Genomic DNA, 230,686 nt, shown 5'->3' with positions numbered 1-230,686 from the left:
CCTTGCATTTCTGTTTAAACATTGGTATCTGGTTATTATCGCAATAACGTTCCTCTATCAAGTCGGCAGCAAGCGCAGTCGTGGAGCGTCAGGATCGCCTAAGCGAGGGATGCCTTCGTTTGGAGAGACGACTACACGCGTCCCAAGGCCGTCTGAAGCGGCGGACGCAGCAACGCGAAGCTTTGGCGGCACGGAGCCTCCAAACCGCACAGCGGACGATTTTGGGCGGTCCCATGCTGGCAAACCTGAGGCGGCAATGCCCAAATCCAAAGGTTCGCCTTTTGGATCCACTGTGCAGAGGAGTACAGAAAATTCCCCCATTTATGCCAATGCGATTGCTTCATCCAGTGCATTTCCCGATGAGGTAAAGCAAGATCAACTGATGCAAGGCGTGATCTGGGCTGAAATTCTGGGTCCACCCCGATCGAAGAAACCATACCGCAGGTAAAAGTCCTTACAGAACGCCTTCTCGAGACATCGAGGGGGCGTTCTTTGCTTTGCAGGTTTTTCACATAAAATCAGCCATGCCCGCATAATTTGGTAGAAAGTCTATGCACTTCATCTGTCGTCATGATCATCTAGTTAGAGGGGGTACTGCCCAGCTATGCGTCGCTTGACCCGCAAATGGAACCAGTTCACGGCCAAAATCCTCGATCTTCCCCAGGATGTGGTACAGGACTTGCCGCGAATTACGATGATCGGCAACGTACAGCTTTATGTTGAGAATCACAGGGGCGTGCTTCATTTTTCAAGTGAGAATCTGAAGCTTGAACTAACGAAGGGGACGTTAGAAGTGTTTGGGAAAGACTTGGTTATTCGAGCTATTCTCTCTGAGGAAGTTTTTATTGAAGGCTGGATCGACAATGTGAAGTATGTGCCATAGATGAACAATAAGAGACAAGAACACAGGAGGCTGAGTTATGAAACAATCCATGTTCATAACCCGTTTGCGAGGGTATGTGCGCATTCAAATACGAGGCAGCGAGTGTGAGAGGCTCATTAATCCCATGATGGAGAAGGGCTTCTCCATATGGGATATTCAAGCGACACCGGAAGGAAAGCTGGAGTGCAATATACTTATAAAAGATTTCTTTCGGCTTAAGCCGCTGCTGAAACGGACAGGCTGCAGGATGCATGTACTGGAACGGTACGGGCTTCCTTTTTTTATGGAGAGATTGGGGCGGAGAAAGTTTTTTTTCGGAGGCATGGCTGCTTTTATCATTGGCATCTATGTGTTGACATCCTTTGTATGGCAAATTAGCGTGGAAGGGAATGACCGCATTACGGATGCGCAAATTCTTGAAGCTGCCTCCAAGCAAGGTATTCATCTGTTCCAGTGGAAGCTAAAATTGAAAAAAACAGAGGAGCTATCGCGCGATATTCAAAGTTTGCTGCCGAGCACAGCTTGGGTGGGCGTGGAAATTCGCGGTACTCATGTTACAATAAAAGTAGTGGAGGCGACGATTCCCGATCCCCGCAAATTGATGAACCCAAGAAACTTGGTCGCATCCAAAAATGCATTGGTAACGGAGATTATTTCGGATAAAGGAAAACCGCTGGTAAAGCCGAATACGTATGTTAGAAAAGGGGACGTGCTGATCTCGGGCACGATTGGCGACGAGCAGAACAATCAAGTTGTTGTCGCGGAGGGAAAAGTAAAAGGAGTGGTCTGGTATACCTCCCGAATTGAAGCGCCTCTTACGAAAACATATAAAGTCTACACAGGAGAGACTGCGAACCGCAATTATCTCGTATGGGGTACGCGAGCCCTGCAGCTAAGCGGTTACGGGAAGATGAGGTTTGAGCACTTCGAAACGATTCCGGAAAGGAAGACGATCGCTTGGCGATCTTGGGCCTTGCCGGTAGGCTGGTTGCATGAGAAGGTTATGGAAATGAATCTCGTAGAAGAACCGATTGAGGCAGCCAATGCCAGAAAGTCAGGCTTGGAGCAGGCTAGAGCCAAATTACTCGCAGCTTCAGGAGCGGATGCTAGACTCGTAGGTGAAAAAATTTTGCATGAAAAAACAGAGAATGGTAAAATTTATATAGACGTTCATTTTGAAGTCGAAGAAAATATCGCCGAAGAACAACCAATTGTGATACGAGGAGAATGAGGCCTGTTGGTAGAAAATGCGCAGTCAGTCAAACTTACATTGAAAAATCCGGCTGAGGGACTAGCCCTGTTCGGTCCTCAGGACAAGTTCCTGCATGTCATCGAAGCGGAAATTCCTGCACAGATCTTTACGCGTGAAGCTGAAATAACGATACAAGGTGCAGCTGCGGAAGTAAACTCACTTCAGCAGCTTTTTGAAGTTCTGCTCCAGCTCATAAGGAATAATTACACCTTGACAGAGCGGGATGTCCTCTATGCTGTCGAGCTCGCCAAACAGATGAAAGCCGATCAATTGCTGGATTTATTCAAAGGCGAAATTACATCGACACATAAAGGGAAACCAATTCGTGTCAAAACGATTGGACAGCGCAAATATGTAGAAACGATCAAGAAGAAGGATATCGTCTTCGGTATCGGCCCAGCGGGGACAGGGAAAACCTATCTGGCTGTTGTCCTGGCTGTTACGCGATTGAAAGAAGGCGCCGTCAAGAGAATCGTGTTAACGAGGCCAGCCGTCGAAGCGGGAGAGAGCCTTGGCTTCCTGCCGGGAGATCTCCAGGAAAAAGTTGACCCCTATTTACGCCCATTGTATGATGCTCTTAATGATGTGCTAGGTCCTGAACAAGTAGCTAAATCCCTAGAGCGAGGCCTGATAGAGATTGCTCCGCTCGCTTATATGCGAGGCAGAACGTTGGACGATTCCTTTATTATTTTGGATGAAGCCCAGAACACAACACCTGAACAGATGAAAATGTTTCTGACACGACTTGGCTTCGGATCCAAAATGGTGATTACCGGAGACGTCACGCAAATTGATTTGCCGCGCGGGAAATCGTCGGGTCTGGTTGAGGCCAACCGGATTCTAAGCGGGATTGAGGAGTTAGGCTTTATTTATTTCGATGAGCAGGACGTTGTTCGGCATTCGCTCGTTCAGAAAATCATTGTTGCCTATAATGCCGAGAACGAAAAGTGATTGTTGGCGGGTTGTTAGGTAGAGAGGAATGACCTCCGTGATGAAAAATGAAGTGCAAATGAAAGGCAAATTTCATTACCAGTTAAGCGGATGGAAATACAGTACTGGTATTCGGGTACTGTTGTTTCTTTTGCTGGCTTTCGGCTTCTATGTGTCTCTATATGCCAAGCTTGTACCGCAGGTATATGATATTGTACTCGGAACAACCAGTGAAAAGACGATCTATGCGCCCAGACAAATTGAGAACGCAATTGCGACAGAGCAGGCTAAAGAAGACGCGGCCAAGCGTGTACAGCCTGTGTATCGAATTGTCAATCTCAAGAATGATACGCTGATTGATGCCATTTATGATAAATTATTGCAAATCAATGCGGATGAAGAAGTCAAATTCGATGACAAGGTCAGCATTTATCGTCGTGTGATCCCTCAGCTTATCAGTGACTTGGAGAATGATTCGATCAAATCGCTGCGCGCTAGCGGTCAATACAATGTCCCGTTGCTTGAGCAAATTCAAACAGCTCTTGCCGAGCAGCAATATCAGCTCCCTGAAGAGTCCTATTTTAAGCTGCCGCGGATGACCAAAGAAGATTTGGCCGCTATGCGTCCGGTGACGAAGGATATTGTCGCGAAATTGATGAATGACCAAATTTTGGACGCGCAAACGGTGAGAGCCAAAGTAGCCGAGCTCGTCAACACATCCAACCTGACCAAAAATACTTCGCGTGAAATGGTGACGGAAATCGCGAGAGTCGTTATCACGCCGAATAAATTTTTTGATCAAAAAGGGACGGATGATGCGAAAGGTCAAGCGCGCGAGAACGTCAAGCCGGTCTACATCAACAAAAATGATGTGCTGGTCAAAGTCGGAGATATGATCACAGAAGAGATTTACGCCAGACTGGACAAGTTGGAATTATTGAAGGATAAAGCCAATTATTTGCCTCAGTTCGGGTTGAGTATACTTGCGGCCTTGTTGTCTTTGGTAGTGTTTATGTTTGTCAAACAGAGCTCACTGCCGATTAAATACAACAACTCTCAACTGGTTATGCTGATTCTTATTTTTCTCATCAATGTTATCAGTATGAAGATTATTTCTCTTGTTCAAAATCTGGATTATCCGTATATTGGTTACTTGGCTCCTACAGCTTTGGGCACCATCTTAATTGCGATCCTGCTTGATGCGCCGCTTGCTTTTGTTTCTTCGGTGCTATTCTCTTTGATGGCAAGCATCATTTTCAATACGGAGCATACATTGCTCTTTGATTTCCGTTACGGACTAGTCAGCTTAGTCATATGCTTTAGCGCTGTATTCACGATTCAAAGGGCCAGTCAACGTGCTACGATATTGAAGGCTGGTCTTATGATAGCTTTCTTCTCGATGCTCACGATTACTTCCATGCTGCTGATGGAAGATCACTTTCAACAGAAGGAAGCCTTGATATCGCTGTCATTCGCAGCTGCAGGAGGATTGCTTACCGTCGTGTTTGTTATCGGTTTGCTGCCCTTTTTTGAGGTTGCTTTCGGCATTCTGTCACCGCTTAAACTGGTGGAGCTTTCCAATCCGAATCATCCGCTGCTGCGCAAGCTTTTGACAGAGACGCCTGGCACGTATCATCACAGTGTTATGGTGGGGAATTTATCGGAAGCTGCTGCCGAGTCTATTGGAGCGGATGGGCTGCTGTGCCGTGTAGGATCGTACTATCACGATATCGGCAAGACGAAGCGACCAAGCTATTTCATCGAAAATCAAACGAATATAGAGAATCCGCATGACCGTATCGATCCGAATTTGAGCAAATCCATCATCATTGCCCATCCGCGGGATGGGGTAGAAATGCTGAAGGATTACAAAATGCCGAAACCGATTCGGGATATCGCCGAGCAGCACCATGGGACAACCTTGCTCCATTATTTTTATCATAAAGCGATGAAGCAAGCGGAGGAAGAAGGCAGCGACAAGGAGATCCGCGAAGAGGATTTCCGCTATCCGGGGCCCAAGGCCCAATCCAAGGAAGCCGCTATCGTTGGCATTGCGGATAGTGTTGAGGCAGCTGTTCGTTCGCTCCGCAACCCAACGCTTGAACAAATTGACTCCATGGTGCACAAGATTATCAAATCCCGTTTGGATGACGGTCAGTTCAATGAATGTGATATTACACTCAAAGAACTCGATAAGATCGCGAAGACATTAAATGAAACCTTGTTAGGCATTTTTCATTCTCGGATCGAATATCCAAGTGAACTGGCGCCCAAGAAATCAGGAACATAAAGATAAGAAGCTCACAAAGGGGGACAACAGGAATGGCAAGCTTAGATTTGACGCTAGAGTGGAGCAGTGAGCAGGAAGTGAAAGAAATCACGCCTGCTTTTATCGAGAAAGTGGAAGAACTGCTGCGTTTGGCAGGTGAGCTTGAAGGCATCGCGGCTGGAGAAGTAGCATTAACTTTTGTTGATGATCAAGCGATACAAGAGCTGAACAAGCAATACCGCGACTTAGACAAGCCTACGGATGTGCTTTCCTTCGCGATGAGTGAGTTCGGTGAGGATGAAATTCAGATTAACTATGAGGATGAGGGTGCGGATACCGAAGGGTTGGAGGACGATGAGATGGTGTCGGAATCCTTCATTGAGCCGCTTGGCGATATTATTATTTCGGTTCCACGCGCGATCGCGCAAGCGGAAGAGTATGGTCATTCTGTGGAGCGAGAGCTTGGATTTCTGTTCGTTCACGGCTTCCTGCATTTGATCGGCTACGACCATCAAAGTGAGGAAGAAGAGAAAGTCATGTTTGCTAAGCAGGAGGATATTTTGCTGAAGGCAGGTTTGACACGCTAATGAACGACGGCTTCCGTAAATGGCGCAGAAGCTTCAGGTACGCCTACGAAGGAATCAAATATGCTCTGGATACGCAACGCAATATGAAGTTCCATTTTTGCGTTGCTTTTCTTGTTTTACTGGCAGCCCTTTTTTTTCAATTGCCCAAAACGGATATTCTGTTCATATTATTAGCGGTTACATTAATGATCGTGACGGAACTAATTAATACGGCTGTGGAAAAAACGGTGGATTTGGCGATGCCAGACCGCCATCCGTTAGCCAAAATAGCGAAGGACGTCGCCGCGGCGTCTGTCTTGGTGTCCGCAGGATTTGCCGTCATTGTTGGCATGATTGTGTTCTATGAACCAATCGATCTCCTGCTGCGTAGATCCAGGTTAAACGAAACCCAAATTTCTGCAGGTACGATTTGGGTGCTGCTTGCTCTCGTTATTTTGACCGTCATCGTCATTGAAACCCGGTTCTCAGACAAGGGGAAGCTGGTTCGACCAAGCCTGTTGACGGCTATTGCTTTTGCCATTGCGACGGTAATGGCTATTTTCGTCTCACAAACCATCGTAGCTTTGCTTGCGTATACGATGGCTGTCATTATTTTTATCATGCTATATGATAAGAAGACGCGACCTTTTCCTGCCCTCTTTCTGGGGGCATTAATTGGTGTCGCTGTAACAATCCTCGCTTTTTCCTGCCTAAACATGCTATAACCTTATTATATGTGGAGAGAAGGCTGTCTTCGATGGACCCTAAAGAACTTATTCAACATGCTAAAGAAGCAATGAAACGCGCATATACCCCTTATTCGAATTTTCAGGTAGGTGCCGCGCTGCTAGATGCAGACGGTCATGTACATTATGGTTGCAATGTGGAGAATGCGGCATATGGACCAACGAATTGCGCAGAGCGCACGGCGATGTTTCGGGCTATTGCCGATGGACACAAAGCGGGTTCATTCCAAGCCATCGCCGTGATGGGAGACACAGATGGGCCGATTTCTCCTTGCGGCGTATGCCGTCAGGTGCTTGTTGAGCTCTGTTCGCCGGATATGCCGGTATATTTGGGCAGTCTCCAAGGGGATTTCGCAGAAACAACCGTGTCCGCTTTATTGCCGGGCGCTTTTACAACGAAAGATTTGCACGCAAATGGAGGATAACTAGAAGTGGCTAAAAAAGAATTTAAATCAGGATTCGTCTCTATCATCGGACGTCCGAACGTAGGGAAATCAACGCTTATGAATCAAATTATCGGGCAGAAGATTGCCATTATGTCCGACAAACCGCAAACCACCAGAAATAAAATCCATGGTGTCTATACGTCAGGTAGCGGCCAGATCGTGTTCCTGGACACGCCTGGTATTCATAAACCGACTTCCAAATTAGGCGATTATATGAGTAAAGTTGCTCATGGTACGCTTGGAGAAGTGGATGCCGTTCTGTTCTTGGTTGATGTCGTCGATGGCATTGGCGGTGGCGACCGTTATATTATCGAACAGTTAAAGCTGATTGAAACGCCTGTCATTCTGGTTTTGAACAAAATAGACATGGTGCAACCTGAAGCTTTGTTAGCTGTGATTACGAATTACAAGGATCTGTATGATTTTGCTGAAATCGTGCCGGTCTCTGCGCTCAAAGGGAATAACGTGACAACTTTGTTGGAACAAATTATTCGCTATTTGCCGGAAGGGCCCCAATACTACCCAGCAGATCAGATTACGGATCATCCGGAGCAGTTCGTCTGCGCGGAGCTTGTGCGCGAGAAAATTTTGCATATGACACGGGAAGAAATTCCGCACTCCATAGCTGTTCAGATCGAAGATATGCGTGTCGAGCCTAATGGCGTAGTTCATATCTCGGCTGTAATCTTTGTTGAGCGTGATTCCCAAAAAGGAATCGTGATCGGGAAGCAAGGCGCCTTGCTCAAAGAGATCGGCAGACAAGCGCGTAGAGACATTGAGACGCTGCTTGGTTCCAAAACCTTCTTAGAACTTTGGGTCAAAGTGAAGAAAGACTGGAGAAACCAAGATAGAGTACTGCGTGATCTTGGGTTCCGTCACGATTAATTGTAATTACCTAAAGAGTTCCAATTATTGTATCGCATAGAGATGCATTCTCTGCACATCCTATGAACATCACGTTCGATGGGGAGGATGCTGAACATGAAAGACTTTTCGTGGACGTATTTTTCAAAGACCGGTGATGTAGACGCCTACTTACTGTACAAGCAAGTAACCGGTGAGCCGGGAATGGATACCGAAGTGCAGGAAGAGGATCAAAGTAACGAAGAGCCGCTCGAGGGTCTGAATATGTAAATAAATGTTCGTAAGTCCAGAGCGGCATTTCATGGGGGAAATCATTTGCTGCGTAGTGTACAGGGGATCGTGCTCCGTAGTATGGACTATGGAGAGGGGAACAAGATCATTAGTCTGTTCACCCCCGAGCTGGGTAAGGTTGGCGTTATGGCTCGGGGTGCGAAGAAAGTGAAAAGTAGACATGCCGCCGTCACGCAGCTTTTTACGTACGGCGATTTTGTTTTTTTTAAACAAAAAGGTCAGATGGGTTCGCTTAATAGCGCTGAGATTATTGAAGCCCATCATGCCTTGAGGGAAGACCTTCATATGTCTGCCCATGCATCCTATTTGGTTGAAATGACGGATCGGATGCTCGGTGACGAAGAAGGAAGCGCCTATATATTTGAACAGCTCAAAGCAGGATTAATGGCTATTCAAGAAGGCAAGGACATGCAAATTGTCGTTCACCTGTATGAAATGAAAATGTTTGAGTTGGCTGGCTATTTGCCTGTGACAGATGCCTGTGTATCCTGCGGAGAAACAACCGGTATGGCTAGTTTTAGCCCTGCCATGGGCGGGACGCTCTGCACACGCTGCCGCTATAAAGATGCGGTTGCGCTTCCTATAGGGGAAGGGACGTACAAACTACTAAAGTTATTTCCTAGGATGGATATGCGCAGATTAGGTGCGGTTCAGGTGAAGGATGAAACGAAAAACCAGTTGAAAGCTTGTATGCGTGCTTATATGGATGTACATATTGGCGTGCAATGGAAATCAAGAGGATTTATTGAACAAATGGAGAAATATAATATATAGCATTTACGGCCAACGTGTTGATTTGACATGTGATTTTGCGTCTGCTATGATGTGGTGGAAAACACCTCGCCCTTGTGCTGCCCGCATATCGGTGAGTTTTTTTATGCTTTCGTTCTGTTCTCATAACCGTTACATACTAATGACAATGCAGGGCCTCGTCCCTGCTGAAAGGGGCTAAGGAAAGATGGACCATCCATTACCTACTCGGGTCTATGTCGTATCTGATTCTGTTGGCGAGACGGGAGAGTCGGTCGTACGCGCGGCTGCCATGCAGTTTCACCCTGCACCGGTGGAGATTGTAAGAGCGCCATTTATCCATGATTTTGAGGGTATTGATAAAGTAGTGAATGCGATTCGCATTCATGGCGGTATTGTTGTCTTTACCTTAGTCATACCAGAGCTGCGAGACGACCTGATAACGAAGGCTCAACAATACGATATTCCGCATATCGATCTCTTGGGACCTGTCGTTGCGACGCTTGGGCAAGCACTGCGACAAGAACCGCGCAGACAACCAGGCATGATTCATCCGTTGGATGAGGATTATTTCAAAAAGGTAGAAGCCGTTGAATTTGCAGTCAAATATGACGACGGGCGAGACTTTAGCGGGATTCAAAAGGCCGATATCATCCTATTAGGCGTATCTCGAACTTCGAAAACGCCGCTATCTATGTATCTTGCGCACAAAAGGTTCAAAGTGGCCAACGTGCCGTTAGTCCCTGAAATGCAGCCGCCCGCTGCCATCTATACCGTGCCCAAAGACAAGATCATTGGATTGCGCATTGATCCTGATAAATTGAATGTGATCCGCCAGGAACGTCTGCGCACACTTGGACTTGCAGAAAATGCAACCTATGCGAATGTAGAACGTATTAAATTAGAACTGGCTTTTGCTGATAAAATTATGAGCAAAATCGGTTGTGTAATTTTTGATGTCTCAAATCGTGCGGTCGAAGAAACAGCAAGCTTGGTTATGGATCATATTGAACGAATCCAGTAGGATTTTATGTTTATCCTAGCAGGATTTTTTGCAAGTCCATCGTATATAATAGTACGGTGAGATTTCATTTAAGGGCAGGGGCTGAACCACATGCGAACGAGATGCATCATCGTTGACGCCGATGCTTGTCCCGTGAAATCTGAAATTGAGCACGCAGGTAGGCAGTTTGGTGTACAAGTTGTTCTAGTTGCCTCTTTTGATCATCGGATGAAGGAAAACCCTGGCGTGAAGGTCGTTCAAGTGGACCGATCGGACCAATCTGTTGATCTGTACATCGCCAATCAGATTAAGCCAGGAGATATTTTGGTCACCCAGGACTTCGGTCTCGCCGCCTTGGGATTGGCAAAGGGTTCTATATGCTTGACGAATCGAGGGCAGGAATATACCAATAGCTCGATTGATTTCCTATTGGAACGTCGCCACGTATCGGCAAAAATGCGCAGAAGCGGCAAGCATACCAAGGGTCCAAAACCGTTCACAGAGGAAGATCGTAAAAATTTTCTACATGGTTTGACAAAACTTTTAAAATATTTGCAGGAAATCGAAAATGAGTAGCGAATAGTAATTAGTCGGAAAAGCGACCTGAATTGTAGGTGGAATAAAAAATGCGGTACGGACGCATACCTGAAGAGGTCATTGAGGCTGTACTCAAGCGCCATGACATCGTTGATGTAATTGGCAGGCACGTGCATTTGAGCAAACAAGGGCATTATATGAAGGGACTATGTCCTTTCCATTCCGAGAAAAGTCCTTCTTTTACAGTTACACCAGAGAAACAAATTTATCGTTGCTTTGGCTGTAATGTAGGCGGCAATTTAATTCGTTTCATTATGGAGATTGAAGGACTAAGCTTCGCTGAAGCCATCACCAAGCTTGCCGAGGAAGCAGATATTCCCATCACATGGGAAGAAGCGACCGAGGAACAGAACGAGCAGCAGCAAGAGAAAGCTACTTTACTGAAGGCATATGATTTTACGGCGAAACTGTATCATTACATTCTTGGCAATACGGATCAAGGCAAAGTAGCCAAAGGATATTTGGCATCACGAGGCATTTCGGATAAGCTGATCGATACGTTTCAGATTGGTTATGCTCCGGCGATGTGGGATACACTCGTTCAACAGCTCGAGAAACGTGAGTTTGATCTGGCACTCATGGAGAAGGGCGGATTGCTCTCAGCCAAACATGAAGGGAACGGCTATGTCGATAAATTTCGCGAACGCATTATTTTTCCTATTTGTGACGCTACTGGCAAAGTGATTGCCTTCGGCGGCAGATCAATGGGAGATGGGCAGCCTAAGTATCTGAATAGTCCAGAGTCCATTTTGTTCAACAAGAGCAGAACGATGTACAACCTTCACCAGGCTAGGCCCAATATGCGAAAGCTTCAACAAGCTGTGCTCTTCGAGGGTTATGTGGATGTAATCAAAGCTTGGGAAGCTGGTATCAGCAATGGTGTCGCTACAATGGGGACCGCTTTGACTAAGGAGCATGCAGCTTTACTGAACCGCAATGCGGACCAAATCGTCATTTGTTATGACGGGGATAATGCCGGTCAATCTGCAGCTTTCAAAAGCATTCCGATCTTGGAAGAAACGGGAAGCCGAGTGACAGTGGCAATGCTGCCGGATGGCAAAGACCCTGATGATTATGTCAGAAATTATGGTTTTGACCGATTTGTGCGGGAGATCATTGAACCTGCCGTACCGTCGATGAAATATAAGCTTTTGTATATCCGCAGAAATTTTAAGTTGCATGAGGACGGTGACCGACTGCGTTATCTGCAATCCGCTGTAAAATTAATCAGTGATCTCCATTCTCCAATGGAGCGCGAACATTATTTGAAACAATTGGCGTCAGAATTCCCAGATTCCTCGTATGAAGCCATGAAGCTTGACCTTCATGAAATCTTGCTGCAATCGGAAAAAAACCGACCAGATGGGGATAATAAACCAATTCTGTGGAATAATGTTATGAATAATGGGAGAACAGCGGAACGAACACGTAAGAAAACGCCTTCTCTTTTGCCCGCTTATCACAATGCAGAACGATTAATTCTTGCTGTAATGATGCATGATCGAGATGTTTGTACCCACGTGGAAGCACAATTGGGTGATCAGTTCAATGTTGAAGCTCACGCAGTCTTAGCTGCTTATTTATATGCTTACTACGCTCAGAATGCTGAGCCGGATGCAAGCCGATACATTGCCATGCTGCAAGACGAACAGCTGGAGAGCTTGGCTAGTTCCATTGTTATGATGGGAGCTGGTCATGGAATGAACGAACAAGTGATTGACGACTATATTCGCCAAATTCGCAAAGTTCCTATGCAAGATGAAGTTGAACGCAAGAAAGAAGAACGAGTTCGCGCCGAGCGCGCGGGCGACCATCTAAGAGCAGCACAAATAGCAATTGAAATTATCGCCCTAGAAAAACGATTGAAGTCAACTTAGAATTGCTGAATGACTAGGGAGGAGGGAGTCCGTACTATGGCGAATGATCAGCGTACAGAACTAGAGACAGAGTTGACCCTGGACCAGGTGAAAGACCAGCTTATTGAGCAGGGGAAAAAGCGGTCCTCACTTACTTACAAGGATATTATGGAGAAATTAGCTCCCTTCGATCAGGATCCAGAACAAATCGATGAGTTTTTTGAACAGCTTTCAGAGCAAGGTATCGATGTTGGGAATGAATCTGATGAGGATTCGATGAATCCGGAAGAGAACGAACGCGATGAATTCAACTTCGATGATGATCTGGCTTTGCCGCCTGGAATTAAGATTAATGATCCAGTTCGGATGTATTTGAAGGAAATTGGTCGTGTGCCGCTTCTTTCTGCGGAAGATGAAGTTGGTTTAGCCAAACGGATCGAAAATGGGGACGAAGAAGCGAAGAGACGCTTGGCAGAAGCGAACTTGCGACTCGTTGTCAGTATCGCCAAAAGATATGTAGGCCGCGGCATGCTTTTCCTTGATTTAATCCAAGAAGGAAACATGGGTCTCATTAAAGCCGTTGAAAAGTTCGATCATACCAAAGGCTACAAATTCAGTACCTATGCGACGTGGTGGATTCGTCAAGCGATAACTCGCGCTATTGCTGACCAAGCGAGAACGATTCGGATTCCTGTACATATGGTCGAAACCATTAATAAATTAATCCGTGTTTCTCGCCAATTGCTGCAAGAACTGGGGCGCGAACCAACGCCGGAAGAGATTGCCAAAGAGATGGATTTGAGCACCGACAAAGTTCGTGAAATCATGAAGATCGCACAAGAACCGGTATCGCTGGAAACACCAATTGGTGAAGAAGACGATTCGCATTTGGGAGATTTCATTGAGGATCAAGAAGCATTGGCTCCGGCAGATGCTGCTGCGTATGAACTTCTGAAGGAACAGCTTGAGGATGTCCTGGATACGTTGACGGAAAGAGAAGAGAATGTGCTTCGCTTGCGTTTCGGTCTTGATGATGGACGTACCCGTACATTGGAAGAAGTAGGTAAGGTGTTTGGCGTAACACGTGAGCGGATTCGTCAGATTGAAGCGAAAGCGTTGCGTAAGTTGAGACATCCTAGCCGTAGCAAACGTTTGAAAGATTTCTTAGAATAAAGACGCTGTGAGAGGGCCCTGCCATATTCGGCGGGGTCTTTTTTTATGAAAATTATGTCTAAAAATTAAGGGCAAAATCACCGATAAAGTAGCTAGGAAGGTGAGCGACGAAATGGATGCTGAGAAACGAAAAGTGATTGTAAGGGAAATCGATCATTGGCGCAGAAGCAAGCTGCTTCCCGAGCACTATTGTGATTTTCTATTGAATTTGTATGTGGATGAGGCGACGCCTAAACCGGCTTCATTAATGGGGGTATCCGCAACCTCGGTAGCAAACAGTAATTGGAAAATATGGTTAGTCGTTATGGCGGTGATTGCCGCTCTGGCCTTATCTGCTCTTAATTTTAACTCTTTTGGAATGCCAATGCAAATTGGAATTTCCACGCTTTTTGTCATCATTTGTTATGGGTTTGCTTACCGGCAGTTCACGAAAGCTCCTGTAGTTTCCTATCTGCTTTGTGGGGTTGCTTCGGTTGCATTGCTGCTTCTTGGTCTATACTTGATGGACATACATGAAGTTCAGTCATCCTATGCCTATGTAGGATATTTAGCTTTCTGCAGTGTTGTATGGTTATTTAATGGCCTTGTAGGACGCATGGCGATTTATCAGCTTTGCGGTTGGTTGGGCTTAGTAGGCACTTATGGCTGGCTGCTTCTGCATAAGTTGGAGAGTCCAGGCTGGTTCTCACTCGAAATTAGTTGGATACCGGTGAGTATTGTACTCATATGGATTGCTTGGCTTGCGCATCATACGAATAAGCAGGCGGCTGGTGTATTGCTTCTGGTTGGCGGCATCGCTTGGTTTGCGCCAGAGGCTATGACATTCTTAGTTGATGTCGATATGACAGCACGCGTCATCCAATTGTCTTTTACAGCTAAATTAGTTTCTGCGGGCATCGCGTTATTTTTGTTTCGTAAAAAATGGGTAGAGTGGGTAATGTAACGTATGGTGAAATTATCGAAAAGATTGCAAATGATTGCAGATCGTGTTCCTGCAGGTTCCAAAGTCGCGGATATTGGATCGGATCATGCCCTGTTGCCAACTTATTTGGCTCAGCGGGGTATTATTTTGTTTGCTGTGGCGGGTGAGGTAAATCCAGGTCCATATGAAGCTGCGACAAGGCAGGTGCTTGAGAGCGGCTTGTCTAAAGTAATAAGTGTAAGATCCGGCGACGGATTAGCGGTGATTGAAGCAGGCGAAGTGAATGTGATCACAATTGCCGGTATGGGCGGCAGTCTGATGGCAAGCATTCTGGAGGCGGGGAAACATAAGCTTACTGGAGTGACCCATCTCATTTTGCAGCCGAACGTTGGAGAAGACCATGTTCGACGCTGGCTGTTAGAACAAGGGTGGAAGCTGGAGTCGGAAACCATACTGGAGGAAGACGGCAAAATCTATGAAATTCTAACGGCTGTTGCTGTACCCGCGGAAGAGAGAGCAAAGCTGGCAGACCTGTACACGGAACGCTTGCTTGCAGGAGGCTTAAAGGTTTCACAGGAGCGCCTGTTTCAAATGGGGCCTTATTTGATCCATCAAGCACCGGATGTATGGTTTGCAAAGTGGGAAAGTGAATTAAGGAAGCTGGCGATGATTGAGGATCAACTGGGTCGATCAACTGCAGAAGCTTCCATCGAGAAAGCGGCCCAAGTGAGACAAGAAATGAATGAGATCAAGGAGGTACTCGCATGTTTGCAAAAGGTCAAACCGTAGTTCAGCTGTTCGAACAGCTGGCGCCCAAGCATTATGCGATGCCGGATGACAAAATTGGCTTGCAGTTAGGTTCGCTGCAAAAAGAAATTCAAAAAGTGCTGGTCGCCCTGGATGTTACCGATGAGGTCGTTCAAGAAGCGATTGAGCTTGGAGCCAATTTAATAATCGCCCATCATGCGATTATTTTCCGGCCGCTTGCGCATCTTCAAACGGATACACCGGCAGGCCGTTTATATGAGAAATTAATCAAGAATGACATCGCGGTCTATATTGCCCATACGAATTTGGATGTGGCCGAAGGCGGCGTCAACGATATGATGGCGGACAAGCTTGGCTTATCGGAGCTTACGCATCTGGAAGATGTGCATACCGAGAAGCTGCAGAAGCTTGTGGTCTTCGTCCCTGAGACGCATCATCAGGCGGTGCTGGATGCCCTATTCACCGCGGGCGCGGGGTGGATTGGGCAGTACAGCCACTGCAGCTTCAACATCCCCGGCACGGGCACGTTCCTGCCGCAGGAAGGGACGCACCCGTATATCGGGGAAGCGGGCAAGCTTGAGCGCGTACAGGAAGTACGCGTAGAGACAATTGTAACCGCGAGCGTCCAGCGCAAGGCGGTTCAAGCCATGCTCAAGGCCCACCCCTATGAGGAGGTGGCCTATGACCTCTACCCGATGGACCTCAAGGGTAGAGTGTTCGGGCTGGGGCGCGTAGGCAAGCTGCCCGCGGCCATGACGCTCCGCGAGCTGACCGAGCTCGCGAAGCAGGTCTTCGACGTGCCGGCGGTGCGCGTCGTCGGGGATCTAACGCGGCCCATCCGCAAGGTGGCCGTGCTGGGCGGCTCCGGGGGCCGCTACATGCGGCACGCCATGTTTGCCGGCGCCGATGTGCTGGTCACCGGCGACATCGACTACCACACCGCGCATGATGCGTTGGCTGCGGGGTTGACCTTGATCGACGTTGGGCACAACGTCGAGAAGATCATGAAGCGCGGCGTGGCCGATTATCTCGCCGCGCAACTGACCAAAACGGATACGCAGGTGCTGGCATCCGCGGTCGATACAGAACCGTTTCAGTTTTTATAGAACAAACAGAGTTGTAATTCAAAGGCATTCCTAGTATACTAGCAAATGCGTCGGAAAGTTTGACAGACAATCGCTGGCTGTGGGTAAGCCACAGCGAGAGGAAAGTCCGGGCTCCATATGGCAGGGTGCTGGATAACGTCCAGTCAACGCGAGTTGAAGGATAGGGCCACAGAAATGGACCGCCGATGGCTTGTCTTCGGACAAGATCAGGCAAGGGTGGAACCGTGGTGTAAGAGACCACGAGGTTCTATGGTGACATAGATCCTGGTAAACCCCACTTGGAGCAAGACCTAGAGGAACGCTAGCCGCTTTCGAGGCGGCAGTCTTCGCCTGAGACGCGTTCGGGTTGGTCGCTTGAGCTGTGCAGCAATGTATGGCCTAGATAGATGATTGTCGCTTCAATGGTGGCAGGGGACAGACGCCCGCTATGACCACCGGAAGTACAGAACCCGGCTTACGGCAAACTTTCCATACTGTCGGTTACCCGCAAGGCTTAGGCCTTGCGGGTATTTATTTTTATATAGGGTCACGCAAAAAGCTGCCCCAAGGTCCGTAAACCTCCCAGGGCAGCCTGATAAATCAGAAATTAGTTTTCGATTCGCTGGTTTTCGCTAAGCCATTGTCATTGAGTCTCCATGCATATTTCTGGGAGATGAACCGCTGGGTAAACCAGTTTTTGGACCAATTAAAGCTAGTGCTTGTTCGTTTTTCGGCCAATTGGATGGCTTTGGAGACATCGATCAGCCCGTAGCCAAAATATTTGTCAAAACCAGTTGTACCCAAGTCTTGAGCTGAGTCTCTCATGATTTGGTACACGTCGGTATTTTTCAAATTGGGATTCGTGGATCGGATCAACGCTGCCAATGCCGTCACGTGAGGGCTTGCCATCGAAGTCCCGGATAAGGCCGCATATTGATTGTCAGGATACGTACTCGCAATGCTTACACCAGGCGCAGTCACATCAATGTAATCACCATAGTTGGAAAAAGGAGCTTTTTTATTTTCTGAATCACTGGCAGCTACGGCGAATACTTCCGGATAAGCAGCAGGATAGCCTGGTCTTTCTGTATTATCGTTGCCGCTCGCCGCGATGAGCGCTACGTCTTTGTCATAGGCGTATTTAATGGCATCGTGCAGAAATCCGGAGTCGGCGTAATTCCCGAGGCTTAAATTCATCACCTTGGCGCCATGATCGGCTGCCCAGATAATCCCTTGAGCAACGGAGTAGGTGCTGCCTGCACCTGTCTGATCCAACACTTTGACCGGCATTACTTTGTTGTACCAGGTCATCCCCGCAACACCCAGGTTGTTGTTGACGATCGCAGCAATGACGCCTGTAACATGTGTGCCATGTCCCACATCATCTTGCGGTTGATCGTTGCCGGTAATCACATTGTAGCCTGGCAGCAGTTGCCCCTTTAAGTCAGGATGCTGCAGATCAGCTCCCGTGTCTACAACAGCGACAATAACATCTTTGGCGCCGCGATTGAATTGCCACCCTTCGACGGTTTCAATCAGAGGGAGATTCCATTGATATTTGCTGAATAAATTGTCATTCGGCTTGAAGTTTGGCGCTATGCTAGACGTTTGTGAATTCTGTGAATCTGTATAATTGGACTTAGTCGTATCGGTCGTATCTTCTTCCTGATCATCATAATAATCATTCGTTAGATAAAGAAAATGAGGCTCAACATAGGCAACATCCCATTTGCCGAAATAAGCCATAAGGGCTTTGGCTTCCATGCCTTCCGTGCGGAAGACAAAGGTATAACCGATTTTTTGAACAGATGTCGCTTTAATCTCACTTTTGATCTGTGCCAGTTGAGCTTCGGTAGGGTCTTGCTTGAATTTGACGACAACTTCATTTTGGTGATAATGGCTGGTACCTTGATTATCTTCCGGATGATCAACCACTTTATCTTTCAGCGTGTCGGTATCGACCGATTCCACTTTCCATCTATTTTCATTGGGATAAGGTTCAAGGCGCAAATTTTTCATCTGATGATCCGTAACTTGATGCAAAATATCTTGATGGATGACGCCAATCAGCGAGTTCTCACCATTCGATGCGGGAAGTCCTTGGACAAAATAAACTTGCTGCCCAGCGCCGAATTTCGGGGATTGGTAGTGTCTTCCCGATTCTGCCGCAGCTTTGGCTTCCGCCAAATAAGCAGCAGCTTGATCTTTATAAGAAACAGGTATTTCTCCGGCTTTTACCCCTTGCTCAATGGTTTGACTGCGTTTCGTCCAAATAAGCACATCCATTTTTTCGTGCGCAGACTTCATGCTGGTTAAGACCTTGTCTGGTTGTTCTCCGGCTTCGATCTGGGAAATCATTTTCACATAGTCGGTTGAGCATTGGGTTCTGCACAAATCGTCTGTCAGCTTCACATCCTGTTCGAGGAGAGCTAACTTCGAATTCGTCTCATACTTTGCACTATACACTTCCGGGCCTGGTTTGGTTTCGTTATTAGAGTGATGAGGAAAGAGGATGATTCCTAAACCAAGAGCTAGAGTAATAGTAGATAAATATCGCCGCATGAACAAACCTCCTTCTAGGCTGGCTTCGCATTCAATGAAAGAAATGAACGAAACAAATAACCTTTCCTTAGAGTTAGGAGCAGCGGATTGTTTTATGCATGGAAACTGGCGGATTACATATACCTTTTCAGGTCAATTTATGGTAGGATAGGAATAGCGCAATTAGAGGAGGTCTTCATAAATGGCTGTTTTTAATGTGAAAAATATTTGTGATTCAACGCGTACGAAGTTAAAAGAAACGACTGCCAAAATGGAGCTGTTTCTGAATCAACATTCGCTCTCACTGTTAAATGTGGAGAATGATCCCGCTATGGATGAATTTTACCGAGGTTATCTTCAAGATACTCGTCATCTTTTAGTATTTTGTGAAGTGGCGTATGAGAAATTGGGCGTTAGCTTGAGACGTCCTACTTTTAATGTGGATTTTTCGGAAAAAGTGTTGTATGAGGTATATCATACTTGCGTGAATACATTTTTCTATCCCAAAAATGAATGCTATTCCGAAGATGGCCGTTATGCTTATACGGGACAAGATGCCATCCGCTTCCGCAAAAAACCTTCACGTGAAGTGCGTGATTTGACGATTGAATTGTCCAAAGTATTCGAAGAGCTTCGTGAGGATCTTTCCTATTACGAAACAGATTACATCACGCAGCGTCGTATGCAAGGCGAAAAAGTATAAAAACAATCTACGTACAAAAGATAAAAGGGATGCCGAATATTCGCGCATCTTTTTTCTTTTAGAGGAGGCTTGGACGCATGGAACGCGACGAGTTAATCACAAGCAGTATCTCCATTATCAAATTGAATCAGCACCCCCGTGGCGGATATATTGCTTCTCCGCTTTTTGCGCCTTACGCTTATAGTTGGCTCAGAGATGGGACGTTCATCGCCAATGCGATGGACCGTGTGGATGAAAATGAGAGCGCAGGTTTGTTCTATAAATGGGTCGGCCGTGTTCTCCAGGATAAGCGCTCGCAGGTTGATGCTTTAGTTCAGAAGCATGAGCGCCATGAGTGGATTGATCGGTCCGAATTTTTGGGTACGCGCTATCATTTGGATGGCCGCGACGATGTTTCTGAATGGGGACACTTTCAGCTCGACGGTTACGGAGCTTGGCTGTGGGGTCTTACGGAGCATGTGAAAAAAACGGGGCACCGTCATATGTTGGATGAACTGCGTGAAAGCATTGAGATTACCGTTGATTATTTGATGACGTTCTGGCATTATCCGAATTTCGATTGCTGGGAAGAGAATCCGGATTATGTTCATCCTGCGACCTTAGCTTGTGTATACGGAGGATTGAAGGCGCTAGGGGAGCTTGAAGGGCGTTCAGAGCTGCTTGAAAAAGCGGCAATGATCAAAGGGTTCATCCTTGAGCATTGCGTTCATGAGGGCCGTTTCGTGAAGTCGATTCACTGCATTGATGAAATATGGCAGCCAGCCTTGTCTGGCGTCGATGCGAGCCTGCTTTGGCTTGCTGTTCCATTCGGTGTTTGTGAAGTCACAGATCCGGTTATGCGCAGCACAGTGCAAGCCATTGAGGCGGATTTGAAGCATGGTGGCATTCAGCGTTATGCCGAGGATCGCTATTTCGGCGGCGGCGAGTGGCTGCTGTTAACAGCTTGGTATGGTTGGTATCAGAAGGAACTTGGCCATCTGGAGGAAGCGCGGCGCTCTTTGGCGTGGATAGGCAGTAAAGCAGATTCACTAGGGCGCTTGCCTGAGCAAGTCGCAGACGCCTTGAGATCCCCGGATGCTTACGCGGAGTGGCTGCAGAAATGCGGCGAACCCCCGCTGCCCCTGCTGTGGTCCCATGCGATGTTCTTGGTGCTATCTGACAGCTTGCAGTGAGCATAGACCACCTCTTTGACGGGCAAATTGTTAATGGAGGTGTTGACGATGCCAGATGTAAAATGTTCAGTTGCCAATTGCGAATATTGGAAGCAAGGCAACAACTGTCATGCAGGAACCATCATGATTGAAGTTGATCAACATGCAACCGCCAATTATAACGAAGAGTTTGCTGGGGAATCATTTGATACGGATCATCAAGATGCTGCAAGCAATGTTGCCAATACGTGCTGTCACACATTCAAAGCCAAGAAGAAATTGTAAGTTCAGCGTGGAGGCCCCATGACTAACAACGACGATTTCATGGACAAAGCGACGAAGGAGCGGTTCCAACGCGACCAGTTCCGCACAGAAGGCGGGCTGAACCATAAGGAAGAATACGCAGCCGAGATCACAGCTCCTACCCGGAGATTCTACGATGCAGAGCCGTACAGAAACAAGTCATCTGATCATGCAGATGCCTACTCGGATGTTCCTGATGAAGAGATTGAAGAGTTGGTTGAGGCTGTTACACGCAATAAGGCTGTTGGGTATATAGCTTTGTTCGTGGCGTTGGCCTCCCTGTTTGTCTGGCCTGTTCTGCTTGGGGTTTCCGGTATTGTGCTTGGCATTATCGCGCTTCTTATGGGGAACAAGGGGCTTGGCGCTTGGTCCATTGCGCTTGGATTTATTGCGGTTGCCGCCTATTTTTTATTAGTCCCTTATTATGGTTAAGTGTAGAGAAGCAAGCCGAGAGATCGGCTTGTTTTTCTTTTTTTTGAAAAAAAACAGGTGAATTCACGTTTAAGTCCGATAATTAAGGGGTAGATACTCGTTAGGGCCTCATTTTAGTGCATATACTCCCATTTGCTCGTACTATTTGGCTTCAGGAGTCATATTCGCACCTTTGAATGCTTACAGTATTATTATATAATGAAAAGTGATATTTTAATTCAAATCGAAATTAAGGGAGGTGTACCTATTCTCCTTGGTGCGGCTTCGCGCTTGATAGGGGATAGGTAAGGTATTGGAAGATCCTTTGCCCGAAACGTTAATCAGTTTTCTGTTAATGTTTGGACTGGTGTTGTTGAATGGTTTTTTTGTTGCTGCTGAATTTGCTATGGTGAAAGTAAGAGGAAGTCGGATTGATTCGCTTGTTGGTGAAGGTCGCCGCAATGCTAAGTTTGCACAAGGTATCATGAATAATCTCGATGCTTATCTAGGTGCATGTCAGCTAGGGATTACACTGACTTCATTGGGACTTGGTTATGTCGGGGAGCCGACGTTCGCCAAAATTCTGGAACCGCTGTTTGCTCCGCTGCATCTGCCGGATTCGGTGTTCCACACGATTACTTTTATTATCGCTTTTTCCCTTATGACCACACTGCATATTACATTAGGTGAACAGTTCCCTAAGACATATGCCATTCGTAAGGCAGAGCAAATTACGCTGCTTTCAGCAGGGCCTATGGTATTGTTTTATAAAGTGATGTACCCGTTTATTTGGATTCTGAACGGTATTTCCAATTGGATGTTAAGACGTGCAGGGATCGAGCCTACGACTGAACATGAGTCGGCACACACCGAAGATGAAATTCGGGTTCTCATGAAAGAAAGTCACAAAAACGGACTAATAGATAATACAGAGCTCACGCTTGTTGACAATATATTCGGATTTGCAGAGACTACAGCCCGGGAAATTATGATTCCGCGAACCGAGATGGAATGCTTGTATGCGGGGCTTTCCTATGCGGAGAATTTAGCCATAGCGATCAAAGAAATGCGCACTCGCTATCCGGTCTGTGACCCTGACAAGGATAACATTATTGGATTTGTTCATATCAAGGATTTACTTAAACCGGATGCGAACCTCAAAGGGATTAAGAAAATTATACGCCCGATCACGACGGTTCCGGATTCTATTCATATCAGTGATTTGCTGAAAATGATGCAGAAACGCAAAAGCCAGATGGCTTTGCTGATCGATGAGTATGGTGGAACATCAGGACTTGTTACCCTTGAAGACATTATGGAAGAAATTGTCGGTGAAATTCAGGATGAGTTTGACGAAGAACGTCCAACCATTGAGATGAAGGATGAAAATACGTTCTCCATCGATGGCTTGCTGCTGATTGATGAAGTGAATGAGTATTTCGGTCTTGAGATTGAATCCGATGATTACGATACAATCGGCGGCTGGATTTATTCGCAAACGGAGATTCCGCCAAGCAAGAACCAACAAGTCAGTTACAATGACGAGTTTATGTTTATCGTGGAAGAAACCGATCATTTGCGTATTTCTCGTGTCATTGTCAGAAAGTTTACCGAAGAGAATGAAATGTTACAGCAAAATATTTCTTGAAATGGAAGAGAGACAGTCTAATGACTGTCTTTTTTTTGAAAGCATAAGTTTTGGGGTGGATTTAATTCGGGATTGTGGGACCCGAAAAAAGGGATTAAAGGGATTAAGCTGCTCGCATGTGAAGGGTGCCACGATCTTAAGGTGGTACCCTACAGGTGCCAGGGACGTTTCTGCACGACGTGTTCATGCGGAGGAACGGAAGAGTGGAGCCGGGTCTTGCCTGGGGACGTATGTCAAGTCAACTATCGACAGGTCATCTTGACCATCGACGAAGGTCTAAGAGGCATGTTTTTGGGTTGGGGTGAGTGAAGCTTGCCCAGAATTTAAATGTTGGAGATTGACCCCAGTCTCCAGGCTTGGGTTGTAGACGGCCCATCACGATGGAGTGGTTCGATGCGATCAGATGATGATGATGAGAAGAGAAGAGAAGAGAAGAGAAGAGAAGAGAAGAGAAGAGAAGAGAAGAGAAGAGAAGAGCTGTAATGAGATGCGATGAGATGAGAACAAGGTAGCTGTGAACGTACTTATGTGTTCAAATTACTGCTGGTTTGGAGGTATAAACAAGCTTTGGCAGAATGAGATCCTCTAGCTTAGCTATCGCGCGGAGATAAGGGAACAGTCAAGCCTCGATTGTGGCAAAAATGTGCCATGATCGCGAGTTTGAGGGAACTACAGTACGCTATAATTCTGAAAACCGCTATATTCCGCTGCAAAGGGAACTACAATCCGCTATTGCACCATTTCCCGGTTGGAATCAGCAGGTTTCGCTTAAATAGCGGATCTCAGTTCCCTTTCATACTACGTTTACCCCAGTTCCCGCCATATAGAGGATCATAGTTCCTTCTCACACGACGCTCTCTGTCATTGCAAAGCCCAAAGGGAACTAGGATCCGCTAGTTTGTTGGAAAGCGTTATGCAGACGCTCATCTCTTAGGGCGGCAAAGCGGCTTTTTTTTATTCATAGCGCTCGTAAGTCAGACTAGTCGCCGGGGCTCAAAACGTGTACAATGAACATAACGATGAAATGATAGAAAAGAGGTCTGACGGATGAACAGCACGAACAGCATAGACCCTAGAGTAATGAAAGAATTGCTCCAGCTTCAGATGCTAAGTAAAATGAGTTTGCTATCCGGTGATGACACCAAGTCTTCAAGTACAGACGAAGCTAACGATTTTAGTGAGCTGCTGCAGACTGTGATGGGGCAAGCTTCCGGTTCGGCTGCGGGAACTGCGCTTACCAGTCAAGATGCCATGAGCTCTTTATTAGGCGGTGCGTCGATGACTAGCGTTCCCAGTTCTTTGGCCGCTTTAGGCAAGGCGTATACACCCTTACAAACACCAGGAAAGTCGTTCTCTACGACTTCACAATACGAAAATATCATTCAACAGGCAAGTGCCAAATACGGTCTCGATTCATCCTTGGTCAAGGCGGTCATCCAGCAAGAATCCAGTTTTAATCATCAGGCGGTATCGTCGGCAGGAGCCAAAGGGCTTATGCAGCTTATGGATGGGACAGGCAGCGGCTTCGGAGTAACGAACCCGTTCGATCCTCAGCAAAATGTGGATGCAGGCACGCACTTTTTAAGTAATTTAGTGAAGAAATACAATGGCAATGAAGGCGTTGCGCTTGCTGCTTACAATGCAGGGCCTGGACGAATTGATCGCTTAGGGATCCGGACGGACCAGGATTTGGCAGATAAGCTCCATTTGCTTCCGCAAGAAACGCAGGCCTATGTATCCAAGGTTTTTACCCATAAACGTAATTTTTCGCTATAATGCACGAAAGATGGAAGCTGATTTCCGCGAGTATCATGCGGGAGTCAGCTTTTTGTGTCTAGGCGCAAGCTTGAGTTATCAACGATTATACGTTTTAATAGGAAAAAAGGGGAATCAGTGAGTGATGCTTTATTTGGACTATGCGGCAACCTCGCCGCTTTATGAAGAAGTGATAGACACCATAACCGAAGTAATGAAGCAGCACTATGGCAATCCGTCTTCGATTCATGGATTGGGCGTCCAAGCGGAGAAATTGCTTAACAGCGCCAAGGAAGTCATGGCGGGCATCCTGGGCGTGCTAGCGGCTCAGATCATCTGTACATCCGGCGGCACGGAAAGCAATAATCTAGCGATCAAAGGCGCGGCCTACAGCTATCACAATCGCGGCAAGCATTTGATAACGACACAAATCGAACATCCTTCGGTCAAAGAAGTGTTCATACAGCTGGAACAAGAGGGATTTCGAGTCACTTATTTATCTGTTAATCATGCGGGAAGTATTGATATAGCAGCCCTGAAAGCGGCTATTTGCGAAGATACCATTCTGGTTAGTATCATGTATGTCAATAATGAAGTAGGTACGATTCAGCCGATCCAAGACATTGGCGAACTGCTTGCGGATTATCCCAAAATCCTATTCCATGTGGATGCCGTGCAAGGAATCGCCAAGCTTCCCTTGCGACTTAAGGAGTGGGGCATTGATCTATGCAGCGCATCGGCGCATAAGTTCCGAGGCCCTAAGGGTGCCGGCCTTCTCTATCGCAGAGAGGGCGTTCAGCTCAAGCCGCTGCTTGTGGGAGGCGGCCAGGAATCCGGGCTTCGTTCAGGCACGGAAAACGTACCGCTAATTGTAGGAATGGCCAAGGCGCTCCGGATTTCTACGGAGCAGCTTGCAGCCAAAACTGCGCATAAATATCATATTCGGCGCTTATTTGTTGAAGGAATCCGCGAGATTCCGCAGCTGCGCTTAACCGGATCTGAGATTGAAGAAGAGATGGCTCCGCATATTGTTCACTTTTCTTATGCAGGCATGAAGGCAGAAGTGGTTGTGCATGCCTTGGAGCAGCGAGAAATCTACCTTTCTACGAAGTCGGCCTGCGCATCAGACGAGTCTGATCCCAGCTATGTCATGCTGGCCATGGGATGCAGTCCGGAGCAGGCCGTTAGCGGGCTGAGAATCAGCTTCTCGGATGAACATAACGAACAAGATGTGGAGCAGTTCCTTGCGGCACTGCGAGGAGTAGTAAGGGAGCTTGCACCGATGGTACAGAAACCAGCGGAAAGAAGGGGGAAACGAAGATGAAACCGGATTGTTTAATTTTGCGTTTTGGCGAGTTGACACTAAAAGGGAAAAATCGCAAACGATTTGAGCGCAGCGTAATGACACAAATTCGTAAAGTTTTGGGGTCATTTCCTGATTTGAGGTATATTCCGGAATATGGACGCGTATATGTGGAGCTAGGGGGAGCGGCGTATGAAGAAGCTTCGTCGGCTCTGCAGCGGGTATTTGGATTAGCGTCATTCAGCCCGGCGTATCATGCACCCATGGAGGTCGAAGCGATTCAAGCAATGGCTCTTGAGGTTATGCAGGCACTGCCCAAGCAGCCCAAAACGTTTAAAGTGACCGTACGCAGGGTGAATAAATCATTTCCGCTGGATTCGCAGCGCATGAATTATTTGGTTGGCGGTTATGTGCTGCAAGCAAGTCCCGGATTGCAGGTGGATGTTCATCAACCGGAAGTGGAGCTAAGGGTAGAGATTCGCGAGGAACAGGTTCTGTTGTATGCGGAGGTTATTGAAGGTGCAGGCGGATTCCCCGCAGGAACGAGTGGAAATGCCTTATTGATGCTTTCCGGAGGGATTGATAGCCCCGTTGCCGGTTGGCTGGCGATGCGCAAAGGGCTTTCGATTGAAGCGATCCACTTCCATAGCTTTCCTTACACAAGCGAGCGCGCGAAGGAGAAGGTCATTGATTTGGCCCACCAATTGTCTTCCTACACAGACTCTGTCAAGCTGCACCTTGTGCCATTCACAGAAGTGCAAACATCGATCCATCAAGCGTATCAGGACAATTTATTAGTAACGCTTATAAGAAGAGCGATGTATCGCATTGCTGAACAGATTGCCGATCAACGTGGATTAAGCGGCTTAGTCACTGGTGAGAGCTTGGGCCAAGTAGCGAGTCAAACACTGCCCAGCCTAAACGTCATTGGGCGTGTCGTCACGCTGCCTCTTTTGCAACCGCTGATGATGATGGACAAGCAAGAGATTATTCGCATTGCGGAGAAGATTGGCACATTCCCAATCTCTATTCTACCTTATGAAGATTGCTGCTCCCTGTTTCTTCCGCCATCTCCGAGCACCAATCCTAATCTCAGAATGGTCGAGAAAATCGAGCACAGCATGGACTTCTTGCCAGCGCTCATCGAGAGAGCAGTCACACAAACGGAAACTATTGAAATCGTTCATGGACAAAGGAAGAAGGTGTCAGACGCGCATTTATTTTAATGCGATACGACCCTTCGGTAGGTGACTTCGTCGCCTGTTCGCCATGTATTCCGGGAGGTTGTAAGGCATGATTGATGCGCTCATACTGTTTTTGCAAATTATGTTGATCAATATCGTCCTAAGCGGCGACAATGCGGTAGTTATAGCGTTAGCTAGCAAAAATCTGCCGGTGGAACAGCGAAAACTCGCTGTTTGGTGGGGGGCTTTCGGGGCCATTGCACTGCGATTGGTACTGACATTAGTCGCCGTAAGCTTGCTGGACATTCCTTACATACAAGCAGGAGGATCGATTCTGCTTTTCTGGATTGCGATCAAGCTGCTTACCGATGATGACAGTCACGCGAATGTGAAAGAAGCCTCGACGCTCGGCAAAGCCATATGGACGATTATTGTTGCTGATTTTGTAATGAGTCTGGATAATGTGCTTGCAATTGCTGCCAAGGGGAATGGGAACAACACCGTTATTATTTTGGGAATAGGGCTTAGTATTCCCATCATTATTTGGGGCAGCACGCTTGTCATGAACCTGCTGCAGAAATACCCGATACTGGTGCTCATAGGGGCTGGAATTCTGGGGTATACAGCGGGAGAAATGTTTGTTAAGGACGAAAAAATGATCGATTGGGTGCTGATGGATTTTGAGTTTCTGCATGTATGGATACCGATCGCTGCCGCGGCGCTTGTGATTATGATTGGCTTAACCGTCAAAGGGCTGCGAATGCATCAGCTGAAAACCAGAAATGAATAGATGAGGGAACAACCGCCAAGCTGAGTTTCGACAGCGAAGCGGTTTTTTTACGTCAGGAATTGAAACTTTTTTCCATTTTTGTCGTCTACTTATGAGACAGGTTGGATGAGAAGGGAGTCAATAGCGTGAATGTAAGCCCGAATAGAAAAGGATATCTGCAATTTAAATGGTTAATTGGCTGTATGCTCCTTGTGTTATGGCTGCAAGGAAATCTATTTTTCGGAGGCACGGCAAGAGCGGAAGACACTCCTAAGATTGAAATTCAATCGGAGATTGGTTTTGGAGCGGCGAATGTGAAGCAAAGCACCTGGACCCCGGTGAAAATAACCTTGCACAATAAGGGGAACGCTGATTTATCGGGTGATCTGGTTATTCAAGTTGCCCATCCGAATGGGAATAAGGATTTCAGTTACGCCAAGTTGGTGGAACTGCCCAAAGATAGCACGAAAGTCATATCCATGTTAATCCCTGGATTCCCCTACAGCAATGTTAATAATACGATCTCATTTTATGAAAAATCTGTAAAGAGCGGGAAGAAAGTCGCGTTGGATGGCAAAACCAATTTGGAAGCCTTTCCAATACCGAAAGAAACGTTGCAAGTGGGCGTTTTGGCACGTGATGTCGATACGATGAATTTCCTAAGCCTGTTGAATCAATCCGGTAAAAAGCTCAATCTGATTCATTTGAAACAAACGGAAATGCCACTGGAAGCCTTGGGTTTAGACAGTTTTGATGTGCTTGTTTTGAATGATTTTGCGTCCGATACGTTGACGAAGGATCAAGTTCAAGCGATTCAGCAATGGACGCAGCGCGGAGGTGCGCTGATTATTGGCGGAGGTGCTGGTTATTCCAAGACGGCTGCGCCTTTTTCAAGCGCTTCCCCTGTAACGTATCAAGGCACGCAGACGGTGACAGATCTGTCGGAGTTAGCCAAAATGGGCGAGAAGGAGCTGGCATTCGGCTCGCCATTCACGATTTCCAAAGCTGCCTTAGTAAACGGAGCGGAAGCTATCGTTTCGGACCAAACAATCCCCATCTATGCTCGTTCTTCCTATGGAAATGGTCATGTCGACTATGTTGCTTATGATTTATCGCTAAATCCATTGGCTTCGTGGAATGGGAATACGCGTTTATGGGAGCAGTTGCTAGCGGGGCCAATAGAGCGGGCGAATGCCTATAATTTGAATCAAGCGCGTTATGGCGGGGACTCTTTTTGGGAAATGAATGAAGCTTTAGATTATTATCCTTCGCTCCAGCCGCCTAAGTTGGCTCAACTTGCGCTTGTTTTGCTTGTTTATGCAGTTATCGTCGGACCGATCCTCTACTTCATTTTGCGTCGATTAGATCGTAGAGAGTGGGCATGGTACATCATCCCATTGGTGGCGATCGTCACCAGCTTTGGCATCTTTCAATTCGGAGCAACCAATCGGGCAAGCTCCATGGCACAGTCCTTTTCGACGCTTACACTCAATGGTTCAGGGTCAGGGATTAAGCAGTCGATGATATCTGTGTTTTTGCCAAAAGGAGGAGATTTGGAGCTCAAGTTGCCTGATAAAGGAGCCGCCTCTCCCTTCTTGCAAAGCGAAGTTTATCCGAATCTGCAGCTCAGCGGTCGCAGTGAGTTCGTATTTCGACAAGATCAGGATTCGTCATCTCTGGTCGGGCTGCAGGATATTGCTTATTCCTCAATAGCCAAGATTGCCAAGAACGATGAACAACCTGTGGCGTTTGGCAAATTGGACTATACGATTACGGATTTATCGGTGAATGGTGTAAAAGGTGAAGTGACGAATCATACAACGAAGGATTTAACCAACGTCGCTATTTTAGTGAATCAAAGTTATTTGAATGTGGGTGACTTGAAGGCAGGCGCTGCAGTTAGCTTCAATACGGCTGGAAGCGTTACGGTGTCCAATGGAAAGAATTATGGTCAACTGGCCTTTCCTTATCCGATAACCAGTAAGATGCTGGATAATGGTCGTCATCAACGCGCTTTGTTAAATACATTTATGCAACGAAATTTCAAGGTTGCAGGCGGTTTCACACCCATGATTATTGGTTGGTTTAGGGATCAGACTTCCCTTCCCATCACGTCTAGCGGGTCTGTGCCAACAGAGCAGCTCACCCTGGTTTCTCAGGAGATGAAGCTTAATTACGTGACTTCTGATGGCAGAATTGTCATCCCGAGTAAAGCAATCGTTCCTACTTTAGCGGATAATCATTTGAAAATGAGTGCTTTACAGTTCCGTGATGGTCCATTCATGCAGATGGGCGGCGGCGATGTTACCCTTGTGTATACTTTACCTCCATTAAGCGGTGCGAATTATCAGAAAATGGAGATGACTGGCGACCCGAATCCCGAAGTAACGTTGGAATTGTGGAATGCCCAAACAAATGCGTGGGAACCGCTTGCCATGAAAGCTTCTCAATCCTGGGAAGGGGACAAGCTGCAGCCTTATATTACGGAGGGGAAATCCATTCGCATGAAAGCGACAACCATTCTAAATAATACGATGTTCCGCATGCCGTCTGTTTCTCTGGAAGGATCGGTGAAACGATGATTACAACCAAAGAACTTACCAAAAGATACGGCAATTTCACGGCGTTGGATTCTTTGACAATGCAGATTGACAAAGGGACTGTCTTTGGTTTTGTAGGTCCTAACGGAGCGGGTAAATCGACGACAATGTCCATTCTTGCAACACTGCTGAATCCGACCTCAGGTACAGCGGAAGTTGGCGGGTATGATGTCACGGATAAGCCCAAAGAAGTACGCAGGCTCATCGGCTATATGCCGGATTTCTTCGGTGTTTATGATAATTTCAAAGCAACGGAATATTTGGATTTCTACGGAGCCAGTTATGGCATCTCAAGAGCAGATCGGTTGAAATTGATTCCGCAATTATTGGACCTTGTGAATTTAACCGAGAAAGCTGATTTTTATGTGGATTCTTTGTCCCGTGGGATGAAACAGCGGCTTTGTCTAGCCCGGTGCCTCGTGCATGAACCAGAGGTTTTAATTTTGGATGAGCCGGCTTCTGGTCTGGACCCTAGAGCGCGTATTGAAATGAGAGAGATTCTGAAAGAACTTAAAGCCATGGGCAAAACGATCATTATTTCTTCGCATATTTTGCCGGAACTGGCTGAAATGGTTGATGAGATCGGTGTCATCGAATATGGGAAGCTGATCGCAAAAGGCAAGGTGTCGGACATTCAAAATCGGATGAAAGCGAATCGTGTGCTGCAAATCAGAGTAGTGAATCGCTCGGAAGAAGCTTTAGCCTACCTGAAGCAGCAGCCGCATGTCACAATGGCACTTCAAGATGAGAAAGGCCTTCATGTTCATTTTGGCGGTACAGATGAGGATCAATCTTTACTCCTGGCGCGTTTGATTGAGACCGGGTTCCCGCTTCTTTCATTCAGCGAAGCCTTAACGAATCTGGAAGATGTCTTTCTGGAAATCACCAAAGGAGGCGGCGCCCATGATGAACAGCAAGTTAAATTGGATTAATCCCGTGCTGGAGAAAGAATTCCGATTGCGTATGCGGACCTTCCGTTCCCCGCTGTCAATTCTGGTGTATTTGCTTGCGATCGGTTTGATCGCACTGGGATTTGCTTACATTAATATGAGCAACTTGCAAGCGGGCGTGCTCAGTACAACTAAAAGCAGTGAGTTGTTTTATTTTCTAAGCGGTACGCAGCTGGTTCTTATTGCCTTCATGACACCTGGCTTAACGGCGGGGGTGATCAGCGGAGAACGAGAAAAGCAAACCTTAAATATGCTTCTAACGACGCAACAGAGCTCGGGAACGATTATACTCAGCAAATTATTTGCTTCCCTCAGTTTCATGCTGTTAACGGTCGTAGCGACGATGCCCCTTTACAGTATTGTGTTTCTCTATGGGGGGGTGTCGCCGAAACAAGTGCTGTCTGTCTTTGTTTTTTATGTGTTCGTTATGCTGCTATTCGGCGCTGTAGGGATATTCTTTTCAACAGTTTTGAAGAAAACGGTCATTTCGATTATTGCGACGTATGGTTTTGTGCTATTTGTTTTTGGATTCACCGCTTTGGCGGGATTATTCTTTGCCAATTTGGGACGCAATGGCATCGATGAAGACGTGCTCGGGTATTTCCTAAGCTTTAATCCAATGGCTGTTCTAGCAAGTTTGATGGTCCCTGATTTTGCGAAGCAATTGTTCAAAGGGCACGAACCGCTGCAAATGTGGCACATTTTCGTGGCTTCATATACAGTGCTGCTGCTTCTTTTTATCTGGTTAAGCGTCAGGTATTTGTGACCGATTATGAAACGAAGAAAATGATCAAACAAACGAATTCCCAAGAGAATCAACTAGTGGTCAGGGAGGAGCGGTTGTGAATGAGATATGAGAAGCTGGAAGATCTGCTGGATGTAGTAAATGCACGTTTGTTGAAAGTAAAAGGATGTCACTATCTCATTCGCAGCTTGACGATTGGCATTGTGCTGGCTTGTATCTGGATGATTGGCGGACGCTTCTTCCTGATTAACTTTTATAGAAATGGCGCATGGGGCAGTGTGGTCTTAGCAGTAATCACCGCGAGTGTTTGGTTGTATCTACATCGGCCTCGGCATCAAGATGCTGCCCAAATCATGGATAAGCATGGTTTGGAAGATCGCATCTCGACAGCGCTGAAATACGCGGAGCAAACTTCCGTGCTGGCTGATCTTCAACGGCAGGATGCTCTTCACAAAGCGAATCTCTTCGTGGATGAGCAGCTCACTAAGGTGGTCGTTTACCGGATTACCCGCAAACAGTGGATGCCAGGAGCAATTGCGCTATTCGTGTTTGGCTTGCTGCTGATCCTGCCTAATTCCAACGATTCGATGCTAAAGCAAGACGGCAAAGAACGTCAGTGGGTGGCAGATCAGCAGAAACAAGTTGCTGAATTTGTGAAAGAATTGGAAACGAAGCCATCGCCTTTGCCTGCTATGAAGCAGGTGGCAGAGGATCTAAATGAATTAGAGCGTAGATTAGCTCAAACGCCGACGACGGCGAAAGCGCTCGAAGAACTGGAAAAATCGTTGAAGAAAATGGAAACGACAATTGGTGATATGGAGAAACAACAAAAACGCTCCGAGCAGTGGGCGGATTCAATGCAGCGAACAGAAGCGCTTCGCGAATTAGGGAAAACGCTGGAACAGAAGCAGACAGAGAGTATGCAGAGCGAGCTTGCAAAGCTCGGTGAGCAAGTTCAGAAGATGACGCCGGAGCAGAAGCAGCAGCTTGCAAGTGAATTAGAGCGGCTGGCGGCATCAGCGGCAGCCGCTTCACCGGAAGCGGAGCAGCAGCTTCGTGAGCAGCTCCAGCAGGCCGCGAGCGCGCTGCGCAGCGGCGAGGACCCTGCTGCGCAGCTTGGCCAGCTGCAGGCCGGCCTTGCGGCGGCCAGCGCCGCACAGCAAGCTCTGGCGCAGCAGCAGGCGCAAGCTGCGCAGGCAGCCGCGAGCCTCGCTGCGGGAGCGCTGCCGCAAGCGCGCCAGCTCGCCGCGAGCGGAGCGCAGCCCGGGCAAGCCTGGGCGCCTGGCGGCCGCGCCGAGCGGCTTGCTGCGGCCGGCAGCGCTCCGGCGCCTAATGCCGGCGCGGCGGCGGCTGGGGCGCCAGGGGCAGCTCCGCCCGGCAGCGGCGCGGGTGGACCTGCGGGCGCAGGAGCCGGGGGCACGCCAGGCAGCGGGCCCGGCCAGAGCGGCGGGCCTGGCGGGGGTGTCGGCGGCACGCAGGGCGGCACTGGAGCGGGCTCACGCGGGCTTGTGACAACGCCGCGCGAGCGCTCCGGCACCGGTGGGACGTTCGCCGATGGCGGGCCAACCAGCGGCAGCGGCGGCGAAGTCAGCCAAGGCGGGAAGGCTCCGGCAATCGACGGAGCCTCTCGCCCGTATGAAGATGTGTATGCCGAATACGCGGCAGAAGCGTCGAGCGCACTCAATCGCTCTGAGCTGCCGCAGCATATGCAAAATAGGGTGAGAGATTATTTTCTGGAAATTCAACCGCAGCGATAGGAAGTATGGCAATAGGAGGGGACGTTCGCCACATGGTCGAGTCAAAGAAACAGTTGGATGAATGGGGATCAGCAATTCGTCACATGCAAGAACAAATTGGTCGTGTCATTGTAGGCCAGCAAGACGTGGTTGAACAACTGCTCTGGTGCATTTTGGCTGGAGGACATGCGCTGCTTGAAGGGATTCCGGGTCTGGGGAAAACCATGCTGGTCAAAACGATAGCAGATACCGTTGATCTTCAATTTTCACGCATTCAATTTACACCGGATCTGATGCCGGCAGATATAACGGGGACGAATGTAATTCAATTTGGCACACAAGGGGAGACCTCCTACAAGTTTCAAAAGGGTCCTTTATTCGGTCACGTCGTGCTCGCAGATGAAATTAATCGGGCTACACCCAAGACTCAGAGCGCGCTTCTGGAGGCTATGCAGGAGAAGACGGTAACGGTTGGTTCGGAAACCTATCGACTGCCTGCTCCTTTTTTTGTGTTGGCAACTCAAAATCCCTTGGAGCAAGAGGGGACCTATCCGCTGCCTGAAGCACAGTTGGATCGTTTTCTGCTGAAAATACATGTCACGTATCCTACGAAGAGTGAATTGAAAGAAATTGTTTTGCGGACAACCTCAGCCCAACAGCTTCAGGCTGAGAAAGTAGCGGATGGCGCACTGCTGCGGGACATTCAAACTGGTTTGAAAGACATTCTGGTTGCCGAGGATGTTCTCGATTATGCGGTGCAGCTGCTGATGAATACACACCCTGAAGAAGCGACAGCTCCTGAATCCGTTAAACAATATGTCCGCTTCGGCTCAGGCCCTCGTGGTGTTCAGGCGATGATTGCCGTTTCCAAAGTCAAGGCATTTCTGGCAGGCAGATTTCATGTCTCCAAGCAGGATTTGAATGTGGTGGCAGTCCCGGCCCTGCGGCATCGGTTGTTTCTGAATTTCGAAGGCCAAGCCATGGGTATTTCGCCGGACAGCATCATTGCATCCATTATCCAAACGATGGAGAGCGGCCGATGAGTACAGGTTTGAATTTGCTGGACCCGGCTCTAATGCGCCGTCTGGATCAAATGAGCATAGCGGCAAAAAGCCGGATTCGAGGAACGATGCAGGGGAGAAGACGCTCCAAAGATCAGGGTTCATCGCTGGAATTCGCTGATTATCGACTGTATACGCCTGGCGATGATACGCGTCAATTAGATTGGCATGCCTATGGACGCACGGGTAAGCCCTTCATCAAACTTTTCATGGATGAGCAGGAACTGCAAGTTCATTTGTGGCTGGATGCTTCGAAATCGATGGATTTTGGTCAGAAGGACGGCAGTGGCTCCAGCAAATGGGCGTACGCCAGGCAGTTGGCTGCTGGCATTGGTTATTTGGCTCTAAATCGATTCGATCGTGTCAGCGCCGCGATGTTTACAACGCAAATAACACGGCAGATGCGACTTGTCCGAGGGAAAGGAAGCGCACCGCGGCTTTTCGAGTTTCTGACAGGTGGTCAGCCATTGGGGGAAGGCGATATTGGGGCTGTCTTTCGAAATCCTGCCTGCTTGCCTCGCCAAGCGGGGATGACTTGGCTGTTCTCTGATTTTCTATATGAACAAGGGATTGAAGAGTCGCTCAAGTATTTGCTTGCCGCGAAGCAGGAAGTCATCGTCGTGCAAGTGCTGGCTCCTGAAGAGATCAACCCTTCGTTTAGCGGAGAGCTGCGATTAATTGACAGTGAGTCAGGAGCTGCTAGAGAAGTAGCGATGAGCAGCAAGGTGCTGGAGTCCTACAGAGCGGCCGTACAGCAATACACACAGTCGCTAAAAGCATTTTGTTATGAGCGAGGAATCACCTATTTGCTGGCGGTGACGGATATCCCGCCAGGTGATTTTCTGTTAGGCACATTAAGAAACAACGGACTTGTGAGGTGAAGGGAGCTTTCACTTGTGAGCGAATTGCAAGGTGCCGCGCCGGGTTTGCCAGAAACACCATCCGTAAATCAGGATGAAGATGATGATTAGAACGGTGGAACAGCGATACATAAAGGCATAGCTCCCGCTGCTGGTCGCAATTGCCCCCAGAGCCATAGCTCCTAGGCCGATGCCCAGGTCATTGGCGGAGAAGAAGGTGCCATTGGCTGCGCCTCGGCGGCTGGGTTCGGCACGTGCGATCGTCCACGCTTGCAAGGCTGGTTGCAAGGATCCGAAGCCGACGCCATAGCAAAGCGCAGAGATAGCGAGACTTAATTCGGAATGCGCGTAAGAGAGCAGGAGCAGTCCGACAATCGTGAAGAGTGCGCCGGGAAAAAGCACCCAAGCTGGTCCTTTTCGATCAAAAAGGATGCCGGTAATGGGCCGAATAAGCAGCACCATTGACGCGTTGCACAAGAAAAACCAACCTACATTCGAAATGCCGGCTTCATGGCCAAACAGGGTGATGAAGGTCACAATGCCTCCGTAACAAATGGCTGTACAGAGCAAGAGAGCGGAAGGAAGCAGAGACGATCGTTCCCATAACCGATCTATGAGTTTTGGCGGTTGAGCCGACTTTTCGAGAGGCTGAGGTTTGTTATACGTAATAAATAAAGAACTAAACAAAGATAGCAAGGCAAGAATCGTGGAGATAAGCAGTACGCGAGGGAAACCGTACGTGCTCATAATCCATAGACCTGTCAGCGGCGCGAGAGCCATGGCGAACGTATTCGAAAGACCATAATAGCCCATGCCTTCACCTCTCCGCTCAGGCGGAATAATATCGGCGATGACCGTGCCGAGAGAGGTTGTGGACATGCCCCAACCGATGCCATGCACGAAGCGGGCCGCAAGAATGAGGGCAATGGCGGCCATATAAGAGTATCCGGCAATCGTTAAAGCACAGATCGCAAGGCCGACAAGCAGGACATGTTTTCTCCCCAGCAAATCGAGTGCTCGACCTGCGAAAGGCCGGGTCAACAACGAGGAAATCGTAAAAACGCCAATAACCAAACCAACCTGAACGTCGCTTCCTCCTAACTCAGATACATGGGTCGGGATGGTTGGAATGAGCATCTGAAAACTAAAGAAGAGCAATAGATTGGATAAGGATGTAATTAGAAAAGCTTTGGTCCATAAGGGCTTTTGTTTCTTATCTTGTTTAGATATTGGCGCCATGATACCTCCGATGTTGTTCATAAGCAAAGTTGTTAGACAAGGGAAAAACAAGTCTACGCGAAGTAGTATGCCCAAGATGAGGACAATGAACGCAAGACGTAAGGAAACGTCCATCACGGCCAGAAAGGAGAGTACTCATGCAATTCGCAACTTTAAGCGGGCTATGGTTCTCGCTTTCAATTCCGGTTATCCTGCTGCTGTATATGCTGAAACGTCAATATCAGGATACCGAGGTATCCAGCCATATGCTGTGGCAGCGAATTCTCCGAGAACAGGAAGCCAACAAGCCATGGCAGCGGCTGCGCAGACATCTTCTGCTATTCCTTCAACTTATAGCGGCAATCCTGCTGATCCTTGCTATCATGCAGCCATTTGTGCAAGGTCAGCAAAAGGCAAAGGCGCATATCTTTTTCGTCGTGGATGCCTCAGCCAGCATGCAAGCGCGCTTGGAACAGGGAACAAGACTGGAAGCCGCCAAACAAGCTATTCTTGATTATGCGCGAAAAGAAGCAAAGGGCAGCAGTTATTCTTTGCTGGTTATGAAAGATCAGCCTGAATTGCTTGTGCAGCGAACGGCAGATATTGCTGCACTCGAGGCGGCCTTGCATCGGGTTTCGCCATTTTATGGACATACGCATGCACAAGAAGCGATTTCGTTAGCCTCTGCCTTAACCCGTGAAGAGAAGGATGGTGAAGTGCGTATCTATACGGATCGTCAATGGACGGACAACCTGGAAGGCATATCATTTGCCATTCCTGTTCGTATCCAGGAACCAGGCGTTTCCATAACCAATGGAGCGCGTGTGGATTCTGACATGGGGAATGTGGCCATTACCCAATTTGGCGTGAAAGGCAGCCAGAATGGCGAACAATTCCGTGCTGTAGCAGTTTTGAAGAATTGGGGGATAACGCCTGTCACGGTAAAGACAAAACTATCGACGGATATATCTGAGGTTCGCACGGAATCTTTGGCGCTCAAGGCAGGAGAACAAAAATCACTGTATCTTGAGAATTTGCCGGCTGCACGGGTTTACCAGATCCAATTGGCTGCACCCGATGCCCTCGAAGCGGATAATGTGGCTTACGCTTTCCCGGAAGGAACAGGCAGAATCCAGATCGCTTATGTTGGCGAAGGCAATTTATTTCTGCACAAAGCGCTCGCTTTAGCCAAGGCAGATGTGCTGCAAATTCAGAAGGACAAAGACGGGTTATATCCGGCGCCGGCTAATGTTACGCCAGATTTGATTGTTCTGGACGGGATCGAGGAGGCAGATCTTAAGACAGCTAAATGGCAGCAATTGCTGATGTCCAAACCAATTTGGCAGTTTGCATCACATGCCGAATCTTCGGATGCAACTCCAAATGTCGCTGATTTTACCGTTATGGAGCATCCGGTAACGCGCTATTTGCATTTGCAGGATGTCCATATTATGCAGGCGCAGAAAAGACAGCCAAGGCCATGGGAAAAAGCGATCATTTCGGCCAAAGACTTCCCGCTGGTGCTGGCAGGCTCGGAAAACGGGCGAACCAAGCTGAGGTTTGCCTTTTCACTGGAACAATCGGACTTCCCGCTGCGTTCTGAATTTCCGGTGATGGTGCAAAATGCCGTGTCCTGGTTGACTGAACAACAAGGTGGCAATCTGGGACGTGTCACAGCCGATGAACGAATTGAAATGACCTTTCACCCTGAAACGTTGAAAGCGGTGTGGAAGACGGATAGGAACAATGGTGAGGAACAGGCAGCAGAGCGTTCGAAGGAAGCATTATCCCCTGTTCAAAAGGTGCCAAGCCTGCCTGGTTTGTATGAATTCGCTGAGTATGGAGCGGCAGGTGAAGAATTGCAGGTTCGCAAGTTAGCTGTCGTCATGGACGCTAGTGAATCCAACAATAAGGCCAGTGAAGAAAATCAATTGAATAGGATTGCCACACAGGCAAGCAAAGCTGAGAATGCTACAAATAGTGAAACGGTACTTGACCTAATTGACCTTATTCCTTGGCTTATTATAGCCTTGCTGATGGTGATGGTCTTCGAATGGGAGGTGTATCGACGTGGGAATTCTGGTTGATCATTGGTCCATTTTGGGGCTTCTGCTGCTTCTGCCTATCTACATAGGCTGGTTGTGGATAAGTTTGCACAGGCTTCAGGGTGCTCGTAAAAAGCTGGCTATCGGTCTCCGAACCTTCTTGCTGTTGCTTCTCGTATTCGCGCTCGCTGGACCGCAGTTGACGACAGGACTGCATCACAAAAGCATCGTGTTCGCTGTTGACCGCTCGGATAGTGTGAAGCAAGATGGGAATGAAGCGGCTTGGATTCAAGCGGCAGCGAAAGCGCGCGGTTCCGAGAAAGACGAAGCGGGAGTCGTCTCTATGGCTTTGCAGGCTTCCATTGAGAAGCCGGTAGACAGCAGACCGCTGGATGGTTTTCAAATGACAGCAAAATCGAATCCGCAGTTTTCTAATGTAGCCTCGGGCTTGCAATTGGCAGCCGGGCTTCTGCCTGGCGATAATACGGGGCGAATCATCCTCCTGTCAGATGGCGAAGAAAATGTAGGAGAGCTGCTAAGTCAAGGCAAGCTATTGCGCGATCGTGGAATCCGTGTAGATGTGGTTCCCTTGGCCGGCAAAGAGCGGCGAGATGCTGCTATTGAGGCGGTTCGGCTGCCTGAGAAACTGTATCAAGCAGAAGCCTATACGGTTGAAGTTGTTATAAGATCGACGGCTTCGGCTCCTGCGCAATTGCGGGTATTCGAAGACAATCGGGAGATGACGGCTCAGTCCGTTCAACTGAATAAGGGCGAGAACCGATTTGCCTTCCAATCGTTAGCCAAAGAACCGGGCTTTCATCGATATCGGGCCGAGGTTTACCTGGAAGGTGATGAACAGTCTGCCAATAATACGCATTATGGCTTCAGCAGCGTCCAAGGACCGCCGAAAGTCCTTATTGTAGAAGGGACTGCTGGCATTTCCAAAAATGTGGAAGGAGCTTTGCAGTCGGCGCTTATTCCTTATGAAACGATCGTACCCGAGCTTCTTTCCAATGATTTTGTCACATATACGGGTTACCAGAGCATTCTCCTGAATAATGTAGCGGCTACCCAAATTCCGCAGATCAAAATGGAGATGATCGAGCAAGCCGTTCGCGATTACAGTGTTGGACTCGTGATGCTGGGGGGAGATAACAGCTACGGCTTGGGGGGATATTTCAAAACGCCGATTGAACGAGCCCTGCCTGTGTACATGGACCTTCGCGGGAAAAGGGAGATTCCGTCATTGGGCATTGTACTCGTGATGGACAAATCGGGCAGTATGTCCGGCGACAAAATAAAACTGGCCCAAGAAGCCGCGTCACGCACCGTTGATTTGCTGAGAGAGAAGGATACACTGGGCGTACTTGGTTTTGATGGATCGCCGCAGTGGTTCGTAGATCCTCAGAAATTGACAGACAAAGCCAGTGTCATTCAAAAGATTAATGCGATCCCCGCTGATGGCGGTACGGAAATTTACACGGCTGTAGAGGAAGCCTATGCCAAGCTTTCGAAGATTGATGCGCAGCGCAAGCATATAATTCTGCTTACGGACGGACAATCGTCTACGACTCAAAGCTATGAAGCGCTGACCGAGCAAATGCAGAAGGGGCAGATCACCATGTCCACCGTGGCCATTGGGACAGATGCCGATCAAGCGCTGCTAAGCCATCTGGCTGAACTGGCCAAGGGAAGATACTACGCGGCGGTTGACCAAACGACAATACCGGCTATTTTCAGTCGGGAAGCGGTCTTGATCTCGCGGACCTATGTGGTGAATCAGCCTTTTGTGCCGGCTGTGACGGGCGGATCCGATTGGAGCAGCTTTCTGGGGCAGGGGCTTCCTGTGCTGAATGGTTATATTGCGACAACATCCAAAGAAGCGGCTGAAGTAGTCCTCGCCAGTTCCGAGCCTGACCCCATCCTGGCCAGGTGGCAGTACGGCTCAGGCCGCACTGTCGCCTGGACCAGTGATGCAACAGGCGCCTGGTCAGCGAACTGGGTGACTTGGCCGGGATTTACGCACATGCTGACCTCCATGATCAAATGGACATTTCCGCAATTTGAAGCATCGCCGATTGAGCTTCGCACGCAGTTGAAAGGCAATGAATTGGTCCTGCAGGCGACAAGCGGGAATCAAGAGTGGAGCGGCTCCGCGATTCAAGAGGAGTTAAGGGTGAATGTTACGGATGAATCTTTAAATAAACAGGAAGTCGCTTTCACTTCCACAGCGCCAGGAAGTTATTCCGCTCAACTGCCTGTGGATAAGTCTGGCGTATATTTGAGCAAAATCGAGCTGCTTGCTTCAAGCGGCGAAGCCGATGCGGAGAAGCGGGTCGTCGGCAGCTCGACGACAGGGTTCGTGATCCCTTATTCCCCGGAATATCGGATCACGGACGGACAAGGGCTCGTTAAGCTGCAGCAGCTTGCTGAGCTTACCGGCGGACGGATGCTCTCTCTGGAGCATCCGGAGATGGCCTTTGCTTACGCTGCTGCACCGCAGAAGCGGTTGACCCCCATCCGCGCGTACCTGCTGATGGCGGCGCTCGCGCTGCTGCTGCTCGACATCGCAGCGCGTCGATTGTCGCTGCCGCCCGGCCTGTGGGCCCGGGCGTTCAGCAGGCGGGCAGCCGCTCCGGCGAGCCCGCTGCCCCTAGCGCAGACGCCGATGGCGCGTCTGCGGGAGCGCAAGCAGCTTGCGGAGCACAAGCTGCAGCGGACCGAGGCCGCGGCGGCGAAGCCGCGGCTCATTCCCGAGGAGCCGCCGACGCAGGCTGCGGCTCCCACGGCGGCGGCGGAGCCTGCGCCGCCGGACGGCATGAGCCGTTTGCTGGAAGCCAAACGGCGGGGCCGGAAATAGCGGCTTACGCTAGCAATTTCTGATCAGGTGCGATACACTATTTGTAGAAGGGTGTCGAATGTGGATGCCCTATTGACAAGTGAATTAGGGGGGGGATTTGTTTGGCTAGAAATAGCTACTCCATCGGTATCCTGTTAATTGGCCTGGCCGTCGTTCTGCTGCTCGGGAAACTCGGTTTTTTCCATTTTGTGCTTTCCTTTTTTTGGCCTCTCGTATTGCTCATTCCGGGGCTGCTGTTTCATTTCCTGTTCTTTAACCGGACGTTGCCTGTAGGCGTACTCGTGCCAGGCGGCATATTAACGACTTATGCACTCATGTTCTTTTATTGCAATGTGTTCGGATGGGGCTCCATGAGTTATCTATGGCCTGGATTCATTTTGGGCGTGGCTGTCGGTTTATACGAACTTCACTTATTTGATCGCGGAAGCGACCGGGGAGTTTTGATTGGCGCCATGGTACTGGGAATCATTTCAGCAGTTTGTTTTGGGCTCACTTTGCTGCTTCATTTAGGGATCTATGTAATCGCTTTGATCCTTGTTCTGGCAGGCGTTGCTATGATAATCCGACGGCGAAATGTGTGGTAGCAAGTGTCAACGTAATGTAAAAGTTTTAATTTGGCTGGCTTTTATCTTGCATAATGTCGATAAACTGCGTATAATAAGTGTAAATGTCAAGCGTCGGCGCTTATGTCCGACGCTTGTTTTATGAACAGAGACGAAAATTATAGGGTAGAGAGGGTTTGACATTCATGCACGCAAGAGACAAGATACGCAATATTGCGATTATCGCACACGTTGACCACGGCAAAACAACACTCGTAGATAAATTGCTTCAACAATCCGGAACTTTCCGCGATAATGAGGCTATTCAAGAAAGAGCAATGGATTCCAACGATCTAGAGAGAGAACGCGGTATTACCATTCTTGCGAAAAATACGGCGATTAACTATAAAGATTACTTGATTAACATTGTAGATACACCTGGACACGCCGACTTTGGCGGAGAAGTTGAACGTATCATGAAAATGGTAGACGGCGTATTGCTGGTTGTTGATGCTTTCGAAGGCACCATGCCGCAAACGAAGTTCGTTCTGCGTAAAGCTCTGGAGAGCAACCTTTCTCCAGTTGTCGTTGTTAACAAAATTGACCGTCCAAACGCACGCCCTCAAGAAGTTGTGGATGAAGTTCTTGACTTGTTCATCGAGCTTGGCGCAACTGACGAGCAGCTTGATTTCCACGTGGTTTATGCTTCCGCTCTTCAAGGGACTTCAAGTCTTGATGCAGAGAAGCAAGATTCCAACATGGAAGCCATTTACGAAACGATTGTCAGCCACATCCCAGCTCCTACAGAGGATGTTGAACAACCGCTGCAATTCCTTGTTACATTGATGGATTACAATGAATACTTGGGTCGTATCGGTGTAGGCCGTGTGAACCGCGGTAAAATTCGTCAAGGCCAAACGGTTGCAGTTATGACGCGTGAAGGCGGACAGAAGCAAGCTAGAATCGAGAAACTTTTCGGTTTCACAGGCTTGAAACGTATTGAGATCGAAGAAGCGGCAGCAGGCGACATCATCGCGATTTCTGGTATCAAAGATATCAACATCGGTGAAACGGTAGCAGATCCTGCGAATCCAGAAGCATTGCCAGTACTGAAAATTGATGAGCCAACGCTGCAAATGACGTTTGTCGTGAACAACTCTCCTTTTGCAGGCCGCGAAGGCAAATGGGTAACTTCCCGTAAAATTCGTGAGCGTTTGTACAAAGAGTTGGAAACAGATGTAAGCTTGCGCGTTGAAGATACAGATAGCCCGGATGCGTTCGTCGTGTCAGGCCGCGGTGAGCTTCACTTAGGTATTTTGATTGAAAACATGCGTCGTGAAGGTTTCGAATTGCAAGTTTCCAAACCGGAAGTTATCATTCGCCAAATCGATGGTCAAAAAATGGAGCCAATCGAGCGCCTAATTATCGACGTACCGGAAGACAGCATGGGTTCCGTTATGGAGAGCTTAGGTTCACGCAAAGCTGAAATGGTGAACATGATCAACAATGGCAGCGGCAACGTTCGTTTGGAATTCTTGATTCCAGCGCGTGGTTTGATCGGTTACAGAACGAACTTCTTGACGCTTACACGCGGTTACGGAATTATGAACCATGCTTTTGACAGCTACGGTCCATACCAAGGAGCAGGTGTTGGTGGACGTCACGAGGGTGTACTTGTATCCAGTGAATCCGGTGTTTCTACACTTTACGGAATTCTTTCCGTCGAAGATCGCGGTATTCTGTTCGTTCATCCGCAAACAGAAGTTTACGAAGGAATGGTTGTTGGCGAGCACACGCGTGACAATGATATCATCGTAAATATTTGTAAAGAAAAAGCGGTTAACAACATTCGTTCTGCAAACAAAGAAGAAACGGTCAAAATGAAAACTCCTCGTATGTACTCATTGGAGCAAGCGCTTGAGTATTTGAATGATGATGAGTATTGTGAAATCACACCAAAATCGGTTCGTATCCGTAAAAAGATTTTGAACAAAAGCGAGCGCGAGCGTGCGGAAAAACACCGCAAAACAGCGGAAGCAAACGTATAATTCACAAAGTTTTCTTAAAAGGGGAAATGTCAGCCATTGTGCTGCATTTCCCTTTATTTTTTTGGGCGAATAAGCGATAATAAAGGTTAAATCTATCTAAAACCTATCTAAATCAAGAAACGGAGTGTATGTTCGGTGAGCGTAATAAACGAATGGTTTGGCAATCACATTTACATCACGTATTTGTTAATCTTTATATTCATGTCCTATGTGTATAACAAAGTTTTCCGCACACGCAAATTGCCAATACTCAAAACTGCGTTAATTTATGTATTGATGGCTATCGGTTCTATTATGCTGCTTGGTTTTCAATTAGTTGGTTTACCGATCGTTCTATGCTTAACAGTAGCCATTTCATTGATGTTTCTAGTGCGGATTCGATACTTTTTTGAGAAAAGAAGCGGGAATCGGCCGACGTAATCGATTCTAGTCCTGGAGGCATATATGACGCGATTTTGGTTAACGCCGATTAAGAGCTATTCTCCTTTGGTCTTAGGTGCTGATCGCATGGAGTGCAAGCCGCTTGCTGACTTGGAGGTTCTCCGAGCCCAAGCACAGGAGAAGCATCCGAGGCTGCTGCCTATGTATAAAGCTAGTCTCCTACTGAGTGATGATGAGGACGTATGTGGATCAGACCTCATAGAGCTCGATTTGTCGGACTCTGAAGATGTTGTCTTCAATGGTGATCCTTATCACTTGTCTCACTGTGCTGAGGCCTTTCTGGACCGTCTCCTTGGGCGTCAGGAAGTTTGGGATTTGGTGAATGCCATAGAGGAAGAGGACAGTTCGGACAAGCTGGCTCCCCAAGCGCAATGGAGGCAGCTGTGGCTGCAATGGCTGGAATCTGGTTGCGACGTTATTTTACTCAGAGAGGATGGAGTTTGAATTGAATCTCCAAGATACATTCTTTAATTGGCTGCAAATGCATATCGTTCATGAAGCAAGACCTGATGATGAAGCAGCCAAAGAAACCCTGGATTTTTTTGCGCTTATTTTGCGCGAAGATCATGGGGTTCGTCAAATTCAATTTATAAATGAAGAAGATCGCAGAAAAATTCACATTGCCTTTGAACGGGAAGGCGCCAGCCATACACAGAGCTTCGAACGAGAAGCGGCAGAAAAGCTGTTGGATGATATTAATTCAAATCCCATATACAATAATCAATAAGTGGACAATGACTCATAACTTTTTGAATCAGACGTACAATAAGGTATATCTGGTAATTAAAGGAGTGTTTCGATGCATTGAAAATAGATACATAAAGGTGGAACGCTTGCCACCGGCTATGCTATACTGTAAGTGTAAGCAGCGTTTTCAACCACCTAGTAGGAGGCGCAATCGATATGGCTGAACACATCCCAGCTCTACCGGAGCAAATGATTGTACGCGCCCGCTTCATGATCATGACAGCTGAATATGAGAAAACTTGCGTAAGCCGAGTCAACGTGTCTACACCCGGCCAAGTTTTTGGTGCGATAAAAAAAGCCTAGATCTGCATGTTTGCAGTCAGGCTTTTTGTTATCTTTCCGCGAATTAAGGGGTAGGATTACCTGTTGTATTCGCGTCATTAGGTCCTTGATTACGGGTTGGATTGCGAATATCGCGCGGCAGCTGTGGCATCACACGGCCTACGATATCAGCCATTTGCTCAGCGAATCCGGTAATTGGTCTTCCTGCTTGGATGTTATCCCGAATGTTGCGCAGACGTTGGTCTAAGTCCAAATCGGCTGTAACGATCGCATTGACACCATAAGGGTCTTTCTTGAGGGCCTCAGCAACGGAGTATTTGACCGTTCCCACTTTGGCACGATCCAAGTCCTTCTTGATATTAATGCCCACGACTGCCGTATTGCCGAAGACAACACAATGCGCGCTCTCAACCATAGGGATACTGGTGGCTAGCTGCTCCAAACGCTGCGCAACAGCTTTCGAATCTTTGATCTCGAGCTTTTGTGGAGCGATCTGTTGTACTTTCACTTGTCTTTGATTCGGATCTTGAGAGGGGGCACCACTTTTCGGCGCTTGACTACAGCCAACCGCGAGGGTCAGTACCAACACAAATACGCACAATAGTCTCACTAGAATCGATCCTTTCCTCAATCTCGCGTTTAGTTTGTCCTGCGCAGCTAGGTTGTATGTATCATCAAATATAACCAATGATCTAACGCCAAATCTGGGAGGGGACACACCAATGAAAAAAATTTACGTGTTAGATACCAATGTGCTGCTTCAGGACCCTAATGCTTTATTCGCATTTGAAGACAACGAAGTAGTCATACCCGCCGTGGTGTTGGAGGAAATCGATTCGAAGAAACGAAATGCGGAGGAAATTGGCCGTAATGCCAGACATGTGTCGAGATTGCTTGACGGTCTCAGAACCAAGGGGAGTTTATCCGATGGGATCACGCTCGAACATGGCGGCAGCATCAAAGTGGAGCTCAATCATCGCAGCTTTGCGAAGCTGCAAGATACATTTGCGGAATTAACGAATGATAATCGAATCCTGGCGGTCGCGCTCAACTATCATTTGGAAGAGCAGGAGAATGAAGTTCCTAGACCGGTTGTGATCGTAAGTAAAGATACATTAGTACGCATTAAAGCGGATGTTCTCGGTATTCCTGCACAGGACTACTTAACAGATCGCATTGTGGCGCAAACGGATATGTACACCGGTTACATCACCCTTTTCGTACATCCTTCTGTCATTGATGAATTCTATTCCTACCGTTTCTTGACGGTTACCTCGCTTAATCTGGGATACATGCTGCATCCTAATGAATTTGTTATTCTGCGGGATGAGCTTGGATCTTCCAAGTCAGCTTTGCTGAAAGTGACTACGGATGCCAAAAAACTGGAACCGCTCTTTATGAGCAATGATCCCATTTGGGGAATTGCCGCGCGCAATGCGCAGCAACGTATGGCTCTTGAGCTCCTGCTCAATGACGATATCCCGCTCGTCACCCTGACTGGGAAAGCGGGTACAGGTAAGACGCTGCTGACATTAGCCGCGGGCCTTATGAAGATTGAGGATGATCGCAAGTACAAGAAGTTGTTGATTGCTCGGCCTGTTGTACCGATGGGGAAAGATATTGGTTACCTGCCTGGTGAAAAAGATGAAAAGCTGCGGCCATGGATGCAGCCGATCTACGATAATTTGGAGTACTTGTTCGACACCAAAAAACCGGGAGACATTGAGAAAATACTTGCCGGACTCGGTAGTATCCAAGTTGAGGCCTTGACGTACATTCGCGGACGTTCCATCCCTGGGCAATTCATTATCATTGATGAAGCCCAGAACTTATCCAAACACGAAGTGAAAACAATTGTTTCACGTGTGGGGGAAGGCAGTAAAATCGTTCTCCTAGGCGACCCTGACCAAATTGACCATCCATATTTGGATGCTTCCAGCAATGGTCTGACTTATGTTGTGGAACGATTTAAGCAAGAAGGCATCAGCGGACATATCACGCTCGAACGTGGTGAACGTTCACATCTGGCGCAGTTAGCAGCCGATTTGCTTTGAAATAAGAAATCCCTCATCCCGGAAGCGGGGTGAGGGATTTTTTTGGAATAAAGAGTTTATATGTTTTGGAGTGAACAGAGGGAACTACAGTCCGCTATTCTAGCCAAAAGTATCCATATCGCGGGGGTGAGGGAACTTCAGTCCGCTATTTTGCTGTTTCAAGGCAAATTCAGCGTTTTTCGTGGAAATAAGACCCTGTAGTTCCGCTAATACCATAGCGTGCCAGCTATTTGCCTATATAGCGTCCTCTAGTTCCCTTAACAGGTTTTGTCGCTACTAGTAGGCTGATCTCTCGGGGCGGCGAAGCCGTTTTTTCTTTGTCAGGAAAGCATTTCGATGCGGCAGCGGTAAGCCTTGGCGATACCGTGCATCAATTCTCCGAGTTGCCGATCCGCGATAAAGACTTCGCGGTTTTCATCATCTTGGTACTGAGCGAGCAGGTGCTCTTCCATCTGAAGAGCTGCTTGATCAACTTCGGCCTGGGGGCTGCCTGGAGCAAAACGGAAGGAAACGACTAATTTATCGTAGAGGTAGTCGTTCTCGGCGTGGCTTGTAAATCCGTAATCGCTGAAGAGATCTGTTAGCTCAGCATCAGGTGGCAGCAGACGAAGATCCATAAGATCCGCTTCGATGCCCAACTCCTTGATAACAGCCAATACGGCTATTCGTTGTTCCTTATTACTGACGATCAACATCTCGTTGTCGTGATCGAATAATGCCATGCTGCCAGCGAGCGCTTTGGTAATCTGTGCATACAAACCGGGCAGCTTGCTTTCCGGCAAATCGATTAACAAGCCAATTTTTGATTCCATGGGAAGTCCTCACTTTACATTAGCATCCACTGCTAGTCTACAGGGATAGTTTAAGTTTCACTACGGCGACGCCATTTTTGGTTTCGACGCTAACAACATCGAGATAATTGACTATTTTCTTGGGAATAAAACCTAGCTGAAATTCTTTGGTGAAATCTTCGATTGTGGTATCCGGCAGAGTAAATCCATTGAATTCAAGCTTCTCCACAACGAAGCGGACTTCATTCATATCGGGATTTTCTTTCAACACAAACTTGCCTTCCAAAGTAACTTCGATATTCTCTTTTTTGCCTTTGGCAACGATGTTTCCATCAGCAAATTTGAAATTGAGATTTTTCAGAAGGTCATTTTTGGTGTGAATATACGTATTGAAATCCGTATCACTGATGGTGATAACCGGGTTCTTGATGGATGATAGGTCCATAAATTTACTTTCGTTGGTTACGTATTGCGGCAATTCACGGAAAGCTGTAGATAAGCTGTTCAAGTACTCGCGGAATAAAGGGACGCCTTCTTGCTTCCATTGCTCATTTAAGCTTTTGATTTGGCTCTGGATGACTTGTGCTTGGGCGCTGACAGCCAATTGTTTGTCCAATTCCTCTTGGAGCTTTACGAGGCGTTCGCGCTGTAAGAGGAACTTATCTTTCGTCTGCTGAAGCTCAGCTCGCGAGGTTTCCAGTTCTGTCTTGAGGCTCTTTAATTTATTGAATGAGTCCGTAAAAGTGGATAAAGCGCGATGATCGTTCGTGATAATCATTTGCAGATATTCAAACATCCGCAGCGCATCCGCAAAGGAGCTGACGCTGAAGAGCAGCATCCAGATAGAATCGCGGTCTCCAGTATAATAAGCTCTCATGACTTTGCCGGCATGTTTGCGAGTGCTCTCAACATTGCTGTGCTGCTTGGCGATATCTTGTTCATTTTGCCCAATTTGAACAACCATTTTGGCGTCTTGTTCATTTAAACGGCTGACTTCTTTGTCGATCTCGAAAATGGTAAGTCCTTTCTGCACGAGTTCCTTGGCTTCATCCGTTGCAGGGCTCGTTTCAACGGCGAGTGCAGGATGCAAAGGAATGGTGAGTTGTGTAAGTAAAAGAGCAGCCATTAGGATAAGTATGATTTTATATTTCATTGAACGAATTCTCCCCCTATGAACAGATTATCATATTTCTATTAAATGAAGCACAAAAAAATACTTACCTCTGGGGAAGAGGTAAGTATTTGCCTTACATCTATTTCTTGGCCGGTGTGATTAATTTGAGAATATCATTGAAACTCTTTACGTTTTTGGGCACTTCTTTGGTGAGCGGTGATGCTTGATTAATAGCCTCGTAGCTCTGGTGAAGCAGGATGTGATTATCTTGTGCTTTGCCATCCGCTGTAACCGTAAAGTTGATATCGATTGTTTGATCGCGGATAAAACCTTTGTCATCGATAGCGACCACTAGCTTGCTGGGCGCTTTAAGCTGTAGACCATTGAGCTGAGTTTTCTTGAACTGGTCGGCTTGTTCGGTTGAGAGGAAGCCGTTCGTTTGCAGCGTGCCAATAAATTCGGGCAGCTTGGCTTGCAGCGCGGTATTGACTTCTTTTTCATTTTTGCTTGTGAGTTCTACGCTGATGGATTTGGCTGAAGAGCCATCCTTCAGTTTGGCTGGTTCTTTGGCTTCTTTGAACCATTTGGCATCCACGCCGCTGAATACAAGATTGCTAAGCGATGTTGACAATTGCGATGTGTTTTTCAAAGTGTCCAGGGATAAAGGGCTTTTGCCAGTTTGGCTTAATTGCTGCATATCAATGGCATAGAACTCATCTGCTGTCTTATTTAATGCTGGCATATTAAAATACAATTTGCTATCTTTAATGAGAATTGGTATCTCAAAAGGCGATGTAGAGCCCTTAGGCGTTATTTTCAAGTCAGTTTGAAATTGGAGGGGCTCCACGTTGCTGATCCCTTTCCAATCGATCGTGCTTTCTTTGACAAGCGATAATAGGCCATTAGTTAAAGGGTTGGATGATTTCAACAAACCATCGCTTATTGATAACGTAGTACCCCCATCGAATGTGTACGATGTCATTTCTTTTTGCTTGCTAATTGCTTGATCCAAAGCCTCTTTTACTTTGGTGTTGTCTGTACAGGCTGTCAACGAAACAAGGCTGATCGCCGTTACGGCTGTTAAAGTTACCCACTTTTTTGACATGCTTTTCTGTCTCTCCTTCCATAATCCTACTTTATTATAATGGTTTCCTATAGGTTTGTCTTTAAGTAAACAATTGGAGGTTGATCTTTGAACATGAAACAACAGTTGGGCCACCCAGAAGTGGTGAATGCTCTCATAGATGCGATGGATTTAAATGATGATAAAGCCATACCTTTTCGCGAATATATGGCAATTTGCCTATACAGTGAACCCTACGGATATTATCGCAATGAGAATCCTAAGATAGGTAAACAAGGCGATTTCTATACGAGCTCCTTCATTGGATCTGTAATGGGTGAAATGATAGCTGCTTTTATAACCAAACAGGCAGCTTCGGCTTCAAGTGAACAGGGAGTCCTTCACCTTGTTGAATGGGGAGGAGGGTCTGGCCGGATGGCCCTTCATATTATGGAGGAAATAAAAAACACTAGCCCTGCCTTGTATGACCGGGTCCGCTATACATTGATTGAATCGAGCGCCTATCACCGGGAACTGCAACGGACAGCGCTGCAGGATCATGCTGCCAATATTACGTTTGCGCAAGCGGAGGAGTGGCTTGCCCAAGAACCTCGGGAGCAGCTCTACGTGCTTGCTAACGAGCTTCTTGATGCCTTTCCTGTTCATCGCATTCGCTATAAAAACTCGGATTTTCAAGAATCTTATGTCCATTGGCGCCACGAAGAGCAGGAATTTCAAGAATTCTGGCGTCCCATTCGCTCGGAACGTCTATTAGACTTCCTTGCCCAAAGTAAAGTTCAATGGCTGGACGGGCAAATCGGCGAGATTAATCTTGAGGCGGAGACATGGATAGCGGGAATTGCTAGTCGAATGGAAAGCGGAAGTGTGCTTGTCATTGATTATGGAGATGTTGAAGCTGAACTATATGCTCCTCATCGCTATCAAGGTACTTTCATGTGTTATCGGCAGCATCAAGCTCATGATAATCCATGGATTCATCAAGGAGAACAAGACATGACTGCTCATATAGACTTTAGTTTTATCGAAAAGGTGGCACTCCAGAGCGGCTTTGCGGATGTCACGCTCCAGACGCAGCGGGAGTTCCTGGTAGAACAGGGGATATTGCAGAAACTGCAGGATCACTTCGATCCGAATCCATTCAGCGAGGTTTCCAAAAGAAATCGTGCGATTCGGCAATTATTGCTCAGTGATCATATGAGTGAACTATTCAAAGTCTTTATTGCAACGAAAAAAAGGTGAGCCGCTGACTAAGCGGTCCACCTTTTTGCTTTGTTGTTAAGGTTGTGGGAATTAGATGGACATTTTGAAAAATGACCAGTACGTAAAGCCGCTGAAGGAAATAATCATATATCCCCAGAACAACAATATGTAAGTGCGTTCTGACAAGCGCATATAGCCTAGAATGACGAATACGGCTGTTTGAAAAAAGAAAATCAGAGACATAGGTATCATATCGCCTGCTAAGCTCATAAGCGCGATAACAAGTGTCCAAAAACCTAGAACCCGAAACATGCGATCCATTCTCGTTACATCCCCCTCTCGTACCACGTTGCACTTTAACTACAACACATTATACCTTTTGAACTGAGCGGTGTAAACCGTCAAACGGTGACGAAATTCAAAACATTTCATCAGATAGTAGTAGTATGTCTTTTTATCCGAATCCCATGTATGAGTGTCAAAAAATTTGGCAATACCATTTAGTATCAAATAGATTCTATGAACTCTAGTACGGGCATAGAAATAGTACTAATGGCACGAATCAATTTATACCTGTTATCTACGAATTGATTCTTCTTTTAACTGCATCTGTACATTATGATTGGGAGGTTTGACCATATGTCGGCAATTAGACAAGATGCTTGGAGCGATGAAGACGACTTGATCTTAGCGGAAGTGACACTGCGTCACATACGAGAAGGCAGCACACAATTATCTGCGTTTGAGGAAGTTGGAGAACGCATTGGACGTACAGCGGCGGCTTGTGGATTTCGCTGGAATAGCTTTGTAAGAAAGAAATATGAAGCAGCCATACAAATTGCCAAAGCGCAACGTCAAAAGAGAACGCAGCTCAAGAAGCATGCGGCAGTGTCCATCTCTGGCTCGGCTTCCATTGGGCTATTGGATAATCCGGAGTTATCGCAGGGGAAATCAGAATCATTTACAGAAGAAACGCTGTCGATTGACGCAGTGATTCGGTTCTTGCGACAGTGGAGAAGCACGTATCAAGATATGAATCGACATATTAAAAGCTTGGAGAAAGAGCTGCAGGACAAAGAGGATGAGTTAGATAGACTAGGCAGGGAAAACAACAAGCTGAACAAGCAAGTAAATGAAGTTGAAACGGATTATCGCGTCGTGAATGACGATTATAAAGCGTTGATTCAAATTATGGATCGAGCGCGCAAGATGGCCTTTTTAGTGGAAGAAGCGGAAGAAGAGAAACCGCGGTTTAAGATGGATGCAAACGGAAATTTAGAAAGAGTAGACTAGTTAGGAAACTTCAACTTTACGATATGCCTAATTATAGAAGCTTCGGAACAGGGTGAACCCTTGGACTGAAGCTTTTTTACTGTATAATAAGGTCTGTGAGGGGATGATTAAATGCGTATAATGATTGTCGGAGCGGGTTCTTTGGGACTGTTGTTTGCCGCGAAGCTGGCGGCCTATTGTGAACGACTAACGGTAATTACGAGGACAAGAGAACAAGCTGGGGAGTTGGCTGGGCAGGGGCTTGAATTCAATGACGCAGATGGATGTCAAAAACTAAAACAAAATGAGAGCCTTGAATTTGGCTATTTTATAGAAGAAGAACAAAAAGCGGCAGTTGCCACAAACTCAAAACCTTATGATTATATCTTTCTTATGGTGAAACAGCCTGCGATTACGAAAGAGCTTGTGGATTACCTGGATAATCACATGGATGAGCGGACTTATCTACTCTGTTTTCAAAATGGGATGGGTCATGAAGAGAAGCTGGGTGAAGTGATTGATTCGCATCGCTTGCTGCTCGCTGTGACTACGGAAGGGGCAAGACGAGATGGGTTCACACGGGTTTCGCATACGGGTCATGGCGTAACCTACATAGGGTCCATGCAGCATTCTGAAGAAATAGATCCTTCTGCACATTTTTTGTTAGTAGAACTGCTTGGGAAGGCAGGATTTCAATCGGAGATGTCGAAGAACATGGATGTAAGAATATGGAGCAAGCTGATTATCAATGCTGTTATCAATCCGCTTACGGCTATTATGCGCGTGACGAATGGTGAATTGCTGAACACGACTTCGTCGATGTCTTTGATGGAAGCATTGTATCAAGAAGCATATGCTGTGGCCCTAGCACAAGGCGTAGCGCTTCCAGATCGCTTGTGGGAAAGTTTGCTGGGAGTCTGCACAGCTACAAGTCAAAATCATTCATCGATGCTGCAAGATATTGAGAATTCCCGACCTACGGAAATAGATCGTATTAACGGAAGCTTATTGGCAATAGCGAATAAGCTGAATATGAAGCTTCCAACGCACGAGACCGTGTATCTTCTCGTTAAAGCTCTAGAATAAGAAGGTGATTACTATGTGGAACCTAATAGCCAGTTGGTTTTTGAACTTATATGCTGTATTGACAGTGGCGCCTTTTATTACGTTTGCGCTACTGTGGTTTTTGGTTTATGTTTTTCTGCGTGACAAAAAAATGACAACGAGACTCACGATGGATGTTACAACCCTATTTTTACTTGGCTCTGTCTCAGTCATGTGGAATAAGCTGTTTCATACCCATTTTGGCTTTTGGTTGATTACCCTAGTGCTGCTAATTGCTTTCGGCGTTATTGGAGGTTATCAAACCCATATGAAAGGACAAACCGATTTATTGAGGGTGAGCAGGGTCGTTTGGAGATTAGGTTTTCTGGGATTATCGGCCTTGTATATCCTGTTGTTTTTTTTGCACGTCGGAAAAAATTACATTTTTTCGACGTAGCAAGTTGTTTGATATGCCGGAATCGCAAGAAAAATTCTTTTTTTTATTAATATTTTGTAATATTTATTTCAGTTTTGTAGAAAATAACAATGAAATTCGTCTAGATTTTATTGACCGATGGTTGTATAATTAGAAACCGTGAGACACTTTTTCTCATTCTTTTATTATAACATTATTCTTCCAAAGGTAAATTAATTGTGGACAAAGTTTGGTTATATGTTATAATTCCTTGCGTAGACTCTAGTAAATTTTTTTACCATAGATTTGAGTGACATATTATAACATTGATGAAGCGGTTACATGGTGGAGTTGGTAAATGGTGTGATGTTTATGTGAGTAAACCTATCGAAACACCTAACCATAGATGTCTAGACATACATAATTTTAGAGGAGGAATTTTATGAAAGCGACAAAGTGGGTTTCAACAGCAGTAGCATTAACCCTGATGGGTAGCGTAGCAATTGGTTGTGCGAAAAGTGAGGAAAGTCCTTCAACATCTCCTACTGGGGATACAAAAGGTACAGCAGCTCCAGCATCCAACAAACCACAAGAGCTGAAAATTAACTTTACAGCTGAGCCGCCTGTAATGGATAGCTCCAAAACAACGGCGAATGCAGCGTTCACATTCCTTGGCGCATTTAACGAAGGACTTTATCGTACAGATAAAGATGGTAAAGCGAGTCCAGCACTTGCCAAAGATTTCCCTAAAATTTCAGCTGATGGTTTGACATACACTTTCGATATTCGTGACAATGCGAACTGGTCCGATGGACAACCTGTTAAAGCACAGGATTTCGTTTATTCTTTCAAACGTACTCTTGATCCTAATACTAAAGCTCAATACAGCTTCATCGTTGCATGGATTAAAGGTGGAGAAGCTGTTACGAAAGCAAAAACACCGGATGAAATCAAAGCAGCGCAAGATGCTCTTGGTGTAAAAGCAATCAATGATAAACAACTTGAAATTAAACTTGAAAAACCGGTAGCGTTCTTTACACAATTGCTTGCTTTCGCAACATTCTTCCCGCAAAGAGAAGATTTCGTTACGAAAACCGGTGATAAATACGGCGCTGAGGTTGATAAAGTAATTGGTGCGGGTCCGTTCGTTCTGAGCAAATGGGATCACGGTCAAACGCTTGAACTTGTTAAAAACGATAAATATTGGGATGCGGCTAACGTGAAGCTTACCAAAGTTACAGCTAACATCGTTAAAGATTCCAATACAGGTCTTAACTTATATGAAACAGATGCAGCTGATTTGACAGAAATCAACCGCGATCAACTGAAGCTTTACAAAGGTAAACCTGACAACCTGCCTAAACCAGAGTTGACGAACTCCTACTTGATGTACCAAACGAAAAAAGTTCCAGCTCTAGGCAACAAGAAGATTCGTCAAGCATTAGGTCTGGCGATTGACCGTCAAGCTTATGTAGATACAGTTCTTGCTAACGGCTCCGTTGCTTCCACAGGTCTAGTACCTGGTGGTACTTCTGACGGCGCTGGCGGAGATTTCCGTAAATCTGCTGGTGAAACACAACCTAAGTTCGACGCGGCGAAAGCCAAACAATTGCTTGCTGAAGGTTTGAAAGAACTAGGCTTAACTGAGCTTCCAAAAATGAAAGTGAATGCAGATGATACAGAAACTGCGAAAAAATCACTCGAGTTCATTTTGGCGCAATGGAAACAAAACCTTGGTTATGATGCTGTAGCGAACCCAGTTCCACATGCTCTGCGCATCGAGCTTTCCTCCAAAAAAGATTTCGATATCGTATTGTCCCTATGGGGTGCTGATTACAACGATCCAATGACGTTCTTGGATATGTGGGTATCTGGCGGAGAATTTGACGAAGGTGACTACAGCAATCCAGAATACGATAAATTGATTAAATCCGCTCAAACAGAAGTTGATGCTTCCAAGCGTTCCAAAGCATTGATCGATGCTGAGAAAATTTTGATGGATGATCAAGGTGTAGCGCCGCTGTACTTCCGTACTCGTGCTTACTTGAAGAAAGAAAATGTTACTGGTCTGATCCTGCCTGCCTTCGGACAAGAGTGGGAATTGAAATGGGCTACTATCAAGTAAGTTAAGTTTTGAATAGCAAGTCTTGTCAAGAAGAGGCCGTTCGCACCTCGTGGGAGCGGCCTCTTCTAAATTTCTCGACTGTTAATTTTAATAAAGGAGGAGCAATATGGTTAAGTTCATTCTTCGCCGTTTCTTATATGCGCTTATCACGTTATGGCTAATTGCATCATTTACATTCGTATTGATGAAAAACTTACCAGGTAATCCACTTGGAGAAGGCGCTGAACGGATTCCGAAAGCTACGAAAGAGATGTTGCTGAAGCAGTACGGTTTGGATAAGCCATTATGGGAACAGTACTTGACTTTCATGAATAATATCATCCATGGCGATCTAGGAGCTTCCTTTCAATTTCCTGCTCACAAAGTTACGGATATCATCAAGCAAGCATTCCCGTCTTCCCTTAAACTTGGCTTGATTGCCATTGTTATTGCCATCGTGGTTGGTTTGACGCTTGGTATTATTGCAGCCTTGAAACATAATAAGGCAGGCGATTATACAGCCATGTTCATTGCTATTTTGGGTGTATCCATTCCATCCTTCGTATTAGGACCGCTTTTATCCTATTATGTTGGGGTCAAATGGGGCATACTTCCCGCTGGTTTATGGAAAGGTCCCAAATATGTGATCTTACCGTCACTCGCGTTATCCTTCGGTACGATTGCGATTCTGGCCCGTTTAATGCGTACCTCCATGCTGGATGTACTGAATCAAGACTACATCAAAACAGCGAAATCGAAAGGGTTAACCAACTTTTCAGTCGTTGTAAAGCATACGATTCGCAATGCGATCTTACCGGTTATCACGATTATCGGCCCAATATTTGTAAACGTCATCACAGGCACGCTCGTGGTAGAACAAATTTTCTCGGTGCCAGGTTTGGGTAAACACTTTGTTTCATCGGTTTATTCCAATGATTACACCATGATTTCTGGATTAACTATTTTCTATTCGGCCATCCTTATTTTGGTAATCTTCATCACAGACATTGTGTATGGCTTTGTAGACCCTAGAATTCGTCTTGGGAAAGGCGGGAAATAACGCATGCAAACTCCAAATGACACATCAGAGGCTAACTTCAAGTTTGCTCCCGTATCAAATAAATCTATAGCTGGCGATAGAATTGTAAGACCTTCGCTCAATTATTGGCAGGACGCATGGAGACGACTTAAGAAAAATAGACTGGCTATGGCTGGCTTAATTATATTGGTAGCATTAATCCTGTTATCGGTTATTGCACCTCTGGTCTCAAGCTATGATTATCAGACGCAGAATTTGAAGTTGAAAAATGCTTGGCCAAGTGCTGATCATTGGTTTGGAACAGATGATTTCGGTCGCGATTTATGGACGCGTGTCTGGATCGGTACGCGAATCTCCCTTTTCATTGGTATTACGGCTGCTTTGATTGATTTAGTGGTCGGCGTTATCTATGGCGGGATTTCTGCCTACTATGGCGGTAAAGTTGATGAGTTCATGCAGCGTGCCATCGAGATTGTCTATGCGATTCCATTTTTGCTGATCGCCATTCTTTTGATCATGGTAATTGGTTCAGGAATTTCCTCGATTATCTTGGCTTATAGTATTACAGGGTGGGTGCCGATGGCGCGCTTAGTGCGCGGTCAGATGCTTACACTGAAAGAGCAGGAATTCGTACTTGCTTCCCGTACATTAGGTGCTTCTCCGATGAGAATCATCATGCGCAGTCTGATCCCGAATGCACTGGGAATCATTATCGTACAGATTACGTTCGTTGTACCTTCGGCGATCTTTACGGAAGCTTTCCTAAGCTTTATTGGACTTGGTGTCAGACCGCCGCTGGCCTCACTCGGCAATTTGTTATCTGATGGAGCAAACGTGATCCGTTTATACGCATATCGCTTGCTTATTCCAACGGCGATTTTCAGTTTGATCCTAATCAGCTTCAATACGCTGGGCGACGGGCTTCGCGACGCGCTTGATCCAAAAATGCGCAAGTAAGAAGGGGTGAATAATGATGAGCATCAAAGACAATTTGCTTGAAGTTAAAGATTTGCGAGTTTCTTTCCAAACGTATGCGGGGGAAGTTCAAGCTGTTCGCGGCGTATCTTTTTCTTTGAAAAAAGGTGAAGTGTTGGCGATTGTAGGTGAGTCCGGCTGCGGGAAATCCGTTACGGCACAAACGCTCATGCGTTTAATTCCTACTCCGCCTAGCTATATAAAAAGCGGTTCTATCCTGTTTGATGGGAAAATGGACATTACCAAACTTTCCAATAAACAAATGGAGAAGATTCGCGGTTCCGAAATCGGAATGATTTTCCAAGATCCGATGACGTCTCTGAACCCGACGATGAAAGTCGGCGATCAAATTACAGAAGGCTTGATCAAACACGAAGGTTTGAGAAAGAAAGCGGCAATGGAGAAAGCGATCGAGATCCTCAAACTGGTGGGCATCAACTCGCCAGAGGGGCGTATTCATCAATATCCGCATGAGCTTTCCGGCGGAATGCGTCAACGTGTGATGATTGCCATCGCGCTGGCTTGTTCACCTAAGCTGCTTATCGCAGATGAGCCAACAACAGCTTTGGATGTTACGATTCAAGCTCAGATCATTGATTTGATGAAGACGATTTCCGAGAAAACGGATTCTTCCATTATATTAATTACTCATGATCTCGGTGTTGTAGCTGATATGGCTAGAAGAGTTGTCGTGATGTATGCAGGTAAAATTGTCGAGCAAGGGACTGTAGATGAAATTTTCTACGATCCACAACATCCGTATACGTGGGGCTTGCTTCGCTCGGTGCCTCGTTTGGATACGAATAGCAATGATGAGCTTGTTCCGATTCCAGGCACGCCGCCAGATCTATTCGCACCTCCAAAAGGGTGTGCTTTTGCAGCCAGATGTCCATATGCCATGAATCATTGCTTGGAAGAGGATCCGGAACATACGACGCTTTCGGAGACACATAGTTCGGCATGTTGGCTGCTGCACCCGGATGCACCGAAAGTTGAACGTCCTGTAGGAGTGGGAGGTCATCAACATGTCTAATCTAAACAAACCAATTCTCCAAATTAAAAATATGAAGAAGCATTTTAATCTTGGCAACGGCAAGATTCTTAAAGCAGTTGACAATTTCTCCATTGAAATCAACCGCGGTGAAACGTTTGGTCTTGTAGGGGAGTCCGGCTGCGGGAAATCTACCGCTGGTCGGACGATTATCAATCTCTATGACGCTACCGAAGGGGAAGTCATCTTCGACGGCGAGAACGTTCATAAGATGAAAGGCAAGAAGCTAAAGGATTTTAACCGCAATATGCAAATGGTATTCCAGGATCCTTACGCTTCCTTGAACCCGCGTATGACGGTAGGCAACATCATTGCCGAGGGGATCGACATCCATGGTCTTTACAAAGGGGCCAAACGGAAAGAACGCGTGATGGAACTGCTTCGCGCGGTAGGTCTGAATGATGAGCACGCGAACCGCTTTCCGCATGAGTTCTCCGGCGGCCAACGCCAACGTATCGGGATTGCCCGCGCGCTTGCGATTGAACCTAAGTTTATTATTGCGGATGAGCCGATCTCGGCATTGGACGTTTCAGTTCAAGCGCAAGTGGTCAATTTGTTCAAACGTCTGCAAAAAGAAATGGGCTTGACGTATTTATTCATCGCGCATGACTTGGCGATGGTGAAGCACATTTCCGACCGCATTGGTGTAATGTATTTGGGCAATTTGGTTGAAGTAACAACTTCGGATGATCTTTATGCCAAACCGCTGCATCCTTATACGCAGTCGTTGCTGTCTGCGATTCCGATTCCAGATCCGGAAATTGAGCGTACGCGTGAGCGCATCATCCTTCAAGGTGATGTTCCGAGTCCGTTGAATCCGCCTAGCGGCTGCCCATTCCGTACGCGCTGTCCGCAAGCGATGGCGAAGTGCGCAGATTCGATGCCGCCTACCAAAGAAGTGGAACCGAACCATTTTGTAGCTTGCCATCTGTATTAAATGTTTGCTGGCCGTCCCATTAGGGGCGGCTTTTTAGCGTATCGCTGATTCAATTGTAATTATTTAAAATACAGTTTTGACGATTGCTGGCCTTACGTGTACAATCAGAACATAGTTGTTTTATTTGTTGTGAAGAGGAGACACAAGTCGCATATGCAAATGGAAACTTTTCATTGGAAGAAAAATCAGATTCTGGCCGAAGACTACATCGTTCAAGCGGATCAAGCTCAAACGTTATTTCCCTATCATTTCGGGAACTCGGATGACTGGCAATCCCGTGTGCAGTGGCTGGAGAGAAGCAATCATCCATTAATCGCCGATCGTGGCCTATTGGTTGAAGTTTTGCGAGCCTACAATGAACGTATTGGCAATTCGCAGGCTGCATTGGATCAAGTTGCCGCTCTTGCGGATAAGAAGGCGTTAGCCGTCGTTGGCGGACAGCAAGCGGGATTGTTTGGCGGTTCGCTATTGGTATTGTATAAAGCGATAACCCTGATTCAATCGGCTCGTCAGTGGAGTGCCAAATTGGCAAGGCCGGTAGTTCCTGTTTTCTGGATTGCTGGCGAGGATCATGATTTTGATGAGGTAAACCATATATATACACTGACACAAGCGCAGCAGATTGACAAAATCAAGATCGATCATCCCACAGGGATTCGCACGTCGGTCAGTAAGCTGCCTATCGCCCCTGAAACGTGGAGAGAAGCGCTGGAAGCCTTGGATCAATCCCTCATGGATACAGAGTTCAAAGCGTCCTTGCTTGCCAAGCTGGAACAGGCTGTGGTAGGCGGAGCCTCTTTGTCCGATGCCTTTGCGCGCTGGATGGCAGTTATTTTTGGCGAATACGGACTTGTCCTTATCGATTCGGATGAGCCGGCGCTGCGCGCGCTGGAATCGTCTATGTTCGAACAAATTGTTCTTCAGAATGAAGCATTAACAGCTTCGCTGCTGAAAAGTCAAGATGAGGTAAAGCAGGCTGGCTATCAAGTTCAGGCAGATGTTGCGGAGGACGGAGCCAATATTTTCGTGTTTGCCGGAGGACAGCGTCTTCTCTTGCGACGTGAGGGAGAACTTTTTACCGATAAGAAAAATGACTTTCTGTATACCAAAGAACAGCTGCATGATATCGCAGTGACTACGCCGGAACAGCTGAGCAACAACGTTATGACGCGCCCTTTGATGCAAGAATTTCTGTTCCCTGTTCTCGCGACGGTGTTGGGGCCAGGTGAAATTGCTTACTGGGCTTTGACGAAACAGGCGTTTGAGCAATTTGGGATGAAAATGCCGATCATCGTGCCGCGTTTAGAATTCACCCTCATCGAAGGCACGGTTCAGAAGCAAATGAATAAGTATGATATTGCTTTAGAGGACGTGCTTGAGCGTTTTGAAGAAAAGAAACAGGCGTGGTTGGATGCACAGGATACTTTGCAATTGAACGAGCGTTTCGATGCTGCGAAAAAGGATTTCCGTGAAAGTTATGCGCCATTAGTCGAGTCGTTAGCTGCGATCAATCCCGGTGTCAAAAAGCTGGGGGATACGAATCTGCTAAAAATACTTGAGCAAATCGACTATTTGCAAAATAAAGCTGGCGATGCTTACAAAACACAATTCGACGCCGCGCTGAGACAGTTGGAACGAATTCGACTTACGATCTTACCGTTAGCAAAGCCGCAAGAAAGAGTGTATAATGGGTGTGCTTATATGAATCGATATGGGAATGATTGGCTTCGTAATTTAGTGGAGACTTCAATACCTGTAGATGGCTTACATCGCGTTTATTATTTATAGGAGGAAACATACATGACAACTGTAGAAAAAAGTATTGTAACTGATATGGCGTTAGCGCCAGAAGGTCATTTGAAAATTGATTGGGTGCAGGCGCATATGCCTGTTTTGAATCGTATTCGCGAGCAATTCGAGAAAGAGCAACCATTTAAAGGCCTGAAAGTAGCTATTTCTTTGCATTTAGAAGCAAAAACGGCTTATTTGGCCAAAGTTGTGAAAGCGGGCGGCGCGGAAGTTACGATTACAGGCAGTAACCCACTTTCTACGCAAGATGATGTCTGTGCGGCATTGGTAGAAGACGGCATTACCGTATTCGCCAAGTACAACCCGAGTCCGGAAGAGTACAAGGAGCTGTTGATCAAAGCGCTTGAAACAAAGCCAGATCTTATCATTGATGATGGCGGGGATCTGGTTTCCATTCTGCATTCCGAGCGTAAAGATTTGGCTGTTCAAGTTCGCGGCGGAGCGGAAGAAACGACGACGGGTATTCTTCGCTTGAAAGCAATGGAGAAAGAAGGCAAGCTCGAGTTCCCGATGGTAGCTGTGAATGATGCTTTCTGTAAATACTTGTTCGATAACCGTTATGGAACGGGTCAATCCGTGTGGGACGGGATTAATCGTACAACGAACTTGGTTGTTGCGGGTAAAACGGTTGTTGTTGTCGGCTACGGCTGGTGCGGCAAAGGTGTTGCTATGCGGGCCAAAGGTCTTGGCGCGAATGTTATCGTTACCGAAATTGACGCAATTAAAGGCGTTGAAGCCTACATGGACGGCTTTGCCGTTATGCCGATGTTGGAAGCAGCTAAATTAGGCGATTTCTTCGTAACGGTAACAGGCAACCGTGATGTCATTCGCGGGGAGCACTACAAAGTAATGAAAGATGGCGCGATTCTTTCGAATGCCGGCCACTTTGACGTTGAAGTAAACAAACCAGAACTAGAGGCAATGTCCTCTTCCAAACGCACAGTTAGACGCAACATTGAAGAATATCAATTAACGGATGGCCGCAAAGTTTACATTCTGGCGGAAGGTCGTCTTGTCAACCTTGCAGCTGGCGATGGCCACCCGGCGGAAATTATGGATATGACATTTGCGCTTCAAGCGATGTCTTTGAAATATGTGAACGATGAATATGAGAAACTGGGTAAAACCGTTGTGAATGTTCCTTATGTCCTGGATGAGCAAGTAGCGAGATTTAAGCTGGAGTCGCTTGGAACGAGCATCGATTTCTTGACGGAAGAACAAAAAATGTATTTAGACAGCTGGGCCGAGCATTAAGATTGAATGGAAGCCTTTCAGACCACTTTGGTGGACTGGAGGGCTTTTTTTCTAGGGTTGGCGAAGCTCACTCTTTATTTATTGACGTCCACCGCAGGCTTCTTTGCTTTGGCGGTTTCGGTATCCTCAAGGGCATATAATGAACTGTATGATTCTTATAGACCGGAAAATGGCTGCTTTGGAGATTTAATGAACGGAGTTGGCGCTACCCGGCACTTTATTGGCGAAATGGTGATCATTTGTTTGAAATAGAGCATCTGGAGTTCACTAGATTTTCAGAAGGAGTGTTTTTGAGCGGATAGAGGGAATGGAGTTCGTAAGGTTTTCAAGTCCATCATTTCGAGTGGTGTTTGTCATAAAAGATCGTAAGGAGTACCGTGGGTTGAACTTCCTGATCCGGAGGTTTTTTTCTTGACGGGATGTGTGCAACCTTTTGCAGGGTATCTCCGTTTAAAGGGGGTATAACCTATATTTGGAAGCAAAAGGGGTGCTTGTATGGGGGTCTTTAAACGTAAAGCAAGCAAGGATTTGAAGCGGTCCGTGACGCGTGGACGAGTAGGCAAGGGATTGACAGTGCTGATAGCGACAGCTGTGCTGGCTGCGCTGCTGGCAGGCTGCAGCGCAGCTAAAGATTCATCGAAATCTTCTTCAGCATCTGAAATGAAGAACGATGCGATGGCTGACAGTATGCAGCTTAGTGTAACGACGCAATCGGATGCGAAGGCGGCGGGAGCTCCCGCGGCGCAAGCTGCTGCGAGCGGGCAAAAAGTGGTAGAGAAGTCATCGGCGGATACAGCGCCTGGAGGTAGTAAATCCTCGGCAATCACGGTGATGCCAGCCACGGGCAGCGATGAAGCGGCAGGTTTTAATCGCAAATTGATTTATCGGGCTAATTTGGTTATGCCAGTAGAGGATTACAGCAAGTCTCAGACAGCTCTTCGCGACTTAGTCGCACTTAGCGGCGCTTATATCCTTCAATTCTCGGAGAATGCCAATACAGGGGAACGTGGAGGCACGTATACGATCAAAGTAGCAGCGAATGGCTTTGTCTCTTTGCTGGACGGCTTGGAGAAAATGAGTCCTTCCCTCCAGAGAAGTGTGCAAGGCCAGGATGTGACGGAACAATACGTCGATTTAAGCTCCCGGCTGAAGGCGAAGCAGCTAGTTGAAACCCGCTTGCTTAGTTTTATGGAGAAAGCTGTGAAAACAGATGATTTGTTGGCATTTTCCAATGAACTGTCCAAGGTGCAAGAGACGATTGAACAGATCAAAGGGCAAATGAGATATTTGGATCAAAATGTTGCTTTTTCCACCATTGAACTTCGCATGTATCAACAAACGGGCAACAAGCCGCTGCTCTCTGATCCCAATAAGTCAACGTTAGAAGAGCGGATTCAAAAAGCGTGGAACTCCAGTCTGAATGTACTGGTTACTGTGATGCAAGGGATCCTCGTTTTCCTGGCGGCAGCTTTTCCAGTTATCGTCATTGGTCTCCTCATAGGAGGGCCTATTTGGGCCTACAGACGCAAACGGAATAAACAATTGGTCGCGATGCGAAATGAGCTTAAAGCGCAAAATGCATCTTTGAACGCATTGGATGAGGAGCAGCAAGCAACAAAAGACATAGAATAGACCCATAATTGAAAATAATTTTGAAAATCCTGCGCTTCTAGCAGGATTTCTTTCATTTTTAGCGAATTATGATTAAAAAGTGGTGGAAAGTGGTACAAAGTGGAGGGAAAGGGGGCGCGGATGCTATGTTCATGGGTGAATATCAACATAGCATCGACGAAAAGGGGCGTATGATCATTCCGGCCAAATTTCGTGAAGCCCTTGGAGAGTCCTTTGTTATCACCCGCGGTTTGGATCAATGCTTATTCGTGTACCCGCAGTCAGAATGGGCGATACTCGAACAGAAGCTCAAAGCGCTGCCCCTTATGAAATCTGATGCGCGTGCTTTTACCCGCTTCTTCTTCTCCGGTGCTACCGAGTGCGACCTAGATAAACAGGGAAGAGCCAACATCCCAGGGAATCTCGTTGATCACGCCAAGCTTGAGAAAGATTGCGTCGTTATCGGCGTTTCGAACCGAGTTGAGATTTGGAGTAAGCAAATTTGGGAAAGCTATGCCAATGAATCGGAACAATCCTTTAATGAAATAGCAGAGAAACTCGTCGATTTCAATTTTGATTTATAGATACTTACGAAGTGAGCTTTGCTCAAAGCAAAGCTCTTAGGAGGACACCAAGTGTTTCATCATGTGACGGTACTTAAAGAAGAATCTGTTGAAGGTTTACATATAAAGCCGGATGGCGTTTACGTGGATTGTACGATGGGGGGAGCGGGTCATAGCTCCTTGATTGCATCCAAGTTAAGTCCCGAAGGCTTGCTGATTGCGTTAGATCAAGATGATATTGCATTAGCCAACGCACAATCGGTGCTGGCTCCTTATCTGGATCGCGTGAAAATAGTGAAAAGCAATTTTAGAGAGTTGGAAAAGGTGCTCCAGAATGAGCCCAGAGCTTTGCGAGACGGTGTACCGCAAGTAGACGGTATCCTCTTTGATCTTGGCGTTTCGTCCCCACAGCTAGATGATGGCGAGCGGGGCTTTAGTTATAATCATGATGCTGAACTCGATATGAGAATGGATCGTTCCACCGTGTTAACAGCCAAAACGATTGTCAATGAGTGGCCGCAAGAGCAAATTGCACGCATCTTGTTTGAATACGGCGAAGAGAAGTTTTCTAGACGTATCGCAGGTGTCATTGCCGAAGCGAGAACGAAAAAGACGATTGAAACAACTGGTGAATTGGTAGAGTTGATCAAAGAAGGGATACCCGCAGCTGCAAGAAGAACAGGAGGTCATCCGGCTAAACGGAGTTTCCAGGCATTACGTATCGCGGTAAATGATGAGTTAGGAGCTTTTGAAGAAGCGTTAGTGCAATCGGTTCGTTGTCTTGCACCGCAGGGGCGCGTTGCAGTGATTACTTTCCACTCGTTGGAGGATCGCATTTGCAAGCAATTTTTTGTGAAAAATGTAGAGAAGTGTACATGTCCACCTGATCTTCCATTTTGTGTTTGTGTGAAAACAGGAACGGTTAAATTGGTGACTCGCAAACCGATTATACCAAGTGAGCATGAACTCGATGTTAATCAGAGAGCCAGATCCGCCAAACTGCGGATCGCTGAGAAGCTTTGATACAAGGGGAGGAAAGAATGAATGCCATCTTACATCCAAGGCAATTTAGCTCTTGATCAAAAACGTACCGTTGCGAAACCAAAGGTTAAAATAAAGGAGATAACGAAGGTTGTTTATCGAAATAAATCCTTGCCGACACAAGAAAAAATGCTCTATCTTTTTACAGTCGTGCTTTGTGTCATTGTTGCTGGTGTGATTATTTGGCGCTATGCGGCCATTTATCAGATGAATACAAGTATTTTGAAAATGCAAAGTGAGATTAAAGAAATTCAAGCGCAAAACAGCGCTTTGAAACAAGAAGTAGAAAAGCTGCAAAGTCCTGATCGTTTAAAAGGGGAAGCTACGCGTCTCGGGTTTAATTTGCAAGATGAGAAGCAAGTAAGCTTGGTGACGCCTCCCAAAGCAAAGACGAACTCAAGCAGCAGCAAAAATACGAAAATTGCTTCTAAACCGTAACGGGCAGGTATCGATATGACAAAAAAAATTAAGCTGCGTTCACTACTCATCGGAGGGTTCTTTACCCTTCTTTTTGTTGTCCTTATTGCTAAAGTTTATTGGATCCAAGTAGTCGAAGCTGCCTGGTTGCTGGAAGGCGCAGAGAAGAGATGGGAGACTGATAGAGTCATAGCGCCGGTCAGAGGAACGATTATGGATCGGAACGACAAAGCGCTGGCTGTGGAAGCGACCGCCTACACCATTGCGCTTAATCCCAAAATCATAGATGGCTTTCATATTGCAGAAGAAATTGTGCAAGGACTAGCTGGCATTTTGAAAGAATCGGATGAAACCAAACCTGCGCTTGTGAACAAAATCCGTGACCGGGCAACGAAAATGAAGCCGGATGGGACTGATTTTGCCGTAAGTGTAGAAATTCGGAATGAAGGCTGGAAGATTGATAAGGAGAAAGCTGATAAAGTCCGCGCTTTTATCACAACCTTGCAAACGAAGCTCAATAAATCGACGAAAACGAATGTTGGGATCAGTATCTTGGAAGAGAAGAAACGCTATTATCCTGGGGAATCGCTAGCTTCTCATATTCTTGGTTATACGAATAAAGAAGGCGAGGCTGCACTAGGTCTGGAGTTGAAGCTCAACGATACGCTCAAAGGTGTGCCTGGCATGCTAAGCTATGAGAAAGATGGCAAAGGCGTAGAATTGCCTGATGCCAAGGTCGATTTCAAGCCAGCGGTAGATGGCAATAATGTTAGACTAACGATTGATAAGAATATTCAATTCTATTTGGAAAGCGCGTTAGCCAAAGTGAATGACAAGTGGCATCCTAAGAGTTTGACGGCGATTGCCGTTGATCCGCAGACGATGGAAATATTAGGAATGGCGAATACGCCGACTTTTAATCCCAATACCTATTGGAATATTAAGGATCAGGCTGATTTCAAAAATGGCGCTGTGGCTTCACGCTATGAGCCAGGGTCGACATTCAAACTTGTAACGCTGGCAGGCGCTGTCGAAGAAGGGGTTTTCAATCCTGCGGAAATGTATCAATCCGGTCAAATTCAGGTAGCGGATCGAGTGCTTCATGACCATAACTATGTGGGTTGGGGGAAGATCTCTTTTCTGGACGGCTTGAAACGCTCAAGCAACGTGGCCTTCGTCAAGCTCGGTTTAGAAAAATTGACTGAAGCCAAATTTAGAAATTATATTACCAAATTTGGTTTTGAGGAAAAAACGAATATTGATATGCCGAACGAAGTTTCGGGATTAGTCGATATGAAATATAAGCCTGAAATAGCAACTGCGACCTATGGTCAGGGGAAAGTAGTCGTTACGGCTATTCAACAAACAGCTGCCTATGCAGCGATTGCTAACGGTGGGAAATTGATGTGGCCGCATATTGTCAAAGACATTATCGATCCGAAAACAGGGAAAACAATTCAATCTTTTCCGCCCAAAGTGGTAAGACAAGTCGTTAGCGAGAAAACAGCGAATCAGGTAAGCGGATATCTAGAGCAAGTTGTCTCTGACCAAGAGATCGGTACAGGCAAACTTGCCTATATGGAAGGTTATCGTGTAGCAGGAAAGACCGGAACAGCGAATCTCGTTCGACCTGGTGAAAAAACGTATTCGCCGAATACATGGGTTATTTCCTTTATCGGGTATGCCCCTGTAGAGAATCCCAAAATCTTAGTTACCTTAATCGCAGATCAACCTGATTTGGGAGGGAACTATCATTTAGGGGGCCAAGTCTTAGCGCCGGCTTTCAAAGAAATCGTAGGAGAGTCCCTGCAATATATGGGTGTGGCTTCCAGTAAGCAAACTCAGATGGTCGCCAAAGAAGCGAATAAGCTGACGGTTCCCAATTTGGCCGAAGCAACAGCGGAAAGCGCCAAAGCAACAGCCAAAGAAAGCGGCTTGTCACTGGAAGTATTCGGTAAAGGCACGAAGGTTGTTGATCAATTTCCGAAAGCAGGAACTGAAATCTTGTCCACGCAACGAATTTATGTGGCTATGCAAGCTGTGGATGAAATGCCGCTGCCCAACTTGGTAGGACGATCCCTGCGGGATGCGGTCGAAGCTTGCTCATTCTTCAAAGTGGATTGCAAAACGTCCGGTGAGGGGTACGTTTCGGAGCAAACAGCGGCTGGCGATGGAGAAGGGCGCAGCGTAACCTTGCAGCTCAAACCGCTTAGTGAGAAGTCGGCGGGAACGGATGCGCAGAATGCGTCTTCTACACCGGTGCCTGCGCCAAAAGGAAAACTAGAAGATCAGCGTACGGCCGGGAAAAAAACACCTTAACGGAGAGCTTGTTCTAACCCCTGTTTGTCCCGAATAGTCATGTTAGGAATGACTTGATTTATTTGGGAAGGGAGATTGAACGTTCATGCGTGTTTCTAACGTTACCGTTCGTCGCAGACTGTTCACTGCGCTCATCATTGGCACTGTCATCTTCACCGCTCTTATCTTCCGTCTGGCCTATGTCCAACTCTGGATTGGACAAGACTTGGCGAACAAAGCAGAAGACAGCTGGCGAAGGGAAATTCCGTTCGCGCCCAAACGTGGCGAAATTCAAGATCGCAATGGCATTGCATTGACTTATAGTATGAGCACACCAACGATTCTAGCCATTCCCGTACAACTTCAAGATCCTCGCAGCGTTGCGGCCAAACTGGCTGAAGTGCTGCAGGGCAATGAAGAAGACATTTACAAACAGATTACGAAAAAAGCATCCAAAAACTATATAAAACCATCTGGACGCAAAATAACGGTTGAGAAAGCGCAGGAAGTTCGCGATCTTCATATTCCGGGAATTGTCGTGGCAGAGGATAACAAAAGGTACTACCCGTTCGGCACTTTGGCAGCGCACATTCTTGGTTTTGCCGGCATTGATAAAGGGTTGACAGGTATTGAGGCGAAGTACGACAGTCAATTAACGGGAATTCCAGGCAGTATTTCTTATATGGCGGATGCAGCTGGCAGAGTTCTTCAAGGGACGACAGATACCTACAGAAGTCCGAAGGATGGGCTCAATGTGAAATTGACGATCGACAGCCATCTGCAATCCGTCATGGAAAGAGAACTGGATCAAGCGATGGTTCAGTATCAGGCGCAGAATGTCGTTGCGATTATGATGGACCCTAACAATGGAGAGATTCTGGCCATGGGCAGCAGACCGACCTATGAGCCAGGCAATTATAAGGAGTATGCAGCCGAAACCTACAACAGAAACTTGCCGATTTGGAAAACGTACGAGCCAGGTTCCACGTTCAAAATTATTACGCTGGCAGCCGCTTTAGAGGAAAAAAAGGTAGATCTCAAAAATGAACAATTTTATGATCCAGGTTTTATAGAAGTTGGCGGAGCGAGGCTGCGCTGCTGGAAGCGTGGGGGTCATGGCAGCGAAACGATGCTGCAAGTGGTGCAAAATTCCTGCAACCCAGGTTTCGTTGTGATGGGTCAACGGTTAGGCAAGGAAAAGCTGTTTGATTACATTTCCAAATTCGGCTTTGGCAAAAAGACGGGCATTGATCTTGCCGGGGAAGAGAACGGGATTATGTTCAAACCGTCTCAGGTTGGTCCCGTAGAATTAGCTACTACGGCATTCGGTCAAGGGGTTTCTGTGACGCCGATTCAACAAATCACTGCGGTATCTGCGGCGATTAACGGAGGGAAGCTGTTTAAACCTTATGTTGCTAAGTCGTTTACGAATCCAGATACAGGTGAGGTTGTCGATGTTGTGGAGCCTCAACTTGTGAGAAATGTGATTTCGGAGGGAACTTCGAAGCAGGTAAGAGAAGCGCTGGAGAGTGTAGTAGCGCTCGGTACGGGACGCAATGCATTCATCGACGGCTATCGTGTCGGGGGCAAGACAGGGACTGCGCAGAAGGTTGTGAATGGACGCTATTCACCGGATGAGCATATCGTTTCGTTCATTGGCTTTGCGCCTGCGGATAACCCCAAAGTTGTCATTTATGCGGCTGTGGATGATCCGAAAGGCATTCAATTCGGCGGTCTGATCGCAGCGCCTCTAGTTAAGAATATGATGGCTGACGCCCTGCGTTATATGAAGGTTGAACCGGACAAAGCGCAGCTCAACAAAGAGTACCGGTACGGTGAAATTCCGATTGTGGAAGTGCCGGACTTGGTTGGAGCGTCAGTTGATGATATATTAGAAGATCTGAACATGAATTTTAAGCTGGCGAAGTCAGGAAACGGGAAATATGTCATCAGTCAGGCGCCGAAAGCAGGGTCAAGGGTCGATCAAGGCTCAACGATTCGGATTTTCCTCTCGGATAACGCGCCTCCGCAGTGAGGCAGTGGAGAGACGGTGGAAAAAGATTTTCAAATAAGACATGTTTCGCTTTTCCATCTGCATAAAATTGTCCATAATAGATACAAAACTCGTAAGGAGAGGGTTGCTCATGAAACTCCAGGAGCTTGCTTCCGCATTGCTCATTACCCATATACATGGAAATGCTGAAACAGACATTACGGGGATTGAAGCAGACTCTCGTAAAATAAAGCCGGGCTACTTGTTCCTATGTATCCCCGGCCTAACCGCAGACGGCCATGATTATGCCCCAAAAGCGATTGCGCTTGGGGCTTCTGCGCTTGTCACAGAAAGAGTGCTCGATCTCCCGATCCCGCAACTGGTCGTCAAAGATGCCAGATATGCCATGGCGGTGTTATCCGCTCATTTCTATGGTTATCCTAGTAAAGAAATGAAAATAATTGGTTTTACGGGAACTAATGGTAAAACGACATCGACGTATTTGCTGGAGCGAATCTTGCGTGATCAAGGCTTTGTGACAGGTCTCATGGGGACCATTGAGATGAAGATCGGCGATACCTACTATGAGATGGAGCGGACTACCCAGGAAGCTGTTGATCTGCAAAGCAGTTTTCGCAAAATGTGCGATCAGAAGACGGACTATTGCCTTATGGAAGTTTCCAGCCATGCATTAGAATTAGGTCGCGTGAAGGGGATTCATTTCCGTTCAGGGATTTTTACGAATTTATCGCAGGATCACTTGGATTACCACGGAACAATGGAAGCTTATGCTGCGGCCAAAGGGCTCTTGTTCTCCAGACTTGGGAACGGCTTCTCACTGAATCCCGAGGAAAGGCAATATGCCATTCTGAACGCGGATGATGCAGCTTCCCTAACGTTAAGCAGGCTGACAGCAGCACAGATTATTACATATGGCATCGAAAATCATTGCGATGTGCGCGCGACAGATATCCAAATCACGTCCAAAGGCACGTCATTCAAGCTTGTGTCGTTCGCGGGCGAAGCCTATTTCCAAATGAAATTAGTGGGGAAATTCAATGTGTATAATGCCCTCGGGGCGATTGCCTCAGCTTTGGCAGAGAACGTTCCGCTTGAAGCTATTCGGAATAGCTTAGAGAGTATTGCTGTTGTAGATGGCCGTATGGAAGTGGTCAATGAAGGTCAGGAATTCCTCGTCTTGGTCGATTATGCGCATACACCTGACGGATTAGAGAATGCCTTGTCTACGATCGCAGAATTCGCAGAAGGCAAGGTCATTACCGTTTTTGGCTGCGGCGGTGACCGCGATAAGACCAAACGACCTATCATGGGAAAGGTGACGGCTGCGTACAGCGACCTGCTGTATGTAACTTCAGATAACCCGCGAACGGAAGATCCAGCGGCCATTCTCGAAGATATTCGTCCAGGACTGGAAGAAGTTAACTATCCCGCAGAAAAAGTTGAATTCATCGTGGATCGCAAAAAAGCGATACAAAAGGCTATTGATGGGGCAGGCCCCAAAGATGTAATATTGATAGCGGGAAAAGGCCACGAAACGTATCAGGATATCATGGGTGTCAAGCATGATTTCGACGATCGGTTAGTGGCTAAGGCTGCGATAAGGGGGAGAGGACGATGATCCAACGTACATTAGAGCAAGTGGCAGTGATGTTGGGGAGTGAAGTATCTGAAGACAATGGCGCAATTGCCATTAACGGCGTTTCAACAGATACACGCTCTATCCCGGCAGGCAGCTTATTCATTCCGTTAATCGGAGAAAATTTTGACGGACATGTATATGCCGAAGAAGCCCATCTCAAAGGAGCAGCGGCTATTTTATGGCAGGATGACCATAGCGCGTGTCCGGCAGGCATTCCGCATATCCGGGTGGCTGATACCTTGGCAGCGCTGCAGCGATTGGCCAAAGCTTATCGCAAACAATTGCCAGTGCGAATCATTGGTATTACGGGAAGCAACGGCAAAACGACGACCAAGGATTTGGTAGCGGCCGTTCTGGGCAGCACGTATGAGGTGCATAAAACCAAAGGGAATTTAAATAATCATATTGGCTTGCCGCTAACTTTGCTGCAGCTTAAGGAGACTACGCAATTCGCAGTGGTTGAGATGGGCATGAGCGGCAGGGGCGAGATCGAGCTGTTATCCGATCTGGCTGAACCGGAAGCAGCGATCATCACGATGATCGGGGAATCGCATTTACTCCAGCTAGGCTCGCGGGAAGAAATCGCTCGCGCCAAAGTGGAGATCGTCAGCGGCATGCCCAAGGATGGATGGCTCGTCTACAATGGCGATGAACCCCTGATTGCCCAAGCGCTCGAGGAGCGAAGCCTTGAGGGGCTTCGCCGCATTCACTTCGGCAGCGGCGATGGCAATGATTTGTTCCCAACCGACATCCGTATGGATGCGGATGGGGCGTACTTCCAGATCAATTCGCCGGGCTATCCAGAATTGTTCATTCCCTTGCTAGGCACGCATAATGTCATTAATGCGCTAGCGGCTATTGCCATCGGCGAGACCTTCGGTGTCTCGCCCCTCGCGATTGCAGCGGGGCTGCGCTCGCTGCAGATGACGAGCATGCGCATCGAGAAATTGACGGCAGTCTCTGGGCTGACCGTATTGAACGATGCGTACAACGCCAGCCCGGCCTCGATGCGGGCGGCCATTACGCTGACCGAGCAGCTGGGCGGCTTCGGTCGCAAGTTCCTCGTGCTCGGCGACATGCTGGAGCTTGGCGAGCACGAAGAGCAGTTCCATCGCGGCATTGGCGCGATGCTGTCTGCGGAACGTGTAGACTACGTCTTCACGTTCGGGCGGTTGGGCCGCTTCATCGCGGAGGAAGCGGAGGCTCGCTTCCCGCAGGGGCGCGTACGCGCCTACGAGGAGAAGGAGCAGCTTGCTGCCGAACTAATCGCGCTAGCCGATAAGGATGATCTCGTGCTCGTGAAAGGCTCGCGCGGCATGCGGCTTGAGCAAGTTGTCAATGCTTTGCTCGCCTGAGTAGTTGGAGAGTTATCTATATTATGAAACAGTAGATCGTTTTCGGAAGGCGGAAACGAGCAGGGGGAACCGACGTGGAAAACGCAATTTTATTAACAATGGGCGTAGCCTTTGTGCTGGCGCTAATTATGGGGCCGCTTTTTATCCCGATGCTGAGAAGGATGAAATTCGGTCAACAAATTCGTGAGGATGGCCCTCAGGGGCATTTGAAAAAGCAAGGGACCCCAACGATGGGCGGCGTCATTATTTTACTGGCTCTTGCTCTGGCTACGCTTCGTTTTGCCGATAAGAATACGGATTTGTTGATCCTGCTGATTGCTTCACTCGGCTACGGTCTCGTCGGATTTCTCGACGATTATATCAAAATTATTTTCAAACGCTCACTCGGACTGACAGCGAAGCAAAAGTTATTCGGACAATTGCTGATTTCAGCCATTGTTTGTTACCTGCTCGTAATGGAAGGTCATAGCACGGACTTATACATTCCTTTTGTCGAGTTTCACTTCAACCCAGGCTGGCTGTATTTCCCGTTGATGGCGATTCTCATGTTAGGCGCTTCCAACGCGGTTAACTTCACGGATGGACTGGATGGTTTGCTTGCTGGAACAAGCGCGATCGCTTTTGGGGCTTATACGGTCATTGCGATGAATAATACGCAGCCGGAAGCAGCCATCTTCTCGGCAGCAATGGTTGGGGCTGTGTTAGGATTTCTGGTCTTTAATGCGCATCCGGCCAAAGTATTCATGGGGGACACAGGATCGCTTGGCATCGGCGGCGGACTTGTCGCTGTGGCAATTCTGACCAAAGCAGAACTTCTGTTAGCGATCGTTGGCGGCGTATTTCTGATCGAAATTTTGTCTGTTGTCATTCAGGTCGTATCGTTTAAAACAAGAGGGAAGCGCGTTTTCAAAATGAGCCCGATTCATCATCATTTCGAATTGGTCGGTTGGTCGGAATGGCGTGTCGTTATTACTTTCTGGGTTGTCGGCCTGATTCTTGCCGTGCTTGGATTATATATGAATGAGGTGTTGTAGAGTATGAAACATCCGCGGGAATATCGTGGACTTGAAGTGATTGTATTAGGCTTGGCTCGGAGCGGTGTCGCTGCGGCTAAGCTTTTTCACCAAAAAGGAGCCATCGTTACAGTCAATGATAAAAAAGAGCGGAGCGCATGCCCTGAAGCCGACGAACTGGAGGCTCTGGGTATTTCTGTTGTCTGCGGCTTTCATCCGGACTCCTTGGTGCATGCCGGTGTAGCGCTTGTCGTGAAGAATCCAGGGATTCCCTATTCGGTAGAGCCGATTCGCCAAGCGCTTGAGCTGGGGATTGAGGTCGTCACGGAGGTAGAGGTTGCCTACCAATTCTGTGAAGCGCCGATTATCGGCATTACAGGCTCGAACGGCAAAACCACAACGACAACATTAATTGGATTAATGTTGGATCAGGCAGGACTATCGCCAGTTGTTGCAGGCAATATTGGTCGTGCGCTTACGGAAGCAGCGCCAGAGGTGACTGCTGACAACTGGATGGTCGTGGAACTCAGCAGCTTTCAGTTGAAAGGAACCACATCGTTTCGACCGAAAATTGCCTTGCTGCTGAATTTATATGAGACTCATTTGGATTATCATGGCACTATGGATGATTATATAGCGTCCAAAGCCAAAATATTTGCGAATCAATCGGAAGCGGATACCGCGATTTTGAATTGGGATGATGCGGTATGCCGTGCCCTGATTCCTACGCTTCGCGCGCAGGTTGTACCTTTTTCCATGATCCAAACGCTGGACCACGGCGTCTATTTTGAGAATGAATCTGAGATGCTTGTTTATGCGAACGGTCAAGGTCAGATTAGTCCGATCATGCGAGCCAGTGAAATGGGAATGCCGGGCAGCTTCAATGTAGAAAATGCATTGGCAGCCGCAGCGGCAGCCCTTACAGCCGGTGTTCAGACTTCGGTGATAGCAGACGTACTAAGAAGCTTCCGAGGCGTGGAACATCGTCTAGAACTCGTGAGAGAGCTTGAAGGGGTTACCTTCTACAATAACTCGAAGGCAACCAATTCCGCGGCTGCGATTAAATCGATCGAAGCCTTCGATCAACAAGTAGTGCTCATTGCTGGAGGCTTGGACCGTGGCTCGGATTATATGGAGCTGCTGCCTACTTTTCGTGACCGCATCAAAGGCGTTGTCACCATGGGGCAAACGCGGGAGAAAATTACGCATATTGCTGAGCTGGCAGGGATTAGCCGCTTGGAAACCGTCGATACTGCTAAGGATGCAGCGGACGCGGTGATTCAAGCCGTACAGCTTGCTTGGCAAATGTGTGAACCTGGCGATATCGTCCTGCTTTCACCTGCGTGCGCAAGTTGGGATATGTTCCCCTCTTATGAGGACAGGGGACGCATGTTTAAGGAGTCCGTGCATAACCTTTAAGTAGGGCTTATCCACCTGTCTGGCGAGTGTGCAACATGACCTCCTCGTTAGTGTAGATTTGGATGATGTCCACATTACACAAAGAGGTGTCTGTTATGGGTAAATCGCGGTCCGCTCCTGACATTTGGATTATTATTCCAACCTTGTTGCTTTTGACAATTGGTATTATTATGGTTTACAGTGCGAGTTCTGTGTTAGCTTTTCGCGAGTTCGGCGATTCGCTGTACTACCTCAAGCGGCAATTTATTTTTGCTGTTTTAGGGGTTGTCGCGATGTTCTTTACGATGAATGTGGATTACTTGATTTGGAAAAAGATTTCCAAGATCACATTGTTCATTTGTTTCGGGATGTTGATTATCGTACTGATTCCCGGTCTTGGAGTCGTTCGTGGCGGTGCAAGAAGCTGGCTCGGTATTGGCGCTTTCGGGATTCAACCTTCCGAATTCATGAAAATCGGGATGATTCTCTATTTATCCAAAATGCTGTCCGAGCAGCAGTCCAAGATTACGCTCTTCACGAAAGGGCTGCTCCCGCCACTTGGCATTATGGGGCTAGCTTTCGGACTGATCATGCTTCAGCCAGATCTCGGTACAGGGGCTGTGCTCGTGGGAGCCTCACTTTTGATCATTTTTACTTCAGGCGCAAGATTGCTTCATCTCTCGTATCTAGGTATGATAGGAATTGCTGGTTTTATTGGACTTATCGTAGCAGCTCCCTATCGATTAAAGCGAATCACTGCTTTTCTGGATCCTTGGCAGGATCCGCTAGGGGCGGGCTATCAATCCATTCAATCCCTGTACGCAATCGGGCCAGGTGGCTTGGTTGGGCTTGGTTTAGGGATGAGCCGGCAGAAATACAGCTATTTGCCAGAGCCGCAGACAGACTTTATTTTTTCCATTATTGCCGAAGAACTTGGTTTTATTGGCGGGACACTGGTCCTGCTGCTCTTTACAATTCTGGTTTGGCGAGGCATGCGGGCAGCGATTACTGCGCCGGATACGTTTGCCAGTTTGATCGCAGTCGGGATTATCGGCATGATTGCCGTTCAGGTCATTATTAATATCGGCGTCGTGATCGGCATGTTCCCGGTGACCGGCATCACATTGCCTTTCATAAGTGCAGGGGGGTCTTCCTTGACGCTCATGCTGACTTCCGTCGGCATCCTGCTTAATATATCCCGCTATTCGAGGTGACAGAAATGAAAACAATTGTCTTCACCGGAGGAGGCTCCGCTGGACATGTGACACCTAACATTGCGCTCATGCATCGGCTTGAGCAGCTAGGTTGGGAAATTAAATATATCGGGTCAGCGACAGGCATCGAGAAAGATATCATCGAACGAGAAGGGGTTTCCTTTTATCCCATCTCATCAGGGAAGCTGCGTCGATACTTCGATCTCAAAAATTTCAAAGACCCTTTCAAAGTTATGAAAGGCGTATATGAGTCTTATAGATTGCTTCGTCGTTTGAAACCCGCCATCGTTTTTTCGAAGGGCGGGTTCGTTTCCGTCCCGGTCGTTCTGGGAAGCCGGATGAATAAGGTGCCCGTCATCATTCATGAATCCGATATGACCCCAGGATTGGCGAATAAGCTGTCCATTCCTTTCGCAACCAAGGTTTGCGTAACCTTTCCGGAGTCGCTGCAGCACGTTCAGAAAGAGAAGGCCGTCTTAACCGGCTTGCCGATTCGTGAGCATATAATGAGCGGGAAAGCGTCTCGTGGATACCAGCTTTGCGACTTTCATTCGCAGAAACCGGTGATTTTAGTTATGGGCGGAAGTCTGGGCTCCCAAATCATTAATCAAGCGGTTCGCGATAACCTGGATAGACTGCTTGGGCAGTTTCAAATTGTGCATCTCTGCGGCAAAGGGAATATTTCATCTGATCATGCCAAAACACGCGGATACAAGCAATTTGAATATCTGAATGAAGAGCTTCCGGATATACTGGCAATGACAGATCTTGTTATTTCTCGCGCAGGAGCTACGTCTATTTATGAGTTTTTGGTTTTGGAAAAGCCGATGCTGCTCATTCCATTATCCCTCCAAGCTAGCCGAGGCGACCAAATTCTGAATGCCAAATCATTTCAGAAAGCTGGCTATGCGGATGTGCTGCAAGAAGAAGAGCTGACAGCTGCAACGCTTGCTGCCCGTGTAGAAGCTCTCCATGAGAACCGTGAGTCCTACAAGAGAGCAATGCAGTCACGTAAAGTGAATGATGCCGTTGCCTCTATTATTGAATTGATTGAAACGCATAGCTTAACGTCTTGATTTTGTTAAAGCGTATAGGCGATTGTCACACTCTACCCGATTTTACATAAACTACACTATAACCGTGACAGACACCTACGGGCTTGATACAGCGCCTGACAAGGAAGACCGGCCATCTTCCTTAAGGTTTGTATCATTGAAATTGTGATGCTTGAAGCTGGAATTCAAGATCAATTCGCCCTACGTTCTGTGAAGGAGGTTTTCCCATGCAACAGTTAATATCCGACTTACAGGCAGCAAATATTGGCGAGATTCGAACGAATGAACGACTGGCCCCCTTTACAACTTGGAAAATCGGTGGTCCGGCCGATTGTCTGATTCTCCCCAAATCCAAAGAGCAGGCAGCTGCGGCTATCCGTTTCTTGTATGAACGCGGCGTTCCATGGACGGTTATCGGTCGTGGATCTAACCTGCTGATCAGTGACAAAGGGATTAGAGGTGTCGTCATTAAACTTGGCTCTGCGCTCGAAACACTGCGCTTCGAAGGAGCGACGGTCTACGCAGGAGGTTCCTATTCGTTCATTAAATTGTCCGTGCTAGCAGCCAAAGAAGGTTTAACCGGACTGGAGTTTGCTTCAGGCATTCCCGGTTCTGTGGGAGGCGCCGTCTATATGAATGCAGGGGCTCACGGGTCCGATGTGTCACGCATACTCAAGCAGGCTGAAGTCATCCTGGACACAGGGGAATTGGTCATGATGCAAGCGGAGGATTTGCAGTATGCTTATCGACATTCCATTCTGCACACGCTGCCCGGCATTGTTACGGAAGCTGTCTTTGAATTACAGGCTGGAGATCGCAAAGAAATCGCCGGAGCCATGGCGGCTTACCGCGATCGGCGTCGACGCACGCAACCTGGACACTTAGCTTGCGCAGGAAGCGTATTCCGCAACCCCGCAGGGGGATTCGCAGCTAAACTTATCGAAGAGGCAGGCTTGAAAGGCAAACGTGTCGGTGGAGCGGAAGTCTCTACCTTGCACGCCAATTTCATTGTTAACACCGGTGATGCTACAGCCGAGGACGTTCTTACCCTCATAAACGAAGTGCAGCAGATCGTACAGCAACAGTACGGGATCTCGCTTGTACCTGAAGTTTTGGTGATGGGTGAGAGGTAAATCGGAGGTGGAACTTTGGAGAAGCTCGTTATCGAAGGTGGAAGACCTCTTACGGGAGCCATCCAGATACACGGCGCGAAAAACGCCGCATTACCAATCTTAGCAGCCTGCATCCTGGCTAGCGGCACTCACACTCTGCATAATGTTCCTAATTTGCTCGATATCGACACCATGCTGCGCATTCTTCGCGCATTGGGTTGTCGGGCCGAACAGCAGGGACACAGTGTATCCATTACAACATCCACAGCTCATTCCTCACATATCCCCGAAGAATTGATGGGACAAATGCGTTCATCTATTTTTCTTATGGGTCCGCTACTCGCTAGATTCGGCAGCGTCACTGTGTATCAACCAGGTGGCTGCGCGATCGGCGAACGTAAAATCGATTTGCACATAAAAGGTCTGCAGGCTCTTGGAGCCAACATTGAAGAATTCGCTAACAAAATTGTTTGTACAGCTGATTCGCTGCAAGGCAGCGAGATCGTGCTGGACTTTCCAAGTGTCGGAGCTACGGAAAATATTATGATGGCCGCTGTTCGGGCGGAAGGTATTACGACGATTTATAATGCAGCACGCGAGCCCGAAATTCAGGATTTGCAAAATTTCCTGAATGCCATGGGTGCTGACATCATCGGAGCGGGTACAGATACCATTACGATTCGCGGCGTTGAATCTTTGTCTCCTTGCACGTATGAAATCATACCTGACCGCATTGTTGCGGGCACCTTTCTAGTTGCAGCTGCTGCAACGAAAGGGAATATTACCTTGGAGAAGGTAAACCCGGCGCATTTGACATCCGTTATTCATGTCCTCAAGCGTGCAGGTGTTCAAATCATTACCGACGGTGATATAATACATGTAAGCTGCCCGACAAGACCTAAGGCAGTGGAACGCATCGTGACCTCACCGCATCCGTCTTTCCCTACCGATCTTCAATCGCAAGTCATGGTGCTGCTATCTCTTGCAGATGGGCTTAGTGTGATGAAAGAAACGATCTTCGAAGGCAGGTTCAAACACGTAGATGAACTGTCCCGCATGGGAGCAGATATCCGTGTGGATTTGAGTTCAGCCTTTATACGAGGCGTTCCGAGACTGTATGGAGCTACCGTTGAAGCGACTGATTTGCGAGCTGGCGCCGCACTTGTTATCGCCGGTCTGGCTGCGCATGGCACGACGATTGTTGAGCAAATTCATCATATTGATAGAGGTTATGATAGAATTGAACATATGCTTTCAAGGTTAGGAGCTTCCGTACATCGCCAAGCTCCCGTACCGAGTGAGTAGAACATGGCATGAATTCCGCGGATCCCTTCCTGATTACAGGTGGGGATACACGGCTTTCTTCATCTTGGCATCTAGATAATTTCTCTATCAAACTTTCATATGAACCTATTAGGTGGTGCCCATTTTGTCAGAAGACCGCAAAGTACCCGCGCTGCCAGCTGTCCCAAAGCCGCGTGCGCGTACCAATCGGAAGCTGCTCATTTTTTTGTTTCTCTTTTTTATAACCATTCTGGTTATTCTCTTTTTTCAGTCTTCACTTAGCCGCATAAGCACGATTGACATACAGGGAAATGAACTCATGGCATCCGATGCGATTGGACAAGCTAGTCAAGTTGCTGTAGGAGATCGCTTCTTTGCCGTAAGTTCAACGACGATCCAACAGCGTATAGCGAAATTGCCTATGATCAAAACAGCTGAAGTAAAGAAACATTTTCCTGGCGTCATCCGAATTACCGTGCAGGAGTTTCCCAAAGTTGCTTTTCAAATAGGAACTGAAGGAAGGAAGCAGGCTGTTCTGGCTGACGGTGCCGTTGTGGAGCTCGCTGCCGGAAGCAGCGTCCCTTTGGATATGCCTATTCTAACGGGGTGGACCGACGGAGATCCCAACAAAGCTGCCTTGTGCAAAGTGTTGGGAGAAATTCCGGAAAGTGCCTTGTCCGATATTTCGGAGATCAAGCCCGATCCTTCAGAATCGTATCCCGACAAGATCAAGCTTTATACGAGATCTCAATTTGAAGTGTATACAACAATTGCTTATTTGCCTGAGAAAATTGACAATCTCCCTGCTTATATAGCAAGCTTACAAGAGGATCATATTACAAGTGGTGTGATCAAAATGCTAGAGGTCGAGTATCACGTGCCTTTTGAGCCGAATGAAGAGTCCAAAAGTGAGAAAGAGGCTGGAGCAAATTCGAAGGCTGCTGCCAATTCGCCTAGTTCTTCAGCGGATACAGGCAAGGATGCAGGCAAAACAGGTGCGAAGGCCACACCGAAACCGACCCCCAAACCAACGCCAAAGGAAACCGTACGTCCTTCTTGACAAAAAAACGTTTTGTTGGACTACTCAATCCGTTAAATTAATGTTAAAATTAGATTTATGGTTAAAAAGGTATCTATTAGAACTTATTGGTGTACAAGCAACTACTAGACGAGAATTAACTCATCATTATTGACAATGATTAATTATGTTAACAACTTTTTTTCCGGCAAAAAAATGTAGAAAAAAGAGGGAATATGGCGGTTGTGTGGAATACGTATAGAAGAAATTGTGAAGAATTCACGTTAATACCCAAGTTACAGGAGGTGCCAGGGCTTGAGCAACAATGACATCATTGTTAGTTTAGACATCGGTACATCCAAGGTTCGTGCTATTATTGGGGAAGTTGTCAACGGAACCATTAATATAATAGGAGTGGGATCTGCCGAGTCAGAGGGTATTCGTAAGGGGGCAATCGTTGACATTGATCAAACAGTGAATTCGATTCGCAGCGCTGTTGATCATGCGGAACGCATGGTCGGAGTTCAAATATCCGAAGTTTATGTGGGAATTTCAGGGAATCATATCGCTCTTCAATCCAGTCATGGCGTAGTAGCTGTCTCCAATGAAGACCGAGAAATCGGTGAAGAGGATATCGATCGTGTGATTCAGGCGGCCAGAGTCATTGCATTACCTCCGGAGCGTGAAATTATTGGAGTCGTACCGAAACAATATCTCGTTGATGGACAAGAAGGAATTAATGATCCTCGCGGCATGATCGGCGTTCGCTTAGAAGTGGAAGCGACCATCATCACTGGCGCTAAGACGGGGATACATAATTTACTCCGCGTTGTGGAAAAATCTGAATTGAAGGTTGCCGGACTTATCCTGATGTCGCTTGCTTCCGGGCAGCTTGCCTTATCCAAAGATGAGAAAGCTGTTGGAACCGTTTTGGTCGATGTTGGAGCAGGAGCAGCTACCATTGCTGTTTTTGAACAAGGGAATTTACTGGCAACTTCGACAATTCAAATTGGTGGCGAATACATCAGTAATGATATATCGATTGGGCTTCGGACACAGCTTGAAATCGCAGAGAAAATAAAGCTGAAATACGGATGTGCATCGGTTGATGATTCAGCCGCCGATCAAGTGTTTAAAGTTACTAGAATGGGCAGCAATGTGGAAAAAGAGTTTTCGCAAGTCGATCTTGCGAATATCATTGAACCCCGCGTTGAAGAAATCTTTCAGATGATCCGTGCTGAAGTGCATCGTTTGGGTTATGGCGATTTAGCCGGCGGGTACGTCCTAACGGGTGGAACCGTATGTATGCCTGGCATTCTTGCCATCGCTCAAGCTGAATTGGCAACATCCGTGCGGATTGCTGTTCCGGATTTCATCGGGGTGCGCGACCCTTCTTATACAAGTGGAGTAGGCATCATTCAATTCGTCTCCAAATATATGAAAAATCGTAATTCAGGCTTCTCAAAGAAAGTAGCTACAAAATCTACAACCAAAAAATCCTCCGATAGCAATAAACCAGGTCTTCTAGAACGGGTAAAAAATTTTTTTAGTGAATTTATATAGTGAACGCAAAGTTAGGGGGATATGACTCATATGTTTGAATTTGATATGGATGTAGATCAGTTGGCTCAAATCAAAGTCATCGGTGTAGGTGGCGGCGGAAGCAATGCAGTCAACCGGATGATCGAGAACGGTGTAAAAGGCGTTGAGTTTATTACGGTTAATACCGACGCTCAAGCCTTGCACTTGGCGAAATCCGTGCATAAATTGCAAATTGGGGATAAACTTACGCGTGGTCTTGGCGCAGGTGCTAATCCTGAAGTGGGTAAAAAAGCGGCAGAAGAGTCAAGGGAGACAATTCTGAATACGCTTCGTGGAGCCGATATGGTATTCGTCACAGCTGGTATGGGTGGCGGTACAGGAACTGGCGCTGCACCGGTGATTGCAGAAATCGCCAAGGAAGTAGGCGCTTTAACAGTTGGTGTTGTAACACGTCCCTTCACTTTCGAAGGACGCAAACGTTCTTTACAAGCTGAGCAAGGCATCGCAGCTCTTAAAGAAAAAGTAGATACTTTGATTATCATTCCGAACGATCGTCTTTTGGAAATCGTAGATAAGAAGACACCTATGCTGGAAGCCTTCCGTGAAGCGGATAATGTCCTTCGTCAAGGTGTACAAGGGATTTCAGACTTGATCGCGGTACCAGGTCTTATTAACTTGGACTTTGCTGATGTCAAAACGATTATGACCGAACGCGGTTCAGCCCTTATGGGGATTGGCGTAGCTACTGGTGAGAATCGTGCGGCGGAAGCAGCCAAGAAAGCGATCTCCAGTCCGTTGCTGGAAACTTCTATCGAAGGTGCTCGCGGGGTACTTATGAACATTACGGGCGGCGTAAACCTCAGCTTGTACGAAGTCAATGAAGCAGCTGACATCGTGGCTTCTGCTTCCGATATTGAAGTTAACATGATCTTCGGAGCGGTTATCGACGATAAGCTGAAGGATGAAATTCTTGTAACTGTTATTGCCACAGGCTTCGAGCATAAAGCTCCGCCTATACATGCATCCGTGAAGCGTCCTGTATCTGGACAAGCGCCGGAAGCGCCTGCGGCCGATAATCGTTTGAATAACTTGAAGCCATTTGGCGCTCAACCTTCGAATGACCAATTAGATATTCCGACGTTTCTTCGCAATCGCGGGCGGAATACTGACAAATAGTTACACTATAGTTGTAAAGAGACCGAAGCCCTACTTCATGTAGAGGCTTCGGTTTTTTTATGTTTCAAGGCTTTTCTAGCGAATTGGACACCGCGTCAACTGACAAAAAAAGTAATAGCCTACTAGCAAGTTTAGACAGACTTTGAAATTGGATTCCCCTATACTGATTTAGAACCTTAAAGTTTTGTCAGGAAAGTGCTTAAATAAGCATCATTCATGGAGGTGAGGAAATTGTGGTCGTCTATGCGGATCTCATTTTCCTACTGAACTTTCTGATGGATGCGGCCATGCTGATCGTAACGGCTAAAACGCGGAAAATACCGTTCAAGTGGTGGAGAATCGTAGGTTCGTCGTTTTTGGGAGCCGCCTATGTCGTGATCATGTTCCTTCCTGTGCCCCTATTTCTATTTACATTTTCTGTGAAATGTATGTTCTGTATCGGTATGATTATGACAGCTTTTGGCTTTGGGTCCTTACAAAATTTACTCAGAAACCTTGGAACGTTCCTTTTAGTAAATTTTGCGGTGGCTGGCGGTATGTTCGGCATCCATTATGTACTGGCATCCTCCTCTGACGTTATGAAAGGGATTGTATTCACACAATCCGGTGTGGCTTTGTTCCAATTGAACATAGGCAGCATGCTGTTTGTCCTTGCGCTCCTAATTCCTTTGTTATGGTGGTTTAGAACCGTATTTCAAAGTACCAAGCAGCGTGAAGTCATGACAAGCTTTCTGGCAGAGATAACAATTCATGTAGGCGATTATACGGCCTCGTGCAAAGGTTTAATTGATACAGGGAATCAACTCTATGATCCTTTGACGCGCACGCCTGTAATGGTGATGGAAGTCTCGGAATGGGGCGATATCTTTCCCGAAGAGTGGCTGAAGCGAATCCGTTCAGCAGATGTTGATCAGATCATCAGCGGCTTAGGGGAGGAAGCGTTTGAATGGCAGGATCGGTTGCGACTCGTGCCGTACCGTGGGGTGAATCGGAATACCCAATTCATGCTGGCTATTAAACCCGATAAGGTGGTGATCACCCATAATGAAGTTCAAACCGAAGCGTTCAAAGTGCTTATCGGGCTCGACGGAGGTAAGCTTTGCCATGACGGCTCCTATCAAGCTATTATTCATCCTGCTTTAATTTCAGCTGTTTAGCGCATACATACGATGCAAGTTTTGCATAGCAAAACTCAGCAAATGCTTACGACGCAAGTTTTCCTACGGAAAACTCAGTAAATGCTTACGAAGTCAGTTTTGCATAGCAAAACTCTTAGGAGGAAACTAACATGTTCTTGAAGTGGAAAATGCTTTTTCAACTAGTGTATTATCGCATTCTGATGTTTTTGGGTCTTAAAGGAGAAGAAATCTATTACATTGGTGGCAGTGAAGCTTTGCCGCCGCCACTTACGAGAGAAGAAGAAGAATACTTATTGGAAAAGTTACCGTCCGGGGATGCAGCAATTCGCGCCATGCTGATCGAGCGCAACCTGAGATTGGTTGTCTATATAGCCAGGAAATTTGAGAATACTGGAATCAATATCGAGGACTTGGTCTCTATCGGCGCGATCGGCTTAATTAAAGCTGTGAACACGTTTGATCCTGAGAAGAAGATTAAGCTGGCTACTTATGCTTCCCGATGTATTGAGAATGAGATTTTGATGTATTTGCGTCGAAACAGCAAAATTCGTACAGAGGTTTCCTTTGATGAGCCCCTCAACATTGATTGGGATGGCAATGAACTTCTGCTTTCCGATGTCCTTGGAACCGAGAATGATACGATTTATCGTAACATCGAAGAGCAGGTAGATCGCAAGTTGCTGCATAAAGCGCTTGACAAGCTTAGTGAGCGTGAACGAATCATCATGGAGCTTCGGTTCGGTTTGCAAGACGGGGAGGAGAAGACGCAGAAGGACGTCGCTGACTTGCTGGGTATTTCTCAATCGTACATATCTAGGTTGGAAAAGCGAATTATTAAGCGCTTGCGCAAGGAATTTAACAAGATGGTGTAAAGATTGACGGAAGCCTGTGATGGTGTTGCCATCTGGCTTCTTTTTTTTAGATTGAAAAAATTTTTTTGACGGCTGATGTCGAAATTGTTCAGCAGTCACGGGAGGGAGCGAGTCGCAGACCTTTTGTCAAGTGCTTGGACAGGCGATCGGGCAGGAATAATTCGGTCACTCACGGGGATAATTAACAGTAATGTTTCTCCTTGGGAGGTAATCACGGTGACCCGAAATAAAGTTGAGATATGTGGTGTTGATACATCCAAACTGCCAGTTCTGACCAACGCTGAAATGCGCGAGCTGTTCACTGATTTGCAGACCAAACAGGAACGGGCAGCCAGAGAGAAATTGGTCAATGGAAACCTTAGGTTGGTTCTAAGTGTGATCCAGCGGTTCAACAATCGCGGAGAGTATGTGGACGATCTCTTCCAAGTTGGTTGTATTGGCTTGATGAAGGCCATTGATAATTTTGATTTAAGCCAAAACGTCAAATTCTCGACCTATGCTGTACCGATGATTATAGGTGAGATACGCCGCTACTTACGTGACAATAACCCGATTCGCGTTTCTCGTTCCTTGAGAGATATTGCTTACAAGGCTTTGCAAGTCAGAGACAGCTTGACGAACCAGAACTCTCGCGAACCAACGATTTATGAAATTTCTGAAGCGCTTAATGTCCCCAAAGAAGACGTCGTCTTCGCACTGGATGCTATCCAAGATCCGGTATCTTTGTTCGAACCTATTTATCACGATGGGGGAGATCCCATCTATGTGATGGATCAGATCAGCGATGAGCGGAATAAAGATATGTCCTGGATTGAAGGAATTGCGCTTCGGGAAGCGATGAGGAAACTGAATGCTCGTGAGAAAATGATCCTTTCTATGCGGTTCTTCGAAGGGAAGACGCAAATGGAGGTTGCCGATGAGATCGGCATTTCCCAAGCGCAAGTATCGCGACTTGAGAAATCAGCCATTTGTCAGATGCAGAAACATGTGAAATCGTAAAGTACTTACATAAAGACCGGATCGGCTGTGACAAGCCGTGAAGGTCTTTTTTTGAGTTTCAGGACATTTTGCCCACTCCGCACATATACTAGTACAAAATCAGTTAAAATCTATTGAGATTCGTGGTGAATGGCCTCATGAAAATATCTGATTTTCAGACGAAGGATGTCATTAATATTGTAGATGGCAAGAAGCTCGGACAAATCAGTGATTTGGAGCTTGATTTGCGTCAAGGCCGGATTGAATCGATTGTTGTGCCGAATCAGAGCCGATTTTTTGGCCTATTTGGCTCAGGGACAGATGTCATTATTCCGTGGAAACATATCGTAAAAATAGGCGCCGATGTTGTTCTTGTGAAGCTCGAAGATGCCCGTCCTTACCGTCAAACGGATGACAACGAGGGTGTCTATGAACTTAATCGGCAATCTCGCAATTGATGAATAACACACGAGCGAAGGCTGTTGCGAAGCGCAATGGCTAAGCAGATATCGTGTGTTTTTTTGTTTTGTGCTAAAGTAAAAGCAAACGGATACGTAAGGAGAGAGTGCTGTGGAACCATTCGTGAAACAGGAGAAATCGAATAGGCCCGTCCTATTTATCATAGAAAGCTGGATGGAGCAGTTCAATGAGTTGACAGTTGGTTTTACTTCCCGTCATGGCGGCGTGAGTTTGGAGCCATTCACAACGCTGAATTGTGGACTGCACGTTAACGATGTGCCGGAACATGTGGTGAGGAACCGAGAGTTAGTTGCAGAGGCGCTGGAGCAGCCCTTTGAAGCCTTTACTTATGCGGAGCAGGTACATGGCAATGAGGTGGTGATTGTAAGCCTAGAAGAGCGAGGGAGTGGCAGAGCATCCAGAGAAGCGGCCCTTCAAGCCAAGGATGGTTTCATTACGAAGGAGACGGGAATTGTGCTCTGTGCCCAATTCGCTGATTGTGTCCCTTTATTTTTCTATGATCCCATTAAGCGTGTGGTCGGCCTGGCTCATGCAGGTTGGAAAGGCACAGTGCTAAACATTTCCAAGGCTACAATAGACTTAATGACACATACTTTTGGTAGCAGTGCTTCAGACATTCGCACGGCCATTGGCCCTTCCATTGGGGCATGCTGTTATGAGGTTGACCAGTCAGTAGCTAATCGAGCAAAGGCAGTTCTTGAAGAGGTTCAAGCTGCGCCGGTAGAGCATTCAACTGTCATGGTGGCGAAAGAAAATGGGAAGTACATGCTGAATTTGCAAGAATTGAACCGAATATTGTTACAGCAAGCAGGAATTTTGTCGTCCTATATCGAAGTATCACAGTTATGTACCAGTTGTAACACAGATAAGTTCTTTTCTCATCGAAAAGAGGGCGGGGCAACAGGTAGAATGATTGCTTGGATCGGGCTCACCTAGATGTGCTGTTCAAGGAATGTGTTGAAGTGAGGTGTCTGTATTTATGAGTGTACGAAATCGAAAAGAAGCGGTTGAAGCGCGAATTGCCGCAGCATGCAAGCGGTCCGACCGACAGTTGAAAAATGTGAATGTCATAGCGGTAACGAAATATGTTTCTCTGGAAACAACTCGGAGTGTACTTGACGAAGGGTTATCCCATATTGGTGAAAATCGTTGGCAGGATGTCAAACCGAAGTGGGAAGCGCTGCATGAGCGCGGAACCTGGCATTTCATTGGGCATCTGCAGACGAACAAGGTGAAAGACGTTATCGGCAAATTTGCCTATATTCATTCCTTAGACCGGATGTCGCTTGCCAAAGAGTTGGACAAGCAGGCTGCTGTCCTTGGCTTGAAAGTAAAGTGTCTCTTGCAAGTGAATGTCTCTGGTGAAGAGTCCAAGTATGGCGTTGCGCCTGAGCAATTTTTTGAGCTAGCTGAAGAAGTTAGTAAACTGTCCCATATACATATCACCGGTTTGATGACAATGGCCCCATATGAGATGGAAGCCGATGCAACTCGTCCTGTATTTCGCGGGCTAAGAGAATTACGCGACCAATTGAATGAACGAAAACTTTTTCCTTATGAGATTAAGGACTTATCGATGGGGATGTCCGGAGATTTTGAAGTAGCGATTGAAGAAGGAGCTACTTGGGTAAGATTGGGTACTGTTCTGGTTGGAAAAGAGGAATAAGACCGTAAGTGAAAGTAAGAATAAGACAGGAGGGATTTATCGTGGGTGTTTATAACCGATTTATGAATTTTCTTGGACTGCAAGAAGAGGAAGAGATTGTAGAACGCGAACGGATTGTGGAAGCTGCCGAAGAACCTGAAACCAATCCGTATGAATTGCGTAATAAAAATAAGGCAAATGTCGTCAGCATACATTCACAGAAGAATGCGCGTGTCGTGCTTAGCGAGCCTCGAACATACGAAGAAACGCAGGACATTGCCGACCATCTTCGTTCCAGAAGAGCGGTAGTTGTCAATCTGCAGCGTGTTCGCGGCGATCAAGCAGTACGAATTGTAGATTTCTTGAGCGGAACGGTATATGCTTTGAATGGGTCTATCTCCAAACTTGGACCGAATATCTTTCTTTGTACACCAGACTCAGTCGATATTCATGGTCACATCTCCGAGATGATGGGTGAGGAATAGGCGCATATCCTAACACAGAGGTGGATGCGTACGTGGCTTACGTTCACTATTACTTAAGTATTTTGATGGAAATTTATTATTTCATGATTATTGGCTACTTGATCCTCTCTTGGTTCCCGAATGCCAGAGAAAGCTTTATCGGCGGTTTGCTTAGCAAATTGGTCGAACCGTATTTAAGTCCATTTCGCAAAATTATTCCGAGCATCGGATTTATTGATCTTTCCCCGATCGTAGCCTTGATCGCTTTGCGATTCGTTGTTATGGGGATTGCGGCAGTGCTAGATTTTATTGTAGGGATGTTTTAATCTTGCCGAAAGAACTATATGGTCATTTTCACCCTGACGAGCATCATTTTGTCGATAAAGCCTGGGATTGGATCGAGCGGGCGGCAGAGCAGCATGCTGTGAAGCTGACCGATTTTCTTGATCCCAGACAGGCTTTAATTCTAACCTCACTTGTTAACCGACATCCTGATGTCCACTGCCGTTTGGATGGCGGATACAGCGCTGCTGAACGGAAGAGAGCTTTAATAGCTCCCGATTACCGGATATTGGATGGGGAAGATATGGCGATGACGGTGTTGTCCGTTTCTTCGGGAGACGGCAAATTTCTAACTTTGGAACATGGAGATTACATGGGCGCCATTCTTGGACTCGGCATGAAGCGAGACAAGGTTGGCGATATTCACGTTATAGAGGGTGGCTGCCACTGCTTGGTTACCCAAGATGCTGCGGATTACTTGCACATGAACCTCTCCCAAGTACATAAGGTCCACGTGCAGACCGAATTGCTCCCGTTAGATAAGCTGGCACTGGCTAATGTGAATCTGGACGAACTTTCTTTATCTGTCGCTTCCATGCGGATGGACGGGATTGTCAGTGATGTCTTCCGGCTTAGCCGCGCCAAAGTATTAACCCCTATTCAAGCGGGCAGGTGCCGTGTGAACTGGAAGCTGGAAGAAGATCCAAGCAAGCCGCTCAAGGAAGGCGATATGGTGTCCCTGCAAGGATTCGGCCGTTTTAAGGTGCTGGAAGTCGAAGGCATTACGAAAAAAGGCAGAATTCGTGTGAAAATCGGCAAGTTTGCTTAGAGTGGAACATTTATCCACGAACTTTGCAGGAATTGCTTATCTTCTGTCGAACTGAACAGTATAGAGATGGGTGTAAGCGGGCTTTTTACGATGGGGCTCCGTTTATGCTTGCGAAGTCCGTTTTGCAAAGCAAAACGCTAAGGAGGGGCACTGATGGCATTAACACCGTTAGACATACATAATAAAGAATTTTCCCGCTCGTTTCGCGGTTATGATGAAGATCAGGTCAATGAATTCCTCGATCAAGTCATTAAAGATTACGAAGCGTTGATTCGCGAGAATAAGGACTTACAGAATCAAACGGTGACGCTTCAAGAGCGGTTGGATCATTTTACGAATATTGAGGATTCGCTTAGCAAAACGATCATCGTAGCGCAAGAAGCGGCGGATGAAGTAAGAAGCAATGCAAAAAAAGAAGCTCAGCTGATCTTGAAGGAAGCGGAGAAGAACGCGGACCGGATTATCAATGAATCTTTGACACGTTCCCGCAAAGTAGCCTTAGAGATTGAAGAACTGAAGAAACAGGCGTCAATCTACCGTACACGATTCCGGACGCTGCTTGAAGCCCAACTGGAGCTGCTTAATACAGAAGGCTGGCAAAGCATGCAGTTTGAGACCAAAGACGAGTAGAAATGCCCCGTAATGGAGGCCGTCTTATTGACTATGCCCAATGAATTGGGTATACTCCTGTTAAATGTATCTCAGTAAAGCTATGACTGGAACGAGTAGGTCGAGCATGCAGGGTCAGCGAATTAGGGTTATGGTGTGAGCCTAATCTCTGCAGTGTACCGAATATCCCCCAGGAGCGTCTCTTGAATGAAGTAGAGAGAAACGGGTCATGCCGTTACACATGATCGAGTGATGAAGTTGTGTTCTGCGCCTGCAAGGCGAGAGCATTAGCTTTATAACGAGGGTGGTACCGCGAGCTGAGTTTCTCGTCCCTTTTTGGGGGATGGGAGGCTTTTTTTGCGTTTTAGGCATAACAAGATCAGGGTACGATTGGAGAGGTCAACATGGATTATGGCAAAACGTTAAATCTATTACAAACCGAGTTTCCCATGCGGGGCAACCTGCCTCAGGCGGAACCGAAAATGCAGGAGCAGTGGGAAGCTGAAGATATTTATGCCAAAGTGCAGGAAAGCCGCAAGGGCAGAACTAAATTTATTTTGCATGATGGGCCTCCGTACGCCAATGGTGACATTCATATCGGACATGCGCTTAACAAAGTTCTGAAGGATGTTATCGTGCGGTTTAAAACGCTGCAAGGCTTCGACGCGCCTTATGTGCCAGGTTGGGACACACATGGGCTGCCAATTGAGCAAGTAATCACGAACAGCGGAAAAGTCGACCGTAAGAAAATGACGATTCCTGAATTCCGTGAATATTGCAAAGAATACGCGCTGCAGTCTGTTGAAAAGCAAAAAAGCCAGTTCAAACGATTAGGGATTCGCGGAGATTGGAACAGTCCCTACATCACGCTGCAACCGGATTATGAAGCGAATCAAATTCGCGTTTTTGGCAATATGGTACAGAAGGGTTACATTTATAAAGGGTTAAAACCTGTTTATTGGTCTCCATCTTCTGAAAGTGCGCTCGCTGAAGCGGAGATTGAATACAAGGAGAAAACTTCCACCTCTATTTATGTGGCTTTCCCAGTCAAAGACGGCAAAGGCAAGCTGCCGCAAGATGCAGCAATTGTCATCTGGACGACAACAGCATGGACACTTCCTGCCAATTTGGGAGTTTCGCTGCATCCGGAGTTTGAGTATGCGGTTATCCAAACTGGTGGCAAGAAATATGTACTTGCCCAAGGATTGCTGGCCTCAGCTGCCAAAGAAATAGGCTGGAGCGAATATGAAATCTTATCCACGGTGAAGGGCAGCGAACTGGAATATGTAACTTGCCAGCATCCGTTCTACGATCGAGAATCGTTAGTTATGGTTGGCGAGCACGTCACACTTGAAGCCGGTACAGGCTGTGTTCATACAGCTCCTGGACACGGGGAAGATGACTTCGCGATTGGCCAGCGTTACAATATCGGCGTTCTGTGCCCCGTTGATGACCAAGGACACTTCACAGCGGAAGCGCCAGGCTATGAAGGTGTTTTCTATGAAAAAGGCGGCAAGCAAATTATTGAGAAGCTGCAAGAGTCTGGGCTTTTACTGAAAGCGACGGATATTCAGCATCAGTATGCCCATGATTGGCGCACCAAGAAGCCGGTCATCTATCGTGCAACGGAACAATGGTTTGCATCCATTGATAAATTCAGACAAGAGATGCTGGATGAAATCAAGCAAGTGAAGTGGACGCCAGAGTGGGGCGAAGTTCGCCTGCACAATATGATCGCAGACCGCGGAGACTGGTGTATTTCGAGGCAGCGCGCGTGGGGAGTGCCAATCCCGATCTTCTATTGCCGCAGCTGCAACGAACCTCTGGTGAATGAGCAAACGATTGAACATGTTGCTCAGCTTTTCGAGAAAGAGGGCTCGAATGCCTGGTTTATCAAGGAGGAGAAGGACCTGCTTCCCGCGGGTACCCACTGTGCCAAATGTGGACATGGCGAGTTCCGCAAGGAAACGGACATCATGGATGTGTGGTTCGATTCCGGTTCCAGTCATATGGCAGTTCTGGAAGCGCGTCCTGAATTGCAATGGCCTGCAGATTTGTACTTGGAAGGCTCTGACCAATATCGTGGCTGGTTCAACTCATCTCTCATCACAGGCGTTGCGACCAAAGAGAAATCGCCTTACAAAGAGATTCTCAGCCACGGTTTCACCCTTGATGGCGAGGGACGCAAGATGTCCAAGTCCATCGGGAATACGATTGATCCGAATGCCGTCTGCGGGAAGCTGGGCGCTGATATCCTGCGTCTGTGGGTATCTTCCGTTGACTATCAATCTGATCACCGGATTTCGGATAACATTTTGAATCAAACGACGGAAGTATACCGCAAAATCCGTAATACGCTGCGTTTCTTGTTGGGGAACTTGAGTCAGTTCGATCCGGCAGCAGATCGTGTGGCGCCAGAGAATTTATCTGAGCTGGATCGGTATGCATTGATTCGTTTGAACCGCATGATTGAGAAAGTCGTAAAGGCTTATGAAGCGTATGAATTCCATGTCGTTTATCAAACGATTCATCACTTCTGTGCGGTTGAGATGAGCTCGTTCTACTTAGATATCATCAAAGATCGCTTGTATGCGAATGAAGCGCATGATCCTGCGCGTAAAGCATCCCAATCCGTGTTGTACGCCGCTTTGATCGGGATCACCAAGCTGATTTCACCGATTCTTCCGCATACGGCAGATGAAGTATGGAAGTATATCCCGGGTGTTGAGCTAAGCAGCGTGCAGCTTGCGGAGCTGCCTGAAGTGGATACTAGTTTATTCAATGAGCACTTGGAGACTAAATGGAACAGTTTCTTAAGTATCCGCGATGAAGTGTTGAAAGCTTTAGAAGAAGCGCGCAAAGAGAAAGTGATCGGAAATTCGCTTGGAGCGGCTGTACACTTATATCCGAACGAAGCAACTTCCAGCTTGCTGGCTGAGCTTAGCCAGTTGGATCAGTTGTTCATCGTATCGGCAGTTGTCGTTCATCCAGCCGGCACAGATGTGCCTGAGGGGGCTTACCAAGCGAAGGATGTTGCAATCGCGATTGCTGTTGCAGAAGGCGAGAAGTGCGAACGCTGCTGGATAGTGACCCCGGAGGTTGGGCAAAGTAAAGAATATCCGTCCTTATGTAAAAGATGTAATGACGTCGTGAGCGAACATTACCACGCCTAACAGCAAAGGAACAAACGAGCTTTCGCAGTTGGCGAAGCTCGTTTGTCCTGTTTGTTCTATCGCTGTTCGTCATCCGCGTCGGTGAGTTGTTCTGGCTCTAGAAAAGGATCGCCTTCACCGTTATGAATATAATCGCGGTATGCTTTGCTTCGCACGATTGTTACATGTTCACCGTATAAATCTGTGGCTACGAAACTTTCGAACGATTCAACATATCCTTCGTGTTCGTCAGCTTCGATGTACATTTCATTGTAGTCTTCCACGTTGGGATTTTCAGCGAAGGCAGGGGTATTGGAAGTCCCCCAGCTTTCAACAATTTGCCAAGCGTCTTCGCCATCAAATTCAGTTTCATCGTTGCGTTCATCGAAGCTAGTTCGGCCGAAAGGCGGGAAGAGCACTTGTTCCTCAACGGGTCTTCTGAAAGATTGATCAGGATCAGGCACATGTTCCAAGCTGTAAAGTGTCGTCGGAATGGCTTCAAGACGTTCGAAGGGGATCTGTTGTTTGCTAAATACACAAATCCCGTATTCACCGCTTTCCATGCGAGCCAAAGCTTCATTCACTTGTTCCAAATGCATTTCGGCATGTTCATTCAGCGAGATATCTTTCTCGCGTTCGTAGATTTCGGAAGCAATATCACCCGGATGATTGTCATACATGGAAAGCTCGCCTGTACTGTCTGAGAACGAATGGGCTAAGCCATAATGATCATTTGTGGCGAAATGTTTCTCGAGACCAAGCTTTTCCTCCAATAATTGCAAATATAATTGTTTAAGTTGCTCTTCGGTTAAATGGCTCATAGGTCGTACAGCTCCCTTCTAACAGCTGATCCATACCGTTATAATGCCGATTGAGCGCTATTTTTAGTGAGGTAATTCCTTGTAAATAAGGAACTGTTCTGGTTTGATGAATATTAGGAGGAAAAGAATGTGAAATATTATTTTTATGCGCTAATTGTATTTATCTTGGATCAAGTGTCCAAATGGTTTATTACCAAACGAATTCCGCTGGGCGAGGAACGTTCCGTCATAGGTGACTTCTTCATCATTACATCGCATCGCAACCGCGGAGCGGCATTCGGCATTTTGCAAGATCAAAGATGGTTTTTCATTGTCATTACGACGATTGTCGTCATCGGCATCATCTGGTACATTCGCAAAACGATTCGTGAAGGCAAGGTTCTGTTATCAACTGCGCTTGGTCTATTGCTGGGTGGAGCGCTTGGCAATTTCATCGACCGCGCTTTGTTCGGTGAGGTTGTGGACTTCCTTCAGTTTACATTTGATTTTAGCTTGTTTGGCAAAGCCATCTATTATATTTATCCGATTTTCAATTTAGCTGATTCAGCCATCGTGATTGGGGTTATCCTCATTTTCTTAGAATCAATCCTAGCTTGGAGAAAAGAAAAAAAAGGAGCAACACATGAACACAAATCAGACCTCGTCTGAGGCTGCAATGAATGAGATCGTTGAATGGACAGTTGAAAAAGAGTATGCCAAAGAACGTATTGATAAATTTATTACAGAAGCTTGGGAAGAAGAAGTGTCCCGCACTTTGATCCAGCAATGGGTTAAAGACGGGCACGTTAAAGTCAACGGCAAAGCGATTAAACCCAATTATAAGCTTTCTGAGCAGGATGTTATTTCGCTTCAAGTTCCGGAACCTCAAGGTGTTGAGCTGGCGGCAGAAGACATTCCGCTGAATGTTGTCTATGAAGATGCTGATCTTATTGTGATCAATAAGCAGCGTGGACTGGTTGTGCATCCGGCACCTGGGCACTACTCAGGTACGCTTGTTAATGCTCTGATGTATCATTGCAAGGATTTATCCGGTATTAACGGAGAACTGCGTCCTGGTATCGTCCATCGGATCGATAAAGATACATCCGGTCTCATCATGTCCGCCAAAAATGACAAAGCGCACGCCAGTCTGGCTGAGCAGTTAAAGGCGCATACCGTGAATCGCAAATATATCGCTTTGGTGCACGGGCATTTGCAGCATGATCAAGGAACGATCGACGCTCCGATCGGCCGTGATTCGCATGATCGTAAAATGTTTACCGTGACTGAGAAAAACAGCAAGACAGCTGTCACGCATTTCGTTGTTATTGAGCGTTTCGGTGATTTCACTTTAGTGGAATTGAAGTTGGAGACAGGAAGAACACATCAAATTCGTGTTCATATGAAATTTATCGGACATCCGCTGGTTGGCGATCCTATGTACGGGAAGAGCAAGGGGATGCTAATGAATGGACAAGCGCTCCATGCCGCTGTGCTGGGCTTTAAACACCCGCGTTCTGGGGAGTGGCTGCAATTCGAAGCGCCAATACCGGCTGACATGGATGAGCTGCTGCAAACGATACGAACAACCTAGCGGTTAGTTGAGCGGGAGAGGCGTGAAATCATATGGAGCATTTAATCAATCCTTTGGTAAGAGAGATTCAAATTTCGGGTATTCGCAAAATTTCTAATCTGGTCAGCACGATACCGGGTGCCTTGACCTTAACGATCGGACAGCCGGATTTTCCGACGCCGCGGCACATCATTGAAGCGGGTCAACGGGCTTTGGATCAAAATAAAACGGTTTACACACAGAATCCCGGCCTTCTGGAATTGCGAGAGGCTGTGGCCAATTTCGTTCATGTGAAATATGGACAAACGTATCGTCCTGCTGATGAAATTATTGTCACTGCTGGTGCAAGTCAAGCGGTGGACATTACGCTTAGGACTATTCTGACGCCGGGTGCAGAAGTCATTATTCCTGCTCCGATCTATCCAGGCTATGAACCATTAATTCGCTTGGCTGGCGGAGTTCCGGTCTATGTGGATACCCGCGAGAACGGTTTGAAATTAACAGCCGATTTGTTGGAACCCTATTTAACGGACAAAACGCGTTGTGTCATTCTTTGTTACCCGTCCAATCCGACGGGGCAAGTGCTATCAGAGAAAGAGTTGGCAGATCTGGCGCAGCTTTTGGCAGACCGTGAGCTATTCATTTTATCGGATGAAATTTATAGTGAGCTTGTTTATGGGCAGCAGCACTATTCCATTGCAACACTTGGCAAGCTGCGCGAGAAAACAATTGTGATCAATGGATTGTCCAAATCACATGCGATGACAGGCTGGCGCATTGGCTTCACCTTAGCGCCTGCCTACCTCACAGAGCATATGACGAAGGTTCACCAGTATAATGTGACCTGCGCTAGCTCCGTGAGCCAGTATGCGGCACTGGAAGCCTTGACCGTTGGCGTGGACGATGCACTCCCGATGCGCAGCGCTTATGAAGCACGTAGAGATTATGTCTATGATCGACTGGTAGCCATGGGCATTGAATTAGAAAAGCCGGATGGAGCTTTTTACTTATTCCCTTCCATCGCAAAGTTTGGACTCAGTTCCATGGATTTTACGATGAAGCTGCTGCAGGAAGAGCATGTGGCTGTCGTGCCGGGAGACGCGTTTACCTCCTTCGGAGAAGGCTTTATTCGGATATCTTACGCTTATTCCCAAGAAGTGCTTGAAGAATCGCTGAATCGGTTGGAACGATTTATCGGCAAGTTAAGATAATACAGATAAAACCTCCAATTCCACATTACGAAGTGCACCCCTTAGAATAGACATTGGAAAAACCCCAGGGTTAAACCGTTGGAAATTCTTGTAGGTATACTTTATTACGTGGGTTGGAGGTTTTTTTGGAGTGAATCATTGTGCCTCGAGCGTTCGCTTAGGACATGCAGATGGAATGCTTATTCCTCCCTAGCACGACAAGAAAGAACCTAGCCCAGAGGCTAGGTTCTTTTTAGCTGGATTTATAGGTCAGATAAGCGGTTATAGTCGTTATCGCCACATCAATCGCGCGTTCATCCGGCTCAAGCTTGGCGTGATGCAGCCCATGTGGGGTATCAACACCTAACCAGAACATGAAGCCGGGAATTTGCTCGAGGAAATAGCCGAAATCTTCGCCGGTCATCGCTTCCGTGCATTCCACGAGCGTCACATTGTCACGTTCGCGCAGCCAATCCATGAATTCCACTGTCAGTGGCGGATCATTGAACACTTGGCGATAGTTGGAACCGTAATCGATCGAAACACGGCACTCGAATGAACTCTCAACACCTGCAGCTACGGCTTCGATCCGTTTTTTGATCTTGTTCATCGAATCCGCGGATAGGGTACGAATCGTACCTTCGAGACGAGCTTTTTCGGCGATGATATTCTGCTTCGTTCCCGCTTCCATTTTGCCAATCGTAATGACGGCTGAATCGAGCGGATTCACATTGCGGGAAACGATCGTGTGCAGTTGTCCGACCATTTGGGTGGCAGCCACAATCATATCATTGGCTTGGTGCGGATAGGCAGCATGTCCGCCTTTGCCTAACAAATCAATGAACAGCTCCGACGTATTCGCGAACAAAATTTCCGGCCGTGTCGCAATGGTGCCCACGGGGTATTCTGGCGCGATATGAAGGGCTATCATCTGATCAGGCTTCCAAACCTGCAGTTCCTCCGCTGCGAGCATAGGCAGAGCGCCTCCAGGACCTTCTTCCGCAGGTTGAAACAGCACAACTAGATCATCTCGCATAGGCTGCTGCACGAAATGGGTGACAACCCCCATGCCAATCGACATGTGAAAATCATGACCGCATGCGTGCATAAAGCCAGGATGCTGAGAAGGAAAAGGAAGAGAAGTCTCTTCCTTAATGGGCAGTCCATCCATATCCGCGCGATAGCCAAAGCGCTTCGTAGGCTTCGTTCCCTTGATATACACTAGAATGCCTGTCCGCCAAGTCCGAATGGTCAAGCGCTCTTGAGGCAGCTTGGCAAGCTCGTCCAGCAGCAATTGCTGCGTCTTGAACTCCTGGAAGCCAGGCTCCGGAATTTGGTGAAGCTGGCGGCGCAGTTCGATGAAAGGGCTAAGCATGGCGAATCCCTCCAGAATCACTTACAGGGTGCGCAGATCTTGTAAAATCTCGGTTTTGGATTTCGTTTTGTCATCTACTTTCTTGATGACGCGTGCTGGTGCTCCGGCAACAACGGTGTACTCTTCTACGTCTTGCGTAACGACAGCGCCCGCAGCAACAACAGAGCCTTTACCAATGCGTACACCTTCCAAAATAACGGCATTTGCACCAACAAGCACATCATCTTCAATCACACAAGGTTGTGCGGATGGAGGTTCAATAACACCTGCAACGACTGCGCCTGCGCCAATGTGACACATTTTGCCGACTTGCGCTCTGCCGCCAAGAACAGCGTTCATGTCGATCATCGTGCCGTCGCCTACGGATGCACCGATATTAATAAGCGCGCCCATCATGATGATCGCGTTGTCTCCGATATGTACTTTATCGCGAATAACCGCACCTGGCTCAATACGTGCATTGATGTGCTTGAGATCCAACATTGGGATAGCGGAGTTGCGACGATCTGATTCTACAACGAAATCCTCGATTTGCGCTTTGTTAGCTTCCAGGATCGGCTGAATTTCGCTCCATTCACCGAAAACCACACCACTGTTGCCGGAAAGGAAGGATTGGCTGCTTTCTCCGAAGCTAATGCCTTCAAGGTTTCCTTTTACATATACTTTCACCGGAGTTTTTTTCTTGCTTTCTTTAATAAATTGGATAATTTCTAGCGTATTCATTTCGCTCATGGTGACATCTCCTTAAAATTTAGATTGACTCTCCTATATTATCAGATAGGGCGCGTTTGAGCCAATGCGTTTCATAGAAAAGCTGAAAAAGATTGCGCGAAGCGTCGAATTAGCGCATTGAGCGAGTGCGCTCGAGAGTGGTGAATGCTCGGTAAGAGTGCGCATGTGCTGGGCAAGTGCGCTGCGAGAGTACGACGAGAGCATGATAAGAGCATGACAAGAGCGTGCCAATAGAAAGACAAGAGTGTGCCAAGAGCGTTGCGAGAGCATGATAAGAGCAAGACAGGAGTAAGACAAGAGCATGACGAGAGCAAGACAAGAGCATGACAAGAGCAAGAAAAGAGTAAGACAGGAGCATGACGAGAGCAATACAAGAGTAAGACAAGAGCAAGACAAGAGCAAGACAGGAGTAAGACAAGAGCATGACAAGAGCATGATAAGAGCAAGACAAGAGTAAGACAGGAGCAAGCCTCAAGGAGCATGATAAGAACGACGGTAAGAGCGCATTGATAACGCTGAAAAACAGCGTTACAGCAGCGGAGTGGCGCCAAAGCTTAGCGTTAAGACTGAAAAACAGTCTTAACATCAGGAAATTGCTCCAGAGAGAGGCGAACCTGCATTGATAACGCTGAAAAACAGCGTTACAGCAGCGTAGGGACGCCAAAGCCTAGTGTTAAGACTGAAAAACAGTCTTAACAGCAGGGAATTGCTCCAGAGAGAGTCAAACCCACGTTGATAACGCTGAAAAACAGCGTTACAGCAGCGGAGTGGCGCCAAAGCTTAGCGTTAAGACTGAAAAACAGTCTTAACAGCAGGAAATTGCTCCAGAGAGAGGCAAACCTGCATTGATAACGCTGAAAAACAGCGTTACAGCAGCGGAGTGGCGCCAAAGCCTAGCGTTAAGACTGAAAAACAGTCTTAACAGCAGGGAATTGTGCCAGAGAGAGGCAAACCACAGAGATAACGCTGAAAAACAGCGTTACAGCAGCGTAGGGACGCCAAAGCCTAGTGTTAAGACTGAAAAACAGTCTTAACAGCAGGGAATTGCTCCAGAGAGAGGCAAACCCACGTTGATAACGCTGAAAAACAGCGTTACAGCAGCGGAGTGGCGCCAAAGCTTAGCGTTAAGACTGAAAAACAGTCTTAACATCAGGAAATTGCTCCAGAGAGAGGCAAACCTGCATTGATAACGCTGAAAAACAGCGTTACAGCAGCGGAGTGGCGCCAAAGCCTAGCGTTAAGACTGAAAAACAGTCTTAATAGCAGGAGATCGCGCCAGAGAGAGAGGCAACCTCGCGTTGATAACGCTGAAAAACAGCGTTACAGCGACGTAAGGCGCTAAAGCCTAGCCGTTGGCTAGGTACTGCATCTATCCTAAGATAAGGAACAAACAGGCAACCCTTCAGCTACCCTATTCTCAGCGTATCGCGAACCACACTATCACAGTTGGGAACCTACCGAGCAAATTTGGAGAGGGAGCCACTCAACAACACTGCACCACATTCTCAGCAAACTACGCCCACCCCCAAAACATATAAATTCTAGTGTGCAAGTCCATCACTAATCTAATAAAAAAGGACCGTCAGGATAACCCTGACAGCCCTTTTCTTAAGAAATAGCTTTTTGTGCGAATTGGCTTTTATAGAGGTCGGCATAGAAGCCTTGTTGCTCCAACAACTCTTCGTGTGTTCCTTGTTCGATGACGGTCCCTTGATTCATTACAAGGATGATATCGGCATCGCGGATGGTGGAGAGGCGGTGAGCAATTACGAAACTGGTGCGATTGGCCATAAGATTGTTCATCGCTCTTTGGATGGACACTTCCGTTCTGGTATCCACGCTGCTGGTCGCTTCGTCGAGAATCAGAATGGTTGGATCGGCGAGAATCGCGCGGGCGATGGTGAGCAATTGTTTTTGACCATGCGATAGATTGGACGCTTCCTCATTAAGGATCGTGCTGTAGCCGTCCGGCAAGGTACGGATGAAATGATCAGCATAAGCGGCGCGAGCTGCTTGAACAATGTCCTCTTCGGTCGCGCCATCGCGCCCGTATGCAATATTTTCACGTATCGTACCGTTGAATAACCAGGTGTCCTGGAGTACCATGCCGAAAAGTCCGCGTAAATGGCTGCGAGACATCTCACGTGAATTGATCCCGTCAATGGAAATAGTGCCACTATTCAATTCATAGAAGCGCATAAGCAGATTGACGATGGTCGTCTTGCCTGCTCCGGTTGGTCCGACAATCGCGACAGTTTGACCAGGCTCAACGTTGATATTCATATTTTCGATGAGCGGTGTATCCGCTTTGTAAGAAAAGGCAACCTGGTCGAACTGGACATGTCCGCGAACATTTGAAACCGTTTGGACATGATTGTTTTCTGCAACTTCCTCAGGCTCATCCAATAATTCGAAAATACGTTCTGCCGCGGCAATCGTAGATTGAATCACATTGGCAATATTGGCGACTTGGGTAATCGGCATCCCGAATTGGCCGGAATACTGGATGAAAGCTAAGATATCACCGATTTTAATGGCGCCATTGGTCACCATGATGCCACCGATTACACTGACCAGCACATAGCCGATATTTCCGATAAATGACATCAAGGGAAAAATCATCCCGGAGATGAACTGCGCTTTCCAGCCCGAATGATACAGGCGGTCGTTGATTTCATTGAATTGTTCCACCGATTTCTTCTCACGGCCAAAAGCTTTGACAATGGTATGTCCGGTGTACATTTCTTCTACATGACCGTTGAGTTGGCCTAGCGTTTGTTGCTGCCCTTTGAAATACTTTTGTGAGCGAGAGGCGATCATCTTCGTTCCCATAATGCTCAAAGGCAACGTAATAATTGTAGCTAACGTCAGCAGGGGGCTTATGGTTAACATCATAATGATGATCCCAAGCAAAGTTACGATTGACGTAATCAATTGCGTTAAGCTTTGCTGCATCGTTGAACTGATGGTATCCACATCATTGGTGGCACGACTCATCGTGTCCCCGTGGCTGTGTGCGTCAAAGAAGGAGAGCGGTACCCGAGACAGCTTGTCGCTGATCGCTTCACGCAGATTAAAGACAATTTTCTGGGTCACGCCGACCATAATCCACTGCTGAATATAGGTGAGAACTGCGCTTAACACATAGAGCGCTGCGAGAATGAGCACGATGCGAAGGATCGCATCGAAGTCGATATGAGCTCCGGCGACCCCTTTTAACTTGGCCATGGAGCCTTCATAGAGCGTAGTTGTTGCGTTGCCCATCAGTTTAGGACTAATAATGCTGAACATCGTGCTGAGCACGGAAGCGATAACTACTAGGCCAATCGGCAGCCGAAAGGGCTTCATAAAGCTGGCAAGCCGCCGTAGTGTTCCTTTGAAATCTTTGGCCTTCTGCACAGGCCGGCCCATCGCACCCATCCCGCCACGACCGAAATGAGCAGGATTGGCTGCCGGAGGGGAAGAGGGTTGATCTTTTGGTTTATCACTCATGCGATTTCCTCCTCTGACAGCTGTGAAGCGACAATTTCTTGATAAATTGCACAGGTTTTCATCAATTCAGCATGCGTTCCGATGCCGGCAATTCTGCCTTCATCCAGGACGATGATGCGGTTCGCATCCATGATCGTACTCACCCGTTGAGCGACGATAATCTTCGTCGCTTCCGCAGTTTCGGTTTTGAGCGCAGCACGGAGCTTGGCGTCCGTTTTGAAATCAAGCGCAGAGAAGCTGTCATCGAACACATAGATGTGCGGCTTGCGGGCCAGCGCGCGGGCAATCGCGAGACGCTGCTTCTGACCGCCTGACAAGTTCGTTCCGCCTTGGGCAAGCACCGCTTGGAAACCATCTTTCATTTCCGCGATAAAATCTGCCGCTTGCGCGGTAGTTGCGGCCTGATGAATTTCTTCGTCTGTTGCGTTTTCACGCCCGAAACGAATGTTATCGGCAATCGTGCCTGAGAAAAGCGCCGCTTTTTGCGGAACATAGCCGATCTGCTGTCTTAAATTTTCGATTTTTAGTTTAGGCAAAGAACTGCCAGCCACAGCGATATTGCCGGAATCTACATCATAGAAGCGCAGCAGCAGGTTGATGAGCGTCGTTTTGCCGGATCCTGTGCCTCCAATGATCGCAGTGACTTCACCGGACTCTGCGCGAAAAGAAATGTCGTGGATGGCGGCCTGCTCAGCACCAGGGTAACTGAAGGTTACGTGCTGAAATTCAATGGCAGCTTGGTTCGTGTTTAATTCTTTCGCTTCATGACTATTATGTATGTTCGATTCGAGAGCTAGAACTTCATTGATTCGCACTGCTGAGGCCGAAGCACGGGGGATCATCATGAAAATCATCGTCATCATAAACATGGAGAACATGATTTGCATGGCATATTGAATGAAAGCCATAAGATCGCCAATTTGCATTTGATTGCCGTCAATTCGAATACCGCCATACCAAAGGATGACTACGATGCCAAGATTGAATACCAGCATCATAATGGGCATCATGGTTGCCATCAAGGTGTTGACTTTCACGGCTGTAACCGTGTAGTCATGATTCGCTTTCTCGAATTTGCGTTTCTCATGCTCTCCACGATTAAAGGCGCGTATGACGCGGATTCCAGTTAAGTTTTCCCGCAGCACGAGATTAATGCCGTCAATTTTGACCTGCAGCAGTTTAAACAAAGGAAGTCCTTTGCGCATGATCACGATAATAGCCAATACAAGAATCGGAATGACTGAGATTAAGACAATAGCCAGATGTGAATCTTTGTAGGTTGCCATAATCACCCCGCCAATCAGCATGGTAGGCGCTCCGATAAACATGCGCATCATGACGATGACTTGCTGCACCTGCGCGATATCATTCGTGGTTCGTGTAATGAGGGAGGAGGTTCCGAGTTTGTCGAATTCATGCAAGGAGAAACTCTCCACATGGGTGAAAAGCGTGCGGCGCAAATCTCTGCCGAACCCAGTCGCTGTCTTAGCGAGCAAGTAACTGGCGATAATGACACACACCATAGCTCCCATGGCAACGAGCAGCATATATGCCCCGTAGCGGATAATATAGCCAATGTCTCCTTTGACTACCCCGATATCGACGATGTCGGATAGAAGCGTAGGCAGATACAGCTGTGCCAGAGACTGCAAAAGCATTAAGATAATAACAGCTGCAACTAAAAATTTGTACGGTTTCAAAAGTCGAAACAATTTGAACATAGTTTCCTCCTTGGCCGGATTGAACTCCAATTAATATGTAAATTATAACACATGCGCAAGCGCCTGCTCAAAGAGAGTTTGATAAAGGATCTTGACTTATCATGTCGAAAATGGCATAATTCTATTAATTACATAGGTACCTTTAAAAACAGTCCAGAGAGGCTGGCAAGGTAAAACGATAAGAAAAGACGGGAATGCAGCGTCGCGTACGCTGTGTTAACAAGCATTGGATGTGCGCATCCTCATGCCCCGCTCTGTATCTTTATGCACTCGTAACTCCTTGCCATGAATTGGGCAAGGAGTTTTTTGGTTTTCCGGTGGAAAACGGTGCAGATCTTGCGAAACAAGCTTTCCGATGGAGAACAAAGCCTAATCTTGCGTTATCCGTTTTGCTGAAGCAAAACGATCAGGAGGCGAAGAGATGAACGAAGCAGCCGAACATACCCTTATTGATGAAATGGGAATTCGAAGAGCGCTGACGCGGATTGCACACGAGATACTTGAAAAGAATAAAGGGGTAGAAGATTGTACCTTGATTGGGATTCGGACCCGCGGCATTTATTTGGCCAAGCGAGTGGCAGAGCGGATTATGGAAATTGAAGGTGTTCCGATTCCGGTGGGCGAGATCGATGTCACTTCTTACCGCGATGATCGTGTGAAGGTGAAATCGGTGGAGGACGCGCGGGAAGGCGGCAAGCTCCAAATCCAGGACCGTAAAATCATCCTCTTCGATGATGTCCTCTTCACTGGGAGGACCGTAAGAGCAGCGATGGATGCCTTGATAGATTTGGGCAGACCGCAAATGATTCAACTGGCAGTCTTGGTAGACAGAGGACATCGCGAACTGCCTATTCGCCCAGATTATGTTGGCAAGAACGTACCTACCTCCAAAAGTGAAAGCATCGAAGTGCTGTTAACGGAAATCGATGATAAAGATGGTGTCATCATACATGGGCAGAGGGGGAAACAGGAGTGAGTATAATGACTACACAAACGAAGCATTTTTTAGGATTGAAAGGTGTCACGGCGGGGGAAATAACAAGTATTTTGGATCGGGCAGCTTACTGGGAACAATCTTCCCCGAAGGTATCGAATCAGTTCCAAGGCAAATTCGTTTCCAACTTATTTTTTGAAAATAGCACAAGAACGCGCTTCTCTTTCGAACTGGCCCAAAAGCGATTAGGAGCTGATGTGCTGAACTTCTCATCAGCGGAATCAAGCGTGCAAAAAGGTGAATCCATCTACGACACGGTTCGCACGCTGGAGTCCATGGGGATCGATGCCGGCGTCATTCGCTTGAAGCCAAACGGCGTGCTGCAGGAATTGGCCGAGAAAATTAAAATTCCGCTGATCAATGCGGGCGACGGCAATAATGAGCATCCAACACAAGCGCTTCTGGACTTCTACACGATGCGCAAGCAATTCGGCAGCTTCAAGGGTCTGACGGTCTCTATCGTCGGTGACATTTTGCATAGCCGAGTGGCACGCTCCAACCTGTGGGGACTTATCGCGCTGGGCGCCAAAGTTCAGTTCTGCGCGCCTGACAGCATGCAAGCTCCGGAACTCGCTAAGTTCGCTCCATATATCACTTTTGAAGAAGCGCTCAAGGCTGATGTTGTCATGATGCTGCGTGTGCAGCTGGAACGCCACGACAAAGGGATAATTCGCTCGGCCGAAGAATACCGCGAGCAGTATGGCTTGACGGCAGAACGTGCCAGCCGAATGGCGCCGCATGCGATCATCATGCATCCCGCTCCGGTGAATCGCAACGTCGAGTTGGATGACGAACTGGTTGAACACGAGAAATCCAAAATTTTCACACAAATTGCTCATGGTGTGCCGATTCGTATGGCGGTCATTGAACGAGCTTTATCATAAAACAGGGGGACTTCAGCACAATGGGTATTTGGATCTTAAACGGACTTACGGTTGATGCGAATAACGCACAAGCAAAGAAACACATTTTTATCGAAAATGACAAGATCGCACAAGTTCTGGACGCTTCGGAAAGCTCAGCTCCGCAAACAGATGGTCATGAAGTTATCGATGCAGCAGGCAAGCTCGTAACACCTGGCTTCATTGATATGCATGTTCACTTGCGGGAACCGGGATTTGAACATAAAGAAAATATTGCTACAGGTACGCGCTCCGCGGCTCGCGGCGGTTTCACGACGATTGCATGCATGCCAAACACAAGACCCGTTATCGATACGGTCGATACGGTGAATTACATATTGGACAAAGCTGCAACAGAAGGCGTAATTCGGGTACTTCCCTACGGAACAATTACCAAAAATCAATTAGGTCGCGAGTTAACGGATTTCGCTGCGCTGAAAGAAGCCGGAGTTATCGGTTACACCGATGATGGCGTAGGCGTACAAAGCGCGCAAATGATGAAGGACGCTATGGCGCTTGCCGCATCCATGGAGATGCCGATCATCGCTCACTGTGAAGATGATACGCTGGTTGTAGGAGCGCCGGTAAGTGAAGGCTCGTTCGCGAAGAAGCACGGCCTGAAAGGGATCCCGAACGAATCAGAGGCGATTCATGTTGGCCGCGATATCCTGCTGTCCGAAGCGACTGGCGTTCACTACCACGTGTGCCACGTCAGCACGGAGCAATCCGTTCGCTTGATCCGTCATGCGAAGCAGTTCGGCATCAAAGTGACCGCAGAGGTATGTCCGCATCACCTCGTGCTGTCTGATGAAGACATTCCAGGGCTGGACGCCAACTGGAAGATGAACCCGCCGCTGCGCACGCCGCGCGATGTGCAGGCTGTCATTGAAGGTTTGGAAGACGGGACGATCGATATCATCGTGACGGACCACGCGCCGCACACGGAAGAAGAGAAAGCGAAAGGCATGATGCTGGCACCATTCGGTATCCTAGGCTTCGAAACAGCTTTCTCGCTGCTGTATACCAAATTCGTTCTCACTGAACAATGGACGCTTGGCTTCCTTGTGGATCGAATGACGCAAAAGCCGGCTGATGTATTCGGACTTCCATACGGAACGCTGAATGTGGGCAGTATAGCGGATATCACGATCGTAGACTTGGAAACAGAGCGCGAAGTTCTAAAGGAAGAAATTGTTTCACGCAGCAAAAATACACCATTCATCGGTTGGAAGCTGCAAGGCTGGCCGGTTGTCACGATCGCTTCAGGGAAAATTGTGTGGTCCTAGAATCCGCATAACACGCTGTACGCGACACGTAAAATCGTGTATATTTATACAGAATGATCATTTTTTATGCAAGTCTATGCATTTCTTAGGAAGTTGTAGGCATGACATCTGCGGTTCGTGAGAATCGTTTGACAATAGCGAAGGAGTTGAAAGAACATGCAGGCAAGATTGTTGCTGGAAGACGGCACTCTTTTTACAGGAAAATCGTTCGGTAGTGAAGGTGAATCCGTCGGCGAGGTTGTATTCAATACAGGGATTACAGGTTATCAGGAGGTGCTTTCCGATCCTTCCTACTGCGGTCAAATCGTGACGATGACGTATCCATTGGTGGGGAACTACGGTGTGATTCGGGATGATTTTGAATCCGTGCGTCCTTTCATTCATGGTTTCGTCGTGCGTGAGCACGAAGAGATTCCAAGCAATTGGAGAGCGCAGTACACACTGGGCAGCCTGCTCAAAGAATACGGCATCGTAGGTATCAGCGGCATCGATACCCGTATGTTGACTCGTAAAATTCGTCATCACGGCGTTATGAAAAGCTTATTGACAACATCCAATAAATCCGTTGCGGAATTGACTGAGATCTTGCGCGGCACTTCCCTGATGACAGACCAAGTTTCTCGTGTATCCACCAAAAGTGTATACGGTGCACCTGGACACAAAGAGCGCATCGTGCTCGTTGATTACGGTGCCAAAAGCGGGATCATCCGAGATCTGAGCAAACGCGACTGCGACGTTGTCGTTGTGCCACAAGATGCAACGGCAGAACAAATTCGCCGCCTTGCGCCAGACGGTGTCTTGCTGTCCAACGGCCCTGGGGACCCGAAAGATGTTCCGCACGCGGTTGAAATGATCAAAGGCTTGCTCGGCGATATTCCTTTGTTCGGAATTTGCCTTGGTCACCAACTGTTTGCACTTGCTTGCGGCGCGGACACAGATAAATTGAAATTCGGTCACCGCGGCGGCAACCATCCAGTAAAAGATTTGGCTTCCGGTCGCTGCTACATTACATCGCAAAATCATGGCTATACGGTCAAGGAAGATTCCGTAAACGGAACGGACCTTGAAGTAACGCACATTAACAATAATGACCGTACGATCGAAGGCCTGAAACACAAGAAATATCCTGCGTTCTCGGTTCAATATCACCCAGAGGCAGCGCCGGGGCCATTCGACTCCAGTTATTTGTTTGATGATTTCATCTCGCTGATCCGTCAGCATAAGCTTGATAACCCACAGCAGCCGCGCCAAGCGCAAATGCTTGCTCAGTGGAAAGCTTCCACGGCATCGACATCTGTGAAGGAGGAACTGCACTATGCCAAAAAATAATACACTCAAAAAGATTCTCGTTATCGGTTCCGGTCCAATCGTTATCGGTCAAGCAGCGGAGTTCGACTACGCGGGAACACAAGCTTGCCAGGCGCTAAAAGAAGAAGGCATGGAAGTTATCCTGATCAACAGCAACCCGGCTACGATCATGACAGATACGAACATGGCGGATAAAGTATATATCGAGCCAATTACATTAGAATTCGTTACTCAAATTATTCGTCAAGAGCGTCCAGACGGTTTGCTTCCAACACTCGGAGGTCAAACAGGCTTGAACATGGCGGTTGAACTTGCCCGTGCAGGTGTGCTCGAAAGCGAGAACGTTAAGCTTCTGGGAACTCAGCTGACAGCGATTGAGAAAGCAGAGGATCGCGATCTTTTCAGAGATTTAATGAGAGAATTGGAACAGCCGGTACCGGATAGTGTTATCGTAACGACAGTTGCTCAAGCGGTTGATTTTGCTAACGAAATCGGCTTCCCGATCATCATTCGTCCAGCGTACACATTAGGCGGAACTGGCGGCGGTATTTGCAATACGATGGAAGAGCTGACGGAAATCGTAGCTTCCGGAATTCGTTACAGCCCGATCGGTCAATGTCTGGTTGAGCGCAGTATTGCAGGTATGAAAGAAGTCGAGTACGAGGTGATGCGTGATGCGAACGATAACTGTATCGTTGTGTGTAACATGGAGAATTTCGATCCAGTAGGTGTACATACCGGAGATAGTATCGTAGTAGCGCCAAGCCAAACGTTGTCGGATCGTGAATATCAGATGCTGCGTTCCGCATCGCTCAAAATCATTCGCGCCTTGAACATTGAAGGCGGATGTAACGTACAGTACGCCCTAGATCCACATAGCTTCCAATATTATGTCATCGAAGTTAACCCGCGTGTAAGCCGCTCATCAGCGCTTGCTTCCAAAGCGACTGGTTACCCGATCGCCAAAATGGCAGCGAAAATTGCGATTGGCTACACGCTCGATGAGCTTGTCAATCCAGTTACAGGTCAAACCTATGCTTGTTTCGAGCCAGCTCTGGATTATATCGTTTCCAAAATCCCTCGTTGGCCGTTTGATAAATTCACCGCGGCAAACCGTAAATTGGGTACACAAATGAAGGCGACTGGCGAGGTTATGGCGATCGGCCGTACATTCGAAGAGTCCATTCATAAAGCGGTCCGTTCCCTGGAAATTGGGGTTCATCGCTTGTTCCTGAAAGAAACGGATTTACTAGATACAGAAACATTGGAATTCCGCTTGCAAAAACCGGACGATGAGCGCTTGTTCTTATTGGCAGAAGCTTACCGTAGAGGCTACACCGTGGATCAATTGCAGAATTTGACGAACATTGACTGGTGGTTCTTGAACAAGCTCGCTGGTCTGATCAAATACGAGAAAGAAATCGCGGCAAGTGAACTGACGAATGAGCTGCTTTTCGAAACGAAGCGCAAAGGCTTCACAGATCGTGCTATTGCCGAGATTCGCACCTTAGCTGGATGCTCGACATTCACCAAAGAAGCTGAAATCAGAACACACCGTCTGAAACAAAACATCAAGCCTGTGTACAAAATGGTTGATACTTGCGCAGCGGAATTCGAAGCTTCTACGCCTTACTACTATTCTACGTATGAGCAAGAAGACGAAGTTACCGAAACGACCAAAGAGAAAGTCGTGGTCCTTGGTTCAGGTCCAATTCGTATCGGTCAAGGGATCGAGTTCGATTACTCCACCGTTCATGCGGTATGGGCGATTCAAGCAGCAGGTTATGAAGCGGTTATCATCAATAACAATCCAGAAACGGTGTCGACGGATTTCAATACATCAGACCGCTTGTACTTCGAGCCGCTATTCTTCGAGGATGTTATGAACGTCATCGAGCGTGAGAATCCAATCGGAGTTATCGTTCAGTTCGGCGGACAAACAGCGATCAATTTGGCAGCGCCTTTGCACAATGCAGGCGTGCGCATTCTTGGCTCGGACCTGGAAAGTATCGATACGGCCGAAGACCGCAAGAAGTTCGAAGCTTTGCTTAGCAAGCTTTCGATCGCGCAACCTCCAGGCGGCACGGTGACATCCGTTGACCAAGCGGTTGGCACTGCTGCGAAATTCGGATATCCGGTTATCGTTCGTCCTTCCTATGTCTTGGGTGGTCGCGCGATGGAAATCGTCTACTCCGATGATGAATTGCTTAGCTACATGGAATATGCGGTTAAAATCAACCCTGAGCATCCGGTTCTGATTGACCGTTATATGCTTGGCAAAGAAGTTGAAGTTGACGCGATCTGTGATAGAGAAACGGTTCTGATCCCAGGTATTATGGAACATGTTGAGCGCGCAGGGGTTCACTCCGGTGACTCGATCGCCGTATATCCACCACAATCGCTCTCCGACGAGATCAAGCAACAAATCATTGACATTACGACGAAAATCGGTCTGGAATTGAACGTGGTTGGTCTAGTAAACATCCAGTTCGTTATTCACAACGATCAAGTATATGTTATCGAGGTTAACCCGCGTTCTTCCAGAACGGTACCGTTTTTAAGTAAAGTAACGAACATTCCAATGGCGAATGTGGCGACACGCGTAATTATGGGGCAAAAACTGACGGATATGGGATACCAAAGTGGACTATGGCCAGAAGATAAATACGTTTCTGTCAAAGTGCCGGTATTCTCCTTTGCGAAGCTGCGCCGTGTAGACACAACTCTCGGACCTGAGATGAAATCAACGGGCGAGGTTATGGGACGCGATATTAACTTTGCAAAAGCTCTGTACAAAGGTCTAATCGGTGCAGGCATGAAAATTCCTGCTGCTGGCTCCGTCGTTGTAACGGTTGCTGACAAAGATAAGGATGAAGCGATCGAAATTTTGAAAGGCTTCTACCGTCTTGGCTATAAAATCATTGCAACTGGCGGTACGGCTACTGCGATTCAGGAGGCTGGACTTCCTGTAACGACCGTTCATAAGCTGAGCGAAGGTTCACCGAACATTCTGGATCTGATCCGCGGCGGCGAAGCACAGTTTGTTGTAAACACGCTGACCAAAGGGAAAGAGCCTGAGCGTGATGGTTTCCGCATCCGTCGTGAAGCCGTTGAGAATGGTGTCGTGTGCATGACTTCACTGGATACAGTCAGAGCGCTTGTGAATATGCTTGAAGCGATTAACTTCTCCTCACGTGCAATGCCCATTCATGCTTAAGGGAGAGTGAAGAATGTGTCCGTATTAACACGCACTGAGATTGCTGGACGTATTATGGTTGCTTTGGATTATGCGAACGCGGAGAGTGCTGAAGGGCTGCTTAAGCAGCTCGAAGGCATCCCCTGCTTCGTGAAGGTAGGCATGCAGCTGTTCTATGCGGCAGGCCCCAGCTTCGTAGCGAGTCTCAAAACGCGCGGTTACAAGGTTTTCCTTGACGTGAAGATGCATGATATTCCGAACACGGTCAAAGGTGGCGCGGAGAGTGTGACGCGCCTCGGGGTTGATGTGTTCAATGTGCATGCAGCCGGAGGCAAGCAGATGATGGAAGCCGCCTTGGAAGGTGTCGACAAGGGGCTTGCAAGCGGCAGTACACGCCCAATCGTGATCGGCGTGTCGCAGTTGACCAGCACGAGCCAGTCGGTGCTGAATGACGAGATTGGCCTAGCCGGTACGACCGAGCAGGCCGTCATTCGCTATGCCCGCTTGGCGCATGCTGCAGGGCTGCAAGGCGTTGTCGCGTCACCGCTTGAGGTGACGGCGATTAAGTCGGCGTGCGGCGACGGGTTCGTCACGGTGACGCCGGGCATTCGCCCTGCGGGAGCTGACGTGGGCGACCAGTCACGCATTATGACGCCGGCTGAAGCGTTGGCGCAGAAGACGGACTACGTCGTGATCGGCAGGCCGATCACTGGCGCAGCCGATCCGCGAGCTGCGATCGAAGCCATTATTGATTCAATCGTATAAGACGAGTAGACAGGCGGGTTTGAGCCTTACAATGGAAGGGAACGGTGGAAGTATCATGAGTCAACTCGAAACCATTGCGCAGCATATCGCTGCGTCATTACTAGAGATCGAGGCGGTTGCGCTTCGACCACAGCAGCCATTTACATGGACATCGGGTCTGAAATCGCCGATTTATTGTGACAATCGTCTGACGATGTCACATCCAGCGATTCGCGAAGCGATCGCTGACGGCTTTGTCAGCCTGATTCAAGAGAAGTTCCCTGATGCTGAAGTTGTGGCAGGTACAGCTACCGCTGGTATCCCTCATGCTGCATGGGTTGCGCAAAAGCTAGGTCTGCCAATGATCTACATTCGCGACAAAGCCAAAGGGCACGGCAAAGAGAACCTGATTGAAGGTTCCGTCAAGCCAGGTCAGAAAGTGATCGTCATTGAAGACTTGATCTCGACGGGAGGCAGCTCTTTGAAAGCTGCGATCGCCGTGAAAGAGGCTGGAGCTGCAGCACTTGGCGTACTGGCGATTTTCTCCTATCAGCTGGATAAAGCAACAGAAGCTTTTGAAGCTGCAGGGATGCCGCTGCACACCCTTTCCAACTATTCTGCGCTGCTAGAAGTCGCGTTAGAGAAGGGCAAGATTCAAGCTTCCGATATGGATTTGCTTCGTTCATGGAGAGCTAATCCTGCTGCCTTTGGCGTGTAACGATAATAATGAAAGAAGCTCCACCTTTGCGAAAAGGGGAGCTTCTTTTTTTTGATGAGAATCGGTACTGGGATACCTTTAAAAGCAAGCATGGCAAAAAGATACGTCCCATAGTGCTGAAAGAAATCCGGAAATTTCGAGATTGTGGAGATCCGAAAAAAGGGTTTAAGCTGCTCGCATGTGAAGGGTGCCACGATCTTAAGGTGGCGCCCTATCGGTGCAAGGGACGTTTCTGCACGGCGTGTTGATGCGGAGAAACGGAAGAGTGGAGCCCGTGTCTTGTCTGAGGACCTATGTCTAGTCAACCATCGACATGTCATATTGACAATTGACGAAGGTCTAAGAGACATGTTGTTAGGTTGGGGTGAGTGAAGCTTGCCCAGAATATAAATGTTGGAGATGGACTCCAGTCTCCAGGCTTGGGTTGTAGGTCACCCCATCACGATGGAGGGGTTCGATGCGGTGCGGAGCGATGTGAAGAGAAGAGAAGAGAAGAGAAGAGAAGAGAAGAGAAGAGAAGAGAAGAGAAGAGAAGAGAAGAGAAGAGAAGAGAAGAGAAGAGAAGAGCTGTAATGCGTTGATGCGATGATGCGATGCGATGCTATGAGATGAGAATAGCTGTAATGAGTTGCGATGCTATGAGATGAGAACAAGGCAGCTGTGAACGCACTTAATTGTTCGAATTGCTGCTGGTTTGGAGGTACAAACAAGCTAATTGGCAGAATGAAATCCACTAGCTTAGCTATCGCGCGGAGATAAGGGAACAGTCAAGCCTCGATTGTAGGAAAATGTGTCATGATAGGGATCCAGAGGGAACTACAGTGCGCTATAATTCCGAAAACCGCCATTTTCCGCGCCAGAGGGAACTACGATCCGCTATTTCACCAGTTCCCAGTTGGAATCGGCAGGTTCCGCTTAAATAGCGGCTCTCAGTTCCCTTTCTGGCTACGTTTACCCTAGTTCCCGCCATATAGAGGATCATAGTTCCTTTTCACACGACGCACTCTGTCATTGTAAAGCTCAGAGGGAACTACGATCCGCAATATTGTTGAAAACCGTTATGAAGACGCTCATCTCTTAGGGCGGCAAAGCCGCTTTTCCTATGATTTAGATTTGATCTGTCAACAAATGGATGAACGATTGGAGCGGCTGCGACATCCACTTTTTGGGGTGAAGCAGCAGTTGGAGATCCATATGAAGATCAGCATGCGAGAAAGGCAGCTGGGCTAGTTTGCCAACTTCTACTTCACTTTGAACCGTGATTTGCGGCAGCAAGGCAATACCTAATCCATTCATAACGCAATGTTTGATTGTTTCCAGATTGCCAAGCTCGAATCCGATATGCAGCGGGATGTCGTGATCTTTTAACAGTTTCTCAAACATGCCGCGATAGATGCAGCCATCCTCCGTCACGATAAATTCGGCTTGGTGAAGGTCTGCGAGTTCAACCTTAGTTTGTTGAGTAAGTGAATGGTTAGGCGGAGCCACCAAGACTAAGGGTTCTTCGCGAACGGGAGTGCAGTTAAGGAAACTGTCAGCGGGAAATCGGTCAAGCATAAGACCAATATCATAGTCGCCATCTTTCACTTTGGTTATCAAAGAGGACTCGCTATCCGGAAAAAGGTGGATATTCAGGGCAGGGTAGAGCTGCTTCATTCGATGCAAATAGGGCGGTAAGTAGTAGGCAGCAAGGGAATTAATCGTGCCGATGGTGAGTGTTCCACTTACTTGACTGGCTATCATTTCTTTGGATTGATCGTAGAGGTCAAGCATCTGAACGACCAATTTCAGCAAGCTTTCGCCAGGTGCTGTCAAACGCAATTGACGTCCATATCGTTCAAAGAGGGGGACACCATATTCTCTTTCCAACTTCTGAATTTGCATCGTAATACTCGATTGTGCATAACCTAATTCTTCCGCGGCTTTGGTGAAGCTTTTTCTCCGGGCAACCTCCCGAAATGTGCGAAAATACGTTAAATCCATGAGAGGCCCTCGATTCTTTATCAAAAATTTTGATGAGTCCTATCATTTATTATAGCTAACTGTGATAGTAAGTTCCATGCTAAAGTGAATGTACATCAAATAGAGACAGGGAGATGCGTCGAATGTTAAAAGCTCAGGAATTGCAAGGTGTTTATGTGCCAATCGTTACACCCTTTGATGAAGACTTTGAAGTGGATGCGGCTTCTTTTTATAATCAGGCTTATCAGTTGTTTCAAGATGACATTCATGGGCTTGTTGTTAATGGGACTACGGGAGAATCGCCTACGATTACGCAGGAAGAACTGGGAATTTTATTTGCGACAGCGCAAGCTGCGAAAGAAGCGGCGAACTCACAAGCTTCCCTTGTGATTGGATCAGGAACGAATGATACGCGATCGACGGTTAAGAAAACTGAGGCAGCCGGAAACTTAGGCGCAGATGCAGCTTTGGTGGTTGTTCCTTATTATAATAAACCGAGCCAACAAGGCATTATTGCTCATTTTCGCCAAGCAGCCAGCGTTGGGGTACCGATTATTTTATATGAAGTTCCACATCGCACGGGTGTGACCCTTGAACTCGACACGGTGCGTGCGATCTTGGATATCGACGGTGTTATTGGTATGAAAGACAGTACGCCGAATACGCAGCTGGTCTCCGAGTTGACACGTCTGGGGTCCAAGCCTGTTCTCTGCGGGGAAGATACCTTGTTGTTTGACGCACTCCGAGCAGGAGCCAAAGGCGTGATGAGCGCATCTGCCAATGTAGAAACAGAACGCTTTGTGGCCTTTTACCGGCATTTCCTGGCTGGGAATATGGAGGAGAGCAAGTCGCTGTATGAAGGGCTCCTTCCGCTGATAAGGCTGCTGTTCACAGAGCCGAATCCTGCGCCACTCAAATGGCTGCTGGAACAGCAAGGGGTTATTGCTTCAGGGGCACTGCGTTTGCCGCTTTTGTCGGTTACAGAAGGTTTGCAAGAACGATTAACAGCGTATATATAGCAAAAGGAGTGCATACATCATGAGTCGAACCCGCGTATTCACAGGATCACCTTGGGAGCCGCTCGTTGGTTATTGTCGAGCAATTCGGGTAGGAGACCGGATTGAAGTTGCTGGTACTACCGCCATGCAAAATGGGGAGGTAGTGGGTGTAGGAAATGCTTACGAGCAGGCGAGATTCGTGCTTACGACCATTGAGCAAGCTTTGCAGGAGCTGGGCGCCAGCCTGTCGGATGTTATTCGAACGCGCATGTATGTGACAGATATCTCTCAGTGGGAAGCGTTCGGACGCGCACATGGCGAGTTTTTTGGAACTGTGCAGCCAGTAGCAACAATGGTTGAAGTGAAGGCTTTAATCGACCCGCTTTTGATGATTGAGATAGAGGTTGAAGCGGTTGTTGTTCGCGTAAATGAATAAAGAAAAAGCGCATTTCGCTCTTGGACTAGCGTACTAGTCGTAAGGAAGCGGAGTGCGCTTTTTTTTAGAAAAAAGCATAAGTTTTTGGGTTGGGGGAGTGAAGCTAAACCAATTTAAATGTTGAAGATTGACCCCAGTTGTCAGGCTTGGGTTGTAAGCCACCCCATCTCGATGGAGTGGTTCGATGCGGTGCGATGAGAAGAGAAGAGAAGAGAAGAGAAGAGAAGAGAAGAGAAGAGAAGAGAAGAGAAGAGAAGAGAAGAGAAGAGAAGAGAAGAGAAGAGAAGAGAAGAGAAGTAATGAGATGTAACGAGATGAGATGAGAACAAGGTAGCTGTGAACGCGCTTATGTATTCGAATTGCTGCTGGTTTGGAGGTATAATCAAGCGATTTGGCAGAATGAGATCCACTAGCTTTGCTATCGCGCAGTGATAAGGAAACGTCACTCCGCGTTTATAGCAAAGTGTGCCAGGATAGCGAGCTTGAGGGAACTACAGTACACTATAATTCAGAATAACCGCCATATTCCACGCCAGAGAGAACTACGGTCCGCTATTCCTCCATTTCTTGCTCAGAATCAGCAGGTTCCGCTTAAATAGCGGATCTCAGTTCCCTTTCATGCTAGGTTTACCCCAGTTCCCGCCATATAGAGGATCATAGTTCCTTTTCTCACGACGCTCTCTGTCATTGCACAGTCCAAAGGGAACTAGGATCCGCTATGTTGTTGAAAACCGCTATGAAGATGCTCATCTCTCAGGGAGGCAAGGCCGCCTTTCTTTAATGGCCTATGCAAGTTGGCTTTAGTCGATCCGTTTGCCGAGAATAAGCAGATCGCGTTCGATGCCATCCAATTCGGCAATACCGGGTAAATGTGCCCACTTCTCGAAGCCGAATTTGCGGAAGAGATTCAAGCTAGGATCGTTATGTCCGAAGATGAAACCGAGCAAGGTTTTTAGGCCCAATGAAGGTCCATCTTCGATGGCTTTCTCCATTAGATATCGTCCAATGCCGCAGCCGCGATAGGATTCATCTACATAGATGCTGATTTCAGCGGTTCCGTTGTAGGCTGGACGGCCATAGAAGGATTGAAAGCTGAGCCAGCCGCAGATGGCTTGATCTTTTTCCACGACCCACAAAGGACGGAAGTCGTCTGAGTGCTCATGAAACCAAGCTTCACGGCTTGCAGTTGTAACAGGTTCGGTATCCGCTGTAACCATACGTCCAGCAACTGTCGTATTATAGATGCGCACGATTTCTGGCAGATCTTCCAGATGAGCGTCGCGGATTTGCAAATGTTCTGTGTTCATGTTGTTGATTCATTCCTTTCAAGCTTTCTCGCTTCGTGCTGCTAGTTTTAACCAGAAACGACTTATCGTCTCCGTGCCTTTGCCCCAATTGATCAAATGGAAATGCTCATTCGGTGCATGGAGATTTTCGCCGGGCAAGCCAAACCCGAGAAGAACGACCGGAGCCTTCAGCACTCGTCCAAGCACCTCCACGATAGGGATGGAGCCGCCGCTGCGCGTGTAGACAGGCCATACGCCGTAAGTATCTTCATAAGCTTCTGCTGCCGCCACCATAGCAGGTTCATCTATGAGGGTAATAAACGGATTGCCGCGCAGCTGACGGTCCATGGTTACTGTGACACCTGGCAGCTTCTGCGCCTGAATATGGGATTCAATCGCATCCATGATCTCTTCCGGCACTTGCGCCGCGACGAGGCGGCAGGCGATTTTGGCTGAAGCTCGGTTCGGGATAATCGGTTTAATCCCCTCCCCTTGAAAACCGCCGCTTACCGATGTGATTTCCAAGGTAGGTCTGGAAGTTGTTTGCTCATAAAAAGAGAACCCATGCTCACCGTAAAGCGCATCCACTTGCAAATCGGTACGGATCTTGTTCTCGTCAGGCTGAACTTGTTTGAAAGCTTCACGTTCTTTGTCAGAGAGTTGGATCACGCGATCATAGAAGCCCTGGACCGCTACTTGGCCTTGCTCATCATGAAAGGAACTGAGAAGCTTGGATAGAGCATGAATCGGATTCTGGACGGCGCCGCCAAATAAACCGGAGTGCAGATCGCTGTTCGCGCCATCCACCGTAATTTCAAAGCCTGCTAGGCCGCGCAAACCATACATAAGCGCAGGTTTGCCAGGTCCATGCATCTGTGTATCCGATAGGGTTATAGCGTCTGCTTGCAATTTCTCTTTGTATGTCTCAACAAATGCAGGCAAATGTTTGCTGGCAATTTCTTCTTCGCCTTCGATGCAGAATTTCACATTCACGGGAAGACTGCCCTGTGTCCTAAGAAAGGCTTCCACGGTTTTCACATAAAGCAGCAACTGTCCTTTGTCGTCGGTGCTGCCTCGGCCGAATAGTTTGCCATCCCGGATGACAGGTTCAAAGGGCGGTGTCTGCCAAAGTTCCAAAGGTTCAGCGGGCTGCACATCATAATGCCCATAAATGAGGACAGTAGGCTTGCCAGGTGCATGCAGCCAGTCCGCATAGACTACCGGATGTCCGCCGGTTGGCATGATTTCAATATTTTCCAAACCTGCCTGCTTCAACGATTGAGCCGTCCATTCCGCGCAGCGAATCATGTCGGGTTGATGTTCGGCAACAGCACTGATACTTGGAATCCGCAGAAATTGCATTAATTCCTCTATGTGTTGATCTCTTTGCTCATCCAAATAAGTTTTAATGGTTTCAATCATGTGTGATTTCTCCTTCTTTGAAAGCACTAGTTAATGGTTCATTCTTTTAACTTCCCCAAATAGCGGTAAATTCCTGCAAATAGATGTGTCTGTTTGGCAATTTTGCAGGCGGATCGATTTTTAAGTCTGAAAATAGGTCATTTGGTGCATGGATGAAACTTCCATTTAATAGTATCTTTTAATAGATTACATGAATGGGTTTATATGTAAAAATAATTTCAGGAAATTTTCAGTTTCATGAAACTTTTTGAAAAGCTGCACCGTCTATTTTAGCATACAGACAGTTTATCAAGGAAAGGGAGTCCCCTGAAATGGCGAGATGGTTTCGCAAAAAAAACGCATCAGAGGTCATGGTGCTAGAGGAAGAGATGCCGTTTGACAATAACGCTACCCCCTTGAGGCAGTTGAAATCTCCCCTCTTGACAGTACGTGGTGTACAGCGCTCTTTTCAAGTTGGCGGGCAGAAATTAGAAGTGCTGAAGGGGATTGAGATGGAACTGATTCCGCTGCAGTTGGTTATGCTCAAAGGTCGATCCGGCTCGGGTAAAACGACGCTGCTTAATTTAATTGGCGGGCTTGATCAACCGAACGAAGGGGAGATTTGGTTTCAGGAGCATGCTTTCCATCTCGGTTCAGATGATGAGCGGACGTTGGTTCGACGCAAAGAGATCGGATTTATTTTTCAATCCTTTGCCCTTATGCCGTTGTTGTCTGCTTGGGAGAATGTGGAGCTGGCTCTGCGGATGGCTGGCATTCCGCGTTCGGAGTGGAAAGAGCGCGTGGCGCATTGTTTGGAACTGGTTGGATTGGGCAAACGCATGCACCATCGGCCTTTTGAACTTTCGGGCGGCGAACAGCAGCGTGTAGCCATCGCTAAAGCCATTGCCCACCGGCCATCGCTTATTTTGGCGGATGAGCCTACTGCAGAACTGGATTCCCAGATGGGGGCGCAGATAATGTCCGTATTTCGCAGCATCATTGCGACGGAACAGATTACGATTTGTATGACCACTCATGACCCTACAATTTTGGAGGTTGCCGATCATGTTTACGAAATGGTGGACGGGAAATTCATCTCCTAACTGGACGATGAAGCCCATTGCAGCAATTTTACTAAGTTCAACCCTTATCTTGGCTTCGGGCTGTTCGCTTTTGCCCAAAGAGCAAGAGGAGGAAGCCATCCCATCGATTAATCCACCAAAGCTGTCGAAGAAGCCGGAGTATGCGGTGAAAACAGAAACCCTAGAGACGAAAGTTAGAGGAAGCGGGCGTTTAATGGCTTTGCAGGAGGAGAAACTGTTTTTCTCTGAAGATATGACCAGCAAGCGAATTAGCGCCATTCTTGTGAAGAATGGGGATGCCGTGGAACAAGGTCAGCCTATTGCCGAGCTTGATGTTTCTGACATGCAAAGCGATTTGAAGCGCAAAAAGCTGCAAACGCGCAAAGATGAGCTGACTATGATAGAAACGCTGCGCAAGGCTGATGAGATGACTCCGGAGCAAGTTGAACAGGCCAAGATTGATTTTGAATTGAAGCGTGAGGAATTGACGAAGCTTGAAACCCAAGTGAGCAAAGCGAAGCTGGTTGCGCCTTTCAGTGGAACGATCGTGACGGTTGTTTCCAAAAAAGGAGACACGGTAAAGTCTGGAGAGTCGGTTGCTACTTTGGCTGATTTGAATGAGCTTACCGTTGCGGCAAGCATCAGCGCGGACGATGCAAAGAAAGTTGCTATTGGCATGGAAGTGCAGGTAGATATTAATTCCGCTGGTACGCACAAAGGCAAAGTTAAGCAGCTTCCGCTTCCGCAAGCAGGCAATAACAATGGTGGCGGCTTTCCCGGCGATGGACAAGGCGGCGGGCAAGATTCGATTGACAAGTATTTAGTTGTGCAGCTGGATGAGTTCCCCAAAGGTTTAAATCGTGGAACGCCGCTTAGCGTGAGCATCATTACGCAGCGCAAGGAAAACGCCACAACAATTCCGCTCGCAGCGCTTCGTTCCTATTCCGGCAGAAATTATGTGCAGGTGATTGACAATCAAGGGAACAAGAAGGAAGTCGATGTAGAAATCGGACAACAGACGTCAACGGATGTGGAGATTGTGAAAGGTCTTACCGCCGGACAGAAAGTAGTGGGTCGCTAATGTCCATCCCGATGCTGCGTTTTTTATTTCGGAAAATGTGGAATACCCGCTGGCTGACGTTAAGCACACTGCTTGGCCTGGTCATGGCTGTGGCTTTCACCACGAGTATTCCGATGTATGCAGACGGATCGCTGAAGCGAGTCGTTGCCAAGTCGTTGGAAGAGAAGAGCAGTGGTCTCCCGGCAGGTTCATTACTTATGCGATATCAGGCTGTTGGAACTGAACGTGCAGGACTAGACGAGCTCAAAGACGTCAATCTATACATACAGGATCAAATTCCCAAAGATCTAGCTTTTCCTGTTTCTTCATTTGCGCGTACTTATACGATTAAAGGCGCGCCTATAGCGCCAGTTGATCCAACGAAGATTGACCCCAGCAAACGTCGCCAAATGACATTAACATCGCTAAGCAGCTTGAACGATCAGGTGGATTGGTCCTTAGGACAAATGGCCTCTAATCAATTGCAAAGCGGAGTTATCGAAGCCGTGGTACTGGAGGAAGCTTTATTTCGAAATGATCTTCATATCGGAGATGTATTCAATTATTCCGTCTCCGGGGCGGGCGGCAGTCAACTGTTGAAAGTAAAGATTGTTGGTGCTTTTAAACCCAAGAATGAGGCTGATTCCTACTGGTTTCAAGGGTTGGAAGGTTTAGTAAATTCCCTTATTATTCCTGAAGATTTGTTCGTACAAACGCTGCTGACGGATAAAAAAATTCCACTGCAGCTAGCAAACTGGTACTATGCGTTCGATTTGCGAAATATCCAGACAAGTCAACTATCTCCACTGGATAATCGCTTGGAGCGGCTGGATATCAACTTGTTTCAGAAACTCAAGAATACCAAAGTAGATGTCTCCTTCAAGCCGATTTTAGCTGAATTCAAAGCGCAAAGTCTGCAGATGCAAATTTTATTATTTACGTTGGCGGCACCGATGATTGCGATGGTTTTCTATTACATCGTCATGAATGCCAGGCAATCGCTGGATCGCCAGCGAGGGGTTATTGCCATCCTGCGAAGCCGTGGAGGCAGCACCAACCAAATTGTCGGCATTTATTTCTTGGAGGGACTGCTGCTCGGTATTATTGCCCTGCTGATAGGGCCGTTCATAGGTTGGTTCATGGCTAAAAGCATTGGTTCTTCCAGCGGCTTTCTAACATTCGTAGATCGTCAATCGATTCCGGTCAGCTTTACGCCTGAAGCGATGTTATACGGAGGAATAGCGGTCCTCATCGCGATACTTGCCAGCGTTATTCCTGCGGTTATGTTCGCTAGATCTTCCATAGTGAACTATAAACAGCAGATGGCTCGTTCAGATCGTTCGCCACTGTGGCAGCGATGGTTTCTCGACATTGTGCTGCTTGGTTTAGTCGGTTACGGATTCTATCTATTTGACCAACGTCAAATCTTATCCGTCCAAACGGGACTGACCACGGATCAGCTGCAGGTGCATCCACTGTTGTTCTTTGTACCTGCGTTATCGATATTTGCGCTGGGATTGTTCTTTCTGCGCATCTTCCCGTGGCTGTTGCGGTTCTTCGGTTGGCTAGGACGCAGATTCCTGCCCGTGCCGCTTTATTTAACGCTTGTGCAGCTGTCCCGATCTGCCAAAGCATATTATCCGCTTATGCTGCTGCTGATTCTGACGCTTGGACTTGGCGTATACAATTCGTCAGCGGCACGAACAATTGATTTGAACTCGACGGAAAGAACCTTGTACCAATACGGAACTGATGTGGTCATGCAAACCGTTTGGGAAGGCTTTTCTGATGATCTCCCTAAGGATCCCAAAGCTAGCAATAAGGGTGGATCGCAAGGTGGCGGATCATCGGGCGGTGGGAATAACGGTGGCAGTGGTTCTAACGGAAACGGCGGTTCTGGCGGTGGGCAAGGCGGCCAGGGCGGCCAGAAGCCAGGTGAGGAAGTGCCCACCAAGATTCGCTATGTCGAGCCGCCTTTTCAAGTATTCCGTGATCTGGAAGGTGTCAAAGCCGCTGCGAGAGTGCTTCAATCCAAAGGGAATGTCGTGATTTCCGGTAAATCTACCGGCCAAGGAATGATCATGGGTATCGACAACGTCGATTTCGCCAAAGTGGCATGGTTCCGACCCGATCTATTCCCTGCTCCACCGCATGAATATTTGAATTTACTAGGCACATATGAGCAAGCCGTCATTATTCCTTCGAATTATGCCAGTAAATATGCGCTGAAAGCGGGGGACTTGCTCTCCATTACGATTGGACAGCAGCCTGTGGAATTCGTCATTGTTGGCATTCTGCCTTATTGGCCAAGTCAATATCCGGATCAGACGCCATTTTTCATTGCGAATCTGGATTACATTTATGATCAAGCTCCTTTGATTCCTTATGAAGTGTGGCTCAAAATGAATCCGGATGCCAAAGTTGCGCCTCTCGTAACAGCGCTCCAAGCCAAAGGCATTGAGATTGCCTCGGTGAAAGATGTGCGCAACGAACTGATTATCCAGAAGAAACTTCCTGCCAGAGGCGGCGTTTTCGGTATTCTCAGCCTAGGTTTTCTAGTTTCTGTTACGGTATCTTTGATCGGCTACATGTTGTACTGGTTCTTCAATCTATCCAGTCGTGTTGTGCAGTTCGGTGTTCTTCGCGCGATGGGTCTTTCACGCAAGCAATTAACGGGCATGCTCCTGCTTGAACAAGGATTTACAGCTGGATTATCGATTGCTTTGGGAATAGGCATAGGCAAGCTAACGAGTTATTTCTTCCTGCCATTCCTGCAAACCTCGCAAAATGTGAAGACGCAAGTCCCGCCTTTCCGTGTTGTTTTTGATTCGAAGGACACGTACCAGCTGTATTTCGTTGTTGCCTTCATGATGGTAACAGGAGCGCTGCTGCTGTTCTTGCACATTCGAAGGCTGCGTGTTCATCAAGCAGTGAAGCTCGGGGAGGAGAAATAGGATGATCACTTGCGAAGGCTTAGTCAAAATTTATAAAACAGATGAGATCGAAGTTGTAGCTTTGCAAGGGCTGAACATTCAAATCGACGCCGGAGAGCTGATGGCGATCATCGGAAACAGCGGAAGCGGCAAGTCCACCTTGCTGAACATTCTGGGAGGACTTGATCGCCCTTCTGCTGGACAGGTGAAGGTCGGAGATTGGGATTTATTAAAGATTACGGACAAACAGTTAGTTGATTACAAACGGCATACGGTAGGCTTTATCTGGCAAAATAATGCGCGCAATCTAGTTTCTTATTTAACGGCTCTAGAAAATGTGGAAATGCCAATGATGCTAAGCGGCAACTATGATCCAGCCTATGCGAAGCAGTTGCTGGAATGGGTCGGTTTAAGCCACCGCATGAACAACAAGCTGCAAGAATTGTCTGGCGGTGAGCAGCAGCGTGTAGCCATTGCGATATCGCTTGCGAATCGCCCGCGCTTGCTTCTCGCTGATGAGCCAACGGGTTCCGTAGATACGAAGACGGCGGATATGATTTTAGCTATCTTTCAGCGCCTGAATAAGGAACTTGGCGTGACGATTGTAATTGTCACCCATGATTTATCTATGGCAGGCAAGGTTGGCAGAGTGGTTGCCATTCGTGATGGGATGACAAGCTCGGAATTTATTGCGAGGAACTCTGCGATGACGGCCGATGATGGTTCAGGAACAGGGCTTGCCGGTGATGATCATGAAGAGTATGTGGTCCTCGACCGGGCAGGAAGGCTTCAAGTTCCCAAGGCTTACTTAACAGCTCTGCAAATCGATGGCAAAGCCTCGATGGAGTTTGATGGCGAGAAAATAATGATTAAAGCACCCAAAGTGATAACTGCGAGTGAGGGGACAGCACCCAATTCACATACTGTTGGAGGGAAAACGAAATGAAACAGATCAATCGTAAAATGCTAGCAACAACCTTGACACTGGCTCTGGTAGTTCCATTAGCTGTAGCGTGTACAAAAGGAGATAAATCAGACGATAAGAAGGAACGTGTACTTCGTATCGCGAATTCCATGGGTTATGGCGGCGATGATGAATATTTCAGACAGCAGTTCACAGAAATCTTTGAATTTGCTAATCCGAATATCAAAATTGAATTGGTCCCAACCATGGATGAAAAGTACCGGTATGGCAACATTCAGCCTGGCGAGAAAATGCCTGATCCCATGGAGAAGCTGAAAGAAGTCATGCAGAGTGATAATCCGCCGGATGTAGTGATGGTTGGTTATGAACAATTGCCTGATATGATCGAAAGTAATTTGTTGACACAGCTCGATCCACAAATAACGAAGGATAAATTCGATACGTCGGGTATCGTGCCTGCTGTCATTGATGGCATCAAAAATGCGGGCGGCGGGAAGCTATATGCGCTGGCGCCGACATTTACCTCATCCGCACTCATTTACAATAAGAAGATGTTTACGGATGCAGGAGCGGATTTTCCTAAGGATGGAATGACCTGGGATGAGATCTTTGACCTTTCCAAACGTTTAGTGAAAGGCGAAGGCGAGAACCGTATTAATGGTTTCTCATTCTCTACGCAATCACAGGGCGATAATTTGTTCTATGGCATGCAAATGTACACGGCTCCGCTGCAACTCAAAATGTTCGACGATGCCGGGGAGAAAATGACAGTGGACACGGACCAGTGGGAAAAGGTTTGGGCGAAAATGGCTCAATTGCAAAAAGACAATGTCTTCCCTGAACTCATGGATCCTAACAAACCGATGAACCGTAAATTCGATCAAGACAATCCATTTTCTTATGACGATTTCATGTCCAACCGATTGGCTATGGGGATCATTAATTACGGGCAGCTGCAGCAAATTACGAATGCCAATAAGAGTGCGGCTAACTATAAAGGCTACACGCCAATCGATTGGGATGTCGTAACGATTCCTTCCCATCCAGAAGCCAAGGGAGTCGGTGGCTCTATTTATATGAACGGAATTATGGGAATTAACGCCAAAGCACAGAATCCAGAAGATGCATGGAAGTTCATTAAATTCATTAACGGCGAAGACTGGGCTAAGTTGAAATCACACAGTTCCTATAATCTGGTGGCTCGCTCCAAGTATCTGAAACCTAAGGACGGTTTAGAGTTTCACATGGAAGCCTTCTATAACGTCGTTCCAGCACCAATGGAAAATAACATGAAAATCTATCGTGAGAATCCAAACATTTATCAAGTCCAAGAAATTGGTCGCCAACAGTTCTCGAGTGTTCTGCAAGGGAAAATAACTGCAAGAGAAGGGCTTAAGCAATGGCAAACACAAGGCGATGCGATGCTCAAGCAGATGAAGGAAAATCCGGGGCAACCCATTCAACCCACGATGATGCAAGCCGTACCTGCCGGTTAAAGCAGGTCATCTTGGCTGAGGATTAGTCAGATCGACTTTGAAGGAGGACATTTAACATCATGAAGATCAAGTTTCATCATATCCGCTTGGCGACGATTGCACTGTCAGCCACTTTATTATTAAGTGCTGTAACACCTGTTTGGGCGGATAGTGCCCCAACTGCTATCTCCGCTTCGATAGGCAAAGTGACGATTACTGGGAGCAGCTACTTCGAGTTGAAGCAGATTCATCTTTTGCCGGATCAGAATGGGAAACTGGCGACATTTACGATCAGTATTCACAATGAAGGCAACAGTGAGCTGCAGTTTATTGATTACTGGGCACGACTGAAAAGCAAATCCGGCAATCAATTTTCTGCGCGGCTATTGCCCGCTGATAAAGATAAGAACCGGGTTGCACCTGGCGCAACAACGGATTTAACGTTCTATGCAACTGTGAATGCAGCTACGAATTTGCAGGATCTCGTTGTGCAATTTATTAAATGGGATTTCAGTCAAACTAATTTTGAGCGTGTGCTTGGAGAAGTTGCTGTGCCTAACGATTTTACGGATGTGACGCCAACAAATTCTGCGGCTTCCATCATGGTCGGAGGAACTCAAGTCCAGGCATCGATCAAAAAATTCGTCAGCAATAAAAATGAAAAGTATCACGTTCCAACGGTGTACCTCAAGTTAGAAAATGCAGGTAGTCACACGGTGACGGTTCCTTCTTACCTCTTTTCCATACGCACAGCGGAAGGACTTTTGTATCCTTTGGAAGCCAAAGGGATAAAAGATCTGAAGATCAATCCTAAGGAAAGCAAAGAAATTCAATTATCCGGCTCTATTCCAGTCGGAGTTGCTGCAGATGCGTGGCAATTGACCGTGGCAGAGGCGATTGCGGATCTGAAACTCAATGTGGGCGTAGCTAACTTCCAATTGCCCCCGGTTTCCACGCAACAAGGAGGCTCGATCGGTAAAGAATACTCTTTCACGAGTAAATCCGGTGTCTACACCACGCAGCTCAATGGTTTGCATCGCTTGCCCTGGGAAGATCAAGATTTGCTCACAGCAGATTTAACGCTAATCAACAAGGGGCAGGAATCCCTTCCGCTCCCCAAGTTATCGGGATACTTTCTGCTCGATGGAGCAGTCAAAATTGATGCCAAACTGATTCAAACAGCGAAAGTAATCGGGCTCGGCGCAGGCGCTAATGTGAATTTGCAAATTGCCGGCAAAGTACCTTATACGTATGAGTTTTCAGAGGTCAAATTAGTTTTGCAGGAAAATGAGTCAGGGGAACCTCCTGCGGGAACTGACAAAGGCACTACAACAGCGACCGATGTTCTGGAGTTTTCTACCCAATCTGAGCTTCAAGCGATTCCTTTCATAAATGCTGGACAATCCTACACATCGAATGATGCGGGGCGTAAGTCCAAATATGCAATTCGGAATGTATCGACTTATGAGGACAAGACGAATATTATGTTCTCGGCGATGGTTGAAGTTACGAATCTGGAGAAGCGGTTTACCAACGTATCCAAACTAGTTGCTAATTTCCGCGCACCAGACGGCACGGTGTTCGCCGCATCCGTTGCGGAAGTAAAGAACAAGATTAGTCCTTCTGGCAAAGGCCTATTGAATGTTTGGGCATCTGTGCCCAAAGGGTATGGGACTGCAAACATGAACCTGCTTTTAGGGGAAGCTGTCACAGATGGCAAACTGTCTGAGGGTGAGAAGGCAGTCGCGGACTCCTATGTTAATCCAGTAGCTTACTGGCTGCCTGATGAAAGAAAAGAGGTAGCCAAAACACTTAAAAATGTTGATTTGTTCCCTTACACAATCACAATCGACAAGATTGGCACAACGATAGAAGACGGCAATTTTAAATTAAAATTTAATTATGAATTAACGAAGGAAAAGCTAACCGAAATTAATACCGAAGGCCATAATTTATTGCTTGTTTTTGAGGATGGCGGCGGCGTGAAACGATTTGAGAAGAAGTTTGATTTCAAGGACTTTGATGTATTCAACGGCGAGTCTACAGCAGATCAAGATGCTAAGATTCGACTGGGCAAAAGAGAAAACTTCTTGATTTCCATTGCAGATCCAGGACTTATTTTTAACACCAAATTCCTTCAGAAGTATAAGCTAAGCGTGTATGATGAATTCCAAGGGCAAAGAAAGCTGCTGGCCTCACAACAAGCGGACTGGTTTATCACAACGGACTAATATATTGTATGGAAGCGAAGGCGCTCAGCCTTCGCTTTTTTCTTATTCAGTCATATCGAGTCATACGGGAGAGAAGATTCATATGACCATTTTATGACTGGGATATGACTTCCCTCACCTGTAATTATGGAAATGAAGAGATATAATGAATCCAGATCGTGAAAAAAACATAAAGTTTTCAACATTAGTTTATCTTTTGTTAAGAATTTCCAAGTATGATGAGAAAGTGGGCAGTAAAGGAGTACCGTATTAAAGCTGGTGATAGGGGAGAAGTGAGAATGTCCAAGTTAACTAATTTTTCGATGAAAAACATAGCAGCGGTTTTTATTATTATGCTGCTATTGGTTGTAGGAGGAACGTTTTCTACAACCACACTCAAGGTAGAAAGTATGCCGGATATTACGTTTCCGGTCGTTATCGTAAGTACTACATACACGGCACCTCCTAAGGATGTACTTGACGAAGTTACCAAACCGATTGAGAAAGCAGTAGCCGGTCTGGATGGATTGAAAAATTTAAGGTCCAGTTCACAGGATAATTACTCTCAGGTCGTACTGGAATTGGAGCAGAGCAAGAAGCCCGAAGACGTCAAGAAAGACGTTGAAAGCTTGATTTCAAACGTGAAGCTTCCGCAAGGCGCTGATAAGCCAAAAGTGTTAACGGCCGGGTTTGCGTCTGAACCAGTCTATTATTTGGCTGTTTACGGCGAAAAGGGCATTAATCAAACCGAGTTGGATAAGAATTACAAAGATACGATTCTTCCTGGCTTCACTGGATTGAAAGGCATCGACCACGTTGACTCTGTCGGCAATCAGGATGCTATATTGACCATTAAATTAGAGGCGCCAGCCATTAACAACTACGGCTTAACGCCTTCAGATGTTGCGGATTTAATTAAAGCATCGCTTGTTTCCAGTCCAGCGGGTACAGTTGATTTTAACGGCAACTCCCAGATGGTTCGGGTTAAAGGTGAGTTCGATACGATCTACAATTTGGATAATTTAAAAATTACGACGAAAAACGGCGACACGCTCTTGCTCAAGCAGCTTGCCAAAATTGAAGCCATCAGCGAATCCAAGTTTATCGCAAGATTAGATGATAAACCGGCTATCGGTGTACTGCTCTATAAAACGAAAGCTGCCAATGCCGTTGAGTTTGCGGATAGTGCTGATAAGCTCATTAAGGGATGGGAGCAAACGCTGCCTGGTGTGAAGTTTCATTCTATTTACAATTCAGCCAACGACATCAAACAGTCTATTCACGGAATGGTGCAAGAAGGTGGATTGGGTGCGATACTCGCCTCTTTAATGATCTTGCTCTTCCTGCGTAATATTCGTATGACATTCATTGTACTCGTCTCTATTCCACTATCCATCCTTGTTACCTTGTTAGTCATGGGTCCTTTGGGAATCTCCTTGAACATTATGACTCTTGGAGGCATGGCGATCGCAGTCGGTCGGGTTGTGGATGATAGTATTGTCGTTATCGAGAATATTTACAGTCAACTGGAAAAAGCACAGGAACGAAACGAATCTGTGATTAAGTTGGCGACCAAACAGGTGTCGAGTGCGATTACCTCTTCAACCATTACAACGGTTGGCGTGTTCGGGCCGATTGGGTTCGTCAGCGGAGTTGTCGGTGAAGTTTTCCGTCCATTTGCCATTACGCTTGTTGTCGCTTTAATGTCTTCGTTAATCGTTGCATTAACGGTCATCCCGATGCTTGCAAAGCTCATGGTAATTAAAAGCAAGAAGGTTTCGACTCATGACGAAACTCATCTTGGTCCAATGGGGCAGAAATATAAAAATGCCATCATATGGTCGCTGAATAACCGCATCAAAACATTGTTGATTGCAGGTGTCGTGCTCGTCATATCAATCGTCGGTACCGTACCTAATTTAGCGGTCTCTTTCATGCCTGCTAGCGAAACGGTTAAGCAAGGGGCTATCAATATCAAAATGCCGAGGGAGACATCCATCGACATGATGAGTGAGAAATCGAAAGAATTAGAAGCGCATCTGAAATCATTCAAGGATAAGACCGGTGAGACTTCGTTCAAGTACATTGAATCGCTTATCGGCTATAACGGAAGCAGCGACAGATATGCGTATAGAACAACAATGTTCTTTGAGTACAGTAAAGGGACAGATTCCGATGCAGCTACTAAAACATATAAAGAAGAAATGTTGAACCTTTTGCCAAAAGGATCAGAAGTCAATATTGAACTGTTTACAGGGGGTCCGCCAACATCGGCTGGAGGAGATCTTTCCTATTTACTTAAAGGTGATGATCAGCTGTATCTCAAAGTTGCGGCAGAGATGATCAAAGAAAAAATGAAGGAGTTCCCTGAACTTAACGATATTAAAGACAGCTTGAGTGATTCCAAAACTGAGGTCGAAATTACGGTCGATCAAAACAAAGCTAGAACTTATGGGCTCTCTGCAGCGCAAATTTTGCAAACTGTTAACAGATGGATTGCAGAAGAGAAACTAGGCGACCTGAAATTCAACAACGTTACGTATGAGACAAAAGTAATGCTGAATCCGATTTACAAAAATTCAGTGGATAAATTAGAGGCATTCCTGATTAAGACACCTACTGGGCAAACCGTTCAGTTGAACGAGGTAGCCAAAGTCAAACAAATTGACTCGCCAAATAGCATCAGCCGTGCAAATCAAGAGCAAATCATAAGCGTTAATGCCAAAATCTTAAGTGAGGATAAAGGAGGCATCAGCAAAAAAATTGTCGATGAACTTGCGAAGCTGGAGCTGCCTTCCGGTGTTACCCGGGAAGTGCAAGGGGTATCTGACGATATCAACAAAAGCTTTAGGGAAATGTTCATGGCTATCATAGCTTCCATATTCATCGTCTATATGGTAATGGTTATCGCCTTCGGCAACGCCAGAGCACCGCTCGCCATTCTGTTTTCTCTGCCGCTTGCGGCAATTGGAGGACTCGTCGGACTTCTGGTCACTGGCGAATCGGTGAACGTAACTTCGTTGATCGGGTTCTTGATGTTAATCGGAATCGTTGTAACAAACGCAATCGTACTTGTGGATCGCGTACAGCAGCTTAGAGAACAAAATTATGAAATCCGTGATGCACTTATTGAAGCTGGAATAACGCGTCTTAGACCTATCATCATGACTGCAGGGGCTACGATCATGGCACTGATGCCGCTCGCGCTTGGATTATCCGAGGGAACGATCATCTCCAAAGGGTTGGCCGTCGTTGTTATCGGCGGGTTGACGACGTCAACGTTATTGACACTTGTCATTGTCCCTATCATTTATGAGATGCTGTTTAAGAAAAGAGATCGTCGTTGGTTCAATCGCAAAGGAAAAAAATCAGCTCTACCATCCGAGCAGGCAACATCTGCTCTCCAATAATGCGAATAGGTGAAAAGGAGAAAACGAATATGAAACGTCAGTTGTTTACGATCAAACAGAGTGCCAAATTATTCGGAATCGTCGTGCTAAGCGCGGCGATTGCCGCAGGCTGTTCCGCTTCACCGGCAGCTAGCCCTGCCGCGACGACGGCAGCCGCTGAACAAGGGGTGAAAGTTGTTAAAACCGCCAAAATCGCCAAGCAAAAAATTGGGGAGCCCATTGAGCAGGTCGGAGATGTTCTGTCTTCCGTTCAATTGGATGTTGTTCCTAAATCCGGCGGCGAGGTTATTGAAATTGTGAAGAAACGCGGGGATAAGGTGGAGAAGGGGGAAGTGATTTTCCGCTTGGATCCAACCGATGCACTCATACAGAAGGAATTGAATGACGTTAGCATTAAAGGCGCGCAAGCAGGACTTTCAGAAGGGAAACAGAAAACGTCCAATGGCGTTGCAGATGCCAAAGACGGCGTATCCAAGCTGGAGACAGCGGTGAACGATCTGGAGAAAGCCTACAATAAAGCGCACAATGATTATGATCTGGGTACAGCCACGAAAACTCAGCTGGAGCAAGCGGAAACAGCCTTAACGAACATGAAGAAGGATTTGGAAAGCGCGCGTCGTTCCTTGAAAACTTTGCAGCAGACGAACTCGCTTGCCCAAGCTGAGCAAAGTCTGGAAGCCGCTCAGGTATCTGCGCGCAGCATCGAGAGGTCATTGAACAATTTGGAAGTGAAAGCACCAGCATCCGGCATACTTACTGATCTTAACATCACTGTTGGGCAAACCTTAACACCCGGAGGTCGCGTTGGTGAAGTGCAGCAAACGAATCCAATCAAAATTAAATCTCAGTTAACGGAAGTATCAGCGAAACTAGTACGTGGTAAAAGTGAGCTGACCTTCTATATTCCGGATGTGACAGCCAAAGCAAGCGCGAAAGTGATTTATTTATCCGATATCATTAATGGTCAAACGAAATCATATGATCTTGAACTTGAAGTTCCCAATCCAGATGGTAAGTTGAAACCTGGCTCCAAAGCACAAATTGAGCTTACCAAAGATGATGAACAGGTAGTGCCTGTTGTGCCGAGCTTGAGCATCGTTCGTGAAGGCGGAGACAACTTCGTCTACATCCTCAATGGTGAAACGGTGCAGAAACGCAAAGTGGAACTGGGTCGTTTGAATGAAACGAATCAAGAAATTATATCCGGTGTTAAAGAAGGTGAAGTGCTCGTTACTTCCGGCCAACATCAATTGAAAGATCAGGATAAAGTAAAAGTAAGCAATTAACCCACATTTTGAGGAGGAGAAGTAAGTGAAGAAGACGATGAAGAGATCGCTAGCTACCATTATTCTATCAACTGCACTTTTAACGACAGCTTCTTTGCCGGCATGGGCAGCTGAAGGGTCTATTACGACAGTAGTTGCAGCAACGAATGCCATCACGAGTTATACCCTAACAGATAAAATTGAAGTAGAAATTAAAAGTATCCTGAATGAACATCAATCGGACTCCACGAAACTCGGTGCTGTCATCCGGATTAAAAATACGAGCGGTAAAGTAACGCGGGTTCCCGACTTTGAACTGCGCGTGCATACGGCACAAGGGATCGATTACACACTTCAGCCAAGTGCCAAAAACGCCAAATCAGTTCAACCTAAGAGTCAACAGGAACTCAGCTATATGACCGTGGTGGACGGCGGAGAAGACGTAGCCCTAACCTTACTTAACTTTATCGATGTCGATTTGGAAGTATATCCGAAGAAAGAAACGACACTGCTTGCCGTATCTGTGGATGAAAACAATGTATGGAATGGCAGCGATAGCAACATAACCAAAACGTCAGCGATACTCAAATGGGGAGAAGCATTCACACTGCCTTCTCTGCGCTCGCCACTTGGTTTCGTTCCTGTGGATATTCATAAGGAAATCACGGCCAAAGGGGTATCTACGGTGGTTCAGATTCAAGTTATGAATCCAACCAAGGAACGTCAAACCGTGCCTAACTTTGGTATCGACGGCAAGACAGAAGGAAGTGTATATTCCGGCAGCCGTGCGGAAGCCTCTGTGTCACTCGATCCAGGTGAGAAAAAATACATTCATGTGGTTATTCCGAGCGATTTGGATACGGAATTCAAAAGCTTGAATGTCGTCACGCCGGAAGTGTTTTCTGTGGCGCTAGGTGAGGGGAAGTTCCTTGATGATTCCTACCGAGTAGGACGCATTAACATCCTGCTGCCAACCGGAGCTGTTACGCAAGGTGTGATTCCTGCTCCTGATTATACTTTAGGGACTCCGGTTAGACTGGATACTACGAATAAATTCGTTCCTGCTAATGTGGATGTATCGTTAGTAGAATTGCATGTGACCAGCAACGAAGACGATGGCTTCAACACCGCTGTTGCCAAATTTAAATTGACCAACAACAGCGATCGTCCAATTCCCATTCCAGCGATTCAAACAGAATTAGTCAGCAAAGACGGCTACGCCTATGGGGGGAGAAGACAGGCGCAAACAGCGCTTAGTGTCGTTCCAAAGGCTTCCTATGTCGTAAGCTACTCTTATGCGCTTCCTGCTTCTGAGACGGGCGAAGGTTTGAAAATGAATCTGTACAGCCAGCAATCAAACGGAGAAACCTCCTACAAATCACTTCTGGCAACAGCCAAAGTTCCTGTTCAGAAGAATGATTTTAAAGGAAAAGCCCTGAACGTTTATCCTTACGAAATTACGATTAAAGATTGGTCGATTACAGCTATTTTCCAAGGTACGATGATGTATGATTACAAATTGAAGCTGGATTTGGATATTAAACCAGACAAACAGGTGACGGTTGATAAATATAACAGCAGCCTTTCCTTCGAACTATTTGATAATGTTGGGAACCCGGTAGGAAAAGCGGTTCAAGCTTTGTCAGGCGAAGGTCGTTTGTACAGTGGCACGAATACAATTGATATGAATGCAAGGTCCAACCAACTCGACTTTCCGATTCAAGTTAAGGTGTATGAAACCTTCGTGAATGAATACGGAGAAATCGTGAAACGTTTATTGACGACATTCAAACAGTAAGTTGATAATAGGAAAGCTGCTTGGGCTTTGTTTGCAAAAAGCTCCCAGGTGGCTTTCTTTTTTGATATGTCATGTCGGATGGATCATGTGGATGCTCATAAGTCAATCTAATATTGGATAAGATAGGAGTATTGATTTGAACATAACGGAGTGATGGCGATGAATTGGATCTATTGGGCTAAATTATATGATTCCAAGTTTCAAGCAGGCTGCTTGGCGAAGAGAATGGAAGAAGATTGGTGGATTTATGGGTACGAATGCCCGCAGGAAGTTGAAGTGTACAAGTCCAAAAAGGGAAGATTTGGCGTTCGGTACAACACCTGATACGGAAGAATGCTCCTAAAAATTAACGCTTGACTTAGCACTCGCGCTTAGTGTATATTTAATTTTGTCGCTGTTGAGCGACTGCTAATGACGCGGGGTGGAGCAGCCCGGTAGCTCGTCGGGCTCATAACCCGAAGGCCGCAGGTTCAAATCCTGCCCCCGCAACCAATTTATTCATAAGGGCCTATAGCTCAGTTGGTTAGAGCGGTCGGCTCATAACCGATTGGTCGGGGGTTCGAGTCCCTCTGGGCCCATAGTAAGTAAACCCTTGGTACATAAGGGTTTTTTTATTACCAAAAATTAAAACAAGCCTCTCGATCCCATCGTAGTTTGATGGAATTGGGAGGCTTTTGCATATAGTGTGAGTTGCCTGGCTTCTGTGGGGAATGATTTTATTAATTAGCAATAATATATCTATTTATATCATTAAATGTTGAAATATGTTTATATATTTTATATTCCGATAAGGTGAACTTGAATGAGGATTAATTTGCCAAAAAGTTTCGATACTTCTACTATCGCTTCCTTTTATAAAGAAGTGATGGATCATATGAAACTACTTAATCCACAACATATTATTTTTGATTTCACAAAGTTAAACTTCGTTAGACCTTCAGGTATAGTAGCCTTATCCAATATGATTAATCTAATTGAGCTATTTTACCCAAGAACACTTATTGGATATAATACACCTGATGATTACGCGGATAGGCCAAGAAGTTATCCTGCTGTTGACTTTTTAGATGATAGTTTGTTTTTCATTAAAGTTATGGGGTATAAGTTACATCCAGGTTCTCATGAAAGAAGTACTACAAATGGGCTGGTTGATTTAAAACAAGGCACATTTAATAAAGGTTATATTGACAATACAATTGAGTTCTTGAAAGGAATTGTTGGACTAAGGGATAAGTCATTTTCTTTTTTAGATACCGCATTAACAGAAGTTTTTAACAATATTATTGATCATTCCGAGTCACCAATTGGAGGAAGTGTCTTCGCACAACATTATCCAAAAGAGAAGCAAATCATACTTAGTATAGCTGATTGTGGCGTAGGCATTCCAACAAAAATGTCTCGCAAATTTCATGTAGACGATAAAGGTCAGCCGCTCGATACGGATGCGAAATTAATTAATTTTGCAACTTATCCAAGAGTCTCGACAAAATCTAACCCTCGAAATAGAGGAGTGGGACTAGAAGTCCTAAACAGCATTATTAGAAATAATCAAGGTAGATTAATAATACTGTCAAATGAGGGGCAATTTAGCTATAATAGCAGTACTGGAATACTTTTGTCGAATGCATCTAGTCACTATAGTGGAACAGTTTTGAACTTGTATTTTAATACTTTGGAAAAGGAAGAGGAGGAGGATTTGTCGTGGGATTCTTTGTGAAGGAATATGTGGAAGGCTGCCATACAAATCAAGATGGTGAGAATATCTTCTCTGTCATTGCGCCTTTATTAAAGAACGGGCAAACAGTAACTCTTTCCTTTAAAGACATCTATTCGGTTTCTTATTCATTTTTGAACAGTGCATTAGTACCGCTTCTAGATGACATAAGCTTTGATAATTTAAAGAAGCTTTTGAAAATAGTGGATTCTAATAAATTTATTAATCAATTAATTATTAGTCGTCTAAACCAAGAAGCAGCAGAAATAAATTAAACTTGACCATTTTGAAAGGAATATCTTATGTGCCGAAACATTAAGCCGTTGTTTAATTTTGAACCCGTGGTGACAGACGATGAAATACGCGCAGCATCGTTGCAATTTGTGCGTAAAATTTCAGGGTTTACCGAGCCTTCAAAAGCAAATGAAGAGGCTTTCCAACGTGCCGTAGAGGAAGTCACGCTTGTAGCGCGGAATCTGATGGATTCACTGGTGACGAATGCGGAACCGCGGAATCGTGAAGTCGAGTTAGAACGTGCCCGGATCAAAAACGCCAAAAGGTTCGGTACAAAAGAATCATAATGAAGGGGTTCTTTCCATATGGAGAGAGCCTTTTTTGTTGTAAGTAGGGGCTGTGTTGCTGCAATAAGTAGCGAGTACAGTTCTAGGAGCATACAATGTATGAAACTAGTAGAAATTAGGTGATTGAAAGTGACCAAAGGTTTTGATTGTTCAACACCTTTAACGGTATCAACTGCCGCTGCTTTCGTCAAGGATGGCTACTTGTTCGTAGCCAGATATCTGGTCCCTAGTGGTTTTAAAGCGTTGACGAAAAGTGAAGCCGATGTCATCAGCAAAGCTGGGTTACAGATTGTTTCGGTCTTCGAAACAACTGCAAATCGCGCTCTAGGCGGCCGTAGTGCTGGAATGGCAGACGGGGCTACGGCTGTACAAGTTGCCAAACAAGTTGGTCAACCTGAAGGTACCTGTATTTACTTTGCCGTCGATTTTGATGTGAGCAGTGCGCAAATGGCAACGGTTATTGCTTATATCCAGGCAGCAAGCGAGGCAACGCCAGCATTTACAACAGGTGTATATGGTTCGTATTCAGTTATGAAGGCTGTGCAACAAGCCGCAGCGTGTTCTCATTATTGGCAAACCTACGCTTGGAGCGGGGGCAAGAAATCTTCGTTTATTCAAATCTATCAATACTTGAATGATGTAATTGAGCACGGTATTGGTATTGATCATGATGAATCTTACGGAAATGAAGGCTGGTGGAACACGATATCGCCTCCTGATCCTGAACCTAGCTATCCCCTGACTCCAGAGGATGCAAATGCCATAATTCCTTTTCTTTCTGCTGGTTATGAGGCTACCTCTTTGCAAGCGGCGAGAGATGAATTTCATCGTTTAGCCAATGAATTACGCAAAGCTTCAGGTCAGCCTGAACAATAATTGTAGAAAAAGTAAACCGAATCCTCCTTTGTTCCGTTTACTCTAAAGAGTAGATTGACAACTATAAGGAGGATTTTATTATGAAAAAAAGTTTGATTGCCGCAGTACTAGGTATTGGGTTGCTAGTAACGGGAATATTGCCAGCTTCTGCGCAGGAGCATGGTATGAGTATGTCAGCGGATATGAACATGCAGATTGCTGCTCCTCAGCTGGTGAAATCGGATATGAAGCTGATGCTGAATGGGAAACCCCTGCAGGTTGATGAAGCTTATTTGGTCGATAATGCGTTGTTCGTTCCATATCGCGCATTTGCAGAAGGGATTGGCTTAACAGTAGGCTATGAGGCTGCTAGCCAAACCGTAACAGTAAGTAAAGAAGGCAAGGAAGTTAAATTGACGATCGGTTCCAGTAAAGCCGATGTCGATGGGACCCCGCATACGATGGTTGGGCCGGCGCAGCTTATCAACAGCACGACATTCGTGCATTCACGCTTCCTAGCCGAAGTGTTCGGAGTAAAAGTCTCCTACGATGAGGCAACTCGGACCGTTAATCTTGTTTCAGGCGAAGCCACAGCCAAAACGTATTACGTGAATATCGAAGGTTTTGCATTCAAAGAAGGGGATCTGACGGTCGAAGCGGGATCAACCATTGTTTTCACCAATAAGGATAAAGTGAAGCATAACGCTGTTGCCGACAATGGCAGCTTCAAAACCAATCTTCTCGGCGCAGGGGAATCCGAAAGTATCACGTTGACAACCCCAGGGGAGTATACGTATTTCTGTGAACCGCATAAGAATTTTATGAAGGGTAAAATTACCGTCAAATAAACCAAAGCCCGGCCCCTCGTCTAGCACAGAGGGGCCGGGCTTTTGGTTATTGCATGACGGCGCTGCGGATATACCAGCGTGCATCCAGAGAGGCTCTTTCGAGGCGAAAGAGCACGCGTCTGTTTACGACCGCGGAGGCGCGTTCCGGCGTAGCCGTCACGCTGACCGCGGTCTCGAGCTGCAGGAGCTGGTTCACGTCCAGCTCCGGGAACTTGGACAGGCGGCGCATGCTGCGCACGTGCACCGCCTGTTCTTGCCCTGTGGTGACCTGCAGCAGCTGCAGGTCACCTTGGTTCGCTGCGCTGATCCATACGTCGATCAGCGCCCAAGGCGAGAGCTTGCTGACGTATGGGATCAGCAAGCCGGCTGCCCGGTGCACCATGACTTGGTGCGCCGGGTCCACAGAGCGGGAACCGTGCGTCACGCTCCCGAGGAAGTGAATGCAGAAATGACCGTTGAAGTCATTTCCGGGAATACCATCTCCGCCATGCGGCATGCCATGCATGGAGCCAGCCAGCGTGCGGCCGTTCAGCTTCACGAGGACCGCTCGGCGGTCCCAGCTCCAGGCGCCGCCGTAGATGGATTTGAGCGTCGCGGAGTCTTCTTTGGTCAGCGGCTGAACATCCGCGTGATGGGAACCAGCACGACGCTGTCCTTCAAAGCTAAGACCGCTTTCCACATCGACAATTGTGAATTTACTATATTTCGGGAGAATTAAACTGGCTTCCTCCCAAGGCAGCAATTCGCCGTAGTGTTTGGCTCTAAGATCTTGAACTTGTGCACGCAGAACTTCTTGTACATGGGCTGAAAGTTCCATCATGGATCTAGCTGTGAGATCCACTACTTCTCCATTCAGAGTGACGCCAAAACTTTGTGACAGACCTTTATCGGCATAGGTAAGCGTCGTATCCAGCAGTAAGGAGTCCGAGAATGCTGCCCCTAATCTGCGATCGTCAAGCTCTTTTTTTAATTTTTTATCCGTAAACATGACTTCGGTTTGATAAGCTGCACTTGCTGAAGATTTCACAATCAACCGAAAGCTGTTGGTGTCGGCTGTACTTTGATCTGTTGGCTCCATGCCCTTCACATAGGGTCTGCCAATCATAGAATTGGAAATGAACAAAATGAACAACAGCATGCAGATTACTTTGGAAAGCAAGCTGTTTGCTCGGTTGTAATACATAGGTTTACGTCCTCCTGCGTGGATTTATTTGAGCGCTGTAGTCAGTTTTTACTAAATCCTTAGAAATTATAATCATTAATCTGGTTTAGGCTGCTTTAGAATAATTGTGTTAAACTAGCAATAGCAAAAGTTGTTTTGAACAAATATGGAAAGTGAGGAAGACAGATGGGTATCAGAGCAGGTCAATCATTCGAAATCCAACTTGAGCAGGATCGCATGGTGCGTGGTGATTGGTATACAGCGGAATCACAACCCTCGAAAGGTATCCTGATCATTTGTCATGGCTATAAAGGCTTTAAAGATTGGGGCATGTTCCCGCATTCTGCGCAATCCTTGGCAAAGGATGTCGATGTTGTTGCTATCAATTTTTCGCACAACGGCGTCGGAGCAGATTTGCTTACATTCTCGGAACTTGAGAAGTTTGCGAAAGCTACTTATTCGCGCGATTTAGAAGATTTGGAAGCCGTAGTAAAATATATTTACCAAAGAGATAAAATCAAGCCAATTCTTCTGTTGGGACACAGCAGAGGGGCTGCGGTTTGTCTGATTTATGCCTTAGATCATCCTGCTCAAATTGCGGGTGTAATTAGTTGGAATGGCATTGCTAATGTCGATCTGTTCACCGAGGAAAATAAAGAGGAAATGCGCGAAACGGGTCGCGCATATACGCTGAATGGACGAACTAAGCAAAATATGCCGCTAGATTTGGAAATACTAGCGGATATGGAACGAAATCAAGAGCGATTTGATATCATTAGCAGAATTAGCGGTATTGCTTGCCCTGTCTCACTGATCCAAGGCACAGAGGATGGGGAGCGAGGCATTAAGGGATCCGCTCAGTTAATGCAGCAAAATCCTTCGATTAAGTGGCTTCGCATTCCTGCCGGAAATCATACCTTCGGATCCGCTCATCCGTTCCAAGGTGAGACGGCGCCATTGAAAGAAGCTATTCGCGTTACGCTTGAGACCATTCGTGAAATGCTTGGATAGTCGTTTTTGTTGAATGAACGAATTAAATCGAGGAGGCGGATGTCCATGTCCCAAACCTTTTTCATATCCGACCACCATTTTGGTCATAAATTGATTATTGATTTTGAAAATCGCCCTTTCGTCGATACCGAGGAAATGAATGCAAGCATGATTGCCAAATGGAATCAAGTTGTGAACAAAGAGGACACGGTATTCCATCTGGGGGATTTCTCCTTTCTTAACAAAGAGAAGACCCAAGCAATCGTTTCGCAACTCAACGGCTACAAGATCCTCATCCTAGGCAACCATGACCGGGGAAGGTCAAGGACATGGTGGCTCGATGCCGGCTTTGATGAAGTGAGCGCTTATCCGATCATTTATAAAAACTTTTTTTTCTTGTCTCACGAACCCATGTACATGAACAAACAAATGCCATACGTCAATGTCCATGGTCATATTCACGGTCAGAAATACGAGGGACTTCATTATTATAATGTGAGTGTGGAACAATTGGATTACTCGCCGGTTTCTTTTGAGCAGATTCGTGATGCGGTTGTGGTGAATGAGGAGCAATAAAGTAATAACAAACTGTAGCTGAATTGGCTGCGGTTTGTTTGTTTAAAGAACATAAGAAAAACGGCTTCGCCGCCCTGATAGATCAGTCTCTTCTTAGCGGCACAACCTTGTAAGGGAACTAGAGGACGCTAATTAAGCAAAAAGTAGGGATTTGTGGGTAATAGCGGAACTACGGGGTCTTATTTCCATGAAAACGTTCAAAATTCCCATGAAACGGAAAAATAGCGTACTGTAGTTCCCTCACCCTCCCGAAATGACACTTTTAGCTAGAATAGCGCATTGTAGTTCCTTTACTTCCGCGAGAGGCAGTTGGAATAACTCCGCGTTCACTCCAAAACATATAAACTCTTTTATTTCAAAAAAAACCTTGTTTCACAAGGGTTTTCCAAAGCAGTTTGGGGATTGTGGTATAGCCTAAGCTGCAGCGACTCTTTAACAGCAAGCTTACGATTTTTAGTATTGAGTAACTACTACTTTAGAACTAGACATAATTAACCAATTCATGTAGAGTGAAATTTAATGTTAAGCAGTTAGTGCTCGACAAGGCAAACCTATTGAAAGGTAGGGACGCAAAACTAAAGGGGCTTAGTGTAAAAGCACTGTGCCAGCCAGTTATCGAAAGCGGAGGCGACAATTTTGGCAACTAGAATCAAATATATTGCTGTTGTAGAATACAATGATCGTTTAACGAAAACTTATAAAGAATTACCTTTTTTTTGTGATGTAGACAAAAATCCAAGCATCGGTGATTTCGTTAAATTATTTCGGGATCAGGGACTCGAAATGGAAATTGTGGACTTTGCTGATATGATTTTTCAACCAATTGATAAAACTTCAACTAAAATTGCATTCGCAAAAATCAATAGGACATTTAAGGACTATACTCACAATGGATTACATTCGAGAGATTTTTGATAATTGGTATTATAAACCTTTTTGCACTACAAACCAAAAAAAATGGCTTAAATACATATTCTAAAACGGCTTTATTTAATGAATATTTGAAATGGGATGATTGTTTAGAGAGTTAGCCTATATAGCAAAGAAACAGTTATAAACAGCGCTTAGAACGTTTGTATTTAAGAATTTATCTATTAACTGTTACAATATGAAAAACCTTGAAGAAAGACTTCAAGGTTTTCTTTATTACGAGCTTTTATAAAGTGATGTAGACCTTACATGCCGATAGTGACCTTATTGTGTGTACTTCAATAGGTACCACCTGTTATTCAAAGGAATATCCATATAATGTTCCTTATAAGCCTTAATAAGTTTTTGATGACCAGTATGTAACCAAATGGAATAAATCCTGTTTAGGAGGTAATTATTATTTCGGTAAAAAGAAAAAACCCTTGATTCACAAGGGTTTTCCAATCAGTATGACCTGTAGTGGGCTCGAACCACTGACCCCTACCCTGTCAAGATAGTGCTCTCCCAGCTGAGCTAACAAGTCGTTTTTTCAAGACAATTAGTAATATACCAAGGAATTGGCTAATTGTCAATACAAGGGTCACATTTACATTTGCCAAAAATGGAATAATTTTTGCAGCAAATGTTGTGATTTGCGTTTCTTTTTTGACCTAGGCAAGTAAGGGGAATTTGTTTGTGTGTATAGTATACCTACATCGTTTTTGGAAAGCAGGAGGGACATCTCTTCTTCTGATATGCCTTGTGCAGTCATGTCGATGACAACCTTTCTTTAACGAGCTTGACATTAATGTATCATAATTAGGTACTACTTTAATAGTGGGGCTTTCATCTTGGCGTGATTTATGGTAACTTGATGTCAATAGAGCTTGGGAGGATCAGGGAAATGACGAAACAACAACATCGATGGAATTTACGTTTGAAAAGCAGTAATGTATATTTGGGCACGGTATATCTGGGTGATCCATTGCCAGAAGTGGAAGATGTTATTATGATCGGTGAAAAGAAGTATACGATTCTTGAGCTTGGCAGCAACCGTGATGCTAGTGACGTGTTCGTCGAAGAAGTCAAAAAGAAATAATCAAAAATAGCGAAGCGCGTCATGATAAATAGTTTATCATGACGCGCTTTTTTGCCGTTAAGTATAAGGCTTATTTGATCTGATAAAGCGAAGCCAGACAATCAACGAACATCTTGTTGTATTCCTCACGGGAATAATCTTGATTACAGGCAATATCTCTACCGAGAAATTGGAACCAAGTTATTTCTGTTGGCACTTTTTTATAGACAAACTTTTCATGCTGGATCAGAAACGTCTCATTCTCAAAGTAGGGAACATGATCAAATCGAAGCTCGTTTTCCCCTTTCTGTTCACTCACAAGGGTAGCTAAAAGAATGAGCATGCGAAAAGGGTCTCGAAAAATTTCATACTGTTCGGTCATGATTAACACTCCTTTAGGGGATAGCGGATAAGGCCATCATACTAGAGGTGTGGCGTGAATAGAATACGTTTGGGTAAAGTGGTGAGTAATTTGAAGGAAGATAGGATGATTTCGAAGGAAATAAGAAAAAGACTGAAGTCACTCTAAGGAGGATCGAGTGAGTCAGTCTTTTTGAGCTTGCTCCTACATCAAAGAATTAGCGTTTGAAGCTGGAAAGTTGTTGCTCAGCTATTTGCACTAACCGTTTCGTGATGTTGCCGCCAATTGCACCAGCATCACGTGTTGCCAAATTGCCGTTGTAGCCATTAGGGGAGAGAGGGACACCAATTTCCTGAGCGACTTCGTACTTCAGTTGATCCAATGCTGCCTTTGCTTGTTGTACGACTAAAGTGTTGTTTCTAGCCATTCATATCATCTCCTTTTTTTTGGTACACCAGTATTATTTGAATGTTCAGATTATTTATGCATATATGTTAAAAGTTTTTTATAAACGCAATAAACCCCCAACCCGGAGGGCTGAGGGGGATTTTATTTTAAAATAAAAGGATTATTCCTCTTGGGATTCTTCATTTTCTTCAGCAGCTGCAACTTCTTCAAGGGCTTCTGCTACTTCTTCCGTCGCGTCTTCGCTCACCACTTCCTCGGTGGACTCTTCGGCAATTTCTTCTTCATTTTGGGATACAACTTCTTCCTCTTGGCTCATGTATTGTCACCTCCTCTGATATGTATAGTATCATTCTAACACTTCTAAGAGACGTTACAAGTAGGTTGGAGGCAGATTTGATAGATTTAATATAATCTTAATCTGATTGTCATTCTATGAAAGAAAGCGTTATCAATTAAAGTCGTTTTATGTTAGAAAATAGCTTGTTTTCGCCTGAATTTGGCGGGATGCATGTTTTATTTTTCTATGAATATACATGAGGCGAAACAGTAATAATCGTTCAGTTGCAAAGCGGATGGAGGAATCCAAATGAATCGGTCAGATGTGATTTTAGAATTACAACTTGTTCCTGAATTACTAAGACAGGCAGAAGCCATATATGTGGATGCAGTATCTGAATTGTCATGGGCGAAGCACCAGCTTTTGGCGAAAGAATGTGAGGTCATTGGCGAAGGATTGGTTACAGGCAAGAATGAACTTCAGCGACAAGCGGAAATATGGCCGCATACCAAAGATTTACAGCAGCAAGTGCTGCGAATGGAAGACGCGGTCGAGCATACGAAGGTGGAGTTTCACTTTTATAAGCGGAAATTAGAGAATTTGCAAACGATCGCGAAGCTGATGACTATTTTGTAAATAGGTGCGAAGGTCTGAAAGCCTGTAATCCATGGATTACAGGCTTTTGTGCTATACACGATTTAATAATGAAAATTTTTGTACATAGATATGGTTACTGAATTAGCCAGTTGTGCATCCTAAGGGTAGATTATGTAAAAAGAAAAGTTCTCGGGAGGATCTACTAAAATGAAATCAGGCAAGATTTTAATGACGGCTAGTCTAGGATTGTTTGTAATTTCCGGTTGCCAGAGTGTTCAGCGTGTTTCATCAAATGAAGCGGCTTCGCCACCATCGAGCTTGGAATTTTCTATGGTTGGAGCAAATGGCCAATCTGTGGGGACTGCTAAGTTAAGTGCTGTTCAGGAAGGCGTATATATTGACCTCCAAGTGAGCGGATTGACGCCAGGTGAACATGGATTTCATATCCATGAAAAGGCAAGTTGCGAAGCTCCGACTTTCGATTCGGCAGGCGCCCATTTTAATCCGCAGCATAAGGAACATGGGATTTTGAATCCAAAAGGGGCTCATGCTGGAGATCTGCCTAATTTGATTGTGGATGAAAAGGGGAACGGAAAGTTGTCTGTAATTGCCAAAACGGTTGTGCTCCAGGCAGACAAGCCTAATTCACTCTTTAAGCCAGGAGGTACGAGCCTAGTCATTCATGAGAATCCAGATGATCTGAAGACAGATCCTTCGGGGAATTCAGGTAAGCGAATTGCTTGCGGCGCTGTGAAATAAAGAAAGGGCGGTATTGACAACATGATCAAAACACAGGATCTCAAGCTGCAAATGGACGAACTAACGAAACAGAATGATATGGTGCTTATTGAGCTCGAGCAAGTGAAGAAGATGTTGATCAATGGCTCCCAAAACTCGCAAGGCACTCAGTCACAGCAGCCATCTGCGTCAGATGGTCAGCAAGATCAGGATCAGACACAAGGCCAAAGACAGGGTCAAGGTCAGGGGCAGGGTCAAGATCAGCAATCTGCAAGTCAAGGCCAAGAGCAGAATTCAAATCAAGATTCAAATCAATCGCAACCTCAGGGGCAAAGTCAATCAGGTCAATCTCAAGGTCAAGGCCAATCAGCTCAATCTCAAAGTCAAGGCCAATCAGGTCAAGGTCAAGATCAAAGTCAATCCCAAGGCCAAGCAAATGGTTCAAATTCACAGCAAGTCACAGACCTGGCAAATGAATTACTCAAGATCAAGGATTTGGTCGAAAAGTTAGAACAAAAAACATCCCAATATGTCAGCAGTCAATCCAATGGTACTTTAACTGAGAAAGATGCTGTTAATTTGATTTTGACGTTAATGAATGGAATGGTGGATTGGGCTAGTGAGTTTGTTTCATCTAAAGCGTCTTCCAATGGCCAATTACAATAAAAGATCTGTCATAAAAAAGACAAAAGAGCTGAACTAGCAGCCCTTTTGTCTTTTTTTGTCGAATTTCCAACACTCCGATTAATATTTCTTTATGAATTATTGATTGATTTTTTAGGCGATTCGACAATTTGTCCATATTTACAGATGAGGGTTTGACCGATAAAGTAAAGAGAGACAAAGAGAATAAGACAAACCATGGAGGGAGACTAGGTGTATGAGAGAGATCGATATTCTTTTGGTTGTGCGTCAATTAGGAATAGAACCGAGCCGTGTACATAATTGGCTTTCTGCACAAGGGCTTATTGATGAGATCGCCTGTGCTTCGTTAGAAGGTCAATCAGCAGATAAAGCTATCTCCGAGCATTTCCCGGAAACGGCAGCACAAAACCCAATTACTTAATGACTCCTATACCCTCCAGTTTCATTTTGATATTCACCTGAAACTCAAGCTCTGGATAAAGAGCTTGCCACGCTTGCCATTCCTCCTCCACTTTTCCGAAATGATGTGCACGATAGTCCAATCCAAAACCCATAGGGTCCAAATTTTCATCCTGTAATTTTTTAAGTAATTTTACCATTAGCTCCTCATGTGATTTCTCAACTGCTTCCTCGTAAGCAGGCAGCTGCTCCCCATGAAGACGACCATAGGATTCTTCGATAACTCCGCGCATTTTAACATCAATTTTGGCATAAGGCCGTTGATTAGCAGGTGTATAAACGCGGAAGTTGGAGTGAAGATCATCTACCGATACATAGAACTGGAAATCCTCGAAGGGAGCTTCAATCTCGACTTTATTGAGGTTGCCCTTCATAATGTTAAATAATCTTGTTTCATCCATGTTCAAAGCTAATTTGGATTTTTCTTTGTCGAACACTAAGGATGTATTAATTGTGTAGTGTTTTTTTTCAGCTTGGATAATAGGAAGAATTGGGTCTAGCCCCCATTCTTTTTTTTTGCGGTAAAAATCGAATAAATACTCGGATATGATATAACCCGACTCGACGCCGGTTTTACCGAAACTGAGGAGAAGGGCATTGCCTGGGAGTCTTTCATGCGCCAGTTCTGTACTTAGGACGGCTTCAGCAGAAGGTTTGCCAGCGGCTAGCCAAGCGACAAGTTGAATGTCTCTGCGACGATTTAACCAATCGGTGGAATCAGCTACATTATCTTTCAAAAGCGATTGTCCGAAAATAACGATTTTGGCATGACCGAAATCCAGTTCTTTATCTAATTTAGATTTTAGAAGACGAACACACTCTGTCATGGAATTGGCATCTTGTGAAATTAATTCGAATTTGGCAGACCCCATATCAATATTATTGCCTGGAACAGCTAATTTGAGGGTAAGTCGAAATTTCGTATCTTTTTTCTCGGATTTATCAATACCTATCGCGACAACGAAGAAACGTCGATCAATATCTTTGAACCCACATCCGCAGCATAGGCAAATAAGGAGCAAAATGATCAGCAGCTTTTTCATCTTTTGATCCTCCTGGCAATCATGAAGACTACGAGGACGAGGAGCATTTCGGAGGCTAGTCGTATATTTAAGAATAACACCCCAGTTTTGTATAAGGATTCATCGTTAAACAGATAACTTAGTAAATAAGTAATCAAACCCATAATGCCGATAACGACCCATGAGAAATAGTTTTTTTCTTTTTTACGAGGCATCAATGATTTAATTAGTTCCAAGCAGACATGCCAATGGATGAATGAGCCGGCCAAGCTGATATTGGTGTACAAATAAATGAAAATAAATAAGACCCTCTCGACTAAGCCAAATTCAACGCGCATGGAATCAGAAGTGGATATCCATGGATAAATATAGGTGTTTACGTTGATAGTTCCATGAAATCCTACGGGAATGAGAAAGCTGGTTAACAGCACGCAGCTGCCAACGATAGGTATTGTCCAGAGAAATGGCATTTTCTTGGTAGTGCCCATCAATCGATTGAAGATAGCTAAATTCGTGTATCCTGTGAATATGTAAGTTCCTGCAGCAAGGCTGTCCCAGGTGGGCATGTTCCATATGTGCGTGACGATTTCCATGCAAGCATCATAGTTCATAGATGGATTGGTTACTGTTTTGTACAGCACCCAAATAATGAAGGGGACATTCATGACGATCAAGATCTCTGTGCTAAATAGAACGGTTTCTGAACGCAAGCGAGCAATAAAGCCAACTAGAATGATAAAAGCGAGTACGATAATCATGGAAGAAATATCTGGGTTAATGAATTTTTTAGTAATTTCGCTAAAGGAAATTAAGGTGATCCCCCCGGCAAAAAACCAGATTGTGATAAAAAAGAGCAAGGCCGGAATTCGAAACCAATTCGGTGTGTGGTTTTTAAGGATTTCGGGCAAACCTAGCCCGGTAAATTTGCGGATGGATGTTACGAATACATATAAGAGGGTGAAACCAAGCGGGATGGAGAGAACTACCGCCATCATACTCCCCTCAAATCGGTGCGAAATCAGAATCCGAGGTGCGAAGAGAATGATATTCGCTAGCATATTCAGAAAAACTAAGTAGTAAAAGTAACGATACATCGATCGATTCCCCCATTCAGGCTAGCTATGTCCCCTATTTCCGATAGAAGAAAATACGCAAATAAGGCACACCAAAGCTTCTTAAATTCGTTAAGTAAGCAATCATCCCGATAAGCCCAAGGACGAGACCCGTAATGCCTAACATTGAGGCAAGCAGCACAAGCGGATATTTCATGATTCGCATCGCAAAGCTCATTGAATTAACAGGCACAACAAAGTTCGAGATAGCAACCGTTGAAACGATAATAATCATGATATTGCTAATTAATCCAGCCGATGTTGCAGCTTGTCCAAGGATAAGCCCGCCTACTGTTGTTGCTGTGGAACCAACGGATTTCGGAAGACGGATACTCGCTTCCAGCAGAAGCTCCATCAGACCCAACATTAGCAGCACTTCTACATAGGCGGGATAGGGGACTGAAGCACGACTGCCGGCAATGGAAAGCGCCAATTGAACGCGGAAGATTTCTGGGTTATAAGCGGTAAGAGCTACATAAGCCGCTGGCAGGACAAGACTAAGGAACAAAGCGACGTAACGTAGGCATTGCAGAAAATAGCCAACTAAGGATAGTTGGTAGTTATCATCCATCGCAGAGTAGAAGTCAAAAAAAACGGCGGGCAGGATGAGAACGAACGGCGTACCTTCCAACATGATGATGACTTTGCCCTGTGATATATTTAGAATCGCTCTATCCGGGCGTTCCGTATTGATGAATGTAGGAAAGAGTGTATATTTTTGCTTTGTCAGCAATTGATGGAGTTCAGTGACAGATTGCAGATTATCTACTTTGATTTGATCCAGTTTCTTCTTTAATTGATCCAAAACTTCATGATCAACATTCATGTCATCATACAAAAGGCAGAGCTTGGAGCGGGAGAGACGGCCTATTTCACGCGATTCAACGCGTAAGGAGCTGTTTTTGTAACGAAATCGGATTAGATTCAGATTCGTGTCGATATGCTCACTGAAGGCTGTTTGGGGGCCTTGAATGGTCGCTTCAACTTGAGCAGTGCTTAACGCGGCTGCTTTGATTTGTGCGGCTTGGAAAAGCAGAATATGATCTTGGAACAAGATGGCGACGAAGCCGGACATGATCTTATTGAGGGAATCGACATTCGAAGCGGGCCTGTCACAACCCGGAAAGGATAATAAATAATTTTCGAAATCAATCTCGTTGTTCATTTGGAAGAAAGGTTGGATAATCTCTTCTCGGATCACCACGCTGTCGCAAATGTTCGTAATAAAGAGGAGCTCAAGCGACATAGTAGGAGACTTCATCGTGCGGTGTTCCAAGTCATCGGAAGGGCCCAACTTATCAAGTAGCCACTGCTTATTCTGGCTGGTGAGATCCAAGGATATCCTTCCTTTCCAAGAAAAGTTTTCCTCTTAGTCTTCCTTTCAACATCAGGATCTATCCATCTCCTTTGAAATCTTGGTTTATTACGACAAGGATGAGGGTATGCTTGAAAGGAGGAAATGGATAAGCTTGGAAATGATTAAAAAGGGAGAGCATCCTATCGATGAAAACACTCGTCATTATCCCAGCCTTCAATGAAGAAAAAAGTATCGCAAGTGTTATCTATGCCGTCAAGCGAGCACAGCCTGATATGGATATTCTCATTATTAATGATGGGTCCAAGGATAGAACGTCAGATGTTGCGCGAGCAACTAAGCATGCGGTGGTAATTGATCTCCCAGTGAATTTGGGTATCGGAGGCGCCATGCAGACTGGATACCTTTACGCGGCAAGGCATAGCTTCGAGATTGCTGTTCAAATCGATGCGGATGGCCAACATGATCCGGAAGCATTGGCACAACTCATTGCACCTCTATTAAGCGGTCAACTTGATTGTTGTATCGGCTCGCGATTTCTGATGAAAACCTCGTATAGGTCAGCATGGAACCGAAGAGTGGGCATTCTTTTTTTTACCTGGATGATTCAGTGGATGATTGGGAAGACGTTTACGGATCCGACATCAGGCTTCAGAGCCGTGAATCGGCCCATTATTGAACTCTTCGCCAGTTATTATCCGGAGGATTATCCGGAGGTAGAAGCGGTGGTTTTACTGGAGAGGCAGAAATTTAGGGTGAAAGAAGTATCTGTTCTCATGCACGCGAGGAAAGCAGGACGATCGTCCATTACGCCGCTGAAATCACTTTATTATATGGTCAAAGTTTCGTTAGCCGTGTTCGTAACAAGAATCCGTAATGTGAGTTGATCCTAGATGAATGTATATGTATTGGCTATAATCTTTTGCTTGGTGTTTATATTCATTGCTGTCGAATTGATTCGCCGGCAGAAGTTGCAGGAGCAGTATGCGATACTTTGGCTCATTTTGGGATTCGTGATGGCATTGCTCAGCTTGTTTCCCAGTCTGCTTGACCAAATATCCTATAGCCTGCATATTTACTACGCGCCATCCTTGCTTTTCCTGCTAGGGTTGTTATTTTCGCTTGCTTTTATTATGCATTTGACACTCGTGATTTCCAAACTCCACCGGAAGTTGACTAGATTAATTCAAGAAGTCGCACTGCTTCAAGAACAATTGCGTGGAAAGGAATCGAACTCATGACGATAACTCCGCTTCTGATTGTTCTCTTGAATGTATGCTTATTGGTTGGCGGTCAAATTGTCTGGAAAATAGCCCTGAATCGAACTCCTTTGAACGGGATAAACGATCTCGGGCTTGTTCTGATGCAGCCGTATATATTACTCGGGTGTCTGCTGTATGGGGTGGCTACGTTGATCTGGTTTTATGCCCTTAGCCGATTTGATCTTAGCCGCGTGTACCCTTTACAGTCTATAGCTTACGTTTTCGGGGCTTTTTTCGGTTGGGTAGTGTTCAAAGAGACATTCACATCGTCACAATGGATGGGTCTGCTTCTGTTAGTGGGGGGAGCTTTTCTATTGGCAAAATAGGTTAGGAGAGATGATCATTGAAACGTAGTATTCATTTCGGGTTGCTGCTGCTTATGGCCGCAGCTTTATTTGTACGTCTCCATTATGTACTTGAGGCTGAGTATCCACCTCTGGAATGGGATCAACTGGAATATACGAAAACAGCGATTCAGCTTTTGGAAAAAGGGATTTATGCGTACCGGGATTCCGTGCCTAACGCATTGGTGACGCCAGGCTTTCCTTTGATCTTGGCGGCAATATTTAAGGTAACAGGACATGAGCCGTTAGAATCGGCTTTAATGGCTGTCCGACTATTGAATTGCTTTGTTTCCCTTGGCGCTATTCTCTTCATTTTTCTCATCGGTAAGCGACTGTTTCATCCATTGACAGGGCTTATAGCGGCAGGGTTTGCAGCCGTATATCCTTCCTATGTGTGGTCAACTTCGCTTATTTTGACCGAGGTTCCATTCCTCACGGTGTTTATGGCTCTGCTCTACGTCCAGGTCCGTCTGATTCAGGAGAATAAGTGGAAGGATCATGTTTGGATGGGGGCTTTGCTAGGCATCTGCGTGCTTATCCGGCCGAATGTTTTTCCATTAGCCCTGCTTCCCTATGTGTTCATTTGGATAAGATCCAGACAAATAGAAACACGGTATGCTTTCCTCGGACTTGCTTCGTTCGTCTGTGTGATGCTGCCATGGTGGATTCGCAATGGCCTGGTCTTTCATTCTTTTGTTTTCATTGCCAAAGGGGAAGCGGGAAATCCGTTCCTGGGCGGAACGGACCCTTACTTCCAGAATACGATTGATTGGGATCATATCGATAAAGATCATCAATTTGCTGAGGGGGTACAGCGAATTAAGGAAGGCATGATGACGGATCCAATTCTCTGGATCAAATGGCTGACAATAGGGAAATTGGCTGTCTTTTTCAAAACGATGTGGGTAGGGCCTTATCCGTTTTCCGTTCCTGCATGGTACACGAATATCCTGACGCATCTGCATAGCTTCCTGATCGCCATTGGCAGCTTAACCATGCTCGCAATTGGCTCGCGCAAGTGGGAACTAGCATATTTAGCAGCAGCTTTTCTAACGTTCCTGGGTATTCATATGCTATTCATTCCAGTAGATCGATATCTGTATGGGATGCTGCCATTCCTCATGCTCGCAAGTGCTTATGCGATTACGCAAGCCATCTTTCTGCTGCGCTATGCGTGGTCTACATCTCTCCAGCAGTGGAAGGGGCTCTGAACATTTGCTTGGCGCAGTAATCGATGATTTCGCTTCTGCGTACGATTCCGATGAACTTATCCGAGTCATCGACAACGGGGACGAAGTTTTGAACTTTAGCCAAGTCTATGAGATCAACCATTTCCGCATGAATATGTACGGGTTTATTCTGAACACGAAGGGGAACCTCAGATAAGGTGTGTCGGTGTGAGTGATCGAAGTCAATCCCATTAGAATTTTTGAGAAACCACAGGAGGTCACCCTCTGTAACGGTTCCTACATAATGGCCATTATCCGACAGGATTGGCACAGCCGTGTAACGGTGATACTCCATCCGTTCTAATGTTTGGCGCAGGGTAGCTTGCAGCGTTGTCGTAATAACTTCAGATTTGGGCAATAAGAAAAATGCGATATTCATTTATGAACACTCCTTAGAGTTTTCCCTAGGAAAACTTAGTTCGTCGAAAGGTATGATGCCTGGCAGAGCAACTTCTCTATTGTATCAAAAAATGCGAATAGAATCTAAACCTATGATGGATGCTATGCAAGAGGTGAGACAAATGAATCGAGCTTTAACGACAGCTATGATCGGAATTGGGACCGCACAGGCGATGAAGATGCCATTAACCTATGTGAAGACAGGGAAATGGGATTGGTCACAAGTGATTCAAACAGGGGGGATGCCGAGTTCACATTCCTCAGGTGTCAGTGCACTAGCTACTTACATAGCGATGAAGAGAGGCCTATCTGCGATTGATTTTGCTGTGAGTTCTGTCTTCGGAGCCGTTGTCATGTATGACGCTATGGGCATTAGACGAGCAGCGGGGGAGATTGCGGTTGAAGTCAATGATTTGGACGAACAGGTAGAACGGTTGGCGAAGCATCACCCCGGTATTTATCATGCCCGCAGGCGTAAAGCATTGAAAGAGCGATTAGGCCATCTCCCCAGAGAAGTTGCAGGCGGCGCACTATTGGGGATTGCTGTTGGAGCGCTCAGCTATTTTTTGGAGAAGAAATAGGTGGTTTAAGCTCATGTGGACAACTTTTCTGGAATGAGATAACATCAAGGGATGTTCTTAGAAAGGAAGAAGTCCACATGGAAATGATTCGCGTTACAACACAAGATCAACTAAAAAGCTGTTTCGATGTGCGTTTCAAAGTGTTTGTTGACGAACAACAAGTGCCAGCTCATTTGGAAATGGATGAGAAGGATGAATCCCCGGAGTCGTGTCATCATTTTTTACTACTAGATGGAGAGCGTCCAGTGGCCGCAGCTCGGTGGTACGAATATCAGCCGCAAACAGCCAAATTACAGCGAGTCGCTGTATTGAAGGAATATAGAGGGCGCTCCCTTGGTAAAGAGTTGATTCTCGCTATGGAAGAACAGGCTCAAGAATTGAATTGCGTGTCATCTATCCTGGATGCGCAGTGTCAAGCAGAGGGTTTTTATAGTCAGTTAGGGTATAAAGTCATTTCCGAGGAACCGTTTTATGATGCCGGCATCCTCCATGTCAGAATGAAAAAGCCGCTCAAATAAAAGCGGCTTTTTCTAATTGTTCATCGTTCCCTGCAAGCGGGAACGTAAGGATGAAGCGAGTGCCGTTCCCAGGGGAACTCTCCACTTCAATCGTACCGCGGTGATCTTGAACGATTTTGTAGCAAATCGACAATCCAAGACCCGTTCCCTCTGCTTTCGTTGTATAGAAAGGATGGAAGATTTTCTCTAATTGATCACTGGGAATTCCTGGACCGCTATCTTGAATGATAATCGTAGTCAACTCAGGATTCGGAAGTAATTCTACGCGAACAAGGCCGTTTTCTTCCATAGCTTCACAAGCATTTTTAATGATATTCAAAAGGACTTGGGTGATCTTATCCTGGTCCATCCATAGAAGAACGGGGTCCAAGGATTCTTTGTAGTGAATTTGATGTCCGAAACGCGTTGCCTCCGATTCCATTAAGGCGATGACTTTAAGGATACATTCATGCAGGGAATAGATTCGGAAGTCAACGCTATGAGGCTTTGAAAATTGTAGGAATTCCCCCGTTAGATCGCTCATTCGATCAATTTCATCCATAATGAGCCCATACCAATTTTCAATATTGTAACCGTTTGCTTTTGAGATTTGCAGGAAGCCTTTGACCGTTGTCAAAGGGTTGCGTATCTCATGAGCCATTCCTGAAGCTAATTCACCAATGACACGCAGCTTATCTGAGCGCAGCATGTGCTCTTCGCGCTTTAACCACGATTCACGCTTCTTAATATATAAATTATGCTCGGCAAGTAAAATTAGATCATCTTTCGTTACACATTCGAGTGGATAGGAAGCCATTCCGTATGTAATCTGAATGCCAGTTAACTTAGGAAGCTCAGAACCAAGTTTGAGCTTGAAGGATTCAGATGCAAGCTGTTCGGGAAGGAGCGGCATGACAACAGCAAATTCATCACCGCCATATCTGGAAATAAAGAAAGCTTCCTTGAATAGGATTTGAAGCAGGTCAGCCAGTTGTTTCAAAATAAAATTGCCAGCTTGAAAACCACGAGTGGTATTCATAGCTTTTAAATCGGTGCAGTCAATGAGTATCAGGACCAGCTCTTGTTTCTGAGAAATGAGTTGTTCCAATCTTCGATGGGCTTCTTCATAATTAAACAATCCCGTCAGTGAATCCTGCTGAGCATACAGATAACGTTCCTTAGTTAATCGATCGTTTTTTTGAATGGTAGAGTAGGTTGCACGTGTCAGGACGGCGACAGTTGTAAAATATAGTGTACATTCTAGATAGTAAATCCACAGCAAATTGTGGAAGCCCTTAATGAAATAAACATTTAGAACAAAAACAAGGATATAGGCTATCGTAAGCTTCCAAGAATTTTTGCGGTTGTCTTCTGCATATGTGTCACGAATTAGCGTTAGTATGTAGAGAGGCAAACAAAGGCTTAGGTGGCCAAAGTAGTGAATGAGTCCTAGGAACAATAATCGCAGCCACGGGAGGGCGACATGCTTCGTTTGAATCCTTAGACTGATGACATATAAGATAACTAGTAGCAATAATAGAGGTATATGAAGTGTTGTATGTAAAATCATCGTATATATGACGTATACTGTTGCATAGGCCAAAAGAATCCAATTAATAACCACCGCATCATCTCCTGAATGTAAGTATTCACTCATTTTACACCCATCTGACATGTTCTCTGTCTTTTTACCAATTCCTGCTGACGCGTAAAAAGATTAGCAAAAAAACAATTATTTTCACGAAAAAGAACCTCTGGGCTGTTGTCCCTAGGTTCGAGAGAAGTATTTTATTGCGGAAGTTCGAGAACATCGTGCTGTTTGATGAAGGTCATTTTTCCCGTTTTACCGATATAGTTCACCATCTCGTCCCCATAGTGCATGAGATGTATTCTTTGCTGTATCTCCTCAGGTAGAGTTAGCAGTTCAGCTAAGGTTGCATGAATCGCACCGTGCCCACCCAACTGGCAATCATGCAAAATCGTATGACAATTTCGTTTGTTTATCACTTCGTGTATTAATAATTCTTCATTAAATTTGGTGTCCGCGCTATAGAAAGTTTGCTCATTGATGAATAGAGAATAACTAGGCTTATGTGGAATATGGAGTGTAGAGATGAGCTCGATCGTAAAACCCGGAACAATTTCTGTGGGCTTGCTTTCTTCCAACAAAACGATATCAAAATAATCTTCGATGCCATTAAAACCGTCCGAAGGGTTGTACATACCGCCTTTAAGTGTATTCTCCCACAGGATTGCGGCAATTGCTGGTGTCATGAAAAGTTTGGTTTTCTTCTGGTTAAATTCATATAATAGACGAAAGGCCATTTCTTCTAATCCGCCAATATGATCAGCATGGATATGTGAAATGATAATGCCCTCAATTTGATCTGGTTGAACCTGAATATCATCAAGCGATTTAGGGGTTGTATGACCACAATCGATTAATATATTTTTGTTGTTAGAACGAACTAATGCGCTTGTATTGTAAAGAGTTTTGGCAAACGCACTGCCGGTTCCCAACATTTGAATTTGCAAACTCATTCAGACGCCTCCCAGAATTCGACAAAAACCATCTTTTTCTAATGTAGCATGGGAGGTTGCAGCATTTCAACCCTTATCTGTTTCAGAGGGGATCGGATTCGTTTGTTTTAGTGTAAATGTCACAGTTTAACTACTTGGCTTCTATTTCATTTAAAAGGTGTGGATGATCCCCGTGGTTTGGTTCCTTAGTAGTTTGGCGGTAGTTATGCTTGTTGGGTTTGCACTTGTAGGTATATCGACCTATGTGGGTTGGCAGCTCACGCATCCTAAGCGCAAGTCGGTAGATGAGTCGCCAGAGACATACGGTTTAGATGAACAAGTTGTCCATTTCAATAGTTTGGATGGCGGCGTTAGGCTGGACGGATGGTTTTTCAGATCGAATGCTGCTAATAGGCAAGAACCGCTAACGGTTATTATGTCGCATGGTTATGCAGGGACACGATTGGAGAAAGGACTTCCTGCCTTAGCATTAGCCAAATCCATTGTAGCTGCCGGATATCATGTGCTGATGTTTGATTTTCGGAATTCAGGTCAATCGGAAGGCCGGTTGACGACGGTAGGTTATTTGGAGAAGCAGGATGTACTTGGCGCTATCCGGTGGGTGCAGACGCATATTGGCGGTAAAATTAGCTTATTAGGTTTCTCGATGGGAGGGACGACATCCCTGTTGGCTGCAGCTGATGAACCATCCGTTCGAGGTGTCATTACGGACAGTGCCTTCAGTCAACTACATCCTTATTTGCAAGATAATTTGCCTGTATGGTCAAAGCTTCCGAGGCTGCCGTTCACACCTTTGATTTTGACGATCCTGCCCAACCTAATTGGCATCAACCCGCGCCGTGTAGATGCTTTGGCAGCAGTTGATCGCATATATCCTAGACCGATTCTATTTATCCATAGTCAAAGCGATAACGCGATACCATGGTCCAACAGCGAAGCGATGTGGCGCAAGCATCCGGATGTTTTTGAGCTTTGGATTACCGAACAAGGACTGCATGTAGGCTCCTATCAGAAGCAGCCTGAAGCCTATACAGAGCGTGTGCTTGCTTTTTTATCAAAATTATAAATTCATCGCAACTCTTCCAAAACTTCGGAGTATAAAGAAGCAGACACAAAGATTACTAACGAGAGCTGGAGGTAAAAAGATGAAAGTTCAGCGGATATTTGCGTTGATGCTGGTGTTTTTTGTTCTAAGCACGGCTGCAGTGGTGGCCTCATCGATATGGGGGGATTTTAAGGGATATAACATTGCACGTTTGGTCGTGAATAACACGACATCGGAGTTCGGGGATTCAGAAGTTCCACCATTGATTGTTGAAGGCAAGACAGTTCTCCCATTGCGCGCTGTGAGTGATGCGCTGCAAGCATTGGTGAAATGGGATAATTCGAACAAAACGGCGTACTTGTACAAACCTAACGTACACTTGTTTTTCACAACTGAGGTGCGCAAAGATTCTGCGATCGTGCCATTTGGTGTTGTCGAGCGCGGCAAATCAGCTGATTTTATTGTTTTTGCACAAGTAGATAATTTGAAAACTAGCATCAGTTCTGTGCAAGTTTCGATCTATTCCCCAAGTGGCAAAAGCGTCGTGACGCCGGTTGTGAAATCGATCTCGGAGTCCAAAGAAGCATTTTGGCTGAAGGTTCCTTTGTATGGCGTCTCCTTTGATGAAGCGGGTACCTATGTCGTGAAATTTGCGATGAAGCAAGAGGGGGCCAGCGATTACTCCGTTGTTTCCGAGAAGCAGATCCAATCGGAGTAGGATAGGCCGCACAGAAAGTGGTTTGACCTCTTATTATGAAAATGTTAGGATAATGACGTAACTTATTATTCAACGAAAAGAGGTTCTGCCTGTGAGCGATGAGAAGCATGATCATGTACACGGCCCGGACTGTGACCACGATCACGAGCAAGGGGAAGATGTTTTTATCGTAACGGACGAGAACGGTGAAGAGCATGAGATGGTGATGGTCTATACCTTCCAATCTCAAGAGCAAGCGTATGCTGTACTGCTTGACCGCAATGATCCTGAAGCTGACGGTGTTATTTTCCGTGTGGAAGAAGAAGACGACGAAGCCTTCCTTGTCAACATTGAAGATGAGCAAGAATGGGAACGTGTTGTCACTATTTACAACGAAATCGTGGCTCAAGAAGGCGAAGAATAAGAGCTATACATAAGAACCCCCTAGCAGAGGACTCTGTTAGGGGGTTTCTGTTTGTCAGCTATCATTTTCTAGGATTGAAATACATGATTCTGCCGTTGAATAAATGAAGTTCGGCCTTCAGCAGCTTGCCGAGGTATTTGCAGAATTCATTGCCTTTGCTCTTGTCGCCATGCGTGGCGTCATCAGGCAATACGACTTGGACATAATGGTGATCTTCCTCTTGCTTCTGCTCATTGCCGACACCAATCACTATGTATTTGTATAAGGGATTGATACCTTTGAGATAGAACCATTTGCCTTCGCCTTCCGGCTTCGTCTCAATGGTGTAGGGAAAACCGGCCTCATCGTACTCCCAGCCAAGCTGCTTGGCCGTCAAGGCAAGTTGTTCACGGTAGTGAAGCAGCCTTTCCTTGAGTTCATCCAAGGTGAGCGCGGCTACAGTGGAGCCTGTTACGAATTTAATATAAGCGCTTTGAGCCATTCCTTGATCACCTCATTCGCTAAACATCAACAACATCATAGCATCATGTAAACGGTTTTACAATATCTACCTGATCCAAGGAAACGCTAGAAAATCGCTTGTGTTTCCACGATGACTTTGACATTCTGCACACTGCGATCTTCAGGCCCCTTGACAGGCAGCCCGACTTCTACATGCTCGACAATGTAGTCTATCAACTCTTGTGTGATGACTTCACCTGGCAGCAGAATAGGAATACCTGGCGGATAGACATAAATGAATTCCGCGATAATGCGGTCAGCGGAGTCTTTGAATGGCAGGATTTCCGTTTCGCCATAGAAGGCATCCCTTGGTGTCAACGTGAGTTGAGGAATCGCAGGGACTTTAATGACAACTTCTTTGACCTCAACAACGTCATCATTGATATGGGAGAGTTCGCGCAGAGCTGTTAACAGAATTTCAATATTCTCTGGTGTATCCCCTGGTGTTATGAGACACAATATGTTATACATATCGCTCATCTCGACTTCGATATTGTAGTGATCACGCAGCCAATTTTCAACTTCGAAGCCAGTGATGCCGAGCTTGCGGACATGCACGCATATTTTCGTAGGGTCATAGTTGAAAGTGGCTTCTTCTCCCAAAATCTCCTCGCCGAAACAGTAGAGATTGGGAATTTCATTGATTTGTCTACGCGTATATTGCGCCAATTCAATGGTGCTTTCAGCCATACTACGGCCATTGAGGGCCAAGTGTCTACGCGCAGTATCCAATGAAGCTAATAAAATATAAGAGGTCGATGTCGTTGTCAGCATCGAGATAATCGTTTGGATACGCTTCGGATTAACGCGATTTCCCTTGATGTTAAGTACGGAACTTTGCGTCATCGAACCGCCCAGTTTGTGAACACTGGTTGCCGCCATATCGGCACCGGCTTCCATAGCGGACATAGGCAGCTTGTCATGGAAATGAATCAGCACACCGTGTGCTTCATCGACCAGAACCGGCATGTTGAAGCTATGAACAAGATCGACGATCTCTTTGAGATTGGTACACACGCCATAGTAGGTTGGATTGATGACTAATACGGCTTTGGCATCGGGATGCTTCTCCAGAGCTCTGCGCACGGAACGCGTTGGGATGCCGTGATCGATACCGAGATTCTTATCACGAGCAGGTTGAATGAATACCGGCTTAGCGCCGACGAAAATAATTGCGGCAAGCACGGACTTGTGAACATTGCGCGGAACGATAATTTTATCGCCTTCGGAACATACCGTCATAATCATCGTCATAATGGCACCGCTAGTACCTTGTACGGAGAAGAAGGTATGGTCGGCGCCGTAGGCGTCCGCAGCAAGCCTCTGGGCTTCCTCGATCACGCCCATTGGTTGATGTAGGTCATCCAGGGGTGCTATATTGATGAGGTCGATGGACAGGGCATTGTCCCCAATGAAGGAACGAAATTCCGGGTCCATGCCAACTCCTTTTTTGTGGCCAGGAATATGGAACTGAATTGGATTTTTGTCCGCGTGAGCGAGTAGTGCAGTGAACAGGGGGGTACGGGTATGATCCACCTGATTATCGCTTCCCTTCTATAGTGGATTGCTTGCTGCATATTGCAACAAACAAAATGAGTATATCAAAATAGAGATATCATGCAAGTTAATTTTTAAAAAATAGTTTGTGCAGATTTAGGTAAAACTAACAGTAAGGTGTTAAAATTCGCCAAAACAAGGAGAAATCGTATGCTTTTCATGGAAGAATGGCGGAAAAATCGCTTGTTTTCCCCATTTGTGATGGAATTGTTAATTATTATGTTTGTCGTCGAATTTGTGAAGGGCGCGTTGCTTTTAACGATATTGCCGGTTTATATGAAGACATCACTCGGGGCCTCTGCGTTCATCATTGGCTGGACGCTAGCAGCGCAGTATATTGGGGATAATGTTCTCCGGACACCTGTCGGCTGGATTATTGATAAATTAGGCTACCGAACAACGATGCTCACGGGGGTGTTAATGACTTTTGTTGCAGTCATTTTGATTGCGACAACTGCGCAGTTCAGCTGGATGATTATCGGCTGCGCGCTGCTTGGTTTGGGAACAGCGCCATTATGGCCCTGTGTTATTACAGGCACTACGGAAGTGGCCGGTGATGACGGAAAAGCTACGATCATGAGCGTTGTTTATATGGCTTGGCTGTCGGGCGTGGGCTTGGGTCCAGTCGCGATTAATTTTTTTGTGGGCGAGAATCACTACAGTTCTGCTTTTCGCCTATTAATCGGCTGCATGACGGTTGTCGTGCTTGTTGCGCTTATGCTGCCGAGAAGAGAAGCTGGATTACAGGGGAAATCAGTCCCTAAGGCCGAAATTAAAAGTGGCTCTCGCGCTTCTTTTTGGCAGCGTGTTTCGGTCTATTTAAGTGAGGTTCGGCGTTCGATGAATGTGAGTCCCTTATTGTTTCCCGCCATGTTCGCTCAAACCTTTGCATTAGGCATTCTGACACCCATTCTCACGCTATATGCCAAGGAAGTGCTGAAACTCTCCTCTTTTCAATACAGTATGTTTTTGATCGCCGGGGGAGCTGTGACGGTTATTTGCTTAGTTCCGATGGGGAAAATAGTGGATCGAATCGGGATTCGCCCGTTTCTTGTCATTGGTTTCAGTTTGAGCGCTGCCGTGCTGTTGTGCTTCACTTTCGCTAAATCTATGGTGCTGCTATATGTGTTGGTAGCTGTTTTGGGAATTGGCTATGCCTTCATCATTCCATCTTGGAATGCGCTGATTGCTTCGGCTATTCCTCCGGAAAAAAGAGGCGCTGTATGGGGCTTTTTTCTTACTATCGAAGGCTTAGGGATGATTGTTGGGCCAATCGTTTCAGGGAAGCTGTGGGATGTGTATGGCTATCATGCGCCATTCCTGATGAGCGGTTTTGTCCTAGTTCTTCTGCTTGTTCTTCAAATGTTCATTTCCATCCCCAAAAAAGGTATGGTACGATAAGGGAAAATGACTGATTTGGAGGCCTAAAAGCAACATGAATAAACAGATTGGAATCATCATGCTGTTGTTGATGACGATATTCGTTGGTTTTGGCATTATTATCCCGATTCTTCCTGAGGTCGTGAAGGGTGCTGGATCGGAATATCATAACGCATTGCTGTTGTCGGTTTATTCCGCGGCTTCCTTCCTTATGTCCCCTATATGGGGGGCGCTTTCGGATCGAATTGGCCGTCGCCCGATTATCCTGATTGGGTTGTTAGGTTTTAGTGTGAGCTTTCTTATTTTTGGATTTGCTAACGACCATCTATGGATTATGTATGTATCCCGGATTATGGGCGGCTTATTCTCTGGTGCGGCTACGGCATGCGCCGTCGCTTATGTGGCGGATATCACAACAGCGGAGAATCGGACCAAAGGCATGGGCATGGTTGGGATGTCGATCGGTCTAGGCTTCATCTTTGGACCCGCACTTGGCGGTATTTTTAGCAAGTGGGGGACATATGTGCCGTTCTTCGTCGCATCTGCTTTGTCATTGGCTTCCTTTGTTCTAGCCTTTGCAATCTTGAAGGAATCGTTGACACCGGACAAGCGTACTTCGGTCAAAGAGAAAGCGCCCTCCCGGTGGACAGCTTTCTCAGGAGCGTCAAAGTATCTCTACGTGCTTTCCTTCTTTGTTTCCTTCACCTTGGCTGGCCTGGAAGCTACGCTTCAGTACTACCAGATGGACAAGATTGGCGCTACGCCATTTGATATCGGCATGATGTTCTTAGCAAGCGGTATCGTTGGCGCCTTAATTCAAGGCGGCGTCGTTCGCCGCTTGGTGAAGCAGGGAGCTGAGCAAGTCGTCATCGGCATCGGGCTCTTCCTGTCGGCAGCCGGCTTCTTCCTGCTGCTGTACTCAAGCAGCGTAGTAACCGCTGCAATCTATTTGTCAGTATTCGGCGCAGGTAACGCGCTCATACGCCCTTGTGTGACTTCGCTGATCACGCAGCGGACCAAAGTTGGACAAGGCGTCGCGACGGGCCTGAGCTCCTCTATGGACAGTCTGGGCCGTATTGCCGGACCACTCCTCGGGGGCGCCGTGTTCGCCATCGCGCATTCCCTGCCGTTCATCATTGGCGGCGTGCTTTGCCTAGCCGCGATACTGCTGTTGCAGCGTTTTGTGCTTGTGGATCGTCAAACACGATCACGACAAGCTGCATAATCCCCAAAAAAGAGGCTGTTCCCAAGGTTGATAACCTGGGCTAGCCTCTTTTTGATTTTTGTCTTTAGGATAAATGCTCGCATTCTTGAGCCAACATTCAATCATCCTTATAGCTAGCGAACTGCATGATGCTTATTGCCCCCCAAAACGCTGCTTTGGAAATCCAATGAACTGAGTTGGCGTTAATGAGCAGTTTATAGGTGGAATGGTGATCATTTACTTGAAATAACGTATGCGGAATTCGTTAGATTTTTAAAATGAACCATTTTGATCAAATACAGGGTATTGGGTTCCTAAGGGGGCTTGACTCAGGTTCATTGGCTTTGGCGCTAAGCTTTCCTCAAAGTCAGCCCATTCAAAATAAATTGAATGGTATGCTCAATTTCCACTTCCTCATCCCAATCAGCGTTGGGCGCTAACAGAAATCGGGTAATCAAGAAACCAACAATGGTCGAAATAATTAATCGCATCGTTGTTGGGGCAGGCAATTCAATGATTTGACCCTCTGCCTGGAAGTGCCGAATTGCTTTATAAGCTTTTTCCAGTACTAATTTGGAGAAAGTTTCCTGAAATTGTTCTCTCAGCTCGGTATGAAAGGGAATTTCATGCAGAAATATTTTCAATACGGCAAAATGTTTTCTGGCGAATTCCATCCGATTCACAATAATTGCGCGCAAGTATTGTTCCATGCTTGGATACTCAGCGTCAAGCACTTTGGTGAAATCCTTCACTGCAAAAGGTGCAATGAGTTTCGTCATAATGGGGGCCACAATAGAGAGCAGCAATTCTTTTTTTGTTTTATAGTGACGGAAAATGGTGCCTTCCGCTACGCCTGCCTTTTGCGCAATTTCACTGGTAGAAGAGCCTGCAAACCCTTTTTGGGAGAAAATTTCGACAGCCGCTTGAACAATTTTGATCTGTTTCTCGGTCATTTTCTCTTCTTCGTCATTAAGACGCAGCAGCTCTTGTAACCAGGGCTCGACTTGGGACAAGGCACTCACCTCCTGTATACCTAGCTTGTTTTCACATTTTTATATTATATCTTACGATGCTTCCTCAGTGCCAGTATATTTAGCATCATGAAGCCAACGGTGAACCCTGCCAGTACCACGACATCAACCCAGATCGTCTCCCAGCCCGCGCCGCGAATCATAATGTTTCGCAAGGCATCTGCGCCGTATTTCAGCGGCATGATAGTGCTAATCCAGCGAAGATAGATGGACATCGTGTCCAAGCTAAATAAACCCGAGAAAAAGACCTGTGGTACGATGATAATCGGAATGAACTGAATCATTTGGAACTCGTTATTGGCAAAAGCGGAAATGAGTGTGCCCAAAGACAAAGCGGTCAAGGCTAGCAAAAGGGTAATGAGAAGGACATACCAGAATGAGCCGACGAGCATCAGACCGAGAACGCTGGTTGCGAACCAAGCGATGAGCGTGGCCTGCAGTGTGGTGAAGATCCCAAAACCGAGGATATACCCGACGACGATTTCCCAGCGCCTAAGCGGGGAGGCCAAGAGCCGCTCCAACGTGCCGCCGGTTCGTTCTCTCAGGAAGGATACCCCAGAGAGCAGGAAGACGAAGAAAAAAACGAAAAATCCGATGAGGACAGGACCCAGGTTATCAAATGCAGCCATATTAGCGGAACCGTGCAGATAGGTGATGGTTGGCGCTTGTGTTCCAGCGCTCGGCAGTGCAGCGTTTTGCAGCGCTTTTTGCAGCAGGAAGAGGACCGCTTTGTTCTTGGCCGGATCACTTCCTTCCAAGGTCACCTGCGGGACGGCTCCCTGCATCACGATATAAGCATCTAAATGGCTGCCTGCAAGCTTGGATTGGGCTTCCTCGGCTGTATAGGGATTCACTTCTGCGCCTAAATCAACCAGCTTCTGGATGAAAGGAGCAGGGGCGTCGACCGTCCCTAACTTAGGTGCATACGTACTCCCGTTGAAAACAAGTGACATTAGGAAGAGAATGAGCATAGGCGCTACGAGCATCATCATTAATGTGCGTTTATCATGAAAAAACTGACGTAAAATACGTACAATGATAGCGCGAATTCGCATTATTTTGCACCTCCATAGTATAAAAATGCTTCTTCAATCGTGGAGGATGATGTAGCTAGCTTCAATTCCTCAGGCGTTCCAACAGCGGTAAGGTTGCCATCACGAATCATCCCTAACCGGTGGCATTTATCCGCTTCATCCATGACATGCGTCGTGACGATTATCGTTGTTCCGCGAGCGCTGAGCTTCGTGAGTTCTTCCCAAATTGATTTTCTCAAAACGGGATCGATGCCGACTGTGGGTTCATCCAGAATGAGTACTTCTGGCTCATGCAGCAGAGAGACCGCCAAGGATAAGCGGCGCTTCATGCCGCCCGAGTAATTCGACACTTGCTTCTTCAAATGTGCACTCAGATCGACCAGTTCCATCACTTCTTGTATCCGATTCTTGCTTTTGGTGCCTGCCAATCCGAATAAAGCCGCAAAAAAAGCTAAATTCTCTTGCGCCGTCAACTCGGCATAGAGCGCATCCGATTGCGCCATGTAACCGATTCGCGATAACATCGCTAACTGAGGCATCTTCTCGTTCAACACATGCACGGTGCCGGATGAGGGGGCGTCGATACCGGCAATCAAGCGGACGAGTGTTGTTTTACCTGACCCAGAGGGACCTAATAGTCCGAAAATCTGCGCTTTGGGAACATCTAAAGTAATGTCCTGCAAAACCGTTTTGTCTCCGAATTGTTTGGAGACATGCTGCACTTGAATCGAATATGTGTTAATCATGCTTCAACACCTCTTTTTGTAGTGAGTAATCACTCATTATTATGATTTCATCGTACTCGATATTCCTTCTTTTGTGAAGTGAGTAATCACTCATTATTGGGTGGGGTAGCGCCCTGCAGTTCCTCAAGCTCGCTATAAGGGCGCTTTAGCCTAGTTTAGCTGCTTGACGATTCCTTAATTCCGCGCGAGGCAGTTGCGTTAACCCTTCGTCACTCCTCTTCTCATTAAAAAACTAGCCTGCGGCTAGGTCACCGACTCAATGAACCTTGAGGCAAGCCCCCTAACGAACTCAATACCCTTAACGAACTCAATACCCTTTATTCGGCCAAAATCGCTCATTCTGAAAATCTAATGAATTCCAGATGCTCTATTTCAATCATATGATCACCATTCGGCCAATAAAGTGGCGGGTAGCGCCAACTCCGTTCATTAAATCTTCAAAGCAGCCATTTTCCGGTCAATAAGCATCATACAGTTCATTAGATGCCCTTTGAGACCGAAAACCTCCAAAGCAAAGAAGTTTCTGGAGGACACCAATATGAAAAACCGAGTCTGCATCGTGGTCACTTAGTCAATGAACCTTGAGGAAAACTAAGCCCCCTAACGAACTCAATACCCTTTATTCGGCCCAAATCGCTCATTCTGAAAATCTAATGAATTCCAGATGCTCTATTTCAAGCAAAAGATCACCATTCGGCCAATAAAGTGCCGGGTAGCGCCAACTCCGTTCGTTACATCTCCAAAGCCGCCATTTTCCGGTCAATAAGCATCATACAGTTCATTAGATGCCCTTTGAGACCGAGAATAGCCTAGCAAAGAAGCTTGCGAAGGACTTCAATAAAAAAGGCATCCCCAAGGGCAATGTCATTAAGTTACGCTCAGAGACAAGACTGGGAACAAAAATGAAATCTGAAACGGCAAGGGAATAAGCCCTGTGCCGTTTGTTTTTTTATACAAACAAGGGAAAAAACGCATAACAAACAAGCGGATGGAATATCCGCTTAAAAAAATGTTCATGTGAACTAAAAATTATGCTACTCTGTAGACGAAGCTAACAGCTGTTTTATAACGGATTTTGCGCGTATTCTGCTGTCCTGGGCGGATGGGTCGAATCGGCAAAATGTTTTTGCGAATCAGCGCTTCAACATCGGGCGGGGGTTCATCACCACGTGAGCGCAGGAAATGTCTACAAACGTGAACGGCAACCGTGAAGTTGACTTGGTAGTGGTGCCGTTTATCCATTTGGGAAATGACGACGTGCGAGGTCATCATTTCAGCGAAATTGTACATGATCATTCTTGCGAAAATCTCTTGGAAGATGGACTCTTGTTTCTTTGCGTGAAAACTCGTCAACCCGACGGTGTATTTTAATGCTCTGAAAGAGGTTTCAATGCCCCACCTCATGTTATAAATGGAAGCCAGCTCATCGGGTGGGAAATCAGCGGCAGAAAGATTCGTAATGACGGTTTCATAAGTACCACTCGGCAGGACGAAACGAACAACCCGAAAGGAAATCGGGTAAAACAAGTTCTCATGCAAATCCAAAAAATCAAAGGTAGACTTGGAAGGGACGAACTTGTATATCTCGGGATGAGCCTTGACCTCTTTGGTTTGTTTTTTGGTGAGTGTCAGATGAACTTCAGTATCGAACGATCCGCTATCTGGCAACCGTAAGCCCGAAAGAATACCACTGGAATGCAAATCCTTTACCGTATGACGTAGTTCCACCCTTTGCGATCAATATGCGCAAAATTGTTGTAACTTTCAAACCCTCTATCGGAAATAACAATTTTTTTTCCTTGAATAGGAGAACGGTCAACCATATCTGCCAGCGCTCTTCCCTCGTTGCACAACCTGCGTGGCTGAACAATGGCATCCACGTAGAGTCGATTGCACAAGTCGTAGGCTGCGTTCAAATGCAAAAGGTTATAGCCTTTCGTATCCGGTTGATTTTGGAAGTAGGTATCCTTGTCCTCAGGGTCAGTCGCGAAATGTAAATCCGAACCGTCAATGGCAAGTAATCGATACCCACGGTAGTCTTTGATATCCGTATGTGATTGTGTAAATTCGTGAAACAGGAATTCCACAGCAGATGGCAGGATTTTATTCCTCTGCTGAACAAAAGCAGAAGTGGTTGCGGTGTTGACATCATAGCCCTGTAACTCCAAGAGTTCCTTGTAGAGGCTGTTACCGCCCATCGAGATCAGGAGTTGCATAACCGTTTCAAAGAGAAGCTTTTTTTTTCGTGTAAAGTCTTTTTCTGGGTTTTTGACATAAGGTGCGGGTAGCGCTGACATTTCTCGTATGAGGGATGTCAGCGTTTCTTTAAACGAATTCGCGTACTCATTCATTGGCGTAGCCTCCTCGTTTTTTCAAGGGGCGTCGCCACACACTTCCAACTGCTTGTCAAATTCTTTTTTTCTTTTTCATGCAAAAAAAGAGCGGGCTATCTTTTCAGATAACCTGCTCTTTTTTTGATTTTAACCCTGCGCCTTAACTTAATGACATTGTCCCCAAGGGATGCCTTTTGACCAATCTGCTCAAGCTTATTTTTCTTTCGCTTCTTTCTTGTGGTCGACCCACTTTTCAATGGAAGGGGTTAACTGCTCCTTGATGGACGCGACAAGCTTGTCCTTGGAGACGCCTTTGGCTTGCGCAATTTCAGCCAGCGACTTCCCAGCATGCAGTTGTGCGCGCAGCTCATCCTTGCTCAGGCCAAGAGACTTCGCGAGCTTCTCGGTATCCGGCTTGAGGCCCAGCTTATGCCACTTGCCATGCCCGGCATGGCTGCTGAGGAGGTTCTTCTCGTTCAGGATAAATTTGAGATGTTCGCCAAGCTTTTGCTTCATATGTTCGCCTTGCTCGGCTGTCAACTTGCCGTCTTTCACAGCAACTTCGATTTTGCTTGTCCTAAGCTGCTGTAGTTTGGCGGTCAAGTCAGCTTCATTCATCCCTTTGTCTGCGGCTGCTTCCACGATGCTTTTGCCGCTTTTCAGAGATTTAACGAGAATATCTTTGTCGATCCCGATTACGGAAGCTGAATCTTCGATAATCGGCCATTTTCGGCTGTGGCGGCCTTGTGCATTCTCATCATTTTGCAGCATAGTTGCGCTATCCTGTTGAATATCAGATGGGGCTTTCGCCGCAGCTGATAGGGGAGGAAGCGCTGCGCTTCCTAGCATCAATGTGAGGGCCAGCGAGCTTACAACGAGCTTTTTCAAATAGGGCTGATTCATGTTCATTGATACCTCCTTTTCCTGTGAATTCGGAATTACAGCACTTAGTCTGTGCAGGAGGCGATCATTTTAGTTTAAAAGAACCTTAGTTTCACATAAATTTTCCATGAAAGGGAATTACTTCACGTCAACCGCAGTTTGATATAAGGAGATTAGTTTTTCAAAGGTTTCCTTGATCAGCTTTTCCAGTTCAACTGGGTTGACCAACACGGGATCCTGGAAGTGCAGGTTGCGGCCGATCAGCAGTTCGGCTTTTTTGACATCTCGAAAGCGTACCAAGGCTTCTTTCCAGCTGTTCGTATTCAATTCGGAGACGGGTGTCACATCTTTTTTCATATGATCAAAAGAAATAACGAAATCGGCAGGAATCTCTTTTTTCAACCGCGGAATGTCTTTCAGGAAGGATTCGGCAATCTGACCCTTGGTCGGCAGTTCATAGATCAACGCCAGCCAGATGAATAACCGGTCATCGAAGAGACCAACCTGGAAATGGGGAACCTGCTTATAGCCGCGTTTATTTGGGCAAATGGCCATCCAGGTATCGACCGGAGGGTTGACTTTACGTCTTAAATGCTTGGCAATATGCAGAAACATTTCGGTGCCGGACAACAGCGACAAATCTTCGACTAACGAATCCCCGAGTGCTTTGAATTTGGGTTGGATCCGTTCGCGAATCGCTTCCATGCGTCCATCAAGGCCTTCTATAGCAAATGTATCGAATTCATGTTGGGCGAATCCAGTGAAACTCATGATTGTTCCTCTTTTCAAAGATGTTTCCAACTATTTTAAAGCAAATCAGGTGATCCCGCAATTGTTTACGAGTTTCATAGGGGCAGTCATAGGAATTAGGACCTATTTTGTAGAAATAAGGAGGTAAAGCAAGGTTCTTGCCGAATATTGTTTGCAAAGCATCATAATGGATAGATAGGAGAATTCAACCTTATGCGTATGACGAAGTGGACTAAAGTTGCAGTGCTGGGCACGGTTATGGGAACTTGTTTTACAGCAGGTGTGTATGCGCAAGATGTGCTGCAGCGCGTAGACGCCTATTTGCGGAGTGATTTTAATGTGGTTGTAGATGGGCGGAAGGTGCAGCTCGCGAATCCCCCGTTAATTTATAATAATGCTAGTTACTTGCCTGTGAAAGAGCTGGGGGGCTTCCTGGGAGCTAATGTGAATTGGCAGGATAGCACGAAAACGATCTATATCAATCCGCGTATTAATCCACAGCAGCCAACAGAAGGCAATGAGACGAATTACACAGAGATTGTGCTGCAGTACCCGTATCCGCAGTATTTGGATTATCGGGGTGGGACATATCCGGTCTTGGTGAACACAACGGATCAGGCGTATTACCGCTTGCAAGATCTTAATCGCATGGGCGTCAAAACAGACGGTCTTAGAAAAGCTAAAGAGAAATACACACAGGACATTTATGTTAGCGAAGAAGAACTAAAGAAAATTTGGGCAGAAACGCCGCAAATTTCATATCTCGTTAACGAACCTATCGTTATTACTGGTGAACAAGATCCATTAAAGCTCAAGACCATAAGGGAATATGTCCAAAGCTTCCGATATTATGAAATTAACAAAAAGCCCTATATGACAAGCCCTATTATCATTGATGCCTTACCAGAACTGAATACATACAGTTACTTACTCACGGAGAATGGACATTTCTACCGCACAACGCTTAAGCTTTCACAAACTAATGGCAATAATAATACACCTAGTTATGTAGTCGGAAGTTCCTCCAAAGAAGATATCGAAGTAACCAAAGTCAACAATTAACGATTCGCGCCTGATTGTTGTTTCAAATAAAAAATAGCAATTTGTGTTCGGTCACGGAGATTCAGCTTGCTGAGTATTTCCGTTATATAATTTTTTACCGTACCTTCGCTCAGGAATAACTCCTGGGCGATTTCTTTATTTGAAAGGCCTTCGGAAATTTTCATGACAACTGTTTGTTCACTAGCGGTTAAGCCCAACGCGCTAAGTGCTTTAGGTGCAGGAACAGATGGCATCGTGTTCGGGCTGATGAAAGTGGTCAATTTCTTGGCGATATCTGCATGAATGAGCAGATTGCCTTGCTCCACGGTTTTGATTCCTTGAATGATACGATCGGGCGAAATATTTTTGAGCAGATACCCGCTGGCCCCGTTGCGTAAAGCCTGAACGATAAATTCATCATCGTCAAACGTTGTCAGGATTAGAACAACCACGTTCGGGTAAGCTTGTTTAATCTTCAAGGTGCCCAGTACGCCGTCACAGATCGGCATCCGAATATCCATAAGGACAACATCAACTTGACTGCCGCTTTGGATAAAAGCCAATGCTTCATCCCCATTCGTACAAGTGCCGGCGACCTCGATATCTTCGTCTAGGCCAATGATTAATTTTAAGCTTTCCCGGATAAAAGGGTCATCATCTGTAATAAGTAAATGAATCAAGTACGTTCAATCCTCTCTATAATCAATTCCTGTTAGCGATAAGTAGGCAACACCGTTGTTACGGAATAATAACCCTTCAAAGTTACGAAAAGTTGGCCTCCGATGAGCTTGCTGCGTTCTTCCATGCCTTTCATCCCAATGCCTTTGGCGGAGGACGCAGCAGGTAGATTGCCATTGTTGGACACACACATGGTAATTTGTTTAGGGTCATAGGTTAATTGAATATCGACCTTGCTTGCACTGCCGTGACGAATGGCATTCGTGATCGCTTCTTGCGCATTGCGGTAAAGAATGAAAGCCAGACTGGGATATAACACATAAGGCATTCCTGTGATTTGAACTTCAATTGCAATGCCATTCTCCTTCGTCAAGTCTGCAATGAGTCGTTCGAGGGAGTAGGTTTGCAAGGAATCTTCATCAGGCTTTAACCGCCGAACGGTGGTGCGAAGCAACTCCATGCTTTCGGTTAATTGGTCTTTGACGGAGGTTAGCATCTCCAAACCTTTGCTTTGTTGGGTCGGAAGGATACGCAAAGAAGCTTCCATCATCATTTTGAGACGAATCAGCTTATGCCCGAGATCATCATGAATGTCCCGCGAGATACGGTTGCGTTCATCCGTTTGCGCAATATTCTCAACCTGTTTGGCATAATCCATAAGCTGCATGCGTGCTTCATCTAGCTCATAGTGCTGTCTGCGCAGTTGATCATAAAGAAGCTCCACTTCTTCTCTGTTTTGATCAATTTGTCTCATATGAAGCAGGAGCATGGACTGAGCGATGAAAATAAGATTTGCCATGACATAATAACTGGCAGGCTGCCCATGCAGAGAAAGATTTAATAAGAGCAACTGGATGGAGATGAAGTAATAACAGAGATGCTTGTTTACGTAATGTACATAAGACAATAGGGTAGAGTAGAAGAGCATGAACAAGATGCCGTCATATTGGTAGCTTAGCCAAGCCCCAAAGCCAATTTCAAGCAACAGCATCCAAGCTGATTTCAAGCGAGTGATTCTGCGTAGTTCAGCTATCCAAACCAACAAAAGAATAAAAAATACATATGTGCCATAGGCCGAATATTTTTGTAGATACATGGAAGCAACCGCTGGGACAAGTATAAGAGCATAACGGGATATCAGAAGTAATGGTGTCAAACGGTTCCCATCCTTTTAGGCAAGTAGTAAGCAAAGTATAGCATACCACCCAAGTGGGTTTACACGCCTTTTGCAGAGATTATGACTTTTGTCACTTTAATGAATGACTAAATCTACCTGTTCGTGTGCAGAAAGCAAAGTACAATAATTATATCAAGTTGAATGGTATAAGGGAGCGGATGATATGAGCTTTGTTCAATTAAAAAATGTTGTAAAAAAATATAATAATCAGATTTCTGTGGATCATCTTAATTTATCCATTCACGAAGGCGAAGTATTTGGACTCTTGGGACCCAATGGTGCGGGCAAAAGTACGACGATTAAAATGTTGAGCGGACTGCTGAAAATCGATCAGGGTGAAATGGTTGTAGACGGTTTATCGGTTGCCAAAGATACACTGGAAGTTAAACGCAGGATTGGCCTAGTTCCCCAAGAACTGGCGATTTTTGAAAATTTGACGGCGCGTGAGAATGTCACTTTTTTTGCCAGATTATACGGTTTATCCGGCAAGCTCTTGAAGGACCGCGTGGAGGAGGCTTTAGAATTCGTAGGACTATCTGATCGTGCTCGCGATAAACCGAGTTCCTTCTCGGGAGGGATGAAACGCCGGTTGAATATTGCCTGTGCGATTATGCATCATCCCAAGCTAATCATTATGGATGAGCCAACAGTAGGCATCGATCCACAGTCTCGCAATCATATCCTCGAGTCGGTAAGAACCCTCAATCGCATGGGGTCAACCATTATCTATACGTCCCATTACATGGAAGAAGTTTCCGCAATTTCTTCGCGGGTCGGGATTATGGATCATGGTCATCTGATTGCCTGCGGCACGCAAGAGGAGCTCCGAAGCAAGGTCGCTCAGGATAATAAAGTGATTCTCCAAGTTGCTCATTTAAAAGATGAAGCTATCAATGAGCTCAGAGAACACCCGAGAATTAAGCAAGTGACAGTGCAAGAGCAGCAGCTTGAATTGTTGGTTGGAACGTCCCATGCGTATCTTCAGGACATCTTGTTCATTCTAGCTAAACATGACGTGAAAATTCAATCGCTCACACAAGTGGAGCCGGATCTTGAAGCCTTGTTCCTGTCGTTGACCGGAAGAACGTTGCGGGACTAGGAGGAGGTCAAGATGCAAATATGGACCATTGCTAGGTATGAAATACTGCGATTATTACGTATGCGATACGTGTTTGTCATTCAATTTTTGATGCCGTTGTTATTGATCTTCATCTTGGGCTCTGCGCTTTCCGGTGCGTTCAAAGTGGAAGATCATGCTTTAAAAATGGTTAAAGTTGATCTGGTTCAGGCAGATACCGGCCCGATAAGTAAGGAGTTCACCAATTTTCTCAGTACACCTGAGTTGCAGCAAATCCTACAACCCACGCTTATTCCAACACGAGAAGAAGCAATGGACCGGCTTAAATTGGGAACCTCGGAATTCGCTCTAGTAATTCCAAGTAATTTCAGCAGCCAGGTGTTAGCTGGGAAAGAAGTCCAGTGGGAAATGATACTAGGGAATGATTATGGACAAAATTTGACTGCACAGATGGTTCTTCGCTCCTTTTTGGATCAAGTGAACCACAGGCAAGCGATAATGATCACAGGAGGTTCGGATGCCGCTGTAAGGCTGCAAGACCAAACTTCCCAAGGTTCTTCCCAAGCTGTGGCTCCTTCTCATGTGCAATTAGGCAAGCTGACAACTTCTAATACCCAGTATACAGCCATGCAATATTACGCGGCGTCTATGCTGGTTATGTTTTTACTTTATTCCGGCATGTCAACAGCCCTAAGTTTACAAAATGAGAAAGAGAAGCACACATTAGCTAGATTAAATGCGATGCCTATGCAGGAATACAAGATTTTATTGGGAAAAGTGGTCGGGAATACGTTCATTTCCATTGTGCAAGCGGCAGTTATAATAACGGCGACCATTGTTTTCTATGGCGTTGATTGGGGGCACTCGTACGCCATGCTTTTCCTGGTATGCTTCGGGATCATTGTGGCTTCTATGAGCCTTGCGGTGTTGGTCACCTTATTGACCAAGACATCGAAAGCGATCAGTACGTCTTTTCAAATGATTATTTTGGTTATGTCATTCCTAAGCGGGGGATTCACGCCATTACCCGAAGGTTTACTGCAACGTTTGGGGGCATATACGCTTAATTATTGGGGAATGCAGGGCATGCTGCGAATTATGCTGGGCAGCGATTTGCGTGTTATCGGGCATCATCTCTTGGTTTTGGGCTGTTTTGGCGGGGGCTTGCTGCTCGTGTCCTTTATCATATACCGAAAGGCGGGGTATCATGAATAGTTTATATATTGCGCTTAATATGCTGCGTCGGACGTTATTCCAGAAAAAGGGCTTCCTGATGTATTTGCTCATTCCGGTTACCGCGGTTTCACTAATTATTGGCGTATTAGGAAAGCAAGCGGATAATCGTATCGATATTGTCTATTTGAATTTGGATAAGGGAACGCTGGGGACTCATCTGCTTCATGAGTTGTCTTCCTACCCGGATTACCGTTTGCAGGAACAAACGTCGGAGACGGCTTTAAAAGAAAAAGTAGTTAAGCAAAAAGCGAGCGGTGCTTTTGTGATTCCTGACAATTTCAGCGAAACGCTGATGCAGGGATTATCACCTCAAGTTGATATGTATCAATTAAACCTCAGCGAAGCCTCGATAACGCTCAAAATGACTTTGGACAGTGTGTTGACCAGGTATCAAAGCACCGCTGCTTTGACCAACAAGCCAAATCTTTCGAAGGAAGCTCATCTTGAAGCGGTTGAGAAGACACTGACGCAAAGCGAGAAGCATCAGGTCTCATCGCAGATGACAGATTTGGGCTTGTATGTGAATCCGAATATGCATATTGTCATTGGCTTTATGCTGATGTTCATGATGGGTGTTATTAGTAATACCGTCTCGGTTGTGATGGAGGATCGCAGAATGCGAACTTTAGCGAGAACCTTCACGGCCCCGGTTCGTTCCGTTGAAATTATGCTTGGCAACTTCCTAGGCAGTTTTTTGGTCGGAACCTTGCAAGTTGTCGTTATTTTAATCGTCACGCGGTATGTCACGCATTATGACTATGGGCTTCCTTTCTTTTCCCAATTCATAATTCTCGAGTTTTTCTTGTTGGCCAGTATGGGGATTGCAAGCGCTATAGCCGGAATGGTTAAAAATGCTCAGAATATAAGTATCATTAACTCCATCATCATCACCCCAACCTGTATGCTTGGCGGCTGCTTCTGGCCGATTACGTTGATGCCCGACTGGATGCAGAAGCTCGCTAACTTCGTTCCGCAAAAGTGGGTGATCGATGCCATACAGCGCATGGCATCGGGCCAGAGTTTGTCCCAGATGTGGATGCATATGGGCGTGTTGACCCTGTTTGCCTTAATTCTGCTCGGCATTGGATCGGTGATTCTTCGTCCTGGCGACGCGGAGGCGGCCTAGTTGGGTGCATGGATGGAAATGCATTGAAAGATGTATAAATTTTCATCCATATTTTTCCTTGAATCTATTAAATATTATTTAGTAATATGTTATACTATATTTAAGTTGCTTTTATTAGTTAGATGGATAATAGTTTTTAAAGTACTATTTTAATTTAAAGAGTTATTGATAGGAGGGCATTATTATGGCTGTAAGCATGAGAGAAAGACCCTATGTTACTGGAACAGATGCAGCTAAATTAGTAGACAGGCTTAATAATAATACGAAAATTGTTCAAAGTCTATTAGAGAGAAAGATGGCCGCAAAAGATTATGTCAAAGGAATTACAAATAGATCTAAATAATATCGTTTTAAAATCTATCTCATTGGCTGATATTGAGGTAATTAAAAACTTTAAATGCGGTAATTCTTCAATTGAAAATTTCTTAATAACTGAAGCATTCCAAACTCATATATTAAGAGAAGCCAGTACCACACTAGTTTATCTAGATGATGAGTTATGTGGCTTCTTTACTCTTCAAAGATTGCCGCTTAGCTTTGATACTACTACTGTTGTGGGTCTGCATGATCAGCATAAATATTCTTTAGACATAGCTAGACTTGGTGTAGCTAGTGCATTTCAGAAATTTGGGATTGGTACATTTGTAATAAATTATGTTATAGACCTTGCTCAAAAAACGAATGAACGTTTTGTCACTACAGATTCTGTTTTCGAAAAATGGGAATGGTATCGCGATAGAGGGTTTAATTACCTCATTGAGTCAGAGACTAAGCACGATACAACAAAAGGGCTTGTAAGTATGTTATTAGAATTATATGATGAAAAATTTGTATCTGAATTCTTTGATGAATGAAATTTCTTTGATTTTTGTGCTAATTTAGTTACGTTGTTGCATATTATGAGCGAGGTGATGTTTATGCCAGCTCAAAAAAGAAAGAAGCCCCAACTAATTGGCAAAGATAAGACAAAAATAATAGAAGGAATTAATTCTAAAAGAATAAAGTTGCTGAAAGCAATTGAAAATTTCAAAAAAAAGTAAGCCATACGTGGCTTTTATTTAAATCAAAAGTGGATAAGAACCTCTTCATTAATTTGAAGGGGTTCTTTTTATGTGCAACACACATGGCGATTGTGCTCCTGTACCTGCTAGGACGATGATTTCATGAAAATATGATACAATAGAAAGATGTCATGACTCGCCTAACGATAGGCTTTGGTGATAGGCGAACAAAAGGGAGAGAAGAAGAATGTCTGTTACGGCGAATGAAGTTGCGGAGTGGATGCTGGAGGAGTTGAAATCCGCGGGCATCTTACACCAGAAAGCAGCTGTTGATCATATCCTGCGTCAATATGGGGAAACGTTTATTTATGTGAATGAAAACGGCAATCAAGCCATTTCCAAGGAAGTGAAGAAAATATTCAAAAAATTGCACGGCGGGAAAGCCGCTTGGGAACGAGATGGTTTTTTCTGGGGATGGCATTAAATCGATAAAAGGCGAACGGAATTTGCTTGTTTTTCCATATCGATTTAGGCTGGAGCCCTGTTGAACGGGCTTCAGTTTTTTTTGTACGTATTTCCTTAAAAAAATGTCAATAATCCAAGTTGCTAAAACATAGAATTCATAATAAGATAAGATTAAGAACACAAGTTGTCTGAATATTTAAACAACACCAAAAGCACCATTTATGGAGGGGATTGCCGTGAGTAAGAGTCATGAAGTGGAATATTGCAACCTAGAGTTACGATTTGATCGCCGGCTAATCCGGAACTTCATTAAAGCGCTCATTCAAGAAGGATATTCGCTGTATTGGAACGAAAGCGATGTACAATTCATCATTTCCATTCGCACAGGACGCAAGCTTATTAAGCTTAAATTCGAACGGATTGGAGAAAAGTATAAGATCGTAGGCAACTATTCCTTCAAGGATGAGAAGCTGGCTGAAATGATGGAGAAGCTGATTGGCGACACCCGCGGTCATGCTGTAGTGAAAAGATTCAAGGATCGGCAAATTCTCATTGAGAATATTATGTTCGGTGAAATTATTCGCATGGTAGAAATTAGCGGAATCGAGCATAAAGTGCTGTATCAGAAGGAGCCTGCCGTGACAGTAGAAGAAGTCATGCAAGCGCTGCGATCCAAACGGACCGATGACCGAATTCCAATTCTTCGCATGGAGCTGGATTACGAGCTCGCTACTTTACATGATGCGATGGCCTCAGGCGATGTCAAAGCCGTTGTGGAGAGCAAGACGAAGTTAGTGGAACTAAGACAAGAAATGCTCTTATTGGAGATGTGAAAATGAATAGTGGATTTAAATAAAGAGAGAGCCTGTATCTAACCATACGGACTCTCTTTTGTGTTTACAATTGGCTTGTGCATACTAAATTTTTCGTTTATAATTAATTTATGAAAGTTAAAGCGCTTAAACTTTTGAGTGACACAGGAGATGTATGTGATGAAAGTAAGTATTTTTGATGTTGCGAAGAAGTGCGGCCTCTCTGTAGTCACCGTTTCACGCGTCATTAATCAAGCAGGGACTGTGCGTGAAAGCAATCGACAGCGCGTGCTGCAGGCGATGCAAGAGCTGGACTATCATCCCAATGCTGCGGCTCGAAGTTTGGCCCGCGGGAAAACCGGCGTAATCGGGCTTGCCATTGCGACACTGAACGATTCCTTTTTCGATGCTGTGGTGAAATCAGTGAATGAGCGCCTTGCGGCCAAAGGGTATTTTTTGGCCTTATCTATATCTAACGACGTATTTTCTTCGTTTGAAAAATCGTTATTTCAAGAAGATCGCGTTGACGGCTTGATGATGCTGTCTCCGACGAATGAAGAAGCCTATGTGAAGGAATTGCAAAAAAAGAAGATGCCCTTTGTGCTGCTGGATAATCAGCATATCGATGAGCAGATCTCATCTGTCATTGTAGATAATTTCAAAGGTGGTTACGAAGCGACGAGACATTTGATTGAGCTCGGACATACGGAAATCGCTCATATTCGCGGTCCAGAACCGTTTCTGAGCAGCAGCGAAAGGGAACGCGGTTACCGACATGCGATGCAGGAAGCGGGCTTGACGAAGCTTTGGATCGAGCAAGGGCAGTTCGCCATTTCATCCGGATATGACATTGCCCAGAGATGGATTCAGGACGGCTTGCGGCCAAGTGCCGTTTTTGCTGCTGATGATTATATCGCTTTCGGGTTAATGAATGCCTTGAATCAAGCAGGTCTTCAGGTTCCTCAGGATATGTCGGTCATAGGCTTTGATGATCAAATCTTCGCTGCGGAGTTCCGGCCTCAGTTAACAACCGTTCGTCAGCCAGCAGATAAGCTGGGTCAAGCTGCCGTTGAAGAATTGCTGCGACATATCGACGGCCAGGCGGAGAGGCATCTTACAATGAAGTTAGACCCAGTTATTGTAATTCGAGAAACTACGGCCAGACATGAAGCTGGAAGCTAACGCATGAAGTCATAAGGGAGTTGAAGCTATGAAGTATTATTTGGGCGTAGATGCAGGTGGAAGCAAGACTTATACCTTAGTGTCAGATGAGAACGGGAATATCATAGGGAAAGGTCATAGTGGGAATGGCAATCATCAGATCAGTGTGGATATTGCACGGGCTAACATTACAAGTTCGGTAAATATGGCCTTGGCACAAGCGCAATTATCACGGGAAGACATTACGTTTGCTTTTTTTGGTCTTGCTGGGGCGGATCGTCCTATTGATTATGAAGTGCTGAGACCGCTGATCCACAAACTCGGATTTTCCAATTATGAGATCGACTGCGATACGATGATTGCCTTGCGGGCGGGAACGATGCGGCCTTATGGGGTTGTACTGATTTGCGGAAGCGGGACGAACAGCGCAGGGAAGAATAGGCAGGGTGACTTCTTCCAATGTGGAGGATTCACTTACAAGTTCGGTGACTTCGGTGGTGGAGGCACGCTTGCGATTGAAGCCTTCAGAGCCGTTATCCGTGCCTGGGATGGCAGAGAGCAGCCAACGATGCTGACTGAGCTCCTGCTGCAAGAATATGGCTATAGCAAAGTGGAGGAGATGTTTGGAGACTTCTGGGATCATGAGAAGCCTGTTCCGCTTTCTACTGTTCTCTTGCTGTTCAAAGCGGCCAAGCTTGGCGATGAGGTTGCCCTCCGTATTCTCCGGGTTCAAGGCGAAGAACTGGGTAAGTCTGCGACAGCTGTTATTAGACGACTTGGTATGGAACGGGAAAGCTTTGACATTGTGCTGGCTGGAAGTGTTGTAACCAGAGGAGAGGGGCCTTTTATCCTGGATTATTTGGCAAAGGGCGTGCAACAAGTTGCGCCGCAAGCGTCAATTGTCAAATTGAATGTAGAGCCAGTTATAGGCGCACTGTGGTTGGCAATGGAAGCTGGTGGCCAGCCTCTTAGTCCGGAAGTCTATGACAAGCTTAGAACGGTATCCGATTATAAAGCAATCCCACTATAAGATCAGACAAGGATGTGAGTGCAATGAGAGAAGCTTTGAAAATAGCAATCATTGGCGGAGGTTCTTCGTACACGCCAGAAATTGTTGAAGGATTCATTCTGAGTTACGAGCAGTTGCCCGTGAAAGAGCTTTGGCTCGTGGACGTGGAAGCAGGTAAGCATAAGCTTGAAATCGTTGGGAATTTAGCGAAAAGAATGATAGCTAAGTCTGGCCTCCCTATAGAAGTCCACTTAACGCTGAACCGCAGGGAAGCTATTGCCAATGCAGACTTCATCAGCACGCAGATGCGTGTAGGTTTGCTGGAAGCTCGCAAATGGGATGAGCATATCCCCAATCAACACGGAATTATCGGTCAGGAAACGACAGGCCCTGGCGGGATGATGAAGGCTTTGCGCACGATCCCTGTCTTGCTGGATATCTGTAAGGATATCGAAGAGCTTAGCCCGAACGCATGGCTGCTTAACTTTACGAACCCTGCGGGTATGGTGACAGAAGCAATTCACAAATACTCCAAGGTGAAAAGTATTGGTTTATGCAATGCACCCATAGGTTTGCACAAATGGTTGATGAAGAAATATGAAGCCACGGCTGAACAAATTTATACGGAATTTGTTGGCTTGAATCATCTGCACTGGGTCACGCGCGCAGAAATTAACGGTGAAGACAAATTGCATGAACTGCTTGACCGCCGAGAAGAATACAGCGGCAAAAACGTGCCAGTCAGCGAATGGGATGCCGATTTCTTGCGATCACTGGAGGCATTGCCATCTTACTATTTAAAATATTTCTATATGACCGATGTCATGTTGGAGGAACAACTGGCTTCACTCAAGGAAAACGGTACGCGCGCTGAGGTAGTGAAACGAGTGGAAGACGAATTGTTCGAGCTCTATCAGGATCCTGATTTGCAAGAGAAGCCTAAACAGCTTGAGAAACGCGGCGGCGCCTACTATTCCGAAGCGGCTGTAAATCTGATGGTGTCGCTCTATAACGACAGAAGAGATATCCAAACGCTGAACGTTATGAACGATAACATCATCGATTTCCTTCCCAAGGATGCATGTATCGAAGTGAACTGTCTGGTAACCGGGCAAGGCCCAATCCCAATTGGATTAACCAAAGTGCCAGAACATGTGAAGGGGCTTATGCACGCTGTCAAAACGTATGAGCGACTTACCATTGAAGCGGCAGTTACTGGCAGCCGGGATTTGGTCCTTCAGGCGCTTGTGCATCACCCGTTGGTGCCATCCGTGAATGCCGCCAAGCAATTGATGGATGAAATGCTGGAAAAGAATAAACCGTATTTACCTGCGTTTTTTGCGTAAATTAATGGAAAGTGAAACTCCCTGAAAGGGGAGTTTTTTTGTTGCAAAAAGACTATTGTTAACGTGTGCATAAATATGGTATGCTTCTGTTAGAGGTGAATGTATGAGCGTAACCATTAAGGATATTGCCAAGCTAGCGGGTGTTTCTCATACGACGGTTTCCAGAGCGCTGAACAACAGCCCGCTTATTCAAGAGGAAACCAAAGAGCGTATTCGGGTCATCGCCGAGCAGTTGGATTACACACCCAATTACAATGCCAAGAGTCTTGTGCTGGATCGGTCTTACAACTTGGGGCTGTTTTTTACAACCCTGAGCAAGGGAACTTCCGCTGGCTTCTTCTATGAAGCTATCCGCGGTGTTAACTCGGTGATTCAGGATCGCTACCAGCTCATTGTCAAAGGGATTGATGATTATACGAGCTTTCATTCGATTACGCGGAAAAGTTTCGATGGCATCATCGTTGTCAGTCAGAGTGATGACGATCAGGGAATTATTGATCATATTGCAGGCAAAGGCATCCCACTCGTCGTATTGAATCGTCCAGTGACGACAGCTGGCGTTCTTAATGTTCTCTCAGATGAAGAACAAGGGGCGTTCCTGGCAGGCAGCTACTTGATTGAACAGGGACATTCGCGCATTGCGTTGATTGAAGGCCGGCAAGGTTTTAAATCCGCGCAGAATCGGAAGGATGGCTTCGAGAGAGCGATGAAGCATTATCAGATTCGCGTGCCGGAGGCTTACCGAATTCCGGGATTATACGATTTGGAGAGCGGCCACAAAGCGATGCAGCAATTTTTGCTGCTGAAGGAAAGACCGACAGCCGTGTTTTGCTGTAACGATGAAATGGCGCTAGGCGCTATGAAAGCGATCTCCGAAGCAGGGATGCAGGTACCAGGCGATATATCCGTGGTTGGCTTTGATGATACGGTGTTTGCCGCGTATGTTACGCCGTCGCTGACAACGGTTCGCAGACCCATTGAACAAATTAGTACAGAAGGCGCGATCCGCCTTCTTGGGAATATAGAAAATAAACAGCACGAGACGGAGCAACTGCTCTTGAAAACAGAATTGATCGTAAGGGAATCCGTACGTTCACTGTCATCATAAAGAAAGAGGGGATCACCCGTGAGCATTCTAAGAGAATTATTAAAGGACATTCCGATTCCGCAAATGGTGAAGATTCGGCAGAAGTTTGATCGCACGATTCTGGAACATCCCGAGCTCGAACTCGTGAACAAGCTGGCTAGCAGCGGGGTCATGAACAGCATTCATCCAGGGCAGCAGGTTGCGGTTGCGGTCGGCAGCCGAGGTATCGCCAATATTGCCGGCTTTACCAAGACAACGATTGATGCGATTAAAGACAGAGGAGCTTTCCCTTTCATCGTTCCCTGCATGGGCAGCCACGGGGGAGCCACAGCAGATGGTCAAACGGAGGTTTTACAGCATTTTGGCATAACGGAAGCGACCATGGGCGCTCCGATCCGCTCTTCGATGGAAGTTGTACAGATCGACCAGCTGCCTAATGGCTTGCCTGTTTATGTGGATCGGATCGCTTCTGAAGCGGATGCGATTGTCGTGATTAACCGCGTGAAGCCGCATACTGCGTTCCGCGGACGGATTGAGAGCGGCATTATGAAAATGATCGCGATCGGTCTTGGCAAGCAAAAAGGTGCGGAAGCGTGTCACCAGCTGGGCTTCAAATATATGGCAGAGAACGTGCCGGCTATGGCGAATTTGATGATCCAGAAGCTGCCGATCGTGTTCGGTGTTGCACTTGTCGAGAATGCGTATGATGAGACCTGTCAGGTGGAAGTGCTGCCAGCAGCTGAGATTGAAGCGCGTGAAGAACTGCTTCTCATCGAAGCGAAATCGCGTCTGCCTAAGATTTTGTTTGACGAAATCGATGTTCTTGTCATTGACTATATCGGTAAAAATGTTAGCGGCGACGGCATGGATCCGAACGTGACAGGACGTTACCCGACACCCTATGCACACGGAGGGCCCGATGTTGCCAAGATGGTTGTGCTGGACTTGACCCATGAGACCAAAGGGAACGCGAATGGGGTCGGAACGGCCGATTTTACAACGCAAAGACTGGTGGACAAAACGAATTTGGAGTTTACTTATGCCAATGGCTTAACTTCAACCGTCTGTGCCCCAACGAAAATAGCGACAACGCTGGAAAATGATTTGTATGCGATCAAGGCAGCAGTGAAAACGTGTAACATCCTAGATTATACGACCTGCAAATTGGTTCGAATTCAAGACACGCTTCATCTCGGCGAGATTGAAATCTCAATTAATCTATTAGATGCGGCTCGCCAGCATCCGGATATTGAAATTTTAACTGAGCCTTATGAACTTTCATTTGATGCAGAGGGGAATATTAGCAAATGACCGACCAATCAACGACCCTTTCCGGGCGTGGGACATCTGTTGAAACGGGTGCCAGCAGGCCTTACATCATCGCGGCTGACATAGGGACAACAAGCACGAAGACGCTGATCATTTCTCGTGAAGGTCAAGTTTTGGCTTCACATTCCATTGAGTACCCGCTTTTCACGCCAACAGCGGATCGCGCTGAACAGGATCCCGATCAGATTTTTGAAGCTGTTGTAGAGGGAATAGGGGCTGTCGTTCGCAAACTTAGCGTTACACCTGATCAAGTGCTCTGTGTCTCCTTCAGTTCCGCTATGCATAGCTTGATCGCAGTGGATGAGAATACGAAGCCGCTAACAGCCTGTATCACTTGGGCTGACAACCGAAGTGCCAGCTATGCGGAGAAATTGAAGCGCAGCGGTCTTGGTCAGCAGATTTACTCGCGGACGGGCACGCCGATTCATCCGATGTCTCCGCTTCTCAAGTTGATGTGGTTCAGGGACAACGAGCCGGAATTGATGAGGGATGCGTACAAATTTATCGGAATTAAGGAGTATGTCTTCGCGAAGCTATTTGGCCGCTATCTGATTGACCATTCGTTAGCTAGTGCTACAGGGTTATTCAACTTGGAGAATCTTGTCTGGGACGAAGATGCGCTTAATCACGCCAGCGTGAAGGAGGAGCAGCTCTCCGAGCTTGTGCCAACGACATACCGCGTCGAAGGGCTCTCAGGAGCCTACGCTGCGGCCATGGGCTTGGCCGTTAACACACCTTTCGTAATCGGCGCTTCTGATGGCGTGCTCGCCAATCTTGGTGTCGGCGCTTTCGAGCCAGGCGTCATCGCCGTCACGATCGGCACTAGCGGCGCGGTGCGCAGCGTGGTCAACAAACCGCAAACCGACCCCGAAGGCAAGCTGTTCTGCTATGCGCTCACCGAAAACTTCTGGGTCGTGGGTGGACCGATCAACAACGGCGGCATTGTTTTCCGGTGGGTGAGAGATCAGATTGCGACGGCCGAAGCCGAAGAAGCGCGGCGTCAAGGCATCGATCCTTACGACTATTTGACGGAGCTCGCGTCACAGGTAGGCGCAGGGTCGGACGGTCTGCTTTTCCTGCCGCTCCTTTCGGGAGAACGTGCCCCTTACTGGAATGCGAACGCACGCGGTGTATACTTCGGTCTTTCGCTTAGCCACCAGAAGAAGCATATGATTCGGGCAGCGCTCGAAGGCGTTATGTTCTCGATTCAAGCGGTAGCAACATCGCTGGAACGCATGATGGGGCCGGCTGCTGTGATTCGGGCATCAGGCGGTTTTGCCAGATCAACCTTCTGGCGTCAAATGATGACGGATATGCTCGGCACGTCCGTTACAGTTCCGGATTCTATTGAAAGTTCCGGAATCGGGGCAGCTTTGCTCGGTTTGCTCGCGATGGGAGAGATTGATGATCTCTCTTATGCCCATCAATGGATACAGGTAGGAATGGCTCACGAGGTGAATGAAAGCGATTATCGCATTTATCAACAATTGACATCTATTTATACAAGCGTATATCATCAGTTAAAAGATCAATTCGATGCGATTACCGCCTTTCAAGGGCAGCACCTACGGAGTCCTCAAACATAAATAAGCTTAGGCTGCTTTCTACGGGATTAGCCAAGCAAACATGCAGAGGGGATGAAGACGATGAATTTATTCGATCTTACAGGGAAAACAGCAGTAATTATTGGCGGCAACAGTACATTAGGTGGCTCGATGGCCCTTGCTTTAGCCGGTCATGGCGCGAAAGTTGCCATCGTGGGGCGCAATCAAGAGAAAAGCGATCAAGTTCGTCTAAGTATTGAAGCGATTGGCGGAGAAGCGAATACGTTCCAAGCGGATGCGACGAAACGCGAGGAATTGGAACTGGTTCTCAAAGAAGTTTTGGCTTGGTCAGGCTCTGCGGACATCCTGATGAATTGTCCCGGCAAAAATAGTGCTACGCCTTTCTTTGACATTTCCATGGAAGAATGGGATTCTATTATGGAGGTTAATTTGAAGAGCGTCGTGTTAGCCTGCCAAGTGTTTGGGAAATACATGGTTGATCGGAACGAAGGCGGAAGCATTATTAATATTTCATCCGTATCGTCAGATCCTCCGCTTTCTCGCGTGTTCACTTATTCCGCTTCCAAAGCAGCTGTCAATAATATCACACAGAACCTTGCTCGCGAATTCGCTCCAAGTCGTGTGCGTGTGAACGCGATTATTCCTGGGTTCTTCCCCGCGGAACAGAATCGCAAGATTTTGTCTCCGGAACGGATTGAATCCATCATGCGCCATACGCCTATGAATCGATTTGGCGAAGCGTCTGAGCTCCAAGGGGCTGCTGTGTTCCTTGCATCTGAACAAGCTTCTAGTTTTGTCACAGGGTCTGTTTTAAGAGTGGATGGCGGTTTTGGCGCGATGACGATTTAAAACTTATATTTTTTTCGGAAGGGTGTATGAGAGACGTGTCTAAACAACAAATTGGTGTAGTCGGTCTAGCGGTAATGGGTAAAAACTTGGCTTTGAACATTGAGAGCAGAGGATTCACTGTATCCGTATTTAATCGTTCTGCCGAAAAAACAAAAGAGCTTCTGGAAGAAGCCCAAGGTAAACAATTAGTAGGTACATACACTGTGGAAGAATTCGTGCAATCCCTTGAAGTTCCGCGTAAAATTTTGATCATGGTCAAAGCTGGCGGTCCTACGGATGACACGATTAACCAATTGCTGCCGTATTTGGACAAAGGCGATATCCTCATTGATGGAGGCAACGCATTCTTCCCGGATACACAACGCCGTAACAAAGATTTGGAAGCACATGGTATTCGTTTCGTTGGAACAGGCGTTTCCGGCGGTGAAGAAGGCGCATTGAAAGGTCCATCGATTATGCCAGGCGGTCAAGAAGATGCCTACAAATTGGTAGAGCCAATTCTGAAGGCAATTTCCGCTAAAGTTGGCGACGACGCTTGCTGCACATATATCGGACCTGACGGTGCCGGACACTATGTCAAAATGGTGCATAACGGGATTGAGTATGGCGACATGCAGTTGATTTGCGAAGCTTACCAATTGCTCAAAGATGTGCTGAATGTCAGCGTAGAAGAGCTTCATGAGATTTTCACGGAGTGGAATAACGGTGAGCTTGACAGCTACTTGATCGAAATTACGCGTGATATTTTCACCAAATATGATGCTGAAACAGGCAAACCGATGGTTGACGTGATTCTGGATTCCGCAGGTCAAAAGGGAACAGGAAAATGGACCAGCCAAAGTGCTCTGGACCTAGGCGTACCGCTTTCCATTATCACGGAATCCGTGTTCTCCCGTTTCATCTCCGCGATGAAAGAAGAGCGCGTCGCAGCAAGCAAAGTACTCAAAGGACCTGCTGCTCCAGCCTTCACAGGCGATCGCAAAGCGTTTATTGAGGCTGTTCGCCAAGCGCTTTACGCAAGTAAAATTTGCTCTTATGCACAAGGCTTTGCCCAAATGAGAGCAGCTTCCGAGGAATATAACTGGAATCTGAAATATGGCAGCATTGCGATGATCTTCCGCGGCGGATGTATCATTCGTGCGAGATTCCTGCAAAATATTAAGGATGCGTATGATCGCGATCCAGCATTGAGAAACTTGCTGCTGGACAACTACTTCAATGGTGTTGTTGATAACTATCAACAATCCTGGAGACAAGTTATCGCAGAAGCGGTAACTCGCGGTATCGCAGTTCCAGCTTTCGCTTCCGCACTTGCTTACTATGACAGCTACCGGACTGAAAGACTTCCTGCTAACTTGCTGCAAGCACAGCGCGATTACTTCGGAGCTCACACGTTCCAACGTGTGGACAAAGAAGGTTCCTTCCACTTCAACTGGATGGAAAACTAAGAGAAACAGGGATTAAGCTTCATCCTGTAAGCCATACGCAGCCTCGCGCAGCCACATTTTCAAGCGATCGGCCTCTTGATCAAAGCCGTTCCGCCGGTGAATGAGCATTAACGAGACTTCGGCAAAATAACGGAAATTTTGTAATAATCGTGGTTGAGCAAGGCCTTGCATACGCGGGTCTTCTTCAGCCACTTTTTTCTTAATAAACTCCAAAATCCAGACAACATCATCTTTGCAAAGGATGTAACTCGGGTGTAAGATTTGCTCCAGTTTGCCTTGCGTGCGGTTGGTGTAGGCAACAATTGGGTTCAAAGCTTCATCTCTCCTTGTCAACATAAGGTCTCTCTTAAAATCTTAACGGTTGATCTGGAATTTATTCACTCTACTATATGATTTTTTGATGGATTGTATTCATGGTATGTCGGCTATGGTATGATGTTGGGAAAGTTTGTATGATCAGCATATGAGAAAAGGGGATTCATGTGACAGCAAGAAATATTGTACTTGTAGGTTTTATGGGGACTGGTAAATCAACGGTAGGGAGCCTGTTGGCGGAGCGTCTGGACTGGAAGTTTCGTGATTCTGATGCCGTTCTGGAAGAGGAGCAGCAGTCGCGTATTGCAGATTTATTTCAACAACATGGCGAAGCTTATTTCCGTACATTGGAGAGTAAGACGCTTGCGCATATTCTGGAAGGTGAGAGGCAGGTAGTGGCGACAGGCGGGGGAGCGGTGTTGGCAGAAAGCAATCGGACCTGCATGCTGCAAAACGGCCTTGTAGTGGCGCTGACAGCTTCTGCGGAGACGATCATTGCGCGAGTAAGCAGCGATACGAATCGACCTTTGCTGCAAGGCAATGTGGAAGAGCGCGTGAACACGTTGTTGGAACAACGGAAGTCATCCTATGATTTCGCGCACACAGTGATTGATACAACTGAACTGTCAACGAATGAGATCGTGGAGCTTATTCTGGCGCAAGTCGTGAAATGAAAATAGGGGACAAGCGATTAAGCTTAGTCCTCCCATTCCAGCATGCCGCCTGTCATATTTTTGAGGCCTTGGTAGCCTTGTGATTCCAGGAAGCCAAGTGCGCGTCCACTGCGTGCTCCGCTGCGGCAGACAAGAATGACTTCCTCGGTTTTAGGAATTTCTGCGAGTCGTTCAGGCAGTTGACCTAGCGGAATATGTATGGCGCTTGGAATCATGCCAGCAGCTACTTCTTCATCTTCGCGTACGTCAATGATGGTAAGTTTGTCACCGCTGCGTAGTCTTTCTTTGATTTCAGATGGTGAAATGGTATCCATAATAGAACCTCCAAGCTTTCGTATATGGGGGAATCCCCTAACAAGTAATGATAGAAACAATAAGCGGAGATGTCAAACGGATGGACAGCAAACGCAGTTACAGGACTATGCTCTATATTGGTTTAGCAGGCATCTTGGGCGCGCTCGCGCGCTTCGGGTTCTCAACAATCTGGAATCCAAGCACGGAGATCGTTTTTCCATGGGGAACTTTTTTTTGCAATTTAGCGGGCTGTTTACTGCTTGGGTTTCTTGTTTTTACAGATAAGCTGCGGATACCAGCCCAACTGCAAATGGCCATAACAACTGGCTTTATAGGCTCATTTACTACATTCTCTACGTTTAGCTATGAAACCGTTAATATGTTAAGGCAGGGTCATATGATTCTAGCTTTCCTCTATGTCCTTGGCAGTTTATGGGGAGGACTTCTCATAACCTGGCTGGGTATTCGCCTAGCTAAGTCCATTCAAGGGGGGAATCTCTCTTGACATTTATGTGGATATGGGCGATGTGTTTGGTGAGTTTTGGTGGTTTTTTCGGTGCGATTGGCCGTTTTCAACTAGGGAGTTACCTGAGTAGAAGGTTCCCAAGTTCTATTCCGTATGGTACACTGACAATAAATCTTTTGGGCAGTTTTCTAATTGGAATCCTCATGAAATACCATGCTTATGACAATTGGAAACTTTTGATCGGCACTGGTTTTATGGGCGCTTTTACGACATTTTCAACGATGAATCTAGAATGTATGAGATTGCTGCTTGCAGGTCAATGGAAAGTTTCGATGCTGTATACCTTGCTCAGTTATACCGGTGGAATTCTACTTACCTTCATCGGATATTACATATAAACACTTACGAAGGAGTTATCAACGACATGAAAGCCATCGTGAAACCAACTTCCCAGCTTCAAGGGGAAATCAATGCACTATCCTCGAAAAACTACACAACCCGTTATTTGTTAATCGGAGCACTTGCAGATGGGACAAGTACCATTTATTATCCGGCTCATAGTGAAGATAGTGATGCAATGAGACGTTGTGTCCGTGATTTGGGTGCCATTATTGAAGAAGATGACGAGAAAATCGTTATCACAGGCTTCGGCAAACATCCTAAGCATGTTTCTGAGTTAAATGTGGGAAATGCCGGCGCTGTTCTGCGGTTTTTGATGTCTACAGCTGCTTTTTGTCCGGATCTGACCTTCGTTAATACGTACCCGGAATCGCTGGGTAAACGTCCACATGATGATTTAATCGATACTTTGCAGCAAATGGGTGTGGAAGTACAACATTCTAACGGTCGTCTGCCGATAACTATTAAAGGGGGACAACCACGCGGCGGCAAATTAACCGTTTCTGGCAATGTCAGCTCCCAATTCCTGAGTTCTCTTTTATTCATGACACCGTTGCTTGAAGAAGATAGCGAGATTGAAGTCTTGCATGACTTGAAGTCCAAAATCATTGTTGGCCAAACGCTGGAAGTTTTGGCGCAGGCGGGTATTGTCGTGCATGCAAGTGAAGACCTTATGCATTACCGCATACCAGGCAGACAATCCTATCAAGCTAAGGAATATGTCATTCAAGGGGATTACCCTGGGTCTGCTGCCATTTTGGCCGCTGCCGCTGTGACGAATTCAGATGTCCGTGTACTGCGGCTTGAGGAGAACAGCAAACAAGGCGAGAAAGCTTGTGTGGACGTGTTGCGCGCGATGGGCGTGAACTTAACGCATGAAGACGGTGTTGTGCATGTTCGCGGCAATCAGAAGCTGATTGCAGGGGAATTTGATGGTGATCACTTCACGGATGCCGTGCTGGCTATGGTAGCTGCGGCAGTGTTCGCGGAAGGGACTTCCCGGTTCTATAATGTCGAAAATTTAAGATATAAAGAGTGCGACCGAATTACCGATTATTTGAACGAGCTGCGTAAAGCCGGCGCTGATGTGGAAGAACGCCAAAGCGAAATTATTGTGCATGGCAAACCACAAGGCGTAACAGGCGGTGTCGAAATTAATGCCCATTTCGATCATCGTGTGATCATGGCTTTAACTGTCGTTGGTCTTCGTTCCGAGCAAGGTTTGATTATTCATGATGCCCATCATGTAGCCAAATCTTACCCGCAATATTTTGACCATTTGCGTTCGATTGGTGCTCAGGTTGAACTTGTGAGTGATTAAGAGATTCTCAATACAACGAACGGGTGAGATCAGCATGAAGATTATTTGGCAGGGATTGAAGGTGACGTTTGGCTTTTTCCTCGTTGGCGGGCTCGTGTTTGCCAGCAGTGTGTTTGCTGTTTTGCTATATGCCAAAGCGACGGGCAAGGAACCGGCTATTTTTGCTTCCAGTCCCACCGCAATAATCGCCACACCAACAGCAGCAGTCAAAGCCGCCCAAACGCCTGCGCCGACACCGGTTGCCCAGATCAAGAAATCCGCTATGATTGATGCGCCAGTGTTTGCTCAGCTCCCTGAACTTCCGGCGGGTTGTGAAATTACAAGCTTGACGATGCTGCTGAATTACGCAGGCATTGCCAAAAATAAAATGGACCTCGCGGCCGAGATGCCCAAAGACGAGACGCCGGCGACCTTGAACGCGGATGGCTCAATTGCCTCATGGGGCAATCCGAACACAGGATTTGTCGGAGATGTGACCCGGAAGACGAGAGGCTTTGGCATCTATCACTCGGGACTTTTTCCCTTGCTGAAGCACTATATGCCTCAAGCTATCGATATTACAGGTGAATCTTTTGACATGTACGAGCAGCAGATTGCTAGGGATATACCGGTTATTGCCTGGACGACCATTGATTTCAACATTCCATACAAATGGGTAACCTGGGAGACGCCAACCGGCCCGCTCAAAACAACATATGCCGAACATGCTGTATTATTGGTGGGGTATGATGAGAATAATGTATACTTGAATGATCCACTAAGCGGCAAGAAACAGGTGCAGGTTAATAAAGCCCAGTTTATTGAGAGCTGGACCGCTATGGGGAAACAAGGTCTGACATATTTGAAAAAATAGGAGGGAAGCATATGTCTTTCGAAAATCCGTCCAGAGATCACATCAAAGAAATATTGGCAAGCGCCGGCAATATCGCGGTCGTTGGTTTGTCTGATAAAGCGGATCGCACGTCGTATATGGTTTCCGCGGCTATGCAGAGCAGAGGTTACCGGATCATTCCTGTGAATCCGAATGCCACAGAAATTCTGGGTGAGAAGTGCTATGCCACTTTATCCGACATTCCCGAGCCTATCGACATCGTCAATGTATTCCGCCGTGCCGATCAAGTTGTACCTGTCGCGGAAGAAGCAGTGAAGATCAAAGCCAAAGTTTTTTGGCTTCAACTGGAGATCGTGAATGAAGAGGCAGCTCGTATTGCTTCTGAAGGTGGGCTTGAAGTTATCATGGACCGCTGCATTAAAGTGGAAGATGCCATTTTGAACCCCAGAAATAACTGATGTCCGCTTCTTGTGGCAAAATGAAAAACCGCTTTTCTTTACCCATTGGGTAAGAGAGAAGCGGTTTTTTTAGAAATATAAGAGTTTATTTGTTTTGGAGTAAACGCGGAGTTATTCCAACTGCCTCTCGCGGAGGTAAAGGAACTACGATGCGTTATTCTAGCTAAAAGTGTCATTTTTGGGAGGGTGAGGGAACTACAGTACGCTATTTTGCCGTTTCATGGGAATTTTCAACGTTTTCGTGGAATTAAGACCCTGTAGTTCCGCTATTACCCACGCATCCCTACTTTTTGCTTAATTAGCGTCCTCTAGTTCCCTTATAAGGTTTTGCCGCTAAGAAGAGACGGATCTATCAGGGCTGCGAAGCCGTTTTTCTAATAATAAAAATTAGGATTTTAGTACATCATGATCTACATAGCGTGCACCATTGAGCTCACTTATCACATTAATAGCGACTTTAGCGCCGTCACCAGCTGTAATAATTGTATGCATGCTTACACCTGCAATCGTTCCTGCTGCCCAGACGCCTTTGAGGCTGCTTTGACCTTGGGCATCAGCATCTATAACCGTTTTGATACGTGGTTCTGTCCCAGGTTTCGTTTGGATACCTGCTGCTTCAGCAAGTTCAGTGGAAAGCCCGGTTGCCAGAATAATATGTGTACCTTCGTATGTACCATTCTCGGTCGTTATTTGATACCCTGCATCTGTTGAGGTTAAGGCTGTAGCTTTGCCTTGTACGAATTCTGTTCCGAATTTCGTGGCTTGCTTCTTGCCGATTTCCACCAAATTAGGTCCTGTGATCTCTTCAACACCGTAATGATTTTCAACCCATGCTCGTTTGGTAACGCTCTGATCATTGTCAATAACAAGTGTTTTTTTGCCTGCTTTGGAAGTGAATAAGGCTGCACTAGCCCCCGCGGGACCTGCGCCAATAATAATTACATCATATGCCATTGGGGTCATCTCCTCGAAAAGAATACGTACATTTGGATTATGTCACACTCCAGATACATAGTCAATTTATGTGTATAGAAAGTATGTAATCCATGAACGGCAATATCCCATAGGCTTCCATTAATAAAAAATCAACAATCGGAGAGAATATTAAAGGCCCCAAAAAGAGGCGCCCAAATAATGATTTCTGAGGAGGATTTTACACATGTATAACAATAACAATAACTTTAACGGTTACGGTGCTTCATCTTATGGGAATGCTTCTCAAGGCATTCAAGGTTCCCAAGGCACACAAGGGTATCAAGCTTCGACTTCGCAATATCAAGGCAACAATAACACGCAGTATCAAGGTTATCAAAAACAGTTCCAACCTTCAGGTTTTGTGCAATCTTTCTACAGCCAGCAAAACCCAATCCAGCAATCAACACAATCTTACAGCCAAGCACCATCGCCGGATGCTTTCCACACAGCTAATTATCGTGGGAATCAACCAGGGCATGATGCTTATTTGCACAGTGACTCCTCAACACCTTCTCAACAACAAACGAATTACCAAGGTGGCTATGCTTCGATAAGTGGCATCAATAGCACTTTTAATTCACAGCCAACTCAACAATTCGGCTATGCGACACAACAATCCTACGCGCCAACGCAATATGGCAGTTCGGTGCAATCCAACCAATCATATGGGCAAGCAAATGTTTCTCCGAATGCTTACCATACGGCGAACTATCGCGGCAATCAACCAGGTCATGATGCTTACCTGAGAAGCGATTCGTCAACGCCATCGCAACAGTCCTTCCAATCTGGGTATGGTGCTCAACAAGCAGCTCCTCAGCAAAGCTATCAACAACAACAAGGGATTCAATCGTTCTCTCCAACATTTAACAATTCAGGAATTGGGCAGCAATACGGATATAATTCCTCTTACTAATCGCTCTTGCGATTCGTAGTTGTCCATAAGCAGGTCGATCTTCGACCTGCTTATTTTGTTTTGACAAACAAGCGAACAAGCTTTACGATTTGATATGAGAAGCTTTGGTTTACGATGTCAGTTTTGCTAAAGCAAAACGTTTAGGAGGTAGCATACGTTTGAACTGGATGGGGAACTTACAACAGCTTGGCCGCTCTTTAATGCTGCCCACCATTGCGCTTCCTATTGCTGCTGTGCTGCTTCGCCTAGGGGATTTGCCTTGGGATGTCATTCATGCATCCGGCTTCGGGGACATGCTGCTGCTTGCTGGGAATACAGTCTTTGATTATATACCGATTATATTCGCTGTTGGTGTGGCGCTTGGCCTGACGGAAAGCGCAGGGATTGCTGGACTTTCAGCCATGCTTGGTTATTTCATGTTCACGAGGCTTATCGAGCATGCGTTAGGCTCGCAATTTCAATTGGGCGTGTCAGGCGGAATACTAATTGGGTTACTAGCTGCCATTATTTATCATCGTTGCAAGGAAATTAAGCTCCCGGAGTACATACAATTTTTTGGCGGACCCCGCATGGTGCCTCTCATTATGGGACTTTCTACGTTAGTGGTTTCCTATATTATGATCGCCATAGGTCCTTACTTGGAATTGGCAATGGGGAAGCTGTCCAGTTGGTTGCTTGGATTGGGCGGCTTTGGCGCTTTTGTTTATGGAATTGCTCATCGCCTGCTGGTTCCCTCAGGCTTGCATCATATTCTGAACAATTTCTTCTGGTTTCAGGTTGGTGCGTACGAGACCCCGACCGGTCATATGGCCTATGGCGATTTGCCGCGTTATTTTGCGGGAGACCCTACGGCTGGCACGTACATGGCGGGCTTGTATCCAATCATGATGTTTGCGCTTCCTGCCATCGCGTTTGCCATTATTGGCGAAGCTCGGGAGGATCTCAAGCCTAAGATTAAAGCCACTTTTCTGACAGCAGCACTTGCTTCTTTTTTGACGGGTGTGACGGAGCCCATCGAATTTGCCTTTCTTTTTGTCGCACCTTATTTATTTGTGATTCATGCTATTTTATCAGGTGCGGCGATGTGGTTAGCTTATGAACTGCATATTCAGCATGGTTTTTCTTATTCCGCGGGTGCCATCGACTACATCATTAATTTGCATTTATCACACAATGGCTTGCTTTTGATTCCGATTGGCTTAGTCTATGGGTTACTCTATTATTTCTTGTTTCGATGGGCGATCCGGCGGTTTCAAATTCCTACACCAGGCAGGGAAGAAGGTTCTTCATTAGAAGAATGGGCGGGTGATATTCCTTATCGATCCCCCCTTATTTTGCAAGCACTCGGCGGGAAAGACAATATTAAGAAGATTGAGGCCTGCATTACCAGATTGCGACTTACACTTGTCAATGATCGTTTGATGGACATCACGGCATTACGACACTTAGGAGCAGCAGGCGTCATTCGACTTGGAGGAGGCAATGTTCAGGTCGTGTTCGGAACATTCTCAGAGTTGATTCGTGAAGAAATCATGAAAGTATTGCGCAAAGACATCCATGTTGTGCTGTTTACTTCCCCTATGCAAGGTCGCATGATCCCCATTGAGGAAGTGCCTGACCGCATCTTTGCCTCGCGTTTGGTCGGTAATGGTGTTGCTTTCATTCCTGAAAAAGGAGAATTGGTTTCTCCTGTGGCTGGCACCATTATGCATATCTATCCGACTATGCATGCGCTTGGTATTTTGACGGAGGAAGGGCTTGAAGTCTTACTGCATATCGGGATTGATACATCCAGTTTGCCTGGCAAATGTTTCAATGCCGTTGTGAAAGAAGGGGACAAGGTAGAGGCGGGACAGCTCTTGATTAAGTTTAATTATAATAAGGTGAAGAAATTTGCCTCATCCCTGGCGACACCGATGATTATCACGAATCCTGATCTGGTGAAGTCCTGGAGCTTTGCTCCGTTCAAAACTGTCAAAAAAGGCCAAGGTTCTGTCATGTCCGTTGTCTTGAAGCCTACTAAATCTACGGGGGGGACGAACGGATGATCAGAGGAATAGGCGCGTCATCAGGGATTACGATGGGTCAGGCTTTTGTCATTCCTACCTGGGAGTGGGATTTTCCTGAGAAAATGATCGATGTTACCGATTTGGCTTACGAATTTGAGCGGTTATATGATGGGATTCGCTCGTCCAAAGATGAGCTTGAGCTGATCAAGCAGGAGATCAAAGAAGTCGTTGGGCAGGATCAAGCGTATATATTTGATGCTCATTTAGCGATCCTGGAAGATCCTATCTTTATGAATGAGATTCAAGGCATTATAGAATTGCAGTACAAAGCGGCTGAAGTTGCTGTCAAGGAAGTCATCGACAAGTTTGTCAGTATGTTTAATATGATTGATGATGAATACATGAAGGAACGGGCGCTGGATATCAAAGATGTCGGCAACAGGCTGCTCAAGCATTTGTTAGGGGATACAAGCACAACCGTGCCTCCAATTGATCATCCTTACATATTAGTGGCCAAAGAACTGACACCATCGCAATTAGCGCATCTGGATCCAACGAAAGTACTGGGACTGCTTACGATTCTCGGTGGCACGCATTCGCATGTTTCTATTATGGCAAGAGCGATGTCAGTCCCTTATGTGCTTGGGTTGGAAGGAAAGCTGCTGCGACCCATTCAAAATGGCGATTTTTTGATCATCGATGGTCAAGAAGGTACACTTTATATTAATCCGGACAAGACGACAATTGAGCGTTATCAAGCTCGCAAAAGGAATTGGCTGGAGTTCAAGGAGAGCTTGCAGGAAATCGCCGATGTGGCGCCTGTAACCATGGACAACAGCTATGTGAATTTGCACGCCAATATTAATTCGGTCATGGAGATTGATCAGGTGTTGCGCAATGGAGCATCCGGTGTAGGTCTGTTTCGGACGGAATACTTGTACATGGATCGCGACTCCTTGCCTGGCGAGGAGGAACAGTTCGAAGTGTATCGTCATGCGGCCAAGCAGCTCAAAGGCCGCCCCATCGTCATTCGTACGCTTGATATTGGCGGGGATAAGAAGCTCGATTATATGCCGCTGCCCAAAGAGGATAACCCTTTTCTAGGGTATCGTGCTATTCGAATTTCATTGGATCGCAAGGAGTTATTCGTGATCCAGCTCAAAGCAATTTTGCGGGCGAGCCATTACGGAAATGTGAAAATCATGTATCCGATGGTTACCTCCTTGGATGAGGTCCGTGAAGCCAAAGCAATTCTGGAGAAAGCCAAATCAGAATTAAGCGCGCAAGGCATTCCTTTCAATGCGAATATTGAAGTGGGATTAACGATTGAGGTGCCGGCCGCGGCGCTGATCGCCGATGTCCTGGCCAGTGAAGTGAATTTCATGAGTATTGGTACGAATGATCTTGTTCAATATGTTTTGGCGGTTGATCGAATGAATGAGAATATTGCGCATTTATACAATCCGTATCATCCAGCAGTCATCAGGCTTCTCAAACACGTCATTGATGCCGCCAAAAGTGTAGGTATTCCTGTAGGCGTGTGCGGCGAAATGGCGGGGGATATCCGCGCTTTGCCGATATGGCTGGGGCTAGGGATTGAGGAGTTGAGCATCTCCGTCCAAACGCTTCTGCAAGTCAAACACCGCCTTCTAAGCAGCGATGCGAAGAAGTGCAAACAATTGGTTAATCAAATTCTAGTATGCAAAACAAGCGATGAAATTATAGAGTTGCTTGCTCAAACCGAACAAACCGAATCGATCGTAGGAGGTAATTAGCATGGCGTTAACGGGAACGAAAGTGCTGGCTTTTGTTGATGAAGAATTTGAAGACTTAGAAATGTGGTATCCTGTGCTGCGCTTGCGTGAATCTGGGGTTGTCGTTGACATTGTGGGTCCTAAGGCCAAAACGGTTTATCATGGCAAATATGGTGTGCCAATTACGACGGATTATGCTTTCGACGAAGTCAAATCTTCGGATTACATTGGTCTATATGTGCCTGGCGGCTGGGCGCCGGACAAGCTGCGTCGCTTTGCAGACGTGATTCGTCTTACACAAGAATTTCATGCCGATGTGAAACCCATTGCTCAAATCTGCCATGCCGGTTGGGTGTTGATCTCAGCCAAGATTGTGAACGGATATACGATGACTTCAACGCCAGGCATTCGAGACGATCTCGAAAATGCCGGTGCAACGTGGCTGGATGAAGAGGTTGTCGTCGATCGGAACATTATTTCAGGGCGGAGACCGCCAGATCTTCCTGCATTTTCCAAACGCTTTGTGGATGAACTTATCCAATATAACAAGGGACAGGCAAAGTAACATTTCGCTTCCAGAGGTGGCAAAAACTACTACTCATAAGTCGGAAGGAAATCGACCGATATAGTAGAATATCATAGTACAAGCAACTCATGTACATGCCGCCTGCCAGTGAAGGAGTGTTAGAATGCAAAAGTATTGCAAGTGCGGACGCACGATGAACCTTCGTCTGCGTACGGTTATTTATCAAAATAAAGTCGACATTGAGAATGTACCGATTTATTCCTGTGAAGCCTGTGGTCGAAGCGAGGTTGTTCCTCATGTCAAACCAGAGCTGACAAGTTTAATTGGGAAGCTGGGGAGCAAGCCGGAGAAACAGCAGCTTTTTTTCCATGAAATTTCGGAAGTCGCGTTTCTATTGCTGAAAGTGACAGAGAAAGAGCATATGAATGACTCCATGGAAAAAATAGTGGAAGAACGGATTAACGAGCTGCTGGACATTTTATTGCTGGCCCAATCACTGGGTGACGAACCATGGACCGAAGAAATTCGCAAGCGGTTGTCTCAAATCACACAGAGTGCAATTTCGACATAAGCAGCACCGGCCAATCCCAGTTGGGGTTGGCTTTTATACATAATATGTCATCGTTTTGAAAACAAATTGAAATTATTTTCAAAGCATTTTCAATTTACATTGCAAGATGGATTAATTTGTCGTATCATAACTTTTATATACTAGGATCGCAGAATACTTTTGAAAATGGAGAGAGTAACCGTGACCGTAACCATTTATGATGTAGCTAGAGAAGCTGGAGTTTCCATGGCAACCGTTTCTAGGGTTGTTAATAATAATCCGAACGTGAAGCCGCAAACACGCAAGAAGGTTTTTGAAGCCATTGAACGTCTCGGTTACCGCCCTAATGCGGTGGCAAGAGGATTGGCCAGCAAGAAGACGACAACGGTTGGCGTTGTTATTCCCGATATTTCCAACTCGATCTTTGCTGAAGTAGCGCGTGGAATTGAAGATATTGCGAATATGTATCATTACAATATCATTTTGTGTAATGCCGATAAGAAAAAAGAAAAAGAGATCCGCGTTATTAACACGCTGCTCGAGAAGCAAGTCGATGGATTGCTGTTCATGGGTGGTGTAGTTACCGAGGATCATGCACAAGCATTCCGCACTTCCTCAGTTCCTGTAGTCCTTTGCGGGACGAAGGATGAGAACCAAACGATGGCCTCCGTTGATATCGATCATGAGAAAGCGGCTTTCGATGCTGTGAATGTCCTAATCGCTGCGGGTCACCGTGATATCGCAATGATCTCTGGTACTTTGCAAGATCCTGCTAATGGGTTTGCCCGTTATCAAGGGTACAAGAGAGCTTTGGATGAAGCTGGGATTGAGCTTCGCGATGAGTACGTTCGTATAGGGAACTACCGTTATGAATCCAGTGTGGATGCAGTAGAGTATTTCTTGGGGCTTTCACCTAGACCGACGGCTATCTTCTCCGCTACAGATGAAATGGCGATTGGTGCCATTCATACGATTCAAGACAACGGGCTAAGAGTCCCGCAAGATATTGCAGTTATCAGTGTGGACAACATTCGCATGGCGTCTATGGTTAGACCGACATTAACGACTGTCGCTCAACCGATGTATGATATCGGAGCGGTGTCGATGCGTTTGCTCACGAAGTTGATGAACAAAGAGTCGACAGACAACATGCAGGTTATTCTGCCCCATGAAGTGATCTACCGGAATTCGGTTAAAGAGCCATCTTAATCTAACAAACCTCTAATCGAGGTCAACCCTAGGGCTGACTGCGGTGGAGGTTTTCTCATGTAAACAACAAGAAAAGAGGAATAGGGAATGAAATGGACGAAGATTGCGCTCATCGGCGCTATGAATGAAGAGATTGAACGATTGGTATCCCATATTAGTGATGTGCGGGAAACTGTGAAAGCGGGCATTACGTTCCGTGAAGGTACTTATCTAGGGAAGCAGGTTGTTGTCTGCCGGACAGGAGTAGGCAAGGTTAATGCGGCTGTAACGACTCAGATTTTGATTGATACTTTCGGTATTGAAGCAATTATATTTACCGGTGTAGCCGGGGCGTTGGATCCTGAATTGAACATCGGGGATCTGGTGATATCCAGCGAATGCATGCAGCACGATATGGATGTGACAGCGCTTGGTTTCCCACGTGGCATTATTCCTTACGAGGCCAACTCTGTGTTCCAAGCTGATCCTGCATTAGTGGAGATAGCAGTTGCTGCGGGCGAGAAGCTGTTTGCTGGTAAAGTCAAAAAGGGCCGAGTGCTGTCCGGCGATCAGTTTATTGCCAGCAGAGAAGCTGTTGCTAATCTTCGCCTAGAGCTTGACGGCGTGTGTGTCGAAATGGAAGGAGCTTCCGTTGCGCAAGTTTGCTCGATGAATGCCGTTCCTTATGTGGTGCTGCGCTCTATGTCCGATAAAGCAGATGGCTCCGCACATGTGAACTTCGCTGAATTTACGGTCCTGGCTTCCGAGAATTCGTACAAAATGGTCGAGGAAATCGTGAAGCAGCTATAGAGATAGAAGTGGCAAAATTAAAAGCTTGGCAATACTGTATGTAGATCAAAAGCTCAGAACTCGCCTTATTGGCTGGTTCTGAGCTTTTGACTTTCGCGCCTATTATTTCAAATACATCATGGCTAACTCTTTGGTATGCCGGTTCTTCTCGGCGATCGCTTCGCGCCTTGGAATCGGCGCCCAGTCCTCAACAGGGTCCAGCCATGTCGCAGGCAGATGGACAGGGCTCTTGCTCTGCCAGGCGTCCAGCCACGTCTGAGGGAGCGCCAGCTGCGGCTGCGCCTCCAGCTGGTCTAAGTGAGCCTGCTCGCTCATGACGAGCCAGAGCAGGCTCCAGGCCCGCGGTACGACGCGCCAGATGTCGTACCCGCCGCCGCCGAGCGCGACCCACCGCCCTGCGCACCATTGGTGCGCAAGGGCGTGGATCAGCTCGGGCATAGCCTTGTACACGCGCATGGAACAGTGGACATGCGCGAGAGGGTCCAGCGCATGGGCGTCGCAGCCATGCTGCGAAATAATGATGTCCGGCTGGAAGCGGGCGATGGTCGCGGTGAGAACCTCGCTGAAGCATTCCAGCCAGGAGTCGTCCTCGGTGTAGGGCTCCACCGGGATGTTGATGTTTGTGCCGAACGCGTCGCCTTCACCGCGTTCGTTCACGGCTCCTGTGCCGGGGAATAGAAATTTCCCCGTCTCATGAATGGACAGCGTGCATACCAGGGGATCGGCGTAGAAGGTCCACTGCACGCCATCCCCATGATGCACATCCGTGTCGACGTACAGCACCTTCGCGCCGTACGTCTCTTGAGCGTGAGCAATGGCCGCTGAGGCGTCATTGTACACGCAGAAGCCTGCGCCCTTGCTTTGCAGGGCGTGGTGCAAGCCGCCGCCCAGGTGGAGGGCGTGCGGGGCTGCACCGGACATCACCAAGTCGACTGCGGTGATGGAACCTCCAACAACCTCAGCCGTGATGTCATGCATCCCGGCAAAATAGGGCGTGTCATCGGTATCTAGTCCAAAGCGCGACGCTGCCTGGACGAAGCGTTCCTCCGGCACGGGACAGCTAAGTCCTTTCACAGCATCGATATAGGCTTGTGAATGAACCCGCAATAGCTCGTTATCCGTGGCGGGACGAGGCTTCCGAATAGCGCGGTCCGGCAGAGCGCCTGCCTTGCGCAGCAGATCAACCGTCATCGTCAAACGATCTTGATTGAACGGATGGTCTTCATTGAATTTATAAGCAATTTCTTCCTCATCATAAATAAAGACTGGACTGGATGCCTTCTTGTTCATATCCCAAATTCCCCCGAATTGGCTAACAATCTCGCTTGAAGCCCTACATATCCCTTGATTGCTCAGAAACGAATATCAAAAACTAACTAATACATGAATCGTTGTTGGAAGCGAATGCGATCGAATTGCTCCTGCGAAGAAATAGGCACCTGCTTGCCAATTCGCACCATCAGGCAGTTGGCCGGATGCGAGCAGATTTCAGGATCATCTGTTGCGAACCAAATCATGTCGACGCTTTTCATTAATTTTTCCATCATCTGACGATATTCCCAGACGGTTAGCTTGCTTGTCTCCAAGTCCCAATGCCAATAGTACTCGGTTGTAAAACAGATGATATTCTCCATTTGATCTCCCGCAAAGGCAAGGCGAATCATCTTTTTACCCAAGCCAACAGCTCGATAGTCATCAGCGACTTCAATAGCGCCTAATTCTATCAAATCCTGCATATGACCTTGCGACCAGCGCTCAATCTCATCCGGATAATGGAAGGTGACATAGCCCACGATAGTGGAGGCATCCCTTGCAATTATTATACGTCCTTCTGGCAATTGTGCGATTTCGATTAAGGCCTCTAGCTGCTCTTTGGGTCGGCGAAAAGCGTCCAATTTGTTGTGCATGGAGAGATCCTGCAAGCGATCTGCCGAAACAGGTCCTTCAATGATGATCTCTGGTTGATCAGGAGCGGCTTGCAAGCTGTGTGAGTGGTAGATTTTGATATGCTGCATAACTTTAGCTCTCCTTTTGAAAAACAGCATGATGGATGTTTCCTTTTCCCTTAGGTCATAGTAAACTTATACCAAATTTTATGGGGGATTTAAAGTCGAATTTTTACGTATGCGAAAAATAATCAGTATGATATAATAGAATATGTCAAAAATCGATCACATTTTGCTCAAATACATCAGTAAAATGAAAGCGGTTTATCACGTGAGGAGGGTTTTTCGTACATGGAGCAAATGAAAGTAGAACTCATTGAAGCTGTATCCCCTAACCCAAACATGGAAAATTACGAACAAACACATGCATCATTTGACTGGAAAGACATCGAGAAAAGTTTTTCATGGTATGAAACTGGCAAAGTAAACATGGCCTATGAAGCTATTGACCGCCATGCAGAGTCATCCAAAAAGGATAAAGTCGCACTTTACTACAGTGATAATACGAGGGAAGAAGCCGTTACTTTTGGTCAAATGAAAGCCAAATCCAATCAATTTGGCAATGTGCTTCGCGGACTTGGCGTTGCCAAAGGCGAGCGCGTCTTCATTTTCATGCCTCGGACGCCGGAACTTTATTACGCTTTGCTCGGGACGTTGAAGATCGGGGCTGTCGTCGGTCCATTGTTTGAAGCTTTCATGGAAACAGCGGTAAGAGATCGTCTGGAAGATAGTGAAGCTGTCGCGATTATTACGACACCAAGCTTGCTTTCACGTGTTCCTTACAACGATCTTCCTCATTTGAAACATGTCATCGTGGTCGGCGAAGACGTTGAACTGGCGGAAGGTCAAGTTGACTTCCACAAAGAGATGGCCAATGCTTCAACGGATTTGGATATCGAATGGTTGGATCGCGAAGACGGCTTGATCATTCATTACACGTCTGGATCAACGGGTAAACCCAAAGGCGTTTTCCACGTTCAGAACGCGATGATACAACACTATTATACAGGTCAAATTGTATTGGATCTTAAAGAAGACGATATTTACTGGTGTACAGCGGATCCAGGGTGGGTAACAGGAACCTCTTACGGGATCTTTGCCCCATGGTTGAATGGCGCCACGAACGTCATTCGGGGCGGACGATTCAGTCCGCAAGACTGGTACACGACGCTTCAGAAATATAAAGTTACTGTCTGGTATAGTGCACCAACAGCCTTCCGGATGTTGATGGGCGCAGGCGATGATGTTGTTGCTGGCTACGATCTTTCTTCGCTTCGCCATGTGCTCAGCGTAGGGGAGCCGTTAAATCCAGAAGTGGTTCGTTGGGGCTTGAAAGTATACAACCAACGTATTCATGATACATGGTGGATGACCGAAACAGGGGGTCAGTTAATTTGTAACTACCCTGCAATGACGATTAAGCCTGGTTCCATGGGCCGTCCAATTCCAGGTGTTGAAGCCGCTATTATCGATGATGCTGGCAATGTGCTGCCTCCTAATCGGATGGGGAATCTGGCGATCAAAACACCTTGGCCGTCCATGATGCGCAAAATTTGGAATAACCCATCTAAATATGAAGAGTATTTCCGTTTGACGGGCTGGTACGTATCAGGTGATTCCGCTTATCAGGATGAAGAAGGCTACTTCTGGTTCCAAGGCCGAGTAGATGACGTGATTAACACAGCCGGAGAGCGTGTAGGTCCTTTCGAGGTGGAAAGCAAGCTGGTGGAGCATCCGGCAGTTGCTGAAGCAGGTGTTATTGGTAAGCCTGACCCTATGCGTGGAGAAATTATCAAAGCGTTTATCGCGCTTCGCGAAGGCTTCACGCCGTCCGATGAGCTGAAAGCGGATATCTCCAAGTTTGTCAAAGAGGGGCTGTCTGCTCACGCGGCGCCTCGCGAAATTGAATTCAAAGACAAGCTGCCAAAAACACGCAGTGGTAAAATTATGCGTCGTGTGCTTAAAGCTTGGGAGCTCAATCTTCCGACAGGTGATCTATCGACAATCGAAGATTAAGTTAACGACATAGGAAAGCCTCCTTGCACCAGTACTTGGTGTGTGGAGGCTTTTGTCGTTTTAGAGCGATGCCAACAGCTGGCTTCTCTTTAGCTATCTTGCTCTCAGTGCAATCAAAAAAAGAAGATCCGGCAACAACCGGATCTTCTTCCTGATTTTAATTATTAAAAGCAATGGCTGCTGATGGTTTCGATTCGCCTGCATCACTCACAGCGCTAACTTTGTAATATCCGTTGTAAGCGGCCGCGTAGTAGTGAAACTCTGTTGCGTTATCGACAGAACCAAGCTTCGTGAAGGTGCCTTTTTCTTTGTCGCTAAAATAAACGTTATACTTCTTTACTTTATCCTTGGTTGGATTGGCTTTCCAGTTTAGAACAATGCCGGCGCCGTCAACTTTGGCTTTAAGACCCGATGGCGCAGTAGGAGCATCTTTGGCTGTAGGACTTGGGCTGCTGCTGTTTCCATTTCCGTTCCCAGTACCAGTTCCAGTACCAGTTCCGTTCCCTGTATTAGTCTCACCTGTACCACCGTTAGGCGGGTTGGTGCTGCCTGGAATCTCATTGCCGTCTGCAGGAGGAACGAACAAGGAGTCCAAGGAACTTCCGTCTGTATAGGAGGAACGGCTCGCTTGCGACTCTTTGCCGACAACATCGACGGCAGTGATGTAATAGCCCATTAAGCTGGAAGCTGGGATATGATCGGTAAACTTCGCTTCTTCACCAGCCAAGACGACTTTGCCGCCAATGAGTTGGAACTTGCCACGATTATCGGAGCGATAGATCCGATAGCCAACCAGATCCGCGTTGGCACTTGGTGTGAAGGTGATCGTCGCAGTGTCTCCGGACTTCGTCACAGCCACATTCGTTGGTGCGGTTGGCTCTTTGCCGTCGTCAACCCGTGGATCGACTTCAGATGGCGCATCGTCATCGTAATCAGTAGGTTTGTAATTATCAATGGGCTTTCTGCTCTTCTCAGGCAGTTTGCTCATTGCATCTTGGATTTCTTTCAGCAACTGGCTGATTGATTTTTGGCGTTTGATGACCGTTTTTTCTTGAACGAAATCGGCTGGCGTTGCGTCTTGCGCCATGTAATTTAAACTATTATAGGAGCTGATCTTCATTTTGACCATCACATTGTCAACTTCCGTTGGGACGAACTTCTTGTTGAAAATATCGGTAACTTGATGGTCCGAACCGGATGTTAACTCGCTTGGCAGTTTCCCCGATAAGCTGGAGACCGTTGCCGAGACGATACCGTCAGGTTTGGCAAATGTTTTGTTTGGGAAGAGCTCTGGCTTTTGCTCAATTGTCCTGTTCATAATCAGCGCCCATATGTCTTTGGCGTGATACGTTTGATGCGCTTGCGTTGATTTCGTCGACGATGACAATTTATTAATGGGTTGATCGTAACCAATCCACACACCAACTGTGATGTCTGGGGTGAATCCCATGAACCAAGCATCGGCATCGTCTTGTGTAGAACCTGTTTTGCCGGAAATTTCAATTTTGCCATAGGATTTATAATTTTTCATTAGGTCAGTCGCCGTACCTTGGCTAATGACCGTTTTCATCATATCCGTAATCAGATATGCGCTTTGTGGTGAGTAGACTTGTGCAGGCTTCTGATCATGGCTATAAATGATCTTGCCATTGGAATCTTTAATTTCACGAATCATAAAGGTTTCATTATAAACGCCTTTATTCGGAATGGATGCATAAGCGCCGGTTAGTTCTTTGACCGATGTACCGCGGCTTAAACCTCCGATTACGCCCGTTTGTGCATAGTAATCTTCTTTTTGGATCGATGTAATCCCCAGCTTTTTGGCGAAATCCCAAGCATTATTAATGCCGACTTTGTTCAGGAAGATGTCAATAGCAGGGATGTTATAGGACTGGTTCAAGGCTCTCCGAGCGGTCATAAGACCATGGAATTTGTGATCCCAGTTCTCTGGGAGATGGAAGCCTTTGACACCATCCTTAAGAATAATTGGGATATCATCCACGATGCTTGCTGGTTGAATGACGCCTTTTTCTAAAGCAGGGATATAAGCGGCGATAGGTTTCATCGTTGATCCCGGTTGTCTATACGCCTGTGTGGCGTGATTGAGCTGTTCATCAAAGAAGTTGCGGCCTTCAATCATGCCTTTGATGGCTCCGGTTTTGGAATCAATCATAATGGCGCCTACTTGCTCGATACCGCCTTTTTTCTCATCGGTAGGGGCAAAATTCTTCTCGTTGCTCGAAATCTCGTGCATAGAATCATAGATTGTCTTGTCGATGGTGGTATAAATTTGATAACCGCCGCGCAAGAGCTGCGTATGTACACCTTTTAATGCTTCATTATAAGCTGCTTGGTTGGTCTTGGGATCGAGCTCAGGCTTCTGGATCTTAAGCAGAATTTCCGCTGCTTCCTGCTCGGTCTCAATCATGAGATAAGGATAGGTTGTATAAGCTTTCTGAGCTGCAGGGGCCATCGAAGTTTTGAGATCGAATTTCAATGCCTCTTGGTATTGTTCATTTGTAATTTTCTTTTCTTCCAGCATCCGTTTGAGGACTAATTGTTCACGTATAACGGCTTTTTTGTAACCCTCATCATCGAATGCAGGTTTGCTGGTAAAGGCGGAGTACTGGGATGGTGATTGCGGTAGTCCAGCCAGATAAGCAGCTTGAGCGACATTCAGTTTGTCTAAGTCGTCGATGTTGAATAAGCCCTTGGCGGCGGCTTTGATGCCGTACAGATTGTATCCTGTAGCTCCGTTACCGTATGGAATTTTGTTCAAATAGGCAAGTAGAATTTCGTCCTTGGACATCAAACGTTCCATTCGTAAGGCAAGCAGCAATTCCCTTGCTTTACGACCATCATCGCGGTCTAATGTTAGAAATACCCGTCTAGCGAGCTGCTGCGTGATGGTACTGCCCCCGGTTTGCACTTCTTCATTCAGAAGCTTCTGGCTAACAGCGCGATAAAGTCCGCGGAAATCGATTCCGTGATGCGTTTTGAAGTCTTTGTCCTCAATGGACAGGACTGCATCCAAAACAACTTGCGGGATATCATTGAGCTGAGCGAGACGTCGATCTTCTTCCGTACGCAATTGGCCAATCACTGTGTCGTCATTGAAATAGGCAAAGCCTGTAACGGCATTTTCCTGAATTTGCTGACGAATCGATTCTTCGCTGCGGACAGGGTCTTTCTTGACCAATGCGCTAACATATCCGAATGCGGCGGATCCGCCTAATAGGCCTGCCAAAAAGGCGCTAATCAGGGTCCATTTTAAAGTAATCCAAGTGACTTTGAATGTGGTTCTCACCCAAGGTCGATTCCATTTCGCGAAAAAATTGCGCATAAGTTCCAATATTCCTCCTTACATGAACCCATACAGTATACCATAATTGCAGCTTTTGCGGTAATACTGGAGGGAAGAAACGATGATAGATGGTTTGACAACAATGGAAGAGTTGTGATATAAATTGAAACAAATGCATGGATGGATCAGCAGTAGGTAGCTTGTGGATGCTTTCAGAGAGCCGGTGGATGGTGCGAACCGGTACCTGCAGGTTAGTGAATTACGGTCTTGAGCAGTAGATGGGAACCTGCAGCCAATTGGGCTGCACCAGTAGTGTCTGCCGATTAAACCCCGTTATAGGTTCTTGAGTGAAAACAGTCAGCTGTACACGGAACTTATCGTTATAGATGTACGTAACTGCTGTTTTAATTAGGGTGGTACCGCGAGTCAAGTCTTCTCGTCCCTTTGTGGATGAGAAGGCTTTTTTTGTATTTTTTTATGACAAAGGAGATGGATGAACATGACAATTTTAAAAGATCTGGAGTTTCGTGGACTGCTTCACCAAATTACGGACCGAGAGGGCTTGGACAAAAAGCTAAGCGAAGAGCGAGTGGTGCTTTATTGCGGCTTCGATCCAACAGCGGATAGTTTGCACATCGGGAGTTTATTGCCCATTCTAACTCTGAGACGCTTTCAGCAGGCCGGACATATTCCTCTTGCGCTCGTTGGCGGCGGCACAGGTCTAATTGGTGATCCGAGCGGTAAAGCCAATGAGAGAACGCTGAATGGACCGGAAACCGTCGTCGCGTGGTCACAAAGCATCAAAGAGCAGCTTTCCCGCTTTCTTAACTTCTCAAACGATATCGAGAATAGCGCTGAGCTAGTTAACAACTATGACTGGTTGGGTTCATTGAACGTCATTGAATTTTTGCGGGATGTAGGTAAAAACTTTACAGTCAACTACATGCTGGCCAAAGATTCCGTGGATTCCCGGATTACGAAGGGGATTTCGTTCACCGAATTCAGCTATATGATCCTGCAATCGTACGATTTCTTGAAACTAAATGAGACGAAGAATTGTTCGCTGCAGATCGGGGGCAGCGATCAGTGGGGCAACATTACAGCTGGACTCGAGCTTATTGGCAAAACAACGGATCAACGCGCTTACGGTGTAACCTTGCCGCTTGTAACCAAAAGCGACGGTCAAAAGTTCGGCAAAACCGAAGGTGGTGCGATTTGGCTGGATGCAAGCAAAACATCACCTTACCAGTTCTATCAGTTCTGGCTGGGTACGGCAGATAACGATGTTATTCGTTTTCTCAAATACTTCACTTTCATATCGCATGAAGAAATCGAACGTTTGGAAGAAGAAGTGAAATCGCAGCCTGAGAAGCGAGAAGCGCAGAAGCTGCTTGCTCGTGAAGTCACGCAGTTGGTCCATGGGGGAGAAGCGCTGGAAAGTGCTTTAAACATCACCGCAGCTTTGTTCAGCGGCAACATTCAAGATCTTTCTCGTGTGGAAATTGAGGAAGCTTTCAAAGATGTTCCTTCCACAACTTTGGAACAAGAGGATATTGCGCTCGTCGACTTGCTAATCGCCGTAGGTGCCGCGCCATCCAAGCGCCAAGCACGTCAGGATATCGAAAGCGGAGCTGTGACGGTTAACGGCGTCAAAGTGACGACGATTGAGGCGATTGCCAAAGATCTGGGCAAACTAGGTGAAGCTTACCTTGTTGTTCGCCGCGGCAAAAAGAATTACTACCTGGTGCAGTTTGCTTAGGAACAATCGAGAGGAGTCCTTAGGGACTCTTATTCTTTATTAAATAGGGCCAGAGCCGGAACCAATGAAAAAAAGAGGGCTGTCGCCAAGTAGATGAATCTACTTGAGGACAACCCTCATCTTTTATTAACGGCTGTAGAACTCGTTGGCGACAAAAATACCCGTTACTTAAGGGCTTGCGGGCGTTGCCCATCAATTAGCCCCAATTGTAGCCCCACTTGACCCGAAGGTCAGACTTCCTGAGACTTGATTTGTTTGATCTCCTATTGAATTGAAACACTAACATAATATCTTTGAGATGGATCTGGGCTTGAGTCTGCAGGATTAACATAGATATTATATCTAGTGTTTGCCTCAGCAGTAAAAGTAGCGCCTTCACTTCTATTGTCACTAAAATCAAAATAGGTTTTAGGAAACGATGACCCATACTCTTTATTCAATGCAAACGACGCTGTTTTAACATTTGGATTATTTAATATAACGCTAACTGTTCTTCCGGCATCCATTGGGCCTGTTTTAAATGAATACACATCTACATCGTTAGATGACCCTATTGTTCCATAATTGTAGTTATTTCCATACAAACAAACATTATCTGCATAGTCGAAATTTCCGTTAGGTTCACTTTCCAGGTAGTAATTGCTTTTGTTTTGACACATGTTTACGGATTGATCATAAGTCACATTTTTATACTTGCTTGCATTAAGGTCAGCGGCGGAAGCAGAACTTACAGAGAAGCTAGCCATAATAACGGAAGCAAAAGCAATTGAAAGAATTTTGTTCTTCATAGTTACCACACTCTCCTAATATATGAATTTAGTAATACATTTCGAACTACAACATGATCGACGTCTTGTATAAAATTAATTAATTGTTAGTTGGTAGTTCCAAGTACTAATTGAAGATCCTGGAGTTACCCCAATCCAGTACGTTCTATTTGCTTCTGTATAAATGCGTACTACAGCTACATTTCCACTGTCTTGTAACCAAGTCTTAGCTACATAGCCACCATTGGAATCAGTAATTGCTAGATTATAGCTATATCCCGGAGGTGATACTAAAGTTATGTCAGCATAAGAACCGGGACCGATTGTATTATTCGGTGGAGTAAATGTAGACCAGTCTTCATCGCTGGAAGAGGATAGAGTTCCGACAAAATGAACGCCATAATTAAGTGCAACTTTGTCACTAGCAGGGCCTTGCCATGAGTTGTTTGCATTAGGGTTTTCATTGACATCATATTGGGCAAAGGCGCTTTGTGCTCCAAATGCTAATGCGGATACTGCTGCTAAAACTAGAGTGATTTTCTTGAACTTCATCTGCGTGATTCCTCCTAAAATTTACTATATTTTCCTACGAGAGTTATAATATAACGAATTCCAAATTAATACAACAAATAATTTTAAATGTAATTTTATTGAAATAAATGGTAATATATTTTATCTATTTTTTACTGAATAGTAACAAAAAATTCAAATCAACTACATGAGGTATTGAAATGATCATAGTCATGGGGAAGAAACCTCCACTGCTTAACGGCGATGCTGTAGAAATCTAACAGCAGTTTGACTACGTTAAAGGGTTGAAGGAGATCGACTGAATATTAAAGAACTTAACCAGGAAGGAATAAGATAATGAGCATTCCATGGTATATGCGAGATAAGCGTTTTGAGCTTGGAACGGTCGCAGATGTCGGCACTCTCTTAGGCTGTATTTATCTAAACCAAAGTCAAGTACTGATGTAGGGCATTTTAAAATGGCTGCTAGAACTCAGGACAGATTCTTCAGATCTGTCAGGGTTGCTTTATTTAAAAATTGTAAGTTTCTAGATGAAGCGCAGGCGTACGCTGAAACTTGGTTCTCCAATTGGCGACGCGATCTATTTAAGTGGCCGACGGTCAGATTGAATACTGAGGAACATGATGGACGCAAAAGTAAGGAAAATAAAAAAACCTCCATGTAAGGAGGCTCTAGAAGTAAGTGTGTTATTGGATTGTTACATTTAAGTAGTAGTTAGAACTTGGATCATCTGTTCCTGCAGGTGAGATAACGATATTGTATCTTGTGCTTCCTTCAGCAGTAAAATATAGGCCGACATTATCGTTTCCAAAGGACATCCATGTTTTATCAAATGTAGAACCAGTTCCCTTGTTCATTACAAAATCAGCATGGTAACCAGTAGGATTATTGAGAACAACATAGATTCTTCTACCTGCATCACTCGGTTGTGTCGTGAATGTGTACCAGTCTCTATCACTTGAGCTGGAGAGATTACCTACAATTGTATCATTTCCGTATTGGCTGATCACTTGTGCATAGTTGTAACTGTCGTTGTTTGACTGCTCATAAATTGTAGCTGCAAATGCTGATTGTGCTGAAAAAGCAAGAGAAGATGCGATAATACCGACTGTAAGGATTTTTTTAGAAAATTTCATCATCATAACGGTTTATTTCCTCCTAAAATTTACTATATTTACCTACGAGAGTTATAGTATAACAATTTCCAATGTAATGCAATTAAATCTTTAATATGTAATATTAAAGTAATATTTGGTAATTTGCTTAATTGAATATGAAATACTTGGAGGTGTCCGTTATGAAGGCTTGATAATAAAACCGAAATGCTTTCCAATCGGTGAATATTATCTGTTCAGCTACATACTTATCAAAAAGATCTTTTTGTAGGTTATTGAAATCCTCTTCGCTTTGAACTTCAAATCCTCCTGATTTTAAAACTCCTTAAACGATTGAGAGTTTGAGGAGTTTCCCATAAAATCCGAATTAAACAATTCTCCCAAAGATAAATTTATTGTTTGAGATAAAGATTTAAGGTTCTTTTGTAATTTTTTTAATCATCAAAAGTAAAAGAAATGTTTATACCTCCCAGTGTCACTACGCCCATTTATTATTTAACGATAAAAACTAAAAATGGAAATAAATTTAAATTATCATTAAGGTGTTCGGCAAATTCCCAAGCGCTTGGGAATTTGTCAAAGAACAATTTATGTAAAGACTAGCCATGCATGGCCATCTCGTAACGGAGACCCGCGACCGTCCCGGCATATAAGCCGGTAGGTTTCGTCCGCGCCGCGGCGGACTCGTCAGGCGGTTTCATTTTCACAAAGCGTTTGGAAATATAAGAGCGTCTACCCGCATTATTGTGCATTAACTTGCATTGTTGATTTAATAAAAAAAAGCCCGAAACCGCCTATATACAAGGGGTTTTGGGCTTTTTGTCGTAGCAACTTGCGTCTCAGCTCTCTTAACGGCTGTAGAACTCGACGATTTGTTTCTCGTCAATTTCTTGTGGAAGCTCGGAACGTTCTGGCAAACGGATGTACTTGCCTTCTACGCTTGCGTCGTTGAACTCAAGGTATGTTGGCAGGTAGTTACGGTTAGCAAGAGCTTCTTTCACTGCGGAAAGACCTTTGCTTCTTTCGCGAAGCGCGATTACGTCACCAGTAGATACGATGTAAGAAGCGATGTCTACTTTTTTGCCGTTCACAGTTACGTGACCGTGAGCAACCAATTGACGTGCGCCTGCACGGGAGTTGGAAAGACCAAGACGGTAAACCAAGTTGTCCAAACGGCTTTCAAGCAAGATCATGAAGTTCTCACCGGAAATACCTTTCAATTTGGAAGCTTTGTCGAACAAGTTGCGGAATTGCTTCTCGTTCAAACCGTACATGTGACGAAGTTTTTGTTTTTCATTTAATTGAACGCCGTAACCGCTCATTTTTTTACGTTGTCCTGGGCCATGTTGACCTGGAGGGAATGGGCGTTTCATGTCTTTACCGTTACCGCTCAAGGAAATACCAACGCGGCGGCTTAGTTTGAATTTAGGTCCTGTATAACGTGACATTTAGGAAAAACTCCTTCTTTTTAACAAATAGTTTAGTAGATAGCAGCTAAATGTTAGGGTGAAGACAAGTGCCTGGTTTTGCTTACGAATCATAATGTGATTCCCTGACAAGAGTAGTTCAGCCGCTGTCTTGACAGGAGCAAAAGCAGTGAGGGTGATCACAAATGGCATTCACCGAAATCATGTTGTTACTCGACTTCTAATTTTATTAAAAACAGCGGCAAGTGTCAAGTGTCAATCCTGCGCGACGATTCGAAAAATTCGTGCAATCAGGAAAGAAAAATAGTATGATATATGAGGTAACATTTAGCCTGAATCAATAGGACTACAGTTTGTTAGTGAAGGAGAGCCTATGAGTGAATCGCTTCGTAGTATGAAACAACATAGTCGCGCAGAGCACTTCGAAGAGTTTCTTCGGCAAGGACTTGTTCTTTCTAGCAACTTTTCCTATGGGGAAGCCAATTCAGGGCAGCTCTTGTTTGATGCTTCTGATTATTGGATTTTTCAATTTGGACAAGCGATGCTGCCCCGTCACACTGCCCTGTTATGGGTAAATACTGAGCTTTCAGTTATGAATGCTTGCTCGCATGAGACGACTTTTTCTGAAAGCGTTTTGTCCACTAATGCTTCGTGGAGCTATGCGATTCAGAGCGACAATCCATTTGCGCGCTGTGCAGTGAATCCCATGCTTCAAGTCATGTCAGGCAATGACATGCAAATCATTGAATTGAAATCAACGCATGCTGCTGCCGTCCCAGTCTATGATTCCCAAGGCAGGCTTATCGCCTACATGGGACTATTGTCTCAGACTTATGTATCGACGGAAGAATTAATGCAATTGTTGTATACACTGGCACTTTCTTTTCAAAGCTGTGTTCAAACGGTGGATGATCGCCGCAAGTATGAGCAGCTATTTATGCAGCATCAGCAAAGAGAAATTGAATTCAAGAAGCATGATATTCTATTTGAAGCTTCCAAGAAACTGCACGCTAAGATTGATGTCGACTCTGTGTTGACAGAAGTCATTGATTGTATATATCGTTTTTATCCGAATATTCACGTTGACTTGCTCTTATCTCAGGATAATGATTCTAATAACCTATATGTGAAGCCTTTGAATTTCCAGAATGCAGAAGATGATATCCGTACGCGTGCTTTTATGGAAGGGCATGTGATATTTGAGCCTACGTCGGAACGCTCAGGGGCCAGCATAGGCAATGTCGCCGCGCCACTATCAGGGAAACAAGGTGTTTACGGGGTGCTGTATATGAAGTCGGAGCATGATTTGATACATGCATCTGATCTGCAATTCATCTCTTTGCTCGCAGATACAGCAGGATCGGCTTTTGAAAATGCCAAACTATACGAGCAATCGAATTTGATGATTAATGAATTGCGACTTATCAATGAGATTACGAAGCAGTTGAATCAAAGTTTGCGGCTTAATGAGATCTTCAATTCGGCTTCAAGTGAGATTTTAAGCATATTCGGTGCTGATTACAGCTGTATTCTTCAGACCGACAAGGATAGTGAGAAGCTAATAGTGCAAGCGACCAATCTGCCTGCCATGTTTCATGAGGCGATTTCGCTGAATCAAGGTTTTTCTGGATTGATCTATAATACCAAAGAGCCCATTATTATTTCGGACTATATGATTAATAATAAGATCAGTTCCAAGCTTATGCAGTTGACCGATTCGCGGTCGCTCATTGGCTCGCCCATTCTGGTGAATGGACAAGTCGAAGGGGTTATTTTGGTTGTTCATAGCGAACCTAATTTCTTCTCCTATGATAATTACAAGCTGCTGCAGGTGTTATCAGGCCATATTGGTCTTGCCATGACGAATGCTTCGCTGCACGCTGAAGTTAAACGGATGGTCATCACGGATAATTTGACTGGACTTTATGTGCGTCATTACTTGGATGAGCAGGCTAATTTGCTGCAGAAGAAGGATTTTTGCGGTTCATTAATCGTCGTTGACATTGATAATTTCAAGCGGGTGAATGATACGCATGGCCATCAAGTTGGGGACAAAATCTTGATTCAAGTGAGCCAAATCGTCAAGACCAGCATTCGTGATTCGGATATTGCGGCTAGATGGGGTGGGGAAGAGTTGGCTGTTTACCTGCCGCAAGTTGCGAAGGATCAGACAATTCGTATCGCTGAACGCATTCGTTCACGCGTAATGGACGAGACGAATCCACAAGTAACGGTTTCCTGCGGTGTTTCGGATTGGAATTGGGAGGAAGACAAGATCAGTGTGGAATCGCTGTTCTACCGGGCAGATATGGCGCTCTATCAAGCTAAAAATAACGGTCGCAACCAAATTCAAATCGGTTAGCCATTTCACGCAAGCACCTGTCGAAAGAAGTTGGAAACAACCTCTGGAGACAGGTGTTTTTGTTATTGACATAAAACAGCTCTAACTGGGAAAACTGTTAACGAATATGTGAAAAATATCTGGATATTTCTCTTCCTTGCCTTACGCTAACATGTTACAATAGTTTGGTCTAAGGGAAGGGATGGTCGAATTTTGTCGGTATTAAATAGAAAGCGCATACTACCAATTTTACTCCTTATCGTTGTGCTCTGTGGCTTGATTTATTTTTTCTTCTATAACCCTATAGGCGTCAAGCTTACACATAGCAACATGCGGCAGCTTTCTGGGCATTTAAGGGACTTGGGTTGGCCTGGTAAAATAATTGGAATGAGCTTGGTTTTTTTTCAAACCTTTTTTCCGTTCATTCCGTTTGTTGTCGTAGCAGGGACGAATGTCGCTATTTTTGGAATCAAGGTAGGATTCCTCGTCAATTATGTGATGTCCTGCTTAGGAGCAATCGCGTCCTTTTATTTCGCCCGTTATTATGGACATGCATGGGTAGAGAAGAAGTTAGAACGGTTTCCACTTGTTAAGCAGTTTAGCTTGCGGATGGAAAAGCGGGGTTTCTTGTATGTTTTACTAGGGAGATTAATACCGATCTTGCCTTCTTCGGCTATTAATTATGCCGCGGGCCTTACAAGAATTAAATTTACTCATTTCTTAGCTGGCACTTTACTGGGCAAGCTGCCCATCGTTTTTCTAGAATCGATGATCGCTCATGATTTATTTCATTTTCAAAAATACAAGGGGAGATTGCTCTTGTTGCTAGGAATTCTTGTCGTTTTGATTCTCATTGGAAATGGCGTGAAGAAAGCACTTACAGCGAAGACGAAGTAATGCTTTCTTCTTGGAGAATGCAGGAAATTTTCTAGTTGCGCTTAGTCACCCTTCCAAGTTATCATATAGAAAGCAAGGCGACCAACTCATACGAAATTAATGGAGGAATGCAATATGCCAAGTGCTAATAACGCCGCAATTGTTGAAATTTCACAAACCGCTAATAAATTTAGATCCTCAATTGTTCTTCAATACGATAATAAGTATATCGATGTGAAAAGTATTCTAGGCTTGTTTACGACTTTGCTTAGCTCAAGCAAATACGATTTGCATGTTCACGGACCCGATGAAGCAGAAGCGAAGATCGCTATGGCTGAAGTATTTGCTAAGCATGATCTAGGCGTAAACGTAGTAGCAGATTAAAATGTTGCACAAAGAAGGTACTCTCAGAATCTCTGAGGGTACCTTCTCTTGTATATTGGAGCATTTTCGCTTAATATAGATCATATAAGGACGGATGACTATGCGTATAGGGGGAAGTGGGAATGTCTTCATCTGATCTATTGCTGGACATGAATCAAAAGGCGCTTAATCTTCTTCAAGAAGATGCAGATAAAATCGAGAAGCTGATCGAAGTACAAATGGAGAATTTGACGACTCGTCAATGCCCACTGTATGAGGAAGTTTTAGATACGCAAATGTACGGACTTTCTAGAGAAATTGATTTTGCTATTCGAGCGGGACTTATTTCCGAATTGCCTGGCAAACAAATTCTGAACAAACTAGAACGTAACCTTGCAGAGCTATATGAAGCGCTAAATAATAAAAAGTAACCCTCTATAGGGGTTACTTTTTTTATAAGCTGCTTATTTATACGAGGAAGAACACGACGCCTAGAATAATGTAGACTACGAGAAGCAAGAGTCCTTCATACCAGTTCGTTGAGCCGTCTTGGGTGATCGACTTGGTTATGAAGACGGCGACCCCGATTGCAGCCAGCTCGTAGGTGGTGAAGACGATGTTCATCGGAGTCCCGCCCATAAAGAAGCTGGCAATGATAAGGACCGGGGCAACGAACAGGGCGATCTGCAAGGAACTTCCGATAGCGATTTCTACGGCAGCTCCCATTTTGTTCTTCATTGCCATCATCACAGCGGCGCTATGTTCAGCTGCGTTGCCAATGATAGCGATCAAGAAAGCACCTACGAACAGCTCGGATAATCCGAATTTGTGAGTCACTTCTTCCAGTGTTCCGACCAACCATTCACTAGTGAATGCGACCATCACAGTAGCTAGAACGAGAAACATAATAGACATGGATTTGGACCAAGGCGCTTCACCATGTTCAATGGCTTCTTCCGAAAGGATCTCTTTGTGAGTGACCATCGAGAATAAGAGCCAGAGCAGGTATGCCGCTACTAGCAATACAGCCACGATGATGCTCATCGATGAGGTTTCTTTGGTCGTTAAGCCCCCTGCGAAGATAGCTGGGATGAACAACGCGATGACGCCAAGTATCATCAGGGAGGAGTTATGTGAAGCAAGCTTCACGTTAAACGATTGCTCCTTGAACTTTAATCCGCCTGCGAAAATACTGAGTCCGAGAACGAGAAGCAGGTTTCCGATGATAGAACCCGTTAAGCTGGCTTTAACGACCTCAAACATCCCGTCTTTGACCAAAAAGATGGCAATGATTAATTCAGCAGCATTCCCGAAGGTTGCATTCAGAAATCCGCCCATGCGTTCGCCTGCATAATGCGCAACACTCTCCGTTGCTTTGCCGAGGAACCCAGCTACGAAGATGATCGCAATCGCTGAAATGACGAATTGCAAGGTTGCGTTTAGATGCATGTAATGAGCAACGGCACTTAGGGCGAAAGTGAGAATTAAACCTACATAGAACAATTTTCCTTTCAAAGTGAACCCTCCGACTTTTTCTTTGTATTGGTACTTTTTGACTTCTTTTAATATAACGACTTTGGCTTGCAATGTAAATTCGATTTCTAGAAGAGAGCAGTTCTTGCTTTCATGTTTTGAACTTATTACAATAGATTCATACCAAGATTAGGGAGTGATCCGTATGTCCGAAGACAATCAAACCGGTTTAATTCGTATTTCTGATGATGTAGTATCGACGATCGCAGGCCTTGCGGCTCTGGAGACGGCTGGCATAGCGGGCATGTCTGGGGGAATATCAGAGGGCCTAGCGAAGCGTTTGAGCGGTAAGAATGTACAAAGAGGCGTCTCTGTAGAGGTAGGGCAAGTGGAGGCAGCCATCGATCTACGTGTTATCGTCAATTACGGTTCCCGTATTCAGGATGTATGCAGGGATCTCCAGGAAAACGTGCGAGAAGCTGTTGAGAACATGACGGGTTTAACCGTGGTGGAAGTCAACGTGAAGGTGGAAGGCGTTGCGTTTAAGGAAGAAGAAGTGGACGACCCTCATCGCGTCAAATAGAAAAAAAGACCCAATCGAATGTTTTGGCATCGATTAGGGTCTTTTTTTGGTTGGAGCCGTTTCTTTATGCGTATGTTCACGCGAGATACTAAGTAATATCCCCATGCTAATGAGTGAGACCATCATGGACGAACCCCCAGCGGATATGAAGGGCAAGGTGACACCGGTAAGTGGTATGGCATTCGTGACGCCGCCAATATTAATAAAGCTTTGGAAAGCGAACATAACCATGATACCGACGCCTGTCAGCATGCCGAACATATCGGGACTGCGAACCGCGACAAGAATTCCTCGCCAAATGAAGATAATAAAAACTAGAATAAATAGAGAGCTGCCTATAAAACCTAATTCTTCGCCGATAACGGCAAAAATAAAATCGTTATGAGCTTCGGGTAAATAGTGTAGTTTCTGGATGCCTTGCCCGAATCCTGCCCCCCACAATCCGCCGTGTCCAAAGGCATATAACGATTGAACGACTTGATGTCCGGCACCTTGCGGATCTGAGAAGGGATCGATGTAAGACGTAAAACGGCTGATTCGGTAGTTATCGGTTGCTTTCCCGCCGCCTTTGAGCAAGTAAAGCAACACACCGATCGTGCCGATAACCGCAAAGCTCGTCCCAAGCAGGAAGATGTGCTTCAAATTGGACCCTCCCACCATGATGACGATGGCGGAGCAAACGAATAATATCATACAGGAACCAAAATCAGGCTGCAGCATAATTAGGAAACAGACGAAACCGACAACGATCAAAGCAGGGAGTAACCCTTTCTTGAAGTTGCGGAACTTCTCATCTTTATTGCTGATCATGGATGCCAAGTACATGATGACAATCAGTTTGGCAAACTCCGTGGGCTGGATACCGAATTTACCGAGCGTATACCAACTGCTGGCGCCATTGGCTTTGGAAGTGAAAATAACGAAGATCAAGGCAAGTACGACAAAGAAAAAAGCAGGGATAACCAGTTTCTTGAGCTTGGAATAGTGGATATTCATGCAGAATAGCATGCCCACGGTACCAATCCCCACTGCAATCAACTGCTTTTTCGTAAAGGCCCATGGATCTCCATAATAGGCACTTGTCATAGAGCTTGCGCTGAACACCATAGCTAATCCGAAACTAACGAGTACAAAGGTTAAAAAGAGCAGCAGAAAATCCGGCGTTCCTCTTCGAGGGGGATTCATGCTGTATCCTCGCCTAGTCTGCCAATAATTGTTGCAGTTGCGCTAGTTTTTGATTGGAGATTTTGAGCACGGAATCCGGCACAGGGGAGTTGTAGTCCAAACCATGCGGGAATGTTTCTCTGCCTATGTAAGCTTCTTCCAAATAAAGAATCGCATAGGGGGATTCCAATTTTCCGCTTTCTACACGTGCATTAACACGCAAGAAATAGACGGCTTTCGATGCTTTATCTTCCATTTTAAAATCATAAGTAGCACGTGTGTATTCCCACTGCCAACGCACAAAACCAAGTTTAGTCGTTACTTCATCCAGGTGAGCCAAGTCGCTTTTTAAGCCTTTTAAGCCAGTTGCTTCAATAATCACTTTTAACGCCTCCATATTGTACGTATGCATTCTTTATTCATGATAGTATGTTTCACATGGTTCTGCAAGTCGAGAAGTGCTGCTAATTTCTAATATTTGATGGCACTATACAGATGAAACCAGATCTTTAATTTGGTAGAATAGGTGAAAGTGGCAAGGCATATGTGCAAAGCGATAGAAACAAAGGATGGGCGGAGGATTTTCCTTATGAATGATTTTCAAGATGGCTTACAAGCGATTTATGAAGAAATGGTTGCCTGGAGGCGCTACTTGCATCAAAACCCGGAACTTTCGTTCCATGAATATCGGACGGCTGAATTTGTTCAGAACCACCTGCTAAGTTGGAATATTGAGGTTCGCAAAGGCGTTGGCGGGAACGGTGTCGTCGGCTTGCTGCGCGGAAGCGGTGAGGGTCCGACCGTAGCGCTGCGCGCGGATATGGACGCTCTGCCTATTCAAGACGAGAAGAATTGTACGTATTCTTCCCTTACAAGCGGCGTCATGCATGCCTGTGGGCATGATGCTCACACCGCAACTTTGCTCGGTATTGCCAAGATCGCCAGCCAGCATCGGGAGCAACTCAAAGGCAATCTGGTGTTCTTGTTCCAGCATGCCGAGGAAATTACGCCTGGAGGCGCCGATTCCATGATCAAAGACGGTGCTCTGGAAGGCGTTGATGCTGTATTTGGTGTTCATCTCTGGACGCCATTCCCCGTTGGTCATATTTACAGTAAGGCAGGTCCTTTGATGGCAGCCCCGGACGAATTCACTATCCAGATTCAAGGGAAGGGCGGGCATGGCGGATTGCCGCATCAAACGATCGACAGCATCTATGTAGCTTCCCAATTGGTTGTGAATCTGCAATCGATTGTCAGTCGTCAAGTCGATCCGATTGAGCCGTGCGTCGTCAGCATTGGTTCCTTCCATGGCGGGTCTAGCTTTAATGTGATTGCAGAAACAAGCACGCTAAGCGGCACGGTTCGTACTTTTAATGCTGAACTTAGGCAAGATGTAAAGCAGCGTTTTGAAAGAATGGTAGCAAGCACATGTGAGATGTACCAAGCGACATATAAACTCGATTATAAATTAGGGTATCCAACCGTTGTGAATGATGATCAGGAGGCTGAACGGTTCTTCAAAGTGGGTCAAGCTCTGTTCGGTGCAGATGCTGTGCATGCGTCCCCCCTTATTATGGCCGGCGAAGACTTCTCCTATTATTTGCACCACCGGCCGGGATGCTATATGTTCGTAGGGGCTGGGAACGAAGCGGCGGGAATCATTCACCCACACCACCATCCCAAATTCGATATTGATGAAAGATCCATGCTGCACGCTGCAAATCTTTTACTGGGCATGGCCTTGGATTATATGGCATGAATGACGTCTTTTCTTTGGAGAATGCTATGTTTGTACGTTTACTCCAAGGAGGGATTGTGTAATGGCGGCAGGCCGAACAGTGAAAGACATTATGAGTAAAGATTGCGTGACGGTGACGCTCCAAGATAATGTATACGAGATTGCGGTTAAAATGAAGCAGCACGATATCGGCTTTGTAGCTGTCGTAGAAGGAAAGAAACTAATCGGTGTTGTCACAGACCGTGACCTTGTTGTGCGCGGTTATGCGGAGAAGAAGTCAGGCTCTACAGCTGTGGAAGAGGTCATAACGACCAATATTGCGACGATTGATCCAAGCATGTCCATCGAAGAAGCAGCGAAAGTCATGGCGAAGGATCAGATCCGTCGTCTGCCAGTTGTGGAAAATGGGGAACTTGTTGGTGTCGTCGCGATTGGCGACTTAGCCGTACGAGGAAATTTCGAGGATGAAGCGGGCGAAGCGCTTAGCCGGATTTCATCAGACAAAACATTGGTCGGCAGCAGCAAGTAATCGTTATTATTTATCTTAGTAAGAGCAGCTCTTTTCTATTTGGAAAGGGCTGTTTTTTTTAGAGGAGGCTGGTGTCGTTGAAGACATGTGTGGATAATAGCACAAAGATTGGTGTAATTATTCTGAATGAGGGTTGGCATTATACCTATCTAAATGATTACGCAGCAAGTATAGTAGAGCGAACTCCAACGGAATTGGTAGGTAAAATCATTTGGGCCGAATTTCCTCAAGCCATGCGTTACGCTTGCTATGAGCAATTTCATAAAGCATTCCAACAGCAGAAAGAAGTTCATTTTGAAGAATACATAAGAAAGATCAACCAATGGTTGACGGTAAGCGCGTACCCTCGCGATGGTCTCTTACATATTGTCTTGCATAAACACGAGTTTGCAGGGATGAGTTTCTTACAGGGAAGTGAATATCAGACCTATATCGAGCATGCCCAGGATCTAATTACGCTCACAACGCAAGACGGCATTATTCGTTATGTTTCACCAGCTGTATTCCGCTTGCTTGGGTTTCAGATTGAGGAGATTATTGGCATCAATATTTTGACGTACTGCCATCCAGAGGACATTGAAGCGCTGAAAGCCAGTTTTACGGAAGAAGCGGGACGGACGGGCAATGACCAAGGCATGATGACATGCCGCTTTCTGCATAAGCAGGGGGGATATGTGTGGTTTGAGAAAAATTATAGGTGGATTTTGGATGAGAAAGGACTGCGAGTTCAGAAATTATGCATCTGGCGTGATATTACCGAACGCAAGTTGGTTGAAGAACGATTTGTGCAAGCGCAGCGATTAGGCCGTTTTGGCAGCTTTGAACGAGATCTCAAAAAAGATTATATCCTTTGGTCGGACGAAAGTTTCCGCCTGCACGGCCTCGCTCCCGCCGATTACATGCAGTTGAATGATGTGATTAAGCATATTCTGCCTGAGGATCGTGAGAAAGTTAGATATGCTTTCGAATTGGCGATCAAGCAAGGAATGTCAGAGGTTGAATACCGTATTATTCGTATGGATGGCAAGGAACGGTTTATCAAGTCGCAGATAGAGCGGATCATCGGAAATACGAACCAAATCAAGATTCGCGGAATCATGCATGATATTACGGCTCATAAGCAGATTGAAATGGAGCTCAAAAGAAGCAAGGCAAATCTGGAAATTGCTCAAGAAATTGCAGGTCTGGGTCATTATGATTGGGATGTCATCCAGAATGAATTGTACTGGTCTGACGAGATGTTTATGTTGTTTCATGTTAATCGCGAAGCCTTCACGAACCAGATCGAGGCATTTGTTCAAATTGTTCATCCAGATGATATCCAGAAGGTGAAAGATTCGTTGCGGGAGGCCTTGCATGGCGGCTCCTTGGATATGACGATTCGCGTGATTGTAGAAGGGACTGGCATCCGTACCATTCACACGATGGCCAAAACGACGTATGACGAATGGGGCAGGCCACTGCGTCTGTTCGGGACTGTGCAGGACATTACGGTGCAAAAACAGACGGAGGAACTGCTTCGCAAGACGGAAAAATTGAACGTCGCCGGTCAGTTGGCTGCGGGGATTGCCCATGAAATTCGCAACCCGCTGACAGCGCTCAAAGGATTCGCTAAGCTGATGTGCCATGCGAATGAGGAGAGTAGGCAGCGCTATTTTCAAATTATGCAGGATGAGTTTAATCGTATTGAGTTGATTCTAGGTGAATTGCTGATTCTGGCTAAACCGCAAGTAGAGACCGTCGATTAACATTCTGCATCCAGCCCTCCCACTTCCCAATTAGCAAATTTTGTGGAAATTCTTAAAATTTACGTATGCGAGTCCTCATTTTGTTTCCCCAACAGGTGTTTAACCTGCCG

At 46.2% G+C, this 230,686-nt stretch carries 219 protein-coding genes, 3 tRNA genes, 1 other RNA gene, 2 pseudogenes, 1 riboswitch and 2 other annotated features (1 of these 228 cut by a window edge); of the genes and pseudogenes, 175 read left to right on the top strand and 50 right to left on the bottom strand.

Annotated features, from left to right (window positions below):
- The 19 genes from IEY34_RS01110 to rnpB form a co-directional block, all read left to right on the top strand.
- Positions 1-448, top strand: partial view of a YqfB family membrane protein gene (locus IEY34_RS01110; RefSeq protein WP_189006378.1) — the 3' portion only. 11 nt of this gene lie to the left of the window's left edge; 448 of the gene's 459 nt are visible here — the last part of the coding sequence; its start codon lies beyond the left edge, outside the window; its stop codon occupies positions 446-448.
- Between the two features lie 156 nt (positions 449-604).
- The gene (gene yqfC, locus IEY34_RS01105) at positions 605-883 is read left to right on the top strand and encodes a sporulation protein YqfC (RefSeq protein WP_189006375.1); all 279 of its coding nucleotides are present in this window, start codon (positions 605-607) and stop codon (positions 881-883) included.
- Between the two features lie 37 nt (positions 884-920).
- On the top strand, positions 921-2,114 hold the full coding sequence (gene yqfD / locus IEY34_RS01100) for a sporulation protein YqfD (RefSeq protein WP_189006373.1): 1,194 nt from the start codon (positions 921-923) through the stop codon (positions 2,112-2,114).
- A 6-nt stretch (positions 2,115-2,120) separates the two neighbouring features.
- The gene (locus tag IEY34_RS01095) at positions 2,121-3,086 is read left to right on the top strand and encodes a PhoH family protein (protein WP_189006370.1); all 966 of its coding nucleotides are present in this window, start codon (positions 2,121-2,123) and stop codon (positions 3,084-3,086) included.
- Between the two features lie 40 nt (positions 3,087-3,126).
- Positions 3,127-5,355 (top strand): HD family phosphohydrolase, encoded by a 2,229-nt coding sequence (locus tag IEY34_RS01090; RefSeq protein ID WP_189007045.1) that lies wholly within the window; start codon positions 3,127-3,129, stop codon positions 5,353-5,355.
- A gap of 32 nt (positions 5,356-5,387) precedes the next feature.
- The gene (gene ybeY / locus IEY34_RS01085) at positions 5,388-5,921 is read left to right on the top strand and encodes an rRNA maturation RNase YbeY (protein ID WP_189006367.1); all 534 of its coding nucleotides are present in this window, start codon (positions 5,388-5,390) and stop codon (positions 5,919-5,921) included.
- Positions 5,921-6,625 carry a diacylglycerol kinase gene (locus IEY34_RS01080; RefSeq protein ID WP_189006364.1) on the top strand — a complete coding sequence of 235 codons (705 nt, stop codon included), beginning with the start codon at positions 5,921-5,923 and terminating at the stop codon, positions 6,623-6,625. The genes ybeY and IEY34_RS01080 overlap by 1 nt, the downstream gene beginning before the upstream one ends.
- An 11-nt stretch (positions 6,626-6,636) precedes the next feature.
- On the top strand, positions 6,637-7,071 hold the full coding sequence (locus IEY34_RS01075; RefSeq protein WP_268240097.1) for a cytidine deaminase: 435 nt from the start codon (positions 6,637-6,639) through the stop codon (positions 7,069-7,071).
- Positions 7,072-7,077: 6 nt separating this feature from the next.
- On the top strand, positions 7,078-7,977 hold the full coding sequence (gene era, locus IEY34_RS01070; RefSeq protein WP_189006358.1) for a GTPase Era: 900 nt from the start codon (positions 7,078-7,080) through the stop codon (positions 7,975-7,977).
- A gap of 96 nt (positions 7,978-8,073) precedes the next feature.
- Positions 8,074-8,226: a YqzL family protein gene (locus tag IEY34_RS01065; protein WP_189006356.1), complete on the top strand. Its 153-nt coding sequence runs from the start codon at positions 8,074-8,076 to the stop codon at positions 8,224-8,226.
- 45 nt (positions 8,227-8,271) lie between these two features.
- Entirely contained in the window at positions 8,272-9,021 is a 750-nt protein-coding gene (gene recO / locus IEY34_RS01060) for a DNA repair protein RecO (RefSeq protein WP_189006354.1), read from the top strand.
- Between the two features lie 184 nt (positions 9,022-9,205).
- Entirely contained in the window at positions 9,206-10,021 is an 816-nt protein-coding gene (locus IEY34_RS01055) for a pyruvate, water dikinase regulatory protein (RefSeq protein WP_189006352.1), read from the top strand.
- Positions 10,022-10,111: 90 nt separating this feature from the next.
- Positions 10,112-10,576: a YaiI/YqxD family protein gene (locus IEY34_RS01050; RefSeq protein WP_189006350.1), complete on the top strand. Its 465-nt coding sequence runs from the start codon at positions 10,112-10,114 to the stop codon at positions 10,574-10,576.
- Between the two features lie 50 nt (positions 10,577-10,626).
- Positions 10,627-12,474: a DNA primase gene (gene dnaG / locus IEY34_RS01045; protein WP_189006348.1), complete on the top strand. Its 1,848-nt coding sequence runs from the start codon at positions 10,627-10,629 to the stop codon at positions 12,472-12,474.
- A gap of 36 nt (positions 12,475-12,510) precedes the next feature.
- A complete protein-coding gene (rpoD, locus tag IEY34_RS01040) occupies positions 12,511-13,626 on the top strand; it encodes an RNA polymerase sigma factor RpoD (protein WP_028558036.1) in 1,116 nt (371 codons plus the stop codon).
- Between the two features lie 112 nt (positions 13,627-13,738).
- Positions 13,739-14,569, top strand: coding sequence for a hypothetical protein (locus tag IEY34_RS01035; protein WP_189006346.1), 831 nt, complete (start codon positions 13,739-13,741; stop codon positions 14,567-14,569).
- Between the two features lie 3 nt (positions 14,570-14,572).
- On the top strand, positions 14,573-15,337 hold the full coding sequence (locus IEY34_RS01030; RefSeq protein WP_189006344.1) for a tRNA (adenine(22)-N(1))-methyltransferase: 765 nt from the start codon (positions 14,573-14,575) through the stop codon (positions 15,335-15,337).
- Positions 15,313-16,422 (top strand): Nif3-like dinuclear metal center hexameric protein, encoded by a 1,110-nt coding sequence (locus tag IEY34_RS01025; protein WP_189006341.1) that lies wholly within the window; start codon positions 15,313-15,315, stop codon positions 16,420-16,422. Before IEY34_RS01030 ends, IEY34_RS01025 begins: the two co-directional genes overlap by 25 nt.
- A gap of 54 nt (positions 16,423-16,476) precedes the next feature.
- An RNA gene (gene rnpB / locus IEY34_RS01020) (RNase P RNA component class A) lies at positions 16,477-16,894 on the top strand.
- A 107-nt stretch (positions 16,895-17,001) separates the two neighbouring features.
- Here the strand turns inward: rnpB and IEY34_RS01015 are convergent.
- Positions 17,002-18,963 carry a S8 family peptidase gene (locus IEY34_RS01015; protein ID WP_189006339.1) on the bottom strand — a complete coding sequence of 654 codons (1,962 nt, stop codon included), beginning with the start codon at positions 18,961-18,963 and terminating at the stop codon, positions 17,002-17,004.
- 181 nt (positions 18,964-19,144) lie between these two features.
- Between IEY34_RS01015 and IEY34_RS01010 the strand changes: the two genes are divergently transcribed.
- The 16 genes and pseudogenes from IEY34_RS01010 (at position 19,145) to IEY34_RS00935 (ending at position 36,142) form a co-directional block, all read left to right on the top strand.
- A complete protein-coding gene (locus tag IEY34_RS01010) occupies positions 19,145-19,645 on the top strand; it encodes a YpuI family protein (protein WP_173216683.1) in 501 nt (166 codons plus the stop codon).
- A 77-nt stretch (positions 19,646-19,722) separates the two neighbouring features.
- Complete coding sequence (locus IEY34_RS01005; RefSeq protein ID WP_189006336.1) at positions 19,723-20,817, top strand: glycoside hydrolase family 15 protein; 1,095 nt, start codon at positions 19,723-19,725, stop codon at positions 20,815-20,817.
- Positions 20,818-20,865: 48 nt separating this feature from the next.
- Positions 20,866-21,081 (top strand): DUF1540 domain-containing protein, encoded by a 216-nt coding sequence (locus tag IEY34_RS01000; RefSeq protein WP_189006332.1) that lies wholly within the window; start codon positions 20,866-20,868, stop codon positions 21,079-21,081.
- Between the two features lie 18 nt (positions 21,082-21,099).
- On the top strand, positions 21,100-21,531 hold the full coding sequence (locus IEY34_RS00995) for a hypothetical protein (RefSeq protein ID WP_189006329.1): 432 nt from the start codon (positions 21,100-21,102) through the stop codon (positions 21,529-21,531).
- Between the two features lie 334 nt (positions 21,532-21,865).
- The gene (locus tag IEY34_RS00990; RefSeq protein ID WP_189007043.1) at positions 21,866-23,158 is read left to right on the top strand and encodes a hemolysin family protein; all 1,293 of its coding nucleotides are present in this window, start codon (positions 21,866-21,868) and stop codon (positions 23,156-23,158) included.
- A gap of 96 nt (positions 23,159-23,254) precedes the next feature.
- Positions 23,255-23,452, top strand: a pseudogene (locus tag IEY34_RS00985) (transposase zinc-binding domain-containing protein); the annotation flags it as partial.
- A 753-nt stretch (positions 23,453-24,205) separates the two neighbouring features.
- Positions 24,206-24,934 (top strand): lytic transglycosylase domain-containing protein, encoded by a 729-nt coding sequence (locus tag IEY34_RS00980; RefSeq protein ID WP_189006326.1) that lies wholly within the window; start codon positions 24,206-24,208, stop codon positions 24,932-24,934.
- Positions 24,935-25,058: 124 nt separating this feature from the next.
- Positions 25,059-26,237 carry a cysteine desulfurase family protein gene (locus IEY34_RS00975; protein ID WP_189007040.1) on the top strand — a complete coding sequence of 393 codons (1,179 nt, stop codon included), beginning with the start codon at positions 25,059-25,061 and terminating at the stop codon, positions 26,235-26,237.
- Complete coding sequence (gene thiI, locus IEY34_RS00970) at positions 26,234-27,442, top strand: tRNA uracil 4-sulfurtransferase ThiI (protein WP_189006323.1); 1,209 nt, start codon at positions 26,234-26,236, stop codon at positions 27,440-27,442. The genes IEY34_RS00975 and thiI overlap by 4 nt, the downstream gene beginning before the upstream one ends.
- Before the next feature lie 67 nt (positions 27,443-27,509).
- The gene (locus IEY34_RS00965; RefSeq protein ID WP_189006320.1) at positions 27,510-28,190 is read left to right on the top strand and encodes a TerC family protein; all 681 of its coding nucleotides are present in this window, start codon (positions 27,510-27,512) and stop codon (positions 28,188-28,190) included.
- A gap of 125 nt (positions 28,191-28,315) precedes the next feature.
- Positions 28,316-30,751 carry a DUF8725 domain-containing protein gene (locus tag IEY34_RS00960; RefSeq protein WP_189006317.1) on the top strand — a complete coding sequence of 812 codons (2,436 nt, stop codon included), beginning with the start codon at positions 28,316-28,318 and terminating at the stop codon, positions 30,749-30,751.
- Positions 30,748-31,701: an ABC transporter ATP-binding protein gene (locus tag IEY34_RS00955; RefSeq protein ID WP_189006314.1), complete on the top strand. Its 954-nt coding sequence runs from the start codon at positions 30,748-30,750 to the stop codon at positions 31,699-31,701. Before IEY34_RS00960 ends, IEY34_RS00955 begins: the two co-directional genes overlap by 4 nt.
- Positions 31,673-32,485: an ABC transporter permease gene (locus IEY34_RS00950; RefSeq protein WP_229757400.1), complete on the top strand. Its 813-nt coding sequence runs from the start codon at positions 31,673-31,675 to the stop codon at positions 32,483-32,485. The genes IEY34_RS00955 and IEY34_RS00950 overlap by 29 nt, the downstream gene beginning before the upstream one ends.
- Positions 32,486-32,565: 80 nt before the next feature.
- Positions 32,566-34,221 carry a DUF8809 domain-containing protein gene (locus IEY34_RS00945; RefSeq protein WP_189006311.1) on the top strand — a complete coding sequence of 552 codons (1,656 nt, stop codon included), beginning with the start codon at positions 32,566-32,568 and terminating at the stop codon, positions 34,219-34,221.
- A gap of 32 nt (positions 34,222-34,253) precedes the next feature.
- Positions 34,254-35,243, top strand: a complete 990-nt coding sequence (locus IEY34_RS00940) for an AAA family ATPase (RefSeq protein ID WP_189006308.1) — start codon at positions 34,254-34,256, stop codon at positions 35,241-35,243.
- Entirely contained in the window at positions 35,240-36,142 is a 903-nt protein-coding gene (locus IEY34_RS00935) for a DUF58 domain-containing protein (protein WP_189006305.1), read from the top strand. The genes IEY34_RS00940 and IEY34_RS00935 overlap by 4 nt, the downstream gene beginning before the upstream one ends.
- A 9-nt stretch (positions 36,143-36,151) precedes the next feature.
- On the opposite strand, the gene IEY34_RS00930 is transcribed toward IEY34_RS00935, so the two are convergent.
- On the bottom strand, positions 36,152-37,360 hold the full coding sequence (locus IEY34_RS00930; protein WP_189006302.1) for an MFS transporter: 1,209 nt from the start codon (positions 37,358-37,360) through the stop codon (positions 36,152-36,154).
- A gap of 137 nt (positions 37,361-37,497) precedes the next feature.
- On the opposite strand from IEY34_RS00930, the gene IEY34_RS00925 reads away from it, so the two are divergent.
- From IEY34_RS00925 to IEY34_RS00890, 8 genes are all read left to right on the top strand, one after another.
- Complete coding sequence (locus IEY34_RS00925) at positions 37,498-39,426, top strand: vWA domain-containing protein (RefSeq protein WP_189006299.1); 1,929 nt, start codon at positions 37,498-37,500, stop codon at positions 39,424-39,426.
- On the top strand, positions 39,410-42,244 hold the full coding sequence (locus IEY34_RS00920; protein WP_229757399.1) for a VWA domain-containing protein: 2,835 nt from the start codon (positions 39,410-39,412) through the stop codon (positions 42,242-42,244). The genes IEY34_RS00925 and IEY34_RS00920 overlap by 17 nt, the downstream gene beginning before the upstream one ends.
- A 101-nt stretch (positions 42,245-42,345) precedes the next feature.
- Positions 42,346-42,828, top strand: a complete 483-nt coding sequence (locus tag IEY34_RS00915; RefSeq protein ID WP_189006296.1) for a LiaF transmembrane domain-containing protein — start codon at positions 42,346-42,348, stop codon at positions 42,826-42,828.
- A gap of 164 nt (positions 42,829-42,992) precedes the next feature.
- Positions 42,993-44,834: a translational GTPase TypA gene (gene typA, locus IEY34_RS00910; protein ID WP_189006294.1), complete on the top strand. Its 1,842-nt coding sequence runs from the start codon at positions 42,993-42,995 to the stop codon at positions 44,832-44,834.
- 144 nt (positions 44,835-44,978) lie between these two features.
- Positions 44,979-45,254 carry a YlaH-like family protein gene (locus tag IEY34_RS00905; protein WP_189007031.1) on the top strand — a complete coding sequence of 92 codons (276 nt, stop codon included), beginning with the start codon at positions 44,979-44,981 and terminating at the stop codon, positions 45,252-45,254.
- Positions 45,255-45,278: 24 nt separating this feature from the next.
- Positions 45,279-45,719, top strand: a complete 441-nt coding sequence (locus IEY34_RS00900) for a hypothetical protein (RefSeq protein WP_189006291.1) — start codon at positions 45,279-45,281, stop codon at positions 45,717-45,719.
- Between the two features lies 1 nt (position 45,720).
- Positions 45,721-46,002 carry a hypothetical protein gene (locus IEY34_RS00895; RefSeq protein ID WP_189006289.1) on the top strand — a complete coding sequence of 94 codons (282 nt, stop codon included), beginning with the start codon at positions 45,721-45,723 and terminating at the stop codon, positions 46,000-46,002.
- Between the two features lie 176 nt (positions 46,003-46,178).
- The gene (locus tag IEY34_RS00890; RefSeq protein WP_189006286.1) at positions 46,179-46,325 is read left to right on the top strand and encodes a hypothetical protein; all 147 of its coding nucleotides are present in this window, start codon (positions 46,179-46,181) and stop codon (positions 46,323-46,325) included.
- A gap of 43 nt (positions 46,326-46,368) precedes the next feature.
- Here the strand turns inward: IEY34_RS00890 and IEY34_RS00885 are convergent, their stop codons facing one another.
- On the bottom strand, positions 46,369-46,914 hold the full coding sequence (locus IEY34_RS00885) for a YhcN/YlaJ family sporulation lipoprotein (protein WP_189006283.1): 546 nt from the start codon (positions 46,912-46,914) through the stop codon (positions 46,369-46,371).
- Between the two features lie 112 nt (positions 46,915-47,026).
- Between IEY34_RS00885 and IEY34_RS00880 the strand changes: the two genes are divergently transcribed.
- Complete coding sequence (locus tag IEY34_RS00880) at positions 47,027-48,358, top strand: PhoH family protein (RefSeq protein ID WP_189006281.1); 1,332 nt, start codon at positions 47,027-47,029, stop codon at positions 48,356-48,358.
- Between the two features lie 320 nt (positions 48,359-48,678).
- Here the strand turns inward: IEY34_RS00880 and IEY34_RS00875 are convergent, their stop codons facing one another.
- The 3 genes from IEY34_RS00875 to IEY34_RS00865 form a co-directional block, all read right to left on the bottom strand.
- The gene (locus IEY34_RS00875) at positions 48,679-49,170 is read right to left on the bottom strand and encodes a hypothetical protein (RefSeq protein WP_189006278.1); all 492 of its coding nucleotides are present in this window, start codon (positions 49,168-49,170) and stop codon (positions 48,679-48,681) included.
- A gap of 37 nt (positions 49,171-49,207) precedes the next feature.
- A complete protein-coding gene (locus IEY34_RS00870) occupies positions 49,208-50,302 on the bottom strand; it encodes a coiled-coil domain-containing protein (protein WP_189006275.1) in 1,095 nt (364 codons plus the stop codon).
- Between the two features lie 100 nt (positions 50,303-50,402).
- Positions 50,403-51,368 (bottom strand): hypothetical protein, encoded by a 966-nt coding sequence (locus tag IEY34_RS00865; protein ID WP_189006272.1) that lies wholly within the window; start codon positions 51,366-51,368, stop codon positions 50,403-50,405.
- Between the two features lie 93 nt (positions 51,369-51,461).
- Between IEY34_RS00865 and IEY34_RS00860 the strand changes: the two genes are divergently transcribed.
- Positions 51,462-52,586 (top strand): class I SAM-dependent methyltransferase, encoded by a 1,125-nt coding sequence (locus IEY34_RS00860; protein ID WP_229757427.1) that lies wholly within the window; start codon positions 51,462-51,464, stop codon positions 52,584-52,586.
- 51 nt (positions 52,587-52,637) lie between these two features.
- Here IEY34_RS00860 and IEY34_RS00855 read toward each other — a convergent pair whose 3' ends face one another.
- Positions 52,638-52,868, bottom strand: a complete 231-nt coding sequence (locus IEY34_RS00855) for a DUF2626 domain-containing protein (protein WP_028558057.1) — start codon at positions 52,866-52,868, stop codon at positions 52,638-52,640.
- Between the two features lie 318 nt (positions 52,869-53,186).
- On the opposite strand from IEY34_RS00855, the gene IEY34_RS00850 reads away from it, so the two are divergent.
- The 38 genes from IEY34_RS00850 to ileS all read left to right on the top strand — a co-directional run bounded on the left by IEY34_RS00850 (position 53,187) and on the right by ileS (position 96,668).
- A complete protein-coding gene (locus IEY34_RS00850) occupies positions 53,187-53,840 on the top strand; it encodes an RsfA family transcriptional regulator (RefSeq protein ID WP_189006266.1) in 654 nt (217 codons plus the stop codon).
- 111 nt (positions 53,841-53,951) lie between these two features.
- Positions 53,952-54,905: a ketopantoate reductase family protein gene (locus IEY34_RS00845; RefSeq protein ID WP_189006263.1), complete on the top strand. Its 954-nt coding sequence runs from the start codon at positions 53,952-53,954 to the stop codon at positions 54,903-54,905.
- Positions 54,906-54,918: 13 nt separating this feature from the next.
- On the top strand, positions 54,919-55,320 hold the full coding sequence (locus IEY34_RS00840; RefSeq protein ID WP_189006261.1) for a DUF3397 domain-containing protein: 402 nt from the start codon (positions 54,919-54,921) through the stop codon (positions 55,318-55,320).
- Positions 55,321-55,720: 400 nt separating this feature from the next.
- Positions 55,721-57,403: a peptide ABC transporter substrate-binding protein gene (locus IEY34_RS00835; RefSeq protein WP_189006258.1), complete on the top strand. Its 1,683-nt coding sequence runs from the start codon at positions 55,721-55,723 to the stop codon at positions 57,401-57,403.
- A 106-nt stretch (positions 57,404-57,509) separates the two neighbouring features.
- Entirely contained in the window at positions 57,510-58,442 is a 933-nt protein-coding gene (locus IEY34_RS00830; protein WP_189006255.1) for an ABC transporter permease, read from the top strand.
- Between the two features lie 3 nt (positions 58,443-58,445).
- Positions 58,446-59,378, top strand: coding sequence for an ABC transporter permease (locus IEY34_RS00825; RefSeq protein ID WP_189006252.1), 933 nt, complete (start codon positions 58,446-58,448; stop codon positions 59,376-59,378).
- A gap of 13 nt (positions 59,379-59,391) precedes the next feature.
- Positions 59,392-60,429 carry an ABC transporter ATP-binding protein gene (locus IEY34_RS00820; protein WP_189006249.1) on the top strand — a complete coding sequence of 346 codons (1,038 nt, stop codon included), beginning with the start codon at positions 59,392-59,394 and terminating at the stop codon, positions 60,427-60,429.
- Positions 60,422-61,384 (top strand): ABC transporter ATP-binding protein, encoded by a 963-nt coding sequence (locus IEY34_RS00815; protein WP_189006246.1) that lies wholly within the window; start codon positions 60,422-60,424, stop codon positions 61,382-61,384. The genes IEY34_RS00820 and IEY34_RS00815 overlap by 8 nt, the downstream gene beginning before the upstream one ends.
- Positions 61,385-61,537: 153 nt before the next feature.
- Positions 61,538-63,172, top strand: coding sequence for a bacillithiol biosynthesis cysteine-adding enzyme BshC (bshC, locus tag IEY34_RS00810; protein WP_189006243.1), 1,635 nt, complete (start codon positions 61,538-61,540; stop codon positions 63,170-63,172).
- A 12-nt stretch (positions 63,173-63,184) separates the two neighbouring features.
- Positions 63,185-64,447 carry an adenosylhomocysteinase gene (locus tag IEY34_RS00805; protein ID WP_189006240.1) on the top strand — a complete coding sequence of 421 codons (1,263 nt, stop codon included), beginning with the start codon at positions 63,185-63,187 and terminating at the stop codon, positions 64,445-64,447.
- A 495-nt stretch (positions 64,448-64,942) separates the two neighbouring features.
- Positions 64,943-66,079, top strand: a complete 1,137-nt coding sequence (locus IEY34_RS00800; protein WP_189006237.1) for a DUF4349 domain-containing protein — start codon at positions 64,943-64,945, stop codon at positions 66,077-66,079.
- 125 nt (positions 66,080-66,204) lie between these two features.
- Positions 66,205-66,642 carry a division/cell wall cluster transcriptional repressor MraZ gene (gene mraZ / locus IEY34_RS00795; RefSeq protein WP_079420022.1) on the top strand — a complete coding sequence of 146 codons (438 nt, stop codon included), beginning with the start codon at positions 66,205-66,207 and terminating at the stop codon, positions 66,640-66,642.
- 51 nt (positions 66,643-66,693) lie between these two features.
- Positions 66,694-67,644 carry a 16S rRNA (cytosine(1402)-N(4))-methyltransferase RsmH gene (gene rsmH / locus IEY34_RS00790; protein ID WP_189006234.1) on the top strand — a complete coding sequence of 317 codons (951 nt, stop codon included), beginning with the start codon at positions 66,694-66,696 and terminating at the stop codon, positions 67,642-67,644.
- Positions 67,645-67,665: 21 nt separating this feature from the next.
- Positions 67,666-68,100: a cell division protein FtsL gene (gene ftsL, locus IEY34_RS00785; RefSeq protein ID WP_189006232.1), complete on the top strand. Its 435-nt coding sequence runs from the start codon at positions 67,666-67,668 to the stop codon at positions 68,098-68,100.
- A gap of 15 nt (positions 68,101-68,115) precedes the next feature.
- Entirely contained in the window at positions 68,116-70,398 is a 2,283-nt protein-coding gene (locus IEY34_RS00780) for a penicillin-binding transpeptidase domain-containing protein (protein ID WP_189006230.1), read from the top strand.
- 85 nt (positions 70,399-70,483) lie between these two features.
- Positions 70,484-72,412, top strand: a complete 1,929-nt coding sequence (locus IEY34_RS00775; RefSeq protein ID WP_189006228.1) for a stage V sporulation protein D — start codon at positions 70,484-70,486, stop codon at positions 72,410-72,412.
- Between the two features lie 109 nt (positions 72,413-72,521).
- Positions 72,522-74,009, top strand: a complete 1,488-nt coding sequence (locus IEY34_RS00770) for a UDP-N-acetylmuramoyl-L-alanyl-D-glutamate--2,6-diaminopimelate ligase (RefSeq protein ID WP_189006226.1) — start codon at positions 72,522-72,524, stop codon at positions 74,007-74,009.
- Positions 74,006-75,385: a UDP-N-acetylmuramoyl-tripeptide--D-alanyl-D-alanine ligase gene (locus IEY34_RS00765; protein ID WP_189006224.1), complete on the top strand. Its 1,380-nt coding sequence runs from the start codon at positions 74,006-74,008 to the stop codon at positions 75,383-75,385. The genes IEY34_RS00770 and IEY34_RS00765 overlap by 4 nt, the downstream gene beginning before the upstream one ends.
- A 98-nt stretch (positions 75,386-75,483) precedes the next feature.
- A complete protein-coding gene (gene mraY, locus IEY34_RS00760; RefSeq protein ID WP_189007028.1) occupies positions 75,484-76,419 on the top strand; it encodes a phospho-N-acetylmuramoyl-pentapeptide-transferase in 936 nt (311 codons plus the stop codon).
- A 3-nt stretch (positions 76,420-76,422) separates the two neighbouring features.
- Complete coding sequence (gene murD / locus IEY34_RS00755) at positions 76,423-77,817, top strand: UDP-N-acetylmuramoyl-L-alanine--D-glutamate ligase (RefSeq protein WP_189006222.1); 1,395 nt, start codon at positions 76,423-76,425, stop codon at positions 77,815-77,817.
- Between the two features lie 95 nt (positions 77,818-77,912).
- Positions 77,913-79,010: a stage V sporulation protein E gene (spoVE, locus tag IEY34_RS00750; RefSeq protein ID WP_189006220.1), complete on the top strand. Its 1,098-nt coding sequence runs from the start codon at positions 77,913-77,915 to the stop codon at positions 79,008-79,010.
- 5 nt (positions 79,011-79,015) lie between these two features.
- On the top strand, positions 79,016-80,086 hold the full coding sequence (gene murG / locus IEY34_RS00745; protein ID WP_189006217.1) for an undecaprenyldiphospho-muramoylpentapeptide beta-N-acetylglucosaminyltransferase: 1,071 nt from the start codon (positions 79,016-79,018) through the stop codon (positions 80,084-80,086).
- A gap of 206 nt (positions 80,087-80,292) precedes the next feature.
- Positions 80,293-81,198 carry a UDP-N-acetylmuramate dehydrogenase gene (murB, locus tag IEY34_RS00740; protein WP_189006214.1) on the top strand — a complete coding sequence of 302 codons (906 nt, stop codon included), beginning with the start codon at positions 80,293-80,295 and terminating at the stop codon, positions 81,196-81,198.
- 15 nt (positions 81,199-81,213) lie between these two features.
- A complete protein-coding gene (murA, locus tag IEY34_RS00735; RefSeq protein ID WP_189006211.1) occupies positions 81,214-82,482 on the top strand; it encodes a UDP-N-acetylglucosamine 1-carboxyvinyltransferase in 1,269 nt (422 codons plus the stop codon).
- A 124-nt stretch (positions 82,483-82,606) separates the two neighbouring features.
- Complete coding sequence (locus IEY34_RS00730) at positions 82,607-83,521, top strand: cell division protein FtsQ/DivIB (RefSeq protein WP_189006208.1); 915 nt, start codon at positions 82,607-82,609, stop codon at positions 83,519-83,521.
- A 273-nt stretch (positions 83,522-83,794) separates the two neighbouring features.
- Positions 83,795-85,042, top strand: a complete 1,248-nt coding sequence (gene ftsA, locus IEY34_RS00725; RefSeq protein WP_189006206.1) for a cell division protein FtsA — start codon at positions 83,795-83,797, stop codon at positions 85,040-85,042.
- A gap of 30 nt (positions 85,043-85,072) precedes the next feature.
- The gene (gene ftsZ, locus IEY34_RS00720; RefSeq protein ID WP_189006203.1) at positions 85,073-86,197 is read left to right on the top strand and encodes a cell division protein FtsZ; all 1,125 of its coding nucleotides are present in this window, start codon (positions 85,073-85,075) and stop codon (positions 86,195-86,197) included.
- 233 nt (positions 86,198-86,430) lie between these two features.
- Positions 86,431-87,354, top strand: coding sequence for a sigma-E processing peptidase SpoIIGA (spoIIGA, locus tag IEY34_RS00715; RefSeq protein WP_189006200.1), 924 nt, complete (start codon positions 86,431-86,433; stop codon positions 87,352-87,354).
- 131 nt (positions 87,355-87,485) lie between these two features.
- The gene (sigE, locus tag IEY34_RS00710; protein ID WP_189006197.1) at positions 87,486-88,208 is read left to right on the top strand and encodes an RNA polymerase sporulation sigma factor SigE; all 723 of its coding nucleotides are present in this window, start codon (positions 87,486-87,488) and stop codon (positions 88,206-88,208) included.
- A 216-nt stretch (positions 88,209-88,424) separates the two neighbouring features.
- On the top strand, positions 88,425-89,207 hold the full coding sequence (sigG, locus tag IEY34_RS00705; RefSeq protein ID WP_189006194.1) for an RNA polymerase sporulation sigma factor SigG: 783 nt from the start codon (positions 88,425-88,427) through the stop codon (positions 89,205-89,207).
- A gap of 137 nt (positions 89,208-89,344) precedes the next feature.
- Complete coding sequence (locus IEY34_RS00700; protein ID WP_189006191.1) at positions 89,345-89,644, top strand: YlmC/YmxH family sporulation protein; 300 nt, start codon at positions 89,345-89,347, stop codon at positions 89,642-89,644.
- Positions 89,645-89,756: 112 nt separating this feature from the next.
- The gene (gene pgeF / locus IEY34_RS00695; protein WP_189006188.1) at positions 89,757-90,602 is read left to right on the top strand and encodes a peptidoglycan editing factor PgeF; all 846 of its coding nucleotides are present in this window, start codon (positions 89,757-89,759) and stop codon (positions 90,600-90,602) included.
- A 43-nt stretch (positions 90,603-90,645) separates the two neighbouring features.
- On the top strand, positions 90,646-91,332 hold the full coding sequence (locus IEY34_RS00690; protein WP_189006185.1) for a YggS family pyridoxal phosphate-dependent enzyme: 687 nt from the start codon (positions 90,646-90,648) through the stop codon (positions 91,330-91,332).
- A gap of 41 nt (positions 91,333-91,373) precedes the next feature.
- Positions 91,374-91,796, top strand: coding sequence for a cell division protein SepF (locus tag IEY34_RS00685; RefSeq protein WP_189006182.1), 423 nt, complete (start codon positions 91,374-91,376; stop codon positions 91,794-91,796).
- A 32-nt stretch (positions 91,797-91,828) separates the two neighbouring features.
- Positions 91,829-92,101 carry a YggT family protein gene (locus tag IEY34_RS00680; RefSeq protein ID WP_229757398.1) on the top strand — a complete coding sequence of 91 codons (273 nt, stop codon included), beginning with the start codon at positions 91,829-91,831 and terminating at the stop codon, positions 92,099-92,101.
- A gap of 2 nt (positions 92,102-92,103) precedes the next feature.
- Positions 92,104-92,886, top strand: a complete 783-nt coding sequence (locus IEY34_RS00675) for a YlmH family RNA-binding protein (protein WP_373291135.1) — start codon at positions 92,104-92,106, stop codon at positions 92,884-92,886.
- A 153-nt stretch (positions 92,887-93,039) separates the two neighbouring features.
- Positions 93,040-93,516, top strand: coding sequence for a DivIVA domain-containing protein (locus IEY34_RS00670; protein ID WP_189006178.1), 477 nt, complete (start codon positions 93,040-93,042; stop codon positions 93,514-93,516).
- A 73-nt stretch (positions 93,517-93,589) separates the two neighbouring features.
- Positions 93,590-93,832: a binding site (T-box leader), on the top strand.
- A gap of 67 nt (positions 93,833-93,899) precedes the next feature.
- Positions 93,900-96,668, top strand: coding sequence for an isoleucine--tRNA ligase (gene ileS, locus IEY34_RS00665; protein ID WP_189006175.1), 2,769 nt, complete (start codon positions 93,900-93,902; stop codon positions 96,666-96,668).
- A gap of 56 nt (positions 96,669-96,724) precedes the next feature.
- Here ileS and IEY34_RS00660 read toward each other — a convergent pair whose 3' ends face one another.
- The gene (locus IEY34_RS00660) at positions 96,725-97,468 is read right to left on the bottom strand and encodes a TraR/DksA C4-type zinc finger protein (RefSeq protein ID WP_189006173.1); all 744 of its coding nucleotides are present in this window, start codon (positions 97,466-97,468) and stop codon (positions 96,725-96,727) included.
- 129 nt (positions 97,469-97,597) lie between these two features.
- On the opposite strand from IEY34_RS00660, the gene lspA reads away from it, so the two are divergent.
- From lspA to IEY34_RS00645, 3 genes are read left to right on the top strand one after another with little or no spacing between them, the layout of a single operon-like run.
- Positions 97,598-98,116: a signal peptidase II gene (gene lspA, locus IEY34_RS00655; RefSeq protein WP_189006170.1), complete on the top strand. Its 519-nt coding sequence runs from the start codon at positions 97,598-97,600 to the stop codon at positions 98,114-98,116.
- Positions 98,091-99,041, top strand: coding sequence for an RluA family pseudouridine synthase (locus tag IEY34_RS00650; RefSeq protein ID WP_189006167.1), 951 nt, complete (start codon positions 98,091-98,093; stop codon positions 99,039-99,041). The genes lspA and IEY34_RS00650 overlap by 26 nt, the downstream gene beginning before the upstream one ends.
- A 32-nt stretch (positions 99,042-99,073) precedes the next feature.
- Positions 99,074-100,231 (top strand): aminotransferase A, encoded by a 1,158-nt coding sequence (locus IEY34_RS00645; protein WP_189006163.1) that lies wholly within the window; start codon positions 99,074-99,076, stop codon positions 100,229-100,231.
- A 232-nt stretch (positions 100,232-100,463) separates the two neighbouring features.
- Here IEY34_RS00645 and IEY34_RS00640 read toward each other — a convergent pair whose 3' ends face one another.
- Complete coding sequence (locus IEY34_RS00640) at positions 100,464-101,585, bottom strand: N-acetyldiaminopimelate deacetylase (RefSeq protein WP_189006160.1); 1,122 nt, start codon at positions 101,583-101,585, stop codon at positions 100,464-100,466.
- A gap of 21 nt (positions 101,586-101,606) precedes the next feature.
- Entirely contained in the window at positions 101,607-102,317 is a 711-nt protein-coding gene (gene dapD, locus IEY34_RS00635; RefSeq protein WP_189006157.1) for a 2,3,4,5-tetrahydropyridine-2,6-dicarboxylate N-acetyltransferase, read from the bottom strand.
- Positions 102,318-102,618: 301 nt separating this feature from the next.
- Here dapD and IEY34_RS00630 point away from each other — a divergent pair, with 301 nt between their 5' ends.
- The gene (locus tag IEY34_RS00630) at positions 102,619-102,774 is read left to right on the top strand and encodes a hypothetical protein (protein WP_189006155.1); all 156 of its coding nucleotides are present in this window, start codon (positions 102,619-102,621) and stop codon (positions 102,772-102,774) included.
- Positions 102,775-103,925: 1,151 nt separating this feature from the next.
- Here the strand turns inward: IEY34_RS00630 and IEY34_RS00625 are convergent.
- On the bottom strand, positions 103,926-105,809 hold the full coding sequence (locus IEY34_RS00625; protein WP_189006152.1) for an ABC transporter ATP-binding protein: 1,884 nt from the start codon (positions 105,807-105,809) through the stop codon (positions 103,926-103,928).
- Positions 105,806-107,530: an ABC transporter ATP-binding protein gene (locus tag IEY34_RS00620; protein WP_189006149.1), complete on the bottom strand. Its 1,725-nt coding sequence runs from the start codon at positions 107,528-107,530 to the stop codon at positions 105,806-105,808. The genes IEY34_RS00625 and IEY34_RS00620 overlap by 4 nt, the downstream gene beginning before the upstream one ends.
- Positions 107,531-107,951: 421 nt before the next feature.
- On the opposite strand from IEY34_RS00620, the gene pyrR reads away from it, so the two are divergent.
- From pyrR to IEY34_RS00575, 9 genes and pseudogenes are all read left to right on the top strand, one after another.
- On the top strand, positions 107,952-108,506 hold the full coding sequence (pyrR, locus tag IEY34_RS00615; protein WP_189006146.1) for a bifunctional pyr operon transcriptional regulator/uracil phosphoribosyltransferase PyrR: 555 nt from the start codon (positions 107,952-107,954) through the stop codon (positions 108,504-108,506).
- A gap of 5 nt (positions 108,507-108,511) precedes the next feature.
- On the top strand, positions 108,512-109,408 hold the full coding sequence (locus IEY34_RS00610; RefSeq protein WP_189007019.1) for an aspartate carbamoyltransferase catalytic subunit: 897 nt from the start codon (positions 108,512-108,514) through the stop codon (positions 109,406-109,408).
- A 20-nt stretch (positions 109,409-109,428) separates the two neighbouring features.
- Positions 109,429-110,712, top strand: a complete 1,284-nt coding sequence (pyrC, locus tag IEY34_RS00605) for a dihydroorotase (RefSeq protein ID WP_189006142.1) — start codon at positions 109,429-109,431, stop codon at positions 110,710-110,712.
- Between the two features lie 156 nt (positions 110,713-110,868).
- Positions 110,869-112,041 (top strand): glutamine-hydrolyzing carbamoyl-phosphate synthase small subunit, encoded by a 1,173-nt coding sequence (carA, locus tag IEY34_RS00600; RefSeq protein ID WP_189006138.1) that lies wholly within the window; start codon positions 110,869-110,871, stop codon positions 112,039-112,041.
- Positions 112,028-115,237, top strand: a complete 3,210-nt coding sequence (gene carB / locus IEY34_RS00595) for a carbamoyl-phosphate synthase large subunit (RefSeq protein WP_189006135.1) — start codon at positions 112,028-112,030, stop codon at positions 115,235-115,237. Before carA ends, carB begins: the two co-directional genes overlap by 14 nt.
- 54 nt (positions 115,238-115,291) lie before the next feature.
- Positions 115,292-115,981, top strand: a complete 690-nt coding sequence (gene pyrF / locus IEY34_RS00590) for an orotidine-5'-phosphate decarboxylase (protein WP_308422974.1) — start codon at positions 115,292-115,294, stop codon at positions 115,979-115,981.
- 55 nt (positions 115,982-116,036) lie between these two features.
- Positions 116,037-116,678, top strand: a complete 642-nt coding sequence (pyrE, locus tag IEY34_RS00585; RefSeq protein WP_189006132.1) for an orotate phosphoribosyltransferase — start codon at positions 116,037-116,039, stop codon at positions 116,676-116,678.
- A gap of 8 nt (positions 116,679-116,686) precedes the next feature.
- A pseudogene (locus IEY34_RS00580) lies at positions 116,687-117,035 on the top strand (transposase zinc-binding domain-containing protein); the annotation flags it as partial.
- Between the two features lie 33 nt (positions 117,036-117,068).
- The gene (locus IEY34_RS00575) at positions 117,069-117,251 is read left to right on the top strand and encodes a hypothetical protein (protein ID WP_189006127.1); all 183 of its coding nucleotides are present in this window, start codon (positions 117,069-117,071) and stop codon (positions 117,249-117,251) included.
- A 534-nt stretch (positions 117,252-117,785) separates the two neighbouring features.
- On the opposite strand, the gene IEY34_RS00570 is transcribed toward IEY34_RS00575, so the two are convergent.
- Complete coding sequence (locus IEY34_RS00570) at positions 117,786-118,661, bottom strand: LysR family transcriptional regulator (protein WP_189006125.1); 876 nt, start codon at positions 118,659-118,661, stop codon at positions 117,786-117,788.
- A 122-nt stretch (positions 118,662-118,783) separates the two neighbouring features.
- On the opposite strand from IEY34_RS00570, the gene dapA reads away from it, so the two are divergent.
- From dapA to IEY34_RS37225, 3 genes are all read left to right on the top strand, one after another.
- On the top strand, positions 118,784-119,659 hold the full coding sequence (gene dapA / locus IEY34_RS00565; RefSeq protein ID WP_189006123.1) for a 4-hydroxy-tetrahydrodipicolinate synthase: 876 nt from the start codon (positions 118,784-118,786) through the stop codon (positions 119,657-119,659).
- 19 nt (positions 119,660-119,678) lie between these two features.
- Positions 119,679-120,074, top strand: coding sequence for a RidA family protein (locus IEY34_RS00560; RefSeq protein WP_189006121.1), 396 nt, complete (start codon positions 119,679-119,681; stop codon positions 120,072-120,074).
- Positions 120,075-120,258: 184 nt separating this feature from the next.
- Positions 120,259-120,384, top strand: a complete 126-nt coding sequence (locus tag IEY34_RS37225; RefSeq protein WP_268240095.1) for a hypothetical protein — start codon at positions 120,259-120,261, stop codon at positions 120,382-120,384.
- A 490-nt stretch (positions 120,385-120,874) separates the two neighbouring features.
- On the opposite strand, the gene IEY34_RS00555 is transcribed toward IEY34_RS37225, so the two are convergent.
- On the bottom strand, positions 120,875-121,381 hold the full coding sequence (locus tag IEY34_RS00555; protein ID WP_189006119.1) for a GNAT family N-acetyltransferase: 507 nt from the start codon (positions 121,379-121,381) through the stop codon (positions 120,875-120,877).
- A gap of 18 nt (positions 121,382-121,399) precedes the next feature.
- Positions 121,400-122,782 carry a dipeptidase gene (locus IEY34_RS00550; RefSeq protein ID WP_189006117.1) on the bottom strand — a complete coding sequence of 461 codons (1,383 nt, stop codon included), beginning with the start codon at positions 122,780-122,782 and terminating at the stop codon, positions 121,400-121,402.
- A 368-nt stretch (positions 122,783-123,150) separates the two neighbouring features.
- Between IEY34_RS00550 and IEY34_RS00545 the strand changes: the two genes are divergently transcribed.
- The 17 genes from IEY34_RS00545 to IEY34_RS00465 all read left to right on the top strand — a co-directional run bounded on the left by IEY34_RS00545 (position 123,151) and on the right by IEY34_RS00465 (position 142,917).
- Positions 123,151-123,864: an ABC transporter ATP-binding protein gene (locus IEY34_RS00545; protein WP_229757424.1), complete on the top strand. Its 714-nt coding sequence runs from the start codon at positions 123,151-123,153 to the stop codon at positions 123,862-123,864.
- On the top strand, positions 123,827-124,924 hold the full coding sequence (locus IEY34_RS00540; RefSeq protein ID WP_189006112.1) for an efflux RND transporter periplasmic adaptor subunit: 1,098 nt from the start codon (positions 123,827-123,829) through the stop codon (positions 124,922-124,924). The genes IEY34_RS00545 and IEY34_RS00540 overlap by 38 nt, the downstream gene beginning before the upstream one ends.
- On the top strand, positions 124,924-127,857 hold the full coding sequence (locus IEY34_RS00535) for an ABC transporter permease (RefSeq protein ID WP_189006110.1): 2,934 nt from the start codon (positions 124,924-124,926) through the stop codon (positions 127,855-127,857). The genes IEY34_RS00540 and IEY34_RS00535 overlap by 1 nt, the downstream gene beginning before the upstream one ends.
- A gap of 1 nt (position 127,858) precedes the next feature.
- On the top strand, positions 127,859-128,782 hold the full coding sequence (locus IEY34_RS00530) for an ABC transporter ATP-binding protein (RefSeq protein WP_189006108.1): 924 nt from the start codon (positions 127,859-127,861) through the stop codon (positions 128,780-128,782).
- Positions 128,779-130,257, top strand: coding sequence for an ABC transporter substrate-binding protein (locus IEY34_RS00525; RefSeq protein ID WP_189006106.1), 1,479 nt, complete (start codon positions 128,779-128,781; stop codon positions 130,255-130,257). Before IEY34_RS00530 ends, IEY34_RS00525 begins: the two co-directional genes overlap by 4 nt.
- A 59-nt stretch (positions 130,258-130,316) precedes the next feature.
- Positions 130,317-132,467, top strand: coding sequence for a COG1470 family protein (locus IEY34_RS00520; protein WP_189006104.1), 2,151 nt, complete (start codon positions 130,317-130,319; stop codon positions 132,465-132,467).
- A gap of 278 nt (positions 132,468-132,745) precedes the next feature.
- Complete coding sequence (locus tag IEY34_RS00515) at positions 132,746-135,856, top strand: efflux RND transporter permease subunit (protein WP_189006102.1); 3,111 nt, start codon at positions 132,746-132,748, stop codon at positions 135,854-135,856.
- A gap of 29 nt (positions 135,857-135,885) precedes the next feature.
- Positions 135,886-137,142 (top strand): efflux RND transporter periplasmic adaptor subunit, encoded by a 1,257-nt coding sequence (locus IEY34_RS00510; protein WP_189006100.1) that lies wholly within the window; start codon positions 135,886-135,888, stop codon positions 137,140-137,142.
- A 25-nt stretch (positions 137,143-137,167) separates the two neighbouring features.
- Positions 137,168-138,919 (top strand): hypothetical protein, encoded by a 1,752-nt coding sequence (locus tag IEY34_RS00505; protein WP_189006098.1) that lies wholly within the window; start codon positions 137,168-137,170, stop codon positions 138,917-138,919.
- 159 nt (positions 138,920-139,078) lie between these two features.
- On the top strand, positions 139,079-139,243 hold the full coding sequence (locus IEY34_RS00500; protein WP_167356966.1) for a hypothetical protein: 165 nt from the start codon (positions 139,079-139,081) through the stop codon (positions 139,241-139,243).
- Positions 139,244-139,334: 91 nt separating this feature from the next.
- Positions 139,335-139,411 (top strand) — tRNA-Met (locus IEY34_RS00495).
- A gap of 12 nt (positions 139,412-139,423) precedes the next feature.
- Positions 139,424-139,497: transfer RNA gene (locus tag IEY34_RS00490), tRNA-Ile, on the top strand.
- Positions 139,498-139,721: 224 nt separating this feature from the next.
- The gene (locus tag IEY34_RS00485) at positions 139,722-140,636 is read left to right on the top strand and encodes an ATP-binding protein (RefSeq protein ID WP_189006095.1); all 915 of its coding nucleotides are present in this window, start codon (positions 139,722-139,724) and stop codon (positions 140,634-140,636) included.
- The gene (locus tag IEY34_RS00480; RefSeq protein ID WP_189006092.1) at positions 140,621-140,908 is read left to right on the top strand and encodes an STAS-like domain-containing protein; all 288 of its coding nucleotides are present in this window, start codon (positions 140,621-140,623) and stop codon (positions 140,906-140,908) included. Before IEY34_RS00485 ends, IEY34_RS00480 begins: the two co-directional genes overlap by 16 nt.
- A gap of 27 nt (positions 140,909-140,935) precedes the next feature.
- Complete coding sequence (locus IEY34_RS00475; RefSeq protein ID WP_189006089.1) at positions 140,936-141,214, top strand: DUF2277 domain-containing protein; 279 nt, start codon at positions 140,936-140,938, stop codon at positions 141,212-141,214.
- 129 nt (positions 141,215-141,343) lie between these two features.
- Complete coding sequence (locus tag IEY34_RS00470) at positions 141,344-142,090, top strand: DUF1906 domain-containing protein (protein ID WP_189006085.1); 747 nt, start codon at positions 141,344-141,346, stop codon at positions 142,088-142,090.
- Positions 142,091-142,170: 80 nt separating this feature from the next.
- The gene (locus tag IEY34_RS00465) at positions 142,171-142,917 is read left to right on the top strand and encodes a stalk domain-containing protein (RefSeq protein WP_189006082.1); all 747 of its coding nucleotides are present in this window, start codon (positions 142,171-142,173) and stop codon (positions 142,915-142,917) included.
- Positions 142,918-142,963: 46 nt separating this feature from the next.
- Here the strand turns inward: IEY34_RS00465 and IEY34_RS00460 are convergent, their stop codons facing one another.
- Complete coding sequence (locus tag IEY34_RS00460) at positions 142,964-144,100, bottom strand: hypothetical protein (protein ID WP_189006079.1); 1,137 nt, start codon at positions 144,098-144,100, stop codon at positions 142,964-142,966.
- Positions 144,101-144,265: 165 nt separating this feature from the next.
- Between IEY34_RS00460 and IEY34_RS00455 the strand changes: the two genes are divergently transcribed.
- The 3 genes from IEY34_RS00455 (at position 144,266) to IEY34_RS00445 (ending at position 146,560) form a co-directional block, all read left to right on the top strand.
- On the top strand, positions 144,266-145,090 hold the full coding sequence (locus tag IEY34_RS00455; RefSeq protein ID WP_189006076.1) for an alpha/beta hydrolase family protein: 825 nt from the start codon (positions 144,266-144,268) through the stop codon (positions 145,088-145,090).
- 45 nt (positions 145,091-145,135) lie between these two features.
- The gene (locus tag IEY34_RS00450; RefSeq protein WP_189006074.1) at positions 145,136-145,645 is read left to right on the top strand and encodes a metallophosphoesterase; all 510 of its coding nucleotides are present in this window, start codon (positions 145,136-145,138) and stop codon (positions 145,643-145,645) included.
- 534 nt (positions 145,646-146,179) lie between these two features.
- Positions 146,180-146,265: riboswitch (cyclic di-GMP riboswitch) on the top strand.
- Positions 146,266-146,281: 16 nt separating this feature from the next.
- Positions 146,282-146,560, top strand: a complete 279-nt coding sequence (locus IEY34_RS00445) for a hypothetical protein (protein ID WP_189006073.1) — start codon at positions 146,282-146,284, stop codon at positions 146,558-146,560.
- Between the two features lie 465 nt (positions 146,561-147,025).
- Here the strand turns inward: IEY34_RS00445 and IEY34_RS00440 are convergent.
- Positions 147,026-147,098: transfer RNA gene (locus IEY34_RS00440), tRNA-Val, on the bottom strand.
- Between the two features lie 360 nt (positions 147,099-147,458).
- On the opposite strand from IEY34_RS00440, the gene IEY34_RS00435 reads away from it, so the two are divergent.
- The gene (locus tag IEY34_RS00435) at positions 147,459-147,653 is read left to right on the top strand and encodes a hypothetical protein (protein WP_029196081.1); all 195 of its coding nucleotides are present in this window, start codon (positions 147,459-147,461) and stop codon (positions 147,651-147,653) included.
- A 70-nt stretch (positions 147,654-147,723) separates the two neighbouring features.
- On the opposite strand, the gene IEY34_RS00430 is transcribed toward IEY34_RS00435, so the two are convergent.
- From IEY34_RS00430 to IEY34_RS00420, 3 genes are all read right to left on the bottom strand, one after another.
- Positions 147,724-148,014 (bottom strand): hypothetical protein, encoded by a 291-nt coding sequence (locus tag IEY34_RS00430; RefSeq protein ID WP_189006072.1) that lies wholly within the window; start codon positions 148,012-148,014, stop codon positions 147,724-147,726.
- Positions 148,015-148,210: 196 nt separating this feature from the next.
- Complete coding sequence (locus IEY34_RS00425; RefSeq protein WP_057302991.1) at positions 148,211-148,420, bottom strand: alpha/beta-type small acid-soluble spore protein; 210 nt, start codon at positions 148,418-148,420, stop codon at positions 148,211-148,213.
- 141 nt (positions 148,421-148,561) lie between these two features.
- Positions 148,562-148,717, bottom strand: coding sequence for a hypothetical protein (locus tag IEY34_RS00420; RefSeq protein ID WP_189006071.1), 156 nt, complete (start codon positions 148,715-148,717; stop codon positions 148,562-148,564).
- A 270-nt stretch (positions 148,718-148,987) separates the two neighbouring features.
- Here IEY34_RS00420 and IEY34_RS00415 point away from each other — a divergent pair, with 270 nt between their 5' ends.
- The 4 genes from IEY34_RS00415 (at position 148,988) to IEY34_RS00400 (ending at position 151,079) form a co-directional block, all read left to right on the top strand.
- A complete protein-coding gene (locus IEY34_RS00415) occupies positions 148,988-149,314 on the top strand; it encodes a hypothetical protein (protein WP_189006070.1) in 327 nt (108 codons plus the stop codon).
- Positions 149,315-149,482: 168 nt separating this feature from the next.
- Positions 149,483-150,034 (top strand): superoxide dismutase family protein, encoded by a 552-nt coding sequence (locus tag IEY34_RS00410; RefSeq protein ID WP_189006069.1) that lies wholly within the window; start codon positions 149,483-149,485, stop codon positions 150,032-150,034.
- 21 nt (positions 150,035-150,055) lie between these two features.
- Complete coding sequence (locus tag IEY34_RS00405; RefSeq protein ID WP_189006068.1) at positions 150,056-150,679, top strand: hypothetical protein; 624 nt, start codon at positions 150,056-150,058, stop codon at positions 150,677-150,679.
- Positions 150,680-150,893: 214 nt separating this feature from the next.
- Entirely contained in the window at positions 150,894-151,079 is a 186-nt protein-coding gene (locus IEY34_RS00400; protein ID WP_189006067.1) for a hypothetical protein, read from the top strand.
- Here IEY34_RS00400 and IEY34_RS00395 read toward each other — a convergent pair.
- From IEY34_RS00395 to IEY34_RS00385, 3 genes are read right to left on the bottom strand one after another with little or no spacing between them, the layout of a single operon-like run.
- Positions 151,072-152,160, bottom strand: a complete 1,089-nt coding sequence (locus IEY34_RS00395) for a Ger(x)C family spore germination protein (protein WP_189006064.1) — start codon at positions 152,158-152,160, stop codon at positions 151,072-151,074. The two genes, IEY34_RS00400 and IEY34_RS00395, sit on opposite strands and share 8 nt — an antisense overlap.
- Positions 152,157-153,233, bottom strand: a complete 1,077-nt coding sequence (locus IEY34_RS00390) for a hypothetical protein (RefSeq protein WP_189006061.1) — start codon at positions 153,231-153,233, stop codon at positions 152,157-152,159. The genes IEY34_RS00395 and IEY34_RS00390 overlap by 4 nt, the downstream gene beginning before the upstream one ends.
- A 34-nt stretch (positions 153,234-153,267) precedes the next feature.
- The gene (locus IEY34_RS00385; RefSeq protein ID WP_229757397.1) at positions 153,268-154,587 is read right to left on the bottom strand and encodes a spore germination protein; all 1,320 of its coding nucleotides are present in this window, start codon (positions 154,585-154,587) and stop codon (positions 153,268-153,270) included.
- Positions 154,588-154,754: 167 nt separating this feature from the next.
- Between IEY34_RS00385 and IEY34_RS00380 the strand changes: the two genes are divergently transcribed.
- The 4 genes from IEY34_RS00380 to IEY34_RS00365 are packed head-to-tail and all read left to right on the top strand — an operon-like array spanning position 154,755 to position 157,383.
- On the top strand, positions 154,755-155,453 hold the full coding sequence (locus tag IEY34_RS00380; protein WP_189006058.1) for a glycosyltransferase family 2 protein: 699 nt from the start codon (positions 154,755-154,757) through the stop codon (positions 155,451-155,453).
- A 6-nt stretch (positions 155,454-155,459) separates the two neighbouring features.
- Positions 155,460-155,807: a DUF2304 domain-containing protein gene (locus tag IEY34_RS00375; protein WP_189006055.1), complete on the top strand. Its 348-nt coding sequence runs from the start codon at positions 155,460-155,462 to the stop codon at positions 155,805-155,807.
- The gene (locus IEY34_RS00370) at positions 155,804-156,154 is read left to right on the top strand and encodes an EamA family transporter (protein ID WP_189006053.1); all 351 of its coding nucleotides are present in this window, start codon (positions 155,804-155,806) and stop codon (positions 156,152-156,154) included. The genes IEY34_RS00375 and IEY34_RS00370 overlap by 4 nt, the downstream gene beginning before the upstream one ends.
- A 17-nt stretch (positions 156,155-156,171) precedes the next feature.
- Positions 156,172-157,383 carry an ArnT family glycosyltransferase gene (locus tag IEY34_RS00365; protein ID WP_189006050.1) on the top strand — a complete coding sequence of 404 codons (1,212 nt, stop codon included), beginning with the start codon at positions 156,172-156,174 and terminating at the stop codon, positions 157,381-157,383.
- Here IEY34_RS00365 and IEY34_RS00360 read toward each other — a convergent pair.
- Positions 157,352-157,780 (bottom strand): CBS domain-containing protein, encoded by a 429-nt coding sequence (locus IEY34_RS00360; RefSeq protein WP_189006047.1) that lies wholly within the window; start codon positions 157,778-157,780, stop codon positions 157,352-157,354. The genes IEY34_RS00365 and IEY34_RS00360 overlap by 32 nt on opposite strands.
- Before the next feature lie 142 nt (positions 157,781-157,922).
- On the opposite strand from IEY34_RS00360, the gene IEY34_RS00355 reads away from it, so the two are divergent.
- Complete coding sequence (locus IEY34_RS00355) at positions 157,923-158,381, top strand: divergent PAP2 family protein (protein ID WP_189006044.1); 459 nt, start codon at positions 157,923-157,925, stop codon at positions 158,379-158,381.
- A gap of 77 nt (positions 158,382-158,458) precedes the next feature.
- Positions 158,459-158,899 carry a GNAT family N-acetyltransferase gene (locus IEY34_RS00350; protein WP_189006042.1) on the top strand — a complete coding sequence of 147 codons (441 nt, stop codon included), beginning with the start codon at positions 158,459-158,461 and terminating at the stop codon, positions 158,897-158,899.
- Here the strand turns inward: IEY34_RS00350 and IEY34_RS00345 are convergent.
- Both IEY34_RS00345 and IEY34_RS00340 read right to left on the bottom strand, forming a co-directional pair.
- On the bottom strand, positions 158,892-160,502 hold the full coding sequence (locus IEY34_RS00345) for a sensor histidine kinase (RefSeq protein ID WP_229757396.1): 1,611 nt from the start codon (positions 160,500-160,502) through the stop codon (positions 158,892-158,894). The two genes, IEY34_RS00350 and IEY34_RS00345, sit on opposite strands and share 8 nt — an antisense overlap.
- Positions 160,503-160,666: 164 nt before the next feature.
- Complete coding sequence (locus tag IEY34_RS00340; protein WP_189006039.1) at positions 160,667-161,419, bottom strand: MBL fold metallo-hydrolase; 753 nt, start codon at positions 161,417-161,419, stop codon at positions 160,667-160,669.
- Between the two features lie 172 nt (positions 161,420-161,591).
- Here IEY34_RS00340 and IEY34_RS00335 point away from each other — a divergent pair, with 172 nt between their 5' ends.
- From IEY34_RS00335 to IEY34_RS00325, 3 genes are all read left to right on the top strand, one after another.
- A complete protein-coding gene (locus IEY34_RS00335; RefSeq protein ID WP_189006037.1) occupies positions 161,592-162,485 on the top strand; it encodes an alpha/beta hydrolase in 894 nt (297 codons plus the stop codon).
- A 79-nt stretch (positions 162,486-162,564) separates the two neighbouring features.
- The gene (locus IEY34_RS00330) at positions 162,565-163,182 is read left to right on the top strand and encodes a stalk domain-containing protein (protein WP_189006035.1); all 618 of its coding nucleotides are present in this window, start codon (positions 162,565-162,567) and stop codon (positions 163,180-163,182) included.
- 91 nt (positions 163,183-163,273) lie between these two features.
- Positions 163,274-163,585, top strand: coding sequence for a DUF1292 domain-containing protein (locus IEY34_RS00325; protein WP_173216786.1), 312 nt, complete (start codon positions 163,274-163,276; stop codon positions 163,583-163,585).
- A gap of 61 nt (positions 163,586-163,646) precedes the next feature.
- Here IEY34_RS00325 and IEY34_RS00320 read toward each other — a convergent pair whose 3' ends face one another.
- Positions 163,647-164,066, bottom strand: a complete 420-nt coding sequence (locus IEY34_RS00320) for a DUF1885 family protein (protein ID WP_189006033.1) — start codon at positions 164,064-164,066, stop codon at positions 163,647-163,649.
- Between the two features lie 86 nt (positions 164,067-164,152).
- Complete coding sequence (locus IEY34_RS00315; protein ID WP_189006031.1) at positions 164,153-165,622, bottom strand: aminotransferase class I/II-fold pyridoxal phosphate-dependent enzyme; 1,470 nt, start codon at positions 165,620-165,622, stop codon at positions 164,153-164,155.
- Positions 165,623-165,793: 171 nt separating this feature from the next.
- Between IEY34_RS00315 and IEY34_RS00310 the strand changes: the two genes are divergently transcribed.
- Both IEY34_RS00310 and IEY34_RS00305 read left to right on the top strand, forming a co-directional pair.
- Entirely contained in the window at positions 165,794-167,044 is a 1,251-nt protein-coding gene (locus IEY34_RS00310; protein WP_189006029.1) for an MFS transporter, read from the top strand.
- 34 nt (positions 167,045-167,078) lie between these two features.
- Positions 167,079-168,248 (top strand): MFS transporter, encoded by a 1,170-nt coding sequence (locus IEY34_RS00305; RefSeq protein WP_189006027.1) that lies wholly within the window; start codon positions 167,079-167,081, stop codon positions 168,246-168,248.
- A gap of 329 nt (positions 168,249-168,577) precedes the next feature.
- Here the strand turns inward: IEY34_RS00305 and IEY34_RS00300 are convergent, their stop codons facing one another.
- From IEY34_RS00300 to IEY34_RS00275, 7 genes are all read right to left on the bottom strand, one after another.
- A complete protein-coding gene (locus IEY34_RS00300) occupies positions 168,578-169,249 on the bottom strand; it encodes a TetR/AcrR family transcriptional regulator (RefSeq protein ID WP_373291134.1) in 672 nt (223 codons plus the stop codon).
- Positions 169,250-169,284: 35 nt separating this feature from the next.
- Positions 169,285-170,313: an ABC transporter permease gene (locus tag IEY34_RS00295; protein WP_189006024.1), complete on the bottom strand. Its 1,029-nt coding sequence runs from the start codon at positions 170,311-170,313 to the stop codon at positions 169,285-169,287.
- Positions 170,313-171,038: an ABC transporter ATP-binding protein gene (locus IEY34_RS00290; protein WP_189006022.1), complete on the bottom strand. Its 726-nt coding sequence runs from the start codon at positions 171,036-171,038 to the stop codon at positions 170,313-170,315. Before IEY34_RS00290 ends, IEY34_RS00295 begins: the two co-directional genes overlap by 1 nt.
- Before the next feature lie 1,029 nt (positions 171,039-172,067).
- Positions 172,068-172,766: a transposase gene (locus IEY34_RS36475; protein WP_229757395.1), complete on the bottom strand. Its 699-nt coding sequence runs from the start codon at positions 172,764-172,766 to the stop codon at positions 172,068-172,070.
- Entirely contained in the window at positions 172,745-173,389 is a 645-nt protein-coding gene (locus IEY34_RS36465) for a transposase (RefSeq protein WP_229757394.1), read from the bottom strand. The genes IEY34_RS36475 and IEY34_RS36465 overlap by 22 nt, the downstream gene beginning before the upstream one ends.
- A 195-nt stretch (positions 173,390-173,584) precedes the next feature.
- Positions 173,585-174,280, bottom strand: a complete 696-nt coding sequence (locus IEY34_RS00280; protein WP_189006019.1) for a hypothetical protein — start codon at positions 174,278-174,280, stop codon at positions 173,585-173,587.
- Positions 174,281-174,391: 111 nt separating this feature from the next.
- Positions 174,392-175,024, bottom strand: a complete 633-nt coding sequence (locus IEY34_RS00275) for a YktB family protein (protein ID WP_189006017.1) — start codon at positions 175,022-175,024, stop codon at positions 174,392-174,394.
- Between the two features lie 192 nt (positions 175,025-175,216).
- Here IEY34_RS00275 and IEY34_RS00270 point away from each other — a divergent pair, with 192 nt between their 5' ends.
- The gene (locus IEY34_RS00270) at positions 175,217-176,065 is read left to right on the top strand and encodes a stalk domain-containing protein (protein ID WP_189006014.1); all 849 of its coding nucleotides are present in this window, start codon (positions 175,217-175,219) and stop codon (positions 176,063-176,065) included.
- Here IEY34_RS00270 and IEY34_RS00265 read toward each other — a convergent pair.
- Together IEY34_RS00265 and IEY34_RS00260 are read right to left on the bottom strand one after the other, a co-directional pair.
- On the bottom strand, positions 176,062-176,724 hold the full coding sequence (locus IEY34_RS00265; RefSeq protein WP_189006012.1) for a response regulator transcription factor: 663 nt from the start codon (positions 176,722-176,724) through the stop codon (positions 176,062-176,064). The genes IEY34_RS00270 and IEY34_RS00265 overlap by 4 nt on opposite strands.
- Before the next feature lie 32 nt (positions 176,725-176,756).
- Entirely contained in the window at positions 176,757-177,878 is a 1,122-nt protein-coding gene (locus IEY34_RS00260; protein WP_189006010.1) for a sensor histidine kinase, read from the bottom strand.
- A gap of 184 nt (positions 177,879-178,062) precedes the next feature.
- On the opposite strand from IEY34_RS00260, the gene IEY34_RS00255 reads away from it, so the two are divergent.
- The 16 genes from IEY34_RS00255 (at position 178,063) to gnd (ending at position 193,411) form a co-directional block, all read left to right on the top strand.
- On the top strand, positions 178,063-178,998 hold the full coding sequence (locus IEY34_RS00255; RefSeq protein ID WP_189006007.1) for an ABC transporter ATP-binding protein: 936 nt from the start codon (positions 178,063-178,065) through the stop codon (positions 178,996-178,998).
- Between the two features lie 12 nt (positions 178,999-179,010).
- Positions 179,011-180,192 (top strand): ABC transporter permease, encoded by a 1,182-nt coding sequence (locus IEY34_RS00250; protein ID WP_189006004.1) that lies wholly within the window; start codon positions 179,011-179,013, stop codon positions 180,190-180,192.
- Positions 180,185-181,339 (top strand): ABC transporter permease, encoded by a 1,155-nt coding sequence (locus IEY34_RS00245; protein ID WP_189006002.1) that lies wholly within the window; start codon positions 180,185-180,187, stop codon positions 181,337-181,339. Before IEY34_RS00250 ends, IEY34_RS00245 begins: the two co-directional genes overlap by 8 nt.
- A 184-nt stretch (positions 181,340-181,523) precedes the next feature.
- Positions 181,524-181,682 (top strand): hypothetical protein, encoded by a 159-nt coding sequence (locus IEY34_RS00240; RefSeq protein WP_189005999.1) that lies wholly within the window; start codon positions 181,524-181,526, stop codon positions 181,680-181,682.
- Complete coding sequence (locus tag IEY34_RS00235; protein ID WP_189005996.1) at positions 181,651-182,193, top strand: GNAT family N-acetyltransferase; 543 nt, start codon at positions 181,651-181,653, stop codon at positions 182,191-182,193. The genes IEY34_RS00240 and IEY34_RS00235 overlap by 32 nt, the downstream gene beginning before the upstream one ends.
- A 63-nt stretch (positions 182,194-182,256) precedes the next feature.
- Positions 182,257-182,379, top strand: a complete 123-nt coding sequence (locus IEY34_RS37220; RefSeq protein WP_268240093.1) for a hypothetical protein — start codon at positions 182,257-182,259, stop codon at positions 182,377-182,379.
- A 208-nt stretch (positions 182,380-182,587) separates the two neighbouring features.
- A complete protein-coding gene (locus IEY34_RS00230; RefSeq protein WP_189005993.1) occupies positions 182,588-182,824 on the top strand; it encodes a DUF6953 family protein in 237 nt (78 codons plus the stop codon).
- A 217-nt stretch (positions 182,825-183,041) separates the two neighbouring features.
- Positions 183,042-183,638 (top strand): YkzI domain-containing protein, encoded by a 597-nt coding sequence (locus tag IEY34_RS00225; protein WP_189005990.1) that lies wholly within the window; start codon positions 183,042-183,044, stop codon positions 183,636-183,638.
- A 159-nt stretch (positions 183,639-183,797) separates the two neighbouring features.
- The gene (locus IEY34_RS00220) at positions 183,798-184,799 is read left to right on the top strand and encodes a LacI family DNA-binding transcriptional regulator (RefSeq protein ID WP_189005987.1); all 1,002 of its coding nucleotides are present in this window, start codon (positions 183,798-183,800) and stop codon (positions 184,797-184,799) included.
- 28 nt (positions 184,800-184,827) lie between these two features.
- Positions 184,828-185,808 carry an N-acetylglucosamine kinase gene (locus IEY34_RS00215; RefSeq protein WP_189005984.1) on the top strand — a complete coding sequence of 327 codons (981 nt, stop codon included), beginning with the start codon at positions 184,828-184,830 and terminating at the stop codon, positions 185,806-185,808.
- Positions 185,809-185,831: 23 nt separating this feature from the next.
- Positions 185,832-187,133: a 6-phospho-beta-glucosidase gene (locus tag IEY34_RS00210; protein ID WP_189005981.1), complete on the top strand. Its 1,302-nt coding sequence runs from the start codon at positions 185,832-185,834 to the stop codon at positions 187,131-187,133.
- Positions 187,134-187,236: 103 nt separating this feature from the next.
- A complete protein-coding gene (locus tag IEY34_RS00205) occupies positions 187,237-188,241 on the top strand; it encodes a LacI family DNA-binding transcriptional regulator (protein ID WP_189005978.1) in 1,005 nt (334 codons plus the stop codon).
- Between the two features lie 18 nt (positions 188,242-188,259).
- A complete protein-coding gene (locus IEY34_RS00200; RefSeq protein WP_189005975.1) occupies positions 188,260-189,531 on the top strand; it encodes a nickel pincer cofactor-dependent isomerase, group 22 in 1,272 nt (423 codons plus the stop codon).
- On the top strand, positions 189,528-191,135 hold the full coding sequence (gntK, locus tag IEY34_RS00195) for a gluconokinase (RefSeq protein WP_189005972.1): 1,608 nt from the start codon (positions 189,528-189,530) through the stop codon (positions 191,133-191,135). Before IEY34_RS00200 ends, gntK begins: the two co-directional genes overlap by 4 nt.
- 60 nt (positions 191,136-191,195) lie before the next feature.
- Positions 191,196-191,963 (top strand): SDR family oxidoreductase, encoded by a 768-nt coding sequence (locus IEY34_RS00190; protein WP_189005969.1) that lies wholly within the window; start codon positions 191,196-191,198, stop codon positions 191,961-191,963.
- A gap of 35 nt (positions 191,964-191,998) precedes the next feature.
- The gene (gene gnd, locus IEY34_RS00185) at positions 191,999-193,411 is read left to right on the top strand and encodes an NADP-dependent phosphogluconate dehydrogenase (RefSeq protein ID WP_189005966.1); all 1,413 of its coding nucleotides are present in this window, start codon (positions 191,999-192,001) and stop codon (positions 193,409-193,411) included.
- 12 nt (positions 193,412-193,423) lie between these two features.
- Here the strand turns inward: gnd and IEY34_RS00180 are convergent, their stop codons facing one another.
- Positions 193,424-193,723, bottom strand: coding sequence for a hypothetical protein (locus tag IEY34_RS00180; RefSeq protein WP_189005963.1), 300 nt, complete (start codon positions 193,721-193,723; stop codon positions 193,424-193,426).
- A 170-nt stretch (positions 193,724-193,893) separates the two neighbouring features.
- On the opposite strand from IEY34_RS00180, the gene IEY34_RS00175 reads away from it, so the two are divergent.
- The gene (locus IEY34_RS00175; RefSeq protein WP_229757393.1) at positions 193,894-194,400 is read left to right on the top strand and encodes a shikimate kinase; all 507 of its coding nucleotides are present in this window, start codon (positions 193,894-193,896) and stop codon (positions 194,398-194,400) included.
- A 23-nt stretch (positions 194,401-194,423) separates the two neighbouring features.
- On the opposite strand, the gene IEY34_RS00170 is transcribed toward IEY34_RS00175, so the two are convergent.
- Positions 194,424-194,714: a rhodanese-like domain-containing protein gene (locus IEY34_RS00170; RefSeq protein ID WP_189005960.1), complete on the bottom strand. Its 291-nt coding sequence runs from the start codon at positions 194,712-194,714 to the stop codon at positions 194,424-194,426.
- Between the two features lie 47 nt (positions 194,715-194,761).
- Between IEY34_RS00170 and crcB (IEY34_RS00165) the strand changes: the two genes are divergently transcribed.
- From crcB (IEY34_RS00165) to IEY34_RS00145, 5 genes are read left to right on the top strand one after another with little or no spacing between them, the layout of a single operon-like run.
- Positions 194,762-195,199 (top strand): fluoride efflux transporter CrcB, encoded by a 438-nt coding sequence (gene crcB, locus IEY34_RS00165; RefSeq protein WP_229757392.1) that lies wholly within the window; start codon positions 194,762-194,764, stop codon positions 195,197-195,199.
- Between the two features lie 5 nt (positions 195,200-195,204).
- Positions 195,205-195,558, top strand: coding sequence for a fluoride efflux transporter CrcB (crcB, locus tag IEY34_RS00160; RefSeq protein ID WP_229757422.1), 354 nt, complete (start codon positions 195,205-195,207; stop codon positions 195,556-195,558).
- Positions 195,559-195,584: 26 nt separating this feature from the next.
- Positions 195,585-196,880: a 3-phosphoshikimate 1-carboxyvinyltransferase gene (aroA, locus tag IEY34_RS00155; protein WP_189005957.1), complete on the top strand. Its 1,296-nt coding sequence runs from the start codon at positions 195,585-195,587 to the stop codon at positions 196,878-196,880.
- A gap of 34 nt (positions 196,881-196,914) precedes the next feature.
- Positions 196,915-197,733 (top strand): C39 family peptidase, encoded by an 819-nt coding sequence (locus tag IEY34_RS00150; protein ID WP_189005954.1) that lies wholly within the window; start codon positions 196,915-196,917, stop codon positions 197,731-197,733.
- A gap of 11 nt (positions 197,734-197,744) precedes the next feature.
- On the top strand, positions 197,745-198,170 hold the full coding sequence (locus IEY34_RS00145; protein ID WP_189005951.1) for a CoA-binding protein: 426 nt from the start codon (positions 197,745-197,747) through the stop codon (positions 198,168-198,170).
- Positions 198,171-198,557: 387 nt separating this feature from the next.
- Here IEY34_RS00145 and IEY34_RS00140 read toward each other — a convergent pair whose 3' ends face one another.
- Positions 198,558-199,124: an FAD-dependent oxidoreductase gene (locus IEY34_RS00140; protein ID WP_189005948.1), complete on the bottom strand. Its 567-nt coding sequence runs from the start codon at positions 199,122-199,124 to the stop codon at positions 198,558-198,560.
- 205 nt (positions 199,125-199,329) lie between these two features.
- On the opposite strand from IEY34_RS00140, the gene IEY34_RS00135 reads away from it, so the two are divergent.
- The 7 genes from IEY34_RS00135 to IEY34_RS00105 all read left to right on the top strand — a co-directional run bounded on the left by IEY34_RS00135 (position 199,330) and on the right by IEY34_RS00105 (position 206,895).
- Positions 199,330-200,058 (top strand): hypothetical protein, encoded by a 729-nt coding sequence (locus tag IEY34_RS00135; RefSeq protein ID WP_189005945.1) that lies wholly within the window; start codon positions 199,330-199,332, stop codon positions 200,056-200,058.
- A 158-nt stretch (positions 200,059-200,216) separates the two neighbouring features.
- Positions 200,217-202,106 (top strand): glucose PTS transporter subunit IIA, encoded by a 1,890-nt coding sequence (locus IEY34_RS00130; RefSeq protein ID WP_189005942.1) that lies wholly within the window; start codon positions 200,217-200,219, stop codon positions 202,104-202,106.
- Complete coding sequence (ptsP, locus tag IEY34_RS00125) at positions 202,103-203,842, top strand: phosphoenolpyruvate--protein phosphotransferase (protein WP_189005939.1); 1,740 nt, start codon at positions 202,103-202,105, stop codon at positions 203,840-203,842. The genes IEY34_RS00130 and ptsP overlap by 4 nt, the downstream gene beginning before the upstream one ends.
- A gap of 1 nt (position 203,843) precedes the next feature.
- Positions 203,844-204,386: a type 1 glutamine amidotransferase domain-containing protein gene (locus IEY34_RS00120; protein WP_189005936.1), complete on the top strand. Its 543-nt coding sequence runs from the start codon at positions 203,844-203,846 to the stop codon at positions 204,384-204,386.
- A 124-nt stretch (positions 204,387-204,510) separates the two neighbouring features.
- Positions 204,511-204,918: a hypothetical protein gene (locus IEY34_RS00115; RefSeq protein WP_189005934.1), complete on the top strand. Its 408-nt coding sequence runs from the start codon at positions 204,511-204,513 to the stop codon at positions 204,916-204,918.
- Between the two features lie 180 nt (positions 204,919-205,098).
- The gene (gene ccpA, locus IEY34_RS00110) at positions 205,099-206,106 is read left to right on the top strand and encodes a catabolite control protein A (protein ID WP_189005933.1); all 1,008 of its coding nucleotides are present in this window, start codon (positions 205,099-205,101) and stop codon (positions 206,104-206,106) included.
- An 87-nt stretch (positions 206,107-206,193) separates the two neighbouring features.
- The gene (locus IEY34_RS00105; protein WP_189005932.1) at positions 206,194-206,895 is read left to right on the top strand and encodes a 5'-methylthioadenosine/adenosylhomocysteine nucleosidase; all 702 of its coding nucleotides are present in this window, start codon (positions 206,194-206,196) and stop codon (positions 206,893-206,895) included.
- 102 nt (positions 206,896-206,997) lie between these two features.
- Here IEY34_RS00105 and IEY34_RS00100 read toward each other — a convergent pair whose 3' ends face one another.
- Complete coding sequence (locus IEY34_RS00100) at positions 206,998-208,185, bottom strand: acetoin utilization protein AcuC (protein ID WP_189005931.1); 1,188 nt, start codon at positions 208,183-208,185, stop codon at positions 206,998-207,000.
- A gap of 86 nt (positions 208,186-208,271) precedes the next feature.
- Positions 208,272-208,910: a GNAT family N-acetyltransferase gene (locus tag IEY34_RS00095; RefSeq protein WP_189005930.1), complete on the bottom strand. Its 639-nt coding sequence runs from the start codon at positions 208,908-208,910 to the stop codon at positions 208,272-208,274.
- Between the two features lie 222 nt (positions 208,911-209,132).
- On the opposite strand from IEY34_RS00095, the gene acsA reads away from it, so the two are divergent.
- A complete protein-coding gene (gene acsA / locus IEY34_RS00090) occupies positions 209,133-210,857 on the top strand; it encodes an acetate--CoA ligase (protein ID WP_189005928.1) in 1,725 nt (574 codons plus the stop codon).
- Positions 210,858-211,014: 157 nt separating this feature from the next.
- Here the strand turns inward: acsA and IEY34_RS00085 are convergent, their stop codons facing one another.
- Positions 211,015-214,200 (bottom strand): transglycosylase domain-containing protein, encoded by a 3,186-nt coding sequence (locus IEY34_RS00085; protein WP_189005926.1) that lies wholly within the window; start codon positions 214,198-214,200, stop codon positions 211,015-211,017.
- A gap of 129 nt (positions 214,201-214,329) precedes the next feature.
- Positions 214,330-214,608, top strand: a binding site (T-box leader).
- 52 nt (positions 214,609-214,660) lie between these two features.
- On the opposite strand from IEY34_RS00085, the gene tyrS reads away from it, so the two are divergent.
- The gene (gene tyrS, locus IEY34_RS00080) at positions 214,661-215,920 is read left to right on the top strand and encodes a tyrosine--tRNA ligase (RefSeq protein WP_189005924.1); all 1,260 of its coding nucleotides are present in this window, start codon (positions 214,661-214,663) and stop codon (positions 215,918-215,920) included.
- Between the two features lie 263 nt (positions 215,921-216,183).
- On the opposite strand, the gene IEY34_RS00075 is transcribed toward tyrS, so the two are convergent.
- The 4 genes from IEY34_RS00075 to rpsD form a co-directional block, all read right to left on the bottom strand.
- Complete coding sequence (locus tag IEY34_RS00075; RefSeq protein ID WP_189005922.1) at positions 216,184-216,708, bottom strand: hypothetical protein; 525 nt, start codon at positions 216,706-216,708, stop codon at positions 216,184-216,186.
- Between the two features lie 75 nt (positions 216,709-216,783).
- Positions 216,784-217,239 carry a hypothetical protein gene (locus tag IEY34_RS00070; protein ID WP_189005919.1) on the bottom strand — a complete coding sequence of 152 codons (456 nt, stop codon included), beginning with the start codon at positions 217,237-217,239 and terminating at the stop codon, positions 216,784-216,786.
- Positions 217,240-217,905: 666 nt separating this feature from the next.
- Positions 217,906-218,361, bottom strand: a complete 456-nt coding sequence (locus IEY34_RS00065; RefSeq protein WP_189005916.1) for a hypothetical protein — start codon at positions 218,359-218,361, stop codon at positions 217,906-217,908.
- Positions 218,362-219,182: 821 nt separating this feature from the next.
- The gene (gene rpsD, locus IEY34_RS00060; protein WP_079416295.1) at positions 219,183-219,782 is read right to left on the bottom strand and encodes a 30S ribosomal protein S4; all 600 of its coding nucleotides are present in this window, start codon (positions 219,780-219,782) and stop codon (positions 219,183-219,185) included.
- Between the two features lie 352 nt (positions 219,783-220,134).
- Here rpsD and IEY34_RS00055 point away from each other — a divergent pair, with 352 nt between their 5' ends.
- From IEY34_RS00055 to IEY34_RS00040, 4 genes are all read left to right on the top strand, one after another.
- Complete coding sequence (locus IEY34_RS00055; RefSeq protein ID WP_229757391.1) at positions 220,135-222,123, top strand: sensor domain-containing diguanylate cyclase; 1,989 nt, start codon at positions 220,135-220,137, stop codon at positions 222,121-222,123.
- A 366-nt stretch (positions 222,124-222,489) separates the two neighbouring features.
- Positions 222,490-222,999, top strand: coding sequence for a TVP38/TMEM64 family protein (locus tag IEY34_RS00050; protein ID WP_229757390.1), 510 nt, complete (start codon positions 222,490-222,492; stop codon positions 222,997-222,999).
- A 114-nt stretch (positions 223,000-223,113) separates the two neighbouring features.
- Positions 223,114-223,362, top strand: coding sequence for an HPr family phosphocarrier protein (locus IEY34_RS00045; protein WP_189005913.1), 249 nt, complete (start codon positions 223,114-223,116; stop codon positions 223,360-223,362).
- Between the two features lie 122 nt (positions 223,363-223,484).
- On the top strand, positions 223,485-223,772 hold the full coding sequence (locus IEY34_RS00040; RefSeq protein ID WP_189005910.1) for an Fpa/YlaN family protein: 288 nt from the start codon (positions 223,485-223,487) through the stop codon (positions 223,770-223,772).
- Positions 223,773-223,809: 37 nt separating this feature from the next.
- Here the strand turns inward: IEY34_RS00040 and cax are convergent, their stop codons facing one another.
- Positions 223,810-224,856 carry a calcium/proton exchanger gene (cax, locus tag IEY34_RS00035; protein WP_189005907.1) on the bottom strand — a complete coding sequence of 349 codons (1,047 nt, stop codon included), beginning with the start codon at positions 224,854-224,856 and terminating at the stop codon, positions 223,810-223,812.
- 163 nt (positions 224,857-225,019) lie between these two features.
- On the opposite strand from cax, the gene IEY34_RS00030 reads away from it, so the two are divergent.
- On the top strand, positions 225,020-225,397 hold the full coding sequence (locus tag IEY34_RS00030) for an Asp23/Gls24 family envelope stress response protein (RefSeq protein ID WP_189005904.1): 378 nt from the start codon (positions 225,020-225,022) through the stop codon (positions 225,395-225,397).
- Between the two features lie 33 nt (positions 225,398-225,430).
- On the opposite strand, the gene ftsW is transcribed toward IEY34_RS00030, so the two are convergent.
- On the bottom strand, positions 225,431-226,582 hold the full coding sequence (ftsW, locus tag IEY34_RS00025; RefSeq protein ID WP_189005901.1) for a putative lipid II flippase FtsW: 1,152 nt from the start codon (positions 226,580-226,582) through the stop codon (positions 225,431-225,433).
- A gap of 13 nt (positions 226,583-226,595) precedes the next feature.
- A complete protein-coding gene (locus tag IEY34_RS00020) occupies positions 226,596-226,943 on the bottom strand; it encodes a YugN family protein (protein ID WP_189005898.1) in 348 nt (115 codons plus the stop codon).
- A 207-nt stretch (positions 226,944-227,150) separates the two neighbouring features.
- Here IEY34_RS00020 and IEY34_RS00015 point away from each other — a divergent pair, with 207 nt between their 5' ends.
- The 3 genes from IEY34_RS00015 (at position 227,151) to IEY34_RS00005 (ending at position 230,576) form a co-directional block, all read left to right on the top strand.
- Positions 227,151-228,320 carry a M20 family metallopeptidase gene (locus tag IEY34_RS00015; RefSeq protein ID WP_189005894.1) on the top strand — a complete coding sequence of 390 codons (1,170 nt, stop codon included), beginning with the start codon at positions 227,151-227,153 and terminating at the stop codon, positions 228,318-228,320.
- Positions 228,321-228,381: 61 nt separating this feature from the next.
- Positions 228,382-228,828, top strand: coding sequence for a CBS domain-containing protein (locus IEY34_RS00010; protein WP_189005891.1), 447 nt, complete (start codon positions 228,382-228,384; stop codon positions 228,826-228,828).
- Between the two features lie 77 nt (positions 228,829-228,905).
- Positions 228,906-230,576 (top strand): PAS domain-containing protein, encoded by a 1,671-nt coding sequence (locus IEY34_RS00005; RefSeq protein WP_189005888.1) that lies wholly within the window; start codon positions 228,906-228,908, stop codon positions 230,574-230,576.
- The last annotated feature ends 110 nt before the right edge of the window (positions 230,577-230,686 follow it).

This window comes from Paenibacillus marchantiophytorum (assembly GCF_014640555.1).
GTDB classification, from domain to species: Bacteria; Bacillota; Bacilli; order Paenibacillales; family NBRC-103111; genus Paenibacillus_E; species Paenibacillus_E marchantiophytorum.
Note: the sequence above shows the minus strand (reverse complement) of the source record. Positions and strands in the feature narration are given on the sequence as shown.

Coding starts and splice junctions, on each gene's coding strand:
- yqfC (WP_189006375.1), top strand. CDS start 605: ATGCGTCGCTTGACCCGCAAATGGAACCAGTTCACGGCCAAAATCCTC.
- yqfD (WP_189006373.1), top strand. CDS start 921: ATGAAACAATCCATGTTCATAACCCGTTTGCGAGGGTATGTGCGCATT.
- IEY34_RS01090 (WP_189007045.1), top strand. CDS start 3,127: ATGAAAAATGAAGTGCAAATGAAAGGCAAATTTCATTACCAGTTAAGC.
- ybeY (WP_189006367.1), top strand. CDS start 5,388: ATGGCAAGCTTAGATTTGACGCTAGAGTGGAGCAGTGAGCAGGAAGTG.
- IEY34_RS01080 (WP_189006364.1), top strand. CDS start 5,921: ATGAACGACGGCTTCCGTAAATGGCGCAGAAGCTTCAGGTACGCCTAC.
- IEY34_RS01065 (WP_189006356.1), top strand. CDS start 8,074: ATGAAAGACTTTTCGTGGACGTATTTTTCAAAGACCGGTGATGTAGAC.
- IEY34_RS01055 (WP_189006352.1), top strand. CDS start 9,206: ATGGACCATCCATTACCTACTCGGGTCTATGTCGTATCTGATTCTGTT.
- IEY34_RS01050 (WP_189006350.1), top strand. CDS start 10,112: ATGCGAACGAGATGCATCATCGTTGACGCCGATGCTTGTCCCGTGAAA.
- dnaG (WP_189006348.1), top strand. CDS start 10,627: ATGCGGTACGGACGCATACCTGAAGAGGTCATTGAGGCTGTACTCAAG.
- rpoD (WP_028558036.1), top strand. CDS start 12,511: ATGGCGAATGATCAGCGTACAGAACTAGAGACAGAGTTGACCCTGGAC.
- IEY34_RS01035 (WP_189006346.1), top strand. CDS start 13,739: ATGGATGCTGAGAAACGAAAAGTGATTGTAAGGGAAATCGATCATTGG.
- IEY34_RS01030 (WP_189006344.1), top strand. CDS start 14,573: ATGGTGAAATTATCGAAAAGATTGCAAATGATTGCAGATCGTGTTCCT.
- IEY34_RS01025 (WP_189006341.1), top strand. CDS start 15,313: ATGTTTGCAAAAGGTCAAACCGTAGTTCAGCTGTTCGAACAGCTGGCG.
- IEY34_RS01015 (WP_189006339.1), bottom strand. CDS start 18,963: ATGCGGCGATATTTATCTACTATTACTCTAGCTCTTGGTTTAGGAATC.
- IEY34_RS01010 (WP_173216683.1), top strand. CDS start 19,145: ATGGCTGTTTTTAATGTGAAAAATATTTGTGATTCAACGCGTACGAAG.
- IEY34_RS01005 (WP_189006336.1), top strand. CDS start 19,723: ATGGAACGCGACGAGTTAATCACAAGCAGTATCTCCATTATCAAATTG.
- IEY34_RS01000 (WP_189006332.1), top strand. CDS start 20,866: ATGCCAGATGTAAAATGTTCAGTTGCCAATTGCGAATATTGGAAGCAA.
- IEY34_RS00995 (WP_189006329.1), top strand. CDS start 21,100: ATGACTAACAACGACGATTTCATGGACAAAGCGACGAAGGAGCGGTTC.
- IEY34_RS00990 (WP_189007043.1), top strand. CDS start 21,866: ATGTTTGGACTGGTGTTGTTGAATGGTTTTTTTGTTGCTGCTGAATTT.
- IEY34_RS00980 (WP_189006326.1), top strand. CDS start 24,206: ATGAACAGCACGAACAGCATAGACCCTAGAGTAATGAAAGAATTGCTC.
- IEY34_RS00975 (WP_189007040.1), top strand. CDS start 25,059: ATGCTTTATTTGGACTATGCGGCAACCTCGCCGCTTTATGAAGAAGTG.
- thiI (WP_189006323.1), top strand. CDS start 26,234: ATGAAACCGGATTGTTTAATTTTGCGTTTTGGCGAGTTGACACTAAAA.
- IEY34_RS00965 (WP_189006320.1), top strand. CDS start 27,510: ATGATTGATGCGCTCATACTGTTTTTGCAAATTATGTTGATCAATATC.
- IEY34_RS00955 (WP_189006314.1), top strand. CDS start 30,748: ATGATTACAACCAAAGAACTTACCAAAAGATACGGCAATTTCACGGCG.
- IEY34_RS00950 (WP_229757400.1), top strand. CDS start 31,673: ATGATGAACAGCAAGTTAAATTGGATTAATCCCGTGCTGGAGAAAGAA.
- IEY34_RS00945 (WP_189006311.1), top strand. CDS start 32,566: ATGAGATATGAGAAGCTGGAAGATCTGCTGGATGTAGTAAATGCACGT.
- IEY34_RS00940 (WP_189006308.1), top strand. CDS start 34,254: ATGGTCGAGTCAAAGAAACAGTTGGATGAATGGGGATCAGCAATTCGT.
- IEY34_RS00935 (WP_189006305.1), top strand. CDS start 35,240: ATGAGTACAGGTTTGAATTTGCTGGACCCGGCTCTAATGCGCCGTCTG.
- IEY34_RS00930 (WP_189006302.1), bottom strand. CDS start 37,360: ATGGCGCCAATATCTAAACAAGATAAGAAACAAAAGCCCTTATGGACC.
- IEY34_RS00925 (WP_189006299.1), top strand. CDS start 37,498: ATGCAATTCGCAACTTTAAGCGGGCTATGGTTCTCGCTTTCAATTCCG.
- typA (WP_189006294.1), top strand. CDS start 42,993: ATGCACGCAAGAGACAAGATACGCAATATTGCGATTATCGCACACGTT.
- IEY34_RS00900 (WP_189006291.1), top strand. CDS start 45,279: ATGACGCGATTTTGGTTAACGCCGATTAAGAGCTATTCTCCTTTGGTC.
- IEY34_RS00890 (WP_189006286.1), top strand. CDS start 46,179: ATGGCTGAACACATCCCAGCTCTACCGGAGCAAATGATTGTACGCGCC.
- IEY34_RS00880 (WP_189006281.1), top strand. CDS start 47,027: ATGAAAAAAATTTACGTGTTAGATACCAATGTGCTGCTTCAGGACCCT.
- IEY34_RS00875 (WP_189006278.1), bottom strand. CDS start 49,170: ATGGAATCAAAAATTGGCTTGTTAATCGATTTGCCGGAAAGCAAGCTG.
- IEY34_RS00870 (WP_189006275.1), bottom strand. CDS start 50,302: ATGAAATATAAAATCATACTTATCCTAATGGCTGCTCTTTTACTTACA.
- IEY34_RS00865 (WP_189006272.1), bottom strand. CDS start 51,368: ATGTCAAAAAAGTGGGTAACTTTAACAGCCGTAACGGCGATCAGCCTT.
- IEY34_RS00860 (WP_229757427.1), top strand. CDS start 51,462: ATGAAACAACAGTTGGGCCACCCAGAAGTGGTGAATGCTCTCATAGAT.
- IEY34_RS00855 (WP_028558057.1), bottom strand. CDS start 52,868: ATGGATCGCATGTTTCGGGTTCTAGGTTTTTGGACACTTGTTATCGCG.
- IEY34_RS00850 (WP_189006266.1), top strand. CDS start 53,187: ATGTCGGCAATTAGACAAGATGCTTGGAGCGATGAAGACGACTTGATC.
- IEY34_RS00845 (WP_189006263.1), top strand. CDS start 53,952: ATGCGTATAATGATTGTCGGAGCGGGTTCTTTGGGACTGTTGTTTGCC.
- IEY34_RS00840 (WP_189006261.1), top strand. CDS start 54,919: ATGTGGAACCTAATAGCCAGTTGGTTTTTGAACTTATATGCTGTATTG.
- IEY34_RS00835 (WP_189006258.1), top strand. CDS start 55,721: ATGAAAGCGACAAAGTGGGTTTCAACAGCAGTAGCATTAACCCTGATG.
- IEY34_RS00830 (WP_189006255.1), top strand. CDS start 57,510: ATGGTTAAGTTCATTCTTCGCCGTTTCTTATATGCGCTTATCACGTTA.
- IEY34_RS00825 (WP_189006252.1), top strand. CDS start 58,446: ATGCAAACTCCAAATGACACATCAGAGGCTAACTTCAAGTTTGCTCCC.
- IEY34_RS00820 (WP_189006249.1), top strand. CDS start 59,392: ATGATGAGCATCAAAGACAATTTGCTTGAAGTTAAAGATTTGCGAGTT.
- IEY34_RS00815 (WP_189006246.1), top strand. CDS start 60,422: ATGTCTAATCTAAACAAACCAATTCTCCAAATTAAAAATATGAAGAAG.
- bshC (WP_189006243.1), top strand. CDS start 61,538: ATGCAAATGGAAACTTTTCATTGGAAGAAAAATCAGATTCTGGCCGAA.
- IEY34_RS00805 (WP_189006240.1), top strand. CDS start 63,185: ATGACAACTGTAGAAAAAAGTATTGTAACTGATATGGCGTTAGCGCCA.
- IEY34_RS00800 (WP_189006237.1), top strand. CDS start 64,943: ATGGGGGTCTTTAAACGTAAAGCAAGCAAGGATTTGAAGCGGTCCGTG.
- mraZ (WP_079420022.1), top strand. CDS start 66,205: ATGTTCATGGGTGAATATCAACATAGCATCGACGAAAAGGGGCGTATG.
- ftsL (WP_189006232.1), top strand. CDS start 67,666: ATGCCATCTTACATCCAAGGCAATTTAGCTCTTGATCAAAAACGTACC.
- IEY34_RS00780 (WP_189006230.1), top strand. CDS start 68,116: ATGACAAAAAAAATTAAGCTGCGTTCACTACTCATCGGAGGGTTCTTT.
- IEY34_RS00775 (WP_189006228.1), top strand. CDS start 70,484: ATGCGTGTTTCTAACGTTACCGTTCGTCGCAGACTGTTCACTGCGCTC.
- IEY34_RS00770 (WP_189006226.1), top strand. CDS start 72,522: ATGAAACTCCAGGAGCTTGCTTCCGCATTGCTCATTACCCATATACAT.
- IEY34_RS00765 (WP_189006224.1), top strand. CDS start 74,006: ATGATCCAACGTACATTAGAGCAAGTGGCAGTGATGTTGGGGAGTGAA.
- mraY (WP_189007028.1), top strand. CDS start 75,484: ATGGGCGTAGCCTTTGTGCTGGCGCTAATTATGGGGCCGCTTTTTATC.
- murD (WP_189006222.1), top strand. CDS start 76,423: ATGAAACATCCGCGGGAATATCGTGGACTTGAAGTGATTGTATTAGGC.
- spoVE (WP_189006220.1), top strand. CDS start 77,913: ATGGGTAAATCGCGGTCCGCTCCTGACATTTGGATTATTATTCCAACC.
- murG (WP_189006217.1), top strand. CDS start 79,016: ATGAAAACAATTGTCTTCACCGGAGGAGGCTCCGCTGGACATGTGACA.
- murB (WP_189006214.1), top strand. CDS start 80,293: ATGCAACAGTTAATATCCGACTTACAGGCAGCAAATATTGGCGAGATT.
- ftsZ (WP_189006203.1), top strand. CDS start 85,073: ATGTTTGAATTTGATATGGATGTAGATCAGTTGGCTCAAATCAAAGTC.
- sigE (WP_189006197.1), top strand. CDS start 87,486: ATGTTCTTGAAGTGGAAAATGCTTTTTCAACTAGTGTATTATCGCATT.
- IEY34_RS00700 (WP_189006191.1), top strand. CDS start 89,345: ATGAAAATATCTGATTTTCAGACGAAGGATGTCATTAATATTGTAGAT.
- IEY34_RS00690 (WP_189006185.1), top strand. CDS start 90,646: ATGAGTGTACGAAATCGAAAAGAAGCGGTTGAAGCGCGAATTGCCGCA.
- IEY34_RS00670 (WP_189006178.1), top strand. CDS start 93,040: ATGGCATTAACACCGTTAGACATACATAATAAAGAATTTTCCCGCTCG.
- ileS (WP_189006175.1), top strand. CDS start 93,900: ATGGATTATGGCAAAACGTTAAATCTATTACAAACCGAGTTTCCCATG.
- IEY34_RS00660 (WP_189006173.1), bottom strand. CDS start 97,468: ATGAGCCATTTAACCGAAGAGCAACTTAAACAATTATATTTGCAATTA.
- IEY34_RS00650 (WP_189006167.1), top strand. CDS start 98,091: ATGAACACAAATCAGACCTCGTCTGAGGCTGCAATGAATGAGATCGTT.
- IEY34_RS00645 (WP_189006163.1), top strand. CDS start 99,074: ATGGAGCATTTAATCAATCCTTTGGTAAGAGAGATTCAAATTTCGGGT.
- IEY34_RS00640 (WP_189006160.1), bottom strand. CDS start 101,585: ATGCTTAGCCCTTTCATCGAACTGCGCCGCCAGCTTCACCAAATTCCG.
- dapD (WP_189006157.1), bottom strand. CDS start 102,317: ATGAGCGAAATGAATACGCTAGAAATTATCCAATTTATTAAAGAAAGC.
- IEY34_RS00630 (WP_189006155.1), top strand. CDS start 102,619: ATGACGAGAGCAAGACAAGAGCATGACAAGAGCAAGAAAAGAGTAAGA.
- IEY34_RS00625 (WP_189006152.1), bottom strand. CDS start 105,809: ATGAGTGATAAACCAAAAGATCAACCCTCTTCCCCTCCGGCAGCCAAT.
- IEY34_RS00620 (WP_189006149.1), bottom strand. CDS start 107,530: ATGTTCAAATTGTTTCGACTTTTGAAACCGTACAAATTTTTAGTTGCA.
- pyrR (WP_189006146.1), top strand. CDS start 107,952: ATGAACGAAGCAGCCGAACATACCCTTATTGATGAAATGGGAATTCGA.
- IEY34_RS00610 (WP_189007019.1), top strand. CDS start 108,512: ATGACTACACAAACGAAGCATTTTTTAGGATTGAAAGGTGTCACGGCG.
- pyrC (WP_189006142.1), top strand. CDS start 109,429: ATGGGTATTTGGATCTTAAACGGACTTACGGTTGATGCGAATAACGCA.
- carA (WP_189006138.1), top strand. CDS start 110,869: ATGCAGGCAAGATTGTTGCTGGAAGACGGCACTCTTTTTACAGGAAAA.
- carB (WP_189006135.1), top strand. CDS start 112,028: ATGCCAAAAAATAATACACTCAAAAAGATTCTCGTTATCGGTTCCGGT.
- pyrF (WP_308422974.1), top strand. CDS start 115,292: ATGGTTGCTTTGGATTATGCGAACGCGGAGAGTGCTGAAGGGCTGCTT.
- pyrE (WP_189006132.1), top strand. CDS start 116,037: ATGAGTCAACTCGAAACCATTGCGCAGCATATCGCTGCGTCATTACTA.
- IEY34_RS00575 (WP_189006127.1), top strand. CDS start 117,069: ATGTTGGAGATGGACTCCAGTCTCCAGGCTTGGGTTGTAGGTCACCCC.
- IEY34_RS00570 (WP_189006125.1), bottom strand. CDS start 118,661: ATGGATTTAACGTATTTTCGCACATTTCGGGAGGTTGCCCGGAGAAAA.
- dapA (WP_189006123.1), top strand. CDS start 118,784: ATGTTAAAAGCTCAGGAATTGCAAGGTGTTTATGTGCCAATCGTTACA.
- IEY34_RS00560 (WP_189006121.1), top strand. CDS start 119,679: ATGAGTCGAACCCGCGTATTCACAGGATCACCTTGGGAGCCGCTCGTT.
- IEY34_RS37225 (WP_268240095.1), top strand. CDS start 120,259: ATGCGGTGCGATGAGAAGAGAAGAGAAGAGAAGAGAAGAGAAGAGAAG.
- IEY34_RS00555 (WP_189006119.1), bottom strand. CDS start 121,381: ATGAACACAGAACATTTGCAAATCCGCGACGCTCATCTGGAAGATCTG.
- IEY34_RS00550 (WP_189006117.1), bottom strand. CDS start 122,782: ATGATTGAAACCATTAAAACTTATTTGGATGAGCAAAGAGATCAACAC.
- IEY34_RS00545 (WP_229757424.1), top strand. CDS start 123,151: ATGCCGTTTGACAATAACGCTACCCCCTTGAGGCAGTTGAAATCTCCC.
- IEY34_RS00540 (WP_189006112.1), top strand. CDS start 123,827: ATGTTTACGAAATGGTGGACGGGAAATTCATCTCCTAACTGGACGATG.
- IEY34_RS00535 (WP_189006110.1), top strand. CDS start 124,924: ATGTCCATCCCGATGCTGCGTTTTTTATTTCGGAAAATGTGGAATACC.
- IEY34_RS00530 (WP_189006108.1), top strand. CDS start 127,859: ATGATCACTTGCGAAGGCTTAGTCAAAATTTATAAAACAGATGAGATC.
- IEY34_RS00525 (WP_189006106.1), top strand. CDS start 128,779: ATGAAACAGATCAATCGTAAAATGCTAGCAACAACCTTGACACTGGCT.
- IEY34_RS00520 (WP_189006104.1), top strand. CDS start 130,317: ATGAAGATCAAGTTTCATCATATCCGCTTGGCGACGATTGCACTGTCA.
- IEY34_RS00515 (WP_189006102.1), top strand. CDS start 132,746: ATGTCCAAGTTAACTAATTTTTCGATGAAAAACATAGCAGCGGTTTTT.
- IEY34_RS00510 (WP_189006100.1), top strand. CDS start 135,886: ATGAAACGTCAGTTGTTTACGATCAAACAGAGTGCCAAATTATTCGGA.
- IEY34_RS00500 (WP_167356966.1), top strand. CDS start 139,079: ATGAATTGGATCTATTGGGCTAAATTATATGATTCCAAGTTTCAAGCA.
- IEY34_RS00485 (WP_189006095.1), top strand. CDS start 139,722: ATGAGGATTAATTTGCCAAAAAGTTTCGATACTTCTACTATCGCTTCC.
- IEY34_RS00475 (WP_189006089.1), top strand. CDS start 140,936: ATGTGCCGAAACATTAAGCCGTTGTTTAATTTTGAACCCGTGGTGACA.
- IEY34_RS00465 (WP_189006082.1), top strand. CDS start 142,171: ATGAAAAAAAGTTTGATTGCCGCAGTACTAGGTATTGGGTTGCTAGTA.
- IEY34_RS00460 (WP_189006079.1), bottom strand. CDS start 144,100: ATGTATTACAACCGAGCAAACAGCTTGCTTTCCAAAGTAATCTGCATG.
- IEY34_RS00455 (WP_189006076.1), top strand. CDS start 144,266: ATGGGTATCAGAGCAGGTCAATCATTCGAAATCCAACTTGAGCAGGAT.
- IEY34_RS00450 (WP_189006074.1), top strand. CDS start 145,136: ATGTCCCAAACCTTTTTCATATCCGACCACCATTTTGGTCATAAATTG.
- IEY34_RS00435 (WP_029196081.1), top strand. CDS start 147,459: ATGACGAAACAACAACATCGATGGAATTTACGTTTGAAAAGCAGTAAT.
- IEY34_RS00430 (WP_189006072.1), bottom strand. CDS start 148,014: ATGACCGAACAGTATGAAATTTTTCGAGACCCTTTTCGCATGCTCATT.
- IEY34_RS00425 (WP_057302991.1), bottom strand. CDS start 148,420: ATGGCTAGAAACAACACTTTAGTCGTACAACAAGCAAAGGCAGCATTG.
- IEY34_RS00420 (WP_189006071.1), bottom strand. CDS start 148,717: ATGAGCCAAGAGGAAGAAGTTGTATCCCAAAATGAAGAAGAAATTGCC.
- IEY34_RS00415 (WP_189006070.1), top strand. CDS start 148,988: ATGAATCGGTCAGATGTGATTTTAGAATTACAACTTGTTCCTGAATTA.
- IEY34_RS00410 (WP_189006069.1), top strand. CDS start 149,483: ATGAAATCAGGCAAGATTTTAATGACGGCTAGTCTAGGATTGTTTGTA.
- IEY34_RS00405 (WP_189006068.1), top strand. CDS start 150,056: ATGATCAAAACACAGGATCTCAAGCTGCAAATGGACGAACTAACGAAA.
- IEY34_RS00400 (WP_189006067.1), top strand. CDS start 150,894: ATGAGAGAGATCGATATTCTTTTGGTTGTGCGTCAATTAGGAATAGAA.
- IEY34_RS00395 (WP_189006064.1), bottom strand. CDS start 152,160: ATGAAAAAGCTGCTGATCATTTTGCTCCTTATTTGCCTATGCTGCGGA.
- IEY34_RS00390 (WP_189006061.1), bottom strand. CDS start 153,233: ATGTATCGTTACTTTTACTACTTAGTTTTTCTGAATATGCTAGCGAAT.
- IEY34_RS00380 (WP_189006058.1), top strand. CDS start 154,755: ATGAAAACACTCGTCATTATCCCAGCCTTCAATGAAGAAAAAAGTATC.
- IEY34_RS00375 (WP_189006055.1), top strand. CDS start 155,460: ATGAATGTATATGTATTGGCTATAATCTTTTGCTTGGTGTTTATATTC.
- IEY34_RS00370 (WP_189006053.1), top strand. CDS start 155,804: ATGACGATAACTCCGCTTCTGATTGTTCTCTTGAATGTATGCTTATTG.
- IEY34_RS00360 (WP_189006047.1), bottom strand. CDS start 157,780: ATGAATATCGCATTTTTCTTATTGCCCAAATCTGAAGTTATTACGACA.
- IEY34_RS00355 (WP_189006044.1), top strand. CDS start 157,923: ATGAATCGAGCTTTAACGACAGCTATGATCGGAATTGGGACCGCACAG.
- IEY34_RS00350 (WP_189006042.1), top strand. CDS start 158,459: ATGGAAATGATTCGCGTTACAACACAAGATCAACTAAAAAGCTGTTTC.
- IEY34_RS00340 (WP_189006039.1), bottom strand. CDS start 161,419: ATGAGTTTGCAAATTCAAATGTTGGGAACCGGCAGTGCGTTTGCCAAA.
- IEY34_RS00330 (WP_189006035.1), top strand. CDS start 162,565: ATGAAAGTTCAGCGGATATTTGCGTTGATGCTGGTGTTTTTTGTTCTA.
- IEY34_RS00320 (WP_189006033.1), bottom strand. CDS start 164,066: ATGGCTCAAAGCGCTTATATTAAATTCGTAACAGGCTCCACTGTAGCC.
- IEY34_RS00310 (WP_189006029.1), top strand. CDS start 165,794: ATGCTTTTCATGGAAGAATGGCGGAAAAATCGCTTGTTTTCCCCATTT.
- IEY34_RS00305 (WP_189006027.1), top strand. CDS start 167,079: ATGAATAAACAGATTGGAATCATCATGCTGTTGTTGATGACGATATTC.
- IEY34_RS00295 (WP_189006024.1), bottom strand. CDS start 170,313: ATGCGAATTCGCGCTATCATTGTACGTATTTTACGTCAGTTTTTTCAT.
- IEY34_RS00290 (WP_189006022.1), bottom strand. CDS start 171,038: ATGATTAACACATATTCGATTCAAGTGCAGCATGTCTCCAAACAATTC.
- IEY34_RS36465 (WP_229757394.1), bottom strand. CDS start 173,389: ATGAATGAGTACGCGAATTCGTTTAAAGAAACGCTGACATCCCTCATA.
- IEY34_RS00280 (WP_189006019.1), bottom strand. CDS start 174,280: ATGAACATGAATCAGCCCTATTTGAAAAAGCTCGTTGTAAGCTCGCTG.
- IEY34_RS00275 (WP_189006017.1), bottom strand. CDS start 175,024: ATGAGTTTCACTGGATTCGCCCAACATGAATTCGATACATTTGCTATA.
- IEY34_RS00270 (WP_189006014.1), top strand. CDS start 175,217: ATGCGTATGACGAAGTGGACTAAAGTTGCAGTGCTGGGCACGGTTATG.
- IEY34_RS00255 (WP_189006007.1), top strand. CDS start 178,063: ATGAGCTTTGTTCAATTAAAAAATGTTGTAAAAAAATATAATAATCAG.
- IEY34_RS00250 (WP_189006004.1), top strand. CDS start 179,011: ATGCAAATATGGACCATTGCTAGGTATGAAATACTGCGATTATTACGT.
- IEY34_RS00245 (WP_189006002.1), top strand. CDS start 180,185: ATGAATAGTTTATATATTGCGCTTAATATGCTGCGTCGGACGTTATTC.
- IEY34_RS00240 (WP_189005999.1), top strand. CDS start 181,524: ATGGCTGTAAGCATGAGAGAAAGACCCTATGTTACTGGAACAGATGCA.
- IEY34_RS00235 (WP_189005996.1), top strand. CDS start 181,651: ATGTCAAAGGAATTACAAATAGATCTAAATAATATCGTTTTAAAATCT.
- IEY34_RS37220 (WP_268240093.1), top strand. CDS start 182,257: ATGCCAGCTCAAAAAAGAAAGAAGCCCCAACTAATTGGCAAAGATAAG.
- IEY34_RS00230 (WP_189005993.1), top strand. CDS start 182,588: ATGTCTGTTACGGCGAATGAAGTTGCGGAGTGGATGCTGGAGGAGTTG.
- IEY34_RS00220 (WP_189005987.1), top strand. CDS start 183,798: ATGAAAGTAAGTATTTTTGATGTTGCGAAGAAGTGCGGCCTCTCTGTA.
- IEY34_RS00215 (WP_189005984.1), top strand. CDS start 184,828: ATGAAGTATTATTTGGGCGTAGATGCAGGTGGAAGCAAGACTTATACC.
- IEY34_RS00210 (WP_189005981.1), top strand. CDS start 185,832: ATGAGAGAAGCTTTGAAAATAGCAATCATTGGCGGAGGTTCTTCGTAC.
- IEY34_RS00205 (WP_189005978.1), top strand. CDS start 187,237: ATGAGCGTAACCATTAAGGATATTGCCAAGCTAGCGGGTGTTTCTCAT.
- gntK (WP_189005972.1), top strand. CDS start 189,528: ATGACCGACCAATCAACGACCCTTTCCGGGCGTGGGACATCTGTTGAA.
- IEY34_RS00190 (WP_189005969.1), top strand. CDS start 191,196: ATGAATTTATTCGATCTTACAGGGAAAACAGCAGTAATTATTGGCGGC.
- IEY34_RS00170 (WP_189005960.1), bottom strand. CDS start 194,714: ATGGATACCATTTCACCATCTGAAATCAAAGAAAGACTACGCAGCGGT.
- crcB (WP_229757392.1), top strand. CDS start 194,762: ATGATAGAAACAATAAGCGGAGATGTCAAACGGATGGACAGCAAACGC.
- crcB (WP_229757422.1), top strand. CDS start 195,205: ATGTGGATATGGGCGATGTGTTTGGTGAGTTTTGGTGGTTTTTTCGGT.
- aroA (WP_189005957.1), top strand. CDS start 195,585: ATGAAAGCCATCGTGAAACCAACTTCCCAGCTTCAAGGGGAAATCAAT.
- IEY34_RS00150 (WP_189005954.1), top strand. CDS start 196,915: ATGAAGATTATTTGGCAGGGATTGAAGGTGACGTTTGGCTTTTTCCTC.
- IEY34_RS00145 (WP_189005951.1), top strand. CDS start 197,745: ATGTCTTTCGAAAATCCGTCCAGAGATCACATCAAAGAAATATTGGCA.
- IEY34_RS00140 (WP_189005948.1), bottom strand. CDS start 199,124: ATGGCATATGATGTAATTATTATTGGCGCAGGTCCCGCGGGGGCTAGT.
- IEY34_RS00135 (WP_189005945.1), top strand. CDS start 199,330: ATGTATAACAATAACAATAACTTTAACGGTTACGGTGCTTCATCTTAT.
- ptsP (WP_189005939.1), top strand. CDS start 202,103: ATGATCAGAGGAATAGGCGCGTCATCAGGGATTACGATGGGTCAGGCT.
- IEY34_RS00120 (WP_189005936.1), top strand. CDS start 203,844: ATGGCGTTAACGGGAACGAAAGTGCTGGCTTTTGTTGATGAAGAATTT.
- IEY34_RS00115 (WP_189005934.1), top strand. CDS start 204,511: ATGCAAAAGTATTGCAAGTGCGGACGCACGATGAACCTTCGTCTGCGT.
- IEY34_RS00105 (WP_189005932.1), top strand. CDS start 206,194: ATGAAATGGACGAAGATTGCGCTCATCGGCGCTATGAATGAAGAGATT.
- IEY34_RS00100 (WP_189005931.1), bottom strand. CDS start 208,185: ATGAACAAGAAGGCATCCAGTCCAGTCTTTATTTATGATGAGGAAGAA.
- IEY34_RS00095 (WP_189005930.1), bottom strand. CDS start 208,910: ATGCAGCATATCAAAATCTACCACTCACACAGCTTGCAAGCCGCTCCT.
- acsA (WP_189005928.1), top strand. CDS start 209,133: ATGGAGCAAATGAAAGTAGAACTCATTGAAGCTGTATCCCCTAACCCA.
- IEY34_RS00085 (WP_189005926.1), bottom strand. CDS start 214,200: ATGCGCAATTTTTTCGCGAAATGGAATCGACCTTGGGTGAGAACCACA.
- tyrS (WP_189005924.1), top strand. CDS start 214,661: ATGACAATTTTAAAAGATCTGGAGTTTCGTGGACTGCTTCACCAAATT.
- IEY34_RS00075 (WP_189005922.1), bottom strand. CDS start 216,708: ATGAAGAACAAAATTCTTTCAATTGCTTTTGCTTCCGTTATTATGGCT.
- IEY34_RS00070 (WP_189005919.1), bottom strand. CDS start 217,239: ATGAAGTTCAAGAAAATCACTCTAGTTTTAGCAGCAGTATCCGCATTA.
- IEY34_RS00065 (WP_189005916.1), bottom strand. CDS start 218,361: ATGATGATGAAATTTTCTAAAAAAATCCTTACAGTCGGTATTATCGCA.
- rpsD (WP_079416295.1), bottom strand. CDS start 219,782: ATGTCACGTTATACAGGACCTAAATTCAAACTAAGCCGCCGCGTTGGT.
- IEY34_RS00055 (WP_229757391.1), top strand. CDS start 220,135: ATGAGTGAATCGCTTCGTAGTATGAAACAACATAGTCGCGCAGAGCAC.
- IEY34_RS00050 (WP_229757390.1), top strand. CDS start 222,490: ATGAGCTTGGTTTTTTTTCAAACCTTTTTTCCGTTCATTCCGTTTGTT.
- IEY34_RS00045 (WP_189005913.1), top strand. CDS start 223,114: ATGCCAAGTGCTAATAACGCCGCAATTGTTGAAATTTCACAAACCGCT.
- IEY34_RS00040 (WP_189005910.1), top strand. CDS start 223,485: ATGTCTTCATCTGATCTATTGCTGGACATGAATCAAAAGGCGCTTAAT.
- IEY34_RS00030 (WP_189005904.1), top strand. CDS start 225,020: ATGTCCGAAGACAATCAAACCGGTTTAATTCGTATTTCTGATGATGTA.
- ftsW (WP_189005901.1), bottom strand. CDS start 226,582: ATGAATCCCCCTCGAAGAGGAACGCCGGATTTTCTGCTGCTCTTTTTA.
- IEY34_RS00015 (WP_189005894.1), top strand. CDS start 227,151: ATGAATGATTTTCAAGATGGCTTACAAGCGATTTATGAAGAAATGGTT.
- IEY34_RS00010 (WP_189005891.1), top strand. CDS start 228,382: ATGGCGGCAGGCCGAACAGTGAAAGACATTATGAGTAAAGATTGCGTG.